A 224,742-nucleotide genomic window follows, 5' to 3' on the forward strand; every position below is an offset into this window, starting at 1 on the left:
CGGCGGGGCTTCCTGGGGCGCGTTGTGGCCGATGCCCGTGAACGTGCCTTGCCATCGGCGGTGGCACCGTCGAAGTCGCTGCCGATGGTGATGGTGGGGACGCCGATGGTGGGGCCGGTCGCGAGCTTCTGCTCGTCCACGTCGTATTACTGGGGTTCGCCGGGGGCGAGGCTCTGGCGCCAGCGGTAGTTGTGGATGACGATGGCGACGTGGTCGGGATTGGTGAACGCCTCCGCCGTGCGCTCGTAGGACTTCCCGTCGAAGGACACGTTCCGCAACGGCCAGCAGGCCGCCGTGGCGCTCGACATCATCGCGCTGATGGAGGCGCTGCACCTGGACAAGGCCGTCTTCGGCGGTTACGACGGGGGTGTGCGCGCGGCCGACGTCGTCTCGGTGCTGGGGCCCAAACGCGTCAAGGCGATGGTGGCCGTGAGCGGGTACGGCGTCGACGACCTCAAGGCGAACAAGGAGGCGCTGCCACCGGCGGCCGAATACGGCTGATGGTACCAACACTACTTCGCCACCGATCGCGGTCGTCGGCCCGTACCCGCGCGGGCACGGCGCGATCACGCGATATCCGGCCGCCGCGAGCAGCGGACCGACGTCGACGTAGCTGTGCGGGTCGTAGGGCCACCCGTGGAGCAGGATCACCGGCTTTCCGGTCGCCGGCCCCACTCGGCGTATCCGATGTTCAGCAGCCCGGCCTTGACCTGTTTGACCGGGCCGAGCGAGGTGTTCTTCCCCGAACCCGCCCGCAGCTCGTCGCCGGCGGGCGCAGCCGGCGCCGGGCCGCGCTCGCCCACCGAACAAGCGGCGAGTGACGCGGCGGCCGCGCCCGCGGCGAAACCTGGCCGAACTTTCTCCTGCTGATCATGGACTCTCCTCCGCGCGTGGCGCATGATGTGTACCCGGTCAACCCAAGTGGACGGTGATCATCTCCGCGAGCGTCACGTGACGCTGTCGGTGTACGTCATCGCGGTCGGCGCGCGAGACTGTCCCAAGAAGACACTCGGGGCTCCCTTCACCAGTGCCACACGGGTTCCGTGCACGGTCATCGTCTCGCCGTTGCGTTCGATCCGGATGTCCGGCAACGCGCGGCGGAGCTGACGTGCCGGATGCCGGAGAACAACCGGCGGTACCGGCTCGCCGGTGACAGCCCGACGAGGAACCGAGCGACCGGCTCACCGTCCCCGTACCGCGGCGGCCGGATCGCGATCGGATCCACTGGGGACGTGGTCACACCGCCGGCGCGCAAAGCCCGAGCGCTTCCGCCGACTCGGCGCGCATCTCGACCTTCCGGATCTTCCCCGTCACAGTCGTCGGGAACTCGGTCACCACGCGAACGTACCGCGCACGCCGAGGCAGTACTCCGGGGAACCGCAGCGACGACGCCCGCGTGGATCGCCAGGGGACCGGCCGCCGGTCTGGACGTTGACGAGCAGGTACTCCTCCGGGTCCCGCGCGATGAGCCGTTTCGTGCGCGTCACCCGCTGTGGACCGGAGACCACTGTGGACACCCCCACACCGTCGAGCGCGGTGTGCTCGATCCGGCCGGTGAACGGCGCGTCGCCCGTCGCGCGGGCCGTCACCCGCACGAGCGTCTCGCAGATGACGTCGGACCAGTACCCGAACGCGTCGGGCGCAGCGACGTCCTCAGTGGACCACGTGTGCTGCACGCCGCCGATCGTGGCAGACGCACGGGCCGAGCGACGGGCACGGGCCTGACCGTGCCCCGCCGGGCAGGCCCCTTTCCCCGAACCGCGTGTCCGGTGTGCGGGTCCTCCGGCCACCTCAAGACGGCCCGGTCGTCCGGATGAGCGAGCCGCCGCCGCGCCGGGCGCGCAGCTTCCGGCGCCCGGTTGACATCGTGGCATTATGAGCCTAAGAAATACCACGCGCGTCACACCGATGTGCCGGGCGTCTGGAGGGGAGCTATGGCGGCTCGGAAGACCACCCGTGTCCTGTTCGCGGCCGGGATGGCCGCGAGTGTCGTGTCCGTCGCGGCGTGCGGGCCGGGTGACGATGCCGGGTCCGGCTACGGACCGGCCGAGCCCGGCACCATCACGGCGGGGGTGACGGCCGGCGACGCGCCGTTCGTCTCCCCCGACGCCACCGGGAAACCGGTCGGGCTGCTGGTGGACCTCAACACCGTGATCGCCCGGCGGATGGGCCTGAAGATCACCTACCGCGTGACGACCGTCAGCGCCGGGCTGCCACTGGTCACGCCGAGGCAGCCGGACATACTGGCGATCGGCATGCTGCCGACGCCGGAGCGCAGGAAGAGGGTCGACTTCACCCAGCCGTGCTACCTGGCCTCCGACGACGTCGTGGTCCGCTCCGAGTCGGCGGTCAAGGCGGCCGGGTACCGGAAGGACAAGTGCGCCGGCGCGGGTCTGGGCAGTGCCCAAGTCCGACTTCGTGACGGCCAAGATCCCAGGCGCCACGCTCCACTCCCAGCCCACCAACGGCGCGGAAGTGAACCAGCTGCTCAACGTCAACCTCGACGCGATGGTCATCGCCTCCACCGAGGCGCCGACCGTGCTCCGGCAGCGCCGGTTCAGGATCGCCTACGCCGCACCGCACGAGCAGGCGTCGGCGATGCCGATCAACCGCAAGCTCACCGCGCTCGAGGAGGCCTACGGCGACCAGCTCACGACCACGATGGACGACGGCACGTCCCTCTGCGTGTACGACCAGTACTTCCCCGCTGAACCCTATCCGTCCGAGATGTTCACCTATCGGCCCCAGCTCCGGGGCGAGATCCAGAAAGGCAAGTGACGCATGCGCAGATTCCCCCGGACGGCCCCGGTCCTGCTGGCCGCCGTGCTCGCGGTCTCCGCGTGCAGCTCCTCGGCCGGGGCAGACGGCTCGGGCTCCGGTGACGGCTACGGCCTCGCCGTCCCCGGCACCATCACCGCGGCCGTCCCGCAGGGCGACGCGCCGTTCGTCTCCCCCGATGCCACCGGCAAACCCGCCGGCATGCTCATCGACCTCAACAACCTCATCGCCCAGCGGATGGGCCTGAAGATCACGTACAAGCTCTCGACCGTCGGCGCCGGTCTGCCGCAGGTGACAGCGGGCCAGTACGACATGATGATCGCCGACCTCACGATGTCCGAGGAACGCAAGCGCAACGTCGCCTTCACCACGCCGTTCTACGTGGACGCCAACGACGTCCTCGTCCGCTCGGACTCACCTGTGAAGGCCGTCGCCGACGTCGCGGGCAAGCGCATCGGCGCCGGCATCGGCAGCGCCCAGGCCGATTTCGCGGCCAAAGCCCTGCCGCAGGCGAACGTCGTCTCCGTGCAGACCAACGCGACCGGCATCGACCAGCTCCTCAACGGCAACCTCGACGGCTTCGTCGTCAGCTCGGTGCAGGCGATCACCGTCTTCGCCCAGCACCCGGGCCGCCTGAAGGTCGGCGTGTCGGTGCAGAACCCGATCCCCGAGGCGATGGCCGTCCGCAAGGGACTCGAGAAGTTCCTCACCGACTACGACAAACAGCTGGCCGCGGTGGTCGACGACGGGACGTTCCTGAAGCTGTACCACAAGTACTTCCCAGGCCAGGAGTACCCGAGCTCACTGTTCCAGTACTGGCCGTCGTTGCAGGCCCAGGTGCGCAAGGAGACGCCGGCGGGCAAGTGAGGGGCGGGTCATGACCGTCGTTCGCAATCGGCGACGGCGACAGCGCGGTTGAGCGCGACGATCGGCGTCGGGTTGCGCTGGTCGTAGGGGGAGGCAGAAGACGGTCAGCACCGAGTTGTGGCGCGGGTCACGGAATGCCCGGTGATCTTCGGCGCTACAGACGGGAGAGGACCGTTCCGCGATCAAGGGAGTAACCATGGCCACCACCACGCCGGAAGAGAGCACGCTGCCCGTGCCCGAACTCGACGACTTCGACTTCCCGCTCACCGACGGGGCCGCCTGCCGGATCGACGACCCCGACTGCGAAGCCTGCCAGTGAGCCTCGTCGGCCACCGCTGATTGGCGACCGGTTCGTGCGGGTGGAGGCGCCAGTCGCCACCCGCACGAAACCGTCCGGGGGTCCCCCGTCCCGGGGGGTCACCATTGCATCCTCACCTCAGGCGACGAACGATGATCTTGAGGGAGAGGAGTCACCATGCACACCCGCAACGGACACCACCGCCGCCCGCTCACCGCCGCCGCCGAGATCACCGCCACCGTCATCGCGATCTGTGCCGCCGCGTGGGTCGCGCTCTGGCTCGCGATGACCCTCTGACACCGCGGAAAGCCCGGCCGGGCCGCACGACAGTGACGCCGCGCCGAATGTGCCCTGTACAGCCGAGCACACGACCCGCGTGCTGCCCGTCGGCCGTGGTCCGCCCGGCGTTCCGATGGGTTCTTCCAGGACCTTTCCGGCTCGTTCGGCAGCACCGGCAGCGGGGTGGCACGCCCGGCGCTGACCACCCGTGCGGCCGCCGACCTGTCCCGGTGCGTTGTCGGACAACTGACAGTTGACCGGCTCGCCGGCCAGGACAGACATTTCTCCCTCTACGGACCAAGGGCCGCTGGTGCCGGGCACTTTTCGCACCGGCTGGGGCAGCTCGTCGGCCTTGTCACAACGGCGGCGCCGCGGATCGCGCCAACGGCGACCAGGCCCCGTTTCGCACCGCCCTCCGACCGCGATCCCCTCTTCGTCCTTTTCGGACAATCGACACGCGGCTGGGCCTGATCCTCATCTACTGCGGCCTGTTCTCCCGTTCGGGACCATGCTGCTGCGGTCGTTCATGCTCGGCCTGCCGCGGGAGATGGACGAGGCCGCCCGCGTGGACGGAGCGGGTGAGCTGCGCGTGTTCACCCGGATCGTGCTCCCGAACATGCTGCCGGGACTGCTCACCGTCGCGCTCACGACGGGTTTGTCGGCCTACAACGAGGTACTGTTCACGGTCACGATGGTCCAGTCCGACAGCAGGATGCCGCTGCCCACGGCGTTTTTCACGGTCCAGCAGGGGTTCACGCAGAACTTCACGCTGATCAGCGCGGCGGGTCCATCATGATCGCGCCGATGCTGCTCCTGTTCCTCTTGCTGCAGCGACGGTTCATCAGCGGGCCGGCGACCTCCCGGGATGGGAGGCAGGTGACCAGGCGATCGCGGCCGTGCAGCTCGCGCCGGCAGCCGGCGGCAGCCGCCCGGTTGATCACCTTGTCCCGGCTCGACCGCTGATCCGGGCCCGGCGCCCGGCGCGGGTCACCGGGCGGGGGGCATGATGGCGGCATGCAGCCCCGTGTCCTGCTCGCCGACGACGATCGCGCGATCCGTGAGTCGCTGCTGCGGGCGCTGGAGCTGGAGGGCTACGAGGTCACGGAGGTGACCGACGGGGTCGCCGCGCTGGCCGTGGCGCGGCGGGACCGCTTCGACGTGCTGATCCTCGACGTCATGATGCCCGGCGTCGACGGGCTCGGCGTGTGTCGCGTGCTGCGCGCCGACGGTGATCCGACGCCGATCCTCATGCTCACCGCGCGTGTCGAACCGCCCGACCGGGTCGCCGGGCTCGACGCGGGTGCGGACGACTACCTGGTCAAGCCGTTCGACCTCGACGAACTGCTGGCGCGGCTGCGGGCCCTGCTGCGGCGGACGTCGCCCGACGCCGCGGCGCCGAGGGTGCTGCGGCTCGGCGCGCTGACCGTTGACCCGGCGGCGCGGCGGGTGCGGTGCCACGACGTGGAAGTGGACCTGTCGAAGACCGAATTCGACCTGCTGGAACTGCTGGTGCGCAACGCCGGGATCGTGCTCGATCGCGCCACCATCTACCAGCGGATCTGGGGTTACGAGTTCGGTGCGGACTCCAAGAACCTGGCCGTCTACATCGGATACCTGCGCCGGAAACTGGAGAAGGCCGGGGCGGCGGACCTCATCCGGACCGTGCGCGGGGTCGGCTATTCGGTGCGGGTCTCGTGAACCTGCGCAGCAAGCTCGCCATCGCGTTCGCCGGTGTCGGGGCGGCCGCGAGCGTGCTCGTCGGTGTGTTCAGCTACCAGACGGCGTCGCAGCGGATCAGCGACGAGCTCGACCGCTCGCTGCTCACGACATCGGCCGAGATCCAGGCCGGCGCCGCCCAGGTGCTCGCGCCCAGCCCGTTCGCCCGCGGCCCGCACGACAACGACCACGACGAGGCCCAGCCCATGGTCGCGCAGGTCATCGCCCCGGACGGCACGGCGCGGCGGATCGGCGGCCGGCCGGCGGTCTCGTTCCCCCTCGACGGCACCGACCGGGCCCTGGCGGCGAACGGCCGCCCGGGTGATCACGCCTACCGCGACCTGACCGTCGGCCCGGACGACTACCGCGTGATCACCGTCGCGCTCGGCCGGGGCCGCGGCGCGATCCAGCTCGGCATCGACGTCGACGAGTCGCGCCACGTGCTCGCCTCCCTCGCCACGCGGATCACACTGGTCAGCGCGGCGGTCCTCGTCGCCGCCGCGCTGGCCGGCTGGCTGCTGGCGCGCCAGATCACGCGCCGGCTGGTGCGGCTCACGGCCGTCACCGAGCAGGTGAGCGACGGCGGCCTCGTGCGGGCGGGCGTGCCCACCGGCGGACGCGACGAGGTCGGCCGCCTGGCCACGTCCTTCGACCGCATGCTCGGCCGGCTCGCCGACGCCCGGGCCGACCAGGAACGGCTCGTGCAGGACGCCGCGCACGAGCTGCGCACGCCGTTGACGAGCCTGCGGACCAACGCCCAGGTGATGCGGCGGTACGACGAGCTCTCGCCGGACGCGCGGGCCCGGCTGCTCGACGACGTCGACGGGGAGACCCGGGAGCTGACCCACCTGATCACCGAGATCGTCGACCTCGCGACGCGGCGCTACGACAGCGAGGAGACCGGGCCCGTCGAGCTGGCCGCGGTCGCCGGACGCGCCGCCGAACGGGTGCGGCGCCGGTCCGGCCGGAGCGTGGTCGTCGACGCCGACGACACCTTCGTGACGGGACAGGCGCGGCGGCTGGAACGCGCCGTGACGAACCTGCTGGAGAACGCGGTCAAGTTCGACGCCGGCGGTACCGAGCCGATCGAGCTCACCGTCCGAAGCGGACAGATCGAGGTGCTCGACCGCGGCCCTGGTGTTCCCGAAGCGGACCTGCCGCACGTCTTCGACCGCTTCCACCGCGCCGACGCGGCCCGCGCCCTGCCGGGGTCCGGGCTCGGCCTGGCGATCGTGCGCGAGACAGCCGTGGCGCACGACGGTGACGTCTTCGCCCGCCCACGCCCCGGTGGCGGGGCCGTGGTGGGCTTCACGGTCGGCGGTGATCGGCTCTTACCGATTTCTCACCCGGATCACGCCGGGGACTAACCGGGCTCCGGAAAGGTGGTGACACCACGTCACCACCAGGAGAGCTCGGATGTCCACCGCCCCCCTCACGCTCCGGCCCGGCGCGGCGCCGCCCTCGCGCCGGACCCACCCGGTCCGCCGGTGGTGGCGCGACGCCGCCGGACTGGTGGCGTGGGCGACGCTGTTGTTCGTCACCGCGCTGTGGGTGGCCGGCCAGGGCGTGCAGCAGCTGGGCTCCGCCGCGTCCGGGCTCACGTCGGCGGGCCGGCTGACCGGGCTGCTGTCCGCGGCCTTGTTGCTGCTGCAGCTCCTGCTCATGGCCCGGATCCCGTGGGTCGAGCGCAGCTACGGCCAGGACACACTCGCGCGGCGGCACCGGCTCACCGGGTTCACGTCGTTCGTCTTGCTGTGCCTGCACATCGTCCTGATCTCGCTCGGCTACGCGGCGACCGACCACACCGGACTGCTCGGCCAGGTGTGGGACCTCGTCACCACGTACCCGGGCATGCTCCTGGCGACCGCGGGCACCCTCGCGCTGATCCTGGTCGTCGTCACGTCGATGCGGGCCGCCCGGCGCCGGTTGCGGTACGAGTCGTGGCACCTGCTGCACCTCTACGCCTACCTCGGTGCCGGTCTCGCGCTGCCGCACCAGCTGTGGACCGGTGCGGACTTCACCGCCTCGCCGGTGGCGACCGTGTTCTGGTGGAGTGCCTACGCGGCCGCGGCCGGCGCGCTGCTGGTGTTCCGGGTGGGGCTGCCGCTGACGCTGAGCCTGCGGCACCGGCTCGTGGTCGATCGGGTGGTGCGGGAGGGCCACGGCGTCGTCTCCGTCCACCTGCGCGGCCACCGGCTCGACCGGCTGCCGGTGGTGGCCGGGCAGTTCTTCGTGTGGCGCTTCCGGCACGGCAGCGGCTGGACACGGGGCAAGCCGTTCTCGCTCTCCGCCGCCCCCGACGGGTGCCGCCTGCGGATCACCGCGCGGGACCTCGGCCCGGGCAGCGCACGCCTCGCGAGCCTTCCCGTGGGCACCCGGGTGTGGTTCGAAGGCCCGTACGGCGCACTCACCGGCTCAGTCCGAACCGCACGGAAGCTCGCGTTGTTCGGGTCGGGCATCGGGATCACGCCGCTGCGGGCGTTGCTGGAAGAACTGCCGTACGAGCCGGGTGAAGCCGTGCTGTTCTACCGGTTCTCAGCCGGCGCGCTGTTCCACCACGAGCTCGAGCACTTCGCGCGGACCCGCGGGGTGCGGATCCACTACCTGCCGGGCCATCGGGCCGGCGGCTCCTGGCTGCCCGCGGGGTACGCGCCGGTCCCGGACCACACCGTGCTGCGCCACTTCGTGCCCGACATCGCCGAGCACGACGTCTACGTCTGCGGTCCCGGCGAATGGGCGGCGGCGGTGACGGACTGCGCAGGGCAGTGCGGGGTTCCCCGCGAACAGGTCCACTTCGAACGGTTCGGCTGGTAGGGAGCTCGTCGTGCGGAGAATCGCCATCACCTTCGCGACCACCATTTCGGTCCTCGTGCTGTTGTTCAGCTACCGCACGAGCACGAACCAGGACCCGGTCGCGAGCCAGGTGCCGGGAGTCGTGCGGCCGCCCGCGACCACGTCGGCCCCGCCCGTCACCGGTTCGGGCGGCGGGACGTTCAGCGGTCAAGCGGCCGACACCCCCTACGGCCCGGTCCAGGTCGAGATCACCGTGTCCGGCGGGCGGATCACCGACGCCCGCGTGCTGCAGGTGCCGCGGGAGTCCGGTCGCGACGTGCGCATCAACTCCGCCGCCGTGCCCCAGCTCAACCAGGAGACGCTGCAGGCGCAGAGCGCGCAGATCGACACGGTCAGCGGCGCGACCTACACCTCGCAGGGCTACCTCCAGTCACTGCAGTCCGCGATCGACGCCGCCCACCGATGACCGATCCGGCTGAGCGCGTGCGTGGCGTCCCGCGGCCGGCGGGACATCCCCCGCGGGGCGGGACCGTCGAGCGCTGGGTGCGGGCGCGGGCGCCGGACCCGCTGCCATCGCCCGCTGTCCCGGACCAGTAGCCGTCGTCCGCTGCTCCCGGCCCGTTGCCCCTGAAACCCTTGTCCCCGAAGGAACCGATGACCACGCTCAACGGCTTGCCCGCCCACATCCTGCTGGTGCACGCCATTGTCGTCCTGCTGCCGCTCGCCGCGCTGCTTCTCGTCCTGTCCGCCCTGTGGCCCGCGGGGCGGCGCAAGCTGGCGGGCCCGAACGCCGTGCTGTCCGTGCTGGTGCTGATCCTCGTCCCGATCACCACCGACGCCGGCGAATGGCTCGAACGCCGGGTGCCCGCCACGCCACTCGTGCGCGCCCACACCGAACTCGGCGACACGGCCGTCTACTCGGCGATCGGCGTGGCCGCGCTCGCCCTGGTGATCTGGTGGCGGCACCGCGAAACCCTCCCCGCCACCGAGGCCCCTCGCCGCATTCCCCTCCCCCGCCGGACCTTCCTCGCGCCCCGCTCGACGCCCGTCACGGCCGTCATCGCGGTCGCGGCCGTTCTCATCGCCGGCGGCGCCGCCTACGACATCTACCGCATCGGCGACTCGGGCGCCCAGGCCAGCTGGCAGGGCCAGTTCTCCGCGACCCCGGCCCCCCGCGCGCCTCGGCGGTGACCCTCAGCGCCCTTCGCCTGCGGTGCGAGGCTGATCAGCCGGGCTTCTCCGGGGCCACCACGATCGGCTCGAGGAGCCGGCGGGGGCTGCCGAACGCGCCCGGCACCGGGTCGAGCGGCGTGTCCGCTGAAGGCCCTCGTCCAGGAAGACCACGGGCAGCCGCTCGGGTGTTCAGCGCCGCCGAGCTCGCTCGGCCTCGCCGAACTCAGCGCCGCCGCGAAGCCGGGTCGACGACCCGGGTGCGCAGGTGCTCGTAGATCACCGACGTGCGGACGTCGGCGACCTCCGGCCGCTCGGTCAGCCGGTCGATCACGAAGGCGTACAGGCTTTCGTTGTCCGGCACGGCGACGTGGACGAGGAAGTCCTCGGTGCCCGAGGTGACGAAGACGGCGAGGGTTTCGGGCAGGCCGGAAACCCAGCCGCGGAAGGCTTCGATGACCCGGCGCGACGGTGGGCGGACGCGGAGCGCGATGAGGGCCTGCACCGGCCGGCCGATCGCGGTGAGGTCGACGTCGAGGGTCGCGCCCCGGATGACACCCCGCTCGTGGAGAGCGCGGGTGCGGTCGAGCGCCGTGGTGGGGGAAACGCCGACGGCGGAAGCGATGTCGCGGTTGGTGCGCCGTGCGTTGGCCTGCAGTTCCCGCAGGATCGCCGTATCAAGTTCGTCGAGATCCGCCATGGTGAGCCCTTCGCCGGATTATGTACGGATCGCTTGGCCAAGCGCCGACGCTCAGATTAGCGTGGCCAAAACTAGCCGTACTTCGTGAGGTATCACCTGTGATCACCGACGTCGGGTTCTCCCCCGAAGAGATCGACACCAGCGCGCCCACGCGAGCCGCCCGCCTGAAGTGGGTCGTGGTCGTCGACGACGCGCTCCCGCCGGGGCCGGCGGTGAACGCCGCCGTGTGCGTCGCCGCCGCGACGGGCCAGGCCGTGGCCGGATTGCTCGGCCCGGACGCGAAAGACGCCGGCGGCACCGTCCACCCGGGACTTCCCTGGATCGGCAGCACGATCCTCGCCGCACCGGCCGAAGTCCTGACCACCCTGCGCGCCCGAGCGGCCGATAGCCTGGGCGTCTACGTCGCCGACATGCCGAGTCTGGGCCAGCAGACCCGCGTCTACGACGAGTACCTGCGCGGCCTCGAAGCCCTGCCCGCCGAGGAGGTGCGCTACTACGCCATCGGCCTCGTCGGACCGCGCAACCGCGTCGACAAGCTGGTGAAGAGGCTGCCGCTCCTGTCCTGACAGCAGGAGATCGGCCGGCGCGGCCCGCACGGCAGGCAGGAACCCGCCGTGCGGGCCGCCTGAGGGGCTACTCCGGCTCGGGCTGAGCCGACAGCCACGCGTACCCCTCGCCGTCCCGGCGCAGGTGCCCGAGCCCCGGGAACCGGAAGTGGTAGGCGAACACCGCGTGCCGCTCGCGGTCGACGAGGTCGTAGATCCGCCGCCGTTGCGCGGTGGCCGCCGCCTTGTCGTAGTCGAACCGGAAACCCCAGTCCGGGTGGCGCAGCAGCAGGACGTAATGGTGGCACAGGTCGCCCCAGCAGATCGTCGTGCGCCCGCCGCTGGTGATGCGGTAGACGACGTGGCCGGGGCTGTGCCCGCGGGTCGCGAGCGCCGTGATGCCGGGCACGACCTCGTCGCCGTCGCCGATCAGCGTCAGCCGGTCGGCGTACGCGTTGAGGTTGAGGTCGGCACCCGTGTACTGGTCGCGCAGGTGCTGGTTCGGGACGCTGTCCACTTTCGACAGATCCGTCCAGTGCCGGTATTCCACTTCGCTGACGACGACGCGAGCGTTGGGGTACAGCGGTTTCCCGTCGGCGTCCACGAGACCCAGCAGTGGTCCGGGCGCGCGTGGGTGATCGCGACGACGTCGATCGACGCGGGGTCGATCCCCGCCGCCTCGCGGTTCGCCACCGCCTTGCCGGTCTGCGCGCCGAACGTGCTCACGCCGAGTTCGGACACGGTGCCGACGCCGGTGTCGAACAGCACGCGGCCGTCCGGCGGGTCGACCACGAGCAGGTTCTGGCCGAGGCGTACCCGTTCCGGCTCGAGGGGGTGCTCGGTCAGCAGGGAATCGACCTTGTCCGGCCCGGCGTTGGGGAAGTTGTCGCGGGCCTGGCCCATCTCGAGCAGGCCGTCGCTGACGACGGTGCCCTCGAACTCGCCGTGACGGAACCGGGTCCAGCCTTCCTGGCACCACAGGCCGGGGTTGTCAGGCACGGGAAACCTCCGAGGGGGACGGCCGGCGGGTGACGGCGGTGAACGCCACCAGGACGAGCACGGCGAGGACGGCGGAGCACCCGAACACCAGGAACACACCCTGGGCACCGAGGCTGGAGGAGATGATCACGCCACCGAGGAGTGGGCCGACGGCGCCGAGGTAGGACGTGCTGTTCGTCCAGCCCATCGCGGTGCCGCGGATCGCCGGCGGGAACAGGTTGGTCGCGGCCGCGTTGAGCAGGTTCATCGTCGTGTGCCCGCCGACGCCGAGCAGCGCGACGCACAGCAGCCGCAACGGCATGAACCGGATGCCCGCCACGATCCCGGCGAGTCCCACGACGGTGCAGGACGCGGTGACGACAGCGGCGATCACAGGGGTGCGGCGATCGGCCGGCGGCGACACGATCAGCGACCCGACGACGGCGCCCGCGGTGAGGGTGAACCCGAACAGCAGCGCCGAGGTCAGCGGGTAGTCCAACGAGGTCATCGCGGCGGTGAGCCACACGTTGAGCCCGAACCAGGTGAACATGTTTCGAGATCGCCACGGCGGCCAGCAGGGCGGCGAGCAGGAGGCCCCGACCGGTGAACAGCTCCCGCACCGGCGAACGCCGCGGGGTGGCGGCCTCCTCCTGCACCTCGTGGAAGCGCACGACGGCCACCACGATCAGGATGAGCAGCGTCAGCGCGGCACCGATCAGGAACATCGGGCGCCAGCCGAAAGCCGGCAGGACCCCGATGCCGATCAGCGACGCGATCGCCCCGCCGACCGGGATGCCGGCCATGGTGATGTTGACGACGAGGCTGGCGCGCCCGGGCCGGGCGTGGGTGCAGGCCAGTGCGAGCGCGGAGGTCACGGCCGCCCCGACACCCAGCCCGGAAACGACCCGGGCCAGGCCCAGCACCAAGGCCGAGCCGGCGAGGCCCGTGAGCAGGAAGCCCAGACCGAACAGGGTGATCGCGACCAGCAGGGTCGGGTGGCGGCCGACGCGGTCGCTGACGACGCCGGCGGAGAACGCGCCGACGAGCATGCCCGCGTAGATGAGGCTGCCGAGCACACCGGCCATGCTCGGCGTGAGCGCGAGCCGGGTGTCCTGCAACAGGGCCGGGATGACCGACCCGTAGACGATGAGGCTGTAGCCCTCCATGATCGTGACGATCGTGCAGACGGTGATCGCCGCCGCGCCCGCGAGCTGCGGGCGCCAGCCCGAGCTGGGCGGGGCGTGGGTAACCGACGAGGTGTTTGCTGATGTCACCACGGCTTCTCGCCTTTGAGTGCGAGGTCCCCCTTCGCTGTTCAGTCCATAAAGGACACGTGCACAGCCTGGGTCTCGGTGAAGCCGAGCAGTTCTTCCAGGCATTCCTCACGGCCGAGGCCGGAGGACTTCACCCCGCCGAACGGGGCGCCGACGAAGTGGCGGGACGAGTCGTTGAGCCACACGTAGCCGACTTCGAGGGCGGCGGCCACGCGGTGCGCCCGCCGCAGGTCGTTCGTGAACACCGAGCCAGCGAGGCCGTATTCGGTGGCGCTCGCGATCTCGACGGCCTCGGCCTCGTCGCGGAACGACAGCACCGACAGCACGGGCCCGAACACCTCCTCCTGCGCGATGCGCATGCCGCCCTCGACGCCGGTGAACACCGTCGGGCGGACGATGAGCGCGCCGTCGCAACCCTCCGGGCGGAACGGTTCGCCGCCCGTCACGAGCTGTGCGCCTTCGCCCCGGGCGATGTCCAGGTAGAACAGGACCTTGGTGTACTGCTCCCGCGACACCAGCGCGCCCACGTCGGTGTTCTCGTCGAACGGGTCCGGTCGCCGAGGCGCAGTTCACCGATGATCCGCCGGATCTCGGCGACGGTCTGCTCGCGGATGTCCTCGTGCACGACCAGGCGGCTGGTGGAGCCGCACGACTGGCCCGACCACGAGAAGTTCATGCCGCGCACCGCCGCGGCCGCCACCTTCGCCGGGTCGGCGTCGGGAAACGCGACGAGCGCGTTCTTGCCACCCAGCTCCAGGCTCACGTGCTCGACCGAGGTTTCGGCCGCGGCCCGCTGGATCGCGAGCCCGGTGGCCGCGCTGCCGATGAAGGCGATCCGCCGGATCCGCGGGTGGCGCACGATCGCCTCGCCGGTCGCCGGTCCGGCACTCGGCAGGATCGACAGGACACCCGGCGGCAGCAGGTCGGCGATCAGCTCGCCGAACCGCAGCGCCGACAGCGGCGCCTGGTGCGGCGGCTTCAGCAGCACGCAGTTGCCGGCGATCAGCGGGGCGGCGATCTTCCCGGCGGCGAACATGATCGGGTGGTTGCAGGGGATGATCCGGGCGACGACGCCGATCGGGCGCGGGCTCGTGTAGTGCAGCGCGCCGGCCGACAGCGGGCTCGTCTCCCCCTTCACCGCCTGGCCGAGGTCGGCGAAGTAGTCGAGCATCGCCGCGCCGCCCCCGGACGTCCGAAGTGGACAGGCGGATGATGTTGCCGCCGTCGAGGGGGTCGAGTGCGCCGAGTTCGGCCGCGTTGTCCCGCAGCCGCTGCGCGATCGCCCGAACGATGGCCACGCGCTCCTGGACGCCGGTCGCCGATCACGCGGGAAAGGCGTGGAGCCCGGCGGTGACCGCAGCGTCCACATCGGACGCGTCGGCGACGGGGACCTCGGCGATGAGCTCACCGGTCACCGGCGAGACGTCGTCGAAGCGGCGCCCCGCTGCCGCGGGTTTGAGTTCGCCCCCGAGCAGCAACGACCACTGCCGTTCCCGCGTGTAGGCGGTCAGCTCGGCGGCGTCGGCGAAGTTCGGCTGGCCCATGGTTCGCCTCCTGCTCTCAGCGGACCGTCAGGCCGCCGGCGACGTTGACGGTCTGCCCCGACACGAACCCGCTGTCGGGCCCGAGCAGGAACGCGATCGCGCCCACCAGGTCCTCCGGGGTCGCGGGACGGTGCACGTTCTGCGCTTCGACCTGCTTGCGCACCTGGTCGGCGGTGATGGTGGCGCGCGGGATCTCGGTCTGCACCGAGCCGGGTGTGACGGCGTCGGCGCGGATCCCCGAGCCGGCGAGCTCGCGCGACATCACGTAGGTCAGGCCGATCAGGCCGGCCTTCGAGGCGACGTAGTGCGCGTAGTGCGGGCGGCCGATCCGCACGGCACTCGCGGCGACGTTCACGATCGACGCCGACTCGGCGCCGCGCAGCGCCGGCAGCAGGGCCTTGGTCAGCTGCCACGTGCCCGTGATTCACGCCGAGCACGCGATTCCACTCCTGCTCGTCGATCTCCCAGAAGGGCTTCATCGTCAGCGTGGAGAACAGGGCCGCGCTGTTCACGAGCCCGTCGAGGACCACGCCCTGGCGGTCCAGCTGCTCCGCGGCTTCGCGGCAGGACCGCGCCGACGCGATGTCGCCGACGACCGCTTCGCCGTCGGCCTCCGCGGCCACGATCTTCGCCCGCTGCTCGTCGATGTCGGCGACCAGCACGCGCCAGCCGCGCGCGGCGAGGCCGAGCGCGACGCCGCGCCCGATGCCCTGGCCCGAACCGATTTTCCTGCTCGGCGAGCCGGTTCAGGTAGCGCCAGCCGGCTTCGATTTGGCTGGGTGGCCAGCACTCCGCGCGTTTGACCTCGGCCTCGCGACGACCAGGACTCGGGGCCGCCGGCGGCCATCGCGTCGAGCTGCTTGCGGCAGGCGCGGTCGAGCAGGACCGCGTGGGCCACGTCCGGCCCGGCGGTGACCAGGAGTGGCGGGCGAGCAGGCACGCCCGCGCATCGCCCACCACGCCGGCGAGCTCGGCGTCCAGTTCGGGCGTCGAGATGAGCGCGCCGGTGCGGGTGAACCGCGGGACGTCGGGCTCGGCGAACAGCACACCGTCGTGGTCGATCGCGCGCACCGGCACACGGAGCGACGCGAATGCCGTGGCGGCGGCCGAGTGCGTGTGCACCACGCAGTGCACGTCGGGCCGTGCCCAAAGGATCTCGGTGTGGACCGGGAACCCGAGGTGCCGCGGCCCGACGCCCTCGACGACCGCGCCGCTGGAGGCGACGAGTACGACCCGCTCGTCGTCGACCTCTTCGAAACCCCAGACGGCGGCCTTCATCCAGGCGCCGCGCCCGTCCGGGTCGCGGACGCTCACGTGCCCCCAGACCAGGTCGGCCTGCCCGGCGGCGGCCACGGCCCGGTGCGCTCGCACTACGTCTGTTCTCACCCGGACGTCGGTATGTTCCCAATTATTAGAAATCACGTCCTTTATTTCAGGACTGTGCTGGGCGCTGAATCTGGCGTCGTCGAACTGGCGTGGTTTCGGGCGGGGCGCCGACCTACTGTCGGGAACGGAGTCCCTGACCTGCCGCAGGCGGGCCGGGCCGACGGACACCTCGACGAGGAGGGACCGCATGACGCTGTACACCGACATCCCGACCCGCTCCGAGATTGACGCGCTGTGGCAGGCCGAAGCTCCGGCCGCGGTGTCGATCTACCTCGAGACCTCACCCACGTCGCCGGGCGAGGCCGAGCGGATCGCGTACAAGAACGGGGTCCGGGACGCGCTGGCGCAGCTGGGCAACGTGGACAAGGGAGTGTTCGCGGCGCTGGCGGAACAGCTCGCGGTGCTGGAGGACGAGAACTCCGGCGACTTCTGGCGCCACCAGGCCCGCAGCCTCGCTGTGTTCGCGACGCCGGCGTCCCTGCGCAGCTTCCGGCTGCCGAACCGGCTCACCCCGGCCGCGGTCGGTGGCACGCGGTTCTTCGTCAAGCCGCTGATGCGCGCGGTGACCTTCCCGCAGACCGCGTTCGTGCTGGCGCTCGCCCAAGGTTCCGTGCGACTGCTGGAAACCGTGCCCGACGCGCCTGCCCGAGAGGTCCGCGTGCCGGACATGCCGGCGGACGTGGCGTCGGCCGTGGGCAAGTCGTCCGTCAAGGACCGCGCGCCGATCCGCCGGGTGCAGGGCGCCGAGGGGCAGAAACTACGGATGGCGCAGTTTTCCCGGCTGGTCGACAGCGCGTTGCGCGAGGTCCTGCCCGGCCACGGCGTGCCGCTCGTGCTGGCCGCCACCGAGCCGCTCGACAGCATCTTCCGCGCGCACTGCCGGTACCCGGATGTGGTGCCGCACAGTGTGCCCGGCAACCCGGAGGGCCGCGGCGACGGCGAACTGGTCGCCGAAGCCCGGGCGGTCCTCGACGGCTGGTACGCCGACCGGCTCGACGAGGAGAAGCGCACCTTCGCCGAACGCTTCGAACAGGGCCGCACCTCCACCGACGTCGCCGATCTGGCGCGCTTCGCCACGAACGGTGCCGTCGACACGCTGTTCGTGGACATCGACGCGAACATCCCGGGTGAGGTCGACGACCTCGGTGAGGTGACCTTCGGGGGTTCGGAGGCCGGCGGGCTCGTCGACGAGATCGCCCGCCGCGCGTGGCTCTCCGGGGCCCGCCTGCTCGCGGTCCGCCACGAGGATGTGCCGGGCGGGGGCGACGTCGCGGCAACGCTGAGGTACGCGCCGACGGGGTGACCGGTCATCGCGCCGCCTTCTCGCGCAGCGCGGACCGGATCAGCCGGGAATTCCCGGCGAGGATCGCAGGGGCCCGTCACGGACTGTCCACTCCGGAGCCGCAGCCTCGTGGCTGGTGGTCCACAGTGGACGGTCTCAGGCGGCGCTCGTCTCCCCGGGTCCGATGGCCGCGGCCGGATCCGCGTCGGGGCGGGGATTCGGCAGCCGGCACGGGGCTGCGCCGCCGAGGTGGGAGACGATGCGGTCGTCGGTGAGGACCCACAGCGTTTCGGCGGGCCGGCCGCACACGGAGCACGCCGAGCCCAGCAGGGGCAGGCACCAGCGGGCGAAGGGGATCTGTTCGAGGTTCACGGAGTCCACCTGCGTTCGACACGGATCCGGCGCGGGCGCACAGCGGCCCGCGGGAACGCGGGGGCCGCGGGGCGCAGGTGCGGGTCCAGTGCGGCTTCGCGGTCGCGCAGCGGGGAAACGACGGGCGCCGGGCGTCCGGCACGGGGCAGGCCGATGGTCCGCATCAGACTCCACCTTCCGGTCCGGAGCTGGTTGGAGGGGCGGACACCCGGCGAAGTGGCCGGGAGCCGGGTGTCCGCGGGTGGCGGGGGCCTGTTCAGCATCGCGTGGCAGGCGTCACCTCGCATTCCTGCCACCTGGAGTTCACACCCCCCGCTAGCGGGAGCGGCCGTGGGGCTGGATGTCCGGCTGGCCACGACATACCCTCTCGGTGGGTGTTGCACGTGGCCGGAGAAACGTTGATGCCAGGCCGCCTCAGTGGCGGATGGGTGCGACGCTGGCCGGGTGGCGTCCTGGCCGGCGTGGTCGCTGTTGCCGCTGTGACGGGCATCGCGAAGCTCCTCGAACCGCACGTGCAGCCGGTTTCCCTGCTGACGCTGTACTTGCTCGTGGTCCTGCTGATCGCGGTGGTGTGGGGAACCGCGCTCGCCGTGGTCACTTCGGTGCTGAGCGTCGCTGTCTACGTCACGCTGTTCGTCGATCCGGCCTTTGCCCTGCCGATCGCCGATACGCAGACGGCGGTGGCCCTGGGCGTTTTCCTGATCACCGCGGTCGTGGTCGGGACGCTCGCCTCGCGCCTGCAGCGAGCGGCGCAAACCGCGGAGCGCTTGACCGAAGAGCAGTCGGCGTTGCGTCGCGTCGCGACACTCGTGGCCAAGGCGGGTCCGCCGTCCGCGGTCTTCCAGGCGGTGACCAGTGAAGTCGGCAAACTGTACGACGCGGACCTCGCCCGGATGGAGCGCTACGAGACGGACGGCACCGTGACCGGAGTGGCCGCCTTCAGCCGGGTGCCCGTGCACCTGGCCGTCGGGCAGCGGTTCGCCCTCGACGGGCTCAGCGTCGCCCGCGAAGTGCGGGAGACGGGCCGGCCGGTCCGGCTCGAGACCTTCCGCGGCGCCGAGGGCGCCATCGCCCGGGAGGCACGCGGGCTCGGCATCCGCTCGTCCGTCGGCTGCCCCATCCTCGTCGCCGGCCGGGTGTGGGGGGTGATCGCCGCGTCGACGAAGAGCGACCAGCCCTTCCCACCCAACACCGAGACGCGGCTCGCGAGCTTCACCGAACTCGTCGCGACCGCCATCGGGAACGCCGAGTCCCGGGCCGAGCTCCGAGCGTCCCGCGCCCGCATCGTCGCGACCGCCGACCGGACCCGCCGGCGCATCGAACGCGATCTCCACGACGGCGCGCAGCAGCGGCTCGTGTCGCTGGCGCTGCAGGTGCGCGCCGTGCAGGCGCTGGTCCCCCGCGAGCTCGGCGAGGCGGCCCAGGAGCTGGAGAACATCGCGAGCGGGCTGTCGGCAGCACTCGACGAGCTGCGGGAGACGGCTCGCGGCATCCACCCGGCGATCCTCGCCGAAGGCGGGCTGGTGCCCGCGCTGAAAGCACTCGCCCGGCGCTCGCCGTACCCGGTCCAACTCACGGTCCGCGCCAACGGGCGCCTGCCCGAACCGATCGAGATCGGCGCGTACTACGTCGTCGCCGAAGCGCTGACCAACGCGGCCAAGCACGCCCGCGCGAGTTCCGTCACGGTCGTCGTCGAGGCGCGCGACGATGCGCTGCACGTGGCGGTGGAAGACGACGGCGACGGCGGCGCCGACTTCACCGCCGGGACGGGCCTGACCGGGATCCGGGACCGCGTCGAAGCGCTGGGCGGGCGGGTCTCCCTCCACAGCCCACCCGCCGACGGCACCAGGCTCGAAGCGGACCTCCCGTTCGCGCAGCAGACCACCAGCGCTGCGGGGTGATACCGGTCAGCCGGTAGAGCCCGTTCCCGGCAGCCGGGCCCGGGAAATGCCCGGTCGCCGTGACGACGCGGACACCGTCGGCCCGCCAGACTGGACGAGTCCCGTTCAGCCCGGAAGAAGCGACGTCATGAACAACCACCACCACGCCAGCAACAAGTACTGCGGCCACTGCGACCGCTGGCACTGCCAGTGCGACGGCTGTGGCTGGTTCTGGTACGGCGCGTGCACGTTCACCGAGGCGCTCCGGCACATCCGGCTTCACCAGCTCGACCGGGTGTACGCGGAAGCGGTTGCCGGGCCGCGGCGTACCGGCTAGCCGGGATGCGCCCGACGGGTCACTCCTGGGAGGGTGAGTGCGTGCGGTGTCTGATCGTCGACGACAGTCCGGACTTTCTGGCCGCGGCTCGCCGGCTCTTGGAGCGGGAGGGCGTGACGGTCGCCGGGGTCGCAAGCGACAGTGCGGGGGCGCTGCGGTCCGTCGAGGACCTGCGGCCCGAAGTCGTGCTGGTCGACATCGACCTCGGCGGTGAAAGCGGCCTGGAGCTGGTCGGCAAGCTCGATCGCACCCCCGCCGGCGGCGAATCGCGGATCATCGTGATCTCGACCCACGCCGAGGAGGACTACCACGACGTGATCGCGGCCGGGCCGGCCGCGGGCTTCCTGTCGAAGTCTTCGCTCTCGGCGCGAGCGATCCACCAGCTGCTGGAGCGCTAGCGGTTGTCGAGGTAGGTGAGCACGGCCAGGACGCGCCGGTGGTCGTCCGTGGTCTCCGGCAGGTCGAGTTTCGCCAGCACGCTGCGGACGTGTTTCTCCACGGTGCCCTCGGTGACCCACAGCCGCCGCGCGATGCCGGAATTGGACCGGCCCTCGGCCATCAGCGAGAGGACTTCGCGTTCCCTGGCGCTGAGCGCGGCCAGCGGATCGTTGCGGTGGCGCGCCTCCACCAGCTCCTGCACGATCGCCGGCTCCACCACCGACCCGCCCCGCGCGATGCGCCGCAACGCGTCGAGGAACTCCCCCACGTCCGCGACCCGGCTCTTGAGCAGGTACCCGATGCTGCGGCCGCTGACGAGCAGCTCCATCGCGTGGTCGACGTCGGCGTGGGCGGACAGCACCAGGATCCCGACGTCGGGCAGCTCCTGCCGGATGATTCGCGCCGCCTCCAGCCCCTCGGCGGTGTGCGTCGGCGGCATGCGCACGTCCACCAGCACCAGGTCGGGTTCGTGCTCGCGCGTCAGCTTCAGCAGCCCGGCCGCGTCGCCGGCCTGCCCGACGACCGTGAACCCAGACCGCTCGAGCAAACTGGCGAGGCCTTCGCGCAGCAGCACGTCGTCCTCGGCAACCACCACCCGCGGCATCGTCATCACCGCACCCGCTCTCGCCGCGGAGCTCGTCGGAAGAGCCGCGGAACCCAAGTGGGCAAATCGTGCCATATCCGCAGCGCCGACGGCCACCGGCGGGAGTTCAGCGGGCCAGGCACGGGCGCTCCCGCGGAAACCTCCGCGGAGCTGAGGGATCGCCGACCGGGCTGAATCCGGACGCGCTGACCGGCTCGACCCGGGGTCAGTACCGCGCGCCGGTGGTAAGTTCCCGCGACAACACGAGCGAGCGCAGCGCTTCCTCCGAGGACGTGCCGGGCTCCGTGTGGTAGATCGCCGGCGACTGGTCTTCGTCGCCGGGCAGGGTGAAAGTCTCGTGGGGGACGGTCGGCTCGCCGACCTCCGGGTGGTTGATCGGCATGCCGCCTCGGGTCTTGCGCTTGACCTGGTGGGCGTCCCACAGGCGCCGGAAGTCCGCGCTGACCGACAGGTCCGCGAGCAGCTCCGCCAGCTGCGGGTCGTTCGGGTAGCGGCCGGCGTACCAGCGCAGGTGACCGACCACGTCGGCCGCCTTGGTCTCCCAGTCGGCGAAGCGCAGCCGCGCCGCGGGCTCGAGGAAGGCGACGCGGCCCCAGTGGCGCTCGCTCGGAGCCCGCGCGTTCCAGTCGCCGAACAGCACGCACGCCAGGCGGTTCCACGCGAGCACGTCGCTGCGGCGGCTCCAGTCGTACGCGGGCACACTGTCCAATGCGGACAGTGTCGCCAGTGGCTCGGGCCGCGCCTGCTGGCGCTGCGCCTCGACTCGGCGCTTGCGGTGCGGCGGCCCGGCCAGGTGGACCAGGTGCGCGTGCTCGGCTTCGGACAGCGCGAGCGCCGAGGAGACCGCGTCGAGGACCTCGGCCGAGACGTTCTGGCCGTTGCCCTGCTCCAGGCGCGTGTAGTGCGCGACCGACACGCCCGCGACCTGGGCCAGCTCCTCGCGCCGCAAGCCGGGCACGCGGCGGCGCAGGCCGTACTCGGGCAGCCCGACGTCCGCCGGCTTGAGTCCGGCCCGCCGGCTGCGCAGGAACTCGCCGAGTTCCGTGCGCTGGTCGAAGTACAGCTCCGGGGCTTCGGGGCCGTCGTTGGGGGCCGTCGTCGTGCCGGTGTCGGGGTCGGTCGCCATGCGCTTCAATATTGCGCCGAATGCCCGATGCGGCACCCGGGAATCACCCGGGACCCGGCTTCCCCGCGGCCATTCCGAGAGCGGTGACCAGGAGGTGGTTCGCCGCGCTGAGCCGCGGATAACCCGGGATCGGGCCGTGGTCGGCGACGGGCGCCGGGACGCCCTGTTCGAGTGCGTCGGCGAACCGGTCGAGCCCGCACAAGAACGCTCGCGCGCGCTCCCGCGGCGGGGCGGGGCGGTCGTACGGGATGGCGAGCGCGAGCAGCGCCAGCTCGTCGGCGGCGTAGGTGACCCGGTGCGCGCGTTCGGCTCGCCGGTCCGGCAGCCGATCGGCCCGTGCGTCTTCGGCGACGCTGCGCAAGTCGAGCACGGTTTCCCGCAACCGGCCCCGGGGTTCTTCGGCATCGCCGACATCGAGCCAGCGCCGGCGGAACACCTCGGCGACCACGCGCAGGGTTCGGGCCTGCACCTGGGGCAGCCGAGCGGCGGTGGCGCGCGGCCACAACAGGACGCGCAGCACGACGGCGAGGACCGCGCCGATCGCGGTGTCCAGCAGCCGCGCGCCGAGCGCGCTGCCGAACTCGGCTCCCGGCACGGCGAGCTCGTACTGGAACAGCGGCACGAGTGTCACGAAGGCGACCCCGACGCCGTAGACGACGGGCAGGAATACCTCGGCGACGAACTGCGCGCCGATCGCGACGAGCGCGATCACCAGCGGCGTCGGCGCGCCCGCGAACCCGGCGAAGACCGCGCCGGCCAGCACGACGCCGCCGGCCGTGCCCACCGTGCGGTGCAGGGAGCGGCGCAGCAGCAACGTCACGTTGGATGCTTGCAGCACCGCCGCCACGGTCAGCCCCACCCAGTACGCGTGCGCCAAGCCGAGCAGCCGGCCGGTCAGCACACCCACGGCGACGGCGACGCCGATGCGCGCCGCGGCGGGCAGCGCGACCGCGCGCAGGGTCAGGGCCTGCCTCAGTTTCGCGCCGGACCCGGGTTCGAGCACGTCCGCATCGCCCACACCGTGGCCGGCGAGCACGAGGTTCGCGTCGTCGAACGCGCGCTCGAGACCGCCGTGGCCGGGCGGCGAGGCCGGGCGGCCCCTTCGGAGGTCGTCGAGCTCCGGTCGCCACGTCTGCACGGCGAGCGGCTCGGTGGCGTCGAAGGAGATCGACAGCGCGGAGGCGAGCATGAGATCCGCCGCGGCGAGCGGCCGCACCGTGGCGGCGGAGCCGGGCCGCGCCTGCCGTGATGTTTCGAGCCCGCGGCCGAGCACGCCGACGGCGCGGCGGCGGGTATCGGCAGCCGAGGGGGTTCCGGCCGTCCGGAGGACGTCCTCGACCGCGTCCCACGCCTCGTCCACCACGTGCCCGAGGCCGTCGCCGGGCCCGACCACCGCGGACACCACGAGCCCGGTCAGCGCACCGGCGGCGACGAGCACACCGTGCACCAGCGCCTCCCCGGGTCCCACGGATTCCCCGGACGCAACCAGCACGGCGAGGACGATCAGGTATTCCCTCGGCGGTGGCACCCGCATCGCCAGGCACACGAAGCTCGCGCCCGCCGCGACCAGCCCGGCGAACGCGATCGACACCCACGGCACCCGAGCCGCCAGTCCGCTGAGCGGCACGAGCACGGTCAACCCGAGACCCACCGCGGCGACCACACGCAACCGGTGCCGCCGCGGCGCGTTGCCCGCGTACACCCCCGCCATGCCGCCGAGCGACGCGATCGCCCCGAGGTCCGCCCGGCCGGCCAGCACCCCGGCCAGCAACGGCACGCCGACGCTCGCCGCCCCGCGCACCCCGAGCGGCCACCGGGCGACGAACGCCGCCGGCAACGTGCGCAGTTTCGGCATGGCTGGTTCCTCGGCGGTCCGGCGGTTTCGTCCCGGTCACCGTAATCGCGCGCGGCCGCGGCGTCGTGGTGGTGTGGGCCGGACGACGCCGCAACGGCGGCGGGGAGATCCTCGACGACCTTCGCGATCCCCGAAATCGTCCGGCGGCCCGCCTTGTTTCTCGACCGTGGGGCCGCCTCTGCGACTTCACGCCGGACGTGGGGCCCTGATCCCAGCCGAGCCGCCGTCGGGACACCTGCGCTCCTAGACTGGGCCGCATGCCGGACGACGACCGCCCCGCGTGCGTCGAGGACGTGCACGAGCTGGCGCTCGCGATGCCGCACGTGACCGTCTGGCCGGGGTCCGAGCACAAACCCGTGTACCAGGTCGGCGGCAAGTCGTTCGTCTTCTTCCGCAACCCGCGCCCGGACGCCTTCGACCCCGAAACCGGCGAGCGCTACGCCGACGTGATCGTCTTCTGGGTCCCGTCCGAAGCCGACAAGGAAGCACTCGTCCAGGACGAAACCTCGCCGTTCTTCACCACCCCGCACTTCCGCGGCCACCTCTCGGTGCTGGTCCGGGCCTGCCGCCTCGGCGAGATCAGCCACGGCGAGCTCGCGGAGGTCGTCCAGGAGGCGTGGCTTTCGCGCGCGTCGGCCCGCCGGGCCGCGACGTGGCTCGCCGAGCACCCGCCACCGGCCGGCTGACGGTGCCCGAGTGATCCACTGTGGACCGCGGCGGCCGAGCCCTCCCCTCAGTTCGGGCTGGGTGACGAAGACGGCTTCGGGTACCAGGTCATCGTCACGGTGGTGCCGCGTTCGGACGGGTCGACGGTGGCGTCGTCCGGCAATGCCCGGATGAGCGGAAGCCCGCGCCCGCGCAACGGCCCGGGGTTCGCGGCCGGAGGCAGCCAGCGGCCGTGGTCGGTGACGGTGACGCGGATCAGGCCCGGCTCGTGGCGGGCGTTGAGCTCCACGTCGCCGGGGGCCTTCGGATAGGCGTGGTCCGCGGTGTTGATCATCGCCTCGTACGCGGCCAGTTCGACGTCGCCGGCGAGGTCGCCGGGCACGTCGAGGGCGCGCAGCCAGCCGGCCAGGTCGTGGCGGAGCCCGGTGATGTCGTCGGTCCGGGCGGGCCGGCGCGCCCGGAGTTCGGGCTTCGCGGCCGCGTCGAGGTCCCCGCGCCGGGCCATGCTCACCACCTTGTCCTGCGGTCTTCGGTTCCGCCGCGCGGCGCACGGCGTTCTTTCAGCTGCCTGCGATGGCCTCGGCCGCCGAGGGGTACTGCGGGAACAACCCGTCAAGGCCGAGCAGCGTCAGCGTCCGCGCGATCCGGTGCTCGACCGCCAGCCGGACCTGAGTCCGCTCACCCGCGACGCGCTGCGCCTCCACCAGCACCGCCAGCGCGGATGAGGAGAAGAACTCCACGTCGGTCAGATCCAGCACGAGCACGCCGGGTCCTCCCTCGAACGCCTCACGGATCGCCGCCTGCAACCGGGGTGTGGTGACCGCGTCGAACTCACCGCGCGCCGTGAGCACCACTGCGGCACCGTCGCGCCGCAGACTGACGCCCGTACTCTCCGTCCCGCTCGTGAACGCCGGCTGCCGGTCGGCATCGAAAGCCTGCATCGGCCGATCCTCCCGCATTCGCCGCCACCCCGCACGACAGCGGAGCCACCACGTCGGAAGATCGCCGAGTGCCGTGTGGACCGCGGCGGAACCGGGTATGGGCACGTCACGGCAGTAAGCTGAGAGCCCGCGGGGCGAAGAGAGGGCATCGAGTGCGTTCCGAGGATGCCGGTCCGCCGGCCGGTGGGAGCAGCGTGTTCGCTGCCGATGACGAGGGAGGCCGGGCCATCCCGCTGGGCGTCCGCACGGACACCACCCGCTTCGAAGCCCGGGCGGTGCTGCTGCCTCGCTCCATCCTACTGCTCTACACCGACGGGCTCGTCGAACGCCGCCGCCGGTCCCTCGACGAGGGCATCGGCCAGGCCGCCGACCTCGTCGGCGAAGGCCGCGACGTGGCACTCGCGGACCTGGCCGGCCGGCTCATGACCGGACTCGCTCCGGCGGCCGGGTTCGAAGACGACGTGGCGCTGTTGCTGTACCGCCGGCCGGGGCCGCTGGATCTGGAGTACTCCGCCGACCTCGATCACCTCGCGCCGGCGCGCCGGGCCCTGCGCGGCTGGCTCGAGCAGTGCGCCCTCGGGCCCGAGCAGGCCCAGGACATCCTCGTCGCCGCAGGCGAGGCGCTGGCCAACGCGATCGAGCACGGCCACCGCGACTCGCCCGGCGGGCTCGTCCGCCTGCGAGCCACCGCCTCGGTCGACCGGGTCGAGGTGACCGTCGCCGACACCGGAACGTGGAAGCCGCCGCGGCCGTCCAGCGGGTCCTTGCGCGGCCGGGGCCTGGCCCTCATGAGAGCGTTGCTGGAGGAAGTCAGCGTCGATCCCGGTCCCACCGGGACCACCGTCCGCCTGCGAACGAGGATCGTCCATGACGAGCCCGCTCACCCTTGAGACCAGCCGGCAACAGGACGGCACGCCCTTCGTCACGGCAACGGGCGAAATCGACCTGAGCAACGTCACCGGCTTCACGTGGGCACTCGCCGACGCCACCGCCGCCGGCGCGGTCACGATCGACCTGCGCGGCGTGGGCTACATCGACAGCGCAGCCATCAACGCGCTGTTCACCCACGCCGACGGCGTCAGCCGGGTCCTCGCCCACCCGCTGCTCATGCCCGTGCTCACCGTCAGCGGGCTCACCGGGCTCATCGACGTCGAGCGCTGACCGTTTTCGGCGATGGTCGGTCATCGCTCGTTTGGGCGTCGCCCGCCGGGGTAGCCCTGGTGCACGCAGTTCCCGACTTCAGGACGGTGCACTTCCCATGACCGGTCCGCTCACCCGCACCTCGCGCCCTCGCTCGCGCGGCCCCGCCGCCGAAGTGAGCGTGTCGCCGTGAGCACCGCGTTCCAGCCCGACCGGCTCCAGCTCCTGCGTTCCCTCGACGACGGCACCATCGTGCTCACCCTGACCGGCGAACTGGACGCCGGCACGACGGTGAAGCTCGTCGAGACCACCACCCAGATCCTCGCCGCCGACCCCGAAGTGCTGGTACTGGACCTGTCCTCGCTGTCGTTCCTCTCCATCGTCGGCGCCCGGACGGTGCGCTGCCTGCACGCCAGCGGCGGCGCGACCCGCCTGCGCGTGGTCACCGGCTTCCGCCCGGTCGTGCGCGACTTCCTCCACGCCGCCGGCTTCGACGCCGTGCTGGACTGCTACCGCACCCGCCTCGAGGCGATCGTCGCGGGCGGGCGCGCCGAGTTCGTCACCAACGCGCAAGCCTGCTGGGACGCGAGCTGACCTGCTCCGGCAACGGACCGCGGCTTCAGCCCAGCGCCGGTCGCCCCGGTCATGCCGATCGGTTTCCCCGTCCGGTCAACGGTTTTCCGCGGCCCCGGCCCGTCCGGGTGCCGGTGTCTCGTCCAAGGTGGACCACGTCAGTCGAGCTACGCGGGTCGTCTCGTGGCGACCAGCAGGGCGACGTCGTCGTGGGCGGGGGTGGAGCCGACGAGCGCGGCCATGACGTACGCGCACACCGTGTCCGGATCGCCGGTGGTCATGGCGTCGGTCAGGCGGCGGAAGCGGTCGTCGAGGTCGGCATCGCGGCGTTCGACGAGGCCGTCGGTGTAGAAGGCGAGCGCGCAGCCCGGCGGCAGGGTCACCTCGGTGTCGTGCCGGGCCGAAGGCGGCAGACCCAGACCCACCGGCAGATCAGGCCGGACGTCCAGCAGCCGGGCCGGCGCGCCGGGTGCGGCGAGCACGGGCGGCGGATGCCCGGCCAGGGACAGGGTGATGGTCTTGCGGCCGGGCGGCACGATCCCGTAGGCGACCGTGGCCATGATGCCCTGCTCGAAGTGGTTGATCTTGCGGCTCAGCTTGCCCAGCGCCTCCGCCGGGCTCATGGCGTCGAGCGCATAGGCCCGCAGCGCGCTGCGCAACCGCCCCATGACGACGGCGGCGCCGAGTCCGTGACCGGCGACGTCACCCATCACGATGCCGATCCGGTCGCCCGGCAGCGGGAACACGTCGTACCAATCGCCGCCGACCGCGGTGTCCGCACCGGGCACGTAGCGGGCGGCGAAGTCCACGCCCGGCACCGACGGGATCCGCACCGGCAGCAGGCTCCGCTGCAGCGCGGTCGCCGCCGCGCGATCCTCGTTGGCCGTCTCGGCCCGCAGGGTCAGGGCCAGCTGGGACGCCGCAACCTGCAGCAGCTCGATGTCGTCCTCGTCGAACGCCCGGACCGTCGTGGATCCGATGTGCAGGACGCCGACGAGCTCGTCGCGCGCGAGCATCGGCACGCCCAGCAGCACCTTGAGACCGCGTTCCCACAGCAGCGCGTTGACCACGGTCGACTCGTCCACGTGATCGATGACCACCGGCGTCCGCTGCGCCGCCACCCGGCCCGCGAACCCGGCGCCGACCGGAACCCGCACGCCCTGGAAGACCTCTTCTTCGATGCCGGCGGACGCGATCGCGGTCAGCTGACCCGCGGCCGCGTCGTGCCGCAGCACGGTGGCGGTGTCGACGCCGAACAGATCCCGCACCCGCTCCAGCATCGTGTGCAGCAAGTTTTCCAGCTCCAAGCGCCCGAGCGTCGCGTCGGTGAACGCTTCGAGCCGTTGCAGCCGGTCGCGAAGGCCGGGTTTGACGGACATCACCTCAGGCTACTGGGCACTCCACCCCGGCCGCCGATCCGGAGCGCGTGACCAGCGGCTCAGTCCCGGGCCCGCGGCAGGCCGGGGCAGGGGTCGAAGCCGGCGGCAAACTCGGCGTCACGACCCGGACCCAGCTGCCGCGCCTCGACCGGCGCGAGTCCGATTCGGACTGATCGGTCGTTGTCGAGGGGCGCTCAGCCTTGCCGGGCGGGCCGGATGGTGAGGTCGCCGATTTCGACGTCGTCGGGTTGCTCGATGGCGAACGCGACGGCGCGCGCGACGGCGTCCGGGCTGATGCCGAGGGTCGCCATGGCGTGCTGGGCTTGGGCGCGCTGGTCGGGGTCGTCGAGGTGGTCGAGGAGTTCGGTGCGGACGAACCCCGGCGAGATCGAGGTCGTGCGCAGGACGCCGTCGGTGGACTCCTGGCGCAGGGCTTCCAGCAGCGTGCGCACGGCGTTCTTCGTCCCCGCGTACACGGCTTGGGTCGGCACGATCTTCAGCCCCGACGTGGACACCGTGGTGACGAAGTGGCCGCGCCCCTGACGGCGGAACACCGGCAGCGCGGCGGCGATGCCGTGCAGCACGCCGCGCAGGTTGACGTCGATCATCGCGTCCCAGTCGTCGACGTCGAGGTTCGCCACGGGTGCGGTCCGGGCGACTCCGGCGTTGCTCACCAGCACGTCCAGGCGACCGAACCGGTCCACCGCCAGGGCCACCAGCGCCTCCGGATCGGCCCGCCGGGTGACGTCGACTTCGAGCAGCTCCGCGCGGCCGCCCTCGGCCCGGATCCGCGTCACCAGCGAGCCGAGCCGGTCGGTGCGCCGGGCGCCGAGCACCACCGCCGCGCCACGGCCCGCCAGTTCCAGTGCGGTCGCCGCGCCGATCCCGCTGCTCGCGCCGGTGATGGCGACAACCTTGTCCAGCGTGCTCATCGAGCCGCCTCCTGCCCTAAGCTGACAACTGTCCGGTTACGGTTTCCACCGTACCGGACACTTGTCCAGTTAACTCCCAGGGGAAAGGCGGGTCGCGCCGTGGCGAGTCGTGAGCTCAGGTCCGATGCGGTCGCCAACCGCGACCGCATCATCGAGGTCGCCCGGACCGAACTGGGCAAGGCCAACGGCGCCGTCGCCGACCTGAAACTGCACGCGATCGCCAAGGCGGCCGGCGTGGGACAAGGCACCCTCTACCGACACTTCCCCACCCGCGAGCACCTGCTGGCCGAGGTGTACCGGGACGAGCTGACCCAGCTCGTCGACGCCGTGGCACCCCTGCTGGCACGACAGGCCCCACTCGAGGCATTGACGTGCTGGTTGGACCGCCTGCTCGAGTACGCGCGCGTCAAGCGCGGCGTCATGGCAGCCATCGAGGCCTCGGCCTGGCACGACCTCTACTCAGACCAGCACCACCGGCTCGACGAAGCACTCGGAACACTGCTCGATCGAGGGAAAGCCGCCGGCCAAGTCCGCGCAGGCGTCGACGCCACCGACGTGCTCCTCCTCCTGGGCGCGTTGTCACGCGTCCCGGAGTCCGAATGGGACGCCCGGGCGCCCACGATCGTCGCGGTCATCGTCGACGGGCTCCGCCCCCACTGAGCGAGCGCTCAAGCGCCACGACCCGTGCTGCGCTGCAATTCGTCGATCCGCTCCGACGCCTCCGCCTTGGTGAGCTCCTCCGGCACCTCCTCACCGGCCTCCTGGGCCAGCGTCTGCAGGTACGACTTCTGCGGACCGGTCATGGGCTCGTCGCCGGTCGTCCAGTCGCTCGGGTCCTTCCGCGGGTTCGGATCGGTCATCACGTCCTCCTTTCGAACACCTGTTCGCTCACGCCTCCGACCATACCCCAGGGGTCCGACAGTCGCCGGTCACCGCGCCCGGCTCGAATTCGCACGCATGACCGCGGCGCCCGTGGGGTACCCGCCGCGGGTGCACAACCTGAGTTGATCCAATCAAGACTGAGACGGGTACCCGATGTCCGAGCCAGAGGCGCAGTTGCGAGAGGTCTCGTTGCGCGTGACGCGGCCGCGGCTTGCCGTGCTCGCGGCGCTGCGCGGTCATCCGCACGTGGACACCGAGACGGTGATCACGTTGGTGCGGGCCGATCTTCCCTCGGTTTCGCACCAGGCGGTCTACGACGTCCTGCGGGCGCTCACCGACGCCGGGCTGGTGCGCCGCATCCAGCCGGCCGGGGCGAACGCGCGGTACGAGACCCGCGTGGGCGACAACCACCACCACGTGGTGTGCCGTTCGTGCGGTGCGATCGAGGACGTCGACTGCACCGTCGGCTCGGCGCCCTGTCTCACCGCTTCCGAAGACCACGGCTACGTGATCGACGAGGCGGAGGTCGTCTTCTGGGGCCGGTGCCCCCGCTGCGCGGCCGAAAACACCTGATCCGCGAGCTCGGAAGGCAAGCAGATGAGCGATACCCCGGAAAGCACCCCCTCCAGCGCGCAGGGGGTGGACGCGAAGGGCAGCTGTCCGGTCGCGCCCGGCTCGGCGACCTCGCACGGCAGCGAGAGCGAGAACCCGGCGATCGACTCGCCCACGCCGAAGACGGGCGGCCGCCCGCACACGAACCGCGACTGGTGGCCCAACCAGCTGGACCTGTCGGTGCTCCATGCCCACTCGTCGAAGAGCAACCCGCTGCCGGAGGACTTCAGCTACGCCGAGGAGTTCAAGAAGCTCGACGTCGAAGCCCTCAAGCGCGACGTCGTCGAAGTGCTCACCACGTCGCAGGACTGGTGGCCAGCCGACTTCGGGCACTACGGCGGGCTGATGATCCGCATGAGCTGGCACTCCGCAGGCACCTACCGCATCGCCGACGGCCGCGGCGGGGCCGGCGCGGGCGCACAGCGGTTCGCACCGCTCAACAGCTGGCCCGACAATGCCAACCTCGACAAGGCGCGCCGCCTGCTGTGGCCGGTGAAGCAGAAGTACGGCCAGAAGATCTCGTGGGCCGACCTGATCGTGTTCGCCGGCAACGTCGCCCTCGAGTCGATGGGCTTCACGACGTTCGGGTTCGGCTTCGGCCGTGAGGACACCTGGGAGCCCGAAGAGATCTTCTGGGGCCCGGAGGACGACTGGCTGGGCGACGAGCGCTACGTGACCGACTCGCAGATGGTGCCCGAGCTCGGCGCGACCGAAATGGGCCTCATCTACGTCAACCCCGAAGGCCCGCGCGGCAACGCGGACTTCCTGGCCGCCGCCCACTTCATCCGCGAAACGTTCGCGCGCATGGCGATGAACGACGAGGAGACCGTCGCGCTCATCGCGGGTGGCCACACGTTCGGCAAGACCCACGGCGCCGGCGTCTCCGACGACCACGTGGGCCCGGAGCCCGAGGCCGCCCCGCTGGAGGCGCAGGGCCTGGGCTGGCTCAGCACCCACGGCAGCGGCGCGGGCCGCGACGCGATCACCAGTGGCATCGAGGTGACCTGGACCGACCGGCCGACCGAGTGGAGCAACCGGTTCTTCGAAATCCTCTTCGGCTACGAATGGGAGCTGACCACGAGCCCCGGCGGCGCCAAGCAGTACGTCGCCAAGGACGCGCCCGACATCATCCCCGACCCGTACGACCCGGCGAAAAAGCACAAGCCGACCATGCTCACCACCGACCTGGCGCTGCGTTTCGACCCGACGTATGAGCCGATCTCCCGCCGGTTCCTGGAAAACCCGGACGAGTTCGCGCTCGCGTTCGCCAAGGCCTGGTACAAGCTGCTGCACCGCGACATGGGCCCGGTGAGCCGCTTCCTCGGGCCGTGGGTCGCCGAACCGCAGCTGTGGCAGGACCCCGTGCCGCCCGTCGAGGGCGAGCTCGTGGGCGAGGCCGACATCGCCGCTCTCAAGGCGAAGGTCCTCGACTCCGGGCTCACGACCGCCCAGCTCGTCACCACCGCCTGGGCGGCGGCCGCGAGCTTCCGCTCCACGGACAAGCGCGGCGGCGCGAACGGCGCCCGGCTCCGGCTCGAACCGCAACGCAGCTGGGAGGTCAACCGGCCCGAGGAACTGGCCCCGGTCCTGGAGAAGCTCGAAGCCGTCCAGCGGGAGTTCAACGACGCCGGTGGCGCGCGGATCTCCCTCGCGGACCTGATCGTGCTGGCCGGTGCGGCCGCCGTCGAAAAGGCCGCGCGCGACGGCGGCGTCGACGTGACCGTGCCGTTCCGCCCCGGCCGGACCGACGCGAGCCAGGAGCAGACCGACGTCGAGTCGTTCGCGGTCCTCGAGCCGCGCGCCGACGGGTTCCGCAACTACCTGCGACCGGGCGAGAAGCTCCAGCCCGAAGTGCTGCTCGTCGACCGCGCGTACCTGCTCAACCTGACGGCACCGGAGATGACCGTCCTCGTCGGCGGTCTGCGTGCCCTCGGCGCCGGCGGCACCCCACACGGGGTCCTCACCGACCGGCCCGGCGTGCTCACCGGCGACTTCTTCACCAACCTGCTCTCGCCGGGCACCCGCTGGCAGGCGGCGGAATCCGAGGAGAACGTCTACGAGATCCGCGACGCGGCCACCGGCGAGGTGAAGTGGACCGCCACCGCGGTCGACCTCGTCTTCGGGTCCAACTCGCAGCTGCGGGCCCTCGCCGAGGTCTACGCGAGCCAGGACGCCCGCGACCGGTTCGTGGCCGACTTCGTCGCGGCCTGGACCAAGGTCATGGAACTCGACCGCTTCGACCTCGCCTGACCGGCCACCCCGGGTGGCCGGCTCGGAGGTGCGGCCACCCGGGTGTCAGTCCACTGTGGACGCAAGCCGCAGGCGCGGGTCGAACTCCGTCGGGCCGTCGGCGGTGAGTTCGACCGGGCTCGCCGCCGGTTCGTAGCTCGTCACGACGATCCGGTACCGGCCCGGAGCCAGGCCATCGACGACGTAGTGGCCCGCGTCGTCGGTGACGACGATGCGCTGGACTTCCCCGGCGGCGTCCAGGACGGTGACCTGGGCGCCGCTGAACGGGCCCGGATCGGCGCGGACCGTGCCGGCCAGGCGGACCGAACGGGGCAGGACGACGTCCTCCCGCACCGGGTCGGAGCCGACCGTCACGTGGCGGGCGATCGGGGCGTAGCCGGGACCGGTGACGAGGAGCAGGTACGTGCCGGTGGGTGCGGCCAGCGCGAAGGTGCCGTCCGCGCCCGTGGCGGTGCGCCGGACCTGGTGGGTCTCCAGCGACGTGAGCGTCACCGCGGCTTCTTCACCCGGTGCGAGGCCCCGCACGGTGCCGGACACGGTGTCCGCGAGACGACGCTCGTGCGCCACCGGTTCCGGTGCGGCCTCGCGCTCCGGCTGCGGAGTGGGCTTCTTGCGGGAGCGCGACAACACGACGTCCGCCAAGCCGACCAGCAGCGCGAGCGTGACCAGCGCCGTCGAGCCGATCAGGCCGAGTGCGGCCGCGCCGTGGTAGTCGCCGTGGGATCGGCTCAGCTGCCCGAAGAAAAGCGAACCGCCCAGCGCGGTGCCGATCGCCGAGCCGATGCGCTGCGCCGTCTGCAGGACGCCGGCCGCGGTACCGCCTTCGGCGGGCGGGACGTCTTCCAGCGCGAGCGTCGAGTTCGGGGCGATGACCAGGCCGCTGCCGAAGCCCGCGACGAACAGCGGCCCGGCGATCACGAGCGCGGTGCCGGCGCCGAGGTAGTCCCGCACGATCCACGCCGTGCCGGCGAGACCGAGCGCCGCGAGCAGGTTGCCGAGGACGACCATGGGCCGGCCAAGCCGGTGCACGAGCCGCCCGCCGATCGCGGGCGAAATCGCCGAACCGATCGCGAACGCGAGCATCGACGCGCCCGACTCGAGCGCCGAATAGCCCTGGCCCTGCTGGAAGAACAGCGTCAAAACCAGGAAAATCCCGGTGAACCCGGCAAAGTACACCAAACCGAGCAGCGAACCCATGGTGTAGCTGCGGAAACTCAGCAGCTTCAGGTTCACCAGGGGGTGCTTGTCCCGGTCGCCGAGCCGGCGTTGCCACAGCACGAACACGATGAGCAACCCCGCCGCGACGCCCATCACCCACCACCGCGGCTGCGCGGCCTGCTCCTCCTCTTCGACCAGCGGCAGCATCACCGCCACGACCGCCGCGCCGAGCAGGACTGTGCCCAGCAGGTCCGGTGCGCGTTTCGGGCCGAGGCGCACGTCCTTGGGCAGCAGCCGCAGGCCGAACAGGATCGCGAGGATGCCGATCGGCAGGTTGACGTAGAAGACGTACCGCCAGCCCTCGTCGACGCCGAACCCCTGGATCAGCAGGCCGCCCAGCACCGGCCCGATGGCCGTCGACAGGCCGACCACCGCGCCGAACGCGCCGAACGCCTTGCCCCGCTCGCGGCCCGAGAACAGCTGCTGCATCATGCCGATGACCTGCGGGTTGAGCAGGCCGCCCGCGACGCCCTGTGCCAGCCGCGCGACGACCAGCCACGTCGCGTTCGGCGCCGCCCCGCACAGCGCGCTCGTCACCACGAACAACGCCAGCCCCAGCAGGAACATCTTCCGGCGCCCGTAGTCGTCGCCGAGCCGCCCGGCCGGCACGAGCGCGAGCCCGAACGTCAGCGCGTAACCGGACACGACCCACGACACGTCGGCGGGTGTGGCGCCGATCCCGTGCTCCATCGACGGCAGCGCGACGTTGACGATGCTGACGTCCAGCAGGGTCATGAAGCCGGCGATCAGGCAGACCCACAACGCCCGCCACCGCCGCGGATCCGGCTCCGGCGTGGGGAAAGCGCTCACTGGACCACCCGCGGTGAGTACGGACACCTGACGGCGTCAACGGTACCCACCCGCAGTTGCCCCGCGTGACGGCGCCGGTGGCGGCATGGCGAAGATCACCGGGCCTCCCCCTCCCCGCCGAAAGGTCAGCTCACGTCGCTACCGCCGGGGCTGTCGAGAGCGCTGAAGTCCGTGGGTGCGTGATCCCCGTCGGGGTCTGCGGAAGGCCGCCGAATCACCGGCCTTCGTGAGCTCACCGTGGGCGCCGATCCGCCAGGCGGCGACCTTGCCCGAGCCGGGCAGGACGTTGGAGGGGTTCTTGCCGTCCGGGTTGAGACCGAGGTCGAGCGGAGTGCTGCGAGCCGGCACGGCGGTGCTGATCGGGGTCAGGCGCCCGTCACGGGCGATCCGATAGCTGCCGGCCGCACCGGTGGGGTGGCCGTCCTCCACGCCGCCGCCGACGAATTCGGCGAAGTCGACGTTGCCGGTGGGGCGCCGGTTGCCCGAGCGGTGCACCAGGGCCTTCGTCGGCACGCATCCCACGTTCGGGCAGGTGCCGCCGTACATCTCGGGCGACTGCTCGACCACCACCCGCTTGCCGAGCCGGGCCATCGCCCCTGCCGCGGCCTTGCCGCCCTTGCCGAACCCGATGACCAGCAGGTCGGCTCTCTCGACACTCTCCATGATTCGGCCCTCTGCCCGTGTCGCCTGCGATACGGGCGGATCGAGCCCATCTCGAGGGCTCCTTCGCGTCGAGGAACGCCCGGGCGCCGGTCCCCTGCCGGATGTCACCGGGGTGGTGCCCGGGGAGTTCCACGGCGCGAGGTGCGCGCTACCGCCGACGCTGTGGCCGCAATCGGAGGAGTGCGCGGATGGTGTCCGGCGTCGTGATCGGGATCAGTCCCGAGAGGTCAGCCGATGGCGGTGACGAAGCCGTTGCGGCTGCCGATCACCAGGAACCCGTCGCCGGTCAGGGCCGGGTAGCTGTCGGCCTTGCCGCCGAGGTCGACGTCGAACAGCCGTGCGCCGCCGCGGTCGAACCCGTAGGCGTGCCCGTTCTGGCCGCCGAAGTACACGCGGTAGTCGCGGTCGAGGACCGTCGAGCTCCAGATCTGGGCGCCGATCGGGCCGTAGTGCGTCTTCTCCCGCCCGCTGCCGGCGTCGAGCACGTGCACCTGTCCACTGTGGTCGGCGACGTAGGCGAGCCCGGTCGCGGTGACCGCGGGCGAGGAGTACGTGATCACCCGCGGCGCGCGCCAGGCCGGTGTCCCGTCCGGGTGGTAGGCCCATTCGTCGTGGCCGTTGGTGCCCAGCAGCACGGTGCCGTCCGGTGCGAGGCCGGCCGAAACCTCGGTGAGGTCGTCGTGCGGGTCGGCGCGCCAGGCCACGGCGGCCGAACCACCGCGGTCGTCGATCGCGACGAGCGACGAGTCGGCGGTGGTGTAGACGCGGCCGCGGCCGTCGGTGACCACCGAGCCGTAGGACGCGGATCCGGTGTCGACGCTCCACACGAGCCGGTGGTCGCCGGCCGCGGCAGTGTCCACTGCGGACACCGTGCCGTCGCCGGTCCCCACGTACACGCGGCGACCGTCGGCCGACACCGGCGAGGTGACGCGGCCCGGCAACGTCTGCGTCCACAGTGGCTTCCCGGCGGCGGACAACGCGACGAGCTCGTCGGCGTTCGGGAACAGGATCGTGCCGTCCGGGAGCACGAGCGGCGAGATCGACAGGTCACCCCCGATCGGCCTCTTCGCGTCATAGGTCCACCGGTCGTGCCCGTCGGCCGGATCCAGCGCGTGCAGCACCCCACCGTTGGAGGCGACGTAGATCGTGCCGTCCTCGCCGACGACGGGCCCGGGAGTGACCGGGCCTTCGAGCCGGCGCCGCCACCGGACGGTGCCGCGGGCCGGTCCGGCGGTGGCCGCCGCGCCCGAGTGCCGGGCGTCGTGCAGCGCCGACGGCCAGGGTGCCCAGGTGGCAGCACCCGCCGATGTGCGAGGGAACGCCACAGTGGGTGCCTGGGCGGGGACCGCCGATTCCGCGGTGCAGGAGGGAAGAACAACCACGCTCACGAGGGCGAGGCCGAGTGCTGTGCGCCGGAATGCCATGTCCGCGAACCTAGCGATCTTGCCGCCGGCCGGGCCGCGGATCGGGCTTACGAAACCCTGACCGTACTCAGCGCGGACCGGCATCGCCGCGGATGGCCGCCAGCAGACCCTGCAGGTCTTCCCGGCAGGGCCCGCAGGCGCGCAGGTGCGCCGCGATGCGGGGGTGCAGGCGAGCGGCGTCTTCGTCGCGCGCGAGCAGTTCGGCGTAGACGTGCAACAGCTCCATCGCTTCCTCGCAGCCGCTGTCCTGCGGATCGGTGTCGAGCAACCGCAGCACCGTGCTCAGATCACTCACGCCTGCCTCCCTCCGGTTTCGTCCAGGTGGCCCTCGGCGACGAGGCGGGCCCGGATCTTGCGCCGGGCGTCGTAGAGCGTCTTGTAGAGCGCGTTCCGGCTCGTGCCGAGCTCCTGCACGAGCGCGTCGAGCGGGACACCATTCAGCACCAGCGCGGTGAAGACGCGTCGCTGGCGGTCGCTGAGCTCCTCGTGCACGGCTTTGCGGATGCCCGCCACCAGGTCCTGCCACTCCGCCTGCCGATCCGGGGTCAAGCCGAACCGGTCGGGCAACACCGACCAGTCCTCGATCTCCCACCCGTCCGGCGCAGTGCGGCGGAAGTGGTGCGCGAGCCCGTTCGACACCGCGAACACCACGAATTTGTAGGCCCAGCTCGTGAACCTGCTCTCCCCGCGGAACTCGCCCAGCTTGGCCAGGACGGTCACGAGCGCGTCGGTCGCCGCCTGCTGGACGAGATCGTCCGCCGCGGTGCCGGCGAGCTCCTGCCGGGCCGCCCGGCGGCCGACCTCGGCACCGGCGATCCGCAGGAACTTCGCGTGCAGCCGCGCGACCGCCTCGTCCCGGCCGGGAGCGCCGGCCGAGAGCACGCGCACCCACTCGGCCGACTCGTGATCCACGGCCGTCGATGCTACTCCGAAGAATTTCCCGGCCGGCGGGTAAGACGCGCGCCTGCGGCGACACCAACAGTAGAGGACGCCGATCCTCTCGCGATCGGCTCGTCGAACCAACAGGAGGCAAGCGTGCCCTTCGACGGCAGGACCGCGCTCGTGACCGGCGCGGGCAGGGGGATCGGGCGGGAGATCGCCGTGGGCCTGGCCCGGGCCGGCGCGCGCGTCGCCGTGCTGGCTCGGTCGAGCGCTCAAGTGGGCGAGACCGTCGAGCTGATCCGCCGGGACGGCGGTGCGGCGCTCGCCGTCCCGGCCGACGTCACCGACGGCGCCGCGCGGGAGGACGCGCTCGGCGCGATCGCCGATGCCTTCGGGCCGGTCGAGGTCCTGGTCAGCAACGCCGCAGTGGTGGGGCCACTAGGGCCCAGCACGCGCGTCGACCTCGGCGAGTGGACGCGGAACCTGACCACCAACATCATCGCGCCCGCGGCACTCGCGTTCGCCGTGCTACCGGCCATGGTGCAGCGCGGCTGGGGCAGGATCGTCACCGTCTCCAGCGGGATCGTCGCCAACCCGGCCGGGATGGTCGGCGGCAACGCTTACGTGACCGGCAAAGCAGCGCTCGAGGCGCACACGCTCAACCTCGCGGCCGAGACCGCGGGCACCGGCGTCACGGTGAACGTCTACCGCCCGGGCTCGGTCGACACGGCGATGCAGGAGTGGGTCCGCACCCGCGACGAAGCCGACATCCCGGCCCTGCACCGCCGGTTCACCGACGCCTACCGCAGAGGCCGGCTCATCACCCCGGAAGCCTCGGCGGCCGCATTGCTGGCGCGGCTGGCCGGAGACGGCACCGGCGAGATCTGGGACGTCGCCGACGACCTCCTGCCCGCCACCTGAACCACCTCGCACATCCCCTCCCGAAAGGAATCGTCATGTCCTTGCTCCACCCCGGAGACACCTTCCCCGCCCTGTCGCTGACCACGGTCGACAGTGTTGTCCACGACGTACCCGCCGAGCTCGCCGGGCACTACGGGGTCGTGCTCTTCTACCGCGGCAGCTGGTGCCCGTACTGCAACGCGCAGCTGCGCGCGTTCCAGCGCGCCGCGGACACCTTGGCGGAGCTGGACATCAAGGTCGTCGCCCTGTCCGTCGACGACGAGGTGACCACGAAGGAGACCGTGAGCAAGCACAAACTCGCCTTCCCGGTCGGGCACAGCGCCGACGCCCACGCACTGCGGGAAGCGACGGGCGCCTTCGTCAACGAGGACCCGCTCTACGTCCAGTCCACGGGCTTCGTCCTCGACCCCCAGGGCAAGGTGCTCGTGAGCGTGTACTCCAGCGGCGCCATCGGCCGCCTCGTGCCCGAGGACGTGATCGGCATGGTCCGCTACGTCCGCGACCACGAAGCGGGCTGACGGCCGTTAGCCGACGGTAAGGGATCTTCGCGGTGACGCGCGGCACACTGAACACAGTGGACATCGACGCAAGGAGCCACGTGATGCAGAGCCCGCGGGAATCCGCGCCCGCACCGCACCCGGCCCGCAAGGCCTGGGCCATCCCGGCCACGGCGGCGGGGTTCGCCCTGTTCGTCGCGGCCGGGGCCAGGGTCATGGCCGTGTTCGCCGAATCCATGATGAGCGGCGTGGCGCTCATCGGCTCGTGGCTGATCCTCACGCTCGGCCTGGCCTACGCCGGCATCCGCCTGCGCCCGGGTCTCACCGCGGCCCTGCTGTTCGGGTTCGGCGCGGGCGTGGTCGCCGTCGCTTTTTTCGGCGGCATGCACATGCTGACCTGACCGGCCGGCCATTACGGCCTGCGCAACGGCCCTGAGGCAAGCTTCCGTACTCGCCCACAACCAAGCCGCCGTCCCCTGTCCCGGGATGCCGGCCATTCTCTGTCTATTGTAGACGCTGGTTCGCCGGGTCAGTGGTGGCCGAAACCGTGGTGGGGTCCGTCGCCGGTGATGCCGTGAGCGGCGAGCAGCAGCACGACCGCGAAGGCAAGAACGACGGCTGCGATGAGGACCGCGCGCCGGCGGGCGGCGGCCGGGCCACCACCGGTCAGGCTCACGACGTCGGCGGCGAACTGCTGAGCCGCCAGGGCGAGGACGGGACGCCAGCCGGGAACCGGCGGCGCGGCCCGGGGCAGGTCGGCGAGCACGGCGTCGAGCTCGTGGCGGTACCGGGCGGAGTAGACGGTCGCGGTGCGGTCCTCGACTTCGGCGAGCGACAGGCGGCCCTCGCCGGCGGCGTTCTGCAGCGCGGCGGCCGCGGCCTCGCGTTCGGCGTCGGAACAACGGAGCGCACCGGGTTCCGTGGGTTCTTCTGCGGCCATGGTTCCCTCCTGCCTTCGTCACCTATCCCGACGCTTAAATTCTACACGAACGTAGTAGGAAGCAGGAGCGCGAAGACGGACGGGCGCGGGTGGGTGAGGCGCAGCCGCCCGCTTTCGGCTTCCGCGAGCCGGCCGCGAGGGCGAGGCCGATGCCCGTGCCGCGGGCGCCGGGCGAGCGGCGGTCGAACACGTCGGTGCCGACGGGGATGCCCTCGCCTTCGTCGGCGACGTCGACGGCCAGCACGTCGCCCGCGTCGCGCGCGGTGACGGTGACCGTGCCCGCGCCGTCACGCAGGGCGTTGTCCAGCAGCACGGTCATGATCTGCCGCAGCACAGCACCGGACACCCGCGCGTCCGCGACGACGGGCTCGACCGTCACCACGAGAGCCGGAGTGTGCTCGGCCAGTTGCCGGTTTCCACCCCTGCCGACGACGGCCAGCTCGTCGGCGACCGCACCCGCGTCGCGCACCGGCGGGTGCCGCGGGCGAGGGCGAGCAGGTCGGTGACGGTCCGGTCCAGCCGCCCGGTCGTCGCGACGCCGGCCGCGCCCACTTCGCGCAGGTTCGCGTGCGGGTTCTCGAGCGCGGCCTCCAGCTGCAGGCGCAGCCCCGCCGGCGGCGTGCGCAACTGGTGCGACGCGTCGGCGGAGAACGCGCGCTCGCGGGCGAGCAGGTCGTCGAGCCGCTCGGCGGTGGAGTCGAGGGATTCGCCCACCGAGTCGATCTCGGGGATCCCGGCGCGCCCGGCGCGGATGCCGACGTCGCCGTCGCCGAGGTCACGAACGGTCGCGGAGAGCCGTTCGAGCGGCCGCGCCAGGCGTCGCGCCTGGCGGCGCGCCACCAGGTAGGCCGACAGCAGCGCGACGACGGCCAGGCCGTCCATGCCGAGCCAGGTGAGCCCGGTGTGCCCGTAGACCTCGCTGCGGGCGGAGGCCGCGCGGACGTGGGCGACGACCGTTCCGTCGTCGGTGATCGGCACGATCACCACGAGGTCGTCGCCGGTGTCCGCGGTGACGGCGCCGGCGGCGCCGGTCTCGGCCAGGGTGCGCGGTCCGCCGCCCGCGAGCCGCGCGCCGCCGGGCCCGTAGACCGCGGCCGAGGTGGGATCCTGCGTCATCGGCGTCCGGTCCGGGGTGCGGTGGCGCAGCACGTCGCCCGAAACGTCGAGTGCGTAGGAGTCGGCAGCCCGTTCGAGCTCCGCGCGTTCGGCGGTGACGTAGTAGCGGGCGACCGCGACGGCGAGCGGGACGCCGAACAGCCCGATCGCGACGAGTTCGGCGAACGCCGTGGTCAGCACAATGCGGCGGCGCACCCGCTCACCCCACCGGGGCCTCGATGCGGTAGCCGTGCCGGCGCAGGGTGGCGATCTCCGGCATCGGCCCCGCACCGCCCGCGCCGGCCGGCTTGTGCCGCAGCGTGGCGATGTGGACGTCGAGCGTCTTCGTCGAGCCGAACCAGTGCGCGTCCCGCACGTCGGCCATCAGCGTCTCCCGACTCACCGCCTTGCCCGGTTCCAGCGCCAATCGCAGCAGGAGCTCGAATTCCTCGGCGCGCAACGGGAACTCGATCCCGTCCACGGTGACGCGGCGGGCGGCCGCGTCGATGCACAGCCGGCCGAGCGCGATGTCGGCCGGCCCGCGGCCGGTCGAATGCCGGCGCAGGTGTGCGCGCAGGCGCGCGTGCAGTTCGCCGAGCGGCACCGGCTTGACGAGGTAGTCGTCAGCTCCCGCCTCGAGCCCGACGACCGCGTCCATCTCGTCGGCGCGCGCGGTGAGCATCACGATCACGCAGGCGGGCAGTGCGCCATGCAGCTCACGGCAGACCTCGGCGCCGTCCAGGCCGGGCAGGCCGAGCTCGAGCAACACCAGATCACACGCCTGCCGCGCGGCGTCGTGCAGGGCCGCGCGGCAGGCGTGTGCCACGCGACGTCGTGCCCCTGCTGGGACAGGCTCGTCCGCAGGACCTCACCGATGGTGCGGTCGTCTTCGACGAGCAGGACTCGGGCCATGGCGCCGAGAATATCCGGCTCTCCCGGTTGCGGAACGGCCCGCGATCATTTTGCCTGCCGCTAACCCGAGCCGATCGTCCTCTTACCCGCGACGGCGGGAAAATCGACCCGGACCGCGTTTTCCCGGCTTCCCACCTGCGCCTTTCCGGGCGTGTACCGAGCGCTCCAGAGCGAGTTCCCGAGAGCGTTGACAGCGCCGCGGAGCCCGAGGTCACCAGCCAAGACGCAATTGTTTCCGGCGCGAAAGACCCGGCCGGCGCTGTCCCGACGGCGATTCCCGCGGAACTGCGCGGCAGTCTCGCAGCGGCGTGCGACTCGGAGGTCAGGCTGAGGGACTGCAGGCGGCTTTTACCCCAACGGCACCGAGGTCGCGCCCATCGCACGACGGCATGGCGTCGGTCGTCGTCGACGGCACGGGCCACGGGTCCGTGGCGCAGTAGGTTCGAGCCCGGCCAAGCTGCTGCCGGCCATGCCGGACACCGCGAGCCGCTACCTGCGCCTGGACCAGCGCGACTTCTCCGCGTCCTCCCTGCGCACCCCTCCGGCGACCACACCGCGAACTACGACAACAGTGTAGATTCGCAGCATGCGCAGAGGACGGGGTGAGCTGGAGGCCGAGGTGCTGGCCGTGCTGTGGCAGCACGACGCGCCCGCGACCGCGGCGGACGTGCGCGAGCGGCTCGGCGACGACGCGCTCGCGTACACGACGGTGGTGACGATCCTGTCGCGGCTCCACGAGAAGGGCGTGCTCACGCGGGAGAAGCAGGGCCGGATGTTCGCCTACCGGCCCGTCGACGACCCGGCCGGGCTCGCGGCGCGGCGCATGCGCGCGGTGCTGGACAACGAGGACAACCGCGAGAGCGTGCTGGCCAGGTTCGTCTCGAACCTGCCGCCGGGCGACGAGCAGGCGCTGCTGCAACTGCTGCAGAGCGACCGCGGAAACCGGTGATCGATGGTCCTCGGTGTGGTCCTGCCCCTGCTCCTGCCGCTGGTCTCGTGGCCGGTGGCCCGGTGGCTCGCGCCGCGGCTGTCGCCGCAGAGCGCGACGCGGCTGCTGACAGTCCTGGCCGTCGTGTTCGCCGCCGGCAGCACGAGCGCGCTGGCGCTGGGCACAGCCGCCGGCCTGTCGCTCGTCCCCGAGGTGGCCGAGCTCGGTGAGTTCTCCCCTGCCGCGTTCAGCGCGCAGGCGAGCGTGGACGTGCCGCTCGCGATCGGGTGCGGTGTGCTGCTGACCGGCGCGGCCTTCGCCCTCGTGCACGCGGTCCGGGCGCAGTGGCGGTGGTACCGCCGGGTCCACGCTGAGCTGGACCAGCACTCGCGCGAGAGCGGCGTCGTGGTGCTGCCCGGCGCGGAGCCGCTGGCGTTCGCCATCGCCGGGCGCGGCGGCCGCGTCGCCGTGTCCACCGGGATGCTGGCGGCGCTTTCGGCCGGCGAACGCGTCGCGCTGCTGCACCACGAACGCGCCCACCTGCGGCTGCGCCACCCGGTCTACGCGGGTCTCGGTGTTCTCGCCGCCGCGCTCAACCCGTTCGTCCGTCCACTCCCGACAGCCGCGCAATTCGCGATGGAGCGCTGGGCCGACGAAACAGCCGCCTCCGCTGTGGGTGACCGGCGCGTGGTCGCGACGGCCGTGGCGAAGGCGGCGCTGGCGACCAAGCGCGAGCCGTCCTACGCGCTGGCCGCCGGGGGTGGTCCGGTACCGCGGCGGGTTCGCGCGCTGCTCGACGCCCCGTCACCACATCGCCTGCGCGGCCTGACCGCGGTCGCCGTAACAGTGGTGTTCGGCGTGTGCGGCGCAGCGGCAGGCGTCGGCGGTCAGGCGGCTTTCACGCTGCACGCCGACATCGAAGCCGCCCAGCTGGCGACGTGCGCGACCCACCCTGTGCTCGCGAAGCGGCCCCACGGCCAGGCCACGCTCACCGCAGTCCGCCATGATCGCGGGGAGTGCGCCCAGGGCTGAGCGCCACGCGCCGACCGCGGCTTCGACATCGGAGTCGTGCAGCAGAACCGTGCCACCGCCACGCAGTCCCTTGTGGACGGTCGTGGCGACCGACGCCGGCGTGGCCCGGGCGGTCCAGTCGAACCCCCAGGCCGTCCACAGCACCGGGCGCAGGCCCAGCGGCCGCGCGGCGACCAGGGAGCCGGCCGAGAAGACGCCGTAGGGGGCCCGCAGCCAGCTCGGCCGTTCGCCGGTGACGGAGCCGATCAAGTCCACCGTGCGCGCGAGGTCGCCGTAGAGCGCGGAGGGACGGCGCCGCAGGAAGCACCGGTGGTCCCAGCCGTGCACCGCGAGCTCGTGCCCGGCCGCCACGATCTCCCGACCGAGCTCCGGCGCGCGGGCGAGCTCGCGGCCCAGCACGAAGAAGGTCGCCCGCGTCCCGGTCCGCGCCAGCAGTGCCAGGAAATGCGGCGTCGACCGCGGATGCGGCCCGTCGTCGAAAGTGAGCGCGACATGACCCGGATCGCCGACGCCGGCCAGCGCGGGCGCGAGCGCCGTGCGCACCGGCGGCAGGAACAACGCGGCCGGTGCGACGTGCACCGCGGCCGCACCGGCGGCTGCGGCCCGGATCACCCGGCCACCTCCACCGCCACCGCGGGCCGAGGCGCCGGCGCCAACGCCGTGCGCAGTGCCGCGCCGAGCTCGCCCGGCGAACGCACCCAGGGCACCGTGCCCGCCTCGTCGAGCACCGCGGCGTTGGCCCGGCCGTGGCCGGGCAGGCACCGGTACGTCAGCACCGGCACCCCGGTCGCGAGCGCCTCCGACGTCGTGAGCCCGCCCGCGTTCTGGACCAAGACGTCGCACGCCCGGATGAGATCGGCCATGTCCTCGACCCAGCCGAACACGTGCGGCACCGTGCCTGCCAGCCGCTGGCGCAGCGCGTCGTTGCGGCCGCACACGACCACGGGCTCCGCGGTGCCGTCCACCTGCAGATCGGCGACGGTCCGCTCGACTTCGCCGACACCCCACGACCCTGACACGACCAGGGCGAGCGGGCGCTCGGCGGGCAACCCGTGCGCCAGCCGCAGCCGCGCGCGCTCCGCGGCTCCCGTCACGGGCCGGAACTCCGCCGCGACGAGCGGTTCGACGACGGTGGTGCGGACGGCGCCGAGGTTCCGGGCTTGGCCGGCCGCGATCTCGGTGGGCGCCACGGTGAGGTCGGCCCAGCGGCTGACGCACAGCCGGTGCACCGACGGATCGGTCAGGTACGTGACCAGTTCGGCCGCGAGCCGCCCCCGGGCCTTGAGCCGCGCGGCGGCGAGCGTCGCCAGCGGATACGTCGACACGGCCAGCCGGGCACCGGCCACGGCCTCTGCCAGCTTCGGCGCCGCCAGCCCGGCGAACCGGTGCGCCACCGCCGCCGGCGCGGGCGAGCCGAGCAGCCAGTCCCAGCTGCGCGGCGCGATCTGCAGCTGCCGGTGGTAGGCGCCGCACAGCAGCCGGCCGAGCGGGCCGGGGAGCAAGTCCAGGAAGTCCACGATCTCGGTGGTGCCGCCGCGCTCGCCCAGTCGCCGGGCCAGTTCCTTCGCCGCACCGTCGTGCCCCGCCCTGATCCGGGCGGACACGATCACCACAGGCTCCATGTACTCGCCTTCCAGAAGATCTACAGGCACGTAGTAAATCTACAGCCATGTAGATGTCATTGACCTCCGGGTGCGGGCAGGTCCGGTTCGCCGGATTGGCCCTCACCCCGGCTATTTCTGGGGCGAGGGCTGGCCGGCTCAGCCCTGGCCGAACCCGGGGAGCACCGGGGTCCCCTCGGCGCGCACGGCGGCGAGCGACCGCGGGTCGACGTCCAGCAGCCGCAGGATCGTCGGCGCGATCTGCGTCGTCTCCACCGGAGCCCCGATCGCCCGGCCGGCACCGGTGCCACCCACCACCAGCGGGACGGCGCGGTCGTCCGCGGCGGCACCGCCGTGTTCGGCGATCTTCGAGTGCCCGCCGGTGTAGACGACGCCGGGCACGGTCAGGCCGACGAGGTCGGGCACGCGGTCGTCACCCGGGCGCACGCCGAAGTAGCGCGCCGCGTCGGCTCCCGCGTGGACGGACGAGAGTCCGGAGTGGACGAAGGGTTTCGGCGCACCGGTGACCCCGTTTCCGGTGCCGGACTGGGCGAGCAGGTAGTTCTTCGCGAACGTCGTCGCCGCGGGCGAGCGGTCGGACAGCCACAGCAGCATGGCGTCGTCGTCGGTGGACTGGACGACGAGGTCGGGCGCACCCGGGTGGGCGGCGCGCCAAGCGGCGTTGAGCCCGTCGAGCAGCGCGCCGTCGTCGATCCGCGTGAGCGTGGCCGAGTCGATGGGCGACTGGCCGTGCTTGGCGGACAGGACGATCGTCGTGCTCAGGTCGAGGTGACGCCGCTTGAGCTCGTCGGTGAACGCCCCGAGCTGCCGATCGACGAAGTCGAGCGCCGAGCGCACGACGGGGCCCGGTGCGCCACCGGCGAGGTAACCACCGGCCTGTCCGCCGGACACGGGCAGCTTCTGCGCGGTGGACACCGACTGGAAGTTCAGCCCGAACACAGCGGGTGTGCCCACCTTCGTGGTGCCGCCGTGGTCGTAACCGTCGATCTCGTTGAGCACCGCGCGCGCCTTGTAGGCGTCGTAGCGCTGGGTGTCGGCGTTGTCGGCGGTCCAGTCCGTGCCGGCCGGGGCGCCTGGCACCTGGCTGTTGATCTCGGGGGTGAACAGGTCCTGCACACCGGTACCCGACGGGCCGTTCAGCAGTTCGTAGGCGGGGTGCTTGTCCGACCACGCGGTGCGGAGCCCGGCCTGGCGGGCCACTTCGAACACCGTGTTGACCCGCAGGTACTGGTGCGGGTACACGGGCTTGCAGGTCTTCGGGTCGACGGGCAGCTTCGCCGGGTTGATGAGCGTGCGGGGATCCCCGGTCATGGACTTCACGCCCTCAGGCAGGTTCGCCACACCCTGACCGGCGTCGAGTGCGTTCTGGTCGTGGTCGAGGTCCTCGGTGTAGTCGACCACCGCACCCGGCTTCGCGCCGGCGCAGTTCGTGGTGCCGGCCGGCAGCAGCGCGTGGTTGTAGGTCGCGTCGTAGTACACCCCGGTCGTCGCCGGGTTGCCGCCGGTGAGCTGGGCGACCATGCCCGGGAACGAGTCCGACGGCACCGGGGTGCTCGCGTGCGTGTACTGCGTGCCGTGCGCGACGAGCTGCGCCAGCGCCGAGTTCGGGTGGGTCGTCGTGTACCAGGCGAGGTCCGACTGGTGCATGCCGTCGACGGAGACGAGCAGGACGTGCTGCTGCCCGGCCCGCGCCGGCTGGGCCGCGGCAGCCGGCGCGGTGGCGGCGAACAATCCCGCGGCGGCGAGCAAGGCGAACAACGGAGTGCGGTTTCTCGACACGAATCTTCCTCCTGGCCGTTGCGCCACCGCAGTCGGTAGCGCCCGGGGTATTCCAGGCCGTCGAAGCGGACTCCGGGAAACACGAACGAGAACATCGCGTGAACTGCTTTCGTTGCACAGTGCCGGAACTGCTCCCCGAACAGGGCCGCACGACACCGCTTCGAAGGTTAGCCGGAGGTTTTCGTTCCGCTATTTGTCGGCAATCCGAAACCCGGCAAAACAAGCAAATGGAACACTGGCGGACCATTCCTTCCACCTGCTTCGTCAACCACTCGGAATGCGAGATTTCCCCATGGCAACAGCGGAACTGAGTGACGCCACCCGCCACGATGGCCGGGACCGGGCGGCGAAGGTCTCCGAAATCACGGCCTTGTTCTGGATCGTCAAGGTGCTCACCACCGGCGACGGCGAGACCACGAGCGACTTCCTCGCCCACCACGTCGACCCGATCCTGGCCGTGGGGCTGGCCGGAGTGGCGCTGGCCGGCTCGCTCACCGCGCAGCTGCGGACCCGCTCCTACGTTCCGGCGCTGTATTGGACGGCAGTGGTGCTGGTGAGCGTGTTCGAGACGATGGCCGCCGACGTCGCGCACGTGGGTGTGGGTGTGCCGTACGCCGTGTCCACGGTGGTCTTCGCCGTCGCGCTGGCCGTGGTTTTCGTGGTGTGGCGCGGGTTCGAGAAGACGATGTCCAGCCACGAGATCCGCACGTCGCGCCGCGAGTTCTTCTACTGGCTCGCCGTCGGCACGACCTTCGCCCTCGGCACGGCGGCCGGCGACCTGACCGCGACGACCTTGCACCTCGGCTACCTCGGGTCCGGCCTCGTGTTCGCCGTGGCCATCACGTTCCCCGCGGTGGCGGCGCGGTTCGCCGGGGGCAGCCCCGTCGCCACGTTCTGGACCGCCCACGTCCTCACCCGGCCACTGGGCGCGTCGTTCGCCCACTGGCTGGGCGTCGGCCCCGACCGTGGTGGCGTCGGCCTCGGCACCGGCCCCGTCAGCCTCGTGCTCCTGCTCGTGTCGCCGCGCTCGTCATCTGCCTCACCGCGGGCCGGCGGCGAACCCGGTAGGCCGGCGATGCGTGTCGCCTTCGTGACCGAGACGTGGCTGCCGTCGGTGGACGGCATCGTGACGAGACTGGTGGCGCCCGTGCGCGAACGGCGTGCGGCCCGTCACGACGTGCTGGTGATCGCCCCCGAGGCCCCGAGGCCCCGACGACCACTCTCACAGGCGCGGAGGTGCGCACTGTGCCGACGATCTGTGCGAAGCTCCTCTACGGTGGCAAACGCTGGGGCCTGCCGCTCCCCCGCGTCCGCCGCCACCTGCGCGAATTCGATCCCGACGTCGTGCACGTCGTCAACCCGGTCCTGCCCGGCGCCGCGGGGCTGGCCGCGGCGCGCAGCCAGGGCCGGCGTGTCGTGGCCTCCTACCACACGGACATCGCCCGCTACGCCCGCCACTACCGGCTCGGTCCCGCCGTTCCCCTGATCCGGAGCCTGCTGCGCGGCCTGCACGGCCGGGCGCACCTCAACCTCGCGACATCGTGGGCGGCCATCGAGGACCTGGCCGGCCACGGCATCACCGGGGTCCGGCTCTGGCCCCGCGGCGTCGACCTCCACCGCTTCCACCCCGCACCCGTCCCCCGGCTCACCGGCCGGCCGTCGCCCCTCTACGTCGGCCGGCTCGCCGCGGAGAGGGGCCTGCACCGCCTCGCCCCGCTCGCCACCGCCGCCGGCGGCTTCCGCCTCGTCCTCATCGGCGACGGACCGGCCCGCGCCCAGCTCGAACGCACCCTCCCGCCCGGCACCGTCTTCACCGGCATGCTGCACGGCGACGCCCTCGCCGAGGCCTACCGCACCGCCGACCTGTTCGTCTTCTCCTCCACCACCGACACCCTCGGCCTCGTCCTGCCGGAAGCGCTCGCGAGCGGGCTGCCCGTCCTGGCCGCCGAGAGCCCGGCCGCCCGCGCGACGCTCTCGGGCACCACCGCCGCGCGGTTCTTCCCGGTGGATCGCTCTGCCGACCTTGCCGTCCACGCCCGCGCCCTGATCCGCGGTGACCACCGCACCGAAGCGAGGCGCCACGCCGCCGAATCCGGCTGGGACGCGGCCACCGCCGGGCTCCTGGCTTTGTACCGCGAAGTCCTCACCGGCGCCACCGCGCTGTCCGCCTGACGACCACCTGTTCTTGCTTCCCCCTAACCACGTCCACAGTGGATCTCAGGTGCGGCGGACACCACTCTCTCAGCGTCCTCACAGGAGTTCTCGACGAGGGTGAGCCCGATTCCCCCGGTACGTGAAGGAGATCCCGTGGCGAGCCCTTGTCCGCCGGCCGTGCTCGAGGCGCGGGCGCCGGCGCCGCCGGCCCAGCGCAGGCTGCCGCCCCGGACGCGGCTGGCCGTCGCGGTCGCACGGTGCGCCGCGGCGGTGTCACGCCGGCTCCGGCTGGGTGCCGGTGGCGTCATCGGCGGGCGGATCGCGCTCCGGCTCGATCCGGAGGTGCTGCACCGGCTCACACGCGAGCGCACGGTGGTGCTGGTGACCGGCACCAACGGCAAGACGACCACCGCCCTGATGCTCAGCCGGATCCTGCAGACACTGGGTGAGGTCGCCGGCAACGACGACGGCGCGAACATGCCCGGCGGCGTGGCCGCAGCCCTCGTGGCCAAGCCCGAGGCGCCCGTCGCGGTGCTCGAGGTGGACGAGGCGTACCTGCCGGTTGTCGCCGCGCAGGTGCGGCCGACGTGCCTGGTGCTGCTCAACCTCAGCCGCGACCAGCTCGACCGCGTGGGTGAGGTGCGCACGATCGAGCGCGAGTTCCGGGCGATCGCCGCGGCGCTGCCGGACACGACGGTGGTCGCGAACTGTGACGATCCCCTGGTCACCTCGGCCGCGCTCGCGTCAGCTCGGCCCTTGTGGGTCAGCGCGGGACAGCGGTGGCACGCCGATGCGCTCGCGTGTGCGCGCTGCGGCCAGGCCGTGCTCCACCCCCCGGACGGCTGGTGCTGCGGGTGCGGGCTCTCCCGGCCGGATCCACAGTGGACGCTGCAGGACGACACCCTCGAAACCGCGAGTGGCGCGGCGGTCACGCTGGGCTTGCGCCTGCCGGGGCGGGCGAACGCCGCCAACGCCGCCATCGCGGTCGCCACCGCCGAGCGGCTCGGTGTCGCACCACAGGTCGCCCTCGCCCAGTTGCGTGCGATCGGTGACGTCGCGGGCCGCTACCGGCGCGCCGACCACGACGGGCGTGCGGTGCGCATGTTGCTGGCGAAAAACCCCGCCGGCTGGCGGGAAACGCTGCCGCTGCTGGATCCGTGTTCGCCGGTCGTCATCGCGGTCAACAGCGGCGAGGCCGACGGACGCGACACCTCCTGGCTGTGGGACGTGCCCTTCGAGCAGCTGCGCGGGCGGCCTGTCGTCGCGGCCGGCGAGCGCGCGACCGACGTCGCCGTGCGCCTCACCTACGCCGAAGTGCGGCACGCGCTCTGCCGCCGCCCGCTCGCCGCGGTCGCGGCCCTGCCACCCGGCCCCGTCGAGCTCGTCGCCAACTACACGGCATTCCGCGACGCGCAGCAGCAGCTCGGCGATGGCTGACTCGACTCTGGGAATCGGCCTGGTGCTGCCCGACGTCCTCGGTACTTACAGCGACGGCGGCAACGCCCAGGTCCTCGAGCGCCGCCTGCGGTGGCGCGGGATCGCCGCCGAGGTCGTGGCCATCCGCCACGGCGACGCCGTCCCGGCCACCCTCGACGTGTACCTGCTAGGCGGTGGGGAGGACGACGCGCAAGCCCTGGCCGTCGACCACTTGCGCGCCCACCCCGGCCTGCAGCGGGCCGCCGGCCACGGTGCCGTCGTGTTCGGTGTCTGCGCTGGCTTCCAGATCCTCGGCACCGAGTTCACCACCTCCGACGGCGTGACCCACTCCGGGCTGGGTCTGCTCGACGCGGTCACCGGCCCGGGCCCGCGACGCGCGGTGGGCGAGGTCGTCGTCGACACCACGCCGGGCCTCGATCCCCTCACCGGCTTCGAGAACCACCTCGGCCGCACCCGGGTCGGCTCCGGCAGCCGCGCACTGGGCCCGGTGCGCGCGGGCGTCGGCAACGGCGACGGCACCGAGGGCGCCGTCACGGGCCGTGTGCTCGCGACCTACCTGCACGGTCCCGTCCTCGCCCGCAATCCGGCGCTGGCCGACCTGCTGCTGGGGTGGGCTCTCGGCTCGCCGCCCGGCGCGTTGCCGCTACCCGAAGTCGGTGCCCTGCGGGAAGAACGGCTCCGCGCGGCCAAGCGCGGCCGCCAGCCGTGATGTCCGGGGACGTTGTCTGACTGTTCGACGGTGAGTCGGCCTGACAGGTGAAGCCCTCCGGTTGTGCGGTGGAACTGCCTGGGAACCGCTTCATCCGCCGGAGGGCTTCGTGTTTCACCCCCATGCCACGCTCACCCCGATCACGCGCCCGGCGGCCGGCGCGGCTGGTCGTTGACCAGATTGGGCCCGTGCCGCCGCGGCGAAGGTGTTCACAGTGGCCCCGGCCACCGCAGGAGACACCGAGAACCCACACTCGGCACCACCCACCTGCACCGTCATCGACGACCATTCCCGGGCCGCCTACGCCGAAATCTGCACAAATGAGCACGCCGCCACCGGCGTTCTGCACGAGCTGTGGCCTGGTTCGCCGACCGGGCGTCACTTCGGCAACTCAGAAGCCGGCCGCCGAGCCGCACCAGCAGGCTGGCTGCACTTCGACAATCACCACCGGCCCCACGACGTCATCGCTCCATGGGCATCACAGCCAGCTCAGCTCTTCCTGCTCCGCCTCAGCTCGAGCGCGAGCGGGATGAGCGAGACGACCACCACGAGTGCGACGATCGGCAGCAGGTACTGGTCGATCCCGGGCACGACGGCCCCCAGGAGGTATCCGGCGAGCGTCACACCGACCGACCACAGCGCTCCGCCGAGCACTTGCCAGAGCGTGAACGTGCGCGTGGGAACCTCGAGGATGCCCGCGAGCGGGTTCAGCACCGTGCGGACCACCGGGATGAACCGGGCGAGAACGATCGCCTTGGCGTGGCCGTAGCGCGTGAACAGCTCCTCGGCCCGGGCGATACCGCGGTGCAGGTTCGCGTTCCGCGTGCGCGCCAGCAGCGCCCGGCCTCCGCGCCGGCCCAGCACGAACCCGGTCTGCGCCCCCAGCAGCGCTCCGGCGACCGCCGCGACGAGCACGAGCGGCAGCGACAAGTGCACGGCGGCCGTGGCGCTGGTCGTGCAGAACAGACCGGCGGTGAACAGCAGCGAGTCGCCGGGCAGGAAGAACCCGATCAGCAGCCCGGTTTCCGCGAACAGCGCGAGGAACACACCCGCGGTCCCGAGGCTCGACAGCCACGAGGTCGCGCTCAACGGATTCATGCAGGAGACCGCCTTCCCCGTGTCTCAACTTCGACATACATGTAGTATTTCTACACTGCTGTCGATTCCCGTGTCACTCGGCTCCGGCCCCGCGCTCAGCTCGACCGTCAGCTGCCCGCTTCGGGCCATGCCGTCGGACGCCGGCACCAGGCGTGGACCGCCGCGCAGCCGAACCGGCCACGTTTTCGCCGTGCTTCGGCCGAATTCTCAGGCGGTCACGCGGTAGCGGAGCCGGACGACGCCGCCCGCGAACCGGCGCTCGTCGAGAAGTCCGAGGGGCAGGCCAACGCCGTCGGGCAGGGCGCGGTGCCCACCGCCGATGAGGACTGGGAGGAGGAACAGGTGGTACTCGTCGACGAGGCCCGCGACGGCCAGATCGGCGCCGGCGATCGTGAGGTCGCGCGTGGCGGAAGCTTTGAGCGCGCGGATCGCCTCCGGGTCGAAGGTACGCTCGATGCGGGCCCGCGCACTCGATGGCGTCTCGAGCGTGCGCGAGTACACGATCTTGTCGGCCACCCGCCACAACCGCGTGAACTCCCGCTCCACCGCTGAGTCGTCCCCGGCGGTCTCCCAGTAGACCATCATCTCGTACATCCGGCGCCAGGAGAGGTAGGTGCCGACCGTCCGCTGGAGGTCGTTGACGGCGGCGAACACCTCTTCGCCGGGAGCCGCCCAGCCGAAGTCGCCGCGCTCGTCCGCCCGTGTACCCGTCCAACGAGCAGATCGCCGAGTAGATCAGCTTGGCCCCGGCCCGACCCCCATCGTGTGAGCAGCCGGCGCCCAGCGTACGACCCCTCCAACGCCGCTATCCTCCGAAGAATGACTGACGCTGGTGTCGTCCTCGCGGGTGGCCGCTCGTCCCGGATGGGCCGGGCGAAGGCCGATCTGGAGTGGCACGGCTCGACGTTCCTGTACCGCACGTGCGCGGTGGTCGGCCGCGCGCTCGACGGTCCGGTGGTGGTCGTCGCCGCGCCGGGCCAGAAGCTGCCGGACCTGCCCGCGGGCGTGACCGTCGCCGAGGACCCGGTCGAGGGACTCGGGCCGATGCAGGGCGTGGCGGCGGGTCTGGCCGCGGTGGCGGACCGGGCCGAGGTCGCGTTCGTCTGCTCGACGGACATGCCGTTCCTGCACCCCGCCTTCGTGCGGCGCGTGCTGCGGGGCATGGCGGACACCGGAGCGGACATGGTGCTGCCGGTGGCGCGCGGGTTCCGACAGCCGCTCGCCGCCGCGTACCGGACGTCGCTGGCCGGGCTGATCACGAAACTCATCGGTGAGGGCGACCTGCGGCCGGGCATGTTGTTCAAACACTGCACCGTCGCCCAGCTCGACGACGCGCAGCTGCTGGCGGACAGCTCAGTGGCGCGGTGCGATCCCGAGCTGGAGTCCGTGGTCAACGTAAACACCCCCGAGGAGTACGAGAAGGCGCGCGAACGCCCGGCTCCGGAAATCACCGTCGAACGGTTCGGCGCGCTGGCGGGCAAGGACGGGCACCGGCCGCGCACCGGCCGCGCCGCGACGCTGGGCGAAGCCGCCGAACTCGCGGGTTTGGTACTCGACCGGCACATCGTCGCCGCCGTCAACGGCGACCAGGTCACCCGCGAGCCACTGCTGCCGCTCGCAACCGGCGACGTGGTCGCGTTCCTTTCAGCGGACGCCGGCGGCTGAACCGGCCTACAGTCGTTCTATGGCACCAGGCGGGTTCTTCGGCCGGGCGCTGGTCGTCGACGTCGACAACGTCACAGCCGAGGCGACGGGCGCTCCGTTCGAGCTGCCCGAACACGTTCTGCGTGCGTACCTCGGCGGAGTCGGCCTGGGCACCTGGCTGCTGCACCGGTTCGCGCCGCCGAAGGTCGATCCCCTGGCACCGGAAGCACCGCTGGCGTTCGTGTTCTCCTCCCTCGTCGGCACACCGCTGACCACGAGCGCGAAGTTCGCCGTGGTGGCGAAGTCCCCGCTGACAGGGCTGCTCACCGATGCGCTGGCGTCGAGCCAGTTCGCCATCGCCGGAAAGCTCACCGGGCACGACGCGATCGTCATCCGCGGCCGCGCCGCGCAGCTGTCCGTGCTCCTCATCGACGGCGACGGGGTCCGGCTCGAACCGGCGCCGGAGCTGAGCGGCCTGCCCGCCGCGGAAGCGGAAACAAAGGCCCGGAAGCGGTTCGGCCGGGGCTGGCGCACCGCGGCGATCGGCCCGGCCGGCGAGCGCCGGGTGCGTTACGCGACGATCAGCCACGACGGCCGCCACGCCGGTCGTGGTGGCCTCGGCGCTGTCCTGGGCGCCAAGAACATCAAGGCCGTCCTCGTCCGCTCGGCCACCAAGGTCGCGGTGGCGGATCAGGCCGGTGTCCTGGCCGCGGCGAAAGACCTGCGGCGGCGCAGTTTCGGTCCGGCCACGGCCAAGTACCGGGAACTCGGCACGCTCGCGAACCTGCTGGCGTTCAACGCGGTCAGCACCCTGCCGACCCGCAACTTCACCGCGGCGACCTTCGACGGCGCACCCCAGCTGGCCGCCGAGGAGCTGCACGAACTACGCGGCGTGGCCCGCAACAGCTGCGCCTCCTGTTCCATCGGCTGCGAGCACATCTACTCCCGCAAGGGCGGCGGCAGCCAGCGGATGGAGTACGAAAACGTCTTCGCCCTCGGCCCGCTGTGCGGCGTCTCCGACCCCGACGACGTGTTCGCGGCCAGCGCCAAGTGCGACGAACTCGGCCTGGACACGATCTCGGCCGGCGGCACGATCGCGTGGGCGATGGAGTGCGCCGAACGCGGTCTGCTCGACGAACCCTGGCTGCGCTTCGGCGACGGCGGCGCACTGCTGCGGGCCCTCGACGCGATCGGCGCCCGCTCCCCCGGGCTCGGCGACCTGCTGGCCCAGGGCTCGCGCCACGCCGCGGGCGTCGTCGGGCACGGCTCGATCGACTTCGCCCCCCAGGTCAAGGGCTTGGAGCTGCCCGGTTACGAACCGCGCAGCCTCCAGTCGATGGCGCTGGGGCTGGCGGTCAATGCCCGCGGCGCCGACCACAACCGGTCCGGCGCCTACGAAGCCGACCTCTCCGGCGCGGTGAACCGCTTCGACGGCGGCGCCGCGCACGTGACCGCGGCCGTCGGCACCGAAGACCGCGCCGCGGTGATGGACTCGATGATCCTGTGCAAGTTCCTGCGCGGGGTGTTCGAGGACCCGTTCACCGAGTGGGCGCGGCTGCTGTCGCTGGTCACCGGGTGGGCCGTCGACGCGGAGGAACTCCAGGCGACGGCGCGGCGCATCGTGCGGGCCAAACGCGCGTTCAACCAGCGTGAAGGCGCCACCGCGGCCGACGACACGCTGCCGGCCCGGCTGCTGGCCACCCCGCTGGAACTGAAATCGGGCCGCAGCGCCGCTCTGACCGTTGAGCGGTTGCAGGCGATGGTTGACAATTATTACGTTGTCCGTGGGCTCGATGAGGAAGGACGGGTGCGCGCCGGCGATCTCCCGGGACTCCTCCTCGACGCCTGACGGTACGAGGTATGTTGTATGCAACATACGCTCTCCCGCGACGGAGGTCAGTGATGACAACAGTCGAAGAGCCGGGCACCGCGGTGCGCACCGTGACCGCCGCCATCGACGGGCGAGCGGTGACCGTGCCTGAGGGAACGAGCATCTACGACGCGGCGAAACAGGCGGGCGTCGACGTCCCCGTGCTGTGCCACAACGAGCGCTACGACCCCGTCGGCGTCTGCCGGATGTGCGTGGTCGACACGGGCGGGCGCGTTTTCGCCGCGGCGTGCGTGCGCCCGTGCGAGGACGGCATGGAAGTCAAGACCAGCACACCCGAACTGGAGCGCAACCGGGCGACGCTCACCGAGCTGCTGCTGTCGGACCAGCCGGACCGGGCCGAGGACCCGAAGCAGACCACCACCGGTGACAACCTGCTGCTGGAGCTGGCGGACCGGTTCGACGTGGCCAAGGAGACGACCGAGCTGCCCTGCGGCTCCGGGCGCGGGCACGACGGCTCCAACCCGGTCATCGACGTCAACCACGACGCGTGCATCCTGTGCGACCGCTGCGTCCGCGCGTGCGACGACATCCAGGGCAACGACGTGATCGGCCGGTCCGGCAAGGGGTACTCGACGAAGATCGCGTTCGACTTCGACGATCCCATGGGCTCGAGTTCGTGCGTCACGTGCGGCGAGTGCGTGCAGGCGTGCCCGACGGGCGCCCTGACGAACAAGCCGATCAACCTCATCCCGATCCAGCCGCGTGAGCAGCTGGACGCGGTCGACAGCGTCTGCCCCTACTGCGGTGTCGGCTGCGCGCTGACCTACTACGTCGACCGCGACCGCGACGCCATCGCGTTCGCCGAAGGCCGCGACCAGCCCGGTTCGAAGAGCCGCCTGTGCGTGAAGGGCCGCTACGGCTGGGACTACGCCGCTTCACCGCAACGGCTCACGGTGCCCCTGATCCGCAAGGACTCCTCGTACCCGAAGGGACCGCTGTCGGCGGACGTGCGCGGCGACGCGTACAACGACCGCGGCCGGTCGGGCGAAGGCGGCAACCGCAGCGGTGGCAAGAAGGGCCGCGACGGCCGGCGCAAGCCGGGCGGGCTGGTCAACTACGACGAGGTCATGCCCCACTTCCGCGAGGCCACCTGGGAGGAGGCCCTGGACCTCGTCGCGCGGCGGCTCAAGGAGATCCACGCACAGGGCGGCCCGGGCGCGATCGCCGGCTTCGGCTCGGCGAAGTGCTCCAACGAGGAGGCGTACCTCTTCCAGAAGCTCATCCGCGCGGGGTTCGGGACGAACAACGTCGACCACTGCACGCGGCTGTGCCACGCCTCCTCGGTCGCGGCCCTCTTCGAAGGCGTGGGCTCCGGCGCGGTGTCCACCACCTACGGCGACGTCGCGAACGCCGACGTCGTGATCATCGCCGGCTCCAACCCCACCGCGAACCACCCGGTCGCCAGCTCGTTCTTCAAGCAGGCCCGCCGGCGCGGCACGAAGATCGTCTACGTCGACCCGCGCGCGAACACCGTCGCCGAGCACGCCGACTACTACTGCCAGGTCAAGCCCGGCACGGACGTGGCGTTCTACAACGCGATCATGTACGAGGTGATCCGGCTCGGGCTGATCGACCGTGAGTTCATCGCCGAGCGCGTGTCCGGTTACGACGAGCTCGCCCGCACGGTGGCGGACTACCCGCCCGAGAGGGCCGCGCAGATCACCGGCGTGGACGCGGACCTCATCCGCACCATCGCGCACGAGTGGGGCGAGGCCCGCGCCGGGGTCATCTACTGGGGCATGGGGATCTCGCAGCACACCACCGGCACCGACAACGCGCGCTGCCTGATCGCGTTGTGCTCGATCACCGGCAACGTCGGGCGACCCGGTACCGGGCTGCACCCGTTGCGCGGCCAGAACAACGTGCAGGGCGCGTCCGACGCCGGTCTGATCCCGATGTTCTACCCGGACTACCAGGGTGTCGACCGCGAAGGCACCCGCGAGCGGTTCGAGCAGGCGTGGGGCACGCAACTGGATCCGAAACGCGGCCTGACGGTCACCGAGATCATCGGTTCGGTGCTCAAACCCGATGGCGTGCGCGGGATGTACATGCTCGGGGAGAACCCGTTCCTGTCCGACCCGAACATCAACAAGGTCCGCAAAGCCCTGGCGGCGCTGGACTTCCTGGTCGTGCAGGACATCTTCCTGACCGAGACCGCCGAGTTCGCCGACGTGATCCTGCCGGCGTCGGCGTACCTGGAGAAGGACGGCACCTACACCAACACCGACCGGCGCGTGCAGCTGGGCCGCAAGGCGCTGGACCCGCCCGGGCAGGCGCGCGTCGACTGGGAGATCGTGCAGGACATCGCCCAGCGGATCGGGCTGGACTGGCACTACACGTCACCCAGCGAGGTCTTCGACGAGATGGTGGCGCTGATGCCCTCGTACCGGAACCTGCGGCACGACAACCTGGGACTGTCGGGCAAGCTCTACCCGAACGACGACCCCGAGCACTCCGACGGCACCGTGGTGATGTTCGACGAGCGATTCAACACCGACGACGGCCTGGCGCACCTCGTGCCCGCGCAGTGGCTGCCCGCCAGGGAACTGCCGGACGCGGAGTACCCGCTGGTGCTCAACACCGGGCGGTTGCTGGAGCATTGGCACACCGGGTCGATGACGCGGCGGTCGTTCGCGCTGGACGCGATCTCGCCGATCGCCGAGGTGTACCTGCACCCGAAGGATGCCGCCGACCGCGGCCTGGCCCACGGCGAGCTCGTCCGGGTGCGCTCGCGGCGCGGCACGATCGAGCTGCAGGTCCGGATCTCGCATCGCGAGCAGCTGGGCAACTGCTTCATCCCGTTCCACTTCCGGGAAGCGGCGGCGAACCTCCTGACCATCGACGAGATCGACCCCTACGGCAAGATCCCCGAGTTCAAGTTCTGCGCGGTCCAGGTGGAGGCGCTGGGCTCGGCGCACACGGAATCGGTCGAGACGGCAGGAGTCGCGGAATGACCTTGAGCCCCGAGCGGGTACCCGGTGTCGAGGCGCGGGCGGGCAAGTTCCCCGGCCCATCGCTGATCCCCGCGCTCAACGCGATCCAGGCCCGGCTCGGCTGGCTGCCGCGGGAAGAGCTGGAGGAGCTGGCCCGCGAGGTGCGGCGGCCGCGGTACGAGATCGAAGGCCTGATCTCGTTCTACCCTCACTTCCGCACCACGCCGCCGAAGAAGGTGCAGATCAGCGTCTGCCACGACCTGTCGTGCTGGCTGCGCGCCGGCGACGACCGGATCGCCGAGCTCAAGCTGGCCTACGGCGAGGACACCGACGTCGAGCTGGTCGAGGTGTCCTGCCTCGGCCGGTGCGACGTCGCACCGGCCGCCGCGGTGAACGAGCACCCGGGGCCGGTGTCCGAGGTGGCCACCTTGGTCAACGCGGCCCGCGACGGCGGCGTCGGGGACGCGGCGGCCGCCCGGCGGGTCGCGCCGTGGCCGAACGATCCCTATCCGGCCGGCTCGGGTGTCGGCGAGCGGTACCGCTCGTTGCGCGCGTTCCTGACCGGTGAGCTCAGCGCCGACTCCATTGTGGACACGCTGAAGGACTCCGGTCTGCGTGGCATGGGTGGCGCCGGGTTCCCGACCGGGCAGAAGTGGAGCCTCGTCGCCGGTGCGCAGCCGGGCACCGTGAAGTACGCGATCTGCAACGCCGACGAGTCCGAACCCGGCACGTTCAAGGACCGCCAGATCCTCGCCGACCAGCCGCACCTCGTGCTTGAGGGTCTGCTGCTGGGCATGGCGGTGGTCGGGGCCGAGGAAGGCTGGGTGTTCATCCGGCACGAGTACGGGCCCGAAGAACACGTGCTGCGCGAGGAAATCGCCGCGTTGCGCGACGCCGGGGTGATCGGGCCGGACGCGTGCGGCAGCGGTCGCCGGCTGGAGCTGGAGGTGTTCGTCTCCCCCGGCGGCTACATCCTCGGCGAGGAAACGGCGCTGCTGGAATGCATGGAGGGCCACCGGGGCGAACCGCGGAACAAACCGCCGTTCCCGGGCAATTACGGCCTGCACGGCCGCCCGACGCTGATCAACTCGGTCGAGACCTTCGCGGACGTGCCGGTGATCCTGCAGCGCGGCGCCGCGTGGTGGCGGGACCAGGGCGTGGGCGAGTCCACCGGGTGGAAGTTCTTTGCCGTGTCCGGGCACGTGCGCGAGCCGGGCGTGTACTGCGTGCCGATGGGCACGACCGTGCGCGAGCTGATCGACACCGCCGGCGGCGTGCCCGACGGCGCGGCGGTGGGGGCGGTGCAGCCGGGCGGGGCGTCGTCGAACTTCATCGGCCCCGACCGGCTCGACCTGCGGCTGGATTTCGCCGCGCTCGCCGAGGCCGGCACGATGCTCGGTTCCGGCGCGGTGGTGGTGCTGGCCGAGGGCACCGACCTGTTGGCCGCGTCGACGAACGTGCTGCGGTTCTTCCGCAACGAGTCGTGCGGCAAGTGCGTGCCCTGCCGGGTCGGTTCCACGAAGGCGCACACGCTGCTGCGCGGGGTGCTCGACGCCGGCGCGGAGCTGGACGAGGCCGGGCAAGGCAGGATCCGGCAGCTCGAGGAGGCCATGCGAAAGACGTCGATCTGCGGCCTCGGCCAGGTCGCGCTCGGGCCGGTCGTGTCGGTGCTCGGCCTGGCCAAGGGCGGGGCGGCGGCACGCCCGCAGCCACGGCCCGAGGGGGCGAAGGACCAGCCGGGTCGGTGAGCGGACGAGAGTTCTTCACCACCCGCACCGTCACCGAGGCACTCACCGGGTTCCGCCCCACCCACCGGACGGCCGTCGAGACCGTGCCGCTGTCGGCTGCGTTGCACCGCGTGCCCGCCGCGAACGTCCTGGCGCCACACCACCTTCCCGGGTTCGCCCGGTCCACAGTGGACGGTTTCGCGGTCCGGGCCGCCGACACGTACGGCGCCTCGGACGGACTGCCGTCCTATCTGGACCTGCTGGGCGCGGTACGGATGGGCACCGAACCGACGGTCGCGGTGCGGCCGGGTGGGTGCGTCGCGATGCCGACCGGTGGTGTGCTGCCCAACGGAGCCGACGCGGTCGTGATGGTCGAATTCACCGCCGAGACCATGCCGGGCACAATCGAGGTCACGCGCCCGGTCGCCCCCGGCGGCGGGCTCGTGCGGGCCGACGACGACGTGGCCGCCGGGGCCGCGCTCGTCCCGGGTGGACGGCCGTTGCGCGCCCCGGACCTCGGGCTGCTCGCGGCCGCTGGAGTGGTTTCGGTGCCGGTGCACGCCCGGCCGCGCGTGTCGATCATCTCCACCGGGGACGAGGTCGTCCCGCCGGAGACCGCCGCCCTGCGGCCCGGTCAAGTCCGCGACGCCACCGCGTCCGCACTCGCCGGACTGGTGCTCGACGCCGGGGGCGAACCCGTCATCGCCGGCATCGTCTCCGACGAACCCGGTGCGCTGAAGGACGAACTCGCCACGGTGCTGCCGTCGGCGGACCTGGTCGTGGTCTCGGCCGGGTCGTCGGTGGGCGCACGGGACGAAACCGCGGGCGCGGTCGCGGCCGTCGGCGAGGTCTGGTGCCACGGCCTGGCGATCAAACCGGGGAAGCCGACGCTGCTGGCCGAGTGCGGCGGAATCCCCGTCGTGGGTCTGCCGGGCAATCCGCTGTCCGCGCTCGTGGTGTTCGGGCAGATCGGCGTGCCCCTGCTGTGGCGCCTCAGCGGCTGCGAAACTCCGCCGCCGCGCCCGACCACCCGCGCCCGCCTGTCCCGCAACCTGGCCTCGGCCGCCGGCCGGCTCGACGTCGTCCAGGTGACGGTGCGCGACGGCGTGGCGGAGCCGCTGTTCGGACCTTCGGCACTCCTGTCGGTCCTCACCCGCGCCGACGGCTACGTCCTCGTGCCCGAACCCGCCACCGGTCTCGACGGCGGTGCCGAGGTCGAGGTGACCCTGTACGCATGACTCGTTCGGCTCCGGCCACCCGCCTCGCCCGGCCGGAAACTCGCGCGGCCGGACAGCCGCTCCGCCGCCAACTCCAGTGGCGGCACCCAAGCCGGGGCCCCTGCAGCCACGACCAACCCGACCGGCGGCGAGCCCGCACGGCCGGACAGCCGCTCCGCCCCCAGCTGCCCGACCGAGGTAACCGGTCTGCATGACCAACCCGGCCAATCCCGCCACCCGCCTCGACGGCGGCCCCACACCGAGGTAACCCTGTACCCATGAGCAGCCCCTTCGTCTCCGATGTCCCCGCCGCCGAGGCCCTCGCCGCGTGGCGGGAGGCGCGCGCGGGCGCCGGGTGCCCGCCGCGGGTGGGCACGGTGCGGGTGCCGGTCGGTGCGGCCGTGGGGCGGGTCACCGCGGAGCCGGTGTGGGCCCGCCGATCGTCGCCGGCGTTCGACTCGGCCGGGATGGACGGGATCGCCGTGCTAGCGGCCGACACGGTGGGTGCGTCCGAAACGACGCCGGTGGTGCTGACCGACTTCGAAGTCGTCGACACCGGTGATCCGCTGCCGCCCCGGTACGACGCGGTGGTGATGCGCGAGCACGTGCACCACACGCCCGAGGGCGCCGAGCTGCGCGCGGCGGTGCCGCCGTACCAGCACGTGCGCTCGATCGGCGAGGACATCAGCGCGGCGGAACTCCTGCTGCCCGAAGGCCACCGGCTGCGCCCGGTCGACGTCGCCGCCTGCGCCGCCGCCGGCGTGACCGAGCCGGCCGTCCGCCGTGCTCCGGTCGTGGTGATCATCCCGACCGGAGATGAGATCCGACCGATCGGGACGGCGGTGGAGCCCGGCGAAATCCTCGACACCAACTCGCTGATGCTGGCCGCGCAGGCGCGCGAAGCCGGGTGCGACGCGCGGACCACCGACATCGTGCCCGACGAGCCGGAAGCCATCACCACGGTCCTGCGCGCCGCCGCGGCTGAGGCCGACCTGGTCCTGCTCATCGCCGGCTCCAGCGCCGGCCGCGACGACTACACCGCCCGCGTGATCGCCGAAGCCGGCGCCGTCGCCGTGCACGGGGTCGCCGTGCGGCCCGGCCACCCCGTGGTGCTGGGCGTCGTCGCGGGTGAACCGGCCACACCCGTGCTCGGTGTGCCCGGCTATCCCGTGTCGGCGGCGCTCACCTTCGACATCTTCGCCGCGCCGCTGCTGGCCGAACTCGAAGGCGCCGGGCCGCGTGAACGCCCGTCCACCACGGCGCGGCTCGCCCGGAAGCTGCCGTCCGTGGTCGGCATGGACGACTGGGTGCGCGTGCGGCTCGGCCGGGTGCAGGACCACGTCGTCGCCACGCCGCTCCCCCGCGGGGCGGGCGTGCTGACCTCGCTGGTCCGCGCCGACGGCCTCCTCGTCGTCCCGGCCGGCGTCGAGGGCCACCACGCCGGTTCCGAGGTGCGGGTGGACCTGCTGCGGGGGCTCGGGGAGATCGACCGGACGATCGTGGCGATCGGTTCGCACGACCTCGTGCTCGACCTCGCCGCGTCCGCCCTGCGCGCCGCCGATCCGCTCGTCACGCTCGCCTCGTCCAACGTCGGCTCCCTCGGCGGTCTCGTCGCCCTGCGCGACGGCCTCTGCCACGTCGCCGGCTCACACCTGCTCGACCCCGCCACCGGCGAGTACACGCTGCCCTATGTGGACAAGCTCCTCGGCCCCGACGCCGCCGTGATCCGCCTCGTGCACCGCGACCAGGGCTTGCTCGTGGCGCCCGGAAACCCGTTGGGGCTCAAGGGAATCGACGACCTCGCCCAGCCCGGCGTGCGCTACGTCAACCGCCAGCGCGGCGCCGGCACCCGCGCCCTGCTCGACCACGAACTGGCCCGGCGCGGCCTCGACCCGGCGGCCATTTCCGGCTACGCCCGCGAAGAGCACACCCACCTCGCCGTCGCGGCCGCCGTCGCCGCCGGCCGCGCGGACACCGGGCTCGGCATCCTCGCCGCCGCGCGCGCGTTCGGTCTCGGCTTCGTGCCTGTCGCGCAGGAACCGTACGACCTGGTGCTGCGCGCGGCCGACGCCTCGGGTGACCTGCTCGCGCCGCTGTGGGACCTGCTGGAGAGTCCCGGCTTCCGCGACAGCATCGAGGGCCTGGGCGGGTATTCGTGCGCCGAAACGGGGATCCGCATCCGCTGACCGGCCCGTCAGAGAACCGCGTACCCACCCGTGTCGTCGACGACGAAGATCTTCCGCTTCGTGCCGATCGAGAACGCCGTGGCGCCCTCCGGCTTCGCGCTTCGGTGGAAGGTGACGCCGAGCAGCCTCGTGGTGTCGTCGCCCCGCCTCCACCGGCACAGCTGGAACGGCTCGTCGCCGCGGCTGGCCGAACGCCCGAGCAGCATGAGGAACTCGCCCGTCCGGGGATCGTAGGGAGATCACGGATCCCCTGCGCCGCAGCGGGTTCCGGCGTCCGGACCGGCACCACCGCCGGCTTGCCCAGACACGCGGTCGTCCAGCGCGCACCACCGGCGTCGACGGGCACCACGACCACTCGCACGTGGCCCGGACTGACCGGCCCCCGCACCCCGAACAGCAACTCGCCGGCACCCGGATCCCACGCCACGCCCTCGACGTTCAGCCCGTCCTCATCCGGCTCCCGCGCTCCGGCCCCGCCGAGCCCTGGCACCCGAGCCAGCACCCATTCCCGGAACCCGCCCATCACCTCGGCAGGCAGGTCTCCGCCGTCCCCGTACCTGACAGCACCAGCCCGTCATTGATTCCCCGCCCCCGCGCGACGGACAGCGAAGAGACGACGATGAAAAAGATCTCGCCGTCCCGATCGACCCGGGCGAGCCCTTCGGGATCACCCAGCAATCCCCCGCCTGCGCAGCGCAGCTCGCGGCGCCGGATCCGTTCGACCACTTCGGCGTCCGCGTCCAGCGTCAGCTCGAACAACGCACGCGGATCCTTGTTGTCGACGAACACGAACCGCCGCTCCCGGACCGCCACCACACCCGAGGCGTTGAACGGCCGCTTCCCGTTCCGCCCCGGAAACGGCGTCGGCTTGACCCGCGCGCACCGGCACCCCGTGGCGCCCGATCCGCAGCACTTCGGTGCTCCACGCCGCGCTCCCCGGCCCGCCCGCCGTCCCTGCACCGCGAGTGTAAGCCTGAGCACGCGGTGGCCACGCGCCCTCAAGAGCCGGTACCCCGCGGAAACCGGCGGAAAACCAGATACGCCCTGCCGGCCGCGGTCATGGCGCTCACGCGCATCGTCCCCGCCGTGTAGCGACGGTCCACGGGCCACTGAAGACAGTGCGCCTCGGTGCCCGCCGAGGCACCGAGGCGCGCTCCCCTCACGCGTCGAGATCGGCGCTTCCCCGGGCCAGCGCCGCCCGGCTCACCCCGAGCACGCAGCCCAGGGACAGCAACGACACCAGGCACACGTACACGGCCACCGAGACGACCGTACCGGTCGCCCTGGCCAGTGCCGCCGCGATGATCGGCGCGAGCGCACCGCCCAGGAGCACACCGAGCTGGAAGCTCGTCGATGCCGCGCTGAAGCGCACCCGCGCGTCGAACAGCTCGACGATGAACGTGGCCTGCGGACCGTAGCTGACGCTGAAGAAGATCGCGCCCACGACGTACGCCGCGATCACCGCGACGAGGTTGCCGCTGGCGACCGCGAGGATCGTCGGGTAGATCCACACCGCCATCGCGGCGAGGCCGATCAGGATCATCCGGCGCCGGCCGAACCGTTCGCTCATGGAGCCGAAGTACGGCAGCGCCGCGCACGCGACCACACCCGAGATCATGATGGCCGTGAGCAGGGAAGCCCGATCCATCGACTTCACCGACGCGGCGTAGCTGAGCGCGTAGGTGTTGACGATGTAGTAGTACGCGCCGGTGCTGACCATCGAGCCGACGGCGAGCAGGATCTGCTTGGGGTACGCGCGGATCGCGGTGACCAGTGGCGCGCGCTGCTCCTCCTTGCGTTCCCGGACCTTCTCGAACACCGGCGTCTCGCGCAGCCGCAGCCGCACGACCAGCCCCACCACGACCAGCACGATGCTGATCAGGAACGGGATCCGCCAGCCCCAGGCCAGGAACTGCGCGTCGGGCAGCTGCGACACCAGCAGGAACACCAGCGTGGACAGCACGAGCCCGGCGGGCACCCCGATCTGCGGGAGGCTGCCGTAGAGCCCGCGCTTGCGGGGCGAGGCGTACTCCACCGCCGTGAGCACGGCACCGCCCCACTCGCCACCGACGCCGAAGCCCTGGACCAGGCGGAGCAGCACCATGAGGATCGGCGCCCAGACGCCCATTTGCGCGTACGTCGGGAGGGCGCCCATCAGGAACGTCGCGAAGCCCATCATGGTCAGCGACAGGACCAGCATCTTCTTCCGGCCGATCCGGTCACCGAAGTGGCCGAGCACGATGCCGCCGATCGGCCGCGCGCCGAACCCGATCGCGAATGTGGAGAACGCCAGCAGGGAGCCGGCCAGCGGGTCGGCCGAGGGGAAGTACAGCGGCGCGATGACCAGCGCGGCGGCGATGCCGTACAGCTGGAAGTCGTACCACTCGATGGTCGTGCCGATCAGCACGGAAAGCGCCACTCTCCGCATCGGCGGGCCGGTGCGGGCCGCGGACTGCGCAGTTTCCTGCGCAGGGGTCAGCTCACTCGCCATGGGTACGTCTCCTCGTCGCTTCGAGGCGGCGTCCGGTCCCTTCACGAGGAACGGGCGCCGTCCGGGTCCAAGATGGCTGCTCTGGCATCCAGGTGCGAGGGCGGCCGCTTGGCTGTAGCTGATTCGGCCGTTCGCGTCACCGGCCGGTGACGTCTCCGGCCGGCGGTTAATTAACGTTCATTCAGCGGGTGGCACGAGACAGTAATGTGGCGGGGTGACCAAGTCAACCGCCGTCTCGCCGCAGGCCGTGCACGAAGCCGCCCGCGACCTGTTCGCGAGCCGTGGCTACCGCGGCACCTCGATGAAGGACATCGCCGAGGTGCTGGCGGTCTCGGCGCCGAACCTCTACAACCACGTCACGTCCAAGGAGGATCTGCTCTTCCGGATCATGGACGTGGCGATGGACCGCGCGCTCGCCGCGCTCGCCACCGCGCTCGACGGAGTCACCGACGTCGCCCAGCAGCTGCGGCTCGCCACCGAGGTCACAGTCCTGGACTTCCTCGAGAACCCCGCCGAGGTCACCGTCTGCAACAGCGAGATCCGCAACCTGGCCGACCCGCTGCGGCAGGCCATCATCGACAAACGCGACGCCTACGGCGGCCGCCTGCTCGCCATCGTCGACCGCGGCTGCGCTGAAGGCGTGTTCGACGTGCCCGAGCCGCGCGTCGCCTCCTTCGCGATCCTCGAGATGGGCAACAACGCGAAAGCCTGGTTCCACCCGGGCGGCCAGTACACCGCGCCCGAGGTGGCGGCGTTGTACGGCGCTTTCGCTCTGCGGATCGTCGGTTACCAGCCGCCGGCGGGCTGAACCGCGGTGGACGGCGCCAACGCGGCAGCCGATCGGATGCCGGGGCTCGACCCGCCGCCCGCGGCAGTGCGGGCCGCCCGTCGATGGCGACCGGCATTGTGGTACCGGGAGTCGTCAGAACTTGCCGGTACTTCGGCACGGTCCTGATCGCTCGCCCGGGCTACCCGAAGCAGTGGGTTTCACCATGAGCAGCTCGGCCGCCAATCCTGACGGCCGAGCGCCGTTCCCCCTACGCGGTACCCCGGCGTTTGGTCCAGATGTCGTAGGCCACGGCGGCGAGCAGGACCACGCCCTTCACCAGCATCACCCGCTCGCTCGGTGCGCCGATCAGCGACATGCCGTTGTTGATCACCGCCATGATCAGGCCGCCGGTGATCGCGCCGACGACTTTGCCCACGCCGCCCTGGACGGCCGCGCCGCCGATGAACGCGGCGGCGATCGCGTCGAGTTCGAAGTTGACGCCGGCCGTGGGGCCGGCCTGGTTGAGCCGGCCGGCGAAGATGATGCCCGCCAGGGCGGCCAGCACGCCCATGTTCATGAAGATCCAAAACGCCACCGACTTGACCTTGACGCCCGACAGGGTGGCCGCCTGGAGGTTGCCGCCGACGGCGTAGATGTGGCGGCCGAAGACGGAGCGGCCGGCGACGAGCGAGTAGCCCACCACGAGCACCGCGAGCAGGATCAGGACCCACGGCAGGTTCTTGAACCGCGCGAGCTGCACGACCACCGCGAGCACCAGCACGGCGGCCCCGGCGACCTTCGCGACGAACACCGGGTACGGGTCCACCTCCTGGCCGTAGCCGAGCCGCGCGGAGCGTTTGCGCTGCTGGGTCACGGCGATCGCCGCGACGGTGAGCACGCCGACGAGCAGGCTCACGAGATCGGCGCCGCCGAGGGGGCCGAGGCCGATGTTGCCGAGGTAGCCGTCGGTGAACCCGTTGGACAACGTCCGGATCGCGTCGGGGAACGGGCCGATGCCCTGGTTCCCGAGCACTGTCAGCGTCAGGGCGCGGAACGCCAGCATCCCGGCCAGCGTCACGATGAACGCCGGGATGCCGAAGTACGCGACCCAGTACCCCTGCCACGCCCCGATCACCGCGCCCGTCACCAAGGTGATGAGCACCGCGAGCGGCCACGGCACGTGCAGGTTCACCATGAGCACCGCGGAGACGGCGCCGGTCATCGCGACCACGGATCCGGCCGACAGGTCGATGTGGCCGGAGATGATCACGAGGATCATGCCGATCGCGAGGATCAGCACGTAGGAGTTCTGCACGATGATGTTCGAGATGTTCTGCGGCTCCAGCAGCGCGCCGCCGGTGAGCACCTCGAACAACACCACGATCAGGGCGAAGGCGACGTAGATCCCGCTCTGGCGCGGGTTGATCGAGATCCGCCGCCCCGGCGTCGCGACCGGGGGCCGAGCGGTCCGCGGAGTGTCCGTTGTGGTCATTGCCGTTCCTTCGTCATGTACTGCATCAGCAGCTCCTGGGTGGCGTCCGTGCGGGCGACCTCACCGGTCACCCGGCCCGCGGACAGCGCGTAGATCCGGTCGCAAAGCCCGAGCAACTCCGGCAGTTCCGAGCTGATGACCAGCACGGCCTTCCCCTGCGCCGCAAGGGAGTTGATGATCGTGTAGATCTCGAACTTCGCGCCGACGTCGATGCCGCGGGTCGGCTCGTCGAGGATCAGCACGTCGGGATCGGTGAAGATCCACTTGGCGAGCACCACCTTCTGCTGATTGCCGCCCGAGAGCTTCCCGGTCACGCTGCGCACGTTCGGCGCCTTGATCCGCAGGTCCCGGCGGAACCGCGCGGCCGTGTCGTGCTCGGCGTGCTCGTCGACCCAGCCGCGGCGCGCCAGCTTCGCCAGCCCGGCAGCCGAAATGTTGCGCTGGACGTCCTCGATCAGGTTCAGCCCGTAGCGCTTGCGGTCCTCGGTGGCGTACGCGATGCCGTGGCGGACGGCGTCGCGGACCGACCGGACGTCGATCGGCACGCCGTCCTTGATCAGCCGGCCCGAGATACCGGTGCCGTACGAGCGCCCGAACACGCTCATCGCGAGCTCCGTCCGGCCCGCGCCCATGAGCCCGGCCAGGCCGACCACCTCCCCGCGCCGAAGCGTGAGGTTGGCGTGGTCGACGACAACCCGGCCGGGCTGGGTGGGGCTGTGCACGGTCCAGTCCTCGATCCGCAGCACCTCGGCGCCGACGTCGGGCACTCGCGGCGGGAACCGGTGCTCGAGGTCGCGCCCGACCATGCCGGTGATCAGCCGCTCCTCGGTGAGCCCCGCCGCGTCGAGGGTTTCGATCGTCCGGCCGTCGCGCAGGATCGTGACGGTGTCGGCGATCGCGATCACCTCACCCAGCTTGTGCGAGATGATCACGCACGTCACGCCCTCGTCGCGCAGCCCGCGCAGCAGGCCGAGCAGGTGCTCCGAATCGTCGTCGTTGAGCGCGGCGGTCGGCTCGTCGAGGATGAGCAGCCGCACCTGCTTCGACAGCGCTTTGGCGATCTCCACGAGCTGCTGCTTGCCCACGCCGAGGTCGCGCACCGGCGTGACGGGGTTCTCCGCGAGGCCGACGCGCCGCAACAGCTCGCCGGCCTCGTGGTTGGTGCGGTTCCAGTCGACGAACCCGCGCCGCGCCCGCTCGTTGCCGAGGAAGATGTTCTCCGCGATCGACAGCTGTCCGCACAGCGCGAGCTCCTGGTGGATGATCACGATCCCCCGGCGCTCGCTGTCGCGCACCGAGCCGAACTCGCACTCCTCGCCGTCGAACCGGATCTCCCCGTCGTAACTGCCGTGCGGGTGCACGCCGGAGAGCACCTTCATCAGGGTCGACTTCCCGGCGCCGTTCTCCCCGCAGATCGCGTGGATTTCCCCGCGGCGCACGGAAAGGGTGACGTCGGCGAGCGCGGTGACCCCGGGGAAGGTCTTGGTGATCCCGCGCATACCGAGAAGTTCGGTCACTTCAGCTGCCCCGCGGTGTAGTAGCCGGAGTCCACGAGTTCCTTCTGGTAGTTGGACTTGTCCACGACCACGGGCTGCAGCAGGTACGACGGGACGACCTTGTTCCCGTTGTCGTAGTCGGTGGTGTTGTTGACTTGCGGCTTGGCGCCCTTGAGGATCGTGTCGGCCATTTTCACCGTGACGTCGGCGAGCTTGCGGGTGTCCTTGAACACCGTCGAGTACTGCTCGCCGGCGATGATGGACTTGACCGACGCGACCTCGGCGTCCTGGCCGGTGACCACGGGGTAGGGCTGCCCGGCGGTGCCGTAGCCGTTGCTCTTGAGCGCCGAGAGGATGCCGATCGACAGCCCGTCGTAGGGCGAGAGCACGCCGTCGACCTTCGCGCCGCCGGTGTAGGTCTTGGTGAGCAGGTCTTCCATGCGCCGCTGCGCGGTGGCCGGGTCCCAGCGCAGGATCGCGGTCGGCGCGAACGTCGTCTGGCCGCTCTTGACCACGAGTTTGCCGCTGTCCATGAGCGGCTTTAGCACGGACATGGCGCCGTTGAAGAAGAACGTCGCGTTGTTGTCGTCGGGAGAGCCGCCGAACAGCTCGATGTTGAACGGGCCCGGCCCGCTGCCGAGGCCCTCGACCAGCGAGTTCGCCTGCTCGACGCCGACCTTGAAGTTGTCGAAGGTCGCGTAGTAGTCGACGTTCGGGCTGTTGCGGATGAGCCGGTCGTAGGCGATGACCGGGATCTTGTGGTCGGCCGCTTCCTGCAGCTGGGTGGTGATTGCGGTGCCGTCGATCGAGGCGATCACGAGCAGCTTGGCGCCCTTGGTGATCTGGTTCTCGATCTGGTTGACCTGCGTGGGGATGTCGTTCTCGGCGTACTGCAGGTCGACTTTGTACCCCAGCTTCTCCAGCGCGGACTTGATGTTGTCGCCGTCGTGGATCCAGCGCTCCGACGACTTCGTCGGCATCGTGACCCCGACGAGCGCGCCGGCCGACGAGCCGGGCGCCGGAGCCTGGTCGGCCGTTTTGACGCTGGAACCGCACGCGGCCAGCGTCAGGACCAGTGCGGCGGCGGCGGTTACTCGGATCCCTCGGATGAACTTCATTGTTCGTGCTCCTTTCAGAAGCCCTGGGCGAGCCGGTAGTAGGCCTGGTTCCAGCGGATCCGGTCGGCGAATCCGGTGTTGGTGGTGTCGGCGTCGATGGTCAGGAGCTCGACACCGAGCAGGTCCGCGAAGTCGCGGATCGTTTCGACGGGCACCGCCTGGGTCAGCACGGTGTGGTGCGGGGCCCCGGCGGTGATCCAGGACTCCGCGGAAGTGGCGAGTGAGGGCGCGGGCCGCCAGACCGCGCGGGCGACGGGCAGGCTGAGCAGCGGCTCGTCGGGCGCGACGACGTCGATCGTGTTGGCCACCAGCCGGAACCGGTCGCCGAGGTCGGCCAGGCCGAGGACGACACCAGGCCCGGGCGCGGCGTCGAACACAAGCCGGACCGGGTCCTCGCGCCCGCCGATGCCGAGCGGGTGGATCTCGCACGACGGGCGCGCGGCGGCGATGCTCGGACAGACTTCGAGCATGTGCGCGCCGAGGATTTTCGCCTCCCCCGGCCCGAAGTGGTAGGTGTAGTCCTCCATGAACGACGTGCCGCGGCCGGTGCCGGTGCCCATCGCCTTCACCGCGGCGAGCAGGGCGGAGGTCTTCCAGTCGCCTTCGCCCCCGAACCCGTAGCCGTCGGCCATCAGCCGTTGCACCGCCAGGCCCGGCAGCTGCCGCAGCCCGCCGAGGTCCTCGAAGTTCGTGGTGAACGCGCCGAAACCGCCGGCGGTGAGGAACCGGCGCAGCCCGAGCTCGACCTTCGCCGCGTAGCGCAGCGATTCGTGCCGCGCGCCGCCCACCGCGAGTTCCGGCACGACGCCGTAGGAATCGGCGTATTCGGCGACGAGCGCGGAAGTGTCCGCTTCGGATACCCCGTCGACGAGCTCGACCAGGTCGTTCACGCCGTAGGTGTTGACCGAGACACCGAAGCGCAGCTCCGCTTCGACCTTGTCCCCCTCCGTGACTGCGACGTCGCGCATGTTGTCCCCGAAGCGGGCCAGCCGCAGCCCGCGCAGGTGGTCGGCGCCGATCGCAGCCCGCAGCCACGCGTCGATCCGCTCCACGACCACGCGGTCGCCCGCGTGCCCCGCCACGGTCTTGCGCGGCACGGCGAGCCGGGTCAGCACGTGCCCGAACTCGCGGTCGCCGTGCGCGGCCTGGTTGAGGTTCATGAAGTCCATGTCGATGCTGCGCCACGGCAGCGCCTCGTTGAGCTGGGTGTGCAGGTGCAGCAACGGTTTGCGCAGCGCGTCCAGCCCGCCGATCCACATCTTCGCGGGCGAGAAGGTGTGCATCCAGGCGATCACTCCGACGCAGGAGGCATCGGCGCTGGCTTCGAGCAGCACCCGGCGGATCGCCGAAGCGTCGGTCAGCACTGGTTTCCCGACGAGCTCCGCCGAGAGCCGGCCGGAGGCGGCCAGCAGCCGCTGGATCTCCAGCGACTGGCCGGCGACCTGCTCGAGCGTCTCCTCGCCGTAGAGCGCCTGGCTCCCCGTGAGGAACCAGACCTGGGGTTTGTTCTGGGAAGGCATCTTTCTCCTGTCGGGTGGGCTCAGCGCTGGCCGTAGACGTTCTGGTAGCGCGCGTAGAGACGGTCGACGTCGTCAGCCGGCAGCGGCGCGGGCACGCCGAGTTCGAACGCCTTGTGGACGGTCCGGGCGACGTCCTCCACCAGCACCGCGGCCTTCACCGCGTCGCGCGCCGTGCGACCGACGGTGAACGGGCCGTGGTTGCGCATGAGCACCGCCGGGGATCGGCTGGCGCGCAACGTCTCGACGATGCCGCGGCCGATGGAGTCGTCGCCGATCAGCGCAAACGGGCCCACCGGGATCTCGCCGCCGAACTCGTCGGCGATCATCGTGAGCACGCACGGGATGGGCTCACCGCGCGCCGCCCACGCGGTCGCGTAGGTGGAGTGGGTGTGCACGACGCCGCCGACCTCGGGCAGGTGCCGGTAGACGTAGGCGTGGGCGGCCGTGTCGGACGAGGGCGCGAGGTCGCCGTGCTGAAGCCGCCCGTGCAGGTCGGTGACGACCATCGTGTCCCCCGACAGCTCGTCGTAGGACACCCCGGACGGTTTGATCACCATCAGGTCGCGCCCGGGCACGCGCGCCGAGACGTTGCCCGCGGTCCAGGCGACCAGCTCGTTGCGGGTGAGCTCGCCGTGCAGGTCCGCGACGGTCCGGCGCAGTTCGGTGACGGTGCCGAGCAGTTCGTCGGTCAGCGACATGGTCAGGGCTGTCCTTTCCGGACGGTGGTCGTGGCTGCCCGGCGGCGCGCCGCGAGGCGGTGCAGCACGGCGCTGCCGCCCCGGCCGAAGTGGTCGTGCAGTTCGCGGTAGTCGGCGTAGAGCCGGTCGTACGCGGCGGCGTGGTCGGGCACCGGCTGGTACACCCCGCGCCGGACCGAGCCCATCGCGCGGGCCGCCGCGGTGATGTCCGGGTAGGCGCCCGCCGCCACGGCCGCGTGGATGGCCGAGCCGAGCGCCGGCCCCTGCGCCGAGCCGATCACCGACAGCGGCAGGTTCACCACGTCGGCGTAGAGCTGCATGAGGAAGGCGTTGCGGATCAGCCCGCCGGCCACCACGAGCTCGGTGACCGGCACACCGGAGTCCTGGAAGGCCTCGATGATCGTGCGAGTGCCGAACGCGGTCGCCTCCAGCAGGGCGCGGTAGGTGTCCTCGGCGCGCGTGGCGAGCGTCTGGCCGAGGACCACGCCGGAGAGCTCGTGGTCCACCAGCACCGATCGGTTGCCGCTGTGCCAGTCGAGCGCCAGCAGCCCGTGTGCCCCGATGTCCTGGTAGGCGGCCAGCTCGGTGAGGTGCTCGTGCAGCGTGACGCCCGAGCGGCGCGCGTCCTCGTGGTAGCTCGGCGGGACACCGTGGTCGACGAACCAGGCGAAGATGTCACCGACGCCGCTCTGCCCGGCTTCGTAACCCCACAGCCCGGGCACGATCCCGCCGTCGACGACGCCGCACATGCCCGGGACTTCGCGCAGCTCTTCGGCGTTGAGCACGTGACAGGTCGAAGTGCCCATGATCGCGACCATGCGGCCGGGCTCGACGGCTTGCGCCGCGGGCGCGGTGACGTGCGCGTCGACGTTGCCGACCGCGACCGCGATGCCCTCGGGCAGCCCGGTCCACGCCGCGGCTTCGGCGGTGAGTGAGCCGGCGCGGTCGCCGAGGCGGCCGAGCGGGTGGTCGAGCTTGGCCGTGACGAAGTCGCCGAAGGCGGGGTTCAGCTCGCGCAGGAAGTCGGCGCTCGGGTACTCACCGTCCTGGAGGAGGCCTTTGTACCCGGCGGTGCAGGCGTTGCGGACGTAGGTCCCGGTGAGCTGCCAGACGATCCAGTCGGCGAGCTCGACCCAGTGCGCGGTCGCCGCGTAGACGGCCGGGGCCTCTTCGAGCACCTGCAGCGCTTTGGCGAACTCCCACTCCGACGAGATCAGGCCGCCGTAACGGGGCAGCCACTTCTCCGCGCGTTGCCGGGCCAGCTCGGTGATCCGGTCGGCTTGGGGCTGGGCGGCGTGGTGGCGCCAGAGCTTCACGTACGCGTGGGGCTCGCGCTCGAACTCCGGCAGTGCGCAGAGCGGCGTTCCGTCCACAGTGGTCGGCACGACCGTGCAGGCGGTGAAGTCCGTGCCGATCCCGATGACGTGTGCGGGATTCACCCCCGAGACCTCGAGGGCGGCGGGGACGGCGGTGCGCAGGACCCCGAGGTAGTCCGCCGGGACCTGCAGCGCCCAGTCCGGTGGCAGCGGTTCCCCGGTTGCGGGCAGATTCCGGTCGACGACGCCGTGCGGGTACTCGTACACGGCGCTGCCCAGTTCGGCGCCGTCACGGACCCGCACGACGACCGCGCGGCCGGACAGCGTGCCGAAGTCGATGCCGACGGTCAGCGGGTCGTGAATGTTAGCGTTAACATTTGCCTGGTGCGGGGACACGGGGTTCTCCTTCGGTGGGGACCGGTCAGCGCGGTCCGGTGCTCTCCCGGACGATCAGCTCGGGCTCGACCAGGTACCGGGCGTCCTGGTCACCTCCGCTCATCCGCTCGGTCAGCAAGCCGAACGTGCGCCGGCCGACCTCGATGAAGTCCTGGCGCACCGTGGTCAGCGGCGGTGTGAAGTACGCGGCTTCGGGTACGTCGTCGAAACCCGCGACATGCACGTCCCCCGGCACCGCGATGCCGGTTTCGGTGAACGCGCGCAGCAGCCCCAGCGCCATCTGGTCGTTGGCGGCGAACACGGCGTCCAGCCCGCGCCGCTTGGCCAGCGTCCGTCCCGCGGCGTAGCCGGACGCCGGGCTCCAATCGCCCCGGATGACCGGCGGTACCTCGGCGCCGTGGCGTTGCAGGGTTTCGCGCCAGCCGCGTTCGCGGTCGAGCGCCTCCAGCCAATCCTCGGGCCCGGCGACGTGCCACACGGTGCGGTGCCCGAGCGCCAGCAGGTGCTCGGTCGCCCGGCGCGCCCCGTCGTACTGGTCCACGGAGATCACCGGCACCGGCGCGGCCGCGCCACCGCCGACGGCCACCACCGGCACCGCCGCGGGGATCCCCGCCAGCGCGCGCCCGGCCGTCACGTGCGGCGCGATCACGACGATGCCTTCCACGGCTTGGCGCCGCAGGCTCTCCACGGCGTCCGCGATGGACGAGCGCCCCGGCCGGCTCACGCTCGAGATGGTGATCGCGTACCCGGCTTCCCGCGCGGCGTTCTCGATGCCGTGCAGTGTGCTCGCCGGTCCGTACAAGTTGGACTCCAGCGCGACGACGCCGAGCGTGCCGGAGCGCCCCGTGACGAGCGCCCGCGCCGCCGAGTTGGGCCGGTACCCCAGCTCCTCCACGGCGGCCAGTACCCGCGCCCGAGTCTCCGGCCGCACGGGCCCGGTGCCGTTGATGACCCGCGAGACGGTCATGTGCGAGACGCCCGCGAGCCCGGCCACGTCGGTCAGGCTCGCCTGCCGTTCGCCCGCCGGTCCTGCCACACCGTCACCGCCCTCCGGGTGTCCTGCGTCACTCGTTCAGGCGAACAGTGTTAGCGATAACAGCAGAGCGGTCAAGGCCTGGCTCGGTCACGGACCGGTCTCGGGCTCGCCGGCGGAGGATGACTCCGCGTCGCCCGCCGCCGTAGGCTGACGCGCACCAACCCCACGCGAGGAGCAGCTATGCCCGGGCCGCTCGATGCCGCGCGCGCGATCACCAAACTTCCCGCCCAGGACCTGGCCCGGGCGCGGCAGTTCTACCGCGACCGCTTGGGCCTCGAACCCGTCGAGGAGCGCGCGGGCGGACTTCGCTACGTGTGCGGCGAGACGGAGTTCCATGTGTTCCAGTCGACCGGAGCCGCGTCGGGCGCTTCCACGCAGATCGGCTTCGAGGTCGACGACATCGACGCGGTTGTCACCGACCTCCGCGCCCGCGGGGTGCGGTTCGAGCCCTTCGACATCGCCGGTTTCGACGTGCGGGACGACATCGTCACCGTGCCCGGCCACTATCCGAGCAAAGGCATCGCCGAGCGGGGCGCATTCTTCCGCGACAGCGAGGGCAATCTTCTGGCGATCGGGCAGGCGATCCACAGCGCGTGAAGGGGGACATGTCCGCCACACCGTCGGCACCGGCGGCGAACACGAACTGCTCGACCCGCGGCTGTTCACGTCGCTGACTCCACTGGGCCTGCACCGGGGCGTCGCTGAAAACCTCGCGCTCTCGCGCACCCACTACCTGAACGTCGTCCCCGCGCGGCGCCGACCAACCGGCGGGTGGCTCCCGTGACCGCGCAAGGTCGACGTCGCCGCCTGGGGGTCCCTCAAACGCTGAGCCGGGGCCATCGTCGGCCGGGCCAAAGCCGGGTGGCGGGGAATGCGGGATCAGTCCTCGTTCGTCGAGTCCGTCCGTTTGCCCCGTACGACCACCACCGGGCACAGTGCGTGGGCGATCACGGTCTGGCTGGTCGAGCCCAGGGCCAAGCCGGCGAGACCGCCGCGGCCGCGGCTGCCGACGACGAGCAGCTGGGCCCGGTCGGCCCAGTCGAGGAGGCCCTCGGCGGGCTTTTCCTTGACCACCAGGCGCTCGACGTGGACGTCGGGGTACTTCTCCTGCCAGCCGGCGAGGCGTTCGGCGAGGAGTTCGTGTTCGTGTGCCTCGATGGCCTGGCGGTCGGTCTTCCAGCCGCGTTCCTCGAACACGCCGGCGAGGAACGCTTCGTGCCAGCAGTGGATCGCGAGAAGCGGCGCGCGCCGCCACGAGGCCTCTTCAAACGCGAGGGTGATCGCTTCCTCACCGGTCTCCGTGCCGTCGACGCCGAGCACGATCGGTCCGTCGGCAGGCGGCGCGTCCTCCCCCGCGTGCGGCCGGACGAACGCGACCGGGCACTCGGCGTGCGCCGCGAGGGCCACCGACACCGAGCCCAGCACGATCCCCCGGACACGGTGCAGCCCCGGCGTGCCCAGCACCAGCATGGCCGCCCCGGCCGACTCGGCGCGCAACGCCTCGGCCGGCTGCTCGAGCCGCAGGACCACCTCCACGGCCACGCCGGGCGCGACCTCTGCCGCCGCGTCCTGCGCCAGCCCGAGCAGCCGCTGCCCGCGCTCCCCGACGAGCAGCTGGGCGTCCTCGTAGGTGGCCGTCGCGTGTGGGTACTCCACCGGGATCTCGTCGATGCCGTGCACGAGCCGCAGGCCGCGCCCGCGCTCGCGCGCCATGCGCGCCGCCCAGCGCACCGCCATGAGGGACGCGTCGTTCTCGTCGATTCCGACAACCAAGTCGGTGTTCACCACGGCCTTCCCCACCTTCGTCGGCACTCGGCCCCGAAGCGTAATCATGCGCGACCACACCGGGGAGGGCCGGCAGACCTGCTCACCGAGGGACTTTCGTCCACCCTCGATGCCCCCCGCACATCCGCACAGGCCGGTAGGCCAACCGGCTCGCGCGAGTCGGCTACGAGGCGCACTTGGTCGGCCGCCAGTCCCCGATCCGGCGTCACCACCGGGCACGATAGCGACGGGGCACCGGGCGCGGTGGCTGGTCATTCTCGGCGTAATACTTTCACAGCCTCGTCGCGGGACCGGAGGGCCAGGCCGAGAGTCCGCACAGGACATCAGCAGGGCGACGGGCGTGAGTCGGTACCCGCCCTCATCCGTTTCGCGCCCGCCGCCGCGGCCGCGCCGATCACCGGCATCACCGCGAAGGCGAGCACGAGGCGCGGCGCAGACCCGACAGCCATGCGCGCAGCCGCAGTCGCTTCACCGCTTCACCACAAAGTCATTATTCACAGTGGACGGATCCACCGCCGGTCAGCGGCGATCATGGAGCACAACCATGACACTTCACCACGCTGCCGCGGGATTGTGCGGAACCATCGACCTCCGGTCCGCCGGGATGCTGAGCTCCGATGTGGACTCGTCCTGGCAGAGACCCCGTCTCGCCCCGGGCGGGGTGCTCCTGCACCGACACCGGCGACCGCAGCTGAACCGCCTGCCCCGGCGCACCAATCAAGCCGGTTCGACGCGAAACACCGCAATCCGCTCTGCCGCCGCGGCCACTGCGTCCGGTGAGGGTCCCCCGGCCAGCCCCGTGGTCACGAAGCGCTTCCCGACGCTCGCCGGGCTCCCGGCTACGAGCCGGCGCAACAAGGGCCGCCGGGCTTCCAACGGGACTTCGACCAGGCGAGCCGTCGTGGATTTCCGTCCGCGCTGCAGCGTGACGGTGTCCGCGGCGCGCGCGTTCGCCACCCACGCGGCCTTCGGGAAGGCTTGGAAGATGTAGCGGCCCCCGTCGAGTTCGTTGACCGCGATGGGGAAGGTTCGCGGCAGGCCGGTGCGCCGGCCCCGAACGGTGAGCAGCTGCATCGGCCCGAACGCGATCCCGACGCGCTGCAGTCCGGCGATGAACTTGTTGATCGTGTTGACCATCCGGCGATGGCTGTTCGTCTCCATGGCGTCCACCGTACCCGAACTTATACGAGTTTCATATCATCTCCGACTCATAGCATCCTCCTGATCACACGCCGGCCGGGGCGCGATAAGATACGGAACCCATACGAACCCGGACACGGAAGCGGAGCACATGAGCCCAGCAGCCGATCGGGGCGCGGCGCGGCGGCGCCGGCGGCTCACGGTCGCGGTCAAGGACGCGTTCCGCGACGTGAACATCCAGCTCTCGCTGCTCAACCGGAGATTCGGCGGCCGCGTGGAGCTGCGCGAGTCCGACTGGACCTGCCTGGACTTCATCAACCGACACGGACCCGTGACGCCGACCGAACTCGCGCGGCGCACCGGGCTGCACCCGGCGACCCTGACCGGCATCCTGGACCGGCTGCAGAAGAGCGGCTGGATCGTCCGGGAGCGCGATCCCGAAGCCGCCGACCGCCGCGCCGTCACGCTGCGCGGCGTACGCGAGCGCAACGCCGAGCTCTACCAGGTCTTCGCCGGCATGAACACCCGCATGGACGATCTGTGCGCGCGCTACACCGAAGCCGAACTGGAAGTGATCACCGACTTTCTCCTCCGCACCGCAGCGGCCGGCCAGGCATCGGCCGAGGAACTCGCGCAGGACTGACCAGGCCACGGCGCCTGGCTGCGCCCATCGGGTGAGCAGAACTGCTGCGCTCCGACAGCCGGGATACGTGATCGTCACAAAACCCGGCGTTCAGAGCGCTTTGATCGTGCGTCCGTCGATGAAGTGGCCGGCGCCAGTGATGTTGCCGGCGACCTCGGACAGGAGGAAGACGATCAACGCCACCACTTCACGCGGCTCGGTGATCCGCCCGCTCATCATGCCGAACGCCCTGGGGATCCGTTCGACGAAGGCGGCGTGGTCGAGACCGGAGCAGGCGGCGGCCTGACTGCCGTAGCCGCGGGCGGCTTCCCACAGGCCGTGCGAGCCGCGCCCGGCGACACCGCGTTGACGCGCACGCCCTGCGGCCTGAATTCCTCGGCCAGGGATTCCCCCACGCCGTCAGGGCCGCTTCGGCCGCGCTGTACGCGATGGGTCCCGCCGCGGGAAGCCGCGAGTTGAGGGACGAGACAGTGACGACGGAGCCCCTCCGCGAGAGCAAGCTGTCCGTCGCGGCGCGGGTGACGCGGACGGCGCTGAAGAGGTTCAGCTCGAACACCTGGCGCCACGGCTCGTCGGAGACTTCGCGAAAGCCCGCCAACTCCACCGGCTCGCTGCCCCCGACGTTGTTCACGAGGAGGTCGACACCGCCGAGTTCGGCGACCGCGCGCCGGACGAACTCGGCGGCCCCGTCCGCACTTCGCAAGCCGGCCGCGATCGCCACCGCACCCGACTCCGTGAGCTCCGGGGTGATGGTGCGCGCCGCACCGGCCACGCGAGCACCCTCCTCGGGCAGCGCGCGCACGGTCGCCAGTCCGATCCCCTGCTCGCCCCGGCGACGATCGCGGTCTTCCCCGCGAGATCGACTTTCATCGACTCCTCCCACACCGGGGCTCAGAGCGAGGCGATCGTGGCGTCGACGACCCGGAGCAGCCGTTCGCGCCCGTCGGGCAGCCGGGCCAGTATTCGCAGCCCCACCACCGTGGTGAGCAACCTGCTCGCCACCGCCCGGGCATCCCGATCTCACCCGCGCGCCGGCCTGCTTCGACCGCGGCGCGGAAAGCCTCCTCGCTGCGGTCGAACATCCAGCCGACCAGCCCGGGGGCCACCGCATCGGCACCGGCCAGCTCCGCGGCCGTGTTGACCGCGAGGCACCCTCGGCGCTCGGGATCGGGCAGATCCATCTCGACCAGCGCGCAGATCGCCCGGCGCAGCCGCTCCCGCACCGGGCCCGGCTCACCGAGCACGTCGATCAGCGACGGCACCTGGCTCTGCCGGTAGCGCCCCAGCGCCTGCTCGAACAGGCCGTGCTCGCTGCCGACCGCGTGGAGAGACTGCCCTTGCCGATCCCCAGCGCGTCGACGAGGTCGTGGGGCGTCGTAGCGCATAACCCTGCCGCCAGAAATTCTCCATCGCCCGCGCCACGGCGACCTCCGGATTGACTGCTTGGGCCTGCCCACGGAATGACCGCAGCGCAGTTTCCTACCTTGCGGTCAACAACCTCGGGCGCGATCACTGTGGATGACCGGGGAGCAGCGGAAAGCTTCGAGATGCGGAGCTCATGCCGGGAAGCACTGATCAGGTGAACAGCGTCCCGGCCGTCAGCAGACGGGTGAGTTCGGTCGCTGCGGCGACTGCGCGGGCCGCGTATTCCTCGGTGCGCGCGGGGTCGAAGCGGTAGTGCGGGATCGTGATCGTGATGGCGCCCGCGACGACGCCGTCGGTGAAGAACGGCGCCGCGATGCCGGAGGCTTCCGGGATGCGTTCGCCGGTGCTGACGGCGTAGCCGCGTTCACGGATGAGGGCGAGGTCCGCCTGCAGCGCGGCACGGTCCACCATCGTCGTGGGTGAGAAGCGCTCGAAGCGCTGGGCCTCGAACGATTCCGCGCCGCTCCAGGCGAGAACCGCTTTGCCGGCCGCGCCGGCGTGAAGCGGGGCGGTGGAGCCGAGCGGGATGACGTACTGGATGGGTTTGTCACTGGTGTGCCCGGCTTCGAACACGACGCCTTCGGCCGCCGGGTCGTAGCGGGCCAGATAGGCGCTTTCGCCGAGGTCGCGCACGAGTTCTGCGAGGAGATCGGCGGCGACGGGGCCGATGCCGGTGCCGCGGCCGAGCCGGGCGGCCCAGACGAGGAGTTCCGCGCCGGCTTCGTAGCGGTCGGAGGCGAGGGCGCGGGCGAGGCCCAAGTCGGCGAGGGCGCCGAGCAGCCGGGCCGCAGTGGCGCGGCCGCTGGAGATGCCCGCGGTGAGATCGTCGACGGACAGGCCCCCGGCGGATGAGCGTGCCAGCGCGTCGAGAGCCGCGGCCACGCGCACGATGGAGCGCCGTTCGGCGGATACCCCCGAGGGATCCGCGGCGCTGTCCGGTGCGACTCGCGAAACCTGGGCAACCGGAACTGCGAGGGCCGCGGTCAGCCGGCCGGCCGCGGCCTTGACGAGTTCGCCGAGCCGCCGCAGTTCGTCCTCATCGGACAGCCGGTGCCGGGGAACCGTGATGTTGAAGGCGCCCGCCGGCTCCCCGTCGCGGAAGTAGGCGGCCGCGGCGCCGGCGGCTTCGGGGATGCGCTCGGCGACGCTCGTCGCGAAGCCCTGCTCTCGTACCTGCTTCAGTTCGGTGCGCAGCAGGTCGAGGTCACCGATGGTCGAACCGGTCAACGCCGGACGGTCCAAAGTGGTCAGAAAATCTCCGGGAACGTTCGCCAGGATCGCCTTTCCGGCCGAACCCGCGTGCAGCGGCGACTTCGATCCGATGCGGACGGAGTAGCGCACGGGCTTGCCGCACTCGACCGAGCTCACGACACTGGCCGACTCCTCCCCCGCCGTGTACGTCAGCAGCATCGCCGTCTCGCCGGCTTCGCGCTCGAGCGCCACGAGCTCGTCGTGGCCGCGGGTGAGCAGCACGTTGCGCTCGCCGAGGAACTTCGCCCACGCCAGCAGCCGCGGCCCCGGGTCGTACCGGCCGTTCGGCTGGCCGCGAACGACCCGCAGGTCACCCAGCGTCTGCAGGATCCGGTGCACCGCGCTGCGGCTGACGTCCAGGTGTGCCGCGAGCTCCCGCACGCCGGTGTCACCGTCCTGGCGCGCGATGACGGCGTCGAGCACCGCGAACACCCGCCCGGTCATCCCGAGCGAGCGGAACCGCGGCTGTCCCTCGACCGCCACGCCCGGTCCGCTCATGCCCTCTTCCCGTGCACTCACCTGTCTCCCCTCCGCGGCCACTGTAACCAGCCACCTTGACAACCCGCGCTTGCCGGGGCCAGGATCCTCGACGAGTTCGGGACGCTGTCCCGATTTTATCTGCCTGAGTGGTCAGGAGGTCGAAGGTGCCGAACCACGAGCCGCCGGGCGTCGACGTAGCGGCGCTCACGAGGTGGCTGGCCGCCCACGGCAGCGCCATCGAACCGCCGATCACGGTGACGACGATCTCCGCCGGCCGGTCCAACCTCACGTTCTCGGTGCGCGACGCCACCGGCGCGCAGTACGTCCTGCGCCGGCCGCCGCTGGGCGCGCTGGAATCCGGCGCCCACGACGTCGGCCGCGAGCGGCGCATCCTCTCCGCGCTGAGCGCCACCGCCGTACCGGTGCCGGAGCCCGTCGCGGAGTGCACCGACCCGGACGTGCTCGGCGCGCCGTTCTTCCTGATGGACTTCGTGCCCGGCCGGACGCTGAGCCCGGACACCGCCGCGGCGCTGTCCCCCGAGGTCAAGCGCACGATCGGCCGGCGGCTGCCGGAGGTCCTCGCCCAGCTGCACGCCCTGGACGTCACGGAGATCGGGCTGGGTGAGCTGCGCCGGGACCGCGGTTACGTCGAACGCCAGCTGCGCCGCTGGCAACGGCAGTTCGACGCGGTGGACCTTCCCGCCGCGAGCCCGCTGCGCGCCGTCGCCGGCCGGCTGGCCGCCCGCGTCCCCGAACCGCAGGGCAGCTCTCTGCTGCACGGCGACTACAAAGCCGAGAACGTGCTGCTCACCCCCGGCGGCGGCGTGGCCGCCGTGCTCGACTGGGAGCTCGCCTCCGTCGGCGACCCGCTCGCCGACCTGGGCTGGCTGCTCGTGTGGTGGGCGCTGCCGGACAACCCCGGCAAGTGGATCTCCCCGCCCGCCACGCTCGCGGGCGGTTTCCCCGACCACGCCGACCTCGTCAGCGCGTACGCCGCCCGGTCCCCCCTCGACGTCTCCGACCTGCCGTACTACGTCGCCTTCTCCTACTGGCGCCTCTCGTGCATCAACACCACCACCCGCGCGCGCTTCACGGCCGGAGCGATGGGCGACAAGGAACTCGACGTGGCCGCGCTCGACGCCCAGGTCGAGTGGCAGCTGACCGAAGCGCTGCAGTCACTGGCCCACGCGGGCTGACCCGACGAGACGGAGCACCGAATGGATTTCTCGCTCTCCCCGCAGGCGACCGAGCGCCTGACCCAGGTCCGCTCCTTCATGGAAGACCTCGTGTACCCTGCCGAGCCGGTGTACGCGCAGCAGCGCGAAGAGCTGATCGCGGCCGGCCGCACCCACGACGTGCCGCGAGTGCTGGAAGAGCTCATCGCGGCCGCGCGCGAACGCGGGCTGTGGAACCTCTTCCTCCCCGACGAGTCCCATCTGACCAATGTGGACTACGCCGTGCTCGCGGAGGAGACCGGCCGCTCGCCCTTCATCGCGCCCGCGGCCATGAACTGCCTGTCCCCGGACAGCGGCAACATGGAGCTGCTGCACCTGTTCGCCACGGACGATCAGCGTGAACGCTGGCTGAAACCGTTGCTGGACGGAGCGATCCGCTCCGGGTTCTCGATGACCGAGCCGGACGTGGCCTCCTCCGACGCCACGAACATCTCCACCTCGATCGTGCGCGAGGGCGACGAGTACGTGATCAACGGCCGCAAGTGGTTCACCACCGGTGCCGCCGACCCCCGCTGCCGGCTGCTGATCGTGCTGGGCCAGAGCGACCCGGACGCGCCGAAGCACCGCCGGCACTCGATGGTCCTGGTGCCCATCGACACCCCGGGGGTGAAGGTCGAGCGCGCGCTGCCGGTGTTCGGCTTCCGGGACCAGCAAGGGCATTGCGAGATCACTTATACCGACGTCCGCGTGCCGGTGAGCAACCTGCTCGGCGAGCAGGGCGGCGGGTTCGCCGTCGCGCAGGCGCGGCTGGGGCCCGGCCGGATCCACCACTGCATGCGCGCCGTCGGCATGGCCGAGCGGGCGTTGGAGCTCGCCTGCAAACGCGCGTTGTCGCGCACCGCGTTCGGCGGCCCCCTGGCCGACCAGGGAGTCGTGCGCCAGCAGATCGCCGAGTCGCGGATGGAGATCGAACAGGCCCGGCTGCTGGTGCTGCGCACGGCCTGGCTGATCGACGAGGTGGGCGTGCGCAACGCGCGCTCGGACATCGCGGCCATCAAGATCATCGCGCCACGCGCGGCGCTGAACGTGCTCGACCGGTCGATCCAGATCCACGGCGGGGCCGGCGTGACCGACGACCTGCCGCTGGCCGAGATCTGGAGCCGCGCGCGCACGCTGCGCATCGTCGACGGGCCGGACGAGGTGCACATCCGCACCGTCGCCCGCCAGGAGCTCAAGCGCTACCAGGCGGCGGAGATCTGACGTGGCAGAGCTGGAGTTCGAGGTCACCGACGGCGTCGGGACCATCCTGCTGAACCGGCCCGAGCGCAAGAACGCCTTCACCCTCGCCATGCTCGAGCAGTGGGTGCGCATCATCGAGGACGCGCGCACCGACGACGCCATCCGCGTGCTCGTGGTCACCGGGGCCGGCGGCGCGTTCTGCTCCGGGGTGGACCTCGGCGTGTTCGACGACGAGACGCGGACCCCGCTCACGGACAAGACGCTGCTGACCGATCGCGTGCACCGGATCGCCTACGCCCTCGAAGACTTCGACAAGCCGGTGATCGCCGCGGTCGACGGTGTCGCCGTGGGCGCGGGGATGGACTTCGCGCTCATGGCCGACCTCCGCGTCGCCTCGGCGTCGGCGCGCTTCTCCGAAGGCTACGTGCGTGTCGGGCTCGTGCCCGGCGACGGCGGGTGCTACCTGCTGCCCCGGCTCGTCGGCATGTCCCGCTCGCTGGAGCTGTTGTGGACCGGCGACTGGGTGGCCGCCGACGAAGCGGAACGCATCGGTCTGGTCAACCACGTCTACCCCGACGACGAGTTCGCCCGCCGGACCCGCGAGTTCGCCGCCAAGCTCGCGGCCGGGCCCCCGCTCGCCCTGCGCACCATCAAGCGCGCGACCTACCAGAGCAGCCGCACCGACCTGCGGACCGCGCTGGACCTCATCTCGTCCCACCAGGCCGTGATCCAGTCCACTCGCGACTCCGCAGAGGCTCTGACCGCCTTCCGGGAGAAGCGAAAAGCGGTTTTCGAGGGCCGGTGATCGCGCCGGCCCGGTTCCCGGACCCCACTGGAGAACAACGTTGTTCACACAGATCCTCGTTCCGGTCGGCGGCTCGCTGACCCTGTCCGCGCTCCTGGCGGCGGTACCGCTGTTATTGCTGATCGTGCTGCTCGGCGTGTTCAAGACACCCGCCCGGATCGCCGCACCCGCCTCGCTGATCGCGGCGCTGGCCGTCGGTGTCGTGGCGTTCCGGCTCCCGGCGTCCATCGCGTTCTCCGGTGCCGCCGAAGGCATCGTCTACGGGATCTTCCCGATCCTGTGGGTCGCGATCAATGCGATCTGGTTGCACAAGGTCACGGAGCTGCGCGGACACTCGGCCGCCCTGCGCACCGCGTTCACGCGGGTCAGTGACGATCGCCGCGTGCAGGCGATCCTGGTCGCGTTCTGCTTCGGTGCCGCGCTGGAAGGCCTGGCCGGCGGCGGTGCCCCGGTCGCGATCTGCGCCGTGATCCTGATGGCGCTGGGCCTGTCGCCGATCAAGGCCGCCGCCGCGTGCCTGATCGCGGACACGTCGCCGGTCGCGTTCGGTGCGCTCGGCCAGCCCATCGACGTGCTCGCCACCCAGACCGGGCTGCCCGTGCCCGACCTGGCCGTGATGATCGGCAGGCAGACGCCGGTGCTGGCGCTGTTCATCCCGCTCGTCCTCGTGCTCGTGGTCGACGGGAAGACCGGGCTCAAGCAGCGGTGGGGCGTCGCGCTCGCGGCGGGTGTCTCGTTCGCCGCGGTCCAGTGCGCCGCGTCGGTGTTCCTGACGCCCGCGCTCGTGGACACGGTCGCGGCCGTGGTGTCCGGCGTGGTCACTGTGCTCGTCGCGCGGGCCGGCCGCGTGCCGGCCACGGCGGTGCGCCGGCGCACGGTCGTGGCAGCCGGTGGTGGCGCGAGTGGTGGCAGCGACTTCGCCGCCCCGCCCGCCGACGAGTCCACTGTGGACGAGAAGCGGCCGCCGGTGTTCGCCGCGCTCGCGCCGTACCTGCTGATCGTCGCCGTGGTCGTCCTCGCGAACCTGCCCGGGGTGTCGGACCTGATCGCCTCGCTCACGACCAAGGTCCACTGGCCCGGCGTCGACGTCGGCAACTCCGACGGGGAACCGCTGAGCATCGCGAAGATCAGCTTCGCGTGGGTCGGGGCGCCGGGTTCGCTCGTGCTCATCGCCGGGCTGCTGAGCCTGCCGGTGCTGGGTGTCGGGCTCGGGCGCGCTACCCGGGTGTGGCTGGCCAACCTGTGGCAGCTGCGCTGGGCGATCTTCACGGTGTGCTGCGTCATCGCACTGAGCTACGTGATGAACCTGTCGGGCCAGACCACCACGCTCGGCGTCTGGCTCGCCGGTGCCGGAGCGGCGTTCCCGCTGGTGTCGCCGGTGATCGGCTGGATCGGCACCGTGCTGACCGGGTCCGACACCTCCAGCAACACGCTCTTCGGCCTGCTGCAGTACACGACCGCCCACCACGCCGGCCTGTCCGATGTGCTGCTCACCTCCGCCAACAGCAGCGGCGGGGTGGTCGGCAAGGCCGTGTCGCTGCAGAACCTGGCGATCGCCGCGGTCGCCGTCGGGCTCGGCGGCAAGGAGGGCGTGCTCTTCCGCCGGACCATCGGCTGGACGGTCGTGATGGTCGTGGTGCTGTCCGTGCTCGTGTACCTGCAATCGACTCCCGTGCTCGGCTGGCTGGTTCCCTGACCGGCCCGAAAGGACCCCTGCCATGCCCGTTGACTCCGCCAACCACTGGGCGCAGCGCCTGCTGCACCCGCGCTCGGTCGCGATCGTCGGCGCATCCACCCGGCCCGGGAGCATTTCCACGCAGGCGCTGGCGAACCTGCGGGACTTCGGCTACGCGGGGCGTGTGCTGCCCGTCAACGCGAAGTACACCGAGCTCGACGGGCTGCCGTGTTACCCCTCGCTGGACGCCACGCCGGGCCCGGTCGACCTCGCGCTGATCCTGGTGCCGGCCGCCGCGGTGCCGGGCGCGATCGACGACTGCGTGCGCGCCGGCGTCGGGACAGCGGTGGTGTTCTCGTCGGGCTTCGGTGAGCTCGGCGCCGAAGGGCTGGACGTCCAGCAGCGGCTGGCCGGGGCCGCGCGCGCCGGGAGCGTGCGCCTGCTCGGTCCCAACTGCCAGGGCCTGATCTACCGGCCGGCCAGCCTGGTCGCGACCTTCAGCGAAGCCGCACAGGCGGGGCTCGGCGAGTCGAGCGGGATCGCCTACGCCGGGCAGAGCGGCGCGATCGGTGGCTCGTTCCTCGGGCTCGCGCGCGAACGCGGCATCGGGCTCACGGCGTGGGCCAGCAGCGGCAACCAGGCCGACCTCGGTGTGGCCGACCTCGCCGCCGGGTTCCTGGAAGAGGACGAGGTCCGCGTCGTCGCGATGTACCTGGAGGCGATCCCGTCCGGGACGCAGTGGCGGCAGCTCACCGCGCGAGCGCGGGAACTGGGCAAGAACCTGGTGGTGCTGCGGTCCGGCCGCTCGGCCGCCGGGCGGCGCGCGGCCGCGTCGCACACCGGCGCCATGATCGGGCCGGACACGGCGTTCGAGCTGGTGTCCGCGGAACACGGCGTGATCGGCGTGACCGACCTCGACCAGCTGCTGGACACCGTGGTGGAACTCGCCGCACGCAAGCCGGTGCGCGGGCCCGCCGTGACCGTGGTGACGAGCTCCGGCGGCGCCGGCGGGATCGCGGCGGACTGGCTGGAGGAAGCGGGGTTGCGCACCGGCGAGCTCGCCGCGGACACCCGCCGCGAACTCGAGCGGTTCATCCCCGCGTACGGCTCGACGAGCAACCCCGTGGACGTGACCGCGCAGCTGTTCTCACAGGACGACGACTCGGTGTTCGACGTGTGCCGGACGATCCTCGGCGATCCGGGGACCGACGTCCTGATGGTGATCATGACGAACGTGACGGGCGCCCGCGCGGCTCGTGTGGCCCGCCAGCTCGTCGCGGCGGCCGAGGGCGCACCCAAACCGCTGGGCGTGGTGTGGCTCGCCGACGGCAACCAGATCGCCGAGGCGACGAAGATCCTGCGTGAGCACCACGTTCCGCTGCACGACTCGATCGGGCGCAAGGCCCACGTGCTGGCCCGGCTGTACCGGGCCGGCGCAGCGCGACCGCCGGCCCGCACCGAACCGGTGGCGGGCACTGTCGACGGGTTCTCCGGCACCGGCGTGGTCACCGAATCCGCGGGTGCGCCCCTGCTGGACGCGCTGGGCGTGCCCCGGCCCGAAGGTGTGCTCGTCACGAGTCCGCAGGAGGCGGCCGAAGCCGCGGCGCGGCTCGGCGGCCGGGTGGTGCTGAAGGCGCAGTCCGCCGGCCTCACGCACAAGTCCGAAGCAGGCGGCGTTCGCGTCGGCGTGACAGACGCGGCGAGCGCGTATCGGGAAATGGTCGCCGCCGTGCGCGCCGCCCGGCCGGACGTCGTGCTCGACGGAATCCTGGTGCAGAGCCTGGTTCCGCCGGGGATCGAACTCCTTGTCGGCGTCGAGGGAGCCGCCGACGGCTACCCGCCGGTCGTGACCGTCGGCTTCGGCGGTGTGACGGCCGAGATCGACCAGGACGTGGTCACCGGGCTCGCCCCGCTGTCGGAGCTCGACGTGCGGGTACTGCTCACCCGGCTGCGCGGCGCGCCGCTGCTGCGCGGCTACCGCGGCCGGCCGGGAGCCGACGTGGCCGCCGTCGCCGCCGCCGTGGCGGCCCTCTCGCGGTACGCGGCCGGTCTCGGTGACCGGCTCGCCGAGCTCGAGATCAACCCGCTCATCGCCCACCCCGACGGGGTCAGCGCGGCAGATCTGGTGCTGCGCTTCACCGAGTAGCTCCACCGACCAGGTGCTCCACCGGCCCGCAACGACGCGAAGTTTCGGAAGGAGTGGTCATGACGTCCGTCCTGACCAAGGTTCCCCCGCTCACCCTCGACCGTCCGCAACGCCGGGTCTTCTGGGCCACGTTCGCGGGCTGGGGTCTCGACGGGTTCGACTACATGCTTTACACGCTGGCCCTCGGCGCGGTGAGCATCGCGTTCGGACTGAACCACGAGCAGGCCGGCCTCATCGGCACGGTCACGCTGCTGTTCTCAGCGTTCGGCGGCATCGTCGCCGGCACGTTGTCCGACCGGTTCGGCCGCGTCCGCATCCTGGCGGCGGCGATCTTCCTGTACTCGCTGTTCACCGCCCTGTCCGGGATCGCGAGCAGCTTTCCCGAGCTGCTGGTGTACCGCGCGGTGGAGGGACTGGGCTTCGGCGGCGAGTGGGCCGTCGGCGCCGTGCTCATCTCGGAGGTCATCCCCGCGAAGAAGCGCGGCGCGGTCGCCGGGTTCATCCAGGGCGCGTGGTCGTTCGGCTGGGCGCTCGCGGTGATCGCGTCGGTACTGATCCTGCCGAACTTCGGTGACCTCGGCTGGCGCATGATGTTCTGGGTCGGCTTGGTCCCGGCGCTGATCGTGATCTACATCCTGCGCAAGGTGCCCGAGTCGCCCGTGTGGCTGGAAGCGCGCCGGACCCGCAAGGCCAAGGCGCCGATCAGCCTCGGGCTGATCTTCCGGCGCAAGATCCTGCGCTACACCATCCTGGCGACGTTGCTCTCGATCGGCATGCAGAGCGGGTACTACGCGATCTTCACGTGGCTGCCCACCTACCTGTCCGAAAGCCGCGGGCTGAACGCGGTCGGCGCGGCCGGCTACCTCGTGTTCGTGATCGCCGGATCGTTCCTCGGTTACGTCGCCGCGGGAGTCGCCAACGACCGGTTCGGCCGCAAGCCGACGTTCGCCGTGTTCGGCGTGCTCAGCGCGGTCACGGTGGTGGTCTACGCCTACGCGCGCATCCCGTCCGGCCTCGTGATCTACGTCGGGTTCCCGCTGGGGTTCTTCGGCTCGGGCATCATCAGCGGGTTCGGCCCGTTCCTCGCGGAGCTGTTCCCCAGTGAGATGCGCGGCGCCGGACAGGGCTTCTGCTACAACGTGGGCCGTGGGGTCGCCGCGCTGGCTCCGGCGGTGGTCGGCGCGCTCGCCGGCGGCTACGGGCTGGGGACCGGGATCTCGGTGTTCGCGGCCAGTGCCTACGGTCTGTTCCTGATCGCGCTGGTGTTCCTGCCCGAGACCCGCGGCCGGGAGCTCCGGTGAGCACAACGAAGGAGAACGACTTGCCGGTTCCGGATTACCGCGCCCTGCGCGCCCGCGACGACGGTCCGGCCGGGTCCAGCTGGGGCGTGTTCGAGCGGACGCCCGAGCGCGGGATGGCGAACTTCGCCCAGGCGTCGCACGTGGTGGAGGCGGCCGGCTTGGTGCGCCACGGCCAGGTGTTCAACTTGGACTATCCACTCGACGCGTTCGACCCGTCTGTGGTGTGGCGGACGCCGCCGGCGCAGACGATCACGTCCTCGCACGCCGACCAGCGCGACGACTACGTCGATCAGCTGTGGCTGCAGGCGAGCTCCCACGTGGACGGTCTGCGGCACCGCCGCCACCACGAAGCCGGTTTCTACCAAGGGGTTCCCGACGCCGACATCAAGCCCGGGACCCCGGCGCTCGGCGTTCAGCGGTGGGCGGAGGACCCCATCGTCGGCCGTGGGGTGCTCGTGGACCTCGCTCGTTACCGGGAGTCGCTGGGCCGCCCCATCGACCACGCCGCCGGCGAACCGCTGCCGCTGGACCTCGTCGAGCGGACGCTGTCCTGGCAAGGCGTGAGCCTGTGCGAGGGGGACCTGCTCCTGCTGCGCACCGGCTGGGCCGAGTGGTATCTGTCCGAATTGGACCCGGCCGGCCGCGAAGCGATCGGGCGGACCCGCCGCTGCACCGGTCTCGCGCAGTCCCGCGAGCTGGTCGCGTGGTTCTGGGACCACCGCCTCGCCCTCGTCGCGTCCGACACCTTCGCCATCGAGGCGATGCCGCCGCCCCCGGACCCGCAGTTCGGCGGCCCCCACGAACCGGGGATGGTGCACCAAGACCTCATCGGCCTGCTCGGTCTGCCCCTGGGCGAACAGTGGAAGCTCGACGCGCTGTCGGCGCACGCCGCCGGTGGCGGCGGCTACACGTACCTCGTGGTGGTCAAGCCCCTGAACCTCGTCGGCGGGGTGGGCTCGCCGGCGAATGCCGTCGCCCTCTGCTGAACCGGGCGCGCCAGCTGTTGTGTCCGGGGCGGTTGCGAGTGGTGCGATCTACTTCTGCCAACCAGGCAGGCCCTGGCAGCGCGGTTCCAACTGCCGCGCGAGTACTTTGCCAAGGGCAGCAACCTCGCCGGCCACACCGTCGAACACCTCGCCGCAGTCGCCGCGGAAATCGACAACCGTCCACACACATGCCTCGGCTGGTCAACTCCAGCCCGACGCCTCGCTACAGTCATCACACCAACACAATGACCGGCACCGTTGCGACCACCTCGCGAATCCGCGCACCACGACCGCGGCCACACCGCACGAACCGGCAAGCCCCCGCGTCGCCAACCTCACCGGGCAATACAGCTAACCGGTCGCCGTTCCGGCGCGCTCGCGCTGCTCCAGCGCTTCGATCGCTGACGCCAGCAAGCTGCGCTCGATGTGGGTCTGCATCAGCTCCCGCGCTCCGGTGTCGTCGCCCGCGGCGACGAGGTCGACCAGCCGGTGGTGTTCCTGGTGGTCGCGCGTGCGGGGTTCGTTGCCGGGCGGCAGTTCCAGCCCGGCGCGGCGGTAGCGGTCCGTCTTGTCCCAGATGTCGTCGAGCAGGCGGACCAGCGTGGCGTTGTGGGACGCCACATACAGCGCCCGGTGGAAGGCCCGGTGCACGGTCAGCGCCTCTTCGCCCCATTCGCGGGTGACGGGCAGCAGCCGGGCCACCGCGGCGCGCAGGGCTGACAGGTCGTCTGCGGTGCGGCGCTGCGCCGCGTACATCGCGGCGGTCGGGTCGAGGGACAGGCGCACCTCGAAGAGCTGGCGCGCCTCGGCCGCGCTCATCCCGGCCACGCGGGCGTCGCGGTGGGCGTCGAGGCGGATGAGTCCTTCGCTGGACAGCCGGCGGATCGCCTCCCGCAGCGGGGTGAGGCTCATGCCCAGGTCGCCGGCGAGCTCGTTCTGCTCGAGCCGCGAGCCGGGCCGCAGGGCACCCGACAGGATGCGGCCGCGCAGCTCGGCGTAGGCGACCTCGCCCTTGCTCGAAAACACGTTCGCGCTGCTCATCGACCCCTGCACCCTCCCTGGCGGAAACCGAGGCTTGTGCTTCGGCCAGGCGAGACCCTAGCATCCCGTTGGAATTTATAATTTATAAGAGAGGCGCGGATGAAGATCCTCGACGTGCACGAAGGCGTCATTCCGATCAGCTCGTCGATCCGCAACGCCTGGATCGACTTCAGCTCGATGGACTGCTCCATCGTCGCGGTGGTGTCCGACGTCGTGCGCGACGGCGAGCCGGTGGTCGGCTACGGCTTCAACTCCAACGGCCGCTACAGCGCGGGCGAAATCCTGCGGCGCCGCATCGTCCCCCGCCTGCTCGCCGCCGACCCGGACGCCCTGCTCGCCGAAGACGGGCAGCTCGACCCCACTCGCGCCTGGGACTTCATGATGGCCAACGAAAAGCCCGGCGGGCACGGCGAGCGATCGGTGGCCGTCGGCGTGGTCGACATGGCCCTGTTCGACCTCGCCGCCAAGCTCGCCGGGCAGCCGTTGTACCGCTGGCTGTCCGACCGCTACGGCGACGGCGTGCCCGACGACGAGGTGTTCGTCTACGCCGCCGGCGGCTACTACGCGCCCGGCAAGACCCTGCTTGACCTGCAGGACGAGATGAAGCGCTTCCTCGACCAGGGCTACCGCGTGGTCAAGATGAAGATCGGCGGCGCGGACCTGGCCGAGGACCTCACGCGCATCGAAGCCGTGCTCGACGTCCTCGGCGGCGACGGCTCACGGCTCGCGGTGGACGTCAACGGCCGCTTCGACCTGGCCACCGCCCTCGAGTACGGGCGCGCGATCGAGCCCTACGGCCTCTTCTGGTACGAGGAGATCGGTGACCCGCTCGACTACGGCCTCAACGCGGTGATCTCCGAGCACTACGCCGGCCCGATCGCCACGGGCGAGAACCTGTTCTCCCTGCAGGACGCCCGCAACCTCATCCGCTACGGCGGGATGCGCCCCGACCGCGACTACCTCCAGTTCGACCCGGCGCTGAGCTACGGGCTCACCGAATACCTGCGCATCCTGGACATGCTCAAGCAGCACGGCTGGTCCTCCCGCCGCTGCATCCCGCACGGCGGCCACCAGTTCTCCTTGCACATCGCCGCGGCGCTCAAGCTCGGCGGCAACGAGTCCTACCCCGGCGAGTTCCAGCCGACCGGCGGGTTCGCCGACGGCGCGGTCGTCGAAGACAGCCACGTCGGCCTCACCGCGACGCCGGGCATCGGCTTCGAGGAGAAGGCCGCGTTCTACAAGGTACTTCGCCAGTTGCACCGCTGAAGGTTCCCCCGTCACAACGTCGTGCGAAGGAGCAATTCATGCCGTCCACCCCCGCGGCCCGATCGCGCGTGCGCAGCCTGCTCGGGCAGCTGTGGTTCCAGGTGATCGTCGCCGCGGTGCCGGGCATCGCCGTCGGGTTCGCCTTCCCGAAAGCGGGCCCCGAAACCGCTCAACGACTGGGTTCATCTCGCTGGTGAGCATGATCGTGGTCCCGGTCGTCTTCTGCGTCGTCACGGCCGGCATCGCGTCGGTGGACAACCTGCGCAAGGCGGGGCGCATCGGCGGCAAGGCGATCGGCTACTTCGTGGTGCTGTCGCTGGTGTCCATGCTGATCGGGCTCGTGGTCGCGAACGTGTTCAAGCCCGGGTCCGGAATGCACATCGACGCCGCCACGCTGGATCCCGGCGGCGTCCCGAAGGCCGCCACGCAGGACCACGCGTCGTTCACCGGGTTCGTCTCCAGCTCATCCCGGACTCGCTGTTCGGAGCATCACCAGCGACACCATCCTCGCGGCCCTGCTCGTGTCCATCGTGTTCGGCGCCGCGCTGAACCTGGCCGGACCGTCCGGCGCGCCCTTGACCCGCGGGATCACGGCGCTGTCGGGCGTGGTCTTCCGGATCGTCCGCTGGATCATGCGGCTCGCACCGTTCGGCACCTTCGGGGCGCTGGCCTCGGTCGGGGCGACCTGCGGCGCGGAAAGCCTGCAGCAGCTGCTCTACCTGATCCTGCTGTTCACTGGCACGTGCGTGGCCTACATCGTGGTGGTGCTCGGCTCGATCATGCGCGCCTGCCGGCTCGGCCTGTTCGCCCTCATGCGGCTGCTGAAGGACGAGCTGCTGGTGGCGCTGTCGACGTGCTCGAGCGAGGCAGTGCTGCGGCAGCTGGTGCGCAAGCTGGAGATCCTCGGCGCCGGGCGGCCGGTGGTGGGCATCGTGGTGGCGTCGGGATTCTCGTTCAACCTCGACGGTTCCGCCATCTACCTCACGATGGCGTCGCTGTTCCTCTCGCAGGCCCTGGGGGTGGACCTGAGCTGGCAGCAGCAGCTGACGATGGTCGCGGTGATGATGCTGACGAGCAAGGGCACCGCGGGCATCGCCGGTGGCGCGTTCATCGTGCCGGCCTCGAGCATGACGGCCGTCGGCCACATGCCGCTGGCCGCGCTGGCCCTGATCGTGGGCATCGACCGCATCCTCAACGTAGGCCGGGTGTTCATCAACGTCCTGGGCAACGCCGTCGCCACGATCGTGATCGGCAAGTGGGAGAACGACTTCGACCAGGACAAGGCCCGCCTGGTCCTGTCGACGCGCAGCGCGGCGCTGACCGAGCTGGAGGCCGAGTACGACGCCGCACAGCGCGCCGGCACCACTCCGGCGGCCGAACCGGCGAGCGTCACCAGCGGTGCGCCGCGGCAGGCCGCCGCCGCTGACGAGCGCCGTCAGCTCCGCGTCGCACCCCAAGCGCGGTAGGCGCCGACGGCGGTGGGCAGGGTCGGGAAGATGCGGTCCTCCCCCACCTTCTCGACCAGTCCCGCCGCGACCAGGTCGTCGCGCAGGTCCTGCTTGACCCGGGCCAGCGCGAACACGACCCCACGGCGCCCGAGTTCCTCGCGCAGCTGGTCGAGCGCGTCGGCGGCGGTCACGTCGATCTCGACATTGGCCTCGGTGTTGAGCACGAACCACCGCACGTCACCGTCGGCCGCGGCGAGGGCGCGGTGGCGGAAGTCCTCCGCGTTGGCGAAGCACAACGGCGCGTCGTAGCGGTAGACGACGAGCCCGGGCTCGGTCGTGGCCTCGGGGTAGTCGTCCACGTCGTGCATCCCGGCGAGGCCCGGCACGACACCGAGGATCCCGTCGTGCGGCCGGGCGATCCGGCGCAGCAGGTCCAAGATGGACAGTCCCACGGCGGCAAGCACGCCGTAGATCACGCCGAGGCCGAGCACGCCGGCCGTGGTCAGCAGGGCGAGCACGAACTCGCTGCGGCGGAACCGCGCGAACCGGCGCAGTTCCTTGACGTCGACGAGGTAAGTGGCGGCGAAGATCACCAGCGCCCCGAGCGCCGCCTGCGGGAACTGCGCCAGCAGCGGGCGCGCGAACAGCACGACGAGCACCACGGTCACCAGCGCGACCAGCGAGTAGAGCTGCGTGCGGCTCCCGGCCGCCGCGCCCAGTGCCGTCCGGCTTCCACTGCTGCTGACGGGAAACCCGTGCAGCAACCCGGCGGCCACGTTGATTCCTGCGAGGGCGCGCAGCTCCTGGTCCGCGTCGACCTCTTCGTCGCGCCCGGCGGCGAACGCCCGCGCGGTGAGCACGTTGTCGGAGAAGGCGACGATCGCGATGCCGACGGCGGGCAGGACCAGCTCGCCGACTTCGGTGAGCGAGAAACCCGAGACCGCCGGCGGCAACCCGGCGGGCAGCTCGCCGACGACGTCGATGTCCGGGGGCTGCACGAGCGCCACGAGCAGCGTCGCGGCCGCGATCGCCACGAGCGGTCCGGGCACCCGCGGCGCGAACCGCCGGAGGAGGAACAGCACGAGCAGCACGCCCGCCGCGAGGGCGACGGTCGGCCAGTGGATCTTCCCGAGCTGGGTGAAGAACGACGCGAACTCGGCCCAGAACCCTTCGCCCGCCACGGGCACGCCGGTGACGTTGCCGAGCTGTCCCACGACCATCAGGACCGCGATGCCGGCCATGTAGCCGGTGAGCACCGGTTTCGACAGGAGCTCGGCCAGCACCCCCAGCCGCGCCAGCGAGGCCACGAAGCACAAGACGCCGACGAGCACCGCGAGCACCGCCGCCAACGTCGCGTAGTGCCCGGGATCGCCCACGGCGAAGGGTGCCAGCACAGCGGCGGTCATCAGCGCCGTCGTCGACTCGGGTCCGACCGACAGCCGGCTCGACGAACCCAGCAGGGCGTACACGGCCAGGGGCCCGATCGCGGCCCACAGCCCGGCGGCCGGGGGCAACCCGGCCACTTCGGCGTACGCCATCACCTGCGGCACGAGGTACGCCGCCACCGTCACCCCGGCGATGACGTCGCCCCGCAGCCACGTTTTCCGGTACCCGCGCAGCTGCGCGGCCCCCGGCAGGACGGCGGACAGCTTCATCCACTGAGAGTGCTCGCCGCGGCGCGCCGAAGCTGCGGCCGGAGTTCCCGGCATCCGGGGACTTCCGGCCGTGGTCAGCGCAGCGTCCGGCTCACCCGGCGGCGAACGACGGAGGTGCCCGGCGGGCGGCCGCGCGGGCGGACATCCAGATCAGTGCGACACCACCGGCGAAGAACAGGACACCCACCGCGAGCACGCCGGTCGCCAGCCACGGGAGCGCCGGCGCGGTCGCGCCCGCGTCGACCCGCGCGGACACGCCGTCCGAGCCGTCGGCGTTCATGACGACGACGGTCCAGCCGCCTGCCTGCGCCGGCCACGTCACCGACTGGGTGCCGGGACCGGCCGACTCCGTCGTCCAGATCTGGGCGTCGGACGGCGGCACGGCGACGGCGCTACCCGGGTGCAGCGTCTGCGCGCCCCGGCCCGACAGGTCCGTCGCGGTGGTGTACTCGGTGCCGGCCAGGTAGTCCATCACCCGGTCCGTGGTCCCGACCCCGACGAACACGGGCTTCGCCGGGTCGCTCGCGGTAGCGCCGATCCGCACCGTCCCGAGCAACGTGGCGGGGTCCGGCCCGGTGCCGGACAGGTCGATCGAGTCGCTGACGAGTGCGGGGCTCGAGGTGGCGAACGTGGCGCTTCCGGTGACGTAGCCGTCGGCGTCGCGCCGGCCGCGGTCGGCCCACAACAGCGCGGCCCCGCCGGTCAGCAGGCCGGTGGACACGAGCAGCACCACCGCCCCGCCGATGGCCCCGGCGACCCGGCCCGGGGTCCACCCCTGCGGCTCGGCGGTCGTGGTGGGTCCGGCCAGCGGTGACGGCGGCGGGGGCGGCAAAGCGGGCTCGGAGCCGCCCAGGTCCATGCGAAACGGCGGGTACGCGTCGGTGAGCAACGAGACGTAAGCCGCCACGCGCAGGGTCCAGCGGTCCATGCCCAGCACGAAGTCGAAAACCGGCCGGGGGTAGCGGCCGGTGAACAGCAGCACGACCCCCGCGATGAGGACCAGGATCCCGACCAGGCCACCCGCGGCCCACCAGAACCCGCCCCAGTCGTCGCGCCCGGCCATCCAGCTCCCGCCGCCGACGAAGAACCCCACGATGATCAGGTGCGGCAGGGCCAGCAGCCACCACTTCACGAGCACCAGCCCGCGCGAGAGCCGTCCCGGGTAGTCGACCTGCAGGCGCGCCGGGTAACTCGGCACGTCGCCGAAGGTGAACGGCGGATAGCGGTCGGTGCCCAGCGCGGCGTAGCCGTAGTACTGCACGCGCCAGCTCCACCGCAGCACGCCGACGGTGTACTCGAACAGCGAGCGCGGGTAGCGGGCGGTGAAGAGGATCGCGAAGAACGCGCAGAGCCCCACGAACGGGTAGACGAACCAGAGCACGGCCAGCACCAGGTAGTGCGGGATCGCCAGCAGCCACTTCACGAGCCAGAGCCAGCGCGACAGCGGCTCGTCCAGGTCCGCCTCGACGCGGACGGGATAGGGTCCGGTCATCGTCGGCTCTCCTGCCCGGAGGGGACCACCGCCAGCTCGCTCGCGATCGCGCGCGCCCAGGCCCGGATCATCGGCCAGTCGCGGTTGTCACCGTCCTGCACCCGCAGCGCGACGACCACCGCGCGGTCGGTGAACCGCAGGTTGGCCCGTTCCACGCGGCCGCCGAAGAGCCGGTGCTCGCGCGCGCCGGACGCGGCCACCACGTCGGAGACGTCCACCGGGTCCTCGCCCGCGATGTGGCCCACGGGCCCGCTCGAGAAGAGCCACACCGGGACGCGGCGCAGCTCCTCCCGGTGCTCGTGCGCGAGCCGGCGAGCGCTTTCGAGCCACTGCCCGAAGTAGACGGCGCTGCCGAGCACGACCGCGTCATACCCCGCGAACGACGTGACGTGCCCGGCGTCGACCACCCCGACCTCCGCGGCGACACCGGTTTCGGCCAGCGCCGCCGCGGCCGTGGCGGCGATCTGCTCGGCGATTTCCCGAGTGGCCCCGTGCCGGGTCGCCACCGCGACGAGAATCCTCATGCCGGACCGCCTTTCGGTCGAGAACACCACCGTCCCAAGCGGGCGCCGCATGCGGCAGGGCCCGAAGTCCCTTCCGGCGGGGACGAAATCGGGCCGTCGCCGACGATTCCCGGCCAGGTCCGGCCGCGTCCGGTCGGTGAACTCCCGACCCGGATCCGCGCACCCGGTGAAGATCCACTGTGGACTGAAACCGGCCACTTCGGAGCCGGCCGGCCGGCACGACCGCCTCAGGTCCCGCGATCCGGAGCCGTTCGCCTCTACTGAGTGGCGCCGCTCGCCGGGACCGTGACCGAGGTGAGCACTCGAGCTCTTCACCGTCCCGCCGTCGCCGCGCTCCTGGTGGCCACGGCGTTCCTGCTGACTTCGTGTGCGGCGGGTGCCGATCCCGCGACCGGCACTCCACCCGACGCCGGCTTCTGGCTCGGGCTCTGGCACGGACTGATCTGCCCGATCACCTTCCTGGTCTCGCTGTTCGACGACCACGTCGGCATCTACGAGGTGCACAACAACGGCCACCTGTACGACTTCGGCTTCGTGCTGGGCGTCATCGTGGTCGCGGGTGTGCTCCGCGGCCGCACCTCCTCGCAGCGGCGGCGCAGCCCGAAGAACGGGTAGCGCGCAGACCCGCCGCGGTTCAGCCGCGCCCGGGCCCGGTGCGGTCGAGCCGGCGGGCGAGGGTGGCTCCCCACACCCGCGCCCGGGCGCTTTCGCCGTCCACCAGGCGCGTGTCGCCGTTCACCACTTCGACGAAGAAGCTCATCGGCGGCACCACCGTCGGGTGGCCGACGCTGCGCAGCACCTTGCTCGCGGCCCGCGCGGCCGAGCCGGTCAGCCACCGCGGCTTGGCCAGCCGGGTGTCGAACGCGGCCGTGGTGGTTCCCGGGGGCAGGACGCGGAAGCCGCCGAGCCATTCACGCAGGCCGATCTCGTGCTGCGGGTTCCCCCTGGCCTGTTCCGCCGCCGCCTTGCGAGTCGAGGGCCGGCTCAGGCCGTGGACGTGGGTCGGCGCGCCGACGACGAGCAGGTCGTAGCCGGCCAGGTCGCGCGGGGCGTCGTCCACGGACCGCAGCGTCGCCGAGCCCAATCCCTCCGCCACGGCGCGGGCGATCTCCTCGGTGTCGCCGAACAGGGACTCGTACACGATCAGCGCGTGCATTCCGCCCGCCTTCCTCAGCCTTCCAGCCGGACGTGCTTGTGGGTGACGTCCTCGATGTCTTCGGCGGCGACGTCCAGCAGCCGGTGCGCGAGCGCGCTGAGGGCTCGCGCGGTGGCGAGTTCGTCACCGATCTCCGGCACGTTGCGGTCGACCGGGTTGAGCCGCGCGGTCCCCGACGCGTCGAGCACCTCGCCGGCCCCGGTGCGCAGCCGGGCGGTGGCTGTCGTCCGGCCGCCTTCCTCGGTCAGGAACACTTCGATCCGCCACTGCTTGGTGTCCATCACAACCTCCTGCCGCGCCGTTCACGAATGCGCGTTCTTCTTCAGCTCCGCGAACCACTCCCGCTGCCACTTCCCGGCGCGGTAGCGGTTCAACGCGAACACCGCGATCCCGTAGCCCGTCGCCAGCGCGAGGCACCCGGCCAGCCACAGCCCCACCCCGGCCGCGGTCGCGTTCACCACGGCGGCGGCGGCGGTCAGCGGCGGATCGGTGACCGCGCCACTGCGGTCCACCCAGATCCGCACGGTGTCCCCGCGCCGAATGCCTTCGTTCGCGAACACCGGCCCGACGCGCTCGGCGCCCTCCGGGGTGCGCCACGTCGCCTCGGTCGGCACCGGGCCGCCGGCGGCGCCGCTGCGCCCGTTCACGGAGATCGGCGGACCGTCCGCGAGGAACGTGGCCGTCACGGGCCGGGTGTCGGCGAGCTCGCGGACGGACTGCTGCTTCTGCGCGGCGTAGACCTCGGAGGCAGTGGCCGCCGCGAACGGGATCGCGGCCACGGCCACCAGGACGGCCGCGAGAACCAGGAACGCCTGCAGCCGGTCCGTCGTCCGCGCGACCGAACCGCGACCGGGAGCGAGCGCGCGCCACCACCGCAGCAGGCGGTTGGGCGGGTTCATCTGCCTCGCACCTCCCCGTTCCGGTGTGCGATGGCCCCCAGCATCGGCCGCGCGCGGTCCGGCTCGAAGAGGCCTTGTACCCACGCCGCCGGGTCCCCGGTCACCGGCGGCTGTTACGCCCGCCCGTCCGCCGGGGACCAAAGACCCGTCATCGCTTCGGTTCCGGCCGCACCACGAGTACGGGACAGGACGAGTGGTGGATGAGCGCCTGGCTCGTCGAGCCCAGGAGCATGCCGGTGAACCCGCCGCGGCCACGGCTGCCGACCACGACGAGCTGGGCCCGGTCGGATTCGGCGAGCAGCGCCTGCCGCGGCCGGTCCCGCACGAGCGACCGGCGGACCTCGACCTCGGGGAACTTCTCCTGCCAGCCGGCGAGCCGCTGGGCCAGCAGTCGTTCTTCCGTCGGCTCGAGCGTTTCGGGCTGCGGCATCAGCCGGGCGGTGCTGTCCGCGCAGTCATAGGTGACGTCGTCCCACGCGTGCACCGCGACCAGCGGGACGCCCCGGAACCCGGCTTCGTCGAAAGCCACCGCGATGGCGGCTTCGCTGTTCGGGGTGCCGTCCACACCGACCACGACGGGGCCCGCCAGCGGAACCGGCCCGTCGCCGTGACGCCCGCGCACGACGGCGACCGGGCAGGCGGCGTGACTCGCGACTTCTGCGGCCGTCGCGCCGATCAGCATGCCGGCGAAGCCCCCGGTGCCCGTGCGGCCGAGCACGACCAGCCGGACGCTGCGCGACCGGTCGAGCAGGCCGGCGGACGCGGCGTCAGTGCGCACGTCGGTGCGGACCGTGAGAGCCGCGTCGACGGCGAGCGCCTGCTCCGCCGCGGCGGCGACGATGCGGTCCCCCTCGACCCGCAGCTGCTCGAACAGCACGTCGCTGCCGGCCAGGCCACCGCCGTAGTACAGCGAATCGGCCTGCAGGCAATGCACGAGTTCCAGTTCGAGCCCCCGGCCCGAGGCGAGCCGCGCGGCCCACCCGACCGCCTCGGCGGCACCCGCCGAACCGTCGACGCCCACCACCACGGTGTTGCTCGTCGTCATGATCCCGAGTCCTTTCCGGACAGTCCTTTCTTCACCGGCGCGGCCCGCCTGGTCGGGCCGTGGTCACGACCGGCTCCCCTGCCGCACGACCGCGACCGGGCACGCGGAGTGCACCAGCAGCGCCTGGCTGGTCGACCCGAGCAGCATCCCCGTGAACCCGCCGCGGCCGCGGCTGCCGACCACCACGAGCTGCGCACCGCCACCGCGCTCCAGCAGCGTCCGCACCGGCCGCCCGCGCACGACCTCGACCTCGATCGCCAGCTCGGGGAACTTGTCCCGCCAGGGAGCCAGCTGCTCGTCGACGAGCCGGCGTTCGGCGGCGACGTCCGCCTCGGAACCGGCGAGCCGCAGCCTCCCCTCGGGAGTGATCTCGTTCCAGGTGTGCACGGCGATGAGCGTGGTGCCGCGCGCGGCGGCTTCCTCACACGCGTAGCCGAGCGCGTCGGTGCTGTCCGGCGAACCGTCCAGCCCGACGAGGACCGGCCCGGCCACCGCGGGCACGTCATCGGGCCGGCGACCGCGCACGACCACCACCGGACACTGCGCGTGGGCGACGAGCGAGACCGCGGTCGAGCCGACCAGCAGCCCGGTGAACCCGCCCAACCCGCGCGAGCCCAGCACCACGACTTCGGCGCCGGCGCTCTCGCGCAGGAGCACCCCGACCGGGCTGCCTTCCACGACGACCCGCTCGATCCGCAGCGACGGCCACTGCGCCAGCACCGCGGCCGAAGCCTCGGCCACCCACGACTCGGCCCGCGACCGGAACCCCTCCCGCACGGTGGTCACCGAGATCCGCGACACGCCCGGCGCCGGCACCACGTAGGCGTGGACGAGTCTCAGCACCGCGTCCCGCCGCGCCGCGACCGCCGCGGCCCACACCGCGGCGTGCAGAGCCGAAGCCGAACCGTCCACGCCGGCCAGCACCACGCAGTCGTCACCCGTCGACCCGTGCATCACGCCTCCTCTAGGCCAGTTCCACCTCGGTGACGCCCCCGACGGTCTTCGCGAGAGCCGTGACAAGCCGGCGTTCGGCTTCGTCGGTGAACGTTCCCCGGACCGTCACGCGGCCACCCGTGACGGACACCGACCAGAGATCGCGGTGTCCCGTGTAGTCGCTGAACAGGCACCGCACCTGCGACGCGATGGTGTCGTCGTGCCGCACCAGTGACCGCAGGAGGTCGCGCCGGCTCACGATCCCGGCCAGGCGACCGTCGTCGACGACCGGGATGCTGCGCAGGCGGTCGACGAGCATGCGGGCGGCGATGTCGCTGACGTCGGTGTCGAGCCCGGCGACTTCGACCGGCTTGGTCATCGTGGACTCCACGAGCTGGTCGGGCCCCACCGGTTCGCCCGTCAGCACCCCGGCCAGTGCGTCGGCCTCCGTGAACAGGCCGATCACCCGGTTGTCCTCGTCGACCACGGGCAAGGCGGCGATGCAGTGCTCCGTGAGCAGGGCGATCGCCTCGCGTACCGGGGTCGCGAGCCCGACCCGGACCACCGGGCGGGTCATGATTTCTCGTGCGCGCACGGCTCCTCCTCGTGTCTTCGGCCGACGAGTCCCACCGTCCCTCAGCCGCGGGCGGCGTGGTCAGGGGCCGAGGTCCCGTCCGGGTGGGACGAAAGAGCCTTCAGCAGCGTCGCCGCGTGGTCAGGCACCTCGCGCTGCAGCCGCCGGTCGGTGCGCTCGTACCCGCGGTCGCGCGGCCGTGGTGGCAGGCTGACGGGTTCGCGCGGCACCTCGTAGTAGGGCACGCTCCCGAGCAAGTGCGCGATCATGTTGATCCGCCCCCGGCGCTTCTGGTCGCTGTCGACGACGTACCACGGCGCCTCGGGGATGTCGGTGTGCACGAACATGTCGTCCTTGGCCCGGGAGTAGTCGTCCCAGCGCGTCACCGACTCCAGGTCCACTGTGGACAGCTTCCAGCGCCGCAGCGGGTCCTCGATGCGGGCCCGGAACCGGCGTTCCTGCTCGTCGCGGCTGACCGAGAACCAGTACTTGCGCAGCAGGATGCCGTCGCCCACGAGCAGGCGCTCGAAGATCGGGCACTGCTGCAGGAACCGACGGTACTCGTCCGCGGTGCAGAACCCGAGGATCCGTTCCACGCCGGCACGGTTGTACCAGCTGCGGTCGAACAGCACGATCTCGCCGGCGGCGGGCAGCAGGTCCACGTACCGCTGGAAGTACCACTGCGTGCGCTCGCGCTCGGTCGGTTTCGGCAGGGCCTCGATCCGCGCGACGCGGGGGTTGAGGTGCTCGGTGACCCGCTTGATCGTGCTGCCCTTCCCCGCGGCGTCGCGACCCTCGAACACCACCACGATCCGGGCGCCCTCGGCGCGCACCCATTCCTGAAGCTTCACCAGCTCGATCTGCAGCCGGGCGAGTTCCTGCTCGTACACGGCGCGCGGGAGCCGTCCGGCCGGGTTCTTGCCGCCCATCAGGCCACGTCGTCCCACACGAAGTCGAGGCCGTTGCGGACCTCGACCACACCGGGCACCGCTTCGATCAGGCGGGTCACGGCCGCGATCTCACTGCGCCGTTCGACCCGGCCCGCCACGGTCACGACCCCGGCGTGAACCATCGCGCGCGCCCGTTCCGGTCCGAGCTGCAGCGCCTTCCACAGCAGCGTCGTCACCTCGTGGTCGATGTCGGTGTCCGGCCGCGAGAACAACCCGATCAGATCGCGGCGTGCGACGACCCCCACCGGCCGCCCGTCCGCGACGACGAACAGCCGCCGCAGCCCGGTCTGGGTGAACCGGGCCGCCACGTCGCAGACCGGTTCCCCGGCCGCCACGGTCCGAGCCGGGCTCGACATCACGTCCTGGGCCGTGCGCGACGGCGCCGAAGCACGCTGCCACCAGTGGTGGCGACGGTCTTCGCGCAGCAGCCGCACGAGGTCGAATTCGGACACCACGCCGGCGATCAGACCCTGGCGGTCGACCACCGCCACCGCGCTGATCCCGCGGCGGGTGAGGGTTTCCGCGATCTCCTTGACCGGCGTGTCCAGCCGCGCGCACACCGGCTTCGGCGTCATCACCGCGGCGACGGGTGTCGTGCTCGTGTTCATCGGGCCCTCCGCTCCCACGATTCACACTGACCACCCGTCAGCCAACCGCGCGAGCGCCGCCGGGCGCGCCGGTCACAAGGCACCGCGGCGAGGGACCAACGTCACCCGCGCGCAGCGAAGCGGGGGCCGAGCCCTCGCTCGGCCCCCGCTTCGCCGTCGACCGCTATGCCGGCTGGGCGTTCTTCTCCGCCGCGTGGCGCGCCTTGGCCTCCTCCAGTGCCTGGCCCTGCCGCTGGTGCAGCTCGGTGCGCAGCTTCCTGGCCTGCGCTTCCGTGGTGGCGAGGCGGTCCAGCTGCTGCTGGAAGTGCGGCGCGACGGCCTCGGCGAACAGTTCGTAGTGCCGTGCCGTGGCGGCCGGGTTCGCCCACTCGTGCGCCATCATCAAGTAGGCACCGAACCCGCCCTTGGACTGCTCGTCGAGCAGGCTGATCTGGCGGATCGCGTCCTCCGGCGTGCCGATGACGCCGATGCCGCTGGCGTTGATCCAGTCGACCCGCTCGGTGAACGTCGCCCCGCCGGGCTCGAAGTGCGGGACGGCGGCGACGTGCTGCAGGTAATTGCACCAGTCGTCGAGGCCGTGCTCGACCTCGGCGTAGGCCTGTTCCTTCGTCTCGGCGAGGTGCATCGGGCCGACCAGGCGCCACCCGCCGCGGTCCATCGTGGCGCCGAACCGCGCGGCGCGTTCCTCGGCGACGTCCCAGTGCTGGGCCAGCAGATCGAGGTCGCCCGTCATCGTCGCCCCGATCGACAGCAGGCTGAGCCCGTGCTTGCCCGCGATGCGCGGCCCCGACGGCGAGGCGATCGCCGCGACCCCGACCTCCAGTCCGCCCTGGGTGTACGGGCGCAGCTGGCACAGCGCCTCGCGCAGTTCGTAGCGGGCGGTCTTGATCGTCACGGGCTCTTCGCCGTTGAGCAGCTGCACCAGGACGTCGGTGTCCTCTTCCAGCGCGCCCCGCTGGCTGAGGGGGTCGAGCCCGATCATCGACGCGTCCGTCGGCAGCGAACCCGGGCCGAGGCCGAGCATGAACCGGCCCCGGGTCAGGTGATCGAGCAGGATAGCGCGGTCGGCCACCCACAGCGGGTTGTGGTAGGGCAACGAGAGCACACCTGTGCCGAGCTTGATGGACTTGGTCTGGGCCGCGACGTGGGCGATGAAGATCTCGGGGCTCGCGATGAGTTCGACGCCGCACGAGTGGTGCTCGCCGATCCAGGCTTCGTCGTAGCCCAGCCGGTCGAGCAGTTTGATCGTCTCGAGGTCGCGCGCCAGGGCCGCCACCGGGCTCTTGACCGGTGAGGCGTGGAACGGGGCCATGAAGACGCCGAAACGCATGAGCAGTCCTCCTTGACTGGGCTTGACCGGTCCTGGCGGGGGCGGCCGGGTGATCGCTTCGGCGACGGTAACGCCGGTGTGCTGCCTCACGTGACGCTCGAGGCGGAACCGTCCAAAAGTTGAACACCCCGCCCGATCGGGGGCTGGCACCGCCGCGTGCGGGTCCTGCACACTCGGTGTGCCCAGGCGAGGACGCCCGGAGAGGAGCCGCCTGTGCCATCCTCGGACGTCTGGCAACAGTTCCTCGAAGCCGACCGCCGCGGCTTCGCGCGCCCCGAGATCGAGGAATCGTGGCTGCGGTCGCGCCGATCCGGCGTCGACCCCGAACGCCTCGACCTCGACGCCGCCGACTACGACCCCGAGGCTCTGCTGGTGGCCGTCGGCAGCCGGATCATCCCCGGCACCGCGGATCTGCTGGTCGGCGACGCCGCGTCCGTGGCGGTCGTCGACCCGCGCGGCACCCTGACCTGGCGCTGGGAATCCGATCCCGCCCTCCGCCGCGACCTGCAGCAGGTCGAAGTGGAACCCGGCCACCGCTACGTCGAGGACGGCGTCGGCACCTGCGGCGTCGGCCTGTCCATGGCCGTGCGCTCCGTCTCCATGGTGGTCGGTGCGGAGCACTTCAAGCAGGCCTGGCACCCGTACACGTGCGCCACCGCGCCCATCGTCGACCCGGTCACCCGGCTGCTCCTGGGTTCGGTCAACGTGTGCTGCCGCGCCGAACACACGAATCGCTTCGTGATGGCGGCTGTCATCGCCTTCGCCGAACGCCTGCGTTCCGCCCTCCGCGACGCGGCCACGCCCCGCCAGCGCCGCCTCGTCGACGCCCACATGACGTTCCGCTCGATCCCCGGCGCCACCGTGCTCACCCTCGACAACGAGATCCTGATCAGCGACACGGGTCCGTCGACGGTTCTGCCGGACCGCGCGACGCTGTGGGCGGCCTTGCGCGAGGCGGGCCCGTCGGCGACCGAACTGAGCTTGCCGGACGGCCGCTTCGCCGCCGTCCGGCCGGTCACGCCGGGGCGCTTCGAGGACGGGTGCGTGCTGCTGTTCAAGACTTCGTCGCTGGCGGAACGGGAAAACCCGCTGGAGGACGCGGAAGCGGACATCATCCGGGAAGTTCTCGTGGCGTGCCGGGGGAACAAGACGGCCGCGGCGGCCCGCCTGAGGATGTCGAGAGGGACGTTGTACAAACGGATCCGCCGGTACGGTCTGGACAACGGCTGACTTTCCGGACGCTACTCCGCGAGCCCTCGCGCTCCAGTTCCTCGATGACCTGGTCGGTGGCCCACCGGCCGTGGACGTGCACCAATGACAGGTAGAACAACACCGGAGCCGCGGGAGCCCATGCGTCGCGCCGATCGGGCCGCAGCAGGTAGGGGATCGTCGAGGCCGGCTCGAACTCCACGAAGTCGAAACCGCGGTGTTCGAAGGCGTCCTGGACACCCCGGCCGACGTTCTGTTCGAACTGGCGCCTGGTCATCCTTCCCAGCGTCGCGAGGAAGAAGCAGCACCACTGAGAGTTCTCGGTGACCACGGCGAAGGGGAGCAGCTTGAGGTCGTACTGGTCGGGCCGCAGCTGCAACTCTTCGGCGAGTCCGCGTTCGGCGGCGCGAAAGAGCTGGGGCGCCTCGCCGCCGGGCGAGTCGAACTCACGGTGCAACCCTTCGTTGGCCGACGAGTTCCACTCGCCTTCCCCGACTCCGACGCGGTCGCTGCGCCGCGCGACCACCAGCCACCCGTCCGCGGTGACGACGGCGACGTTGAGCCCGAAGCTGATCGCATGAAATCCGGGCTTTCCCGGGGATCGCGTCCGGCGCGGTAGAGGTTGCGCAGCGTGTTGCCACCGGGCAGCGGCTTGTCCAGCAGTTGCGTCGCCAGGAAGGTGTAGTAATCGGAGTACTTGAGGTGGAGCGTCACCTCGGACAGTTCGCGCACCCCGCGGCGGGTCACCACGAAGTCGTGGACGGCGAACCGCGGCCCCGCCCAGCAATAGTCCAGTCCCGCGTCCCGGCGGGCATGCTGCTGCTTGATCACCTCGTCTCTCAGGTATGCGACGGTCGGCGGCAGGGATACCTCCTGGGGGTCACGATGACCCGCACGTCGGTTTCGGAGATCGCCCGTTCGCCGTTTCCCTCCAGGAGCTGACAGCTCGTGGTGAGCGGGCCGATCGAGAACCCGGGGAACACCGCCTTCCCGGGGTATCGCCCGCGGGCTCGGTGGTAGCTCTCCCGCCAGCGCGCGACCTGCCGTTCGAGGGTCTCCGCCGCCGGGTACGCGGTTCTCAGCAAGGCGCGGATGACATCGAAGAGCAGCGTCTCATTGTACCGCCGGGGATGGGCCCGGAAGATCTCCCGCGCGGTCCCGTACGCGCACTTGGCCGCGGCCGGCGCGACGCCGCGCATCCTCATCTCGGTCTCGACCAGTGCCGGCAGCGCGCGCAGCCGCACCGTGGACCACGTGTGCAGGGCTTGCAACCTGACCGCGAACTCGGGTGGGGATGCGGGCTGTCCGGGTGCGGGAGGTTCGCCGAACGGCGCCGGGTGAGCGGTCGTCACAGTCGAGCCTCCTCGTCGGTGCCGGCGCCGCAGCGGGCCGGCCACCATGATGCCCGACGCCCCAGCCACCCTCCTGACCAGCACTGATCGGATTTGGTGGGAAATTTTGCCAGCGCCGGGAGCCCACGAGGATCCTGAGAAACCTCAGCCGGAAACCCCTGCGAACCGCGGGGCACCGCTGTCCGAATCGATCGGGGTGGATGATGAACGACCTCAGTGTGACGCCCGCGCAGCTGCTCGTCGGCGTCGGAGTCCTGCTCGTGCTGTGGGTCTGGCGCGTCGGCGCCCGGCGGGAGCGGGGCGCCGCCGAAGCCGCCCGGCCGGCATCACTGACCGGCCGGGTGGTGGTCAACGCCGGTGTCGTCGTGGCCGTCCAGTGGGTGGTGATCGCCCGGACCGACAGCGACTGGCTGCTGTTCGCCGCGCTCGGGCTGCCCGCGTTGTTCGCTGCCCACGCGCTGACTCGCGCGACGACTGTGACGGCCGCCGACCGGTCGCACCGGGGCGATCGAGGGTGATCCGCGCGAACCGGATTGCCGGCGACACAACGGAATCCGCCTGACGAAGGTGAAGCACGAATTTCTCGTAGTGACACAGTTCACCGTGGACAGTCCACAGTAGACTTACAGCTGTGATCTGCGTCCCCCGCGGGGTTCCGGGGTGAACCCGGAACCGGGGCACGTCGTGGATTCGGGTGAGGGGCACTCGAACGACAAGGACGAACAGCATGAAACACCTCAGGGTTCTCGCCATCACCGGCACCGCGGCCGCCGCCATGACCGGCATGGCCGCGTGCGGCAGTGGGGGCTCGGCCGGCCCGGCTCCCATGCCGGGCGCGTCGCAAGGCTCCGCCTCCGCGGCGCCCGCGCCCGCGACGCTGGGCGAGACGAACACTTCGCTCGGCACCGTTCTCACCAACGCCCAGGGATTCACGCTCTACACCTTCGACGAGGACAAGAACGGCATGTCCGCCTGCACCGACAACGGCTGCAAATCCCTGTGGCCACCGGTCGTCGGCAAGGCGCAGGCGGCCAACGCGGTGAGCTTGCCCGGGCAGCTCGCCACCATCAGCCGATCCGACGGCATCGAGCAGGCGACGTACAACGGCAAGCCGGTCTACACCTTCGCGCAGGACACCGCTCCCGGGCAGACGAAGGGCGACGGTGTCATGGGCACGTGGCACGCGCTCGTGATCACGGGCGGGTCCGTACCGCCGGCCACCGGGAACGGCACGGCCTCCACCGGCGGTGGCTACACCTACTGACCGCGACGCGTGAGCTCTCCTCGGCTGCCACGGGTCACGGGGTTCCCGGCGTCACCAGCCCGGTTTCGTACGCGGCGATGACCAGCTGGGCCCGGTCGTGGGCGTCGAGCTTGGTCATGATGCGGGCGATGTGCGTTTTCGCCGTGAGAGGGCTGACGTGCAGCTCGCGGGCGAGGTCGTCGTTGGAACGGCCGCGGGCCACGAGGCCGAGGACTTACCGTTCGCGGTCGTGGCGCGGTGCTGTACCCGGCCGTGCTGGTGCCGATCGGCCTGCTGCTGTTCTGCGTCGCGCTGTGGCGGTCCACGACCGTGTCCCGCGCGGCGGTCGTCACCGCGGCGGTGTCCGGGGTGCTGATCTCCATCCCGGTGCCGATCCACTCGATCCGCCTCGCCGGTGGAGTCCTGGGGCTGCTCGCCGGCGCCTGGCTTGCGTTCGTCGTGCGAAGTGAACTCGCCCGGAGCCCGGACTGAACCGGCCTGGACCCCTGCTGACCCTGGGGGCGCTCACCGCGCTCGGTGCCGCCGCGATCCAGGCCGCGACCGTCCCCGTGCTGTGGGATGTCACTCCGGCGTAAGCGATTCTGTCGGCCCTCGTCGCTGCCGCCCAGGTGGGTTCGCTCCCGCGGGCGCAGTGTGCCCCTCGCGGCGGGCACCGGGCTCGTGGTCCGGGTGCTCGATCATGTGGCGGACCTACTGCCGGGCCCGAGCCCGTGGCAAGCGGCGGACGCCGCCTTCGGTGGCACCGATCGACTGGCCGCCGCGCTGCAGGCATTCGCGCTGCGGGGTTTCCTGATCATCGCCTTCGATCGGCCGCACCCCAGCCGGCACCGCGCGCGGCGGGTGACCGCGTCGCTGGCCTTCGGGCCGGTCGGCGTCCTGGTGCTCGCCACCGCCGCCGGTGCCGTGACCGCCGCGGCCGGCGCGAGGTCGAGCGCCGATGTCCCGACTGTGGACTATTGCTGCCCGGGCGGGATCCCGCTGGACCTCTACACCCCCGCAGGCGCCCGGCCTACGCCGGTAGCCGCGCATCTGCACGGCGGAGTGTTCCTGCTCGGCGACCGCGAACCCGACGGCCCCGGAGCCGCGCTCGCCAACTCCGGCGGCGCGCTCTTCCCGCCGTTGCGACGGGAGCTCACGGCCCGCGGTTTCGTCGTCGCGTCGACCGACTACCGCCTGCTGCCGGTCGCGTCCTGGCCCGTGCCGATCGACGACGCCCGGTGCACCATCCGATTCGTCAAGGCCCACGCCGGTGAACTGCGCATCGACCCCGCCCGGATCGGTGTGTGGGGCAGCAGCACCGGAGGCACGCTGTGCGCGCTGCCCGGCACGGCCGCTTCCGTCGACCGGACCACCTCGGTGGCTGCGGTGGTCGACATGTTCGGGCCGGCTGATCTCACCCACCTGGACGCCGCCGGTCCCGGGCAGCGCCTCATCGTCCACATCGGACTCGGCGACGACCCGGCCACCCGGCGCTCGGTCAGCCCGGGCCGCTACGTGACGCCGCACGCGGCGCCGGCGCTGATCCTCCAGGGCGACGAGGACTTCGTCCGGCCGCAGTCGGCCGGAGTTCGCGGCCCGGCTGCGGGCGGCCGGCGTGCCGGTCACCTTCGTCCCGGTCCACGGCAAAGGCCACACCCTCGACACGCCCGGCCAGGACCCACTCCCACCCGGCTCACCGGCGTCGCCGCCGACTTCCTCACCGCCACTCTGCGGTGACGAGCCCGCGACGGCGCACTCCTGGCGCCGAACAGGTTGGTGTGCTCGAAATCCACTGCCGATGGCTGTCCACTTCGCACTCCTCGGCTCCACCGGCCAACGAAAACGCGAACCGGTGGCCGCGGCCGGTCGTGGCGCAGAACCGTGTGGACGACGGCCGGCCGAACGCGCGGTGTAGGCGGGTCGGTGTTCCCATCACGTGGGCCCGCCTACACCGCTACCGGCCGCCGGGAAGGCTCGCCGGCGGCGCCCGAGCGCACCGTCCGCGAGGAGCACCGGCGGCTCGCCGTCCGCGTCCGCATCACCCGGGGGAAAGCGATGCGGACGCGATCGGCGGTCCGTGCCCCTGCTACTTGGTCGCGATCTTCTGGCCGACCAGGATCAGGTTGGCGTTCGGGATGTACGACGCGTTCAGCTGCTGCAGCCGCTGGTAGCCGCCGGAGACACCGAGCTTCTTGGCGATGCCCGACAAGGTGTCGCCCGCGACGACGGTGTAGTCGCCGTTCGGGTTGGAGCGCGTCGCGCCGGCCGCAGCAGCGGCCTTCGCCTGCGGCTTGGCCTTAGGCTTGACCTGGGGCTTGCCCTGGGGCTTGGCCTGCGCCTTGGACTTGACCCGGGTCTGCGCCTTCGGCGCGGCCTTGGACTTCTTGGTGTGGGCGGTCGCCGCCTCTTCCGAGGCCGCACCGCCGCCACCCTGGCCGGCGAAGTTGGAGAACGCGGCCGGGCCGGAGCCGCCGTGGCACTCCCACGGCGCGGTGCCCGACTTCGCGAAGATCCGGTCCGCGACGATCTGCTGCTGGGCCGGGGTGGCCCGGTCCGCGGTCGAGGCGAACTGGCCACCGCCGTTGGCGAGCCAGGTCTTCGTCACGATCTGGAACAGACCGGCGGGGCGGCCGGCGCGCTGGCCCGCCGCGGTGTTGTTGACCGCCGTCGGGTTGCCGGAGCTCTCGCACTTGACGATGCCGGCCTGCCCGGGGAAGGCGTTGGCCGCGCCGGCGCCGGCGATGCCGATCCCGCCGAGCGCGGCGCCCGCGAGAGCCGCGGTCGCACCGGTGCGCTTCAGAAGAGTCTTCGTGTTGCTGGGTTTGCTGTGACGTCCCACGATGGGTGGGCTCCTTCTCACTCTCACACCGAGAGCCCGTCTTTCGCGCCCAATCAGGGTCGCAGGCGACGGTGGTTCGCGGTGGCTTCCGGCCGCTGATCCTCGGGGTAGATCGCAGGTCACCGCGAAAGCACGTGGAGGTTACGAACAGGAAACGGCGAATGTACAGCGTCCGTGGCAATGGACACAGATCATCAATTCGCGTGACTATCGGACGACAGTGCGTCACAGCTTAGCGTGCCTATTCGGAAAACAGATCTTGGCTCAGCCTCAACGAAAAACAAGCCGATAAGACATCAATCACACAAAACCGGTGTTCGTTGTCCATTTTCCGACAGTTCTATCGATTCGTTGCCACCTGACCATCTTCACTCCGGCAGTTCCGCCGCGAGGATCACCACAGCACCCGGGCTCAACGCGGACGAGCTCCCCTGCGGCCAGCGTTTTCAGCGCACGGTTGACCGAAACCCTGGTCGCACCGATGGCCTCGGCCAAGCCGTGCTGTGTACCCGACAGACGACCCTGGAACCGGTCCCGCGGCGCCCTGCCGGGTGTTCCGCACCCACTGCGCGGGCCTGGCCGCCGATCCGTACTACGCCGCCCCCGGCGTGACCATCACCGCCCTGCGCGAGTGGGCGCCGATCATCGGCGAGACCTCAGCCGACGCCCGGAGCAGCACGGCCTCGGTCGCCGACGGCCGGACCGTCCCGGTGCCCGGGGGAAATCTCGATCGCGCTCCGGCCGGCGGGCTGGCCGAACTCCAAGCCCGCGCACGACCTGGCGATGCCCGACCGATCCACCGGCAGCGCCGCACGAGCCGGCCGGAGATCGTCTGCGGTCAGGGGGTGACGTCGACCGCGGCGAACAGGGTGCGGACGCAGAGGTCGCGCAGTTCCTCCTGCGTGACTTTCGGTTCGTCGAGCCAATCGAGGATCAGCTTGGCGAGGAAGGCCAGCCAGCCGCGCACGGCCAGGCGGGTGGTTTCGGTGACCGGGCGAAGCAGGCTCACCGCGGCGAGGATGCGTTCGGCGTTCGCCGCCATGCCGGCTTCGCGGATCTCCCGGATCTCGCGGTCGGCGTCGCGGGCGCTGCGGTAGACGATGCGGCAGCCGTCCGGGTGGGTGCGGGCGAACTCGAGGTAGACGTCCAGCCCGGCCCGCAGCTGCTCGGCCACCGGCAGCGCCGGGTCGGGCTCGCTTATCGCCAGGAGCTGGTCGCGCTGCTTGCGGAGGATCTCGGCGAAGAAGTCCTTCTTCGTCGGGAAGTAGTGGTACAGCAGGCCGCGCGAGACCTGCGCGATCTCGGCCACCTCCTCGATCCACACCTCGTCGTACGGCCGGTTCGCGAACAGCCTCGCGCCGATGCCCAGGAGCTGCTCGCGCCGCTGCTCCGTGCTCAGGCGCGTCCGCATCCCCCGAGCTTACTTGACACGGGTTCAACAGCGCGGGATCGTGGGCCCTATTGGATCTGAATTCAATAGGGGGCACCCGTGGACACCACCGGGATTCCGCACCGGCCGGGCCGGCTGCCGGTGATCGGCGACCTGATCGGCGCCAACCCGCGTACGCCGCTGCAGCACACCCTGCGCATCGGCAAGCGGCTGGGCCCGATCTTCACCCGCAAGATCTTCGGCATCGAGATCGTCTTCGCCGGCGGCGTCGACCTGGTCACGCAGCTCAACGACGAAACGAAATTCGGCAAGCACGTCGGCCTTGGCGTCGAGGGCCTGCGCGCGGTGGCGGGCGACGGGCTCTTCACCGCCCACACGAACGAGCCGAACTGGCGGCTGGCTCACGACATCCTGCAGCCGGCGTTCTCGGCCGACGCGATGCGCCGTTACCACCCCGTGATGCTGGAGGTCGCGCACGAGCTGACGGAGGCCTGGGACCGCGCCGCCGGCCCGGTCGACGTCGCCGCCGACATGACCCGGCTGACGCTGGAGACGATCGGCCGCGCCGGCTTCGGCTACCGGTTCGGGTCGTTCGAGCGCGCCGAACCGCACCCGTTCGTCACGGCGATGATCCGCGCGCTGCGGTTCGCGCAGCTGCAGAACGTCAAGCTCCCGTTCGTGCGGCGCACGTTCGCCGGGTCGCCCGCGCAGAACCGGGCCGACATCGCAACCATGACGAACCTGGTCGACGAGGTCATCGAAGCCCGCCGTCGCGAAGGCGGCGAGAGCCGGGACCTGCTGGGCCTGATGCTCACCGAAGGCCACCCGATGACCGGCGAGCGCCTGGACCCGGTGAACATCCGCAACCAGGCCATCACGTTCGTCGTCGCGGGCCACGAAACGACGTCCGGCGCGCTGTCGTTCGCCCTGTACTACCTGACACGCCACCCCGAGCTGCTCGCGAAGGCGCGCGCCGAGGTCGACGCGGTCTGGGGCGAGCGCGAACCGGAATTCGGCGACGTGGCCAGGCTGCGCTACATGCGCCGCGTGCTCGACGAGGCGATGCGGCTGTGGCCCACCGCGCCCGGGTATGCGCGCGAAGCCCGCGAAGACGTCGTGCTCGGCGGCAAGTACCCGATGCGCAAGGGCGACTGGGTGATCGTGCCGCTCCCCCTCGTCCACCGCGACCCGGCGGTGTGGACCGACCCGGAGACGTTCGACCCGGACCGCTTCGAACCGGCCGCGGTGCGCAAGCGCCCGGCCCAGGCGTACAAACCTTTCGGCACAGGCGAACGAGCCTGCATCGGACGGCAGTTCGCCCTCCACGAAGCCGTGCTGGCGCTCGGTTTGGTCCTGCGCCGCTACGACTTCGAAGCCGACCCGGGTTACGAGCTGAAGATCGTGGAATCACTGACGCTCAAACCCAGTGGCTTCACGGTGCACCCGCGCGTCCGTGACCACGCGGCCACCACGGCGGCCGCCACGTAGGCATCCCGCTCCGGTGGCCGGTCAGTCCCCGAACACGCCGCCGCTGAGGTACTTCAGCCCCGTGTCGACGGCGATGGTCACCACGGTGTGGCCGGGGCCCAGTTCGCGCGCCAGGTCGATCGCGGCCACGACGTTCAGCGCGGACGAAGTGCCTGCGAAGACGCCCTCGCGCCGCGCCAACGGCACCGCCAGGTCACGCGCCCGGGCTTCGTCGAATGCTCTCACCTCGTGGTAGGACGACGAATCGAGGAGGGGCAACGGGCGGCCCGTGCCGATGCCTTCGACGCCGTGCGGGCCACCGTGGCCCGCGGTGAGCATCGGGGAGCTCGCCGGCTCCAGCGCGATCACGCGGGGCGCGAGGCCAGCGGCGCGGAAGCCCGCCGTGACGCCCGCGAGCATGCCGCCGGTGCCGACACCGGCACAGAAGGCGTCGACGCCTTCGGCTCGGGTCTGCTCGACGATTTCGCGGCCCATCCGGGCATATCCGGTCAGGGCGTCGGTGTTGCGGAACTGGTCCGTCCACAAAGCACCGTCACGCACGACGATGCGGTCCACCTCCGCCCGCATCCGGTCGAACAGTTCGGGGGTGATCCGCCCGGCGTCGCTCGGAACCACGGTGAGCTCGGCGCCGAAGGCCCGCATGGTGCGCAGCTTCTCGGGCGAGAAGGCGTCCGACGTGACGATCGACAGCGGATACCCCTTGACGGCGCGGATGAAGGCGAGCGAAGAACCCGTGCTGCCGCCGGTGCACTCCACGACGCGGCGGCCGGGGTGCAGCTCACCACGCCGCTGCGCTCCTTCGATCAGGGCCAGCGCCATCCGGTCCTTGTAGCTCCCGGTGGGATTTCCGCTTTCGAGCTTCACGAGTACGTCCGCGGCCCCGTCAGGGACGAGGCGCGCGAGCCACAGTAGCGGTGTGTCGCCGATGGCTTCGAGCGCCGACGACACGATGTCCCGTGGCTTCATCGAAGTCCTCGCCTCCCGCGGGCCGGCCGAACTCCCGCTCCACTCAGAAGGGTCGCGCGAACACCGGTGAACGTTGCGCCGCCAAGGGCGTCAGACCTCGAAAGCCCAGCGCACGTAGCTCCTCGCCGCCACGAACCCGGCCCGCTCGAAGAGCCCAGACCGTCCGGAGGGGCGCGGCGAGTCGACGTTCACTCTGGCGCGGTCGTAGCCCGCTTCGGCAGCACCACGCAACGCGTGGGCGACCAAAGCGCTGGCGACGCCTCGATTCCGGTGGTCCGGGCGCGTTCCGACGATCATGAAGTGGGCGTCGCGGATGCCGGTGAGCGCCGCGTCGGCCTCCCAGGTCAGGGCGACCAGCACGCCGGCCGCGGCGCCGTCGGTGCCGGCCCGGAGCAGGAAACCGACCTCCGGCCGGAAGGTGTGGTTGGTGATCTTGTTCTGCCACGAGTCGAGGGTCACCGGCGCTGAGCCCCAGTGGTCCCGGTACGCGGCGTTGCGGGTGGCCAGGAAATCCGCGGCGTTCTCCGGGGACCACGGCTCAAGTGCCAGCCCGTCGGGGATCACCACGGCGGGGAGCGCGTCGCCGAGCGCGCGCTCCAGGCGCTGGAAGTAGCGCACCGGCACGAAACCCTGGGAGCGAACGAGTTCGGGCACACCGGCGATCCGCTCGGCCTTGTGGACGTCGACCGCGAGCCGCAACGTCGGGTGCTGGCGCGCGTGCACCACCTTCGCCGCCGCCACGCCGGCTTCCACGAGCGCGGTGCCCACGCCGCGGCGGCGGTACCCCGGATGGACCCCGCCGTCGAGGAAGACCCGGTGGACCTCTTCGGCCGACGGCTTGAAGCGGATCTTCATGAAACCCACCAGCACGTCACCGTCGAAGGCGGCGAGGCTCGCGCGCGCCAGGTCCGTGTACGGGTCGATCAGCTCCTGGAGGGTGTCCTCCGCGGTGTAGTTCTCGCCGATCCCGTCCACGGTTTCCATGGCGTTGAGCAGATCGGCCGACGCCTGTGCGTCCTCCCGGGTCAGCGGGCGCCACGTGAGAGGTCCTTCGCGCACGCGACGGACGGTAAGCCCGCTACGAGCGGGCTGTCACGTCGTTTTCCGCCGGACCCGGCACGCGGGCGTCGACCAGCTCCGCGAGCCGGGCCTGGTAGGCCGGGCAGATCGCGATGTCCTCGTGCGAGCAGTTCAGCCCGGGCTCGAGGAGTTCGAGCGCCGACCGCAGCGCCGCCATCCGAGCCTGCAGCGCTCACTGGTCGCGCCTCGGCACCTCTTTGCGGCCGGGGGTGTGGATCGAGCCGAGGAACTCCCCGATGTCCGGCAAGCCCAGGCCCGCTCGCTTCATCTCCACGATCGTGCCCACCCGCACCAGATCGGCGCGCGTGTGGCGGCGGCGCCCGCCCTGGGCACGGGCGGGCGCGAGCAGGCCCACGGACTCCCAGTACCGCAGCACGTGCGTCGGCAGGCCGAAGTGCCCGGGCCACTTCGCCGATCGCCATCGGGTTTGACTTCGTGTCGGCATCAAGTCAAACCATGAGGGGCATGTCCAGTTTGCTTGCCCTCCTCGACGCCGGCGACGCGTTGCCCGCGGCCGTCGAGCTGCGCGCCCGTTCCTACGAGTTGCTCGGCGACCTCACCGGCCGCGCGGTGGTCGACGTCGGCTGCGGCGGCGGCCGCGCGGTTACCGAACTGGCCGACCGCGGGGCCCGGGCGATCGGCGTCGACGTCGACATGATCGCCGTGTGCCGACAGCCGGGCAGAGAGTTCCGCGTCGGCGACGCGTACGAACTGCCGCTAGAAACCGGTTCGGTCAGCGGTTACCGCGTCGACAAGGTGCCGCACCTGCTCGACGATCCGGCGCGGGCCGTCGCCGAGGCCCGCCGGGTGCTGGCGCCCGGCGGGGCGGGCGGTGCTGCTCGGCTCGGGCTGGGACACGATCGCCGTCGACTCGGACGACCCCGAGACCACCCGCCGCGTGGTGCACGCGAAGGCCGACTCGTTCCCGTCGCCCCGCGTCGCCCGGCACCAGCGCGCCCTGCTGCTCGACGCCGGCTTCACCGACGTGACCGCCGAAGCGCGCTCCCTCGTGCTCACCGACGACACCGCGTTCGCCCTGCTGCGCCGCATCACCGACGACGACAGCTGGCGCGCCGAGCAGGCCGAACGCTTGCTGGCGAACCGGATCTTCGTCGCCGTGCCGATGGTCCTCGTCGCCGGACAGCGCTAGGCCGCAACTTCGCCGAGCGACCGCCGGAGGCTTGCCGGACCAGCCGTAAACTCCGGGGGAACTGTTCTCCCGCCTGGAAGGATCCCGGGTTGTCGTCCCCCACGAGCCGGCTGCCGAGCGCGGCCGAGGCGAGCCCGGAGAACCCGCCGGGGCGGTTCGCGGGGTTGCGGCGGCACCGGCGGTGGGCGTTCGCCGTCGTCGTGGTCGCGCTCCTGGTCCAGATGGCGGCCGCGATGATCCCGACGGCCGTGGAGCAGACGCCGACGATCGACGAGCCCGTGTACGTGGGCACGGCCGTCGTCTACCTCGAGCAGCACAGCCTGCGCTACAACCCGGAGCACCCGCCGCTGGGCAAGCTGATCATCGGGAGCGGGCTGGCCTTCGCCGACGTGCACCTCGACCCCGCCTTCACCGGCGACCAGACGCAGCTCGGCCGGCACGTGCTGTACGAGTCCGGCAACGACCCGGGCCGGCTGATGCTGCTGGCCCGGCTGCCGATGATCGTGCTGACGCTGCTGTTCGGGCTCGTCGTCTTCGCGTTCGCGCGGGATCTGGCCGGACCGGTCGGCGGGGTGGTGGCGCTCGCCCTGTATGCGTTCTTCCCCGACGTCATCGCGAACGGCTCACTGGCCACGCTCGACGTGCCGGTGGCCGGGTTCCTGCTGACGTCGGTCTGGCTGGTGTGGCGGGCCCGGCGCCGGCCCCTGCGCTACCTCCCGCTCGCGGGACTCGCCCTCGGCGCGGCGGTTGCGACGAAGATGAGCGCCCTGCCCGCCGTTGCGGTGGTGCTGGGCCTGGTCGTGCTGTCCGTGTGGCACACGCCGGACGTCCGTGCCCCGAACCGGGCGATCCGCATCCTCGCGGCGGTCGCCGGAGTCGCGCTGATCGCGATCGCCGTGGTGTGGGCCGCGTACCTCGCCGTGGACCCGCGGTTGCGCTGGGCGACGCCACCGGACCTGCCGGCCCTTAACGGCCTGCGCGGCCTCGCCGACTGGCTGCCGCTGCCGAAGCCGTACCGCGACGGGCTGCACCTGCAGTTCGGCTTCGAAGACCAGGTGTGGAGCGGCTTCCTCTTCGGCCGCCACTACTACGGTCCGCTGTGGTACTACCTGCCGGCCGCGCTGCTGGTGAAGACGCCGCTGGGCGCGCTGGCGCTGTGGCTGGCCGGTGCCGTCGTGCTGCTGGCAGTCCCCCGGGTGCGCCCGGCCGCGCCGTACGTCCTCGTTCCCGCGGCCGTGCTGCTGGCCGTCGCGATGACCGGCAGCCGCGACTTCGGCACCCGGTACACCGTCTTCCTGCCGATGTTCCTGGCCGTCGCGGGCGGCGGCGTGGTCGTCCTGCGCCGGCGCTGGACCCGCGTCGCGGCGGCGGCCCTGCTCGTCTTCGCCGCCGTCAGCTCGCTGCGGACATTCCCCTACTACCTGCCGTACTCCAACGAAGCCTTCGGCGGCCCGGCCGAAACCCACCTGCGCCTGCACGATTCGAACGTCGACTGGGGCCAGGACCTGGGCCGCCTGGCCGACCGCCTGCACGAGCACTATCCCGGCGAGCGCATCTGGCTCGTCTACAAGGGCGCCGGCGTGCCCGCCGCCTACGGCATCGACGCCGCCGACCCGCTCCGCGTGCGCCCGGACCAGGTCCACGGTGTGCTCGCCGTCTCCGACTCCTCGATCGCCAAGGCCGACGCCCACCTCACCGCGCTGATCACCGGCAGCACCCCGATCGACGAGGTCGGCCACTCGATCACGATCTTCCGCCGGCCGTGACGGCTCAGGCCGGTTCGAGGGCGCACCCGGTAGGCCGGCGGGTGTGCACCCAGGCTGGCACAGCGGTCAGGGCGCAGACTGCCAGCACGACGGCGAGTCCGGCACCGAGCAGCCACGATCCCGGCGGCAGGACCATCTTGGGGTGGAAGAACGAGTAGAGCCCCGTCCCCGCCGGCATCCCCACCACCACGGCCGGCAGCACGGGCAGGAGCTGCGCCGTGCACAGCGCGATGACGACCTGGCCGGGCGTGGCGCCGAGGGTTCGGGTGACAGCCAGGGCGCGCCGCGCCTGCACCGCCGTGCTCCAGCCGACGAACACGGAGTTGACCCCGGACAGCGCCACCAGCGCGAGCGTGACGCCCACCAGCACCTGATCGGCGCGGCCGTGCACCGCCGTGAGGGCGGGACTGTCCGGTCCGGGAGTCGCCCGGTAGGCGAGCAGCGCGGCGACCGTCACGCCGATCGTGGCCGTGCCGATGGCGGTCAAGACCGCACGGCCGGGGCGGCGGGCGAGCAATCGGACACCAACCAGGAGCGAAGTGGGTAGGTACGCCGTGAGGCCGGTCAGCCGCGGATGGTGCACCGGATCGGCGAGGGCGTCGACGGTGCTGCCGCGCGCGGCTCGCACGACGGGGCCGAGCGTCCCGGTCCCGGCGACCACGACGGCCAGGAACACCGCAGCGGCAACGACTCCGGCGGACGGCGGCCCCGTGGTGGCGAGCAACCCGGCGCTGGGATCGGCCAGTGCGGGTGCGGTCAGGCTCCCGACCGTCAGCCCGAGCACGGTGGCCAGTGCGGTCAGCAGCACGTACCGCGTCAGCAGGACTGCGGCGACCGTGCGAGGCCCGGCGCCGACCGCCTTGAGCAGCCCGGCCCGCCGGTTGTCGCGCGTGGCACGGACGGCGGCGAGCGCCGCGAGGGTGACGATCGCGGCCGCGGCGAGCAGCCAGCCGCCGACGACGAGGTCGGGCTCGGTGTCCCGGATCAGGTTCGTGTCCGTCTGCAGGACGGTCCGCCAGGTGCGCACGCCGGCCGAAGAGTCGCCCCGGCGGTCGTGGGTGAACACGGTGTCGCGCCACCTGAGGGGCTCGGCCGGGTCGGTCAGTTTCAAGTGGACCAGGTACACAGTGGACGAGGCGCCTGCCGCAGCGCGCGCATCGGCTGTGGTGAGCCAGAGCCGACCGCCGTAGCCGTTCGGGCCGGGTCCCTGGCCCCCATCGCTCCACGGGTACACCGGGGTGGCCGCGCTGATCGCGATCCCGACGACCGGGTAACCGCGCCCGCTGATCGTGACCCGGTCACCGACGCGCACTCCCAGCGCCTCCGCGAAGCCGCGCTCGAGCACCACGCCCCCGGTACGCACCCAGGTCCCGGAGGTCACGAGCGGTCTGTCCACAGTGGAGGGCGAACTCCCCCGCCCCTCCACCGAAGTACGCGCGGCACGTCCGTGCGCCTCGACGGTGGTGTCGAACGCGAACACCGGGTCGGCCCGTTCGGCCACGCCGGGCGTGCTCGCGAGGCGGGCCACCAGGTCCGAGGGGTCCGCAGCCGTCGTGATGGCGGTGACGTCGGGACCGGCGGTGGCCTCGCGCGTCTCCAGGTACCCGGTCGTCACGGCGTTGCCGCTCGCCAGTCCGAGGCTCAAGGAGGCGGTGGCGACGGTGACGGCGAACAGGAACATCGCGGCCTCGCCCGGGCGGCGGCGCAGGTCCCGAGTCGCCAGGCGCCACATCAGCAGGAGGCGGCCCACGCCGCCAGCCCTCCCAGCTCACCAGCGCGCCGAGCGGCGTGGTGTCGCCCAGCCCGCCGAGGCGGGTGTCGTCGACCAGCGCTCCGTCCCGCAACGACACGACGCGGTCCGCGGTGGCGGCGACGCGTTCGTCGTGCGTGACCAGCACCAGCGTCTGACCGGCCGCGCGCAGCTCGGCGAAGAGGCGGAGGACGTCGCGGGTCGCGGCGCTGTCGAGGTTCCCCGTGGGTTCGTCCGCGAGGACCACCAGCGGTTCGTTGACCAGCGCCCGCGCGATCGCGACGCGCTGCCGTGCCCGCCGGACAGTTCCGAGGGCAGGTGCCGCGCCCGGCCGGCGAGCCCGACCCGTTCGAGCAGCCCGGCGGCACAGGCGCGGGCGGTGCGCGGCGAGGCGCCCGACAACAGCGCGGGCAGCTCGACGTTCTCCGCCGCGGTCAGCTCGTCCATCAGGTGGAAGGCCTGGAAGACGAACCCGACGGCGCGACGCCGGAGCCGGGCCAGTGCCCGCTCGCCGAGGCGGTCGATGCGCCGCCCGCCGAGCCACACCTCGCCACCGGAAGGCCGGTCGAGACCCCCGAACAGCTGCAGCAACGTCGACTTGCCACACCCGCTGGGCCCGGTGACGGCGAGCGTCTGCCCGGCGGGCACGTCGAGGTCGATCCCGTCGACGGCCCGCACCAGGCCCGCGCCCTGCCCGTACGCACGGGACAAACCGACCGCTCTCAGCACCGGTCCGTCCTGTCGCTGCGACCGGACGCCGCTCAGCCGAGGTTCATTCGCCACCCGGGTTCTCCGCTCTCCCGCCCCGCGCGCGGACGGACCAAGTCCGCTCACACACCTCGAGCCACCGCAGCTCCGCCTGCCACCGCAGCGCGACGCCCTCCAGCAGCAGCCCGGCCTCCGAGTCCGGCTCCTGCGCGAGGACGGCGTGCTGCACCTCGGCGAGGCTGTGCATCAGCTCCCGCCGCCGCGTGTCCACGAGCGCCACCGGATCTGCCAGCCCCGACTCGGCGGCGGCCACCAGCTTCAGGTGGAACCCCGTCACGTCGCCTTTGGGCCCGGCCCAATCGGCCATCCACGCGGCCACCCGCTCCTGCCCCGCCGCGGTCACCGCGTACACCTTCCGCCGCGGCCCCCGCACCGGTTCGTCCTCCCGCTCCTGCACGACCAGGCCCGCCTTCTCGAGCCGGGTGAGCGTCACGTAGACCTGCCCCACGTTCAGCGTCTCCCCCAGCGGTCCGAGCGCCGCCACCAGCCGCCTGCGCAGGTCGTATCCGTGCGACGGCTCCTTGGCGAGCAACGCCAGCACCACGTCTTGCACGGACTTCCCTCCCCGGCGACAGGTCAATAGATAGCGGTTAGGCAAAGGGTGTCAACCGGCCCGGGCCGCCGTCGAGCGTGCGCAGGCGCCCGAGCTCTCAGCCGACGTCATCCCCGTGAGGTGATGCCCGCAGGGCTCGGGACCGGTCAGGGTCGGGGCATCGCCGCAACCGGCGAACCCTCCGGACGGCCGCGGCCGTGTCCTGGCAGGCAGGGGTGATCGTGGGCGAGACGTTGACCGGCCTGGCGACCATGGCCGCCGGGGTGAACCCCGTTCCGTGGGCGCGTTCGCAGATGGCGTTCACCCTCGCCTGCCACATCATCCTGGTGCCGCTCGGGGTGTCGTGGGCGTTCATGGTGCTGATCGCGAACTACCGGGCGGTGCGGCACGACGACCGCGCGGCCTTGGTCCTCGCCCAGCGCTGGTCTAAGTACATGGCCGTGACGTTCGCCGTGGGCGCGGTGACGGGGACCGTGCTGAGCATCGAGTTCGGCCTGCTCTGGCCACGCTTCATGGGGACCTGGGGAGAGGCCTTCGGCGTGCCGTTCGCGTTCGAGGGGCTGTTCTTCTTCATCGAGGCGATCTTCGTCGCGATCTACATCTTCGGCTGGCGCCGGCTGAAACCGTGGGCGCACTTCTGGACCGGCGTGCCGATCGCCCTCGCCGGGGTGTTCGGCGCGATCTCGGTGGTCGCGGCGAACGCCTGGATGAACGCCCCGGCCGGGTTCACGGCGAACGCGCAGGGCGAGATCGTCGACGTCGATCCGCTGAAGGTGATCTTCAACGACGCGATGCCGTTGCAGGCCGCGCACATGGTCGTCGCCGCCTACCTGGTCGGCGGGTTCCTGATCTCGTCGGTCTACGCGGCCGGAATGCTGCGCGGCCGAACCGATCGCTACCACAAACTCGGGTTCCTCATCCCCTTCACCGTGGCCGCGATCGCGGCGCCGATCCAGATCGTTGTGGGCGACACGCTGGCGCGCTGGGTCTACGACGACCAGCCGGTCAAGTTCGCCGCCATCGAACTGGTGCCGACAACCAGCTCGGACGTGCCTGAGGTACTGCTGGGCCACCTGAACGCGGACGGCACGGTGACCGGCGGCATCCCGATCCCGGGCCTCGCGTCGTGGCTGTCGAACCCGTCCACCGGCCGCTCGACGGTCGTCCAGGGGCTCGACATCGTGCCGGCCGACGCGCGTCCGACGATCCTGGAGGCCAACATCGTCCACCTCGCCTGGGACGTGATGGTCGGCATCGGGACCCTGCTGTTCCTGCTGGCGCTCTGGTACGGCGCGATCTGGCTGTTCCGACGGCGCATGCCTGCCGGCAAGTGGTTCTTGCGCGCCGCGGCGTGCACGGGCGTGCTCGCGGTCGTCACGATGGAGGCCGGGTGGGTGGTCACCGAGGTCGGCCGCCAGCCGTGGATCGTCTACAACCTGATGAAGGTCGAGGCCGCGGCGACGGGGAACACGGGCGTCTGGCTCACCTTCATCGCCGTGATCGTGCTCTACCTCGCGCTCGGTGTCACGACCATCATCGTGCTGCGCTCGATGAGCCGGCGGTTCCGCCGCGCCGGCGGATTCGTCGAGCTGGACACGCCGTACAGCCCGGCGAAGAAGCCCGAACCGGCCAAGACCGGGGAGCCCGAGCCGTGAGCACCGCCATCGCGGCCGTGCTGCTGATCGCCATCGCGACCTACGCGGTCTTCGGCGGAGCCGACTTCGGCGCCGGCTTCTGGGACCTGACCGCCGGCGGGCCCGAGCGGGGTGCCGCACCGCGCCGGCTCGTGGAGCAATCGATCGGCCCGGTGTGGGAGGCCAACCACGTCTGGCTGATCTTCATCCTCGTCGTCACGTGGTCCGCCTTCCCGGCGGCGTTCCAGTCGATCACCCTGACCATGTTCGTCCCGCTGGCCATCGCAGCCTTCGGGATCGTGCTGCGCGGCGCGAGCTTCGCGTTCCGCAAGACGATGGTCACCGTTCGGTTCCGCCGCGTCTTCGGTGGTGCGTTCGCCCTCTCGTCCGTACTCGTGCCGTTCTGCTTCGGCGCGATCGCGGGCGGCATCGCGTCCGGTCACGTACCGGCCGGCGGGCGGGCCGGCGACCCCGTCGGCAGCTGGCTGAACCCGGCCTCGATCGTCACCGGGGTGCTGGCGGTCGTGCTGGCGGCGTACGTGGCCGCGGTGTACCTCGTCCGCGAGGCCCGGCTCGCCGACGACGCGGTCCTGGCGGCCTATTTCCGCCGCCGCGCCGTGGTGACCGCCGTGGTCGCGGCCGTGGTCGCCGCGATCGGCCTCGTCGTGCTGCGGTCCTCGGCCTCGTCCGTCTTCGACCGTTTGCTCTCGTGGGCCCTGCCGTGGGTCGTGCTCAGCGTCCTGAGCGGGTTCGGCGCGCTGGTGCTGCTGATCCGCGACGCCCCCCGCGGTGCGCGCGTGCTCGCCGTCGTCGCGGTGGCCTCCGTCATCGCCAGCTGGGGCTTCGCCCAATGGCCATACCTCCTGCCGGAGAGCCTCACCGTGTCCGCTGCCGCCGCGCCCACCGGAACCCTGACCGCGTTGCTGGTCGCCGTGGGACTGCTGGTTTTGCTCGTGCTGCCCGGCTTCGTGCTGCTCTACGTGCTCGACCAGCGCCGGCTGCTTCCCGAGGAAGGCGTCGAGGACGCCGCCGAACCCGAGGCCGGCTGAACCGTGCCGCAATCACCCGCGAAGGGTGATTGCCGCGCCGCCCGGTCCCCCGATCGTCGAACCAGGCGCGCGATTTCGCCCGTCACGACTCTGAAGGAGCCTTCGTGAGTTCCACGACCTCGCCCTTCCCGCGGATAGCGGACTACGCGTTCCTGTCGAACTGTCACACGGGTGCCCTGGTCGCCCCGGACGGCTCCGTCGACTGGCTCTGCCTGCCGGCGTTCGACGCCCCGAGCACCTTCGGCGACCTGCTCGACCGGGGAGCCGGCTCGTTCCGGTTCGGTCCCTACGGGATCAACGTGCCCACGGCACGCGCCTACGTGCCGGGGACGAACGTCATGACCACAACGTGGCACACACCGCGCGGGTGGCTGCTGGTCCACGACGCGCTGACGATGGGCCCGCGCCGCAACCGCGACACCGTCACACCTCACACGAGGCCACCCGCCGACGACGACGCCGAGCACCTGCTGGTGCGCACCGTCGAGTGCCTCGAAGGTGAGCTGGAAGTCGAACTGGTCTGCGAGCCGGCGTTCGACTACGGGCGGGTGCCGGCCGGCTGGACCGTCGTCGGCGAGGACGACCACGCCGCCGACGCGACCGGGGCCGGGCAGACGTTCCGGCTGAGCACCGACATGCTCATCGGCATCGAGGGCGGCACGGCGCGGGCTCGGCACGTGCTTGCCAAGGGCGACAAGGCGTTCTGCTCGGTGTCGTGGGCCGACGGACTGGCCTCGCCCGCCGACGCCGCGGACGCGCAGGCGCGGATCGACGCGACGATCCAGTTCTGGCGCAGCTGGCTCGCCCGCGCCCGCATCCCGGACCACCCGCTGCGCCATCCGCTCGAACGCTCGGCGCTCACCATCAAAGGCCTGACGTACATGCCGACCGGCGCGACGGTCGCGGCCCTGACGACGTCGCTGCCCGAGACACCGGGCGGCGAGCGCAACTGGGACTACCGCTACACCTGGATCCGGGACACTACCTTCACGCTCCAGGCGCTGCACTACCTCAACCTGGACTGGGAAGCCGACGAGTTCATGCAGTTCGTCGCCGACCTCGAGCCGAACACCGACGGCGGCCTGCAGATCATGTACGGCATCGACGGGCGCCGGGACCTGGCCGAGTCCACTCGCGACGACCTCAGCGGTTACGAAGGCGCCCGGCCGGTGCGCGTCGGCAACGGCGCGTTCGACCAGCGCCAGAACGACGTCTACGGCGCGGTCCTGGACTCGCTGCTGCTGCACACCACCCGGAGCAAGCACCTGCCCCGCCGGCTCTGGCCCCTCGTCCAGTCACAGGCAGCGGGCGCGACCGCCGCGTGGCGCGACCCGGACCAGGGCATCTGGGAAGCGCGCGGCAAACCGCAGCACTACGTGTCGTCGAAGCTGATGGGCTGGGTGGCGATCGACCGGGCCGCCAAGCTCGCGAACATCCGCGACGACGACACGCTCGCCGCCCGGTGGCGAGCGACGGCGGACGAAATCCGCACGGACATCCTCGAGCACGGCGTGAGCGAGCGCGGCGTGTTCCGGCAGCACTACGACACCGACGCGCTGGACGCCTCGACCCTGCTGGCGGCCCTGTTCGGTTTCCTGCCGGGCACCGACGAACGAATGCGCAACACCGTCGACGCGATCGACGAAGAGCTGACCGAGAACGGCTTCGTCCTGCGCTACCGCACCGACGAGACCGACGACGGACTGTCGGGCAAGGAAGGCACCTTCCTGATCTGCTCGTTCTGGCTGGTCTCCGCACTGGCCGTGGTCGGTGAGATGGGCCGGGCGACGAGCCTGATGGAGCGCCTGCTGCGGATCGCGTCGCCGCTGGGACTCTACGCGGAGGAGTTCGAGGTCGACCGGGCACGGCATCTGGGCAACTTCCCCCAGGCGTTCTCCCACCTCGCCCTGATCGAGGCGGCCGGGCGGATCATCCTGTCCGACTACATGGCGGAGCTGTCGCTGTGACCGGGCAGCCCGGCGCGAGCCGGAACGTCGTGGTGCTGGGCGGCGGGCTGGCGGGCGTCGCGTGTGCCCAGCGGCTCGGGGACGAGGGCGTCGGGGTGACGCTCGTCGACCGCAACGACTACCACCAGTTCCAGCCCCTGCTCTACCAGGTCGCCACCGCGCAGCTGCCCGCGGAGGACATCGCCCGCCCGCACCGGGTGATCTTCCGCGACCATCCGACGGTCGAGGTCCGCACCGCACACGTCACGGACCTCGACGTCGCCGACCTCGGCGTGACGCTGGCCGACGGCGAGAAGATCACCGGATCGCACCTGGTGATCGCAGCGGGCGCGCAGCCCGAGTACTTCGGGGTCCCTGGCGCCGCCGAGCACGCCTTCCCGCTCTACTCGGTGGCGGACGCCGAGCGGCTCCGGATCCACGTGCAGGACGTGCTGCGCGCGGTGTCGGAAGGACAGCTCGACGAGAACGCCCTCGACATCGTCGTCGTGGGCGGCGGCCCGACCGGGGTCGAGATCACCGGCGCGCTCACCGAGCTGATGACCGCACTCGCGACCATGGAACGGATCCCGGCGTCCGGGAAGATCTTCCTGATCGACCGCGGCAGCAGGCTGCTCGGCGCGTTCTCCGACCGGTCGCACAAGTACGCGTATGACCGGCTCAGCGAGCAGGGCGCCGAACCCCGCCTCGACACGGGCGTCGCGTCGGTGCACGCCGACCGGGTGGAGCTCGAGGACGGCACCGCCATCCCCACCCGCACCGTCATCTGGGGCGGTGGCGAATCGGCGGCGCCCGTGGTGCAGGCCGCCGCCGGGCTCAAGACCGGCCGGGGCGGGCGGGTGGACGTGCTGCCCGACTTGACGGTGGCGGGCCTTCCGGGGGTGTACGCGGTCGGTGACGCCGCCAACATCCCGGCGCGCCACGGCGCGACGCTGCCGCAGCTGGGCTCGGTGGCCCAGCAGTCCGGTGAGTGGTCCGCCGGCAACATCCTGCGCGAGCGAAGCGGGCAGCCGACGAAACCGTTCCACTACAAGGACAAGGGCATCATGGCCATGATCGGCCGCAACGCGGCGGTGGCCGAGGTCGGCAAGCACCGGCACCAGGTCGACGGCCCACTGGCGTTCGCCGCCTGGCTGGGTGTTCACGCGATGCTGCTGAGCGGCGTGCACAGCAAGGTCGACGCGTTCATGTCCTGGGCCTGGGACTACTTCGAGCGCGACCACGCCGCGATCGTCGAATGGTCCGCGAGGCCGAAGCGCATCGTCTGGGGAGACGAGCCCGCGGATGCCCCGCACATCTCTGCCGGCCGGAAGACGAGTGGCGACTCGCCACCGGCAGCCGGCGATTCCTGAGGAGGACGGCATGGCCGAGCACTACGACGTCATCATCGTGGGATCGGGGGCCGGCGGGGGCACGCTGGCGCACCGGCTCGCGCCCTCGGGAAAGCGGGTACTGATCCTCGAACGAGGCGACTGGCTGCCCCGCGAGGCGCAGAACTGGGACGCCGAAGCGGTGTTCGTCGACAACCGCTACATTTCGGCCGACCAGTGGTTCGACGACAAGGGCAAGCCGTTCCAGCCGCAAGTCCACTACTTCGTCGGTGGTGCGACGAAGTTCTACGGGGCCGCGCTGTACCGGCTCCGCCGGCAGGACTTCGGCGAGCTCCGCCACCACGGCGGGGTCTCGCCCGCGTGGCCGATCGGCTACGACGTGCTGGAGCCGTACTACACCCAGGCCGAGCAGCTCTACCAGGTGCACGGTAATCGTGGCGAGGACCCGACCGAACCGCCGGCGTCCGCGCCCTACCCCTTCCCGGCCGTTTCGCACGAGCCGCGCATCCAGCGGCTGTTCGACGATCTGACCGCCATCGGGCTGCACCCCTTCCACGCGCCTTCGGGCGTGCTGCTCGACGAGGCCCGGCCCGAGTACAGCGCGTGCATCCGCTGCGCCACGTGCGACGGGTTCCCGTGCCTGGTGCACGCGAAGTCCGACGCGGAGGTCATCGCCGTGCGCCCGGCCATCGAACACGACAACGTGACGCTGATCCGCAACGCGCACGTGAGCCGCCTGGAGACCGACGGGTCCGGGCGGACGGTGACCTCGGTCGTCGCCGAGGTGGACGGGGCCGAGCAGCGCTTCACCGCCCACGTGGTCGTCCTGTCCGCGGGTGCGGTCAACTCGGCCAAGATCCTGCTCGCGAGCGCCAGCGACCGGCACCCGGGCGGCCTCGCCAACGGGTCGGACCAGGTCGGCCGCAACTACCTCTTCCACAACAGCCGCGCGTTCCTCGCGATCTCGACCGAGAAGAACGACACCCGGTTCCAGAAGACGCTGGGCCTCAACGACTACTACTTCGGCGACGGCGACTTCGAGTACCCCATGGGCAACCTGCAGATGGTGGGCAAGTCCTCCGCCCCGATGTACCGCGGCGAGAAGCCCATCGCGACGACGCTGGCGCCGACGTTCACCCTGCGCGATGTGGCCGACCACGCCGTCGACTTCTGGCTGTCGGTCGAGGATCTGCCCGAGCCGGACAACCGGGTGACGCTCGGCCAGGACGGCAACGTGGTGCTCAGCTACACCCCGAACAACCACGAACCGATGGCGCAGCTGTACCGCCGGGTGAAAAAGCACCTGAGCCACCTGGGGATGCATCCGCACCACCTGATCCCGCGGGATGTCTACCTGAAGAACGACATTCCGGCGGCGGGCTGCGCGCACCAGGCCGGCACGGTGCGGTTCGGGCGGGATCCGGCGACCTCCGTCCTCGACACCGACTGCAAGGCGCACGAAGTCGACAACCTCTACGTCATCGACACGAGCTTCTTCCCGAGCATCGGCGCGGTCAACCCGGCGCTGACGGCGATGGCGAACGCCCTGCGGGTGGGAGACCACCTGCTGGCGCGCCTCGGCTGAACCCGAGCGGCGCTACGTCCAGGGCTCACGCCAGCCGCCGAAGCCGGCCGTGATCTCATTGGCCGCCGCGGGACCCCAGCTGCCCTGCCGGTAGCCGTGCACGGGCGGCGGCGCGTCGAGCAACGGCTGCATGACCCGCCAGGTCTCCTCGACGCCGTCCTGCCGGGAAAACCGGATGCTGTTCCCGGTCATCGCCGCGTGCAGGAGGGTCTCGTACGGCGTCGGCCCCTCGCCGCCCTCTTGGGTGAATTCCATGTCGAGCTCGATCGGCGCGATCCGGGCCACGTCGGCGCGGTGCGCGTCGACCATGATGCGGACCCCCGTCGACGGGTCGAGCTTGAGGACGAGCTGGTTCGGCTGCGCCGCGCCGGTGAGACCGAAACCCAGCCGCGGCGGGCGTTTGAACACCAGTCGCAGCTCGGTCTGCGTCACCGGCAGCCGCTTGCCGGTCCGGATGAAAAACGGCACGCCGGCCCAGCGCCAGTTTTCGATGTCGAGCCGCAATGCCGCGTACGTCTCGGTGCTCGAGTCGCGCGCCACGCCGTCGATGTCGAGGTAGCCGTCGTACTGGCCGCGCACGTAATGGGCCGGATCGGCCTCCGCCACCGCTCGGAACAGCCCGACCTTCGATTCCCTGAGCGTCACCGGGTCACCCCGCGACGGCGGCTCCATCGCGGCGGCCGCGACCACCTGCATGAGGTGGTTGACGACGACGTCCCGCAGTGCGCCGACCGGGTCGTAGAAGTGGCCGCGGTCCTCGACGCCGAAGCTCTCCGCCATCGTGATCTGCACGCATTCGAGGTAGTTGCGGCTCCACAGTGGTTCGAGGATGGCGTTCGCGAAGCGCAGGTGGAGAATCTCCTCCAGTCCCATCTTCCCGAGGTAGTGGTCGATCCGGAACAGCTGGGACTCGTCGACGTACTGGTGCAGTTCATCGGCCAGGTCACGCGCGGACTGGCGGTCGTGCCCGAACGGCTTCTCGATGACGAGCCGCGCGCCGGCGGTGAGGCCGGCCTCCGACAGTCCCTTGGCGACCCGGCCGAACAGGAACGGCGGTATCTCCAGGTAGAACACCGGAGTCGTGGCGCCGTTGACGGCGGCGCCCACCCGCTCGTAGGTGGCGGGATCGGTGAAATCGCCGCTGACGTAGGACAGCTTCGCGGCGAACCGGTCGAAGACCTCCTTGTCGAGCTCTCCCGTCGCCTCGATCGACGACCGCGCCCGTTCGACGAGCTGGTCGAGCCCCCAGTCGTCGGCCGCCACCCCCACGACGGGACACGTGAGCAGGCCGCGGGCCTCGAGCCGGTAGAGCGAACGGAACGTCATCACCTTCGCCAGATCGCCGGTGATGCCGAAGACCACCAGTACGTCCGCCGGCCGTGAGTCAGGCCCCATGGCTGTCGCTGTCATCCCTACCTCCACCTCGGTCACGACCGTGTCGGGTCGACACGATGACGGGTGCGAGCGCGGTGCGCGTCGCCCGCTCCGGATGACTCCGGGCCGGTCAGGTGCACCAGGTCGCCCCGCTCCGGTCCGGAGAGTGGCGCGCACGTCGATCTCCGCCACGTCGTCGGGCCGCACGAGCCGGAAATCCGCTCGGCCGGGCAGCACCTCGCCACTCAGGACGGTCACCGGTGAATGTCCCGCCGAGGACGTCGATGACGCGGCGCTCGCGGCGAGGGCGCGGAAGGGCTCAAGCGGCTCCGAGCCCGGGCTCGGGCCGCCGGGAAAGCCGGCTCGAAGCGATGAGGGGCGACGAGCGCCATCAGCTGCTGTCCTCGACGACGAAGGTCGTCGCGGACCACCGAGAGCGGAACGCGTGCTGGCCGAAGCGACAACGTCGACCCCGTGCGGAGGCGCGCGCTCGCGCAGGTGCGTGAAGCGATGCGCGCGGTCTACCGACGCGCGCACGGGAACAGGCCGGGGCGGCAGCGCGCCCCGGCCTGCTGCGAGCCTGGCTGCCTACCGGGGTGGGTCGTCGACCTTGAGCTTTTCTCCGGTCGTGGCGACGAAAACCACCAGCAGTTTCGCCGGTTCGGTCGTGCTGGTGTTCTCGGTGGCGACGTGGTGGGCGCCCGGCGGCTCGGTCCAGTTCTCGCCTTGGTGGTACGTGTGGTCGGGCTCGCCTTCGAGCCGGCTGCGGACCGCGCCTTCGAGAACGTAGGCGTAGACGAACGCGTCACCGTGGCGGTGGGGCATCGCGCTCGCACCCGGTGGGAAGCTCACGATCGCCGAGGTGAAGCTTTTGCCGGGCACGTTCGGGAGAGCCTTTTCCAGCAGTGGCGCCAGGCTTTCGGACGGTTTCACCGACACCGGCGCGGCGGCCGGTGCGGCCTGGGGCTGCGCCGAAGCGCCGCAGCCCGCGATCGTGGCGGCGACTGCGGCGGTCAGCAGCCCGCCGGCGATTCGTGCTCCGTTCACGAACGCTGGCCTCCTTCGTCCGCGACCCGGATGATGGTCTTGCCCGGGATCCGGCGGCGGTCGGGCCCGAACGCGGCAGCCGCCTCGGCCAGCGGCCGCACCTCACCCACGATCGGCTTCAACCGGCCCTCCCGCACCCACCGCGCCAACTCGGCCAACCGCACCCGATCGGGCTCGACCACGAAAAACACCGCCCGCCCGTTCTCCGGCTGCACCACCGGCGGCATCGCGACAGTCACCACCGTCCCACCCGCCCGCAGCAACGCCGTCGAACGCGCCAGCACCTCACCCCCGATCACATCCAGCACCACATCCACCTCACCGACCCCCTCCAACGACTCCGCAGCCAAGTCCACGAACACCTCAGCCCCCAGACCGAGCACGACCTCACGGTCCGCAGCCCGGCCCGTCCCGATCACCCGCGCCCCCACCTCCCGCGCCAGCTGCACCGCGATCGACCCCACCCCGCCCGCCGCCCCGTGAATGAGCACAGTCTGCCCGGCCCTGAGCCCACCGTGGTCGAACAAACCCTGCCACGCGGTCAACCCCGAGATCGGCAACGCCGCCCCCACACTGTGGTCGAGATCCGCCGCCAGCGGGGCCAGGTTGCGCGCCTCCACCGCCGTGTACTCCGCCAGCGACCCATCCCGCGCCCAATCGCACAGCCCGAACACCCGCTGCCCCACCGTCAACCCCGTCGTCCCGAAACCCAGCTCCACGACCACACCCGAGAGCTCATGCCCGGGCACACTCGGCGTGCGATCACGCCCCGCCCGATCCGTCCACGTCGCCGGCCACGCCAGCTCCCCCGGCGTGAAACCCGCGGCATGGACCCGCACAACCACATCGTTCTCCGCAGCATGCGGATACGGCACCTCACCCACCACGAACCCGCCCACCCCGGCCTCACGATCCCGCACAGTAATGGCTTGCATGAAACGTCCTCTCTCGATCAGGTCAGTGACGATCTTCGGCCAGACACGCCGCACCGGCCAGCCGAGGCACGGCAGCGCGGGGCACACGGCGGCGCGCGGCGTGGAGGGTGGCGCTGGCGGACAGCACTCCGACGAACGCGATGTACAGGTAGGTCGTGGTCTCCAGGCCCCACGAAGGCGCCGCGAGCCCGGCGGCGAGGGACGGGAGGCTGAGCGCCGCGTAGCTCACCACGTAGGCGGCGGAGAACACCTCCGAGCGCGTTGCCGCGGTGGTCGCTGCGCTGATGCTGCGCAGCGTTCCGTTGAACGTCAACCCGACACCCAGCCCGGCGATGACCGAGCCGCCGAGGAACACGGCCGCAGAACCGGAGAGCAAAGAAGCCGCCAGCCCCACCGCACCCAGCGTCAGCAGCACCGCGCCCAGCACGGTGGCGGCTCGTGCCGCGAGCCGCGCGGCCCACAGCCCGCCCACGCTGTTGGCGACGAACAGCACCGCGATGCTGAGCCCACCCGCGGCGCTGTACCGCACGTTCAGGACGTCGTGGACCAGCGAAGGGGCGAGTGCGAGGAACAGCCCGGTGACCGACCAGCCCGCGACGATGGCGGGAACGGCGGCGAAGAACTCGGGCCGCGCTTCGCGGGGGACCCCGACCCGCGGCCGCAGCGCCGCCAGCGCTCCCGGGCGCCGGACGACGGGCTCCGGGATCGCGACGACCAGTCCGGCGAGGACCACGAACAGCACGGTCAGCACCGGGAAGATCATCGCGTCGGGGCGGGAACTGACCTGGACGAGCCACCCCGTGACACCCCCGCCGACGGCCAGGCCGAAGCTCGTGCCCACGGCGGTCATCGTCGGCCCCCGGTGCGGGCGGTCCGCCGGCGAGAACTCGACCAGCCCGGCCGCGAGCGCCCCCGTCGCCATCCCGGTGGCGACGCCCTGCACGATCCGGGCGAGCACGAGGGACACGACGCCACCGGCCACCCAGAAGATCGCCGTGCCGGCCGCGGCCACCAAAAGGGCCGCGACCAGCACCGGCCGGCGCCCGACGTGGTCGCTCAGCGAGCCGACCGTCAGCAGGGCGCCGACCAGTCCGGCGACATACACCGCGAAGACCACCGTCAAGACGGTGACCGAAAAACCCCACCGTTGCAGGTAAAGCGGGTAGATCGGCGACGGGGCGCTCGTCGAGGCCATCAGCAGCACGTTGGCGACGACGAGCAGACCGAAGGAAACACCTCGGCCGAACGCTCCCCGGGAGCGGCTCAGGCTGCTCATCGTGGTTCCGCTCAACTCGGCCAGACGGAGCCACGGATGCGCTCGACCATCGTCGCGCTCTTGAAACCAGGAATGAAGTGTTCCAGGACACCGGCGTTCACCGTGCCGTAGGTGGTGTCCGGACGGTGCTTCAACCCGTCGAAGAACGCCTGCAGGAACTCGTTCTTGAAATCACCCCGCGGGTGCGCGGCGAGGATCTCCTCCACCTGCTGCGGATCCAGGGTGTCCAGGCCGAACCCGAGCACATCGGTCAGCACACCCAGGTTCGTCGTGGCCACCTCCGGGCCCATTCGGCCCGGAATACCCGGCGTCGTGTGCAACGCGATCGCCAGCCACACCGTCTCCGCATCCTTCGCCGAGAACCCGTGCTCCAGCAGGAACGCCCGCCCGTGATCAGCCCCGTCGACCTCGAACCGCTGCTCCGTCTCCGAAAACGCCTTCGACAGACCGGTGTCGTGGAACATCGCGGCCAGGTAGAGCAGTTCGGGATCCGGCTGCACGCCAAGGCGCTGCGCGTGCAGCTCACTGAACAGGAACACGCGGCGGGAGTGGTGGTAGATGAGCGGGCTGGTCGTCTCCTGGATGAGCCGGGACGCTTCGGCGACCGCCGCCGTCTCGGGCACTTCCACACCCGCGATGAACTCTGACATGACTTCTGCGCTTCCACTGGTGATGGCCGGACTTGCTGTCCGGCTTCCATGCTGCCGCGCAGCGCCGATTCCGCGCCGCCTTCATCCGGCCAGGAACCACTCAAATCGCGACGCCACCACCGCTGTGGCCCACGCCACTCACCCGTCGATCACGTGCGAGCGCGAGAGCGCCGAAACGAATTCGCCGGGGCGGGTCAGGAACGATTCGTGATCACCGGGAATGCCGATCGGCGTGACCCCGAGCCGAGCGGGGAACCGCGGGCACCACGCGTACTCCCCCGGCGGCATGGCCACATCGCTTTCGCCCACCAGGTAGGTGACGGGCAACCCGAGTGTGGACAGCGCAGGCGCTTTCATGCCTTCTTCGAAATAGCTCATCGGCTGGGGGACGAGCAGGTCGTAAACGAGCTTCCGCACGGGTTCGGGCGTGTCCTGGATGAACGCGTTCTGCCACACCGGATAGGGCAGCACCACCGAATCGTCACCGGACTCCCGAGCCAGCTGCCGGAACAACTCGGCGTGCCCCGGCGGCACGTCCTCCACGAGCGGCACGTCGTTCTCCGGCACGAACGCACTGCAGAAGACCACGCGCCGCAGCCGGTGCGGAACCCGGTGCGCCGCGCCGAAAACGGGGTAACCGCCCCAGCTGTGGCCCACCAGGGTGACGTCGGTCAGGTCCGACGATTCGAGGAAGTCGGCGAGGAAATCGATCGTGTCGCCGAGCCGGAACCGCCGCCCGTCATCGCCGTCCGCGAGCCCCGGCAGGGTCACCGCGACCGCCCGGTGCCCGGCGGCCCGCAACCGGTCCGCGACCGGCCGCCACGACCACGCGCCGTGCCACGCGCCCGGAACCAGAACGTACGTCTCCACCATGGAGTGACTCACCTTCCTGTGGCCTCATTGCCCAAGGGAGCACGGGGCGCTCGCCGTCCCCGTGCTCACCGGTGCTCCGGGCCCGATCCGGCCCGTGGCCGACCGAACATAGCGAGCCGTTCCGTTACAGTCAATCTTTGTAACTAAACCAGCAGGCACCGCAGCGGCGCCCGGCCGCGGAAGCCGGCGACGTGGTGGCCGATGAGGTGCGGATCCTAGATTTTCGCGACGGGCAGGCCCATCGCCGCGCACGTCGTCCTGTCCCCGGGGAACACCCCGACGGCGCCGACCGCGGCGCGGTCGATGTCGACGGCCGCGGGAGTCAGGACGCACGCGACGAGCGGCGGAACGACCCGGGGCAGGCCCGGCTGCCGCCACTGGTAGTAGTCCTCGGCCCAGGCGGTGGCGCAGATCCGCATGCTGCCGGCCGCGGCGTCACCGCGGCCGTCGGGACTGTTGCCGCTGATCCCGAACCTGACGTGCTGGCCGGGTTCGCTGCTGGTGATGTCCGCCATGCGGTAGCAGTAGGCGATCTCGCGCTCGATCGGCGGCGCGGTGGTGACCTGCCCGGGCGCGGCCGGGGTCACCGCTTGCGGCGTGCCGCGGGTCAGCAGCGCGACCGCGCCGAGCCCGGCGAACGCCACCGCCACGGCGGTGCCGGCCAGAGCCAGCTTGGTGCGGCGCCGGACCGCACGCGCGCCCTGTGCCTCGATCGCCTCGAAGTCCAGCGACAGCGACGGCTGATCGGAGCCCAGGGCCCGCTCGAGCAGTTCCCGTTCCATCGTCATGGCAGGACCCTTTCGGCCGGGTTGAGCGTCGCCGGGCCGGGCGACAGCAACGTCCGCAGCGTGGCCAGGGCACGAGCGGACTGCGACTTCACGGTCCCCTCGCTGATCCGCAGCGCCGCCGCGGTCTCGGTGACCGAGAGGTCGCAGTAGAAACGCAGGACCAGCACCGCACGCTGCCGCGGCCCGAGCGTGGCGAGGGCTGCGCGCACCTCGACCTCGGCACCGTCTTCGAGGGACGCATCGCGCCGCGGCCGGTCGGGCGGCGTAGTCAGCACTTCGCCGCGGCGGTGCGGCCGACGGGCGGCGTCGATCACCAGCCGCGCCATGACCTTGCGCGCGTAGGCCTCGACGCCGTCGAGGTCCAGCCGGTGCCAGCGCTTGTACAGCCGCACCAGCGTCACCTGCACGATGTCCTCCGCCAGCGCCCAGTCCCCGCACATCAGGAACGACACCCGGCACCACAGCGGCGCACGGTCTCTCGCCACGTCGGTGAAGCTCTTCCGATCCGCCACGTCACCACCCCTCGTCCACCACCCCATACGACGCGCGGACCCCGCGAGGTTGCACGACTTGGCCAAGATCTTTGCCAGCGTGCGGTGGTCGGCGAGAGCGCGGCGGAGGAGGTGACCTTGACGGTCCTGAACCGCGCCGAGTACGTTACAAATATTCGAAACTGTTTTCGAGATTACGAAAGCGGTGATGTCGCGATGGCCGTCGTCCCCAGGGCGCTCGCCGTGCCGGACCTCCTGCGGGACAACGCGGCCGCGGTGCCGGGCCGGGAGGCGCTGGTGCTCGGCGAGACTCGTCTGACGTACGCCCAGCTGCAGAGGCGGGTCGACGACGCGGCCGGAGTGCTGGCCGGGCTCGGCGTGGGCGAAGGTGACGTCGTGGCGCTGCTGGCGCCGAACGTCGCCGAGTGGATTCCGGTGGCGTTCGGGGCGCTGGCGCTCGGCGCGCGGGTCGACGCGTTCAACACGTGGGTCAAGGCGTACGACATCGACTACCTGCTGCGCAGCTCCGGCGCGTCGGTGCTCGTGCTCACCGACCGGGTCCGCGGCAACGACCTGATCGGCGAGCTCCGGACCCTCCTCCCCGAGCTGGAAGACGAAAACTGGCTCAGCAAAGCGTTCCCGGCGCTGCGGCGCGTCGTCGTGCTCGGCGAGGACGTGCCGGCCGGCGCGGTGGTGTGGCGGGACCTCGAATCCGGCGAGCCCCCGGCGCTCGACCTCACCGAACGCGCCACCGAACCGGCGTTCGTCCTCTACACGTCCGGCTCCACGAAGAACCCCAAGGCCGTCCCGCTGTGCCACCGCGACCTCATCCTCAACGGGTTCCACATCGGCGAACGGATGGGCCTGACCGCCGAGGACCGCGTGTGGTTCGGCTCGCCGCTGTTCTGGAGCTTCGGCTGCGCCAACGCGCTCATGGCGACCTTGACGCATCGGGCGACGTTCGTCCTGCAGGAGCAGTTCGAACCGATCGCCGCCGCCGAGCTGATGGCGGCCGAGCGGGTCACGGCCGCGTACCTGCTGCCCGCCATGGTCGACGCGCTGGCCACCGGGGCGGCGCAACGCGTGCGCGGGATCCCGTCGCTGCGCACCGGGCTCACGATCGGCAGGCCCGACGAGGTCGAGCGCGCGATCACCGACCTCGGGATCACCGAGCTGTGCAATGTCTACGGTTCCACCGAAACCTACGGCAACTGCTGCGTCACCGACCACCGCCTGCCCCTCGCCACCCGGCTGACGACACAGGGCGAGCCGCTCACCGGCGTACGGGTCCGCGCCGCCGACCAGGAGACCGGCGCGGTGCTGCCAGCCGGCGAACCAGGCGAGCTGCAAGTGCGCGGCCGCCTCATGCCGGGGTACCTCGACGACGACGAAGCCAACGCCGGCGCGTTCACCGCGGACGGCTGGTTCCGCACCGGCGACCGCGGTGTCGTCAACCCGGACGGCACGGTGTCGTTCATCGGGCGCATCACGGACATGATCAAGACGTCGGGCATCAACGTCTCCCCGGCGGAAGTCGAAAGCTTCCTGTCCGGGCACCCGGACATCGCGGAGTCGGTGGTTCTGGGCGCGCCGCACCCGAGCCGCGACGAAGTGGTGGTGGCGTTCGTCGTCGCGCGCGGCGAGCGGCTCACCGCCGCGGACGTCGTCGCGCACTGCAAGAAGCACATCGCGGGCTACAAGGTGCCGTGGGCGGTGGCGATCGTGCCCGAGCTGCCGAAGACGGGCACGGGCAAGCTCGTGCGCCGCACACTGCGGGCCGAAGCGGAGAAACTGGTGCAGGACAAGCTGAAAGCGGACGTGGCGTGACGGGCAACTGGGGCCGGTGGGGACCCGGCGACGAGACCGGCGCGCTGAACCTGGTCACCCCCGAGGTCACCCGCCGCGCGACGGCACTGGTGCGCTCGGGCCGCACGCTGAGCCTCGCGCAGCCGCTTGGCCCCGGCAGCGGGTCTCCCCCGCACCGCCCGGGGCCGCTGCGGTTCATGAACCGCGACGCCGGCGACTACGCGCTCGGCGCCCGCTCCCCCGGCGGCTTCCGGTTCGCCGAGGACACCGTGCAGCTGCCCACGCACAGCGGCACCCACGTCGACGCCCTGGCCCACGCCTGGTCCGGCGAGTCTATCTACAATGGACACTCACAGTCGTCGACGCGCACCACGCGCGGCGCCCAGCGCTGCGGCGCCGAGAAACTCGTACCCGTCGTGACGCGCGGGGTGCTCGTGGACCTCGTCGCCGCGGCCGGTGGTCCGCTCCCCGCCAGCGCCCCGGTGGACGCCGACGATCTGCGGCGCGGCATCGCGGAATCTGGCATCGTCCCGGAATCCGGCGACACGATCCTGATCCGCACGGGCTGGCTGGAATCCCACGATGACGACGCGGACTACTTCGCCGACGAGCCCGGGATCACCGAGGAAGCGGCCCGGTGGCTGGCCGAGCACGACGTCGCCCTCGTCGGCGCCGACAACTACGCCGTCGAGCAGCAAGTGGCGGCCAGCGGCTTCCCCGCTCACCTCGTGCTGCTGCACCAGCACGGTGTGCCGCTGCTGGAGAACGTCGCGCTGGCCGAACTCGGCGAAGCACTGGCAGCCGAGTCGCGCTCGACGTTCCTCTTCGTGTTCGCCCCGATCCCCCTCGTCGGTTCGACGGCGACCCCGGTCACCCCGGTGGTCGTGCTGTGACCCTGACCGACGTGCTGAAACCCGGCGACCTGGTAGTGCTGGCGCAGGGCACCGGCGAGCCCACGCCCCTGCTCGAGCAGCTGGTGCGCGCCCACGCGACGCTGCCCGACCTCGAAGTGTTCGTCGGCCTCAGCCACAGCGGCGCGCTCACCGAACCGGGAGCGGCCGGGCTGCCGCTGGTCTCGTTCGGCGCGATGGGCCCGCTCGCGCGGCTCGCCGCGAACGGCACGGTGTCGGTGATCCCGTGCCACTTCCGCGACGTCCCGCGCGCGTTGCTCAGCCGCAACCCGGACCAGCTCGTGGTCGCACTGCAGGTTTCGAGCGCCGACGACAGCGGCCACCACAGCCTCGGGCTGGCCGTCGACTACACCTACGAGCTGCTCGACCGCGCCCGAGCCGTCGTCGCCGAGGTCAACGACCGCCTGCCGCACTCGACGGCGCCGCGGGTGCACTCCTCCCGGTTCACCGCGACAATTCCCACGTCGCGGCCCCTGCCGTCGATCACAGCCGGCTCGACCGGGCCGGTGCACACCGCGATCGCGCGGCACGTAGCCGCCCTCGTGCCCGACGGCGCGACCATCCAGCTGGGCATCGGCACGCTGCCCGCCGCCGTCGGCCGTGCCCTGGCGGCGAAACACGACTTGCGCGTGCACTCGACGCTGGCCGGCACGTGGTTGCTCGACCTCGCCCGCGCCGGTGCGCTGCGCGCCGGCGCTGTCGTCATCAGCGAAGCCGCGGGGTCGCAGGAGCTCTACGACTGGGTGGTCGAGTCGGGCGTGCGGGTGCGACCGGTGAGCGAACTCGCCCAGCCCGGCGCGTTCGCCCGCATCGACCGCTTCGTCGCGATGAACTCGGCGCTGCAGGTGGACCTCTCCGGCCAGGTCAACGCGGAAGAGCTCGGGTCCGGTTACGTCGGCGGCATCGGCGGCCAGCCGGATTACCTGCGCGCGGCCCAGCACTCGGCCGGCGGCTGCTCGATCGTGATGCTCCCGGCCACCACCCAGGGCGGCAAGTCGTCCCGGATCGTGCGCCGGCTCCACGCCGGAGCTGTGACGACACCACGGTCCCAGGTGGACGTCGTGGTGACCGAGCACGGGATCGCCGACCTGCGCGGCAGGAGCCTCGCCGAACGCGCCGAAGCACTGATCGCCGTGGCCGCCCCCGGCCACCGACCCTCGCTGCGGGAGGCGCCGTGACGACCACAGTGGACACCCGGCTGCACGACTTCCTGGCCGACCGGCTCGGCTCATCGCCGAAGATCGCCGGCCTGACGCGCGTCGGCGTCGGCCGCTCGCGCGAGAACTGGGTGTTCGACCTCGTGCACGCGGATGGTGAACGGGAACCGCTGATCCTGCGGCGCGACCCGGACGGCGGCCTCGTCGACACCGACCGCGGCACCGAGTTCGCCGTCCTGCGCGCCCTCGAACCGAGCCGACTGCCCGCGCCGCACGCGCGCTGGCTGGACTCGGACGGCACCTGGCTGGGCAAACCGTCGCTGATCATGCGCCGCGAGCCCGGCGAGTGCGACTACCGCGTGGTCAACGGCGACCGGCCCCTGGCCGAGCGCGCCAGCCTGGCGCGGCGGTTCTGCGACCTGCTGGCCGAGGTGCACCTCGTCGACTGGCGCGCGGGCGGGCTCGGCGGCGTCCTCGACGACCCGGGCGAGCAGGCCGCGCGGCACGAGCTGATCCGATGGGAAACCGTGCTGCGCCAGGACCAGCTCGAAGCACTGCCGGAGCTCGACCTCGCCCTCGGCTGGCTGCGGGCCCACGCGCCCGCGGCCCAGCGGACCGTGCTCGTGCACGCGGACTTCAAGCCGGGCAACATCCTGCTCGAAGGCGACCGGGTCACCGCCTTGCTCGACTGGGAGCTCGCACACCTCGGCGATCCCTTGGAGGACCTCGGCTGGGTCACGCAGCCGCTGCGCCGCCGCGAGCACCTCATCGACGGGGTGTGGGAGCGGGCCGACCTCGTCCGCCGCTACCAGGACGTGACCGGCACCGAAGTCGACGAAACCGCGTTGGCGTGGTGGGCGGCGTTCGCCACGTTCAAAACCGCGGTCATGCAGGTCAGCGGGCTGCGCGCGTTCCTCGACGGCCGCAGCGACGAACCGTACCGGCCCACCCGCAAGGTGCTGGGCACACTGCTGGCCGCGCTCGAGGAGAGGAGCTGAGATGCGCCCGACCATCGAAGACCAGCTGAGCGGAGCCCAGCGCCTGCTCGACGACGTCGCCACCGACTCCGGGCTGTCGCAGGATTCGCGGGAGAACCTGACGAACGTGCGCCGGCTGCTCACGCAGATCGGCCGCTCGTGGGCCACGCTGCTGCCGTTCTACGCGCAGGACAACGCCGCCCTGACGCGGTTGCTGACGCGGCACGGCGTGCCCGTCGCGGACGACGAACCAGCGGGCTACGACCTCGCCGCGGCCGCCACCCGCAACGCCGAACTCAGAGCCCACCTCTCGCACGTCATCACGAATCTACCGCCGGACGGCACCGCCGCCCGGCGCGAGATCACCGAGTACCTGATCCGTCGGATCGCAACCGACCCGAGCTGAGGAGGTGGCCGTGAGCGACCTGACCGTCGGCGACGAGCACTTCGCCGAGCAGTTCCCGCTGTCCCCGCTGGACGACTACCTGATCCACCAGACACCGGACCCGGTCCGGGTCATGTGGACCGGCGACCCGCGCGCGTACGAGCGCTACTGGATGATCAGCCACGATGCGGCCGGCGAGGTCATGGTCGCAACCGGCGGCAGCTTCTACCCGAACCTCGACCGCGCCGAGGCCTACGCGATCGTGAACTTCCGCGGCCGGCACACGAGCGTGCGCAGCTTCCGGGCGCTCGGCGTCGATCGCGCGGACCTGCGCGTGGGCCCGATCGCGCCCGAGATCGTGCGTGGGCTGCGGGAGTGGCGGTACCGGCTCGAGCCGAACGAGTGGGGCATCAGCTACGACCTGACGTTCCGCGACACCACGCGGCAGGTGTTCCGGGAACCGCTGTCCGACTCGGCCCACGGCACCCCGCCCGGCCGGCGCAACGACGTGACCGCCGGGTTCGAAGGCTTCGGCACGGTCGAAGGCTGGGTCGAGGCCGACGGCACCCGCGTCGAACTCGGTCCCGGCTCGGCGGGCACGCGCGACCGGCACTGGGGCACGGGCCGCGGCGTGGGCGGGCCGGCGATGTCCTTGGGCGGGCGGTTGCACGTCGGCGTCTCGGGCAACGCCTTCGTGCCGTTCGAAAACTGGACGCTGTGGGGTGACCGCGTCTACTACCCGTTCGGCGACAGCCGCCCGGGCGCGACGCGCGTGGCCAAGCCGACGCGGCGGTTGCGGTTCGAACCCGACACCGACATCTTCACCGAAGGGTTCGTCGAATACCGGCTCGGCACCGGCGAGGTGAAGGAGCTGCACTACGAGCACCTCGGGCACCAGACCGCGTTCCTGCGCTGCGGCATGTACGGCGGCACGCCGGAAAGCGGGATCCACCAGGGGGCCTACGACGGACCGGAGCTGACCGAGGGCGAAACCTACGACCTGGCCGACCCCAAGACGCGGATCGGCCTGCGAGGTCTCGACGAGCACCTGTGCCGCGTGACGTGCGAAGGCGAGAGCGTGCTCGGCGTCTACCAGACGATCGACCCCGTGGCGTACCAGCGGTGCAAGGAGGGCCGGCCGGGCTGGGATTTCCTGTAGGACAGGTCAGCCCGAGACACGGCGGCCGCGGCGGGACAGGTCCGCACCACCGCGGCCCAGGTCCGCCTCGATCGCCGCGGCGGCCTCGGAAGCCTTGTCCAGCAGCAGTTTCTCGTGCGTTTCGTCGATCTGGGCCAGCGGAACCGAGATATGGATGGCCGCGGTGATCTCGCCGTACGCGTCGCGGACCGGGAACGCGTAGCCGACGACGCCGGGGATGGCTTCCTCACGGCTCACCGAGTAGCCGGCCTGCCGGATGGCGTCCAGCTCGCGGTCGAGGTCGGCTTCCGCGGTCAGCGTGTGCTCGGTCAGCCGCGGCCGCGGTTCGCTGATCAGCCGCCGGTGCAGTGGCTTGTGGAACGCGGCGAACAGTTTGCCCACGGCCGTCGCGTGCAGGTACAGCGACTGGCCGAGGCGGATGTCCACGGCGATCGGCCGCGTGCCGGGGAACCGGTCGATGTAGGAGACCCGCGTGCCCAGGCGCACGGCGAGGTACACGTCCTCGCCCGTGGCGCGGGTCAGCTCCGGCAGGGCGCGGCGCGCGATGTCGCGCACTTCCAGGCCGTCGACGATGCGGATGCCGAGCCGCACCGCGCGCGAGCCGAGCGAGTAGCGCAGGTCGTCCGACACCGCGACGACGTCGGTCGCGGCCATCCGCTGCAGCAGGTTGTGCGCGCTGCTGGCCGGCATGCCGAGACGCTTGACGATCTCGGTGAGCGTCATCCCCTCCGGGTGCCCGACGAGGAGCTCGAGCGTGTCGAACACCCGGGAGAACCGTTCCGCCCCTGCGTCGGCTGCCACGCACCCCTGCCTTTCGTCGCTGGTCGATCCCCTCGAAAAAGCGTAGCCGATCGCCGCCGGCGGGGATCAGTGCCGACGCGCGCCGCCGGCGAGGAAGTCGGCGTCGTCGAGGGCGAGGGTCAGCGCGAGCAGAGCGCCGAGGTAACTGTACTGGCGCAGCCCCATGACCAGGCCGGTCGCGGTGTAGGTGAAGCGGGACTGCTGGGCGAGATAGGGCGGCGTCACGCCTGCGAAGTGGCGGGCGGTGTTGGCGAAATGGCATTCGACGACGGGTTTGCCGGTGTCGTCGAGGGCGTGGCGGGTCGCTTCGCCGTAGGTGGTGAGGCCGGCGGGGTTGATGACGTACCCGTCCACCTCGAGGGCCGTGCGGTGGATGAAATCGAGGATCTCGCCCTCGTGGTTGGACGCGAACGGCGTGACGGCGACGCCGATCTCATCCGCGAGCTCCGCGACCAGCCGCTGCAGGTCGGCCAGCGACTTGATCGGCCCGTAGATCGCTTCCGACCGGTGACCGAGGTTGGGCATGTTCGGCCCGTCGATCACGCCGATGCGCCACTGGTTGGCTTCGGGGGTGCGGAACCGGGCGAGAGACATGTCAGGGCTCCTTCGGGGCGATGAGCTCCAGGGGCAACGGCGTGTGGCGCGTGGCCGGGCCGCCGTCGCGGTCGCGAGCGCGCAGCTGGGCCACGGTGTCCGGATCGCCCGTCGCGTCGGCGGGGCCGAGCGGGAGGTCGTGCTCGTGCGCCAGGGCGGCCAGCTCCGCCACGGTCCGGTCCGCGAAGGCGGTCTCCAGGCGGGCCCGGATCGCGCGGGCGTGGTTGCGCCGGTCCGCGTATGTGGCCAGCTCGGGATCGTACCGCCAGTCGGCCCAGCCGAGGGCCTCGCACAGGCGCTGCCACATGTGGTCTTCCAGCAGCGCGAGGACGACCGAGCCGTCCTGAGCCCGCACGACGCCGTAGGTCGCCTCGGGTTCGGTGACAGCGAGCGGTTTGACCGAGTTCCACGCGGTCGCGACGTCCAGCATGGACAGATCGAGGTGAGCACCGCCGCCTGCGTGCCACGCGGCCGTGATCGCGAGCGCCGCCGTCGTGGCGGTGCCCAGGTCGACCCACGGCACGCCGATGCGGTCGGATTCGGGTGTGTCCCGCAGGATCCCGGCCATGGCCTGCAGCGACAGGTCGTGGGTCGGATGGCCGGCGAGCGGGCCGGTCTGGCCCATACCGCTGATGGAGCAGTAGACGACATCGGGCCGAACCGCCCGCACGGCCTTTTCGTCGCAGCCGAGCCGGGTGGTGACTCCGGGCCGGAAGCCTTCGACGAACACGTCGGCCGTGGCCGCCAGGTCGAGCAACCGGGCCCGGTCCGCTTCGGACTTGAGGTCGAGGAACACGTTGCGCTTGCCGGCGTTGACCCGCTGGAACATCGGTGGGTCGAAGCGGCGGGCCGGGTCGCCCGCCGGTGGTTCGACCTTCACGACGTCGGCGCCCAGAGATGCGAGCAGGAAGGTCGCGTACGGGCCCGGCAGCTGCTGGCTCAGGTCGAGCACGGCCATGCCGTGCAGCGGAGCGCCGCTCACGGCCGGACCACCGCCCGTCCGATGAGGACACCGGATTCGACGGCGGCGTGGGCGGCGGCGATGTCTTCGAGCGGGAACTCGCGCGGCTGCACCGGCGTAACCCGGCCGGACGCGACGAGCTCGACCACTTCGAGCAGTTCCTGCCGGTTCGCGTGGGCGGAGCCCGAGACGTCGAGTTCTTTGAGGATCACCAGGCCCAGCCGCAGTTCGACGGCTTTCGGGTCGGTGTTGCCGACGATGGCCAGCCGGCCGCGCGGAGCGAGGGAACGCAACGACAACGCGAACGTCGGAGCGCCCGTCGTTTCGATCGCGGCGTCTGCTCCGCGCGGCCGGCCGAGTCCCGCGGCCGCGGCGCGCACCCCTTGCGCGCCCGCCGAAACCGGCACGACGGTGTGGGCACCGGATTCTCGCAGCGCCTGGGCTTTCGCGGCGCTGCTCGTCACGGCGATCACCCGCGCGCCGAGTGCGGCGGCGATCCGTACCGTGTGGACACCGACGCCACCGCCGGCCCCGGTCACGAGCACGACGTCGCCTTCCGCGACCCGGGTGCGGCGCAGCGCGTGCAAACCCGTGCCGAGGGCGCAGGAGAGGATCGCGCCTTCGGCGTCGCCGACGGAATCCGGCAGGGCGACGGCGTTGAGCGGGCCGGCGAGCACGAACTCGGCGTAGCCGCCGGAGAGGTCCTCGCCGTAGAACCCCGGCCCGGTGCGGCACGTGTTCGTGTGCCCGGCCCGGCACTCGGCGCAGGAGCCGCACGGGAACCGCTGGACCAACGCGACGCGCCGGCCGAGCCACGCCGGATCGCCCTCCGGGCCGATGGCTTCGACCCGGCCGGCGATCTCGTGCCCGAGGACCTGCCCGGGCCTCGCGGCCAGGGATCCCTTGCGCGCCAGCAGGTCGTGGCCGCAGATGCCGCAGGCGGACACCCGCACGAGGAACTGGTCGCCGGTCGGCTCGGGCACCGGGCGCTCGCCCGGCACGAGCCCGCCGGGCCCGCCGGGCGCCGCGAGCACCGCGGCACGCATGAGCCTCACGGCACCACCGCCTCGGTGACACCCGGCTTTCCGATCCTCGGTGCCGGGCCGGACTTCGTCGCGTCGACGTCCAGACTCAGGTCGCGCCCGCCCGTCTCGGGCAGCCACAGCAGCAGGATCAGCCCGCAGATCAACGCGACGCCGACGAGCAGGATGCCCGGCGCGTAGTCCAGGCCGGTCGACACCACCAGCGCCGCCGCGACGAGCGGCGCGAACCCGGACGGCGCGCCGACCCCGAGGTTGAACCCGAGCGCACCACTCGTGAGCCGGGTGGACGCCGGGAACATCTCGATGAGCACGAGTGAGGTGTTCGCGTTGATCGGCGCCTGGAAGATCGCGAACACGATCAGCGCGAGGATCACCACCACCGCCGAACCGTGGGCCAGCGCGATGAACACCGGAATGCCGAACACGAGGTGGCCCAGACAGCCGAACAGCAGCGTCCGGCGCCGGCCGAACCGGTCGGACAGGCGGCCCGCGACCGGGCACAGCGCACAGTAGATCGCGAGGCCGATCGAGGTCAGCACCGTCGCGCGGGTCGAGTTGACATGGGCCGTCGAGGTCAGGAAGTTCACGACGTAGGTGCCGAGGAAGAACAGGCCGACGCCGCAGATCCAGGACAACGCGAACGTCACGAAGATCGCCTTGGCCTGGTCGCGCCGCAACGCGTCCTTCAGCCGCGCGCGGGGCGCGTCGCTCTGCGCAAGCTGCTCGAAGATCGGGGTGTCCTCGAGGCGCTGGCGCACGTAGAGCCCGACGGCCGCGAGCGGTGCGGCGACCAGGAACGGCACACGCCAGCCCCAGCTGTCGAGGGCGGCCGCGCTGAGCGTGAGCTGGAAAACCAGCGACAAGAGGGCACCGAAGATGAGCCCGAGCGCGGCGGCCATGGACGGGAAGCTGCCCGGGATGCCGCGCCGGTCCGAGGGCGCGGTCTCGATCAGGTAAGCCGAGCTCGCGCCCCACTCTCCCCCGACGGCCAGCCCCTGCAGGCAGCGCAGGAACACCAGCAGCACCGGCGCCGCGAGCCCGATCGACGCGTACCCCGGCAGCACGCCGATCAGCGTCGTGGCCACGCCCATCAAGGCCACGCTCGCCGACAGCGACACCTTTCGCCCCGCGCGGTCCCCGATCAGCCCGAAAAGCACCCCACCCAGCGGCCGCACCGCGAACGCCACCCCGAACACCGCCAGGGACTTCAGCAGGCCGACCGCGCCGGACCCACCGGGGAAGAACTCGTGCCCGATCGCCACGGCGAGAAACCCGTACACCCCGAAGTCGAAGTACTCCAGGAAGTTCCCGATGATGCAGGCGGCGGCCACTCGCCGCCTGCCCACAGCCGTGGTGGTTCTCATCGCAGTCGCCATCGACCCCGAGTCCCTTCGATTCGAAATACCGAAAGAGTTTTCTGTAACTCGAATGAGGTGACGGTACTTCGCACGGGGCCGCGCCACAAGGGCCGGACCTGCCGCACCTGTCGACGGGCGTCGCGAAGGAGCCGGCCGACGCCGGGGCTATGAACGAAAGGGCCACAGTCCCGCCTGGACGCAAGGGCGTCACGGAGGCCGCAGCGGCTCAGCCTGCGATGTCACGGCGAATACGCGGCAAGCCGCGCGGGGCGGTGCGGGGTTTCGGTGGGTCGCGCTTCGGCGGCGTCCTGCCCGCAGCGGAGCGCGTAGCCGTTGGCGGGCGGCGACATGGTCCGCGACGAGCGCGCCCGCGGTGCGCGGGTGGGTCCGCGCGCACCGCGGGCGTTTCGACTGTGCCGGACCCGAAACAGTCCGGGATCAGGCGCCGAAGGAGTACCAGCCCTCGGCGTTGCCGGTGAGGACGTGGGCGCGTTCCGCGTCGGTCAGGGCTGCGAGGAGGCGCTCGCCGCCGGGGCCGTGGTCGTGGGGGTGGTCGCTCGCGTGCATCAGCATCGTGCCCGCGTCGAGGAGGTCGAGCGCCTGCCTGACCTGGAGCGGGTCCTGCGGCAGCTGGGCCGGGGCGGTGGTCAGGCGCAGGTGCCGGCGCGCGACTTCCGACGGTTTGCCGCTCAGCCAGGGCACTTCGCGCCACACGCCCTTCCAGTCCTTGTCGAACCGCCACAGCAGGGCCGGCAGCCAGGAGAAGCCGCATTCGAGCAGGGTGACCCGCAGCGTTGGCAGCTCGGCGAACGCGCCCTGGGTGATCAGGCTGGTCACCTGGGCCTGCACCAGGATCTGCGAGTTGGCGAGGTAGTCCTCGAGGTAGGTGCGGGTGAGGCCGCTCGGGGTGGGCGCGTGGCCGATCCTGCCCCACGCGTGCAGGCCGACGACGAGATCGCGCTCGGCGGCGGCGCGCAGCAGCGCGCGGTGGCGGATGTTGCCCCACGGCGTGTCGGTGCGCACCGGGAGCAGCACCTGCACGATCTGCGGATGGCTGCCGAGGCGCTCGATTTCGGCGACCGCGGCCGCCGCGTCGAGGGTCGGCACGACCAGGCTGGCGCGCAGCCGCTCGTCGCGGCTCAGCCAGTTCTCGACGAGCCAGTCGTTGACCGCGCGGGTCAGCGCGGCCTCGTAGTAGGGATTCCGGTTGCAGTGGAACGACGTCGTGCAGTTCAGCACGGCGGCCTTCAGCGCCTGGGGGTTCAGCACCGCGGACCGCAGCTGCTCGACGTCGTTCGCGGGCAGCAGCCCGGCAGCGCGCGCGGCGGGCGTCGCGCTCAGCGGTGCGAGCGGCGGGTACGCCCCGCCTTGGGACGGCGACAAGGACTGCCCACCGTCCACGAGGTACTCACGCCAGTACTCGTCGAGGAACGGCTCCAGCTCGGCCAGCGACGACGGCGCGCAGTGCACGTCGGTGTCGATGGCCCCGGTGCCGACAGCGGCGGTCATCGCGTCTCCCCCGAGACGCGCGCCGGCAGCCCGTAGAGCCGGCAGGCGTTGGCTCCCATGATCCCCTCCCGGGCGCCGGCCGGGAACAGCCGAGACGCCAGCCGCGGCGAGTCGAAGTCCCAGTGCGGGTAGTCGGAGGCGAACATGATCCGGTCGCTCATCCCGATGTGCTCCAGTGCGGTCGCGAGGTGCCGCGGATCTTCGGGCTCCTCGATGGGCTGCGTGGTGAACCAGAGGTGCTCGCGCAGGTACTCCGACGGCGGCTTGCGCAGGTGCGGCACGTCGGCGCGCAGCCGGGGCCACGCCTCGTCGAGCGCCCACATCAGCGGCGCGAGCCAGACGATCCCGCCTTCCACGCAGATCACCTGCAGCGACGGGAACTCCTCGAACACGCCTTCACACACCAAGTTCGTCACGAGCGCGGCCATCATGTTGCCGTTCCACACGTGCTCTTCGAGGTAGAACGACGGCCACCCGGCGCCGCGGTGCTGCTCGATCCCGCCGGTGTGCGCCGCGACCGGGCGGCCCGCCTCCACGGCGGCGCGGTAGATCGGCCAGTAGCGGCGTGACCCGAACCCGGTCTCGCCCCCGGTGGGCAGCAGCACCTGCACGAACCGCGGGTCGTCGGCGCGGCGGGCGATCTCCTCGGCCGCGAGGTCCGGCGATTCGGTCGGGATCGCGATCGAGCTGCGCAGCCGCGGCTCGGGCGCAAGCCATTCGTCGGCCAGCCAGTCGTTGAGCGCACGGCACAGCGCCGCGGAGTACCGCGGCTCCTCCGCGCCGAAAGTGTGTCCCTGCAAGGGGATCAGCACACCGTGGTCGACACCGAACTCGTCGAGCAGCTGCTCCTGCACCATCCCCAGGTCACTGCCCGGGATGCCGCCCGCCTCGGGCCACGCGTCGAGCCGGAAGCCGGCGTTGCGCACCCGCGGGTAGAACTCCGGCGGATTCGGCACCCGGCTGCCGAACACCTCCCAGCGCGTGCGGTGCTCCCCGCTCAGCCGCGCTTTGACGTCCGCGGCCGGTGCGCTCGGGTGGATGTCCGTGTCGACGATCGTGGACCCGGCCCGGCCGGTCGCCGGACCCGGCGCACCGGTGGGCAGCGTGGTTGTCATGACGCACCTCCGACGGGGCCCGGCACCGGCGCCGGGCGGGGACTGGTCTCGACCACCACGTAGGCGTCCTCGACGCGGACCGGAAACGTCTCGGTCACGTACGGGCCGGGCCGCCGCCCGCCCTTCACGCCGGTTCGCGGCGGCACGACCTCGTCCGCGGTGATGGTTCCGGCTTCGACGCCGGGTTCCACCGACACCGGGTACGTGCGCGCCGGCGGCTCGCCGGGGCCGAGGAAGGACTGGCCCGTCTCGAGGTCGTACTCCCAGCCGTGCCAAGGGCAGGCCACGAGGGCTTCCTCGCCGGCCATCTCGTACTCCCCCGGGCCGGTGGAGCTGACCCACGGTTTCGTGCGGCCGAGGCACAGCGGCCCGCCCATGTGAGGGCAGTGGTTGTTGATCGCGTAGAAGCGGTCACCGACGCGGAAAACGCCGATGGACCTGCGTCCCGCCCGCACGATCCGGCGTTCGCCCGGCGGGAACTCGTCGAGGCGCGAAACGACTATCTTCACGCTTCGGACTGTAAGCAGCCGTTTCCCCGCGGTGGAAGCAGAAAGTCGGGATACTCGACATCAACGCCGTGAATACGCACTCGATCGGCGTAGCCCGCGGCCGGCTGCTGTCCTGAAAGGACGGTTCCGGTCAGCGGGGACCGCGACAAACGACGTAGGCCGGACAGGTCGCAGCGGCCGTGCCCGGCGCGGTTTTGTCTGCTTTCCTCGGTGCGCCACCCCGTGCCGGACCGCTCGCGAGGAGTACGGAGCCATGGCCGAACCGTCAGCGCCGACGCGTCCGTCGAAGAAGACCCTCTTCGCCGCGAGTCTCGTCGGCACGTCCATCGAGTGGTACGACTACTACATCTTCGGCACGGCGGCGGCGCTCGCGTTCGGCTCCGTGTTCTACCCGAAGTTCTCCTCCGCGGCCGGCACGCTCGCCGCGTTCGCGACGTTCGCGGTCGGCTTCGTGGCCCGCCCGCTCGGCGGCGCGGTGATCGGGCACTTCGGCGACCGGATCGGGCGACGGTCGATGCTGGTCCTCACCCTGCTGCTGACCGGCGGGACGACCACGCTCATCGGCGTGCTGCCGACCTACGCCGCGATCGGCGTCGCGGCCCCGCTGCTGCTCGTCCTCTTGCGCGTGCTGCAGGGCTTCGGCGTCGGCGGGGAATGGGGTGGCGCGGTCCTCATCGCCACCGAGCACGCCACCGCGCGGCGCCGCGCGGTCTACGGCAGCTTCGCGCAGTTCGGCGTGCCGGTCGGGGTGCTCACGTCGAATCTCGCCTTCCTCGCCGTGTCCGGGCTGGCCGACGACGATTTCCTGACCTGGGGCTGGCGCCTGCCGTTCCTGTTCAGCGTTGTCCTGGTCGTGGGCGGGCTCCTGGTGCGCGGCCGGCTGAGCGACGCGGCGGAGTTCACCGACGCCAAGCGCGAGCGCACCACGAACCGGGCCCCGTTCCTCGAGCTGCTGCGCCGGCAGCCGATGACGCTGGCCCTGGCGAGCCTCGCGTCGATCGCGCCACCCGCGATCGGGTACACGGTGACCGTCTACATGCTGACCTACGGAACGACCGTGGTCGGATTCGACCGGACCACCTTGCTCTCGCTGATCCTCGCCTCGACAGCGGTCTGGATCGCCGCGATCGTGCTGGCCGCCGTCGCGAGCGACCGGTTCGGCGCGCGACGGGTGTACACGCTCGGCGCGGTGACGGCGGTGGTGTGGCCGGTCCCGATGTTCCTGCTGGTGGACACCGGCAACCCGGCTTCGGCCTTTGTCTCCTTTGCCGTCGCCGCGCTCGTCCAGGGCATCATGGCCGGCGCGCAGGGCGGGCTGTTCACCGAGATCTTCGACGTGCGTGTGCGCTACAGCGGGATCTCGATCGCCTACCAGCTCGGCGGGATGATCGGCGGCGCGGTCACGCCGATCGTCGCGACCGCGTTGTTCGGGGCGAGTGGCTCGTCGACCGCCGTCGCGCTCTACGTCGCCGCGCTGTCGCTGGTCAGCCTCGTGGGCGTGGCGGGGCTGCGCTTCCGGCGCGCGAATGCCGACGAGCCCGCGCCGGCCCCGGTCGCGCCACCGACGGCGTGAATTCTCCGCCGGCGCCCCATAATGGGGTCATGCAAGGGCACCGGGGTCCGCGCGAACCCGCTTCGGCGAGCGAGGGGACCGCCCTGACACCCGAAGCACTCGACGCCCTCGTCTCCGTGTCCGCCGACGGGCTCGCCGTACTCGACGCCGACGGTCGGTTCACCGCGCTCAACGACTCGGCCGCGGCCCTGCTCGGCTCGGCCGCCGCGGACCTGATCGGCAGGCCGGCGCCGTTCAAGCCCGATGCCGGCGTGCCGCAGGGCACCCCGCGGACCGTCCGCCGGCTGGTGCCGGGCGGGCGGTTCCGGGACCTGGAGTACCGGCTCGCCCCGTTGTCCGACGGCGGGCAGGCGGTCTGGTTCAGCGACCGCACGGACGTCCTGCGGCAGCAGGAGCGGCTCACCGCGATCGCGCGAGCCGCCGCGAGCGTCGCCGGGACGTTCTCGCTGCGGGCCACCCTCGACGCGGTGGCCCGCGAGATGGTGATGACGGCCAACATCGTCGCGGTGCAGATCCTCTCGCTCGACGATCCGGCCGCCGATCTGCGCATCCTCGGCATGGCGGGATTCGGCCCGGCTGCGGACTTCGTGGAGCGCCTCAGCGCCTGCCGGCGATTGGGGGCGCGGGTACGGTTCTTCGACGCGTTCGTGGGCGGCCGGCCGGTGGTGGAAAAGCACCGCAAGGCCTCGATCATGGCCGACCCGCGGTGGGAGCCGCTGCACGAGATCATGAACCGGCCGGACTGGGACGGCTTCGTCGCCACGCCCATGGTGGTCCGCGCCCGCACCGTCGGCGTGATCAACGCCTACTACCGCGCCGGCGAGGACCCGGGCCCCGGCTCGCTCGCGTTCCTGCAGGCGATGGCCGACCACGCCGCCGTCGCGATCGACACGGCGTCCCTGCTGGCCCGCACGCGCACCCGGGCGCAGTCAGACGAACGCCGCCGGCTGGCCCGCGACCTGCACGATTCGGTGGTGCAGCAGCTCTTCTCGATGCGCATGCAGGCCAAGGCGCTGCGCGGCCGGCTTGACCGCCCCGACGCCGAGCTCGAGCGCGTCCGCCCGATCGCCGAGGAGCTCGCCGAGCTGTCGGCCAGCGCGCTGGCCGACCTGCGGCTGCTGGTGTTCGAGCTGCGCCCGCTCGACCTCGCCGAGCACGGTCTCGTCGCCGCGGTGCGCGCGCACGTCGAGAGCGTGCGCGCGCGGACCGGCCTGGTGATCGACGTCGTCACGACCGACGGCCTGCCGGTGACCGGCGGGCTCGACGTGCAGGAGGACCTCTACCGGATCGTTTGCGAGGCGGTGCACAACGTCGTGAAACACGCCGGCGCGTCGACGGTCGAGGTCACCCTCCGCGCCGAGGAAGACGATCTGGTCGTGCTGGTCCGCGACGACGGCGCCGGCCGTGGCGGCGGTGAGCCGCCCGGCAGCCGCGAACAGCTGGGCCTGGTGTCCATGCGGGAGCGCACCGAACGCTGGGGCGGGCGCTTCGCTGCCGGACCGGGTACGGACGGCGGCTGGACGGTGCGGGCGGCGGTGCCGCTGCGCCGGGTCCGGGCGCAGGCGCCCGGATGAGCCCCGCGGTGATCCGGATCGTGCTCGTCGACGACCACGCGGTGGTGCGGCGCGGACTGCGGGCGTTCGTCGAGACCGAGCCCGCTCTCGAGGTCGTCGGCGAAGCGGCGGACGGGGAGCAGGCCATTGAGCTCTTGCGCGAGTGGCGGACGCTCGGGCGGCCGCTCCCCCACGTGGTGCTGATGGACCTGCGGATGCCGCGGATGGACGGCGCGGAGGCGACCCAGCGGATCACCGCCGAGCACCCGGACGTGAAGGTCGTGGTCCTGACCAGCTTCGGGGAAGCCGAACGCGTGCACACCGCCCTCGCCGCCGGAGCCGCCGGCTACCTGCTCAAGGACGCCGAGCCCGAGGAGGTCGCCACCGCCGTGCGCGCCGCCGCGTCGGGAGAGGTCCACCTCGGCTCGGCCGTGGCCAAGCAGCTCACCCGGAGGATGGCCGCGCCCCGGGTCGGGCTTTCCGCGCTCACCGCGCGCGAGCGGGAGATCCTGGTACTGGTCGCGCGGGGCTTCGCCAACCGGGAAATCGCCGACGAGCTGGTGATCAGCGAGCGCACCGCGCGCACGCACGTCAGCAACGTGCTGAGCAAGCTGCAGCTGTCGTCACGCACGCAGGCGGCGCTGCTCGCGATCCGGGAGGGGCTGGCGCCACCGCCCGGCTGACCCGGGGATTTCGTGCCACAGCCCGGAACCCGGACGCGGCCGAGGGCTTCCCGCGCACCACGTGCGTGGAAGCCCCGGCCCACAACAGTTGCGGGCAGGCTAGCCGGACACGCCCGGGGTGGTGGTCTCCTCACGGGCGCGCCGGACCGCGTCCGTGGCACCCTCGGCAGGCACGGTCACGGGACGCAGCGAGCCGTCCGCGGTGGCCGGCAGGCGGCGCTGAATCCGTCCCAGCGCCATGAGCAGCGTCATCATCGCCAGTGGGAACACGGCGAAGACGAAGAAGGTGCCCTGGGCGTTCAGGCCGTGGTCCAGCAGCACGCCCGCCAGCCACGGGCCGAGCATCGCGCCGAGCTTGGACACCGAGGTGGCCCAGCCGGCGCCGTTGGCGCGGATCGCGGGGCGGTAGAAGATGCCCGAGACGCTGATGACGCCGCCGTGGCCACCGATGATGAACACGTTGGACAGCAGCAGCACGACCACGTACGCGAGCGCCGACAGGTGCACGAACCCGATCACGAGCAGGCACGGCACCGCCAGCAGCGGCATGTACGCGATCGCTCCGGCTCCGCGGTGGTCGATGAACCGGCCGATCAGGACCTGCCCCAGCGCGCCCGCGGCCGACGTGCCCGCGGCGAGCGTGGCGGCCGCCGAGACGCTGAAACCGATCTGCTCGTTGAGGATCGGCCCCCAGAACGTCAGGTAGAACACGACCGTCGCCGAGCAGAAGTAGGAGGCCCAGACCAGGAGGGTGATCACCGCCAGCCGGCCGCGGAACAGGGTCGGCGGGGTGAACTGCTTGCGCTCGGTGACCTCCGTACCGGCGACGTACCTCGCGTCGGCCGGCAGGGAGATGCCGGGCCGCACGCGCCGCAGGATGCGCCCGATCCGCTCCGGCGCGAGGCCCTTCTGCGCCAGGAACTTCACCGACTCCGGCAGTACCAGCACCACCGCGACCAGCACGACCAGCGACGCGGCGCCGCCCACCAGGAACACTGACTGCCAGCCGAAATGCGGGATCAGCAGGTTCGACAGCGGTCCGCCCGACGCGCTGCCGATGCTGTAGCCGACCATCACGATCACCACGGACGTCGACCGCAGCCGGATCGGCGCGAACTCGCTGACCAGAGCCCACACCGGCGGCAGCGCGCCGCCGACGAACAACCCGGTGAGCAGGCGCAGCAGCACCAGCTGCGGGTAGTCCTGGGCGAAGGCGACCAGGACCATGAAGATCCCGAACCCGGTCACCGAGACGACGATGGCGGGCTTGCGCCCGACCCGGTCACCCAGGTAACCGATCACGATCCCGCCCAGGAGCGTCCCGACGACACCGACCGTCCCGAGGGTGCCGAGTTCGGTGTTGGTCAAGTGGTACGACTGTTTCAGATACCGCCCCGCGAACGAGATGACTTGCAGGTCGAAGCCGTCCAGAAACGCGACCAGCCACGACACGGAGAAGAGCGCGGTCCAGAATCGCCCTGCTTTGTGGTTTTCGATCAGGGGGAGCACGTCGACGGTAGGTCTGCTCGTCGTCGAATTCGACAAGGCACACTCCTTTGTGCGCTGGGGCCAGTGTGCTTCACCACGTTTCGCAGATAGCCAGTATGTGGCTCACTGAGTGGAGTCAGGTAATAAATCGTCTGCACCCGGCGCATAACCGCCGTGAATGCGCCGTTCGGGCTCACGGAGGCCGGCCGCGGCCTCTTCGACCACGGAGCGCAGCCACGTGTGCGTCGGTTCCTCGGTGTTCTTGCGGTGCCACCACAGTATTTCGACGATCGGCGGCGCGTCGCCCGGGTACGGCAGGATGCGCAGATCGCCGCGATCGGCGAACTGCACGGCGAGCCGGTGCTGCATCACCGCGACCCGGTCCGTGCCCGCCACGAAGTACGGGGTGGCCTGGTAGCTGTCCACCCGCACGGCGACCTGCGGCTGCGTGGACAGCTGAGCGAGCACGGGCGCGAGCGGCGAACTCGCCGGGTACCCGTCGTCGGGGTGGTTGGGGATGACCCACGGCATCCGCTCCAGGTCGGCAAGCCGCGGCCGGTCCCCCACCGGGTTGTCAGCCGCGACCACACAGGACCAGTGATCGCGGAACAATTCCTGGCCGCGGATTTCGTCGACTTTGAACGCGGACTTCGGCGCGGAAATGATCACGTCTATTCCGCGAAGGGTTTCCGGCAAATCCGCGGGCAGCTCGCCTTTGGCCACTTTCACGCTCAACCGCGCGCGGGGTGCTGCCGCGTGGAGTGCGCGCGAGAGCGGTTCACCGAACGCGGCGAGAACGTAGTCGTTGGTCAAGACGGTGAATTCACGCTCGGTGTCTTCAGGGTGGAATTCCGGTTCGGGTGAAAAGAGCCGTTCGACGCTCAGGTACACCGGTTCTATTTCGACGGCCAGCCGCTCCCCCAGCGGCGAGAGGACGAACCCCGAGCGCGTGCGTTCGAGCAGGTCGTCGCCGAAGTGCCGGCGCAGCCGCGCCAGTGCGGCGCTGGCCGCGGGCTGGGTCACGCCGACCCGCTGGGCCGCCCGGGTCACGTTCTGCTCGCGCAGCAGCTCCCGCAGGATGACGAGCAGGTTCAGGTCGATGTTCGCGAGGAAGGCGTCGCCCCGCCGGGTCACAGCCGATCACCACCGCCCGGTCACGAGCGGCGCGCAACCACCCGGGACCGGCGGCCACGGAGGCGCCGCTGGCATGCGTCCACGCGACCCTCCTCGTGGTTCGGCCGGCTCCGGCACCCGGTGGCAGTCTCGTCGTCACGGTCGCCGTCCCGGGGAGGAGGACGGCCCCGCACACCGTACTACGCGCGGGCCCGGCGGGCGGCGCGGCGAAGGCGCGGTCCGGGCGCGGGGACGCGGTGCGGGCACGGCGGCCTCACACCGTCACGGCCGAGCGCCAGCCGGGGTGGTAGCTCTCGCGTGCCATCACCGAATACGGAGCCGGGCTGACGACAGCGCGGACGGCGAGCTGCCGGTGCGGCTGCACCGTGGTCTTGCGGGTGCCGCCGTCCGGCTCGCCCCACACGACCCGCACCTCCGCGCCGAGCGGCACGTCGGGGTTGACCGTCGCGAGCGACAGGGCGGCGCGTTCGTTCGCGCTGTAACCGGTGAACAGCGAGAGCCCGATCGGGTTGCCGTCGGCGTCGAGCACGGAGTCGAAGTTCGACGAGCCGTAGTTGGCGTTGGGCAGGTCGAAGAACTGGTAGCCGGGCCCGTCGGGAGCCACCGGTGAGGTGAGCAGTGTGCCGACGTCCTCGGCGTTCCAGGCGAGGGTGACCTTACGTCGCTGCTTCCGCGGGTCGACGGCGGCGAGCGCGTCGCGGCCGATGAAGTCGTGGTCGAACTTGACGAACGAGCCGTACCCGAGCTCCCAGGGGTTGAGGTAGTAGTCCTCGATCCGGTCGGACACGAAGCTGCCGGCCAGGGCGTTGGTCGCCTCGTAGCTGTCCGCGCCGAGCCATTCGCGGTACGGGCGCAGTGCTTCGCCGGTGTAGATCGCGGGTAGCGGCGACGGGATCCAGCCCGACTCCAGGGTGTTGCACGAGTAGGCTCGCGCCCCGGCCGGCTCCAGCCCGAACTCGCGCCCGGCTTCCAGGATGGCCTCGCGCACGAGGTCGTAGGTCTCGTACGGCCCCCACAGCTCCAGCCCGGGCGCGCCGGCCATGCCGTGGCGCAGGGTCCGGACCCGGACCCCGGCGACGTCGAGGTGACCCATGCGGAAGAACCGGACCTGCTCCACCGGGCCGCCGTGGACCTTCTCGATCACCGGCCAGGCGTTCGGCCCCTGGATCTGGAAGCGCCACAGGTCCCGGGTCACCGGCTTGCCGTACGGCCGCGACGGCGAGCGCTGGTCCAGCCGCAGCTCGACGTCATAGCCCTGGCGGGCGTGGAAGGTGAGCCAGTTGGCCACCGGAGCGCGGCCGACGAACACGAACTCCTCTTCAGCCGGCCGGAAGAGGATGCCGTCGCCGATCAATCCGCCGTCGGGCGAGACGGGCACGAACTGCTTGGCCGAGTCGACCGGGAACTTCGCGACACTGTTGATGCCGGTGTCGGAGATCAGCTTCAGCGCGTCGCGGCCGGACAGGAAGAGGTTGACCATGTGGTGGGTCTGGTCGAACAGCACGGCCGTGGACCGCCAGGCGATCACCTCGCGGCGGAAGTTGGTGAACTCGGCGGGCACGACCGGGTAGATGTAGGCGCCGAGCTGCGAGTTGCGCAGCAGCTCCACGGTGTTCCCCGCCTGATCGACCACGTCCTGCAGGCTTTTCGCGCTCATGTGCGGTCCGTTCTCGTGCGACAGCGTCTGCGGTCCGGCGGCGGTCGCGCGCCGCCGGAGGGCCCGGGCCGTGCGCTGGTCCCGGTCCGTCGAGGGGGACGCTAGGCGCGTCCGGAACCGAATGTGAGGTCCTGCGGACCGGTCTCACCTACGTCATTCGTCCCGGACGCCCGTTCCCGCTTGCGGAGCCCCGTCATTTGTCGCGGTGAGATCGGCCTCGATGCCGGACGAAAAACGCCCGGCGGTCCGTTCTACTGGTGACAGGCCGGCGCCGCCGAGCGCGACCGCCACCGCGTCCGGTACGAAGAGATGAGGGCAGCGCATGACCACCCCGCAGGAGGTCGCCGGCTCGCAGCGACGGCGACCGAGTCCGGCCGAGCTGGTCCGGACCATGAGCTACGAGGTGATGCCGTTTCGCGGCACCGAGCAGAACGTGCTCGAGCACGTGCCCCCGACCGTGCCGCTGACGGTCACCGTCACGGAGGCGAAGGGCCTCGAGCCGACGGTGGACCTGGCCGAACGCCTGCAGCGGCACGGTTACCAGGTCGCTCCGCACCTGCCCGCCCGCCAGTTCACCGATCGCGGCCACGTCGCCGAAGTGGTGGCTCGCCTGGGCGAGGCCAGGGTGCGGTCGGTGTTCGTCATCGGGGGTGACGCGCCGAAGCCGGGGGGCGAGTTCCCGGACGCGTACGCCCTGTTGCGGGCGATGGCCGACGTCGGCCACCCCTTCACCGAGGTCGGCATCGGCGGTTACCCGGAGGGGCACGCGAACATCCCGGCCGCCGCGCTCGACGAGGCTTTGCGGGCGAAGGCTCCGTTCGCGACCCGCATCATCACCCAGATCTGCTTCGACGCGGGCGTCACCGGCGCGTGGTCGGCGGGGATCGCCGCCGCCGGGATCGACCTGCCCGTCCACATCGGACTACCGGGTCCGGTGAACCGCCAGAAGCTCGTGCGGATCTCGGCCGGGATCGGGCTGGGCCAGTCGGCTCGGTTCCTGCGCAAGCAGCAGAATCTGCTGTGGCGGTTGCTGTTGCCGCACGGCTACGAACCGACGAAGCTCGCCCTGCGGCTCGCCGCCGAGGCGCCGCGCGGCGGCGCCATCGGCGGCCTGCACGTATTCACGTTCAACGAACTCGCGAAGACCGAGGCGTGGCGCCGGGAGCTGCTCGCGCGGCTCGACGCGAAGGACGTCCGCGCGTGAGCGGGCCAGACCACGACGAGGACTACGGGCGCCTGATCGTGCAAGGCGCGGACCGGCCGGGCATCGTGGCGACCGTGTCCGGCGTGCTGACCGAGCAGGGCGCCAACATCGTCTCGCTCGACCAATCGAGCAGCGATCCGTCCGGCGGCCGGTTCTTCCAGCGCACGGTCTTCCACCTCGCGGATCTGCCCACCCGGGCGGCGGGCCTGAACGCGGCGCTCGAGGCGCGTCTGGGCGAGCAGCTGGGACTGGAGTTCCGGCTGGTCGAGGCGCGCCGGCGCAAGCGGGTCGCGATCCTCGTCTCCCGCGCGGACCACTGCCTGCTCGACCTGCTGTGGCGCCAGCGCCGCGACGAGGTGCACATGACGGTGCCGATGGTCGTCTCGAACCACCCGGACCTCGGCGACGACGTGCGTGGCTTCGACATCCCGTTCTTCCACGTGCCGGTGGCCAAGGAGGACAAGTCGGCCGCGGAGAAGGAGCAGCTGAACCTCCTCAAGGGCAATGTGGACCTCGTGGTGCTGGCGAGGTACATGCAGATCCTGTCCGGTGACTTCCTCGCCGAGGTCGGCGCGCCGGTGATCAACATCCACCACTCGTTCCTGCCGGCGTTCATCGGCGCCGGTCCGTACCAGCGGGCGAAGGAGCGCGGCGTGAAGCTCGTCGGCGCGACCGCGCACTACGTCACCGAAGACCTCGACGAAGGGCCGATCATCGAACAGGACGTGATCCGCGTCTCGCACCGCGACTCCGTCGCCGACCTGCAGCGCAAAGGGGCGGACGTCGAACGCCTCGTGCTCTCGCGGGCGGTCGCCTGGCACTGCGACGACCGCGTCGTCCGTGACGGCGCCACGACGGTGGTGTTCTAGCGGCACCGGGAAGGAGCAACGATGACGAAAGCCCGCGACGACTACCTGCTCGACCTCGGCGCGAGCCGGCGGGGATACGCGCTGAACAAGATGTGCCTGTCGCTCAAGGACGAACGCAACCGCCGGCGGTTCTCCGCCGACGAGTCCGCCTACTGCGACGAGTTCGGCCTGTCGCCGGAGCAGAAGAAGGCGATCCTCGAGCGGGACTGGACCGGGATGCTCGAACTCGGCGGGTCCGTGTTCTACACCTACAAGCTGGCCATGCTGGACGGGAAGTCCATGCAGTACCTCGGAGGGGTGTTCACCGGCATGACGGCCGAGGAGTTCGCCGAGGCGATGCGCTCGGGAGGGCGGAACCTTGGCTAGGGTTACCTGGGGCCTCGCGACGTCGCACGTGCCGTCGATCGGCGCGGCGATGGACACCGGCAAAACCGCCGAGCCGTACTGGAAACCGCTGTTCGACGGCTACGCCCCGGCCCGGGAGTGGATGGCGGCGCACCGGCCAGACGTCGCGGTGATCGTCTACAACGACCACGCCAACGCCCTCGACCTCGACTTGGTGCCGACCTTCGCGATCGGCACCGCCGAGTCCTACGAGGTGGCCGACGAAGGCTGGGGACGCCGGCCCGTGCCGCCGGTCGCCGGCGCGCCGGAGCTGAGTGAGCACCTGGTCCGCAGGCTGATCGACGACTCCTTCGACATCGCGACCTTCCACCGCCTCGACGTCGACCACGGCCTCACCGTGCCGCTGTCGGTGTACTGCCCGGACCCGGGCGAGCAGTGGCCGTGCGCGGTGGTGCCGGTCCTCGTCAACGTGATCCAGCACCCGCAGCCCACGGCCGCGCGCTGCTACGCGCTCGGCCAGGCGATCGGGCGGGCGATCGAGTCGTTCCCGCGGGAGCTCGACGTCGCGGTGTTCGGCACCGGCGGCATGTCGCACCAGCTGGCCGGCGCCCGCGCGGGGTTGATCAACACCCCGTTCGACCGCATGTTCCTGCGGAAGATCGAGGACGATCCGGAGGCGCTCGCGCGGCTCACGCGCGAGGAGTACATCGCGCAGGCCGGTACGGAGGGCGTCGAGCTGATCATGTGGCTGGTGATGCGGGGCGCGATGAGCGAGCGGATCACGCGGATCCACGACACCTACCACGTGCCGGCGTCCAACACCGCGGCCGCGCTGGCGCTGTTCGAGAACGGAGACGCACCCGCATGACCGCGTTCGTCCTGCTGCACGGAGCGTGGCACGGCGGCTGGGCCTGGCAGCGGGTTGTTCCCGGGCTGCGCGCCGCCGGTCACGAGGTCTTCGCGCCGACGCTGACCGGGCTCAGCGACCGCGCGCACCTGCTCTCCCCCGCCGTCGGGCTCGGCACGCACGTCCAGGACGTCGTGGGCCTGCTCGAGGCGCACGACCTGCGCAACGTCGTGCTGGTCGGGCACAGCTACGCCGGGCAGGTCGTCACGGGCGTCGCCGACCGGGTCCCGGACCGGCTCGGCAAGCGCGTGTACCTCGACGCGTTCGCCGGGGGCGACGGCGAGGCCGCGATCGACCTGCTGCCGGAGCAGGTGGCCGGGCACTACCGCGAATCGGTGGCCGGTCCCGGGTTCGGCTGGCTGATCCCGGTGCGGTCGCTGACCGTGCTGGGGGTGACGGACGAGACCGACCTGGCTTGGCTCGGCCCGCGCCTGACGCCGCACCCGTGGCTCACCTACACCGAACCACTGCGGCTCACCGGCGCGGGCGAGGGTGTGCCGGCCGCGTTCGTCGAGTGCACCGACTGGATGCGGGTGTTCCGCCCCCACGCGCAGCGGGCCGCTGCGCGTGGCTGGCCGGTGCACGAGATCACCACCGGGCACGAAGCGATGGTGACCGCGCCCGGCGAGCTCGCGGACGTCCTGCTCACGATCGCCCAGTCGTAGCCCGAGCGGAGGAATAATGGAATTCCTGGTCCGCACCGAGAACCTGCTGCCTCCCGAGACCTCGGACGAGACCCGCGAGCGCCTGCGCGCGGCCGAACGCGAGCGCGCGCAGCAGCTGCGCGCTGCCGGGACGCTCAAACGGCTCTGGCGCGTTCCGGGCCGCAACGCGACCGTCGGGCTGTACGAAGCCGAAGATCCGGCCGTCCTGCACGAAGCCCTGACTTCGCTGCCGATGTGGAAGTGGATGGACGTGCGGGTCGAGGCACTCGCCACGCACCCGCAGGAACGCTGACCCGAAGCAGGCAAAAGCCCGCCGCGAGCCGGGCTTTCCGTCGTCGCCGACCTGGTGAAGACCGCCGGTGCCGCCCGGTCGGCGACAAGAACTTCCCGCTCCTGCGCCACCTCGCCGACGCCCTGTCGTGCCCCCTCATCGTGGGCGGCACCACCGGCGTGGGCCGGAGGACCTCTTCGCGCCACCGGAGCACCGACGCCGGCCGGAAGCGCCGCGTCGAGACCAGCGCAGACCCCCACAACGAGCGGTGTGAACACGCCGTGCGGCGATCCCTCTTGTCCAGATACCCCGTAGGGGTGTATCTGTATCGGTACCCCCAGGGGGTACCAAGGAGGGAACGCGTCATGATTGCCACCACCTACACCGTCAGCGGGATGACCTGCTCGCACTGCGTCACCTCGGTCAGCGAAGAGGTCGGCGCGATCGCGGGCGTCACCGGCGTCGTGATCGACCTGCCCACCGGAGCCGTGACCGTCACCAGTGCCGGACCGCTCGCGCGGGCGCAGGTCCGCGCCGCCGTCGAGGAAGCCGGTTACCAGCTCGCCGGCTAGGCCGGAACCACCAACGAAGGAGGAGCGATGCGTACGACAGCACGGCTCGCGGTGTTCGGCGGAGTGCTCGTCCTGCTCGCCGCCGGCGGTTTCGCCGTGGGGCACGCGGCCGGCCCGGTTCCGGTGGCGACCAGCGAGAACGACGAGCACGCCGGCATGACCGAGGCCGCGCCGCAGGACCACGCGGCCATGGCCATGGCGGCCGACCTGCCGGGTGGGCTCGCCTCGAGCCGGGACGGCTACACGTTTTCGGTCCCCGATCGGATGCCGGAACCGGGCCGGTTCTCGTTCACCATCACCGGACCGAACGGCAAGCCTGTGACCAAGTTCGACGTCGAGCACGAAAAGCGGTTGCACCTGATCGTGGTCCGCCGCGACACGGCGGGCTTCCAGCACGTCCACCCCGAGATGGCACCGGACGGCACGTGGCGCGTGCCGCTCACGCTGCCCGCGGCCGGTTCCTACCGCGCGTTCGCCGACTTCGCCCCGACCGGGGGCAAGCCGATGACCCTGGGTACCGATCTCTCGGTCGCCGGGGACTACCGGCCCGCGACATTCGCGCCCAGCCGCACGGCCCTGGTCGACGGGTACCAGGTCGAGCTCACCGGCGAGCTGGCACCGGTACGACGTCGCCACTCACCCTGACCGTCAGCCACGGCGGCAAACCGGTCACCGACCTGCAGCCTTATCTTGGCGCGTACGGGCACTTGGTCGCGCTGCGCGAAGGCGACCTCGCATACCTGCACGTCCACCCCGACGGTGCACCCGGCGACGGGAAGACACCCGCCGGCCCCCCGGTGAAGTTCGCCGCCGCGGTGCCGAGCGCGGGGACCTACCGGCTGTTCCTCGACTTCCGCCACCACGGCGTGGTGCGGACCGCCGACTTCACGCTCACCACGGCCGGCACGCCCGCGCCGGCCGACGCCCACCGCGACGACCACGGCCACTGACCGAGACAGGAGACGACATGAGCACCACCACGGCCGGCTCCGGCCCGGTGACCGACCTCGAACTCGCGATCGGTGGGATGACCTGCGCGTCCTGCGCCAACCGCATCGAGCGCAAGCTGAACAAGCTCGACGGGGTCACCGCATCCGTCAACTACGCCACGGAGAAAGCCCGTGTGAAGGCGCCGGAGGGCGTCGACCCGGCCGAGCTGGTGGCGGCGGTCGAGGCCGCGGGCTACACCGCCGCCCTGCCGCGGCTGGAGAAGCCCGACCAGCCGGCCGAAGCCGACCCCACGCTGGACCTGCGGCGGCGGCTGATCGCCAGCGCGGTGCCGGCCGTGCCGGTGATCGTGCTGGCCATGGTCCCGGCGCTGCAGTTCACGTACTGGCAGTGGCTCTCGCTGACGCTGGCGGCGCCGGTCGTCACGTGGGGTGCGTGGCCGTTCCACCGGGCGGCGTTGACGAATCTCCGGCACGGCGCCGCCACCATGGACACCCTGGTCTCGCTGGGTGTGGTGGCGGCCTTCGGGTGGTCGCTGTGGGCCCTGTTCTTCGGCACCGCCGGCACACCCGGCATGGTGCACCCGTTCGAGTTCACGATCGCCCCGTCCGACGGTGCCGCCGACCTCTACCTGGAGGTCGCGGCGGGCGTCACCACGTTCATCCTCGCCGGCCGCTACTTCGAAGCGCGGGCCAAGCGCCGCGCCGGCTCGGCGCTGCGAGCGCTGCTCGAGCTCGGCGCCAAGGAGGTCGCCGTGCTGCGCGGCGGCGCCGAGGTCCGCATCCCGACGGCCGAGCTGGCGGAGGGCGAGCAGTTCGTGGTCCGGCCCGGCGAGAAGATCGCCACCGACGGCGTCGTCGAAGAGGGCAGCTCCGCCGTCGACGCGTCGATGCTGACCGGCGAATCCGTACCCGTCGAGGTCCGTGGGGGCGACGCCGTGACCGGCGCGACGGTGAACGTCGGCGGCCGCCTGGTCGTGCGTGCCACCCGAGTCGGGGCCGCCACCCAGCTGGCACAGATGGCGAAGCTGGTCGAAGACGCGCAGAGCGGCAAAGCCGACGTGCAGCGGCTGGCCGACCGGGTGTCCGGCGTGTTCGTGCCGATCGTGATCGGACTGGCGGTCGCCACGCTCGGTTTCTGGCTCGGCAGCGGTGTCGGCACGGCGGCCGCGTTCACCGCCGCGGTCGCGGTCCTGATCATCGCGTGCCCGTGCGCGCTGGGCCTGGCCACGCCGACCGCGTTGCTCGTCGGCACCGGTCGCGGGGCACAGCTGGGCGTGCTGATCAAGGGCCCGGAGGTGCTGGAGTCCACCCGCCGCGTCGACACCGTGGTGCTCGACAAGACCGGCACGGTCACCGAGGGCCGGATGACGCTCACCGGCGTCCACCCCGCCGCCGGAGTCGACGAGGCCGAACTTCTCCGGCTCGCCGGCGCGCTCGAGCACGCGTCCGAGCACCCCATCGCCACGGCGATCGCCCGGGGCGCCCGCGAGCGGACCGGGGCACCGGCGCCGGTCGAGGATTTCGCCAACGTCGAGGGGCTCGGCGTGCAGGGTGTCGTCGACGGCCACGCGGTCCTGGTGGGCCGCCCCGCGCTGCTCGACGACTGGTGCCAGCCGCTGCCCGGCGAGCTCGCGGCGGCCAAGGCCGCGGCCGAACACCGCGGGCAGACCGCGGTCGCCGTGGCCTGGGACGGCTCGGCCCGCGGTGTCCTCGTCGTCGCGGACACCGTCAAGGCGACGTCGGCCGAGGCGATCGCCCGGCTGCGCAGGCTCGGCCTGACACCCGTCCTGCTCACCGGTGACAACACGGCCGTCGCCCGGGCGGTGGCCGAGGAAGCCGGGATCGACGAGGTGATCGCCGAAGTCCTGCCGGCCGGCAAGCTCGACGTGATCAAGCGGCTGCAGGACGACGGCAAGGTCGTGGCCATGGTCGGCGACGGCGTCAACGACGCGCCCGCGCTGGCACAGGCAGACCTCGGCCTGGCCATGGGCACCGGCACCGACGCCGCCATCGAGGCTGCCGACCTCACCCTCGTCCGCGGCGACCTCCGCTCGGCCGCCGACGCGATCGGCCTGTCCCGCCGCACCCTGCGCACGATCAAGGGCAACCTGTTCTGGGCGTTCGCCTACAACCTCGCCGCGCTCCCCCTCGCCGCGGCCGGCCTGCTCAACCCGATGCTCGCGGGCGCCGCCATGGCCCTCAGCTCCGCCTTCGTCGTCGCCAACAGCCTGCGGCTGCGCAGCTTCACCAGTGCTGCGAACCGGCTGCGTTCTTGAACCCGCCGTCGGCCGGCCACTCCGCGAGTGACCGGCCGACGCCGCGCCCGGTTCCCCGCAACGCACGCCCGATGCGGTCGATCGCAGGCGAAACCGACGGCTCACCCGACCCACGCTCCCGAGCTTTTCGAAGGCGAGCACCTCAGCACGCGCGCTCGAAAGTCACCTCGCTGCCGACCGGAGTCGCAGTCCACAAAGCACGGACGAGCGCCTGCTGGTGTGCCTGGGCCCGCACCTCGGCGAGCGCCGCGGCTCGCGGCGGGCCGATCGGGTCGAACCGGAACCCGGTGTCGACGGCGGTCAGCCCGCGTTCGAGGGCGATCAGGGTCGGCTCATCGTCGAAGGCGAGCCGCAACTCGACGTGCCAGAGTTCGGCCTCCCCGTCGGGCCCCTCGGCATCGCCGCCTTCGCGCGACGCGAGTTGTCTGGTCAGATCCAAGTGGAGGCGGTTGCCGGCCCAGCAACGGCGTCCCCATTGGACGACGAAGCCATCACCGTCTTCATCGGCCGGTGTGACCCCGGTGAGCTCAGTCTGCAGGAAGCCGACGAACGCGTCCCAGGCGAGCTCGACGTCGGTCACCGCCGTGGGCCGGACACCGTGTTTTCGCAAGGCCTGCTCAAACACCTGCGCGGCGGTTCGCCAGTCGATCGACCCGGCACTGCACATTCAGAACCTCGGTGTCGTGAGCGCGGATCCCGTCAGGACGGCCGAAGTGGACATCGGCGGTGCACTGGATTCACCCTCCTCCAAGGCGACGGCTGACCTTCGCCGCTCACAGCGCATCGCCACCGCGCCCGACCCGAACTCCAGCCGGCCGACGAGCTTCACGTCGACGAGCTTCGACAGGCCCGCGAACAGCGTCGGCCCGTGGCCCGCCAGGCGCTGCACGACGAACTCGTACTCCTCGATCAAACCCAGCTCTGCCAACGCAAGAGGCAGCTGCACGCCCGCACCCGGCTCCTGTTCGAGCTGCCGAACGGCGGTCGCCAGATCCCGCGCACGACCTGCGCGTTCCCCTCGACCCGGTCGAGGGTGGTCGAAACGACGTACTTCTTCGCCTTGTCGATCGTGCGGGCGAAGGGTTCCATTCAGCCAGGGCGCTCCCCCGCTCCCGCCGGCGGCCGCCACGCCGCCCGCATCATCTGGTAGATCACCCGGCCGAGGAGCAGGGCGTCGGCCCGGGCGAGGTCTCGGCCGCGTGGCGGTGCAGGTCCGCGTCCGTGGAATCATCCGGTGGTCGCGGCAACCGTCGAGGGTGACGTTGGTGGAAGACCGAAGGGGACGCATCAGGCGAGAATACCCGGCGAAAAATCCCCACCTCGCGGCGAAACACCGTGCGGCTTGCCCGCGACGACCGAGCGCGCGGGCGGCTCAGGACGGCAGCTCCACCTCGAGCCCCATGATGCCGGCGGTGCGCCGGCGGCGGAACCAGCTGCGGCGCGCGGCGGCATCGGGCAGCTCGTCGAGGATCCTTGCGCTGGGCCGGTGTCACGGAGCGCCGGCGCAGCTGCAGCACGGGCCGGACCGGGGCGATGAAGCCCCGGAACTGCTCGTGCGTTTCGGCGACGCGGCTCCGGTGCTCCCGGTCCGGCTCGTAGGCCAGCTCCAGGTCGATCAGCGCGGCTTCGTGAGGTCCTGAGCGACAGTCGCGAAGGTGAACAGCACCACCTCGGACAGGACCGGCGAAAGGCGACGTTCACCCCTTTCGCCGGGTTGCGGCGGGAACCCGTGTTCCGAAACGGTTGCGAAGATCGTTCGGGTGTAACGGCCGGCCACGGCCGCCGATCTTCCGGTGCGAGATCAACGAGATGGGGCGGCAGACAGTGGACGAGCACGGCATCGAGAACCATCCGGACCTGATGGACCCGGACTGGCAGCGGCACGCCGAGAAGGAAGCCTGGATCGGCCTGCGCCGCAGCAGACGCCGGGCGCGGCTGCGCAAGCGGGTGACGATCTCCGCCGCGGTGCTCGTCGGCCTGGCCGCGGCGGGATGCGCTTTCTACGCCTGGGGACGGGCCACCTCGGAGCAGTACCCGGGCACACCCGCGGCAGTTGCGGGCGGGTCCACGTCGCCCGCGGTCACGACCACTACCACCGCGCCGACCGACCTGCCCCTCGACGCGCACGTCGACCTGTCCCGGCCGTTCGACGACACCCCGGCCCAGAACTGGGCCGAGGGCATCGCGGGCCTGACCATCCCGCCCGCGAAGGCGGTCGGGTCGTTCTCCGCGCAGCAGGTCGGGCACGCCGAGGACGAGGTCAAGCAGGCGATCACCGTCGCCCAATTCGACCAGGACACCCTGGAAGGCCACAAATCAGCCGGCTACGTCGGCCTGTTCGCACCCGACGCCAAAGCGGACATCCAAGCCCACGCCCAGGACTACCTGACCTTCCTGGCCGACGGCTACCACCTCCTGCCCGTCGCGCCGAGGATGACCGGGACGATGACCGCACGGCCGGGCAAGAGCGGTGAGCTGGTCCTCCACGTCGCCTACGTCGTGGCCTACGCCTTCGAACCCGGCACCCACGTGATCTACGGCCCCGCCGATCTGGAGCCCTTCGTCCGCGTCGACGCCGACTACACCGTGCGCAGCGGAGCCCACTGGGACCCGTCGAGCCGCGGCTTGTGGCTGGACCAGATGAACTCGTACTTCACCAGCATCGCGTGCACCGCCTCCAAAGCCAACCGGCTCGCGCCCGCCTTCAGCGAACCCGACTTCGCGGGCCCCTCCCTGACCGCCGAACCGGGCCAGTTCGACCCGAAGAAGCCGATCCCCACCAAGGGCAACTGCGGCGACTAGGTCCTTTCTGACAGCAGCCGCGGCCGATGGGGCGCGGCTGGGTGTGTCTCGGTTTGAGTTGCTGTCGGATGAGCAGCGGTGTTGATCGGGGACTTGTTGCCCGTTCGCACGGGTAAGTGTGGCCGCCCGCTGCCCGGTGCACGGGCGATGGTGGAAGGGATCATCTACCGGTACCGGTGCGGGATCGCGTGGCGGGAGGTGCCGGCGGTGTTCGGCCGGTGGCAGACGATGTGGAGCTGGCACCGCGCCGGCTGGCCGGGGAAGGTTTGATCATGCGATTGGCCGTTCCCACGGCGGTTGGAGCGCACAGTGCACCGCCTCGCCGGTGGGAACGGCCGACTGTTGGCAACTGTGGTCGGTCCCGGCCAAGCCGGGGACGCGCCGATGTTCCCGATGTTCCCGCAGCTGACGCGGGACCTGCGAATCCACCTGGCCGGGCGCGGTCGGGCCCACATGCGGCCCGAGCGGCTCCGTGGTGACAAGGCCTACTGCTCGCGCGCGATCCACGGGCAGCTGCGTGGTCGTGGCTTTCTCGCCGTGCTTCCCGAGCCTGCTGACCAGGTCGGGCACCGCACACGCCGTGGTTCCCGCGGTGGCCGTCGACCCGGGTTCGACCGGGTCGACTATCGCGGCCGCAACTCAGGCCCGCCCTAAGGTCAATGCCCGCGGGCGATCCACTCGGCCAGGTGCGGTGCTTCGGTTCCGATCGAGGTGCCGTCGCCGTGGCCGGTGTGGACGCGCGTGTCCTCGGGCAGCGCGAAGATCCGGTCGCGGATCGAGGAGATGATCGTCGGGAAGTCGGAAAACGAGCGGCCGGTCGCGCCGGGGCCGCCGGCGAACAGCGTGTCGCCGGTGAACAGGGCGCCGGCTTCGGGCAGGTGCAGGCAGATCGAACCGGGCGAGTGGCCCGGGGTGTGGACGACCTCGAGCGCGGTGCCCGCCACCGCGATCCGCTCGCCGTCCTCGGCGCGCCAGAACCGCTGCCCGGTGTGGGTCATCTCCCACAGCTGTTTGTCCCCCGGGTGCAGCAGGACCGGCGCGTGGAGGTGCTCCCCCAACTGCGGAGCGACGGTGACGTGGTCGTTGTGCCCGTGGGTGCAGACGACGGCGACGACGTTGCGGTCGCCGACCGCTTCGGTGATCGCCTTCTCGTCGTGCGCGGCGTCCACGACCACCACCTCGTCGTCGTCGCCGACGAGCCAGACGTTGTTGTCGACGTCCCACGTGCCCCCGTCGAGCGAGAAGACCCCCGACGTCACGACCCGGTCGATCCGCAGCGCACCGCTCACAGGACCACCACGGAGCGGAGGACCTCGCCGACGTGCATGGTGTGGAAGGCTTTTTCGACGTCGTCGAGGGAAATCCGCTCGGTGACGAACCGGTCCAGCGGGAGCCGGCCCTGCCGGTGCAGGTCGATCAGCATCGGGAAGTCCCGCTCCGGCAGGCAGTCGCCGTACCAGGACGACTTCAGCGAGCCACCACGGGAGAAGAAGTCCAGCAGCGGCATTTCGAGCCGCATGTCCGGGGTCGGGACGCCGACGAGCACCAGGGTGCCGGCCAGGTCGCGCGCGTAGAACGCTTGCTGCCACGTCTCGGGGCGCCCGACCGCGTCGATGACGACGTCGGCCCCGAAGCCACCGGTCAGCTCCTGCACGGCGGCGACCGCGTCGGTCTCCGCCGCGTTGACCGTGTGCGTCGCGCCGAGGTCGCGCGCCCAGGCGAGCTTCCGCTCGTCGCGGTCGACGGCGACGATCGTCGTCGCCCCGGCGAGCTGGGCTCCGGCGATCGCGGCGTCGCCCACTCCCCCGCAGCCGATGACAGCCACCGAGTCGCCGCGGCCGACGGCACCGGTGTTGACCGCGGCGCCGAGGCCGGCCATCACGCCGCAGCCGAGCAGGCCGGCGACCGCCGGGTCCACGCTCGGGTCGACCTTCGTGCACTGTCCGGCGTGGACGAGTGTCTTGTCCGCGAAGGCGCCGATGCCCAGAGCCGGGGTCAGCTCGGTACCGTCGGTCAGCGTCATCCGCTGGTTCGCCGTGAACGTGTCGAAGCAGTACTGCGGGCGGCCGCGCTTGCACGCCCGGCACTGCCCGCACACCGCCCGCCAGTTGAGGATGACGAAATCCCCCGGCCGGACCGATTCGACGCCGGCACCGACGCTTTCCACGGTCCCGGCGGCTTCGTGGCCGAGCAGGAACGGGAACTCGTCGTTGATGCCGCCTTCGCGGTAGGTCAGGTCGGTGTGGCAGACGCCGCACGCCGCGATCGCGACGACCACTTCGCCGGGCCCGGGGTCCGGGATCACGATGTCAACCAGCTCGACCGCCGCGCCCTTCGACCGGGCGATCACCCCGCGCACCTGCTGTGGCATTCCCTGCAGCCTCCACTCCTCGTCGAAAAAGGCATGCGCGGCAACGCATGACTGACGCGACCCTAGAACGGGCGGGCGCGAGGGCGACCTGGTCGTCGGTCGAGGGAAACCTGGTCTTCCGGCCAGGGCCGGTGATCGCTAGCCTCTTCCCGGTGTCCGACCACATCGAGCTGACCGAACTGCGGGAAGTCATCCAGGGCCCGCTGCGCGAGATCGCTGCCCGGTTCTCACGGTTCCTCGCCGACGGCTGGCCGCACCAGGCGCTCGTCATCTTCACCCTCGAGTGCACCGGCCGCCCCCGCAAGGTCGCCGGGGCCAAGGCGATCACCGACAAGATCACCATCGCCGAGCTCGAGAAGCTCAAAACGGCCGTCGCGCACGAACGCGCGCTGACCACCAAAGCCACGCTCGGCGGTATCGACCGAACCGTCTGGACGGTGCTGGACGCGGGCGGCACGCTGCTGGTGCTCGTCCCACGGTCCCCGCGGACACCCTTCCCCCGGCCGGCGCTCCTGGCGGGAATGTTCGGGATCGTCGCGACCTCGATCCGCCAGCAGGTCGCCCAGGCCAGCCCGGACTACCTCGCCGAGTCCCGCGCCGCCTCGGCCGAACGCGCCCGCACCATCGCCGAAATGGCCGCGGCTCACGAAACCACGCTCGTCACGATCCTGACCGCACTGCGCTCCAGCCGGCTGGACGACTACCGCGCCCGGCTCGCCGCCACCGACTCCGCCTCGGCCGCTCTGGTGGCCCTGCGCTCGGCTCCGAAGTCCGATCTCGCCCACTCCGAAGAGCCGGCGCAGAGCGCGTTCACCAGGCTGCGCAAGGAAATCCGGCAGATGCTGCGCCACCACGACGCGGAGCTGGAATTCGTCGCACCGCCGAAGGACGCGCACCCGCTGCCCGGCGAAATCGCCCACGCCGCCCGGGCCATGACCGGCACGGCGGTGCTGGCCTTCACCGCCCAGCCCGACCTGGCCCGGCTGAGGATCGCCTGGTCGACGGATACCACCGCGCTCCACCTGGACGTCCGCGACCGCGGATCCGGCCACCTCGACGCCGCCGGCCTGCGCCGGCAGCTCGACGGACGCGCGAAAACGCTGGGCGCCACCGTCGAGGTCGACGCCATCGCCGGCTGGGGCGGCCGCGTCACCATCCACGTGCCGTTCGAAGCGACGCAGGACCACGCGGACGAAGCCGTGCTCTCGACGCTGAACCGTCGCGAGCTCGAGGTCCTGCGTCTCGTGGCCCGGGGGCAGCGCAACAAGTCCATCGCCGACGCACTGGGCATCACCGAAAGCACCGTCAAATTCCACGTCGCCGGCGTCCTCAAAAAGCTGGACGTGAGCTCCCGCGGCGAAGCGGCCGCCCTGGCTCTGGCCGTGGGCATCAACACCGCCGGGTGAAAGGCGCAGCGCGGGGCGGCGTCGACACCCCGATGTAACTCCCGTAACATCGCCGTGTGACGAGCGAATCGCGCGAGCGGGAGTGGTTGCTGGTCAGCGCCTCGACCGCCAAGGCCGCCGACGCGCTGCGGGTGCAGGTGTGGCGCAAGCTGCGCTCGCTGGGCGCGCTGTACCTGCAACAGTCGGTCTGTCTGCTGCCCGCGCGACCGGAGGTGGTGAAGGACGTGCGCCGGCTGGTGGATCGCATCCGGCACCAGGGCGGGACCGCCCGGGTGCTGTCGATGGGCTTCACCGTCGCGGCCGAGGAGCAGGCGATGATTGCCGAGTTCAACGCCGCGCGTGACACCGAGTACGCCGAGGTGCTGGACCGGTTGCCGGCGTTCCTGGACGAGCTGGAGAAGGAGCTGGCGCGCGGCAACGCCACCTACGCCGAGGTCGAGGAATCCGAGGCCGACCTCGAACGGTTCCGCTCGTGGCTGGCCAAGATCGCCGCCCGGGACTACTTCGAGGCCCCTGGCGGCAAGGCGGCCCGCGACGCGGTGGCCCACGCGGCGGACGCGCTGGCGGCGTTCGAGCAGGCGACGCTGAGCGTCGAGGCTCCCGCCGACGCGACGGCCCCGCTCGACCAGGGCGTGTGGCCCCGGGCGGTCGAGGGACCATGACCGCCCACAGTGGACAGGCCGGGCAGATCCAGGCGACTGGCCCGGCGGAGCCGGCAGCCGCCTGGCACGCGCTGAGCGCCGAAGCGGTGCTCGACCGGCTGAAGTCGGGGCCGAACGGCTTGCCGGCCGCCGAACGGGCGCGCCGCCTCGACCGGTTCGGCCCGAACACCCCGATCAGGCGCAAGCCGGAGCCGTGGTGGCACGAGCTGGCGGAGTCCTTCACCGAGCCCCTGCAGCTGCTGCTGATCGCCGTCGCGGTGCTGTCGGCGATCTTCGGAGAGCTCCGCGACGCGATCGCGATCGGCACGGTGGTCGCCGTGGTCGCCGTGGTGGAAACCTTCACCGAGCTGCGGGCCACCCGCGCGATCGCCACGCTGAGGGCGATGACCGCGCCCACCGCTCGCCTCGTGCGCGAAGACGGCGTGGTGCAAGTGCCGGCCGCGGAGCTGGTTCCCGGTGATGTCCTGGTCGTCGAGGCCGGGGACGTGCTGCCGGCCGACGCCCGCGTGCTGGCCTCGCACGGGCTGCGCGTGGACGAGTCGAGCCTGACCGGGGAGTCCGCCCCCGCCGGCAAGAGCGCCCACCCGGTACCCGCGCCGACCGAGCTGGCCGAGCGGTCCAGCCTGCTGCACAGCGGCAGCCCGGTGCACGCCGGCGCGGGCCGGGCGGTGGTGGTCGCCACCGGCGCGGCGACCGAGCTGGGACGGCTGGGCAAGCTGGTCGCCGGGACCAAGGAACCCCCGACCCCGCTGCAGATCGCGTTGTCGCAGCTCGCGAAAGCGGTGCTGGTCGTCGCGATCGCCGCCAGCGTGCTCGTGCCCGCGGTCGGTCTGCTCGCCGGACAGCCGTGGCGGGAGATGCTGTTGTCCGGGTTGACCCTCGCGTTCGCCACCGTGCCCGAGGAACTGCCGATCCTGATCACGTTGCTGCTGGCGATCGGCGGGCGCCAGCTGGCTCGCCGCGGTGCGCTGCTGCGGCGGCTGCGCGCGGGCGAGACCCTGGGTGCCGTGACGACCGTGGTCACGGACAAGACCGGCACGCTGACCGAGAACCACCTCCAGCTCGCCGAGATCATCGGCAACCGCCACGAAGTGCTCGCCGTCGCCCTGGCCTGCCAACCCACGCACGCCACCCGCCGGGAACCGCTGGAAGTCGAGCTCGCGAGCGCCGCTGAGGAGGCCGGCCTCGCCGGCAGCGGCCGTGAGATCGCGGTGTTCCCGTTCGACCCGGCGCGCAAGCTCGTCTCCCGCGTCCACACCCTCGGCGACGACCTCGACGCGGGCTTGGGGGTGGCGGTGTCCGGGGCACCGGAGACAGTGCTGGACCGCTGTGACGTCGACCTGCTTACCCGCCAGGAGGCAGAAGACGCCGTGGCCAGGCTGTCGGAGCGCGGCCTGCGGGTGATCGCCTTCGCGCGGCGCACCCTGTCCACGGCCCCCACCGATCGGGAGCAGGCCGAGCACGGGTTGACCTACGTCGGGCTGGCCGCGTTCGACGATCCGCTCCGGCCCGGCGTGCCCGAGGCGATCGCCGCGCTCACCGGAGCGGGAGTGGCCACGATCGTGGTCACCGGAGACCACTCGGCCACGGCCACCGCGATCGCGCTGCGGGCCGGGCTGCCTGCGGGTCACACCCTCTCCGGCACCGCGGTCGACACGATGGCCGATGCCGAGCTCGACGCCCGGCTGGAGCACGGCAGCGTGATCGCTCGTGCCACCCCGGCCACCAAGCACCGGATCGTCCGGCTGCTGCAGCACCGCCGCGAAGTGGTCGCGGTCACCGGCGACGGGGCCAACGACGCGCCCGCGCTGGCCGCTGCCGACGTCGGCATCGCCCTGGGCCGGCGCAGCGCCGAATTGGCCCGCACCACCGCCGGCCTCATCCTCACCAACGACGCCTACCCGACCGTCGTGGACGCGACGGCCACCGGCCGCAACATCACCGCCCAGCTCCGCCGCGCCGTCGCCTTCTACCTCGGCGCGAAACTCGCCCTCGTCGTCGTCCTGCTCGCCGCACTGGCCGCCGGCCTGCCCAGCCCCTTCCAGCCGGTGCACATCGTGCTGCTCGAGATCTTCATGGACCTCGGCGCCACAGTCGCGTTCGTCGCCGAACCAACCGCACCCCAGGCGATGCACCACCCGCCACGCCCGCCCGGCGCCCGGTTCCTCGACCGCACGGTGCTGACCGCCATCGCGATCACCGCGGCGACCCTCACCCTCGCGGTCCTGCCCGCTTACCTGATCCTCACCGCCGCCGGTGCCGGCGCCGCGGAGGCCAGCGCGGGCGCCGTGTTCGCCTGGCTGGCCGCCCACGTCCTCATCGCCTGGACCCTGCGCACCCGGCCCCTGCTGACCTGGAAAACCAACCCCGCGTTCCCCGCCTGGGCCGCCGTGGCGGTGCTGACCGGACTCGCCGCCACCACCACGTCGTTCAGCTCGCTGCTCCACCTCGGCACGCTGGCCCCGATGCAGCTGAGCGTGGCGGTGGGTCTCGTTCTCGTCGCGACCCTCGTGGCCGCGGCCGTGGGGCGGCTCGCGCGGTTCCGGGCCCGGCTGTAACGGCACCGGACGCGATCGTCCGCAACGGAAATCGCCGGATTCCGCCCGTGCACGGGACGGTTGTTTCCCCTTGTTTTCACGTGGGTGAGTGACCGTAGCCGAATTGGCCCGGACCTGCGACGATCGGAGTGGGGACAGCGACTGGCTGTCGGTCGACCCGAGCACTGACCTTTTCGAGCTTGGCGGAAAGGACCTCCAGTACTATGTCGATACTGATTTTCATCGCTGGTGCCGCGCTGCTGATCTACAGCGCGGAAAAGCTGATCATCTACGTCGTCGGCGCGGCGGCCGGCTTGCGCATCTCCGTATTCCTGCTCGCGATCATCTTCACCGGCATAGAATTCGACGACGTCGCCCTCGGTGTGGCGCTGAACATCGAAGACCTCAGCGACGTCGCCCTGGGCACCGTGTTCGGCACCGCCATCTCGATGATCGGAATCGTGCTCGCCCTCGCCGCGATCATTTCCCCGACGAAGGTGAACATTCCTCGCCCCTACCTCGCGCTGTTCGTCGCCGCGCCGGTGGTGCTCGTCCCGTTCATCGTCTTCGGGCCCCTCACCCCGGTTTACGGCGCAGTTCTCGTACTGCTGTTCGTGCTCTTCATCGGCTACGTGGCCAGCCGGGAGCTGAAGCGGACCACACCCGTTTTCCGCAACGCGGAGATCCTCGAGAAGCTGGAGGTCGGGGCGAGCCCGGGCGGAAGCGGAACCGGAACCGGCCACGCGGTCACGCGCGACCCCGCCGAGGTACCCACCGACAAGCCGCCGTTCGTCGTGACGGTGCCCTTCACCAAGGAGCGGCCGATTCCCGGCTGGGCCGCCATCGCGCTGGCCGTGCTCGCGCTGGCCGGACTCGTCGCCGGCGCCGCCATCACCAGCTACGGCACCCAGGGCATCCTGCAGGACTACCAGATCCAGGGAGCGCTGTTCGGCGCGACGATCGCCACCCTCGTGCTCACCCTCGAGGACGTGTTCCTGACCGTCGAACCCACCCGCAAGGGCGCGCCCGAACTCGGTGTCGGCAACGTCATCGGCAGCGTGGTGTTCGGCGTGACCGCGAAGCTCGGCATCATCCTGCTCGCGGGCGGCAGCATCGTCGTCGGCGACCACGTCCTGTCCTGGCACCTGCCGGTGCTGGTCGGCATGACCGCCCTCGCGGCGTACTTCCTCGGCACCCGCCGGCTGAGGCGCTGGCACGGGTTCGTCCTGCTCGCGCTGTACATCGCCTACTGGACCGTGAGCTTCGCCGTGTTCGGCGGCGCCCCGATCGAAACGGATTGAGCCGGGCTCAGACCGGGGAGCGGCCGGCCCGGTGCGGGCGGGGGAACAAGGGCGCGTCGTCGGTCCGCGACTCGGCGTTCGCGGCCTCGACCGCCCGGGTGACGAGGTGGTGGTCGGGCGACAGGTGGCAGACCGGGTCGGTGCGGGCGGCCTCGCCGGTGAGCTGGAACGCCTGGCAGCGGCACCCACCGAAGTCGAGCTCCCGCCGATCGCAGCTGCGGCACGGTTCCGGCATCCAGCCCGTACCCCGGAACGCGGTCATCACCGGTGCGCCGGCCCAGATCCGCGCCAGCGTCTCGTCCCGCACATTGGCCCTCGGCAAGGGCAGGGACTGGGCGGCCGGGCAGGGCAGGACGTCGCCGTTCGGCGTCACGGTCAGCTGGCGCGCCGCCCAGCCGCCCATGCAGGGTTTCGGGTAGCGGCTGTAGTAGTCGGGCAGGACGTAGACGACCTCCATGCGATCCCGCAGGCGCTCGCGGGCGGCCCGGACGACGACCTCGGCCGCGTCGAGCTGGGCCCGGCTCGGCAGCAGCGCGTCGCGGTTTCGCCACGCCCAGCCGTAGTACTGGGTGTTGGCCAGCTCCACCCGGTCGGCGCCGGCTTCCTCGGCCAGCTCGAGCAGCTCGGCGACGCGGCCGATGTTCTGCCGGTGCAGCACCACGTTCAGGGTCAGCGGCCAGCCCAGCTCCTTGACCACACCCATCGCCTCGATCTTGCGCCGGAAGGACGGGGTCCCGGCGATCCGGTCGGACACGACGGGTTCGTCGGCCTGGATGCTGACCTGCACGTGGTCCAGACCAGCGGCCCGCAGCTGCTCGGCCCTCGCCCGCGAGAGGCCGAGGGCGCTGGTGACGAGGTTGGTGTAGAGGCCAAGCTCGTGGGCCTCCGCCACGATCTCCGCGAGGTCGCGCCGCAGCAGCGGTTCCCCACCGGAGAGGTGGCACTGCAGGACCCCCAGGTCGCGGGCCTCGAGAAGCACCCGCCGCCACTCGCCGGTGGTCAGCTCGTCGGAGTAGTCGGCCAGGTTCAGCGGGTTCGAGCAGTACGCGCACGCCAGCGGGCAGCGGTACGTGAGCTCGGCGAGCAGTCCGAAGGGGCTATCCATCGTTGAGCTCCACACAGCGCCGGGCGACGAGCCGGGTCAGGAACCGCCGCACCTCCTCCTCGGGGACACTCCGGTACCGCGCGCCCAGTTCGGCCACGATCTCGGCCACGGTGCGCCGCCCGTCGCACAGCTCGAGGATGTCGGCACCGCTGCCGTTCAGCACCACCACCGTCTCGGGGTGCAGCAGGACGCGCTGCTGCCGGGCCTCGCTGAAGGTCAGGCGCACGTGGCGAGCCAGCCGGGGCCGATCCGTTGTGGACACTTCGGGCCGGGCCGTCGTTCCGGTCTTCGTCGGGTCCATTGTGGTCACTCCGGGTAGGCCTTGTCGACGGCGTCCATCAGGCTCCACAGGACGTCGCACTTGAACGACAGCGCATCGACGGCACGGGCCTGCGACTCGGCGGACAGGCAGTGCGCGGTGACCACTTCGAGGGCGTGCTCGCAGTCTCGCGGGGCCTGCTCGAGGCGGGCGCGGAAGTAGGTCAGGCCCGCGGGGTCGAGCCACGGGTACCACCGCTCGAACGCGGCCAGCCGCTGCGCCATCAGGTCGGGGGCGAACAGCTCGGTGAGCGACGACGCGACCGCCTCCACCCACGGGCGCGTCCGGGTGAAGTTCACGTACGCGTCGACCGCGAACCGCACCCCCGGAACCAGGTGCCGGTGGTCCTGGATCTCCTCGCGAGTCAGGCCGGCGGCCTCGCCCAGGCGCAGCCACGCTTCGATGCCACCCTCCCCGGAGTGCCGGCCGTCGTGGTCGACGATCCGGCGGATCCACCGGCGGCGGACTTCGAGGTCGGGACAATTCGAGAGGATCGCCGCGTCCTTGCGGGGAATGTTCTCCTGGTAGTAGAAGCGGTTGGCCACCCAGCCCCGGATCTGCCCGCGGCTCAGCAGGCCGGCGTTCATCCGCACGTGGAACGGGTGCTGGTCGTGGTACCGGCGCGAATGGGCCCGCAACACCTCGACGAAAACGTCCTGGGTCGCGGCGGTTGTCCTGGTTGTCGTCGTCACAGCGCTACACCTCGACCTCGAGTCCGTCCACGGCCACCTCCGCACCGGTCTGGGCCACGACGCGCCGCTCTGGGCTGTCGTCCAGCAGGACCGGATTGGTGTTGTTCAGGTGTACGAAGATCACCCGCCGCGCGTTCAGCGACGGGAGCTGCGCCAGAGTTCCGTCCGCACCGCCGATGGGCTGGTGCCCCATCTCGCGGGACGTCTTGCCGGCGAGGCCGAGCCGCACCAGCTCGTCGTCGCTCCAGCACGTGCCGTCGATCAGCAGGCACTCGCAGCCCTCGAGCTGCGCGCGCAGCTCCGGCATCAGCGCCTGCACCCCCGGCAGGTAGACCAGGTTCGCCCCGCTGCGCTCGTCGGTCAGCCGGTAGCCCACCACCCGGCCGTGGTCCGCCCCGGGCCCGAACCGGGCCTGCTTCGTGGTGGGCACGTCGAACGCCCGGCAGGACAGCCCGTCGCCCAGCGGCACGTCGGTGCCGGGGAGGACCGCCGTCCACTCGACCGGGCAGTACCGTTCGAGCGTGCGCAGCACCCCGGTGCCGTCGCACAGCGTCTTGTGCACGGCCGGTGTGGCGTAGAGCCGCAGAGCGCGGGCTTCGCGCAACAGCAACAGCCCCAGCGTGTGGTCCAGCTCGGCATCGGTGAGCAGCACCGCCTCCAGCGGCGACGTCCGGCCGGTGCGCGGGTGGAGCTCCGGAAACGCCTCGATCTGCGTCCGCACGTCGGGCGAAGCGTTGATCAGGTACCACCTCCGGCGGTCGGCGCTCACCGCGACCGAGGACTGGGTGCGCACGACCCCGGCTCCGGACCGGATGGCGGCGCACACCGGGCAGCCGCAGTTCCACTGCGGGGATCCACCCCCCGCAGCCGAGCCCAGCACCCGCAGCCACATCCCGCCACCCCGTCCGTGGTCGTCCCGAACCGCCGGGTGGCGCCGGACCTGCTCCGGCGCCACCCAACGTCCCCTAGTCGTCCAGCTGAGCGATGTACATGGTCACCTCGGGTGCGACTCCGATCTCGTCGAACTCGGGCGTCTCCCACGCAACGAGTTGAGACTCCATGGATTCACCTCCTCTGCCCGAATCGCGGCAGGTTCTCCTCCAGTGTCACGAAGTTTCCGGCAGGGCGAAGACGAACAGGGCGCTTCCGTGCCCCGCGCCCAGCATGCCGGGCAGGAACCCCTCCGCCCAGCCGCCCCAGCCGACCGGCACGGCGATGTACTGCCGCCCGTCGACCATGTAGGTGGTCGGGCTGCTGTGGTGGCCGCTGCCGCACTGGAACTGCCAGAGCAGCTCACCGGTGCGCGCGTCGAGTGCGTTGAACTCGCCGGTGGCTTCGCCGGCGAACACGAGGTCGCCGCCGGTGGCCAGCGTCGACGCGCACATCGGCAGTTCGTTGCGCCAGCGCCACTTCTCCTCGCCGCTGCCGTCGAACGCGCTGACCGATCCGGCCATGTCTTCGGCATCCACCTGAACACCCGCGCCCCAATAAGGGATGCTCTCCCTGAACTCCCGGCGCCGCCGGGTCGCCGTGGCCCCGGTGTCCTGGACCGGGACGTAGAAGAGCTCGGTCTTCGGGCTGTAGGACGCGTGGGTCCATTCCTTCGCCCCGGCCGGACCCGGGTAGAAGTGGACCGGTTCGCCTTCCTTCTCCGGGTACACCTTGGCCGTGACCTGGCCCTCCCGCGTGACCGCGCCCCACGTGATGCGGTCGACGAAGGGGGTGATCTGGACCAGCGAGCCGTCCGTGCGGTCGAGCACGTAGAAGTAGCCGTTCTTGTCGAAGTGCCCGAGCAGCTTGCGGCCGTCCTTTTCGAACAGGATGCACTCGGCGATGCTGTCGTAGTCCCACAGGTCGTGCGGCGTGCACTGGTAGTGCCAGCGAATCTGGCCGCTGTCCACGTCGACGGCGACGATGCTGTCGGTGTAGAGGTTGTCGCCTTCCCGGACCTCACCGTCGAAGTCGGGCGCCGGGTTGCCGGTGCCCACGTAGAGCAGGTTGGTCTCGGGGTCGAACGTGCTGGTGACCCAGCAGTTCGCTCCGCCGCGCGCCCAGGCCTCGCCGTCGGCGGGCCAGGTCTCGGAACCGGGCTCACCGGGCTTCGGCACCATGTAGCAGCGCCACTGGTGCTCGCCGGTCTCGAGGTCGAACGCGTCCAGGTGGCCGCGCACCCCGAACTCACCGCCGGAACTGCCCACGATGACCATGTTCTTCACGATCAGCGGGGCGACCGTGGCGCTCTCACCGGCCCGTACGTCGCCGTAGGTCTTGGTCCACACCCGCTTGCCCGTGGTGGCGTCGAGCGCGAGCAGCCGGGCGTTCGCCGCGACGAAGAACACCTTTCCCTGCGCCACGGCGCACCCGCGGTTCACGTTGCCGCAGCACAGCGAGACGTCGAACGGCACGGCGTGCTTGTACCGCCAGATCTCCACCCCCGTCTTCGCGTCCAGGGCCCAGATCCAGCCGTCCCAGCCGGTCAGGAACATGACCCCGTCGACGACGATCGGGGCGGCTTCGAACGAGTAGGTCGAGGCGCCCGCGATCAGGCCGGTCGTGCCGGCCTGGAACACCCAGGCGGGAACGAGCCGTTTGACGGTCTCGGTGTTGATCTGGTCCAGCGGGCTGTACCGCTGCCCGTTGTACGCGCCGTAGTAGGTGAGCCAGTTGTGGGGCTCCTGGCGGGCGTTGAGGATGCGCTCGTAGTTCACGCCGGACGTCACCGGCGGAGCGACCTCCCCGCCCGGAATCTTGCCGCTGAGGTTTCCCTGGTCGATGGCCTCACCGGCGTCGACGTAGTCCTCCGAGGTCGTCATGTCCTCTTCCTCCCTCTACGGTTGCGGTTGGTCGGGCCGGTCGAGTCGCGCTTCCGGCGGCGCGTCGCCCAGGACGACGATGGCACCGGTCAGCCCACGGCCCTCGTCGTTCCCGGTGGGCGAGCTGAACCAGTAGTAGCCCGGCCCGTCGAGGTTGAGCGTCGCGCGTCCGCGCGAATGGTTCACCAACCAGATGAATTTCCGGTCACCATTGCTCGGCAAGAGCGCGCAGTGGGTGTTCTTGTCGTCATTGATCAGTTCGAGGTCGATATCTCCCTCGTGGGGCATGACGAGAATGGAGGGGTCCCAGGTCAGCTCATCCTCGTTGATGCGAATCGTCGCCTTCATGCGGCCATCCGATCCTTCGGTGGCCCGCGCGATCTTCCCGGTGCCCAGCACACGGCCCAGCGTCGCGTGGTTCTGCACGTCCAACCCGAGCTCTTTGAGCAAGTCAGCCCGCTCTGGCGCTGTCGTCATCGGCCTTCACCCTCCTCATCCCGAATCCCTGTGCCGACTTCGCATCGGTCACATCGAAGGCGCACTGTCGCGGCGATGCACATTTCCGCACGGAAAATTCTGCGAAATCCGATCGCATTCCCCGCCGCGTCCGACGTCCGATGGAAAATCGGTAGTCAATACGCACGCTACGCCGGAGAAATCACGTCGACAAGCGCGGGAGGCGGGCGAGAGCGCCGATGCCGTTCAGCGGCCACCGGCTACCGTTCACAGCCGATCCAGGGCCGCTGAGCGGTGGGGGAGAACCAAAAAAACTCCCCCGGCGAGGCCGCGGCGGGCGGTGAAAAATTCGGCTCGCGGCCCCGTGTTCCGGTCCCGACGGGGTCAGGTGAGGTCGTACCGATCGAGGTTCATGATTTTGTCCCAGGCAGCCACGAAGTCTCGCACGAACTTCTCCCCCGCGTCGTCGCTCGCGTAGACCTCCGCGAGCGCCCGCAGCTCGGAGTTCGAGCCGAAGACCAGATCGACCCGGCTGCCGGTCCACTTGAGCTCGCCGGTGGCCCGGTCGCGGCCCTCGAAGATCTCCGGCGCCGAACCGGATCCCGTTCGCGGCTGCCACTGCACGCCCATGTCGAGCAGGTTCACGAAGAAGTCGTTGGTCAATGCTCCGGGCCGGGACGTGAAGACGCCCAGTGGCGAGTGGTGGTGGTTCGCACCGAGGACGCGCAGGCCACCCACGAGGACGGTCAGCTCGGGCGCGCTCAGGGTCAGCAGGTTCGCCCGGTCGACCAGCGCGCGCTCCGGGGGCAACCGGCCACCCTTCGCTTCGTAGTTGCGGAACCCGTCCGCGGCCGGTTCGAGCGCGGCGAAGGACTCCGGGTCGGTCCACTCCTGCGTCGCGTCCATGCGTCCCGGCGTGAACGGGACTTCCACGTCGTGGCCGGCGTTCCTCGCGGCCTGCTCGACGGCGGCCACCCCGCCGAGCACGATCAGGTCGGCGAGCGAGATCTTCTTGCCATCGCTTCGCGAGCGCGTGAAAGACTCCCGGATCCCCTCCAGCGTGCGCAGCACCTGCGCAAGCTCGTCGGGCTCGTTGACCTCCCAGCTCCGCTGCGGTTCGAGGCGGAGGCGCGCCCCGTTTGCCCCGCCGCGCTTGTCGCTGTCGCGGAACGTCGAAGCCGACGCCCAGGCCGTGGAGACGAGCTGGGCACCCGAGAGCCCAGAGGCGAGGAGTTCGGCCTTGAGCGCGTCGATGTCCGCCGGGGAAACGAGTTCGTGGTCCACGGCGGGGATCGGGTCCTGCCAGAGCAGCGTCTCCCGCGGGACCAGCGGTCCGAGGTAACGCCGGCTCGGGCCCAGGTCGAGGTGCGTCAGCTTGAACCACGCCCGGGCGAAGGCCTCCGCCAGCTGGTCGGGGTTCTCGAGGAAACGCCGGGCGATCGGCTCGTAAACCGGGTCCACCCGCAGCGCGAGGTCCGTGGTCAGGATCGTCGGGGCGTGCGTCTTGGCCGGGTCGTGCGCATCGGGCACGGTCCCGGCCCCGCCGCCGTCGCGCGGGATCCACTGCCACAGCCCGGCGGGGCTCAGCTCCAGGTCCCACTCATAGCCGAAGAGGGTCTCGAAGAAACTGTTGTCCCACTTCGTCGGGGTCGGCGTCCACGTACCCTCGAGGCCGCTGGAGATGGCGTCCGCCCCCTTGCCGGTGCCGTAGCCGCAACGCCAGCCCAGGCCCTGCTCCTCGAGAGCGGCCGCCTCGGGTTCGGGACCGAGGTGAGTGTCCGGCTCAGCCGCACCGTGGGTCTTGCCGAACGTGTGCCCGCCCGCGATCAGCGCGACGGTCTCCTCGTCGGTCATCGCCATGCGGCGGAACGTCTCGCGGATGTCGCGGGCGGAGGTGACGGGATCCGGGACGGTGTGCGGCCCCTCCGGGTTGACGTAGATGAGCCCCATCTGCACGGCCGCGAGTGGTTTCTCCAGGTCCCGGACGCCGCGGTGCCGCTCGTCGCCGAGCCACGCCCGCTCGGGTCCCCAGTAGACGTCGTCGTCGGACTCCCACACGTCCACGCGGCCGCCGGCGAAACCAAACGTCGTGAAGCCCATCGTCTCCAGGGCGCGGTTGCCCGCGAACACCATCAGGTCGGCCCAGGAGATCTTGCGGCCGTACTTCTTCTTGACCGGCCACAGCAGCCGGCGCGCTTTGTCGAGGTTGCGGTTGTCCGGCCAGCTGTTCTGCGGCGCGAAGCGCTGCATGCCCGTGGCCGCGCCGCCGCGGCCGTCGTCGGCGCGGTACGTCCCGGCGCAGTGCCACACCATCCGGACCACGAGCGGCCCGTAGTGGCCGAAGTCGGCGGGCCACCACTCCTGCGAGGTCGTCAGCACCTCGTCGACGTCTCTCGCCAGCGCGTCGAGGTCGAGGGTCCGGAATTCCGCGGCGTAGTCGAAGTCCGGCCCCATCGGGTCGGCCACGGCGGGGTGTTTCCGGAGGATCTTGAGGTCGAGCTGGTCCGGCCACCAGTCGCGGTTGCCCGATGGGCCCGCGCGGTGGGCGCCGCGCGTGGCCGGGGCGGGGAGGCCGAGGCCGCCCGCGCTTCGTTCGTTCGTCTCGCCGACCACGGTGTCGGGTCTGTCAGCCACGGGAATCCTTCCGGGTACTGCGGTTGTGCCGGCGAACTCAGATGTCCAGCGCCCGGCGCACGGCCGGCGCGTTGCGCCGGGAGACCGGCACCATCTCGTTCGCCCCGTCGGCCATGACGAGCTGCAGCTCGCCCTTCTGCCCGCGCTCGATCTCCCGGACGCGGCTGAGGTTGACCACGTACCGGCGGTGCACCCGCAGGAAACCGACGTCGGCCAGCTCGTTGTCGAGCTTGTCGAGGCTCTGCGACGCGGCCCGCAGGCGCCCCTGCGCGGTGGACAGCCACACGTCGTTCCCCTCCGATTCGGCGAAGGAGACCTCCCTCAGCGGCAACAGCACCATCCGGTTGTCCCGCATGCCGACCACGCGGCGCGGCTGCACCCGGGGGCGCGCGGACTCCGCCGCCGGGGGCAGCTGCACTCCCTCGGAGACGCCGAACGAGACCAGGTGGCCGATCAGGTGCGCGGACGAGAAGACGGGCCGGATGCTGATCGACGTCGGCGAGTCGGCGAGGTGGGTGAAGGTCTGCGTCGACCCGACCCAGTCGGGGTTGTGAGCTGCCTGCTTCGTGGCGTACCGCACGGCACCGATCAGTTCCGGCAGCCCGGGGTTCCACCGCAGCGTGGAGTCGAACGCGGGCGTGGACGCCGGGACGCCCATGAGGACACTCGCCGTTTCGTCCGCGATCACCGCCTTGCCCGCGGTGTCCACCGCGGCCAACGGCGCGCCGGTGCGGGCCCTGGCCTGCGTGTAGGCCGCGACCAGCTCAGCGCCGCTGTCGCGCGCGCGCCGCTTCAGCGCGCGCTGGGTCTTGGCGACCGCGCCGGCCAGCCACCCGCCCGCGGACGGTGGCAATTGGCTGCGCCAGCAGGAGAGGTTCAGGCCCCCGATCGGCTCCCCCGTCACCACATCCCGCACCGCGATGCCCGCGCAGACCCAGTTGTGGAACGCCTGGCACCAGTGTTCCGCGCCGCTGATCAGCACCGGGCCGTGCGCCTCCAGCGCCGTGCCCATGCCGTTCGTGCCCGCGGCACACTCGGACCAGCAGAACCAGGGCGCGAGGTTGAAGTCGGTGGCTCGGGCGAGCGTGGCCTGGTCCCCCCACTCGCCCAGGATCCGGCCCGTGGCATCGGTGACGGTGACGACCCCGGAAACGCTGCCCATTTCGTGTGCCACGGACGCGGCGCGAAAACCCAGCTCGGCGAAGACGACATCTTGCTCGGGGGCGTGCTCACGCTCGGCGGCGGCCACCGGAGCTTCGGTCAGGTGCGGATCCACCCGGTATTGCTCCCGGCAGCGATGCCACGAGATCGCCACCAAGGGCCGCACCCCGGGAACTTGATCCTCACCCTGCACGAACCGTTCCCACGCCTCGAAGACGGCGCCCCCACCGGGGCTCGCCGCCCGCCGTTCGAACCGATGTGCATCCTTCATGGTCGAGAACCACCTTCAGCCCATCCCCGACGCCCGGCCGCAGGCTCGCCGCCCGCACCGGTCCCCGCTCGTCCAGGCCGGGCCTGGCTCGCGGCTGACTGGGCACTGCCTCGCACGTCTCCGGCTTCGGCACCTCGTTTCCGGGTTGTGCCACCAACCGGCACAACCCACTGTAGGTACCGTTGCCGGGCTGCGCACGTCTCCGGCCAGGGGAACTGGTCCCGCCGTTCGCCGCAGGACCCGGAACCGGTTGTGCCGTGGCCGAAAGGCCCGGTGCGAACCGTCCGAAGTGCTCTCGTCAGTGAAGGCGTCACGGGCTGCGCGGGAGTCACGAAAGAGTTTCTCGTTGCGGCACAACCACAATCGGCTCGGTCGGGAAGCGTGAAATCCGCACCACCGCCCCCGCGGCGCGGGCGCCCACTGCGGACTGATCGTGCTCAGCGGGTCTTGACCTTTCTCTGGTGATCGGGGCAACCTGCCGTCCGGGGTGGTGTGGAGCGCGTGTCTCCGCGATGCTGGGCCGGGACCGGACAGGGGAGGTGACCGTGAAGGTCGTCATCGTCGGAGCGGGAATCGGGGGACTGACCACAGCTCTGCGGCTGCACCACGCCGGCATCGAGTGCGTGGTCCACGAGCAGAGCGAGCGGATCGCCGAGCTGGGCGTCGGGATCAACGCGCTGCCGCACGCGGTCAAGGAGCTCGCCGCGATCGGCTTGCTCGATTCGCTGGACGAAATCGGGATCCGCACCCGCGAGCTGTTCTACACCCACCGGCTGGGGCAGGTGATCCTGCGCAAGCCGTGCGGAGTGGACGCCGGGTTCACGCTGCCGCAGTTCTGCCTCCACCGCGGCCGGTTGCAGGGCCTGCTGCTCCGGGCGGTGCGGGAGCGGCTCGGGCCCGGCGCCGTGCGGACCGGGCACCGGCTGACCGGGTTCGACCAGGACGCGAGCGGCGTCCGGGCGCAGTTCGCCGACCGCCGCGGTGGCACGGAAGTGACGGTCCACGGCGACGTGCTGGTAGCCGCCGACGGGATCCACTCAACCGTGCGGTCCCGGCTGTTCCCGGCGGAGGGCCCGCCCCGGTGGAACGGCGTCCTGATGTGGCGCGGCGCCACCGACTGGCCGGAGTTCGGCGGCGGCCGGTCGATGATCGTGGCCGGTGGCACCGCGGCCAAACTGGTGATCTACCCGATCGCGCAGGGCCGCAGGGCGGACACCAGGTTGACGAACTGGGCGATCTGCATCCAGACCGGGCAGCCCGGGGCCGCACCGCCGGAGCGGCAGGACTGGGCCAAACCCGGCGACCGGGCGGAGCTGGCCCGGCACGTCGGGCGGTTCTCCTCGGCGGTGGTCGACCACGCCGGGCTGGTCGAGGCCACCGAGGAGATCTTCGAGTTCCCGATGTGCGACCGGGATCCGTTGCCCGCCTGGTCACACGGGCGCGTGACGCTGCTGGGCGACGCCGCCCACCCGATGTACCCGATGGGCTCCAACGGCGCCGGCCAGGCGATCCTCGACGCCACCAGTCTCGCCGGCCACCTGGCGCGGCACGCCGATCCCGCCGGGGCTTTGCGAGCGTACGAGGACGATCGCCTGGCGGCCACCAGCGAGGTCGTGCTCCGCAACCGCCGGGGCGGGCCTGAGAACGTCATCGACGAGGTCGAACGGCGCGCTCCGGACGGCTTCTCCCGTCTCGAAGACGTGATCGACGCGGCGGCGCTCGAGGCGATCGTGACGGGCTACGCCCAGGTCACCGGGGCCTCGCAGCAGCAGGTGAACGCCCCGGGCCGGTGAACCAGGCCCGGGGCCGTCAGGCGCCCTCGACCGAACCGGGCGGCAGGAAGTCGACGTCGTACAGCGCCGACAACCGGACCACCTCGGCCGGGTCCTCCAGGTCGTGCAGCTTGTCGAACAGCTGCGCGAGCCGCCCGGCCGGGCTCACCCAGAACAGTCCCCGGGCGATGTCCTCGCTGCGGTTGTAGTAGGCGTGCGGGAGGCCCTTCGGCATCCGCACGGTGTCGCCGGGGCCGGCGGTCTCCCACTGGCCGTCGAGGTAGAGCGTGAACACGCCTTCCAGGATGTAGATGTGCTCGTCCTGGGTCGGGTGCACGTGCGGTGGAACGCCGGTGCCGGGCGGATCGAGGGTTTCGAACGCGAAGCTCGACTCGCTGGCGGCCTTCATGAAGTAGGTGTGCCCGAGCACGTTCCACACCTTCTTCTGCATGCCTTCCTGCGCGAGCGTGATCCCCTTCGGAAGGGGACCGAGCACGATTTCCTCGCCGGTCATCACACCTCCTGGCCGATGGTTCGTCAGCTACGCACTCTGCGCCATGCCGGACCCGATGTACAGCCGCCGACGGGTGGCCCGCCGGCACGGCGACCGGCCTACTCCTCGGGGTTCACCTCGGCCAGCCGCTCCTGCACGCGGGCGTGGCGGAACTGGTAGACGTCACCGGCCTGCCGCAGGACGCCGCGGCGGTGCGCGTCGTCGAGGAAGTGCATGAGCCGCCAGGGCAGCCGGCCGGTGGCGGCGAGCCAGAAGTGGTGGACGAAGTAGTTCCCCCACGCGCGCGTCACGAGCACCGCCACGCCGATCCCGCAGCCGAAGCACACGCCCACCACGAACGGCAGCACCGGGTTCGCCGCGGGCGGGAACACCTGGCCGCCGGCGATCGCACCCGCGAGGCCGTAGCACAACGCGGCGAGACCGCGGGCCATGAAGAACCCGAACAACGCGCCGGCCACCCCGCCGGCGATCGCCAGCGCGAGGTCGAACCGGCCGCCCAGCACCGGCAGGAACCGCGTCTGCGCGGTGAACGCGAACGCGATCCCGTCGAACAGACCCGCGGACACCAGGAAGGAGACGGACAACGCGATCGCACCGGTCCGTTCGTTGCGCAGGATGGTCCTCGGGCTCGATACACGGCTGGCGTCGACGGGTTTGGCGAGCCACACGTGCACGCCGAACACCACCCCGAACACGAGCGCCAGGAACACGACCAGACCGGTGGCCAGCGACCAGCCCAGGCCGAGCAGGACGCCCACCACGGCGCCGGCCGCGAACCGGACGGCGAACTTGCCCGCGGCCCCGGCGAAGCGCAGTTCGGTGTGCAGGGGCTCCGGAGCGCGCCCGAAGCGGTGGGTCAGGTAACCGGCACCACCGAACGAGAGGGCGTAGATCACGGCCAGCGCCGGCCCGGCGGAGAACCAGCCGGCGGCGAAGAAGAACACCGCGATCAGCGTCCCGGCGAGGACCGCCCGGGTCCCGGCGGGTACCGCGTGGTGCAGCCGCCACCAGGCCAGGTCGCGGCTGCGCCGCTGTTCGAGGTGCCGGGCGAGGAACCCGAGCCAGCGCATGGCCTGCGCCGCGGTGTAGCGCCCGGACGGACTGGTCTTCGGGTTCCGTCCCGGTGGCTGCGGCACCTGCGCGTAGGCGTTGGGGACGAGTGAGTCGAGCAACTGCCCTTCGAGGGCGGCTTCGTCTTCGGCGGCGAGCAGTTCCGCGGGATCCGCGCCGTAGCCGATCCGCGCGAGATCGACCATCAACGGCGTCCGCAGCGTCCGGCCCAGCGGCCCGTCCGGATCCCGGCGCAGCCGATCGGCCACCGGGAGCCAGCGGTCGTTCTCCCGAGCGGACAGGTAAGTGATCGCCTCCTGCCGGGTGACGGGCTCGAGCCGCACCACGGTGGCGGTGCTCAGCACCGCGCCCGACTCGCGCGTGACCTGCTCGTACTCGGCGGAGCGGGAGGTCAGCACCAGTGAACGGCCCACGGCCATGGTCTGGTCCAGTGCGTCCAGCGCGGTGGCGCGCAGATCGGCCGGCATCTCGTCGAGACCGTCGAGGACCGGGACGACGTGGCCACCGAGGACGAGCCGGGTGGGTGCGTCGCGCCCGTACTCCCGGGCGTTGAGCAGAGCCGGGTGGTTTTCGGCGAGCCGGCCCGCCAGCCACCGGTCGAGGTGTTCGCGCCGCGGATCCCACGAGGCCAGCGACAGCAGCACCGGGACCGGGCTGCCCGGCCCGCGGGCGCGCAGCAGCTCCAGCGTCAGCACCAGCGAGAGCACCGACTTGCCGGAGCCCGGATCGCCGAGCACGACCAGCTGCTGCACGGGCAACGCGGCGTAGGTCTTCGCGACGTCGTCGAGGTCGCCCCGGAGCGACGGTTTTCCCGGGCGGGCGACGGCCGACCAGTGCAGGGCGATCGGCTGCGGCCGGTGCAGCGAACGCAGCTCGGCTTCCGCCCGCCACTGCCACGTGACGGCTTCGGCCAGCTCGGTGACCGCACGCCCGAAGCGGTGATCCGGCGCGGCATCGCCGGCCGGCTCGGGCTGCGGGTCTGGGACCGGCTCTGGGGCTGGGATCGCGGTGGGGGCGCTGGGCCCGGACTCGGTCAGGATCTGCTCGTGGAGCCGCCGCAGGTGGGGGCTCGGGTCGACGCCGAGCTCGTCGGCCAGCCGCCGGCGCAGGCCGTGGAAGAGCGTCGAGGCCTCGGCGTAGCGGCCCTCCTTCGCGAGCGCGCGCATCAGCAGCAGATGGGACAGCTCGCGTATCGGGTGCTCACCGCAGAACTCGGTCAGCTCGCGGACGACCTCGCCCGTTTCGCCGAGCCGCAGCTGCCATTCGGCGCAGAGCTCGACGGCGTCGGCCCGCTGTTCATCCAGCAACGCCGCCCGGCCGGCGAGCGTGGTCGTCCGGAGCCCGTCGAGCGCGGGGCCCCGCCACAGGGAAAGCGCGTTCCGGATCTCTTCGACGGCGTCGACCAGCTTCGCCTGACCGGCGAGTCCCCGGGCCACCGCGACCCGGCGGCGGAAGAAAAGCGAATCGAGGTCCCCCGCGTCGGCCTGCAGGCGGTACCCGGGACCGTCGGTGACGATCATCCCGCCGAGCTCGCCGAGCCGGCCGCGCAAGGCGGAAACGCAGTTCCGCACCTGCTTCACGGCCGTCGCCGGCGGCTCGTCCTCCCACAGCGCGTCGATCATGCGCTCCACCGGGACGACCGAGTTGGGACTGAGCAGAAGAGCGGCGAGCGCGCGCTGCTGCCGGGTGCTCGCCAGGGCGACCCGATCCCCGTGCGCACGGACTTCCAGCGTCCCGAGAATGCGGAACCTCATCGCCTCTCCCCCACGCCCCCAGGCTAGCGCCCGGCATCCGGGCCCGAAACGCGCAGGTGCAGCGGCGAATGCCGGCGCGAGGACGAAACGAGGACGGCATCGGCGACCCTGAGGACACGGCGAGGGAACGGGGAGGCCGGGGGGCCCGACCCGGTGGCGGGCGCGTTGCTTTGGGGGTCGCGCCCACCACCGGGACGGCCACGCGCGGAAGGAGATCACCGGCCGCGCCGTCCGCGAGACGACCGGCGGACGGAGGACGTGGCGATCAGCGGGCTTCCCGGTAGCAGGACTGGGCCGTTGTGATCAGGCGCCGGCGGCTCGGCGGGCGGCGAGGACGACGGGGTTGCCCGGCAGGTCGGCCCAGGCGATCTCGAAGTAGTTGCCCTCGGGGTCGCTGAGGTAGGCCGAACGTCCGGTGAAGAACTCCGCGTCGACGGGTTCCTTGGTCACGCGAGCACCGGCGGCGCGCATCCGCTCGGTCAGCCGGTCGACCTCGTCGGCGCTGTCGACCATCACGCCGATGGTGAACCGGATGCCTCCCGTACCGGGGTCGGGATCGGTGTTCCCGTCGCGGGCGAGCTTCGCGACCGGGAACAGGGCCAGCACGATGCCGCGCAGCTCGAAAGCCACGAACTCGCCGTCGTCCATGATCTGCGGCCAGCCGAGCGAGCGGTAGAAGTCGCGCAGCGCGGGAAGATCACGCGCACCCAGAGTGATGAGGTTCGCCAGCGGTGCGGAAGTGGTCATGGCGTGAGTATGCGCCGCAACGAGCGCGCTGCGGAGTGCTGTCACCTCCAACCGCTCGAGCGGAGTGCCGCCGAACGACCCGTCGGGCCGCGTTTCAAGCCGGTGCACCCGCGATCCAGCTCGCGCCGTACCGCGATGGTTCCGGCTCGGCACGCACGCCGTGGTCGTGGGATGGGGAGGACGCGAAGGTGTCCCGTGATGCCGAGGGCGGTGCAGCCGGCTTCCCAGTTCGCGCACCAGATGCCCAGTGCGACGGGCGCGTAGTACCGCGAGGAGGTGGCGGTGAAGAAGTCCACGCGGCGGACGGCGGTCCCGGCGTCGTCGGTGACCGCGACGCACCGGGTGGTCTGGCTGTTGAACGACGACGGCGACCACTGACACGCCTCATTCGTGCGCCCGAGCGCGGAGAACCGCGGGGCGCTGACCTCGAGCGGCCGGCGGAAGCCGGAATCGACGAAGAACAACGAGGGCACCTCAGGCGGCGGTGCTGCGCCAACTCGATCGCGCGGACGGTCACGGGCTTCAACCGCGATCGGTACCCGGTCGCGGTTGAAGCAGACGATGTGGTCGCGGCCGGGCTGGAAGCGCTCTCCCCAGTGCGCCGCGATCGCCGTCTGGTCAGCGCCCGGGCCGATCCAGCAGGTCGCCACGCCCATCCGCGCAGCGTGCAGGACCATCACCGGCAGGCTCCGGCCGACATCGATCATCGCGGTCCGGTCGTAGTCGCGCTGTGCGCCGGCCGTCGGCCACACCGTGAGCGCGGCGGCGAGGTACTCCAGCCGGATCGGACTCGTCCCGATCAGCGTGGCGGGCCGCACGTGTTCGTGCGCCACGCGCAGAGCTCGGCCCGGTCGGCGTCGGCCAGGTCCTGGCGCTGGAAGGACCGGCAGGAGCGCCGGGAACGGATCAGGTCGAAGGCGTCGAGATCGGCACGCCGGGCGGGCCTCGCAACGCGCGGCCGAAGGCCCAGTTTCATCGTCACGACGTCGAACGCGAAGCCGGGCAGCACGAAGGCCCCGAGGGCGGCGATCAGCAGGGCCGGCAGTGTGCTCGCCAGGCGGACGACAGCGGAAAGCAGCAGGAGAGCCACCGCCACTGCCGCGGTCGGCAGGTACTGCAGCCAGCCCGTGAACCGCAGGCGCCACTTCAGCCGTCGCAGCAGTGCTGGGGGTCGGGCCCCGGCGTGGTCATCAACGATCGAGTGCGCTTAGCGTGGAGTCGTAAGCACACAATCACCATGAGCGTGGGGGCGATCACCTCGCCTGGCGGCGACATGTGGGCAGACGTAAGCCCAGGCAGATCGATGTTGACCGGCTGTTCGACACCACGGCATCGGTCTTCGCCGAGCGTGGCTACCAGGCCGCCACCGCGCTGGAGATCGCGAACCGCTCCGGCGTCAACGAGGTCACGATCTTCCGTCGCTACGGAGGGAAAGCGGCCCTGATCAACGCCGCGCTGTCACACGTCCTGAGCCGTTCGCCCGGCTGAAGGCCGGCGACGCTGTCGACGCCGACCTCCGCGCAGTGGTCCATGCCTATGCCGAGACCGTCCGGCAGTACGGCGGCGCGGTCCTGACCTTGCTCACCGAGGTGCCCCCGGCACCCGGAGCTCGCGGACGCCCTGTCCGCGCTGGAACCGAACCTGCGCAACGCGGCCGAGATGATCGCCGTGCACCAGGAACGCGGCCGGCTGGCTCCGGGCGACCGGATGCGGATGCTGACCACGCTGATCGCGCCGCTCATGGTTATCGGCCTGTGGCCGCGAGCCGGAATTGCCGCAGCCGGCGATGATCTCGACCCCGAAGCCGTGGTGGCGGCGTTCCTCGACGACCATCGCGCCCGGTGACGGATTCCGACCTCACCGGGCAGCCGGACCTGATCAGCCGGCTCGCCGGTAGCGGTCGAGGATCGCGGCCCGGACCGGAGGGCCTGAGGCACCGAGCGCCTGCAGGATCGGGGTGACCAGACCACCGTTCATGCCGATCAGGCCGAGAGCCAGGTGTTCGACACCGATGTGCTGCTCGCGCCTGGCCTGCGCCTCGTGGACGCTGTGGGCCAGGCTGTCCCGGGCCGCCGTGGTCAGTGGCAGGTGCCCGCGGGGAACGGCACCCTCGGCGTGGTAGCGGCCGTTCACGGCCGGGCCGGGGACCGCTGCGGCGAGGAGGCGACGACGCCTGCGGCGGAGCAAGCCCGAAGGGAAGGCCCGGCGCAAGCTCAGCCGAGGCCGCCGCCGGTGGTGCACGGCGCCGGCGGCCTGGGCAACCGCGTCGGCGCCGAAGGACGCCACGATCCGGGCCCGCACGGCGTCGAGATCGACCCCGACGGCCGCCAAGGCGTCCCGATCGAGGTCGCCGAACAGGCAGGCACCACCGCCGAGCCCGAGCCGGCGGACGATCTCCTCCTCCACGCGGTCCGGCGTGATTCCCCGCTCCCGCAGGACGGCACCGGCCGGCTCGGGGACCGAGGCCAAGGCGAGCAGCAGGTGCTCGGAGCCGACGTGGTGGTGCCCGAGCCGGCGAGCGTGCTCCTGGGCGTGGACGACAACGGTGCGGGCTTGCGGAGTGAACCGCTCGAACATCATCGCCCCCCGACTCGCCGGCCATACTTGCGGTGCACGGTCTGCTTGGTGACTCCCAGCCGCTCGGCGATGTCCTGCCACGACCAGCCCAGCTTGCGCGCCCGTTCGACCTGCAGGATCTCCAGCCGTTCGGACAGTGCTCGCAACGCTGCCACCGCACGCAGGCCCACTTCGGGGTCGTCACTCGTGGCACTTTCGGCGATTTCCAGAGTTGATTCCATGCCCGTCAGCATATGCTGACGAGCGACTGGCGTCAACATATGCTGACGAGCCGCGTTCAGGCCTGGCTCGTCACCGGCGGAGGCTGATCGGCGGCACCGTCGCGCCGCGCAGCGTCGGCTCGTCGACCGTCTCCGGGCGGTACGGCAACGCCGCCAGCCGGGCCACCATCGTCTCCACCGGCGCGTCGAGCCCGGTGCCGAAGAAGAACGCCCACTCGTGCTCGGCCGAGCCGAAGTAGACCGGTGCCTCGAACGTGTCCTCGAATCGCCGCCAGCACTTGACGAGCGTCGAGTTGCGCCACAACGTCGGGCAGCCACCCTGGTAGGCCACCACTCCGCCGGGCGTGAGCAATCCCTTGCACAACTTCAGGAACTCCTCGCCGTACAGGCGGTTGTGCTGCGCTTCGGTCCCCTCCTGCTCGTCCGGCAGGTCGACCAGGACTATGTCGTACTTTTCGGTGGAGGTGCGGACGAACTCCCAGCCGTCGGCGTAGTGCACGCGGATCGGGCCGTCGCCCCGCTCGGCCGCTGCCAGCTCCGCAGCCGAGTAGCCGTAGGGCAAGTGTTCGGCACAGAGCCGCACCGCCTGGGTGTCGATGTCGACGTGGTCGACGACCGACGCGCCCGCCGCCACGGCGATCCGGCACACCACGCCTTCGCTGGAGCCGACCACCAGCATGCGGTCCACCTGCGCGGCCAGGAGCAGCGCGGGCACGAGCAGAGCCTCGTGGTAGACGAGCTGGCTGAACTCGGTGCTCTGCCGTTCGCCGTCGCAGAACAAGGAGACACCCTGTGCGGTTTTGCCGATCACCAGGTGCTGGTAGTCGGTGCGGACGTCGACGAGCACGTCCGAGACGTGCCAGACCCTGGTCACGCCCGCGCCGACCGGTTCCTCGATGTTCACCTGTCCTCCTGTCCCCTGTGGACGGTCCTGGTCCGGGCCACGCCGGCGCCGAGCAGATCTCGCAACAGCTGCACGGCCAGTTCCGGGTCCGCGCGGCGCCCGCATGTGAACACGTCGACGAACACCGACCCGCGTTCGGGGTAGGAGTGGATCGAAGCGTGCGACTCCGAAAGCAACGCCATCACGGTGACGCCCTGCGGTTCGAACTTGCTGAACGTCACGTCGCGCACGGTGGCACCGGCTTTGGTCAACGCGAGCTCCAAGCTCTCACACAGGAAAGCGGCGTCGTCGAGCAACTCGGACGACACGCCGGAGAACTCCGCGAGCACGTGCCGGCCGGCGAACTCGCCGACCTCGTCGTGCGGTTCCCCGCCGACGAAGTAGGTCCTCAGTGGAGGGAACCCGTTGAACGACACCGACGAGTAGCTCTGGGTGTAGGCACCCGTGCCCAGGATGTCGACGTGGTCACCGGCCCGCAACGCCAACGGCAAGCGGTACGGGGTGCGCTGGTAGAGCACGTCGTCCCCGTCGCAGGTCGGGCCCGCGATCACGACCGGCCCGTCCGGGGTGGCGTCGTGCGCGGTCTCCAGCCGGTACGCGATGGCTTCGTTCTCCGCCTCGGCCAGCCCACCGTAGCGCCCGATGTCCAGGTACACCCAGCGTTGCCCGGCCGTCGCGGACTTGCGGGACACCAGCACGACCTCGCTGCGGATCAGCCCGGCGCCGGCGACCACCGCGCGGCCCGGCTCGAACGCCAGCTCCGGCGCGACCGGGAAGTGCCGCGCGACCGACGCGCGGATGGCGGCGGTGTACTCGGCGAGTGGCGGTGGTTCGGTCACGTACCGGCCCGGCAGCCCGCCCCCGATGTTCAAGCCCCGCAACGACACGCCCCGCGCGGCGACCGCGCGGGTGATCGCGGCGGCGGAGGCGATCCCGGCCTCCCACGCGCGCGGGTCGAGGTGCTGGGAGCCGACGTGGAACGCGACGCCTTCCGGGTCCAGCCCGAGGGTGGCCGCGTCCACGAGCAGGTCCACGGCCATTTCCGGGGCACAGCCGAACTTCTGCCCGAACGGGGTCTGCGAGCCGGAACTGTCCACGGAAACCCGGCACGACACCGTCGAACCGGGCGCGTGCGCGGCGATGTTCGCGAGGTCCGCGGCGCTGTCGAACGTGAACCGGCGAACCCCGGCCCGGTGGGCGAACGCGATGTCGCGGGCCTTCTTCACGGTGTTGCCGTAGGAGATCAGCTCGGGGCGGGCTCCCTGGTCGAGGCAGAGCTCGATCTCCTCTCGACCGGCGACGTCGAAGCCCGCGCCCGCGCGCGCGAGCAACCGCACGACCTCCGGCGCCGGATTCGCCTTCACCGCGTAGTACATCCGGGCCTCGGGCAGCGCTTCTCGAAGCCGGGCATGGCTTTCCCGCACTGCTTCGAGATCGATCACGAGGCACGGCGTCGGGGGTCTGCGCTCGTCCAGGAACGCACGGCATCGTTCCAGCGGCTGCGCGAGAGGTTCGGTCACAACGCCCGAGTATAGGTTCGCATCCGGCGCCGGCCGGAATCCCCGCAGGCGACCGGGACCTTTACGGGTCACCGGCCACGCACGACCGCTCAGCGATGTCGCCCTTGACGAAACAGGACCTCTGCGCAAAGAAGGCGGCAAGGCGATCCCGGCACACCGTCAGCCGGGGATCAGGACAGGAGGGCGTCGAGGCCCTTCAGGAGCTCGGCTTTCGCCTTGGCGCCGACGATGCGCTGCGCGCCGTCACCGTCGCGGAACACGACCAGCGTCGGCAGCGACATCAGGCGGAAGTCCCTGGCGGACTGCGGGTTCGCGTCGACGTCGAGCTTGACGATGGTGATCTTGTCGCTGTGTTCGCCGGCGATTTCGTCGAGCTCCGGGCCGAGCTGCTTGCACGGTCCGCACCACGGTGCCCACGTCGGAGACGGTGACCGCGGCGGTGTTCTCGGTGTTCTCGGTGCTCTCGGTGTCTCGGACATGGGTTCACTTCCTCCCGAGGGTTGACGACGTGCTCATTCGGTGCCGGCGAGGCGGCGTTCGACGTCGAGCGCGGCGCTGCAGCCGCGACCGGCCGCGGTGATCGCCTGGCGGTAGGTGTGATCGACGAGGTCGCCGCAGGCGAAGACGCCGGGCAGGCCGGTCCGCGTCGACCGGTCGCGGGTCACGACGTACCCTGCCTCGTCCAGGGTGACCTGGCCGCGCACCAGTTCGCTGCGCGGCTCGTGTCCGACCGCGACGAACACGCCGGTGACCCTCAGCGCCGAGGGCTGCCCGGTGACCGCGTCGCGCGGCTGGAGATCGGTCACCGGCTCGGCGCCGGCGACGTTCTCGACCACGGTGTTCCACCGGAACCGGATCTTGTCGTCGGCGAAGGCCCGCTCCTGATGATCTTGGAAGCCTTGAGCGTGTCCCGGCGGTGCACGACGGTCACGGACTGGGCGAACGATGTCGCCATGCTGACCTCGGACGGTTTCTGGGCATGTTCTGCGGCGCGGTCCTCGCCGGCCGGGTCGGTGACGGCCGTCCTGTGCGTCTGCACCGGGGTGGACCTGTCGGCCATGACGGTGTCCGCGATCAGCTACCTCAGCGAGACGATGCCGGCGGCGCACCGGGGCCGCGCCCAGTCCACGACGCTGGCCGTCGGACTGGCCGGCATCCCGGCCATCGCCTTCCTGGCTCGCGACGTCGTGCCCCTCGGTGCCGACGGCTGGCGCATCGCGTTCCTCGTCGGCGGTCTGGGCCTGCTCGCGGTGCACGCGCTCGCGCGGTTGCCCGAATCGCCGCGCTGGCTGCTCTACACCGGGCGCACCGCCCAGGCACGCGCGGTCCTGACGAAGCTGGGCGACCCGCACCTCACGCTCGACGAGAACGCCGGCATCCGGCGCGACACCAGCGTCGGCGCCTTGGCCGCGCTGGCGGGCCGAAGGCTGCGCCGACGCACCGCGGTGATGCTCGCGACGTGGATGCTCGCGATGCTCGGGTTCTACGCCTTCGCCGCGTGGGTTCCGGCGCCGCTGGCCGAACACTGCTTGTCACTGGCCAAATCGCTGACCTTCTCGGCGATCACGACCATCGTTGCGGTTCCCCGGCGCGCTGGTGGCCCGGGCCGTCTCCGACCGGTTCTCCCGCAAGTGGACGATGGCGGCGACCTCGTGGTGATCGCGGTGTTCGGCATCGCCTACGGCTTTCAGCTCGGGCGGGGCCGGGAGCAATCTGTCCGGCCTGCTGGTGTCTCAGCCAGACCTTCGTGGCGTTGATCTACACCTACACCCCCGAGGTGTTCCCGATGCGCGTGCGCACCTTCGGCTGCGGCGTGCCCTACGGCGCCGGCCGGCTGGCCACCGTGGTCGGGCCGATGCGCATCCCGTCCATCTACACCGCGGGGGGATACACCGCGGTGTTCGTCACCGTCGCCACGTGCTGGATCGGCGCCGGGGCGATCGTCGCGCTGTTCGGCCCCGAGACCACCCGCACGCCACTTGAATCCGTACCCGACGGCGATTCCACCGACGCGTGACGACAGAAGTTCTTCTGGTGTCGCCGGCTGGATCGCCGAGTCCCCTCAGCCAGTGATCGAACGTCCCGGCCTCGGGCGGACGCGGGCCGGTTGTCCCGCGTCCCCGCCGAGCACGTGTTCCCCTCCGTAACGTTTCGCGGCTGTCCGCACGACGTGAATACGGCAAAGCCGACACGAAGGGGACGTGATGCGAGCTCTGGTGCTGGCCGGTGTGACCGGTCTGCTGTCCATGACCCTCACCACGCCGGCGCTGGCGTCCGGCGTACCGGAGCAGTGGTCGACCGGACCGTTCACCGCGCAGGTCGCGGTCAGGGCCGGGGACGTCAACGGCGACGGCAAGGACGACGTCGTCAGCTTCACCACCGACCTGTCCGGGTGCACCGTGTTCCTGTCGACCGGTTCGGGCTTCCAGCCGGGGCAGGACTGGGGCGCGTGCAGAAGTGGCGCCAACGACAGCCCGTACTACGCGTACTTCATCGGCGACGCGGACAACGACGGCCGCGCGGACGCCATCACAGTCCGGCCGAACGCCATTTCGACCCCGCGCGTACGGGGCATCTTCGTGGCCAGGTCGATCACCGACGGCGGCGGCGTGGCCCGGTTCGGGACGCCCACGCAGTGGCTGGACAACACCATCGCCGGCGACCAAGGGAGCCGGGCAGTGGACCTGGAGGGGGACGGGGACACGGACGTGATCGGCTTGTTCTCCGGCGGGGTCCCGCCACTGGCGGCCAGGTCGGACGGCACGGCGACGCTGCCCTTGATCGCGTGGGGCCCGCAGGACCTCCGCGGCGAGACGCAGACGCTGGCAGCGGACGCAACCGGCGACGGCAAGGCCGATTACCTCCTCATAGACTCGGCCGGCACGCGCGTGGTGCCCGGCACCGCGAACCGCTGGTTCGACACACCCCCGGCGCAGTGGTCGACGACGCCGTTCCACGGCACCAGGAAAACCCTCACCGCGGACATCGACGCCGACGGCAAAGCGGACCTCGTCGCCGTCAACGACACCGAGGTGCAGGTCATGCGCTCCACCGGCACGGGCTACTCCGCGCCCGAACTGTGGTACCCGGGCTCGTTCTCCGGCACGAAGGACACCCTCACGGCCGATGTGGACGGTGACGGCGACGCCGACCTCGTCGCGGTGAACGACAACGACGTCTGGGTGCTGCGCTCGCAGTAGGACTCATCCGGCTCAGGCGGAGGCAGCAGTCCGCCACCGCGAGCCCGGACAGGACCGCACAGAACCCGCCTGCGCGCCCGGCCGGCCCGGCCGGCCCGGGTGGAGAGCCGAAGTCACGCAGCGAAAGGATCGGCGTGCCGGGCCGTACCCGTGCGCACGAACAGCAGCGGGACGCTGAGGACACACACCACGCCGGCGACACCGATCGCGGCACGGACGCCGGTGAGGCTCGCAAGCCCGCCCGCGGCGGCGACGAACACCGGGCGGACCAGCCGGCTGCCGATCGACCAGCTGCCGAGCACCCGGGCCAGCATGTCCTCGCGGACGATGTTCATGCGGTGGGCACTGAACAAGGGGTTGAACACGCCTGCCGCCAGCAACAACGCCGTGCTGGTCAGCAGGTACGTCACCATCCCGCCGAAGCCGCGACCGACGAAGGGGATCACGAGCAGCCACGGGGACCGCGCGGCGCCTGCCCACAACAGCACTCGACGCGTCCCGAAACGGTGCGACAGCCGCGGAGCAAGCCGTGCGCCGACTAGGCCGCCCAGGCAGGGCAAGCCGATGACCAAACCGTACTGCCACGGTCCGAACCCGAGGTCGTCCAGCATCAGCACGGTTTCCAACGGGGCGCCGGCCAAGACCGCGGAGCCGAACAGCACGCCGTTGCCGAACAGCAACGCCAGTTCCCGATGCCGGAGCAGGTAACGCCACCCCACGAGGAGATCGCGGCCGAAGTGCCGGCTCCCGGAGCGCGCGGGCGGTGGGGGCTCCGGGCGGCGGATCGACCGGACGCCCAGCGCCGAGGCCAGGTAGGAGATCGCGTCGATCAGGGTCGTCACCGCGGGTCCGACAGCGGAGACCAAGACGCCACCCAGCGGCGGGCCCGCGGAGTTCACCGTCCAGCCGGCGACTTCGAACCGGCTCGCCGCCTCGGCGCGCTGCCGGGTGCCGACCAGCGCACGCAGGTGCGCCCCGCCGGCCGCGGTGAACGCGACCAGGGCCACCGTCTGCACCACGCTGACCACGTACAACTGCGGCAGCGACACCACACTCAGCACGATCGCCACCGGCACGCTCCCCAGCGCCACGAACCGCACCACATCCGCGGTGATCAGCACCGGCCGCTTGGCGCGGAACTCGACCAAATCGCCCACCGGCAACGCGAGAAGCGCACCCACGAGCCCGGGTATCGCCGCCAGCAGCGACACTTCGGCCGCGGACGCGTGCAAGATCAGGACCGCCACGAGGGGAAGGGCGCCGTACCCGATCGCCGATCCGGTCTCACTCGCGGTGTATGCCCACCACAGCCGCCGGAAATCCTCCCCCAGCCCCGCCCTCATCCGGCCGACGCTAGCCGCTCGGAACGCAGTCGATCACCACCTGTCCGAATCCTGTCCGGCCGAAAGCCGCGCCGACGCGACGTTGACCCGTGGCGCACAGCAAGGTCCTCGGCGAGATCCGCCGCGGCGGGCAGGTGGCTGGTCCCTGGATAGCTGACGCCGGGCAACGCGGCAATGCCCGTCTCCGGAAGGAAAAACGGGCGCCCGCCGCGAAAACCGCAGCGGGCGCCCGTGTGCACGTCCGGCTACGAGTTCACCACCCGCACGGTGAGCGGACGCGCCACCGGTTGCGCCGGCGTCCGGACGGTCACGGTCCTCGTCGCGGAGTCCCACGTCCAGGTCCCGCCGGGGCTGCGGTGGCCGTCGACGAAGACGGCCGACGGTGCCTTGGCGTCGGTGAACCGGACGGTCCAGGTGCGCTGCGCGGGCCGGCCCGGGTACGACCCGTGCATGGCGGCGATCGCGAGCGTCGCCGAGTGGGCGTCCTCGGCGTAGGTCAGGCCGGTGGTGGCGCCCTTCGCGGAAGGCGACTGCCCGTCGTCTTCGTAGAGGGTGAACGCGCCGTTGTGGCCGCCGGCCACGGTGACCGTCGCGGCGGTCAGCGGGTTGTGCTCGTCGCCGGTGACGTTCGCGCTGCGGGTGACCATGATGCCGCCCGAGCGCAGGAACACCGGCATCGTGTCCCAGCCCGTGGTGATCTGTGCAGTGGTGCCGCCGTGGTAGGTCTTGCCCGTGAAGTAGTCCGTCCAGTCGCTGCCGGGCGGGAACCACACACTCGTGGAGGCGGTGGTGCCCGGGCTGGTCACCGGCGCCACCAGCATGTCCGGGCCGTACAGGTACTCCCCGCCGGCCTGCGCGTAGGCCTCCTGCCGATCCGGGTACTGCAGGTAGAGCGGCCGCACGATCGGCAGCCCGGTCGCGGCGGCCTGCTGCGCGAGCGTGTACGTGTAGGGCACGAGGTCCTCGCGCAGGTTCAGGAACTTCGTCGCCGACGCGTCCGCCGCGGCCCCGTACTGCCACGGCAACCGGTCGCTGTGGTTGGAGTGGAGCCGGTCGATCGGCTGGAACGTGCCGAGCTGCACCCAGCGCGCGTACAGGTCGTCCGGCAGCTTCGTGCTGCCCGGCTCGCTCCCCGGTTCCTGCAGGCCCCCGGTGTGGCCACCGATGTCGTGGCTCACCGACGCCAGCCCGGTCGCCGCGGACTCGCCGGGTGTGTAGCCGACCTCGAAGCCCAGCGTGGCCCAGTCGGAGATGGTGTCACCGGTGAAGTGCAGGGTGGTGCGCTTGTCGGCCCACGGCCCCGTGGGCACCGCGGTGGGCGAGCTGTAGCCACCGGCCTGCAGCGAGCCGTACGCGCGGGAGAACGCGAACCCGCGGCCGACGGTCTTCGCCGCGTCGTCGGCGTACTGCTGATTGATCCACGAGTCCGGGGTGACGCCGGCGAGACCGGATTTCGACCCGTCGCAGCACCAATCGAGCCACCAGAGGTCGTTGCCCTGCTGCTCCATCGGCCGGTGCACGTCGAAGTAGGCCCGCAGCTGGTCCGGATCGCCGAAGTCGAAGACGTAGCAGCCGGTGCCGCCACCGCCGCAGCTCCCGGGCTTCAGCTTGCCCTTCGCGGTCGCCTGCGCGGCGGGGAACTGCGGATCGGCCGCGAGGATGCTCGGGTGGATGTTCAGCGCCGTGTGCAGGCCCTCATCGTGCGCCCACCGGAAGAACGCCGCCGGGTCGGGGAACCGGGAAGGATCGATTTCCCAGCCGTTCCACTTGTTCGGCGTCTTGTAGTCGGTGTCGACGACGAGCATGTCCAGCGGCACGTTCTCCGACCGGAACTTCGGCAGGATGGTCTGTTCGAAGTCCGCGGCCGTGCGGTCGTAGTACTCGGAGTACCAGACGCCGTAAGACCAGCGCGGCAGCAGCAGCGACGGCCCGGTCAGCCGGGCCAACTCCTGCAACGCGCGGGCGTAGTCCTGGCCGTAGGCGAACACGTAGCCGTCCTGGTAGGCCTTGCCGCCGTGCGCGGGGCGCTGGGTGAGCACCTTGGTGCCCGGGTCGTACAGCGCCGAGGCGGTGTCGTCGAGCAGCGACCAGCCGTCCTGGTAGAGGATTCCCGGGCTGGTGACGGTGGTGCCGTCCACGCCGTCGAGCCCGCGCCGGTAGCCGCCGAGCGCCGCGTGCGGGGCGAGCAACACCGAGTGGGACGCGGTCACCGCGGCGGTGTCGACGTTGAGGTGGCAGCTCGTGGAGTCGGGGCAGCCGAACGTCACGGCATTGGTGCCCGCCGCGAGCCTCACCGGGATGGCGGTGGTGCGCCACGAGTTCCAGCTGCTGGTCGCCGGCAACGTGACGGTGGCCGGTGCGCCGCTGCCCACCCGGAGGGACACGGTGGTGGGCTGCGTCCGGCCGGAAACGGCGGTCGCATCGGCGTAGCGCAATTGCAGGTCGTACGAGCCGTCCGCGGGTACACCGGTCACGGTGAGCGTGCCGGACGAGTTCGCCCGGTCCAGACCGGCGAGGAAACCCTTGCCGGAGTACCCGTCGTGGTCGCTCGCCGGGCGCGCGCCGCCGGCCGTGGCACCCTGTTCGGCCTCACAGATCGCGCCGAAGGCGCACGAGGTGGGCGCGGGCGGAACGGGCTGTGGGTACGCGGCGCCGGTCGTGACCACGGCGAGGCTGTCGAGGTTGACGTTGCCGGAGTCGCCGGTGCCCCGTTCGACGCTCACCCGGTGCTCCCCCGCGGGCAGCGTGACCGGCACGGTGGCCTGCGTCCAGGTGTCCCAGTCGGCGGTGGGCGGCAACGTGACCGGGTGCGGGTCGCCGCCGTCCACGAGGACCGTGAGCGTGCGGGTCGTGTGCTGCCCGTCGCCGCCGGATCCGTTGGCGTAGCGCAGGTCCAGCTGGTAATCGCCGGCCGCCGGCGCGGTCGTGCGGAACGCCACGTCGTCCCCGGCGTTGACGAAGCCCGCAGCGAAGCCGTTTCCGGTGTAGCCGCGGTGATCAGTGGCCACGCCCGGCCCGGACAGCTGCAGGTCCTCGGCCTCACACAGGGTGCCGAACGCGCATATTGGCGTCAGTTTGCCCGCCCAGGGGCGGGCCGTGACGTCCTGGCCGCCCGTGCGCAACCCGATAGTGAGGTTGTCGTCGGAGAACGCGCCCGAACCGAGTTTGTAGCGCACCTGCACGGCGCTGGTCCGGATGGTCAGCCAGCCGTCACGCTTCGTTGTGGTGTAAGGCGTTTTGGCGAAGCTGCCACGGCCGATCGTGGTGAAAGTGCCGGCGTCGACGAACGCGGAGTCGCCCGCGTACTCCGTCCGGATGAGCGTCGGCGACAGCACCTCGAACCGCGCCTGCCCGGCCGTCACCGTCTGCGCGGCCAGGCCGGAAGCCGGTGCCGCGCCGGCGGCAGCCCCCGTGGTCACCACAGTGCCCGCGAGGCACACCACGGCCAGCAGCCGCACGAGAAGTCGTTGTCGGACAGCTGTTGCCCGTCTGGCCACCATTGCCTCCTAGTGAGATCCCCGGCGACGCTAGTTCGGGACCGATCAAGAATGAAGCCGCGGGTTCAAGGCTGTCCGCTGTTCTGTCCTGCCGCGGATCCAGTCAGGGGTACGGTTTCCGGGTTCCCCCCGACGCCGCGCCGACAGGGTGGGCACGTGGACCGGGACGACCGGCTGCGGCGCGCCTCGTCATTCGGCGCGGCGGCGTCCGCGTACGCCGAGCACCGCCCGGACTACACGCAGGCCGCGGTGCGGTGGGCGCGGACGTCACCGCGGACGTGCCCGACCCCGCGATGCTGCGCGAGCTGCGCCGCGCGGTGCCGGATGTCCCTGCGCTGCGGGGAAGAGCCGAGGCGATGCCACTGCCCGACGGATCCGTCGATGCCGTACCGGCCGGCAACGCGATGCACTGGTTCGACAGGCCACTGGTTCGACAGGCCCGTCGCGGGCCTTGAATCAGGCCCCGGCCCCGCTCCGGGTCCGGCCGATCTGGTGCTCACCGCCGGGCTGACCGACGACGAGCTGTTGGTCCGTCCACGGGCACGCCACGCTCCTCGACGGATCGGCTGATCACCTGCTTCGCGGGGCCGGAACCCGGAATCCGAAAGCTCTCACCTGATCGACTTGCGTTGGCGAAGCCGATGACCTATGCATGAGTCATGCATGAAAGGACGGCGAACCTACTGGGCGCGGCCGCGCTGGCGGTGACCGACCGGGTGCTGACGGTCGCGCAACGGAAGGTGGGAGTCAGCGCCAGCGCCGCCGCTGCGCTCGTGGTGGCCTCGGCCAGTCCGGGATTGAGCGTGAGTGAACTGGGCCGCCGCGTCGGGCTCAGTCAATCGGCGGCCGCCCGCATGGTGGACTCGCTCGAACAGGGTGGTTTGGTCGAACGACGCCCTCGTCAGGGGCGGGAGGTGGCCGTCGAACTCACGCCGAAGGGGCGGCGGGCGGCTGCCTCACTGCTGGAGGCGCGTGGCTCCGGGCTTTCCGGCTTGCTCGACGTGCTGACCGCCGGAGAACAGGAGCACTTGGCCGAGCTGCTGGGCAAGCTGCTGACCCGCCTGTACGAAGACGTCGGGAGCGCCGAGCTGTTGTGCCGGCTGTGCGACCGGACCAGCTGCACCCGCGGCGCCGTGTGCCCGGTCGGGCAAGCCGAGCGGGACCACGGGAGCTGACCTCATGGGTCCACTGCTCGCGCTGGTTTCCGCGGTCTGTTACGGCCTGTCCGACTTCGTCGGTGGTCTCGTCGCACGCCGCGCACCGTTCGCCGCCGTGGCGCTGATCGGGCAAGTCGGCGGGCCCGTGCTCGCGCTGGCCGTCGCGCCGCTGCTGCCGTCCGCCGCCTGCCCCGCGGACCTGGGCTGGGGCGCGCTCTCCGGCGTCGGCACCGGCGTGGGCATGGTTTTCCTGTTCCGGGGCCTGGCGCGCGGCGCGATGAGCGTGGTCGTGCCCACCAGCGCCGTGGCCGGTGTCGCGTTGCCCGTGCTGGCCGGCGTGGCCTTCCTCGGCGAGCGACCGGCCCTGCTGACGTGGCTCGGCATCGTGATCGCCGTGCCGGCTCTGTGGCTGGTGTCGCGCACCGGCCCCGGGCCCGGCGCCCGAGCCGGCCCAGCGGTGGACGGGCTGATCGCGAGTGCCGGAATCGCCGTGCAGTACCTCGCTCTCGCGCAAGCCGAGCCCGCGGCCGGCGCGTGGCCTCTCGTCGCCGGCCGCGTCGCGGCCATCCTCACCCTCGCGCCGTGGGCCGCCTTCCGCGGGCTGCATCTCCCCCCGTGGCGCCTCACCCTGTCCGCCCTCGCCGGCGCGGCCGCGGCGCTGGCGCTCCTGTGCTACCTGCTGGCGACCCGGCACCAGCTCGTCGTGATCGCCGTGGTCCTGTCGTCGCTCTACCCTGTGCTTCCGGTACTGCTCGGCATCCTCGTGCTGGGCGAACGACTACGCACACTCCAAGTGTGCGGCCTGCTCACCGCCGCGGCAGCCGTCGTCCTGCTCACGACCACCTGACGCCCAGGCACTCCGGCGTGTTTGACCCGCTCCTGGCCGGGTACGCACCGGGACACGACCCGTTGAGGTCGCTCAGTCCGGCCGAAAGGAGCACACGATGGCCGGTCAGGAAGACCAGCACGGCTGGTCGGAGGACATCGGCACCGAAGGCGACGCCGCCGCGGAGGCAGCCACGAAGGCGCGGCGCAAGCCCGACCACGAATCCGGCCCCGACCGCGACTACTCGCCCGGCGGCACGCTCTCGGACACCGACACCGAGCCCGGCTCGCCGTTCGGAGCGGGTGACAGCACCACGCGCCGCGGAGAGGAAATCGGCCCGGACCCCGGCGAAGACGCCGAAGGCTACAAGGGCGCTTCCCAGCGCCCGTACGGCCGTTCGCACGATTAGCGCAGAACTCCACCGGCCCCACAGGCTACTTCGGACCGCCCGGCAAACGAGCGGTCGGCCGTCCGGCCGGCGCACTCCCTACGACGGGGGCGCCGGTGCTGAGGATTCGATGAGGCGCAACGCGTGCCCCGGCACGGTGACGTCCACCTCGCCCGCGAGCCCCGGGAGGTCGCGGTGCAGCACGAGGGCAGCCAGAGGTGGTGTGGTCGCGAGCAAAACCCGGGCCAGCGGGACGGTCGGCACGACTTCGACGACCTTGGTCCGCACCCGCAAGGCCGATGAGTACTGGTCCGGACCACCGACGCGCACCTCTTCCGGGCGGTAGTACACGGTCCCGCGCGTCGCCGGGGCGCCGAGGAGCGCGGGATCGATCGCCAGGTCCCCGACGTGCAAGCCGCCCGCTTCGGGAGTGGCGGGGCCGAGTTCCGTCCAGCCGAGCAGGCGTGCGGTGACCGCGTCGGTGGGCTGACGGGTGAGCTGGTCGGCAGGACCGGTCTGGCGCAGGGTGCCGGCGTCGAGGATGGCCAGGTCGTCGGCGAGGCGGAGCGCTTCGTCGCGGTCGTGTGTCACGTGGATCGTGGGCACGGCCAGGTCCAGCAGCGTCGCGCGCAGGACCTCGCGCAGCTCCTCGCGCACCGGCTGGTCCAGTGCCGACAGGGGTTCGTCCAGCAGGAGCGCGGCCGGGCGCGCGGCGAGCGCTCGGGCCAGCGCGACTCGTTGCCGTTCCCCACCGCTGAGGGAGCGCGGCGCTCGGTGAGCGAGGTGCGCGATGCCGAACCGGGCAAGCAGTTCCCCGATCTCGGGGCTGTGGCGTCGCCCCCGCAACGCCGGGGCGAAGCCGACGTTGTCGCGAACCGACAGGTGGGGGAACAGAGCGGCGTCCTGGAACACCACGCCGATCCGGCGCTCGTCGGCGGGCACGCCGGTGAGGTCCCGGCCGTTGAGGCGCACGCTGCCGCGCCGGGGAGTGCGGAACCCGGCAATGGTGTCGAGCAGCATGCTCTTGCCGGCGCCGGAGGGCCCGAGCACGACCAGGGCGCGGCCGGCGTGGACGGTGAGGTCCAGCGGCCCGAGCTGGAAGGACCCCGCCCGGGTGAGGAGGTCGGACACGGTGAGCACCCGTCACCGCCGGGGCCGGGCGGCGCCGGCGACGAGCCACCCGGACGCGAGCGTGCGCAGCACGAGGAACGTGGCCAATGCGACGAGCAGGAGCAGCACCGCGGCCGACGCGGATTCGGCGAGACCGGAGGACAGGAACAGGTTGTAGATCGCGACCGGCGCGGTGGCCGGGTAGTAGGCGAGGATGACGACGGCGCCGAACTCGCTGATCGAGCGCGCGTACACGAGCACTGCGCCGGTCAGGACCCCGCGCCAGGCCAGAGGGAGGGTGACCCGCCGGAACGTCTGGCCCGGCGAGGCGCCCAGGCTCCGGGCGGCCCGTTCCACGTTCGGGTCCAGGGCTTCGAACGCGACCCGGGCGCTGTTGACGGCGAAGGGCGCGCTCACGAACAGCATCGCCACGATGATCCCGGCCTGCGTTCCGTAGAAGGACAGGCCCGTGGTCAGCAGCGGCGCACCGAGCCAGCCGGTGCGACCGAACACGAACAGCAGGGCGATCCCGGCGACGGTGTGCGGAATCGCCAGCGGCAGATCCACGATCGCCTGCACCAGCGCGTGCCCGGGGAAGCGGCGCCGGGCGAGCAGGTAGGCCAGCGGAACGCCCAGCACGGTGCCGGCCACCGCGGTGATCGCGGCGTCCTGCACGCTCAGCAGCACCGCGTCCCGGATCTCCTCGTCGGCCACTGCCGCGCGGAGGCCACCGGGCGATGTGGCAGTGACCAACCCGAGCACGGGCAGCAGGATGAACCCGAGCAGCAAACCGCTCGCCGTCCACAGCAGGGCCGGGAACAGCCCGCGCGACACCCGCACCACGCTCCACCGCCCCCGTTCGACTGTGTCGCTCACTCAGCCCCCGGGCAGCTTGGCCGGCACTGTCTGCGGCTGCACCGAAGCCGGCAGCTGCGCGCCGCCGGCGACGCCCGCGACTGCCGGGGCGACCACAGTGAACCCGTTGTCGCTCATGATCTTCTGGCCCGCCGGAGAGAGCACGAACTCGACGAACCGCAGGCCCGCGGCCGCGTTGGGCGCGTTGGTCGGCACGGTCAGCGCGTACACGATCGGTTTGCCGGTTCGCGGCCCGGAGGACGTCGGCACGCTGACCGTCGCGTACGTCGCGGCCTGCGCCGGGTCGGACAAGTCGATCTGGCTCGGCAGGTCGAGGAACTTCAAGTGGTGCTGCAGCGCGTCGGAGCGGTAGATCCCCAAGTAGTCGATCTGGCCCGACGACACCGCGGGCAACAGCTGCGTCTCGGTGCCGACCATGGTCTCCGGCGGGGAGTTCGCCAGCACCGCGGCCGACAGACCGGGCTGGTGGTAGAAGTTCTGCGCCAGCGCGAGCATCTGCAGCGTCTGGTAGCCCGAGGGATCGGTGTCCGGATTGGACCGGCCGATCTTCGCCCCCGGCTGCGCCAGAACGTGGTACCAGTTGTCCGCAGTCAGGCCGGCAGCACCTTTGCTCCGGTCGGTGTAAGCGAAGGTGCTGCGGTTCGCCGCGAAGCCGACGTACCAGTTCGCGAACTGCGTGCCCCCGTTCGTGCCGTACATCTTCGACGGGATCAGCGAATAGTCCGCCACACCCAGCACGTCGACCGGGGTGTGCAACTCGGTGATGCCCCGCACGACCTCGACGCTCCCGGCGAAACGCGACTGCACCGTCACATCCGGGTTCTGCGCCTTGAACGCCGCGATCATCGCCGTGAACGGCTTGGCCAGCGTGCCCGCCCCGTTCACGATCAGCGTGCCGGTGACCGCAGCTGCGGAACCACTCGCCGGAGCCGACGGAGCCGGGGGCGACGCCGCGCACGCAGCCACGACCGCCGTAGCCGCGCCGATTGCCAGCACCCTGAGCCCGAAGCCACGTCGCATCGCGTCTCCTCCCGCCGCGTCGCCGAGTCAGCAGGCTACCGATCGGACCACCACCGACAACAGCGCCGAATAGGCCACCTGGTGCAATCGGGACGCCCGTGGTCCCACGAGACGTCAAGACCGGGCCGGTATTTGTATACCGGCAGCGTGCTAGCGTGCTGGTATAGAAATACCGGAACCGATGACGCGAGAGGTACTCGTGATCGAACTGAAGACGCCTGCGGAGATCGAACGCATGCACGTGGCCGGGCGTTTCGTCGCCGAGGTGCTCACCGAGGTCGGCCGGCTCGCCGACGTGGGCGTCAACCTCCTGGACCTGGAGCACCACGTGCGCGGCGTGATCAAACGGCGAGGGGCGCAATCGTGCTACTGGGACTACGCGCCGTCCTTCGGCGAGGGCCCGTTTCGCAACGTCATCTGCTTGTCCGTCAACGACGCCGTCCTGCACGGCCTGCCCCACGACTACCCCCTGCGCGACGGGGACGTGCTCACCGCGGACCTCGCGGTCGGCATCGACGGCTGGGTGGCCGACTCGGCGCGCACGGTCGTCGTCGGCACCGCCGCCAAGGAGGACCTCCGGATCGTCCGCGCCACCGAGGAAGCACTGGAGGCGGCGATCGACGTGGCCCGTCCGGGCAACCGCCTCGGCGACCTCTCGGCGGCGATCGAGGCCGTGGCTCGCGCCTACGGCTATCCGGTCAACACCGAGTTCGGCGGGCACGGCCTCGGGCGCACCATGCACGAGGACCCCCACCTGTCCAACAAGGGCCAGGCGGGCCGTGGCCTGAAGCTGCGGCCGGGCCTGACCCTCGCGGTGGAACCCTGGTTCGCGCGCACGACCGACCGGATCGTCTACGACGCCGACGGCTGGACCATCCGCTCGGCCGACGGCTCACGCACGGCCCACTCCGAGCACACGATCGCCATCACCGACGACGCTCCCCTGGTGCTCACGCGGCGCGACCCGTAGGACCGTTGACACCACAAGGGCCGACATCCCGCATCGGGCACGAGCAAACGCCGACGAATGATCCGGCCGGGAACTCCACGACGGCGCCAAAAGGACGGTAGTGGATCGCCCTGTGGCCGATGAGCCCGTCGACAGTGCGAGTCAGCACCACGACACCGGCCATCTCCGTCCCCTGCTAGGCCGGCAGCCTCCATTTCAGGTAACTCACATCCCGAACTGCCTGGTGCCCACCCGGTGAGCACCAGGCACGCGGCATCCAGTGGCGCCAACGGTCCGACGACCAAGCGCGCCCGGAGGCTTCCCGGCTGCGGTGCCGGACCGAACCGCACGGCGGGCCGGACGCCCCGCCACCGCGACGGCGGCTCCGGTGGCCGGAACCGCGTCGCCGGCGCGGCATACGGCACGCCGAGGGAACGCGACGCCGTCACCGGCTGTGCTTCCAGCTCACCCGACTCGACGTGCACCCGCCGGGCCATCATGAGACGGGCAGGCCGAGCCGGCGGGCCGCTTTGTCCGCGGCCGCGCGGGCGGCCGGCGCGACGTGCTCGATCATCGTCCGCGCGGTCGCAATGGCGTCGTCGACGCCGAGGTCGCCGAAGATGATCTTGAGCTCGAGGTAGTTCACGCCGGAGGTCTCGACCTGCGCCACGATCTCGTCGCGCACGGAATCGGCGGTGCCGACGATGCCGTTGCCCTTCTCCAGCACGTGCTGCGCGCTGAACACACCGTCGAGCCGGTGGTCGTCGTACTCGTGCCACAGCTGCAGCAGGCGCCGCTCGTGCAGCTCGTTGGCGCGGCCGAAGACGTCGTCGGCCTCGGCCTGGCTGCCCGCGACGACTACTGGGCCGGAAATGCCGAAGCGCGGTTGCCCGGTGATCGGGTTGAGGCGGTCGTCGTCGCCACGGTGCTTGTCCCACGCGGCCCAGAACCTGGTGCCGACCTCCGCGACCGCGCCGCCCTCCCAGCGGGTGACGAAGTTGATGCCGTTCGCGGCGGCCCACTCGGCGGTGACCGCGCTGCCCGAGGCATACCACAGCTGCGGGTACGGGGTCTGGACCGGAGCCACCGACAGCGCCGCGTCGTAGTCGCGCAGCAGCGTGCCCCGGTGCGTCATCCGGCCCCTCTTGAGCGCGTGCGTGACCGCGGTGAGCGTCTCCTGGTAGATCTCGCGCGCCTGGTCGCCCCGCACGCCGAGGATGCCGAGTTCCAGCGGGCTGATGCCGGAGCCCACACCGAAGTCCAGCCGGCCGTGGGTGAGCTGGTCCAGCGTGGCGATCTCCTCCGCCAGCCGGAACGGCTCGTAGGCGGGCAGCACGTTGACCACCGTGCCGAGCCGCATCGTGTCCGTCAGCCTGCTCAGCGCCGCGACGAACAGGTTGGGCGACGGGCACACCGACAACGGTGTGCCGTGGTGCTCGGTCACGTGGTAGTGCGCGAAGCCCAGCCGCTCGACCTCCTGCGCGAACCGCAGCCGGCCGTCGAGCAGCTCGCCCACGCCGCCGTGGGCGAGGTCGAACGAATCGAAGATCCCGAACTCCAAAACCATGCGACGACCTTTCCGCTTCTTCGCGTGCCGGTGGGTGTCCCCCCACACTCTGGCGCCTGGAGGCGGGAGCAGTCGACCAGACCTTTCCGCCGCGCGGAAGCACCCCATGGGCTTCAGGCACGACGACGCGGACGTCAATGCGGTGAAGGCCGCCCGCCGGTGACCGGCGTCAGCCGGCCTGGGCGATCGACCGGGAGATCGACGACGCGTACTGGCGCAGCATCGGGACCAGGCGCGGGAGGTTGCCGTCGGTCGCGGGCGCCGGCACGGTCAGCGCCATGGGCGTGCGGTCGATCTCCATCACCACCGGCACCGTCACCGGCACCGACTGCGACAGCTGTCCCGCCGCGCTCTCCGAGCCCGACACGGCGAACCCGGCCGGCGCACGGCCTCCGGCTGCGCCGGCACGAGCCGCGGCAAAACCTGGGTGTACGGCGTGCGCCGCTCCAGGCGCGTGCGGAGCGCTTCGGGCCGGCGCGGCCTTGTCCACAGTGTACGTAAGCAGCTTGTCATGCTGGTGGTGAACAGCGGGAGCTCGTCTCCGGCGGGCGCGAGGTAGGTGCTGTCGAGCCTGCCGTGCGGCGCCGGTGCGCGCGGCGAGCTCGGCCGGGGTGCTGCCGGCCCAGTGGCAGTCGACCGTCGGGTGCGTTGCACCTGTCTCGCGGAGGTAGGCGGCGGAGAGTCGAGTGGTGCTGCGCGCCGAGTTCGGAAACCCACGTCCGATGGGGCTGAGCATCACGGTGGCCTACACCGAATAACCCGGGAAGAGACCGTGTGGATCGACGCGCTGTTTCAGGTCGGCGAGGCGCCGGCGGGTTGCTGGGGGAAACGCCAGGTCGGCGATCGCGCGGTCGCCGTCCGCGTCGAAGTTGACGTAGGCACCGGTGAAGCGGCGGGCCAGGGGTGCGATCGACTCGTCGAGCGTCACGACGTTGCCGGCGCCCCAGACGGCGCCGACGATCATCGCGGACTGGTGGCGGTGGGCGAAGGCGGTGGCGTCCTCGTCGACGTCGCCGATCGCGCCGCCGAGGGCGCGGATCTGGACCAGCAGCCCGGGGGTCGCCGCCAGGCCGAACACCCGGCGCTCGACCTCGTCGTCCAGCTTGTCCACGAAACCGTTGCGGACGAACGAATCCTGCTGCCCGACGTTCGGGTGTTCGTGCGCGACCGGCACCAGCGCGCGGTAGGGCATCAGCTGGGCGGTGCTGTCGCGCACGGGGCCGAGGTCGCCGAGTGGCCGGAAGACCCGTGACGCCGTCGGGGGATCGTCGCCCGCATACACGGCGGTGAGCTGAGCGATCGCTGTTCCTCTGCGGCCACCGAAGAGCGTCATCGTCGCGGTGAGTTCCCGGGAAGCGGTGCGCAGGTACTCGTCCCACGCGACCAGCGAGCTGCGGGCGTCGCTGACCTCGATCTGCAGCTGCGCCACCGCGACCCTGGTGATCTCCACCGCTTCGAACACGAACGCGGTGACGATCGCGAGCGTTCCCCCGGCGCCGCGAAGGCCCCAGAACAGTTCGGGGTCGCGTTCCGCGTCGAGGGTGGTGATCGTCCCGTCGGCCAGCACGACCTCGGCGGCTCGCAGCCGGTCGATGGTCAGCCCGAACTTGCGCACCAGCCAGCCGATCCCGCCCGCGGTGGCCAGGCCGCCGACCCCGACGTTCCCGTGGTCACCCGAGCTGAGCGCGAGGCCGTGCTCGGCGAGGGTCCTTGCGACGCGGCCCCACCGGGCGCCCGCCTCGATGCGGACCAACCGGGCGGCCCGGTCGACGACGTCCACGCGGGGCAGGCCGGACAGGTCGATCACGATCCCGCCGTCGTTGGACGAGCGCCCGGACAGCGAGTGGCCACCGCTGCGCACCGCGAGCGGCAGGCCCGTGTCGTGCACCACCGAAAGCGCGGCGCGGACTTCTTCGGGCGTGCGCACCACGATGACCGCGGCGGGCGAGTGGACTCTGGTGTAGGTCGAGCGCAGCAGCCGGTACTCGGGGCTACCGGGCCGGACCACGCGGCCGGCCAGCGCCGGCGGAACCGTGATCTTCATCGGGGCGCCACCGCGGTTCGTGCTGCGAGTGCCTCGCGGACCCGCGGGATGACCTCGTTGCCGAACACCGCGGTCTGGTGGGCCGGATCGGTCATCGGCCAGAACACGAACCCGTCGAAACCGAGGCGGCCGGCCCAGTCGACGAGCCACTCGACCCAGGCTTCGACCGGTCCGGCGAGGTCCGCGGCGCCCGGCCGGCCGACGACGCCCTGCACGTTGTAGATCCGCCGGATGCTCGCCGGGTCCCGGCCGGCCGCGACGGCGGCGTCGTCGATCAGGGAGTTCAGGCGCGGCACCATCCCCGGCTTGAGGGAGGAGCTGCCCGGAGACAGCCACCCGTCCGCGGCCCGTCCGATCACCCCGAGCATCTTCCGCATCCGGCCACCCACCCACAGCGGCACGGATGCGGCGGGGCCGCCGCGGTACCCGCGCACGTCGAACTGGTCGGTGTGCAGCTTCACGATGTCACCGCGCAACGCCGTGCGCATCAGCTCGATCGACTGCTCCGCGTAGGCGATCATCGCCGGCCCGGACCGGTCGATGCCGCCCATCGCCGGGATCGGCCCACCGGATGCCCCGGCACCGACCCCGCAGACGAGGCGGCCACCGAGCAATCGCGACAGCGTCGCGGCGGATTTCGCGAGCATCGCCGGCGTCCGGAGCCCGAGGTTGGCGACGTTCGGCGTGTACGCGATCGAGCGCGTGTTCGCCGCGAGGTACGCGATGAGTGTCCACGTGTCGTAGAACCGCGCCTGGTAGGGGTGGTCCTGGATGCCGATCAGGTCGAACCCGCTGTCCTCGGCCACCCGCGCCAGGGCGACGAGCTCGTCCGCGGGCACGGCAACCGGATCGACGTTCACTCCGAACGTCACGGTCCGCCCCGCTGTGTTCGCTTCGGTCATGGTGCTTCTCCTTCGTGAGCCGAAGCCCACGATCCGCACGGGAACCACACCTCGCAAACCCGAAGTAAGCGAGTTACTATTGGTAAGTGACGAGGAAACCAGCCACTTTCCGAGACGTGGGCAGCATCGACGACGCATCGTGCCGAGAGTTCCAGGGCAGCATCGAGCTCGTCGGTCGCAAGTGGAGCGCCGCGATCCTGCTCGCCCTGGCCCGCGGGGCGCAGCGGTTCGGTGAGCTGCACCACGCGGTCGACGGCATCTCCAGCCGGCTGCTGGCCGTGCGCCTCAAGGAGCTGGAGGAGGAAAAACTCCTCCAGCGGACCGTGATCCCGACCACGCCGGTCGAGATCCGCTACACCCTCACCGAGTCCGGCCGCGAATTGCTGGTCGGGCTGATGCCGCTGATCCACTGGCAGCAACGCTGGCGCGTGGGCTCCGAACGGCGAGCCGAGCAGGCCTGAGACGACTTCGAGGGTGCGGTGCAGGATTTCCTTTCACATGTCCAGGACGAGGTCGGTGTGGGGGGTGGAGCAGCACAGCAGGGTCTGGCCCGCGGCCGGTGGCTCCAGTGGTGCCGGTGCGTAGTCGACCGAGCCGGACAGCACGGGGGTGAGGCAGGTCTGGCAGACGCCGGTGCGGCAGCTCCAGCGGGCGGGCACGTCGCAGGCTTCGGCGAATTCGAGCAGGCTGCCGCCGGGGAAGGGGGCGGCGACGCCGCTGCGGGCGAAGGTCACGACGGGTCCGGTGCCGGGCGGCCCGGCCGGTGGGTGGGGTGGGCGGGTGGTCTGCCCGACGAGCCCGGGGTTGATGGCGTCGAGCGCGCCGAACAGTTCGGTGTGGATCCGCGCCGGGTCGAGTCCGGCCGAGGTCAGCGCGGCGGTCATGTCGGTCATGAACGCGGCCGGGCCGCAGACGTAGGCGGTGGCGTCGGCGGGCACGCCGAGCTCGGCCAGCGCGTCCTTGCTCAGCCGGCCCGCCCGGGCGCCGGCCAACCCGCGTTCGGCCTCGGTCGCCCGGCTGTAGAACACGTGTGAGCATCCGTTGCGCAGGGACGCCACCAGTTCGCTCGCTTCGTCGGCGAGCGGGTGCTCCTCCGGTCCGCGGGCGCCGTGGATCCACCACACCTCGCGTGCACTGCCGCGCGCCGCCAGGTCGTACAGCATCGCCAGCACCGGGGTGACGCCGATGCCCGCCGACACCAGCAGCACCGGACCGGTGCCGTCGCCGAGCACGAAGTCCCCGCGCGGGGCCGCGACGTCCAGCACCGCGCCGGCCGGCACCTGTGTCGTGAGGTACGTGCTCGCCACACCTTCGCGTTTGACACTGATCCGGTAACCGTCCGGCCCCGGCGCGGACGAGAGCGAGTAGCTGCGCACCGGCGCCGGTTGCGCAGCGCCCGCGACGCGGACCGTCAGGTACTGGCCCGCGCGCGCCGCAGGCAGCGCACCGCCGTCCGCGGCTTCGAGATACACCGACGACACCGTGGCGCTTTCGGGCTCCACCGCGGTCACCCGCAGCCGCCGGAACCCGTCCCACGCCGGGCCCGCCGACTCCGCGTCCACGGCCAGCAGATCCTCGAACGACTGCCGCCAGCCCGGGCTCAGCGCCGGGATCTCGGCGGCAACCTTGAGCTTCTCCCGGTCCTTGCCCGGCAGGTACAGCAACGCATCCGTGTCGGCCACGCTCAGCGCACCGGGGCCCGTGCGGGTCTTGACGATCTCGTCGCCCGCCGAGACGTGGCCTTCGCGCAGCACCCGGAAGTAGAACCCGGGCCGGTGGTGGGCCACCAGCAACGCCGGCAACTCCGGCTCCCCCATCCGCAGGCCGACGCGATAACACGTCACCCGCGGCTGCGTCACCTCGAACTCGGCCTCACCGATGCGATAACGATCCCCGATGCACACCTCGTCATCCGCCAGGCCCTCGACGGTGAAGTTCTCCCCGAACGACCCGTACTCCAGCCCCCCACGGCCGAAATACCTCTCCCAATGCCGGTACGAGCCGAGCTGATACACCAACACCGCCCGCTGCTCACCACCGTGACCGGCCGTGTCCCCCTGCCCGTCACCGTCGATGTTCAACCGCCGCACCATCGCCGGCCCCCCGACCGGACGCTTCCACACTCCCGTGTGGACAGTCCTGCCCTCCCAGGACACCTCCTTCGGCAGCCCGACGTTCACCGACAGCACCATCGCGGTCATCACTTCACCTCGTCGAGGGTCAGGTCGCGGTCGATGCCGTGGGCGACCACCGTCTGACCGGGTTCCAGCCGCAGGCGGACGCCGTCGAGGTGCACCTGCACGTTGTCCGGCTCGAACGACACGAACCCGGACACCTGCTGCACCCCCGGCCACGCGTTCTCGTAGGACCACGCGGCGCGGCGCTCGCCGGCGATGTCGAAGTAGCTGCAGATTCCCTTGTACGGGCAGAAAGTCTGGCCCTTCGCGGGCGCGAGTACCGAGAAGTCGACGTCGTCGCGGGGCACGTACCAGCGTGGTGCGAAACCGGATTCGTACACCGCCAGCGGCCGGGTGCTGTCGGCGACGACCCGGTCTTCGTGGTGCACCCTCAGGTGCCGGCTCGTCTTGCGGATGTCGATGCGGTGGTAGGGATCGGCGGCGTGCCCGACCACGCGTTCGTCCTCCTCGTA

227 protein-coding genes and 12 pseudogenes (1 of these 239 cut by a window edge) are annotated in these 224,742 nt (G+C 71.5%); 106 read left to right on the forward strand and 133 right to left on the reverse strand.

Annotation, left to right across the window (positions count from 1 at the left end):
• Positions 1-146: 146 nt before the first annotated feature.
• Positions 147-269 carry a hypothetical protein gene (locus I6J71_RS49835; protein ID WP_255570895.1) on the reverse strand — a complete coding sequence of 41 codons (123 nt, stop codon included), beginning with the start codon at positions 267-269 and terminating at the stop codon, positions 147-149.
• 25 nt (positions 270-294) lie between these two features.
• Here I6J71_RS49835 and I6J71_RS21970 point away from each other — a divergent pair, with 25 nt between their 5' ends.
• Positions 295-501 (forward strand): hypothetical protein, encoded by a 207-nt coding sequence (locus tag I6J71_RS21970; RefSeq protein ID WP_204096413.1) that lies wholly within the window; start codon positions 295-297, stop codon positions 499-501.
• A gap of 146 nt (positions 502-647) precedes the next feature.
• Here I6J71_RS21970 and I6J71_RS48615 read toward each other — a convergent pair whose 3' ends face one another.
• Together I6J71_RS48615 and I6J71_RS50970 are read right to left on the reverse strand one after the other, a co-directional pair.
• Positions 648-803: a hypothetical protein gene (locus tag I6J71_RS48615; RefSeq protein ID WP_239155155.1), complete on the reverse strand. Its 156-nt coding sequence runs from the start codon at positions 801-803 to the stop codon at positions 648-650.
• Between the two features lie 528 nt (positions 804-1,331).
• A complete protein-coding gene (locus tag I6J71_RS50970; protein ID WP_370542180.1) occupies positions 1,332-1,874 on the reverse strand; it encodes a hypothetical protein in 543 nt (180 codons plus the stop codon).
• Between the two features lie 102 nt (positions 1,875-1,976).
• Here I6J71_RS50970 and I6J71_RS50975 point away from each other — a divergent pair.
• The 10 genes and pseudogenes from I6J71_RS50975 to I6J71_RS22020 form a co-directional block, all read left to right on the forward strand.
• Positions 1,977-2,351 (forward strand): annotated as a pseudogene (locus tag I6J71_RS50975) (transporter substrate-binding domain-containing protein); the annotation flags it as partial.
• Between the two features lie 49 nt (positions 2,352-2,400).
• Positions 2,401-2,778 carry a hypothetical protein gene (locus I6J71_RS48620; protein WP_239155156.1) on the forward strand — a complete coding sequence of 126 codons (378 nt, stop codon included), beginning with the start codon at positions 2,401-2,403 and terminating at the stop codon, positions 2,776-2,778.
• Between the two features lie 3 nt (positions 2,779-2,781).
• Positions 2,782-3,645, forward strand: coding sequence for an ABC transporter substrate-binding protein (locus I6J71_RS21990; RefSeq protein WP_204096416.1), 864 nt, complete (start codon positions 2,782-2,784; stop codon positions 3,643-3,645).
• 196 nt (positions 3,646-3,841) lie between these two features.
• Complete coding sequence (locus I6J71_RS49840) at positions 3,842-3,964, forward strand: hypothetical protein (RefSeq protein ID WP_255570896.1); 123 nt, start codon at positions 3,842-3,844, stop codon at positions 3,962-3,964.
• A 766-nt stretch (positions 3,965-4,730) separates the two neighbouring features.
• Positions 4,731-5,018 (forward strand): ABC transporter permease subunit, encoded by a 288-nt coding sequence (locus I6J71_RS21995; RefSeq protein WP_204096417.1) that lies wholly within the window; start codon positions 4,731-4,733, stop codon positions 5,016-5,018.
• Positions 5,019-5,236: 218 nt separating this feature from the next.
• Positions 5,237-5,920, forward strand: coding sequence for a response regulator transcription factor (locus I6J71_RS22000; RefSeq protein WP_204096418.1), 684 nt, complete (start codon positions 5,237-5,239; stop codon positions 5,918-5,920).
• Entirely contained in the window at positions 5,917-7,305 is a 1,389-nt protein-coding gene (locus I6J71_RS22005) for a HAMP domain-containing sensor histidine kinase (RefSeq protein ID WP_204096419.1), read from the forward strand. The genes I6J71_RS22000 and I6J71_RS22005 overlap by 4 nt, the downstream gene beginning before the upstream one ends.
• A 49-nt stretch (positions 7,306-7,354) precedes the next feature.
• Positions 7,355-8,752: a ferric reductase-like transmembrane domain-containing protein gene (locus I6J71_RS22010; protein ID WP_204096420.1), complete on the forward strand. Its 1,398-nt coding sequence runs from the start codon at positions 7,355-7,357 to the stop codon at positions 8,750-8,752.
• A gap of 10 nt (positions 8,753-8,762) precedes the next feature.
• Positions 8,763-9,197, forward strand: coding sequence for an FMN-binding protein (locus tag I6J71_RS22015; RefSeq protein WP_204096421.1), 435 nt, complete (start codon positions 8,763-8,765; stop codon positions 9,195-9,197).
• A 188-nt stretch (positions 9,198-9,385) separates the two neighbouring features.
• Entirely contained in the window at positions 9,386-9,922 is a 537-nt protein-coding gene (locus tag I6J71_RS22020; RefSeq protein ID WP_204096422.1) for a DUF2231 domain-containing protein, read from the forward strand.
• Positions 9,923-10,127: 205 nt separating this feature from the next.
• Here the strand turns inward: I6J71_RS22020 and I6J71_RS22025 are convergent, their stop codons facing one another.
• On the reverse strand, positions 10,128-10,601 hold the full coding sequence (locus tag I6J71_RS22025) for an Lrp/AsnC family transcriptional regulator (RefSeq protein ID WP_204096423.1): 474 nt from the start codon (positions 10,599-10,601) through the stop codon (positions 10,128-10,130).
• Positions 10,602-10,699: 98 nt separating this feature from the next.
• Between I6J71_RS22025 and I6J71_RS22030 the strand changes: the two genes are divergently transcribed.
• A complete protein-coding gene (locus I6J71_RS22030) occupies positions 10,700-11,167 on the forward strand; it encodes a DUF2000 domain-containing protein (RefSeq protein WP_239155157.1) in 468 nt (155 codons plus the stop codon).
• 67 nt (positions 11,168-11,234) lie between these two features.
• On the opposite strand, the gene I6J71_RS22035 is transcribed toward I6J71_RS22030, so the two are convergent.
• The 9 genes and pseudogenes from I6J71_RS22035 to I6J71_RS22070 all read right to left on the reverse strand — a co-directional run.
• Positions 11,235-11,663, reverse strand: coding sequence for a hypothetical protein (locus tag I6J71_RS22035; RefSeq protein ID WP_204096425.1), 429 nt, complete (start codon positions 11,661-11,663; stop codon positions 11,235-11,237).
• A complete protein-coding gene (locus I6J71_RS22040) occupies positions 11,582-12,145 on the reverse strand; it encodes an MBL fold metallo-hydrolase (protein ID WP_204096426.1) in 564 nt (187 codons plus the stop codon). Before I6J71_RS22040 ends, I6J71_RS22035 begins: the two co-directional genes overlap by 82 nt.
• Positions 12,138-12,674, reverse strand: a complete 537-nt coding sequence (locus I6J71_RS22045; protein WP_204096427.1) for an MFS transporter — start codon at positions 12,672-12,674, stop codon at positions 12,138-12,140. The genes I6J71_RS22040 and I6J71_RS22045 overlap by 8 nt, the downstream gene beginning before the upstream one ends.
• A gap of 73 nt (positions 12,675-12,747) precedes the next feature.
• Positions 12,748-13,503 (reverse strand): annotated as a pseudogene (locus tag I6J71_RS50980) (MFS transporter); the annotation flags it as partial.
• Positions 13,440-13,925 (reverse strand): aldehyde dehydrogenase family protein, encoded by a 486-nt coding sequence (locus I6J71_RS48630; RefSeq protein ID WP_239155160.1) that lies wholly within the window; start codon positions 13,923-13,925, stop codon positions 13,440-13,442. The gene I6J71_RS48630 and the pseudogene I6J71_RS50980, both read right to left, overlap by 64 nt.
• Entirely contained in the window at positions 13,841-14,569 is a 729-nt protein-coding gene (locus I6J71_RS48635) for an aldehyde dehydrogenase family protein (protein ID WP_239155162.1), read from the reverse strand. The genes I6J71_RS48630 and I6J71_RS48635 overlap by 85 nt, the downstream gene beginning before the upstream one ends.
• Before the next feature lie 151 nt (positions 14,570-14,720).
• On the reverse strand, positions 14,721-14,942 hold the full coding sequence (locus tag I6J71_RS48640; protein ID WP_239155164.1) for a hypothetical protein: 222 nt from the start codon (positions 14,940-14,942) through the stop codon (positions 14,721-14,723).
• A 16-nt stretch (positions 14,943-14,958) separates the two neighbouring features.
• Positions 14,959-15,667 (reverse strand): annotated as a pseudogene (locus I6J71_RS50140) (SDR family NAD(P)-dependent oxidoreductase).
• A 256-nt stretch (positions 15,668-15,923) separates the two neighbouring features.
• Positions 15,924-16,535, reverse strand: a pseudogene (locus I6J71_RS22070) (class II aldolase/adducin family protein); the annotation flags it as partial.
• Between I6J71_RS22070 and I6J71_RS22075 the strand changes: the two are divergent.
• On the forward strand, positions 16,516-17,631 hold the full coding sequence (locus I6J71_RS22075; protein ID WP_204096428.1) for a hypothetical protein: 1,116 nt from the start codon (positions 16,516-16,518) through the stop codon (positions 17,629-17,631). The pseudogene I6J71_RS22070 and the gene I6J71_RS22075 sit on opposite strands and share 20 nt — an antisense overlap.
• A gap of 135 nt (positions 17,632-17,766) precedes the next feature.
• Here the strand turns inward: I6J71_RS22075 and I6J71_RS22080 are convergent, their stop codons facing one another.
• Positions 17,767-17,982: a hypothetical protein gene (locus tag I6J71_RS22080; RefSeq protein WP_204096429.1), complete on the reverse strand. Its 216-nt coding sequence runs from the start codon at positions 17,980-17,982 to the stop codon at positions 17,767-17,769.
• Positions 17,979-18,146, reverse strand: coding sequence for a hypothetical protein (locus I6J71_RS22085; protein WP_204096430.1), 168 nt, complete (start codon positions 18,144-18,146; stop codon positions 17,979-17,981). The genes I6J71_RS22080 and I6J71_RS22085 overlap by 4 nt, the downstream gene beginning before the upstream one ends.
• 315 nt (positions 18,147-18,461) lie before the next feature.
• Between I6J71_RS22085 and I6J71_RS22090 the strand changes: the two genes are divergently transcribed.
• From I6J71_RS22090 to I6J71_RS22100, 3 genes are all read left to right on the forward strand, one after another.
• Positions 18,462-19,883, forward strand: coding sequence for a DUF4118 domain-containing protein (locus I6J71_RS22090; RefSeq protein ID WP_204096431.1), 1,422 nt, complete (start codon positions 18,462-18,464; stop codon positions 19,881-19,883).
• A 127-nt stretch (positions 19,884-20,010) separates the two neighbouring features.
• A complete protein-coding gene (locus I6J71_RS22095; RefSeq protein ID WP_204096432.1) occupies positions 20,011-20,199 on the forward strand; it encodes a hypothetical protein in 189 nt (62 codons plus the stop codon).
• 41 nt (positions 20,200-20,240) lie between these two features.
• Positions 20,241-20,597, forward strand: coding sequence for a response regulator transcription factor (locus I6J71_RS22100; RefSeq protein ID WP_239155166.1), 357 nt, complete (start codon positions 20,241-20,243; stop codon positions 20,595-20,597).
• Here the strand turns inward: I6J71_RS22100 and I6J71_RS22105 are convergent.
• The 3 genes from I6J71_RS22105 to I6J71_RS22115 all read right to left on the reverse strand — a co-directional run bounded on the left by I6J71_RS22105 (position 20,594) and on the right by I6J71_RS22115 (position 24,222).
• The gene (locus I6J71_RS22105; protein ID WP_204096434.1) at positions 20,594-21,247 is read right to left on the reverse strand and encodes a response regulator transcription factor; all 654 of its coding nucleotides are present in this window, start codon (positions 21,245-21,247) and stop codon (positions 20,594-20,596) included. The genes I6J71_RS22100 and I6J71_RS22105 overlap by 4 nt on opposite strands.
• A gap of 199 nt (positions 21,248-21,446) precedes the next feature.
• Positions 21,447-22,367, reverse strand: a complete 921-nt coding sequence (locus I6J71_RS22110; RefSeq protein ID WP_204096435.1) for a helix-turn-helix transcriptional regulator — start codon at positions 22,365-22,367, stop codon at positions 21,447-21,449.
• A gap of 43 nt (positions 22,368-22,410) precedes the next feature.
• Positions 22,411-24,222 carry an FUSC family protein gene (locus I6J71_RS22115; protein WP_204096436.1) on the reverse strand — a complete coding sequence of 604 codons (1,812 nt, stop codon included), beginning with the start codon at positions 24,220-24,222 and terminating at the stop codon, positions 22,411-22,413.
• 257 nt (positions 24,223-24,479) lie between these two features.
• Here I6J71_RS22115 and I6J71_RS22120 point away from each other — a divergent pair, with 257 nt between their 5' ends.
• Complete coding sequence (locus I6J71_RS22120) at positions 24,480-24,908, forward strand: MmcQ/YjbR family DNA-binding protein (RefSeq protein ID WP_204096437.1); 429 nt, start codon at positions 24,480-24,482, stop codon at positions 24,906-24,908.
• 47 nt (positions 24,909-24,955) lie between these two features.
• On the opposite strand, the gene I6J71_RS22125 is transcribed toward I6J71_RS22120, so the two are convergent.
• Both I6J71_RS22125 and I6J71_RS22130 read right to left on the reverse strand, forming a co-directional pair.
• Positions 24,956-25,393, reverse strand: a complete 438-nt coding sequence (locus I6J71_RS22125; protein ID WP_204096438.1) for an ATP-binding protein — start codon at positions 25,391-25,393, stop codon at positions 24,956-24,958.
• Positions 25,394-25,448: 55 nt separating this feature from the next.
• On the reverse strand, positions 25,449-25,829 hold the full coding sequence (locus I6J71_RS22130) for an STAS domain-containing protein (RefSeq protein WP_204096439.1): 381 nt from the start codon (positions 25,827-25,829) through the stop codon (positions 25,449-25,451).
• A 194-nt stretch (positions 25,830-26,023) separates the two neighbouring features.
• Between I6J71_RS22130 and I6J71_RS22135 the strand changes: the two genes are divergently transcribed.
• From I6J71_RS22135 to I6J71_RS22145, 3 genes are all read left to right on the forward strand, one after another.
• Positions 26,024-26,719, forward strand: coding sequence for an ATP-binding protein (locus tag I6J71_RS22135; protein ID WP_239155168.1), 696 nt, complete (start codon positions 26,024-26,026; stop codon positions 26,717-26,719).
• Positions 26,697-26,990 (forward strand): STAS domain-containing protein, encoded by a 294-nt coding sequence (locus I6J71_RS22140; protein WP_204096441.1) that lies wholly within the window; start codon positions 26,697-26,699, stop codon positions 26,988-26,990. Before I6J71_RS22135 ends, I6J71_RS22140 begins: the two co-directional genes overlap by 23 nt.
• Positions 26,991-27,158: 168 nt before the next feature.
• The gene (locus I6J71_RS22145; RefSeq protein WP_204096442.1) at positions 27,159-27,563 is read left to right on the forward strand and encodes an STAS domain-containing protein; all 405 of its coding nucleotides are present in this window, start codon (positions 27,159-27,161) and stop codon (positions 27,561-27,563) included.
• Between the two features lie 146 nt (positions 27,564-27,709).
• Here I6J71_RS22145 and I6J71_RS22150 read toward each other — a convergent pair whose 3' ends face one another.
• Complete coding sequence (locus I6J71_RS22150; RefSeq protein WP_204096443.1) at positions 27,710-28,921, reverse strand: PP2C family protein-serine/threonine phosphatase; 1,212 nt, start codon at positions 28,919-28,921, stop codon at positions 27,710-27,712.
• A gap of 47 nt (positions 28,922-28,968) precedes the next feature.
• On the opposite strand from I6J71_RS22150, the gene I6J71_RS49855 reads away from it, so the two are divergent.
• Complete coding sequence (locus I6J71_RS49855; protein WP_255570898.1) at positions 28,969-29,094, forward strand: hypothetical protein; 126 nt, start codon at positions 28,969-28,971, stop codon at positions 29,092-29,094.
• Positions 29,095-29,115: 21 nt separating this feature from the next.
• Here I6J71_RS49855 and I6J71_RS22155 read toward each other — a convergent pair whose 3' ends face one another.
• Positions 29,116-29,853: an SDR family oxidoreductase gene (locus tag I6J71_RS22155; RefSeq protein WP_204096444.1), complete on the reverse strand. Its 738-nt coding sequence runs from the start codon at positions 29,851-29,853 to the stop codon at positions 29,116-29,118.
• 99 nt (positions 29,854-29,952) lie between these two features.
• Between I6J71_RS22155 and I6J71_RS22160 the strand changes: the two genes are divergently transcribed.
• Positions 29,953-30,513, forward strand: coding sequence for a TetR/AcrR family transcriptional regulator (locus I6J71_RS22160; protein ID WP_204096445.1), 561 nt, complete (start codon positions 29,953-29,955; stop codon positions 30,511-30,513).
• A gap of 8 nt (positions 30,514-30,521) precedes the next feature.
• Here I6J71_RS22160 and I6J71_RS22165 read toward each other — a convergent pair whose 3' ends face one another.
• The gene (locus I6J71_RS22165; RefSeq protein WP_204096446.1) at positions 30,522-30,713 is read right to left on the reverse strand and encodes a DUF3072 domain-containing protein; all 192 of its coding nucleotides are present in this window, start codon (positions 30,711-30,713) and stop codon (positions 30,522-30,524) included.
• 175 nt (positions 30,714-30,888) lie between these two features.
• Between I6J71_RS22165 and I6J71_RS22170 the strand changes: the two genes are divergently transcribed.
• Both I6J71_RS22170 and katG (I6J71_RS22175) read left to right on the forward strand, forming a co-directional pair.
• Positions 30,889-31,308 (forward strand): Fur family transcriptional regulator, encoded by a 420-nt coding sequence (locus I6J71_RS22170; protein WP_204096447.1) that lies wholly within the window; start codon positions 30,889-30,891, stop codon positions 31,306-31,308.
• Positions 31,309-31,332: 24 nt separating this feature from the next.
• The gene (gene katG, locus I6J71_RS22175) at positions 31,333-33,597 is read left to right on the forward strand and encodes a catalase/peroxidase HPI (RefSeq protein ID WP_204096448.1); all 2,265 of its coding nucleotides are present in this window, start codon (positions 31,333-31,335) and stop codon (positions 33,595-33,597) included.
• A gap of 45 nt (positions 33,598-33,642) precedes the next feature.
• Here the strand turns inward: katG (I6J71_RS22175) and I6J71_RS22180 are convergent, their stop codons facing one another.
• From I6J71_RS22180 to I6J71_RS22200, 5 genes are all read right to left on the reverse strand, one after another.
• Complete coding sequence (locus I6J71_RS22180; protein ID WP_204096449.1) at positions 33,643-35,625, reverse strand: MFS transporter; 1,983 nt, start codon at positions 35,623-35,625, stop codon at positions 33,643-33,645.
• Positions 35,626-35,763: 138 nt separating this feature from the next.
• Positions 35,764-36,288, reverse strand: coding sequence for an FAD-dependent oxidoreductase (locus I6J71_RS22185; RefSeq protein WP_204096450.1), 525 nt, complete (start codon positions 36,286-36,288; stop codon positions 35,764-35,766).
• Between the two features lie 227 nt (positions 36,289-36,515).
• Positions 36,516-37,712: a PQQ-binding-like beta-propeller repeat protein gene (locus I6J71_RS22190; RefSeq protein WP_204096451.1), complete on the reverse strand. Its 1,197-nt coding sequence runs from the start codon at positions 37,710-37,712 to the stop codon at positions 36,516-36,518.
• A 67-nt stretch (positions 37,713-37,779) separates the two neighbouring features.
• On the reverse strand, positions 37,780-38,007 hold the full coding sequence (locus I6J71_RS22195) for a hypothetical protein (protein ID WP_204096452.1): 228 nt from the start codon (positions 38,005-38,007) through the stop codon (positions 37,780-37,782).
• Positions 38,004-38,624 carry a sigma-70 family RNA polymerase sigma factor gene (locus tag I6J71_RS22200; protein WP_204096453.1) on the reverse strand — a complete coding sequence of 207 codons (621 nt, stop codon included), beginning with the start codon at positions 38,622-38,624 and terminating at the stop codon, positions 38,004-38,006. The genes I6J71_RS22195 and I6J71_RS22200 overlap by 4 nt, the downstream gene beginning before the upstream one ends.
• 123 nt (positions 38,625-38,747) lie before the next feature.
• On the opposite strand from I6J71_RS22200, the gene I6J71_RS22205 reads away from it, so the two are divergent.
• From I6J71_RS22205 to I6J71_RS48650, 3 genes are all read left to right on the forward strand, one after another.
• Positions 38,748-39,515 (forward strand): SDR family NAD(P)-dependent oxidoreductase, encoded by a 768-nt coding sequence (locus tag I6J71_RS22205; RefSeq protein WP_204096454.1) that lies wholly within the window; start codon positions 38,748-38,750, stop codon positions 39,513-39,515.
• Positions 39,516-39,550: 35 nt separating this feature from the next.
• Positions 39,551-40,033: a peroxiredoxin family protein gene (locus tag I6J71_RS22210; RefSeq protein ID WP_204096455.1), complete on the forward strand. Its 483-nt coding sequence runs from the start codon at positions 39,551-39,553 to the stop codon at positions 40,031-40,033.
• A gap of 83 nt (positions 40,034-40,116) precedes the next feature.
• Complete coding sequence (locus tag I6J71_RS48650) at positions 40,117-40,413, forward strand: hypothetical protein (protein WP_239155170.1); 297 nt, start codon at positions 40,117-40,119, stop codon at positions 40,411-40,413.
• Between the two features lie 128 nt (positions 40,414-40,541).
• Here the strand turns inward: I6J71_RS48650 and I6J71_RS22220 are convergent, their stop codons facing one another.
• The 4 genes and pseudogenes from I6J71_RS22220 to I6J71_RS22235 all read right to left on the reverse strand — a co-directional run bounded on the left by I6J71_RS22220 (position 40,542) and on the right by I6J71_RS22235 (position 42,959).
• On the reverse strand, positions 40,542-40,952 hold the full coding sequence (locus I6J71_RS22220) for a DUF1707 domain-containing protein (protein WP_204096456.1): 411 nt from the start codon (positions 40,950-40,952) through the stop codon (positions 40,542-40,544).
• A gap of 34 nt (positions 40,953-40,986) precedes the next feature.
• Entirely contained in the window at positions 40,987-41,331 is a 345-nt protein-coding gene (locus tag I6J71_RS22225; RefSeq protein WP_239155172.1) for an ATP-binding protein, read from the reverse strand.
• On the reverse strand, positions 41,328-42,263 hold the full coding sequence (locus I6J71_RS22230; RefSeq protein ID WP_204096457.1) for a histidine kinase dimerization/phospho-acceptor domain-containing protein: 936 nt from the start codon (positions 42,261-42,263) through the stop codon (positions 41,328-41,330). Before I6J71_RS22230 ends, I6J71_RS22225 begins: the two co-directional genes overlap by 4 nt.
• A 4-nt stretch (positions 42,264-42,267) precedes the next feature.
• Positions 42,268-42,959: pseudogene (locus I6J71_RS22235) on the reverse strand (response regulator transcription factor).
• Positions 42,960-43,545: 586 nt separating this feature from the next.
• Here I6J71_RS22235 and I6J71_RS22240 point away from each other — a divergent pair.
• Both I6J71_RS22240 and I6J71_RS50145 read left to right on the forward strand, forming a co-directional pair.
• A complete protein-coding gene (locus I6J71_RS22240; RefSeq protein ID WP_204096458.1) occupies positions 43,546-43,908 on the forward strand; it encodes a BlaI/MecI/CopY family transcriptional regulator in 363 nt (120 codons plus the stop codon).
• Between the two features lie 3 nt (positions 43,909-43,911).
• A complete protein-coding gene (locus tag I6J71_RS50145) occupies positions 43,912-44,919 on the forward strand; it encodes a M56 family metallopeptidase (protein WP_204096459.1) in 1,008 nt (335 codons plus the stop codon).
• Positions 44,920-45,123: 204 nt separating this feature from the next.
• Here the strand turns inward: I6J71_RS50145 and I6J71_RS50150 are convergent.
• From I6J71_RS50150 to I6J71_RS22260, 3 genes and pseudogenes are all read right to left on the reverse strand, one after another.
• Positions 45,124-45,531 (reverse strand): annotated as a pseudogene (locus I6J71_RS50150) (polysaccharide deacetylase family protein); the annotation flags it as partial.
• Positions 45,528-46,571, reverse strand: coding sequence for a hypothetical protein (locus I6J71_RS22255; RefSeq protein ID WP_204096460.1), 1,044 nt, complete (start codon positions 46,569-46,571; stop codon positions 45,528-45,530). The gene I6J71_RS22255 and the pseudogene I6J71_RS50150, both read right to left, overlap by 4 nt.
• Before the next feature lie 108 nt (positions 46,572-46,679).
• On the reverse strand, positions 46,680-48,320 hold the full coding sequence (locus I6J71_RS22260; protein ID WP_204096461.1) for an alkaline phosphatase family protein: 1,641 nt from the start codon (positions 48,318-48,320) through the stop codon (positions 46,680-46,682).
• A gap of 292 nt (positions 48,321-48,612) precedes the next feature.
• Between I6J71_RS22260 and I6J71_RS50985 the strand changes: the two are divergent.
• From I6J71_RS50985 to I6J71_RS22280, 4 genes and pseudogenes are all read left to right on the forward strand, one after another.
• Positions 48,613-49,122: pseudogene (locus tag I6J71_RS50985) on the forward strand (hypothetical protein); the annotation flags it as partial.
• 443 nt (positions 49,123-49,565) lie between these two features.
• Positions 49,566-50,492: a glycosyltransferase gene (locus tag I6J71_RS22270; protein ID WP_204096462.1), complete on the forward strand. Its 927-nt coding sequence runs from the start codon at positions 49,566-49,568 to the stop codon at positions 50,490-50,492.
• A gap of 135 nt (positions 50,493-50,627) precedes the next feature.
• Positions 50,628-51,911, forward strand: a complete 1,284-nt coding sequence (locus tag I6J71_RS22275) for a MurT ligase domain-containing protein (RefSeq protein ID WP_370542182.1) — start codon at positions 50,628-50,630, stop codon at positions 51,909-51,911.
• Positions 51,904-52,620 (forward strand): type 1 glutamine amidotransferase, encoded by a 717-nt coding sequence (locus I6J71_RS22280; protein ID WP_204096463.1) that lies wholly within the window; start codon positions 51,904-51,906, stop codon positions 52,618-52,620. Before I6J71_RS22275 ends, I6J71_RS22280 begins: the two co-directional genes overlap by 8 nt.
• Before the next feature lie 489 nt (positions 52,621-53,109).
• On the opposite strand, the gene I6J71_RS22285 is transcribed toward I6J71_RS22280, so the two are convergent.
• Positions 53,110-53,718: a DedA family protein gene (locus I6J71_RS22285; protein WP_204096464.1), complete on the reverse strand. Its 609-nt coding sequence runs from the start codon at positions 53,716-53,718 to the stop codon at positions 53,110-53,112.
• 207 nt (positions 53,719-53,925) lie between these two features.
• Positions 53,926-54,372 (reverse strand): dihydrofolate reductase family protein, encoded by a 447-nt coding sequence (locus I6J71_RS22290; protein WP_239155176.1) that lies wholly within the window; start codon positions 54,370-54,372, stop codon positions 53,926-53,928.
• Between the two features lie 165 nt (positions 54,373-54,537).
• Between I6J71_RS22290 and I6J71_RS22295 the strand changes: the two genes are divergently transcribed.
• The 6 genes from I6J71_RS22295 to I6J71_RS22320 all read left to right on the forward strand — a co-directional run bounded on the left by I6J71_RS22295 (position 54,538) and on the right by I6J71_RS22320 (position 65,316).
• Positions 54,538-55,383: an NTP transferase domain-containing protein gene (locus I6J71_RS22295; RefSeq protein ID WP_204096465.1), complete on the forward strand. Its 846-nt coding sequence runs from the start codon at positions 54,538-54,540 to the stop codon at positions 55,381-55,383.
• A gap of 19 nt (positions 55,384-55,402) precedes the next feature.
• Positions 55,403-57,211, forward strand: coding sequence for an aldehyde ferredoxin oxidoreductase family protein (locus I6J71_RS22300; protein WP_204096466.1), 1,809 nt, complete (start codon positions 55,403-55,405; stop codon positions 57,209-57,211).
• Positions 57,212-57,264: 53 nt separating this feature from the next.
• Positions 57,265-60,207 (forward strand): formate dehydrogenase subunit alpha, encoded by a 2,943-nt coding sequence (fdhF, locus tag I6J71_RS22305; RefSeq protein WP_204096467.1) that lies wholly within the window; start codon positions 57,265-57,267, stop codon positions 60,205-60,207.
• A complete protein-coding gene (locus I6J71_RS22310; RefSeq protein WP_204096468.1) occupies positions 60,204-61,934 on the forward strand; it encodes an NAD(P)H-dependent oxidoreductase subunit E in 1,731 nt (576 codons plus the stop codon). The genes fdhF and I6J71_RS22310 overlap by 4 nt, the downstream gene beginning before the upstream one ends.
• The gene (gene glp, locus I6J71_RS22315) at positions 61,931-63,151 is read left to right on the forward strand and encodes a gephyrin-like molybdotransferase Glp (protein WP_204096469.1); all 1,221 of its coding nucleotides are present in this window, start codon (positions 61,931-61,933) and stop codon (positions 63,149-63,151) included. Before I6J71_RS22310 ends, glp begins: the two co-directional genes overlap by 4 nt.
• Positions 63,152-63,408: 257 nt before the next feature.
• Positions 63,409-65,316, forward strand: a complete 1,908-nt coding sequence (locus I6J71_RS22320) for a molybdopterin biosynthesis protein (protein ID WP_204096470.1) — start codon at positions 63,409-63,411, stop codon at positions 65,314-65,316.
• A gap of 8 nt (positions 65,317-65,324) precedes the next feature.
• Here the strand turns inward: I6J71_RS22320 and I6J71_RS48670 are convergent, their stop codons facing one another.
• The 3 genes from I6J71_RS48670 to I6J71_RS22330 all read right to left on the reverse strand — a co-directional run bounded on the left by I6J71_RS48670 (position 65,325) and on the right by I6J71_RS22330 (position 67,807).
• Entirely contained in the window at positions 65,325-65,522 is a 198-nt protein-coding gene (locus tag I6J71_RS48670; protein ID WP_239155178.1) for a hypothetical protein, read from the reverse strand.
• A 316-nt stretch (positions 65,523-65,838) separates the two neighbouring features.
• Positions 65,839-66,105 (reverse strand): hypothetical protein, encoded by a 267-nt coding sequence (locus I6J71_RS48675; RefSeq protein WP_239155180.1) that lies wholly within the window; start codon positions 66,103-66,105, stop codon positions 65,839-65,841.
• A gap of 370 nt (positions 66,106-66,475) precedes the next feature.
• Complete coding sequence (locus tag I6J71_RS22330) at positions 66,476-67,807, reverse strand: MFS transporter (protein WP_204096471.1); 1,332 nt, start codon at positions 67,805-67,807, stop codon at positions 66,476-66,478.
• 214 nt (positions 67,808-68,021) lie between these two features.
• On the opposite strand from I6J71_RS22330, the gene I6J71_RS22335 reads away from it, so the two are divergent.
• The gene (locus tag I6J71_RS22335; protein ID WP_204096472.1) at positions 68,022-68,615 is read left to right on the forward strand and encodes a TetR/AcrR family transcriptional regulator; all 594 of its coding nucleotides are present in this window, start codon (positions 68,022-68,024) and stop codon (positions 68,613-68,615) included.
• 229 nt (positions 68,616-68,844) lie between these two features.
• Here I6J71_RS22335 and mmsB read toward each other — a convergent pair whose 3' ends face one another.
• From mmsB to I6J71_RS22370, 7 genes are read right to left on the reverse strand one after another with little or no spacing between them, the layout of a single operon-like run.
• Positions 68,845-70,068: a multiple monosaccharide ABC transporter permease gene (mmsB, locus tag I6J71_RS22340; RefSeq protein WP_204096473.1), complete on the reverse strand. Its 1,224-nt coding sequence runs from the start codon at positions 70,066-70,068 to the stop codon at positions 68,845-68,847.
• A complete protein-coding gene (gene mmsA / locus I6J71_RS22345; protein ID WP_304503278.1) occupies positions 70,065-71,585 on the reverse strand; it encodes a multiple monosaccharide ABC transporter ATP-binding protein in 1,521 nt (506 codons plus the stop codon). Before mmsA ends, mmsB begins: the two co-directional genes overlap by 4 nt.
• Positions 71,582-72,682, reverse strand: coding sequence for a multiple monosaccharide ABC transporter substrate-binding protein (gene chvE, locus I6J71_RS22350; protein ID WP_204096474.1), 1,101 nt, complete (start codon positions 72,680-72,682; stop codon positions 71,582-71,584). Before chvE ends, mmsA begins: the two co-directional genes overlap by 4 nt.
• Positions 72,683-72,696: 14 nt before the next feature.
• The gene (araA, locus tag I6J71_RS22355; RefSeq protein WP_204096475.1) at positions 72,697-74,202 is read right to left on the reverse strand and encodes an L-arabinose isomerase; all 1,506 of its coding nucleotides are present in this window, start codon (positions 74,200-74,202) and stop codon (positions 72,697-72,699) included.
• 20 nt (positions 74,203-74,222) lie between these two features.
• Positions 74,223-74,900, reverse strand: a complete 678-nt coding sequence (locus I6J71_RS22360; protein WP_204096476.1) for an L-ribulose-5-phosphate 4-epimerase — start codon at positions 74,898-74,900, stop codon at positions 74,223-74,225.
• Between the two features lie 2 nt (positions 74,901-74,902).
• Positions 74,903-76,579, reverse strand: coding sequence for a ribulokinase (araB, locus tag I6J71_RS22365; protein WP_204097187.1), 1,677 nt, complete (start codon positions 76,577-76,579; stop codon positions 74,903-74,905).
• 58 nt (positions 76,580-76,637) lie between these two features.
• Positions 76,638-77,648 carry a LacI family DNA-binding transcriptional regulator gene (locus I6J71_RS22370; protein ID WP_204096477.1) on the reverse strand — a complete coding sequence of 337 codons (1,011 nt, stop codon included), beginning with the start codon at positions 77,646-77,648 and terminating at the stop codon, positions 76,638-76,640.
• Positions 77,649-77,828: 180 nt separating this feature from the next.
• On the opposite strand from I6J71_RS22370, the gene I6J71_RS22375 reads away from it, so the two are divergent.
• A complete protein-coding gene (locus tag I6J71_RS22375; RefSeq protein ID WP_204096478.1) occupies positions 77,829-78,245 on the forward strand; it encodes a VOC family protein in 417 nt (138 codons plus the stop codon).
• Between the two features lie 282 nt (positions 78,246-78,527).
• Here the strand turns inward: I6J71_RS22375 and I6J71_RS22380 are convergent, their stop codons facing one another.
• Both I6J71_RS22380 and I6J71_RS22385 read right to left on the reverse strand, forming a co-directional pair.
• Positions 78,528-79,460 carry a universal stress protein gene (locus I6J71_RS22380; protein WP_239155182.1) on the reverse strand — a complete coding sequence of 311 codons (933 nt, stop codon included), beginning with the start codon at positions 79,458-79,460 and terminating at the stop codon, positions 78,528-78,530.
• A gap of 690 nt (positions 79,461-80,150) precedes the next feature.
• On the reverse strand, positions 80,151-80,594 hold the full coding sequence (locus tag I6J71_RS22385) for a nitroreductase family deazaflavin-dependent oxidoreductase (RefSeq protein WP_239155184.1): 444 nt from the start codon (positions 80,592-80,594) through the stop codon (positions 80,151-80,153).
• A 130-nt stretch (positions 80,595-80,724) separates the two neighbouring features.
• On the opposite strand from I6J71_RS22385, the gene I6J71_RS22390 reads away from it, so the two are divergent.
• Positions 80,725-81,216, forward strand: coding sequence for a MarR family transcriptional regulator (locus I6J71_RS22390; RefSeq protein WP_204096480.1), 492 nt, complete (start codon positions 80,725-80,727; stop codon positions 81,214-81,216).
• A 90-nt stretch (positions 81,217-81,306) separates the two neighbouring features.
• Here the strand turns inward: I6J71_RS22390 and I6J71_RS49860 are convergent, their stop codons facing one another.
• The 3 genes from I6J71_RS49860 to I6J71_RS22405 form a co-directional block, all read right to left on the reverse strand.
• Entirely contained in the window at positions 81,307-81,435 is a 129-nt protein-coding gene (locus I6J71_RS49860) for a hypothetical protein (protein WP_255570922.1), read from the reverse strand.
• Positions 81,404-82,099, reverse strand: coding sequence for an SDR family NAD(P)-dependent oxidoreductase (locus tag I6J71_RS22395; RefSeq protein WP_239155186.1), 696 nt, complete (start codon positions 82,097-82,099; stop codon positions 81,404-81,406). The genes I6J71_RS49860 and I6J71_RS22395 overlap by 32 nt, the downstream gene beginning before the upstream one ends.
• Before the next feature lie 692 nt (positions 82,100-82,791).
• Positions 82,792-84,411 (reverse strand): IclR family transcriptional regulator, encoded by a 1,620-nt coding sequence (locus I6J71_RS22405; RefSeq protein WP_204096481.1) that lies wholly within the window; start codon positions 84,409-84,411, stop codon positions 82,792-82,794.
• A gap of 125 nt (positions 84,412-84,536) precedes the next feature.
• Here I6J71_RS22405 and I6J71_RS22410 point away from each other — a divergent pair, with 125 nt between their 5' ends.
• The 7 genes from I6J71_RS22410 to I6J71_RS22440 are packed head-to-tail and all read left to right on the forward strand — an operon-like array spanning position 84,537 to position 93,699.
• Entirely contained in the window at positions 84,537-85,568 is a 1,032-nt protein-coding gene (locus I6J71_RS22410) for a phosphotransferase family protein (protein ID WP_204096482.1), read from the forward strand.
• A 21-nt stretch (positions 85,569-85,589) separates the two neighbouring features.
• Entirely contained in the window at positions 85,590-86,807 is a 1,218-nt protein-coding gene (locus I6J71_RS22415) for an acyl-CoA dehydrogenase family protein (protein WP_204096483.1), read from the forward strand.
• A gap of 1 nt (position 86,808) precedes the next feature.
• On the forward strand, positions 86,809-87,591 hold the full coding sequence (locus tag I6J71_RS22420; protein WP_204096484.1) for an enoyl-CoA hydratase/isomerase family protein: 783 nt from the start codon (positions 86,809-86,811) through the stop codon (positions 87,589-87,591).
• Positions 87,592-87,631: 40 nt separating this feature from the next.
• Positions 87,632-89,287 carry an L-lactate permease gene (locus tag I6J71_RS22425; RefSeq protein WP_204096485.1) on the forward strand — a complete coding sequence of 552 codons (1,656 nt, stop codon included), beginning with the start codon at positions 87,632-87,634 and terminating at the stop codon, positions 89,285-89,287.
• A 22-nt stretch (positions 89,288-89,309) separates the two neighbouring features.
• The gene (locus I6J71_RS22430; RefSeq protein ID WP_204096486.1) at positions 89,310-91,412 is read left to right on the forward strand and encodes an acetate--CoA ligase family protein; all 2,103 of its coding nucleotides are present in this window, start codon (positions 89,310-89,312) and stop codon (positions 91,410-91,412) included.
• 59 nt (positions 91,413-91,471) lie between these two features.
• Positions 91,472-92,713 (forward strand): MFS transporter, encoded by a 1,242-nt coding sequence (locus I6J71_RS22435; RefSeq protein WP_204096487.1) that lies wholly within the window; start codon positions 91,472-91,474, stop codon positions 92,711-92,713.
• Positions 92,710-93,699 carry a cyclase family protein gene (locus tag I6J71_RS22440; protein WP_239155188.1) on the forward strand — a complete coding sequence of 330 codons (990 nt, stop codon included), beginning with the start codon at positions 92,710-92,712 and terminating at the stop codon, positions 93,697-93,699. Before I6J71_RS22435 ends, I6J71_RS22440 begins: the two co-directional genes overlap by 4 nt.
• Before the next feature lie 351 nt (positions 93,700-94,050).
• Here I6J71_RS22440 and I6J71_RS22445 read toward each other — a convergent pair whose 3' ends face one another.
• On the reverse strand, positions 94,051-94,740 hold the full coding sequence (locus I6J71_RS22445) for a GntR family transcriptional regulator (RefSeq protein WP_204096488.1): 690 nt from the start codon (positions 94,738-94,740) through the stop codon (positions 94,051-94,053).
• A 99-nt stretch (positions 94,741-94,839) separates the two neighbouring features.
• On the opposite strand from I6J71_RS22445, the gene I6J71_RS22450 reads away from it, so the two are divergent.
• The 3 genes and pseudogenes from I6J71_RS22450 to I6J71_RS50990 all read left to right on the forward strand — a co-directional run.
• On the forward strand, positions 94,840-96,006 hold the full coding sequence (locus I6J71_RS22450; RefSeq protein WP_204096489.1) for a mandelate racemase/muconate lactonizing enzyme family protein: 1,167 nt from the start codon (positions 94,840-94,842) through the stop codon (positions 96,004-96,006).
• A 38-nt stretch (positions 96,007-96,044) separates the two neighbouring features.
• On the forward strand, positions 96,045-96,203 hold the full coding sequence (locus I6J71_RS22455) for a hypothetical protein (protein WP_204096490.1): 159 nt from the start codon (positions 96,045-96,047) through the stop codon (positions 96,201-96,203).
• Between the two features lie 2 nt (positions 96,204-96,205).
• A pseudogene (locus I6J71_RS50990) lies at positions 96,206-96,346 on the forward strand (cation:dicarboxylate symporter family transporter); the annotation flags it as partial.
• Here I6J71_RS50990 and I6J71_RS49865 read toward each other — a convergent pair.
• A complete protein-coding gene (locus tag I6J71_RS49865; RefSeq protein WP_255570899.1) occupies positions 96,304-96,453 on the reverse strand; it encodes a hypothetical protein in 150 nt (49 codons plus the stop codon). The pseudogene I6J71_RS50990 and the gene I6J71_RS49865 sit on opposite strands and share 43 nt — an antisense overlap.
• Before the next feature lie 74 nt (positions 96,454-96,527).
• On the opposite strand from I6J71_RS49865, the gene I6J71_RS22465 reads away from it, so the two are divergent.
• A complete protein-coding gene (locus I6J71_RS22465; RefSeq protein WP_255570900.1) occupies positions 96,528-97,472 on the forward strand; it encodes a cation:dicarboxylate symporter family transporter in 945 nt (314 codons plus the stop codon).
• Here I6J71_RS22465 and I6J71_RS22470 read toward each other — a convergent pair.
• The 3 genes from I6J71_RS22470 to I6J71_RS22480 all read right to left on the reverse strand — a co-directional run bounded on the left by I6J71_RS22470 (position 97,442) and on the right by I6J71_RS22480 (position 101,125).
• Positions 97,442-99,109 carry a SulP family inorganic anion transporter gene (locus I6J71_RS22470; RefSeq protein WP_204096491.1) on the reverse strand — a complete coding sequence of 556 codons (1,668 nt, stop codon included), beginning with the start codon at positions 99,107-99,109 and terminating at the stop codon, positions 97,442-97,444. The genes I6J71_RS22465 and I6J71_RS22470 overlap by 31 nt on opposite strands.
• Before the next feature lie 91 nt (positions 99,110-99,200).
• The gene (locus I6J71_RS22475) at positions 99,201-100,601 is read right to left on the reverse strand and encodes a DUF4389 domain-containing protein (RefSeq protein WP_204096492.1); all 1,401 of its coding nucleotides are present in this window, start codon (positions 100,599-100,601) and stop codon (positions 99,201-99,203) included.
• Positions 100,598-101,125 carry a flavodoxin domain-containing protein gene (locus I6J71_RS22480; RefSeq protein ID WP_204096493.1) on the reverse strand — a complete coding sequence of 176 codons (528 nt, stop codon included), beginning with the start codon at positions 101,123-101,125 and terminating at the stop codon, positions 100,598-100,600. The genes I6J71_RS22475 and I6J71_RS22480 overlap by 4 nt, the downstream gene beginning before the upstream one ends.
• A 294-nt stretch (positions 101,126-101,419) precedes the next feature.
• Here I6J71_RS22480 and I6J71_RS22485 point away from each other — a divergent pair, with 294 nt between their 5' ends.
• Positions 101,420-101,740, forward strand: a complete 321-nt coding sequence (locus tag I6J71_RS22485; RefSeq protein WP_204096494.1) for a hypothetical protein — start codon at positions 101,420-101,422, stop codon at positions 101,738-101,740.
• 19 nt (positions 101,741-101,759) lie between these two features.
• On the opposite strand, the gene I6J71_RS22490 is transcribed toward I6J71_RS22485, so the two are convergent.
• From I6J71_RS22490 to I6J71_RS22530, 9 genes are all read right to left on the reverse strand, one after another.
• Positions 101,760-102,281: a flavodoxin domain-containing protein gene (locus I6J71_RS22490; protein WP_204096495.1), complete on the reverse strand. Its 522-nt coding sequence runs from the start codon at positions 102,279-102,281 to the stop codon at positions 101,760-101,762.
• 14 nt (positions 102,282-102,295) lie between these two features.
• On the reverse strand, positions 102,296-102,562 hold the full coding sequence (locus I6J71_RS22495; protein WP_204096496.1) for a DUF1876 domain-containing protein: 267 nt from the start codon (positions 102,560-102,562) through the stop codon (positions 102,296-102,298).
• Positions 102,563-102,583: 21 nt separating this feature from the next.
• Positions 102,584-103,180, reverse strand: a complete 597-nt coding sequence (locus I6J71_RS22500) for a hypothetical protein (protein WP_204096497.1) — start codon at positions 103,178-103,180, stop codon at positions 102,584-102,586.
• Between the two features lie 148 nt (positions 103,181-103,328).
• A complete protein-coding gene (locus I6J71_RS22505) occupies positions 103,329-104,228 on the reverse strand; it encodes a universal stress protein (RefSeq protein ID WP_370542224.1) in 900 nt (299 codons plus the stop codon).
• Between the two features lie 60 nt (positions 104,229-104,288).
• Complete coding sequence (locus I6J71_RS22510; RefSeq protein ID WP_204096499.1) at positions 104,289-105,179, reverse strand: universal stress protein; 891 nt, start codon at positions 105,177-105,179, stop codon at positions 104,289-104,291.
• 10 nt (positions 105,180-105,189) lie between these two features.
• Positions 105,190-105,753, reverse strand: a complete 564-nt coding sequence (locus I6J71_RS22515) for a CBS domain-containing protein (protein WP_204096500.1) — start codon at positions 105,751-105,753, stop codon at positions 105,190-105,192.
• Positions 105,754-105,794: 41 nt separating this feature from the next.
• A complete protein-coding gene (gene ppk2 / locus I6J71_RS22520) occupies positions 105,795-106,661 on the reverse strand; it encodes a polyphosphate kinase 2 (protein WP_204096501.1) in 867 nt (288 codons plus the stop codon).
• Positions 106,661-107,290 (reverse strand): CBS domain-containing protein, encoded by a 630-nt coding sequence (locus I6J71_RS22525; protein WP_204096502.1) that lies wholly within the window; start codon positions 107,288-107,290, stop codon positions 106,661-106,663. The genes ppk2 and I6J71_RS22525 overlap by 1 nt, the downstream gene beginning before the upstream one ends.
• A gap of 163 nt (positions 107,291-107,453) precedes the next feature.
• The gene (locus tag I6J71_RS22530; RefSeq protein ID WP_204096503.1) at positions 107,454-108,620 is read right to left on the reverse strand and encodes an LLM class flavin-dependent oxidoreductase; all 1,167 of its coding nucleotides are present in this window, start codon (positions 108,618-108,620) and stop codon (positions 107,454-107,456) included.
• Positions 108,621-108,833: 213 nt separating this feature from the next.
• On the opposite strand from I6J71_RS22530, the gene I6J71_RS22535 reads away from it, so the two are divergent.
• A complete protein-coding gene (locus I6J71_RS22535) occupies positions 108,834-109,850 on the forward strand; it encodes a helix-turn-helix domain-containing protein (protein ID WP_204096504.1) in 1,017 nt (338 codons plus the stop codon).
• A gap of 196 nt (positions 109,851-110,046) precedes the next feature.
• Positions 110,047-110,448 (forward strand): hypothetical protein, encoded by a 402-nt coding sequence (locus tag I6J71_RS22540; RefSeq protein WP_204096505.1) that lies wholly within the window; start codon positions 110,047-110,049, stop codon positions 110,446-110,448.
• Positions 110,449-110,668: 220 nt separating this feature from the next.
• Here the strand turns inward: I6J71_RS22540 and I6J71_RS22545 are convergent, their stop codons facing one another.
• Positions 110,669-111,073: a hypothetical protein gene (locus I6J71_RS22545; protein WP_204096506.1), complete on the reverse strand. Its 405-nt coding sequence runs from the start codon at positions 111,071-111,073 to the stop codon at positions 110,669-110,671.
• Positions 111,074-111,384: 311 nt separating this feature from the next.
• Here I6J71_RS22545 and I6J71_RS22550 point away from each other — a divergent pair, with 311 nt between their 5' ends.
• Positions 111,385-111,699: a hypothetical protein gene (locus tag I6J71_RS22550; protein WP_204096507.1), complete on the forward strand. Its 315-nt coding sequence runs from the start codon at positions 111,385-111,387 to the stop codon at positions 111,697-111,699.
• 209 nt (positions 111,700-111,908) lie between these two features.
• Positions 111,909-112,445 (forward strand): hypothetical protein, encoded by a 537-nt coding sequence (locus I6J71_RS22555; RefSeq protein ID WP_204096508.1) that lies wholly within the window; start codon positions 111,909-111,911, stop codon positions 112,443-112,445.
• Between the two features lie 34 nt (positions 112,446-112,479).
• Here I6J71_RS22555 and I6J71_RS22560 read toward each other — a convergent pair.
• Positions 112,480-112,674 (reverse strand): annotated as a pseudogene (locus I6J71_RS22560) (response regulator transcription factor); the annotation flags it as partial.
• 8 nt (positions 112,675-112,682) lie between these two features.
• Between I6J71_RS22560 and I6J71_RS22565 the strand changes: the two are divergent.
• Positions 112,683-112,916, forward strand: coding sequence for a hypothetical protein (locus I6J71_RS22565; protein WP_204096509.1), 234 nt, complete (start codon positions 112,683-112,685; stop codon positions 112,914-112,916).
• A 198-nt stretch (positions 112,917-113,114) separates the two neighbouring features.
• Positions 113,115-114,161, forward strand: coding sequence for an alpha/beta hydrolase (locus I6J71_RS22570; RefSeq protein WP_204096510.1), 1,047 nt, complete (start codon positions 113,115-113,117; stop codon positions 114,159-114,161).
• Between the two features lie 349 nt (positions 114,162-114,510).
• Here I6J71_RS22570 and I6J71_RS22575 read toward each other — a convergent pair whose 3' ends face one another.
• The gene (locus I6J71_RS22575; RefSeq protein WP_204096511.1) at positions 114,511-115,263 is read right to left on the reverse strand and encodes a transglycosylase family protein; all 753 of its coding nucleotides are present in this window, start codon (positions 115,261-115,263) and stop codon (positions 114,511-114,513) included.
• A gap of 838 nt (positions 115,264-116,101) precedes the next feature.
• Positions 116,102-116,674 (reverse strand): TetR/AcrR family transcriptional regulator, encoded by a 573-nt coding sequence (locus I6J71_RS22580; RefSeq protein WP_204096512.1) that lies wholly within the window; start codon positions 116,672-116,674, stop codon positions 116,102-116,104.
• 78 nt (positions 116,675-116,752) lie between these two features.
• On the opposite strand from I6J71_RS22580, the gene I6J71_RS22585 reads away from it, so the two are divergent.
• Positions 116,753-118,141: a cytochrome P450 gene (locus I6J71_RS22585; RefSeq protein WP_204096513.1), complete on the forward strand. Its 1,389-nt coding sequence runs from the start codon at positions 116,753-116,755 to the stop codon at positions 118,139-118,141.
• A gap of 21 nt (positions 118,142-118,162) precedes the next feature.
• Here the strand turns inward: I6J71_RS22585 and I6J71_RS22590 are convergent, their stop codons facing one another.
• From I6J71_RS22590 to I6J71_RS48685, 4 genes are all read right to left on the reverse strand, one after another.
• Positions 118,163-119,107, reverse strand: coding sequence for a PLP-dependent cysteine synthase family protein (locus I6J71_RS22590; RefSeq protein ID WP_204096514.1), 945 nt, complete (start codon positions 119,105-119,107; stop codon positions 118,163-118,165).
• Positions 119,108-119,197: 90 nt separating this feature from the next.
• Complete coding sequence (locus I6J71_RS22595) at positions 119,198-120,166, reverse strand: GNAT family N-acetyltransferase (protein WP_239155190.1); 969 nt, start codon at positions 120,164-120,166, stop codon at positions 119,198-119,200.
• A 19-nt stretch (positions 120,167-120,185) separates the two neighbouring features.
• Positions 120,186-120,344 (reverse strand): hypothetical protein, encoded by a 159-nt coding sequence (locus I6J71_RS48680; RefSeq protein ID WP_239155192.1) that lies wholly within the window; start codon positions 120,342-120,344, stop codon positions 120,186-120,188.
• Between the two features lie 15 nt (positions 120,345-120,359).
• Positions 120,360-120,632 carry a MerR family transcriptional regulator gene (locus tag I6J71_RS48685; RefSeq protein WP_239155194.1) on the reverse strand — a complete coding sequence of 91 codons (273 nt, stop codon included), beginning with the start codon at positions 120,630-120,632 and terminating at the stop codon, positions 120,360-120,362.
• 20 nt (positions 120,633-120,652) lie between these two features.
• Here I6J71_RS48685 and I6J71_RS48690 point away from each other — a divergent pair.
• From I6J71_RS48690 to I6J71_RS22610, 3 genes and pseudogenes are all read left to right on the forward strand, one after another.
• A pseudogene (locus I6J71_RS48690) lies at positions 120,653-120,952 on the forward strand (class I SAM-dependent methyltransferase); the annotation flags it as partial.
• A 67-nt stretch (positions 120,953-121,019) separates the two neighbouring features.
• Complete coding sequence (locus I6J71_RS48695; RefSeq protein ID WP_239155668.1) at positions 121,020-121,337, forward strand: hypothetical protein; 318 nt, start codon at positions 121,020-121,022, stop codon at positions 121,335-121,337.
• A gap of 89 nt (positions 121,338-121,426) precedes the next feature.
• Entirely contained in the window at positions 121,427-123,103 is a 1,677-nt protein-coding gene (locus I6J71_RS22610; RefSeq protein ID WP_204096515.1) for a phospholipid carrier-dependent glycosyltransferase, read from the forward strand.
• 4 nt (positions 123,104-123,107) lie between these two features.
• On the opposite strand, the gene I6J71_RS22615 is transcribed toward I6J71_RS22610, so the two are convergent.
• The 3 genes from I6J71_RS22615 to I6J71_RS22625 are packed head-to-tail and all read right to left on the reverse strand — an operon-like array spanning position 123,108 to position 126,174.
• On the reverse strand, positions 123,108-124,853 hold the full coding sequence (locus tag I6J71_RS22615; RefSeq protein WP_239155672.1) for an ABC transporter permease: 1,746 nt from the start codon (positions 124,851-124,853) through the stop codon (positions 123,108-123,110).
• 18 nt (positions 124,854-124,871) lie between these two features.
• The gene (locus I6J71_RS48700; protein WP_370542183.1) at positions 124,872-125,582 is read right to left on the reverse strand and encodes an ABC transporter ATP-binding protein; all 711 of its coding nucleotides are present in this window, start codon (positions 125,580-125,582) and stop codon (positions 124,872-124,874) included.
• A gap of 43 nt (positions 125,583-125,625) precedes the next feature.
• A complete protein-coding gene (locus I6J71_RS22625; protein ID WP_204096517.1) occupies positions 125,626-126,174 on the reverse strand; it encodes a PadR family transcriptional regulator in 549 nt (182 codons plus the stop codon).
• Between the two features lie 197 nt (positions 126,175-126,371).
• On the opposite strand from I6J71_RS22625, the gene I6J71_RS22630 reads away from it, so the two are divergent.
• The 5 genes from I6J71_RS22630 to I6J71_RS22650 all read left to right on the forward strand — a co-directional run bounded on the left by I6J71_RS22630 (position 126,372) and on the right by I6J71_RS22650 (position 133,737).
• Entirely contained in the window at positions 126,372-127,829 is a 1,458-nt protein-coding gene (locus I6J71_RS22630; RefSeq protein ID WP_239155196.1) for a cytochrome ubiquinol oxidase subunit I, read from the forward strand.
• The gene (locus tag I6J71_RS22635) at positions 127,826-128,857 is read left to right on the forward strand and encodes a cytochrome d ubiquinol oxidase subunit II (protein WP_204096518.1); all 1,032 of its coding nucleotides are present in this window, start codon (positions 127,826-127,828) and stop codon (positions 128,855-128,857) included. Before I6J71_RS22630 ends, I6J71_RS22635 begins: the two co-directional genes overlap by 4 nt.
• Positions 128,858-128,961: 104 nt before the next feature.
• Positions 128,962-130,824, forward strand: coding sequence for a glycoside hydrolase family 15 protein (locus tag I6J71_RS22640; protein ID WP_204096519.1), 1,863 nt, complete (start codon positions 128,962-128,964; stop codon positions 130,822-130,824).
• The gene (locus I6J71_RS22645) at positions 130,821-132,173 is read left to right on the forward strand and encodes an NAD(P)/FAD-dependent oxidoreductase (protein ID WP_204096520.1); all 1,353 of its coding nucleotides are present in this window, start codon (positions 130,821-130,823) and stop codon (positions 132,171-132,173) included. The genes I6J71_RS22640 and I6J71_RS22645 overlap by 4 nt, the downstream gene beginning before the upstream one ends.
• A gap of 10 nt (positions 132,174-132,183) precedes the next feature.
• On the forward strand, positions 132,184-133,737 hold the full coding sequence (locus I6J71_RS22650; protein ID WP_204096521.1) for a GMC family oxidoreductase: 1,554 nt from the start codon (positions 132,184-132,186) through the stop codon (positions 133,735-133,737).
• Between the two features lie 12 nt (positions 133,738-133,749).
• Here the strand turns inward: I6J71_RS22650 and I6J71_RS22655 are convergent, their stop codons facing one another.
• From I6J71_RS22655 to I6J71_RS22690, 8 genes are all read right to left on the reverse strand, one after another.
• Complete coding sequence (locus I6J71_RS22655; RefSeq protein ID WP_204096522.1) at positions 133,750-135,147, reverse strand: glucose-6-phosphate dehydrogenase; 1,398 nt, start codon at positions 135,145-135,147, stop codon at positions 133,750-133,752.
• 552 nt (positions 135,148-135,699) lie between these two features.
• Positions 135,700-136,158 carry a cupin domain-containing protein gene (locus tag I6J71_RS22660; protein WP_204096523.1) on the reverse strand — a complete coding sequence of 153 codons (459 nt, stop codon included), beginning with the start codon at positions 136,156-136,158 and terminating at the stop codon, positions 135,700-135,702.
• Positions 136,155-137,093 (reverse strand): NADP-dependent oxidoreductase, encoded by a 939-nt coding sequence (locus I6J71_RS22665; protein ID WP_204096524.1) that lies wholly within the window; start codon positions 137,091-137,093, stop codon positions 136,155-136,157. The genes I6J71_RS22660 and I6J71_RS22665 overlap by 4 nt, the downstream gene beginning before the upstream one ends.
• A 22-nt stretch (positions 137,094-137,115) precedes the next feature.
• Complete coding sequence (locus tag I6J71_RS22670; protein WP_204096525.1) at positions 137,116-138,369, reverse strand: MFS transporter; 1,254 nt, start codon at positions 138,367-138,369, stop codon at positions 137,116-137,118.
• 11 nt (positions 138,370-138,380) lie between these two features.
• On the reverse strand, positions 138,381-139,019 hold the full coding sequence (locus I6J71_RS22675; RefSeq protein WP_204096526.1) for an HD domain-containing protein: 639 nt from the start codon (positions 139,017-139,019) through the stop codon (positions 138,381-138,383).
• 138 nt (positions 139,020-139,157) lie between these two features.
• Positions 139,158-139,892: an alpha/beta fold hydrolase gene (locus tag I6J71_RS22680; protein ID WP_239155198.1), complete on the reverse strand. Its 735-nt coding sequence runs from the start codon at positions 139,890-139,892 to the stop codon at positions 139,158-139,160.
• 215 nt (positions 139,893-140,107) lie between these two features.
• On the reverse strand, positions 140,108-140,680 hold the full coding sequence (locus I6J71_RS22685) for a hypothetical protein (protein WP_204096527.1): 573 nt from the start codon (positions 140,678-140,680) through the stop codon (positions 140,108-140,110).
• A complete protein-coding gene (locus tag I6J71_RS22690; RefSeq protein ID WP_239155200.1) occupies positions 140,677-141,192 on the reverse strand; it encodes an RNA polymerase sigma factor in 516 nt (171 codons plus the stop codon). The genes I6J71_RS22685 and I6J71_RS22690 overlap by 4 nt, the downstream gene beginning before the upstream one ends.
• Positions 141,193-141,309: 117 nt before the next feature.
• Between I6J71_RS22690 and I6J71_RS22695 the strand changes: the two genes are divergently transcribed.
• From I6J71_RS22695 to I6J71_RS22720, 6 genes are read left to right on the forward strand one after another with little or no spacing between them, the layout of a single operon-like run.
• Complete coding sequence (locus tag I6J71_RS22695) at positions 141,310-142,998, forward strand: class I adenylate-forming enzyme family protein (protein WP_239155202.1); 1,689 nt, start codon at positions 141,310-141,312, stop codon at positions 142,996-142,998.
• Positions 142,995-143,870 (forward strand): cyclase family protein, encoded by an 876-nt coding sequence (locus tag I6J71_RS22700; RefSeq protein ID WP_204096529.1) that lies wholly within the window; start codon positions 142,995-142,997, stop codon positions 143,868-143,870. The genes I6J71_RS22695 and I6J71_RS22700 overlap by 4 nt, the downstream gene beginning before the upstream one ends.
• Positions 143,867-145,066 (forward strand): acetyl-CoA hydrolase/transferase family protein, encoded by a 1,200-nt coding sequence (locus tag I6J71_RS22705; RefSeq protein ID WP_204096530.1) that lies wholly within the window; start codon positions 143,867-143,869, stop codon positions 145,064-145,066. Before I6J71_RS22700 ends, I6J71_RS22705 begins: the two co-directional genes overlap by 4 nt.
• Positions 145,063-146,043, forward strand: coding sequence for a phosphotransferase family protein (locus I6J71_RS22710; RefSeq protein WP_204096531.1), 981 nt, complete (start codon positions 145,063-145,065; stop codon positions 146,041-146,043). Before I6J71_RS22705 ends, I6J71_RS22710 begins: the two co-directional genes overlap by 4 nt.
• Position 146,044: 1 nt before the next feature.
• On the forward strand, positions 146,045-146,428 hold the full coding sequence (locus I6J71_RS22715; RefSeq protein WP_204096532.1) for a hypothetical protein: 384 nt from the start codon (positions 146,045-146,047) through the stop codon (positions 146,426-146,428).
• A gap of 10 nt (positions 146,429-146,438) precedes the next feature.
• Positions 146,439-147,566: a hypothetical protein gene (locus I6J71_RS22720; protein ID WP_239155203.1), complete on the forward strand. Its 1,128-nt coding sequence runs from the start codon at positions 146,439-146,441 to the stop codon at positions 147,564-147,566.
• 6 nt (positions 147,567-147,572) lie between these two features.
• On the opposite strand, the gene I6J71_RS22725 is transcribed toward I6J71_RS22720, so the two are convergent.
• The 8 genes from I6J71_RS22725 to I6J71_RS22760 all read right to left on the reverse strand — a co-directional run bounded on the left by I6J71_RS22725 (position 147,573) and on the right by I6J71_RS22760 (position 155,456).
• Positions 147,573-148,367: an IclR family transcriptional regulator gene (locus tag I6J71_RS22725; protein ID WP_204096534.1), complete on the reverse strand. Its 795-nt coding sequence runs from the start codon at positions 148,365-148,367 to the stop codon at positions 147,573-147,575.
• A gap of 66 nt (positions 148,368-148,433) precedes the next feature.
• Positions 148,434-148,961 carry a type II 3-dehydroquinate dehydratase gene (locus tag I6J71_RS22730; RefSeq protein WP_204096535.1) on the reverse strand — a complete coding sequence of 176 codons (528 nt, stop codon included), beginning with the start codon at positions 148,959-148,961 and terminating at the stop codon, positions 148,434-148,436.
• 1 nt (position 148,962) lies between these two features.
• Positions 148,963-149,943 (reverse strand): CaiB/BaiF CoA-transferase family protein, encoded by a 981-nt coding sequence (locus I6J71_RS22735; protein ID WP_204096536.1) that lies wholly within the window; start codon positions 149,941-149,943, stop codon positions 148,963-148,965.
• A complete protein-coding gene (locus tag I6J71_RS22740) occupies positions 149,940-150,968 on the reverse strand; it encodes an alcohol dehydrogenase catalytic domain-containing protein (protein ID WP_204097195.1) in 1,029 nt (342 codons plus the stop codon). The genes I6J71_RS22735 and I6J71_RS22740 overlap by 4 nt, the downstream gene beginning before the upstream one ends.
• 5 nt (positions 150,969-150,973) lie before the next feature.
• Positions 150,974-152,329 (reverse strand): MFS transporter, encoded by a 1,356-nt coding sequence (locus I6J71_RS22745; RefSeq protein ID WP_204096537.1) that lies wholly within the window; start codon positions 152,327-152,329, stop codon positions 150,974-150,976.
• A 432-nt stretch (positions 152,330-152,761) separates the two neighbouring features.
• The gene (locus I6J71_RS22750; protein ID WP_204096538.1) at positions 152,762-153,832 is read right to left on the reverse strand and encodes an amidohydrolase family protein; all 1,071 of its coding nucleotides are present in this window, start codon (positions 153,830-153,832) and stop codon (positions 152,762-152,764) included.
• The gene (locus I6J71_RS22755) at positions 153,829-154,947 is read right to left on the reverse strand and encodes an amidohydrolase family protein (RefSeq protein ID WP_204096539.1); all 1,119 of its coding nucleotides are present in this window, start codon (positions 154,945-154,947) and stop codon (positions 153,829-153,831) included. Before I6J71_RS22755 ends, I6J71_RS22750 begins: the two co-directional genes overlap by 4 nt.
• Positions 154,944-155,456: a Rieske 2Fe-2S domain-containing protein gene (locus tag I6J71_RS22760; protein ID WP_204096540.1), complete on the reverse strand. Its 513-nt coding sequence runs from the start codon at positions 155,454-155,456 to the stop codon at positions 154,944-154,946. Before I6J71_RS22760 ends, I6J71_RS22755 begins: the two co-directional genes overlap by 4 nt.
• A gap of 253 nt (positions 155,457-155,709) precedes the next feature.
• Between I6J71_RS22760 and I6J71_RS22765 the strand changes: the two genes are divergently transcribed.
• The 3 genes from I6J71_RS22765 to I6J71_RS22775 are packed head-to-tail and all read left to right on the forward strand — an operon-like array spanning position 155,710 to position 159,265.
• Complete coding sequence (locus I6J71_RS22765) at positions 155,710-157,029, forward strand: MFS transporter (protein ID WP_204096541.1); 1,320 nt, start codon at positions 155,710-155,712, stop codon at positions 157,027-157,029.
• Between the two features lie 29 nt (positions 157,030-157,058).
• Complete coding sequence (locus tag I6J71_RS22770; RefSeq protein WP_204096542.1) at positions 157,059-158,603, forward strand: GAF domain-containing sensor histidine kinase; 1,545 nt, start codon at positions 157,059-157,061, stop codon at positions 158,601-158,603.
• Positions 158,600-159,265 (forward strand): response regulator transcription factor, encoded by a 666-nt coding sequence (locus I6J71_RS22775; RefSeq protein ID WP_304503280.1) that lies wholly within the window; start codon positions 158,600-158,602, stop codon positions 159,263-159,265. The genes I6J71_RS22770 and I6J71_RS22775 overlap by 4 nt, the downstream gene beginning before the upstream one ends.
• A gap of 99 nt (positions 159,266-159,364) precedes the next feature.
• Here the strand turns inward: I6J71_RS22775 and I6J71_RS22780 are convergent, their stop codons facing one another.
• The 3 genes from I6J71_RS22780 to I6J71_RS22790 all read right to left on the reverse strand — a co-directional run bounded on the left by I6J71_RS22780 (position 159,365) and on the right by I6J71_RS22790 (position 163,544).
• On the reverse strand, positions 159,365-160,810 hold the full coding sequence (locus I6J71_RS22780; RefSeq protein ID WP_204096543.1) for an MFS transporter: 1,446 nt from the start codon (positions 160,808-160,810) through the stop codon (positions 159,365-159,367).
• Positions 160,811-160,876: 66 nt separating this feature from the next.
• Positions 160,877-161,887 carry a LysR family transcriptional regulator gene (locus I6J71_RS22785; RefSeq protein ID WP_204096544.1) on the reverse strand — a complete coding sequence of 337 codons (1,011 nt, stop codon included), beginning with the start codon at positions 161,885-161,887 and terminating at the stop codon, positions 160,877-160,879.
• A 253-nt stretch (positions 161,888-162,140) separates the two neighbouring features.
• Entirely contained in the window at positions 162,141-163,544 is a 1,404-nt protein-coding gene (locus tag I6J71_RS22790) for an aminomethyl transferase family protein (protein ID WP_204096545.1), read from the reverse strand.
• Between the two features lie 322 nt (positions 163,545-163,866).
• Here I6J71_RS22790 and I6J71_RS22795 point away from each other — a divergent pair, with 322 nt between their 5' ends.
• From I6J71_RS22795 to I6J71_RS22835, 9 genes and pseudogenes are all read left to right on the forward strand, one after another.
• Positions 163,867-164,748, forward strand: coding sequence for a methylenetetrahydrofolate reductase (locus I6J71_RS22795; protein WP_204096546.1), 882 nt, complete (start codon positions 163,867-163,869; stop codon positions 164,746-164,748).
• Positions 164,745-165,617 (forward strand): formyltetrahydrofolate deformylase, encoded by an 873-nt coding sequence (purU, locus tag I6J71_RS22800; protein ID WP_204096547.1) that lies wholly within the window; start codon positions 164,745-164,747, stop codon positions 165,615-165,617. Before I6J71_RS22795 ends, purU begins: the two co-directional genes overlap by 4 nt.
• A gap of 21 nt (positions 165,618-165,638) precedes the next feature.
• A complete protein-coding gene (locus tag I6J71_RS22805; RefSeq protein ID WP_204096548.1) occupies positions 165,639-165,983 on the forward strand; it encodes a protocatechuate 3,4-dioxygenase in 345 nt (114 codons plus the stop codon).
• A complete protein-coding gene (locus I6J71_RS22810; protein WP_204096549.1) occupies positions 165,976-166,830 on the forward strand; it encodes a class III extradiol dioxygenase subunit beta in 855 nt (284 codons plus the stop codon). Before I6J71_RS22805 ends, I6J71_RS22810 begins: the two co-directional genes overlap by 8 nt.
• Complete coding sequence (locus I6J71_RS22815; protein WP_204096550.1) at positions 166,827-167,534, forward strand: alpha/beta fold hydrolase; 708 nt, start codon at positions 166,827-166,829, stop codon at positions 167,532-167,534. The genes I6J71_RS22810 and I6J71_RS22815 overlap by 4 nt, the downstream gene beginning before the upstream one ends.
• 16 nt (positions 167,535-167,550) lie before the next feature.
• Positions 167,551-167,826, forward strand: coding sequence for a muconolactone Delta-isomerase family protein (locus I6J71_RS22820; RefSeq protein ID WP_204096551.1), 276 nt, complete (start codon positions 167,551-167,553; stop codon positions 167,824-167,826).
• A gap of 344 nt (positions 167,827-168,170) precedes the next feature.
• On the forward strand, positions 168,171-168,377 hold the full coding sequence (locus I6J71_RS22825) for a heavy-metal-associated domain-containing protein (RefSeq protein WP_204096552.1): 207 nt from the start codon (positions 168,171-168,173) through the stop codon (positions 168,375-168,377).
• A 27-nt stretch (positions 168,378-168,404) separates the two neighbouring features.
• A pseudogene (locus I6J71_RS22830) lies at positions 168,405-169,327 on the forward strand (hypothetical protein).
• A gap of 17 nt (positions 169,328-169,344) precedes the next feature.
• On the forward strand, positions 169,345-171,603 hold the full coding sequence (locus I6J71_RS22835) for a cation-translocating P-type ATPase (RefSeq protein WP_204096553.1): 2,259 nt from the start codon (positions 169,345-169,347) through the stop codon (positions 171,601-171,603).
• A 142-nt stretch (positions 171,604-171,745) separates the two neighbouring features.
• On the opposite strand, the gene I6J71_RS22840 is transcribed toward I6J71_RS22835, so the two are convergent.
• The 3 genes from I6J71_RS22840 to I6J71_RS22850 form a co-directional block, all read right to left on the reverse strand.
• The gene (locus I6J71_RS22840; RefSeq protein WP_204096554.1) at positions 171,746-172,183 is read right to left on the reverse strand and encodes a hypothetical protein; all 438 of its coding nucleotides are present in this window, start codon (positions 172,181-172,183) and stop codon (positions 171,746-171,748) included.
• An 87-nt stretch (positions 172,184-172,270) separates the two neighbouring features.
• A complete protein-coding gene (locus I6J71_RS22845) occupies positions 172,271-172,549 on the reverse strand; it encodes a hypothetical protein (RefSeq protein ID WP_204096555.1) in 279 nt (92 codons plus the stop codon).
• On the reverse strand, positions 172,513-172,692 hold the full coding sequence (locus I6J71_RS22850) for a hypothetical protein (protein WP_204096556.1): 180 nt from the start codon (positions 172,690-172,692) through the stop codon (positions 172,513-172,515). The genes I6J71_RS22845 and I6J71_RS22850 overlap by 37 nt, the downstream gene beginning before the upstream one ends.
• A gap of 720 nt (positions 172,693-173,412) precedes the next feature.
• On the opposite strand from I6J71_RS22850, the gene I6J71_RS22855 reads away from it, so the two are divergent.
• The 3 genes from I6J71_RS22855 (at position 173,413) to I6J71_RS50995 (ending at position 175,059) form a co-directional block, all read left to right on the forward strand.
• On the forward strand, positions 173,413-174,405 hold the full coding sequence (locus I6J71_RS22855; RefSeq protein WP_239155205.1) for a hypothetical protein: 993 nt from the start codon (positions 173,413-173,415) through the stop codon (positions 174,403-174,405).
• Between the two features lie 78 nt (positions 174,406-174,483).
• Positions 174,484-174,675 carry a transposase gene (locus I6J71_RS22860; RefSeq protein ID WP_204096557.1) on the forward strand — a complete coding sequence of 64 codons (192 nt, stop codon included), beginning with the start codon at positions 174,484-174,486 and terminating at the stop codon, positions 174,673-174,675.
• Between the two features lie 114 nt (positions 174,676-174,789).
• Entirely contained in the window at positions 174,790-175,059 is a 270-nt protein-coding gene (locus I6J71_RS50995; RefSeq protein ID WP_370542184.1) for a hypothetical protein, read from the forward strand.
• A 2-nt stretch (positions 175,060-175,061) separates the two neighbouring features.
• On the opposite strand, the gene I6J71_RS22870 is transcribed toward I6J71_RS50995, so the two are convergent.
• Together I6J71_RS22870 and I6J71_RS22875 are read right to left on the reverse strand one after the other, a co-directional pair.
• Positions 175,062-175,694 carry an MBL fold metallo-hydrolase gene (locus I6J71_RS22870; RefSeq protein WP_204096559.1) on the reverse strand — a complete coding sequence of 211 codons (633 nt, stop codon included), beginning with the start codon at positions 175,692-175,694 and terminating at the stop codon, positions 175,062-175,064.
• Complete coding sequence (locus tag I6J71_RS22875) at positions 175,691-176,776, reverse strand: S-(hydroxymethyl)mycothiol dehydrogenase (protein WP_204096560.1); 1,086 nt, start codon at positions 176,774-176,776, stop codon at positions 175,691-175,693. Before I6J71_RS22875 ends, I6J71_RS22870 begins: the two co-directional genes overlap by 4 nt.
• Before the next feature lie 152 nt (positions 176,777-176,928).
• Between I6J71_RS22875 and I6J71_RS22880 the strand changes: the two genes are divergently transcribed.
• The 4 genes from I6J71_RS22880 to I6J71_RS22895 all read left to right on the forward strand — a co-directional run bounded on the left by I6J71_RS22880 (position 176,929) and on the right by I6J71_RS22895 (position 182,682).
• On the forward strand, positions 176,929-178,182 hold the full coding sequence (locus tag I6J71_RS22880) for a LuxR C-terminal-related transcriptional regulator (RefSeq protein WP_204096561.1): 1,254 nt from the start codon (positions 176,929-176,931) through the stop codon (positions 178,180-178,182).
• A 56-nt stretch (positions 178,183-178,238) separates the two neighbouring features.
• Positions 178,239-178,844: a Chromate resistance protein ChrB gene (locus tag I6J71_RS22885; protein WP_204096562.1), complete on the forward strand. Its 606-nt coding sequence runs from the start codon at positions 178,239-178,241 to the stop codon at positions 178,842-178,844.
• Positions 178,841-181,402 (forward strand): cation-transporting P-type ATPase, encoded by a 2,562-nt coding sequence (locus I6J71_RS22890; protein WP_204096563.1) that lies wholly within the window; start codon positions 178,841-178,843, stop codon positions 181,400-181,402. Before I6J71_RS22885 ends, I6J71_RS22890 begins: the two co-directional genes overlap by 4 nt.
• Before the next feature lie 203 nt (positions 181,403-181,605).
• Positions 181,606-182,682 (forward strand): sodium:calcium antiporter, encoded by a 1,077-nt coding sequence (locus I6J71_RS22895; RefSeq protein WP_204096564.1) that lies wholly within the window; start codon positions 181,606-181,608, stop codon positions 182,680-182,682.
• 7 nt (positions 182,683-182,689) lie between these two features.
• Here the strand turns inward: I6J71_RS22895 and pqqE are convergent, their stop codons facing one another.
• The 9 genes from pqqE to I6J71_RS22940 form a co-directional block, all read right to left on the reverse strand.
• Positions 182,690-183,787, reverse strand: a complete 1,098-nt coding sequence (pqqE, locus tag I6J71_RS22900) for a pyrroloquinoline quinone biosynthesis protein PqqE (protein WP_204096565.1) — start codon at positions 183,785-183,787, stop codon at positions 182,690-182,692.
• Positions 183,780-184,088 (reverse strand): pyrroloquinoline quinone biosynthesis peptide chaperone PqqD, encoded by a 309-nt coding sequence (gene pqqD, locus I6J71_RS22905; protein WP_204096566.1) that lies wholly within the window; start codon positions 184,086-184,088, stop codon positions 183,780-183,782. Before pqqD ends, pqqE begins: the two co-directional genes overlap by 8 nt.
• A gap of 5 nt (positions 184,089-184,093) precedes the next feature.
• Entirely contained in the window at positions 184,094-184,798 is a 705-nt protein-coding gene (gene pqqC / locus I6J71_RS22910; protein WP_204096567.1) for a pyrroloquinoline-quinone synthase PqqC, read from the reverse strand.
• Positions 184,799-184,802: 4 nt separating this feature from the next.
• Positions 184,803-185,690 (reverse strand): pyrroloquinoline quinone biosynthesis protein PqqB, encoded by an 888-nt coding sequence (pqqB, locus tag I6J71_RS22915; RefSeq protein WP_204096568.1) that lies wholly within the window; start codon positions 185,688-185,690, stop codon positions 184,803-184,805.
• A gap of 73 nt (positions 185,691-185,763) precedes the next feature.
• Positions 185,764-185,859, reverse strand: a complete 96-nt coding sequence (pqqA, locus tag I6J71_RS22920) for a pyrroloquinoline quinone precursor peptide PqqA (protein ID WP_204096569.1) — start codon at positions 185,857-185,859, stop codon at positions 185,764-185,766.
• A gap of 45 nt (positions 185,860-185,904) precedes the next feature.
• Positions 185,905-187,611, reverse strand: coding sequence for a PQQ-dependent dehydrogenase, methanol/ethanol family (locus I6J71_RS22925; RefSeq protein WP_204096570.1), 1,707 nt, complete (start codon positions 187,609-187,611; stop codon positions 185,905-185,907).
• 15 nt (positions 187,612-187,626) lie between these two features.
• A complete protein-coding gene (locus I6J71_RS22930) occupies positions 187,627-188,088 on the reverse strand; it encodes an MSMEG_3727 family PQQ-associated protein (protein ID WP_204096571.1) in 462 nt (153 codons plus the stop codon).
• A 363-nt stretch (positions 188,089-188,451) separates the two neighbouring features.
• Positions 188,452-190,701 carry a catalase/peroxidase HPI gene (katG, locus tag I6J71_RS22935; RefSeq protein ID WP_204096572.1) on the reverse strand — a complete coding sequence of 750 codons (2,250 nt, stop codon included), beginning with the start codon at positions 190,699-190,701 and terminating at the stop codon, positions 188,452-188,454.
• Between the two features lie 37 nt (positions 190,702-190,738).
• Complete coding sequence (locus tag I6J71_RS22940) at positions 190,739-192,133, reverse strand: DNA-binding protein (protein ID WP_204096573.1); 1,395 nt, start codon at positions 192,131-192,133, stop codon at positions 190,739-190,741.
• A gap of 545 nt (positions 192,134-192,678) precedes the next feature.
• On the opposite strand from I6J71_RS22940, the gene I6J71_RS22945 reads away from it, so the two are divergent.
• The gene (locus I6J71_RS22945) at positions 192,679-193,926 is read left to right on the forward strand and encodes a flavin-dependent oxidoreductase (RefSeq protein ID WP_204096574.1); all 1,248 of its coding nucleotides are present in this window, start codon (positions 192,679-192,681) and stop codon (positions 193,924-193,926) included.
• A gap of 16 nt (positions 193,927-193,942) precedes the next feature.
• Here the strand turns inward: I6J71_RS22945 and I6J71_RS22950 are convergent, their stop codons facing one another.
• The 5 genes from I6J71_RS22950 to I6J71_RS22970 form a co-directional block, all read right to left on the reverse strand.
• Complete coding sequence (locus I6J71_RS22950; protein WP_204096575.1) at positions 193,943-194,419, reverse strand: cupin domain-containing protein; 477 nt, start codon at positions 194,417-194,419, stop codon at positions 193,943-193,945.
• Positions 194,420-194,517: 98 nt separating this feature from the next.
• Entirely contained in the window at positions 194,518-197,244 is a 2,727-nt protein-coding gene (locus tag I6J71_RS22955; RefSeq protein ID WP_204096576.1) for a BTAD domain-containing putative transcriptional regulator, read from the reverse strand.
• 303 nt (positions 197,245-197,547) lie between these two features.
• Positions 197,548-197,991: a VOC family protein gene (locus I6J71_RS22960; protein ID WP_204096577.1), complete on the reverse strand. Its 444-nt coding sequence runs from the start codon at positions 197,989-197,991 to the stop codon at positions 197,548-197,550.
• A 41-nt stretch (positions 197,992-198,032) separates the two neighbouring features.
• A complete protein-coding gene (locus tag I6J71_RS22965) occupies positions 198,033-198,824 on the reverse strand; it encodes a hypothetical protein (RefSeq protein ID WP_204096578.1) in 792 nt (263 codons plus the stop codon).
• Positions 198,791-199,081, reverse strand: a complete 291-nt coding sequence (locus I6J71_RS22970; RefSeq protein ID WP_204096579.1) for a hypothetical protein — start codon at positions 199,079-199,081, stop codon at positions 198,791-198,793. The genes I6J71_RS22965 and I6J71_RS22970 overlap by 34 nt, the downstream gene beginning before the upstream one ends.
• A gap of 185 nt (positions 199,082-199,266) precedes the next feature.
• Here I6J71_RS22970 and I6J71_RS22975 point away from each other — a divergent pair, with 185 nt between their 5' ends.
• Complete coding sequence (locus tag I6J71_RS22975; RefSeq protein ID WP_204096580.1) at positions 199,267-199,479, forward strand: helix-turn-helix domain-containing protein; 213 nt, start codon at positions 199,267-199,269, stop codon at positions 199,477-199,479.
• Positions 199,480-199,650: 171 nt separating this feature from the next.
• Positions 199,651-199,836 carry a hypothetical protein gene (locus I6J71_RS22980; protein ID WP_204096581.1) on the forward strand — a complete coding sequence of 62 codons (186 nt, stop codon included), beginning with the start codon at positions 199,651-199,653 and terminating at the stop codon, positions 199,834-199,836.
• A gap of 33 nt (positions 199,837-199,869) precedes the next feature.
• Here the strand turns inward: I6J71_RS22980 and I6J71_RS22985 are convergent, their stop codons facing one another.
• From I6J71_RS22985 to I6J71_RS23010, 7 genes and pseudogenes are all read right to left on the reverse strand, one after another.
• On the reverse strand, positions 199,870-200,568 hold the full coding sequence (locus I6J71_RS22985) for a Clp protease N-terminal domain-containing protein (protein ID WP_204096582.1): 699 nt from the start codon (positions 200,566-200,568) through the stop codon (positions 199,870-199,872).
• Positions 200,568-200,789 (reverse strand): helix-turn-helix domain-containing protein, encoded by a 222-nt coding sequence (locus tag I6J71_RS22990; RefSeq protein ID WP_204096583.1) that lies wholly within the window; start codon positions 200,787-200,789, stop codon positions 200,568-200,570. Before I6J71_RS22990 ends, I6J71_RS22985 begins: the two co-directional genes overlap by 1 nt.
• A 70-nt stretch (positions 200,790-200,859) precedes the next feature.
• Positions 200,860-201,693: a spermidine synthase gene (locus I6J71_RS22995; RefSeq protein WP_239155207.1), complete on the reverse strand. Its 834-nt coding sequence runs from the start codon at positions 201,691-201,693 to the stop codon at positions 200,860-200,862.
• On the reverse strand, positions 201,690-202,085 hold the full coding sequence (speD, locus tag I6J71_RS48705) for an adenosylmethionine decarboxylase (RefSeq protein WP_239155412.1): 396 nt from the start codon (positions 202,083-202,085) through the stop codon (positions 201,690-201,692). Before speD ends, I6J71_RS22995 begins: the two co-directional genes overlap by 4 nt.
• Positions 202,086-202,196: 111 nt before the next feature.
• Positions 202,197-203,285 (reverse strand): annotated as a pseudogene (locus I6J71_RS48710) (type III PLP-dependent enzyme); the annotation flags it as partial.
• A 98-nt stretch (positions 203,286-203,383) separates the two neighbouring features.
• Positions 203,384-203,692: a co-chaperone YbbN gene (locus tag I6J71_RS23005; protein WP_204096585.1), complete on the reverse strand. Its 309-nt coding sequence runs from the start codon at positions 203,690-203,692 to the stop codon at positions 203,384-203,386.
• Positions 203,693-203,725: 33 nt separating this feature from the next.
• On the reverse strand, positions 203,726-204,160 hold the full coding sequence (locus tag I6J71_RS23010) for an NAD(P)/FAD-dependent oxidoreductase (RefSeq protein WP_370542225.1): 435 nt from the start codon (positions 204,158-204,160) through the stop codon (positions 203,726-203,728).
• Positions 204,161-204,166: 6 nt separating this feature from the next.
• Here I6J71_RS23010 and I6J71_RS23015 point away from each other — a divergent pair, with 6 nt between their 5' ends.
• From I6J71_RS23015 to I6J71_RS23025, 3 genes are all read left to right on the forward strand, one after another.
• Positions 204,167-204,970 carry an MFS transporter gene (locus I6J71_RS23015; RefSeq protein WP_239155209.1) on the forward strand — a complete coding sequence of 268 codons (804 nt, stop codon included), beginning with the start codon at positions 204,167-204,169 and terminating at the stop codon, positions 204,968-204,970.
• Positions 204,967-205,230, forward strand: a complete 264-nt coding sequence (locus I6J71_RS23020) for an MFS transporter (protein ID WP_204096587.1) — start codon at positions 204,967-204,969, stop codon at positions 205,228-205,230. Before I6J71_RS23015 ends, I6J71_RS23020 begins: the two co-directional genes overlap by 4 nt.
• 187 nt (positions 205,231-205,417) lie before the next feature.
• A complete protein-coding gene (locus I6J71_RS23025) occupies positions 205,418-206,413 on the forward strand; it encodes a VCBS repeat-containing protein (RefSeq protein WP_204096588.1) in 996 nt (331 codons plus the stop codon).
• A gap of 113 nt (positions 206,414-206,526) precedes the next feature.
• On the opposite strand, the gene I6J71_RS23030 is transcribed toward I6J71_RS23025, so the two are convergent.
• Positions 206,527-207,756: an MFS transporter gene (locus I6J71_RS23030; RefSeq protein ID WP_204096589.1), complete on the reverse strand. Its 1,230-nt coding sequence runs from the start codon at positions 207,754-207,756 to the stop codon at positions 206,527-206,529.
• Positions 207,757-208,001: 245 nt separating this feature from the next.
• Positions 208,002-211,214 (reverse strand): TIM-barrel domain-containing protein, encoded by a 3,213-nt coding sequence (locus I6J71_RS23035; RefSeq protein WP_239155211.1) that lies wholly within the window; start codon positions 211,212-211,214, stop codon positions 208,002-208,004.
• 332 nt (positions 211,215-211,546) lie between these two features.
• Here I6J71_RS23035 and I6J71_RS51000 point away from each other — a divergent pair, with 332 nt between their 5' ends.
• From I6J71_RS51000 to I6J71_RS23055, 4 genes are all read left to right on the forward strand, one after another.
• The gene (locus tag I6J71_RS51000) at positions 211,547-211,708 is read left to right on the forward strand and encodes a methyltransferase domain-containing protein (protein WP_370542226.1); all 162 of its coding nucleotides are present in this window, start codon (positions 211,547-211,549) and stop codon (positions 211,706-211,708) included.
• A gap of 204 nt (positions 211,709-211,912) precedes the next feature.
• Positions 211,913-212,428: a MarR family winged helix-turn-helix transcriptional regulator gene (locus tag I6J71_RS23045; protein WP_204096591.1), complete on the forward strand. Its 516-nt coding sequence runs from the start codon at positions 211,913-211,915 to the stop codon at positions 212,426-212,428.
• Between the two features lie 4 nt (positions 212,429-212,432).
• Entirely contained in the window at positions 212,433-213,257 is an 825-nt protein-coding gene (locus tag I6J71_RS23050; protein ID WP_204096592.1) for a DMT family transporter, read from the forward strand.
• Between the two features lie 97 nt (positions 213,258-213,354).
• Complete coding sequence (locus tag I6J71_RS23055; protein ID WP_204096593.1) at positions 213,355-213,645, forward strand: hypothetical protein; 291 nt, start codon at positions 213,355-213,357, stop codon at positions 213,643-213,645.
• Positions 213,646-213,723: 78 nt separating this feature from the next.
• On the opposite strand, the gene I6J71_RS23060 is transcribed toward I6J71_RS23055, so the two are convergent.
• The 3 genes from I6J71_RS23060 to I6J71_RS23070 are packed head-to-tail and all read right to left on the reverse strand — an operon-like array spanning position 213,724 to position 216,630.
• Entirely contained in the window at positions 213,724-214,755 is a 1,032-nt protein-coding gene (locus tag I6J71_RS23060; RefSeq protein WP_204096594.1) for a sulfate/molybdate ABC transporter ATP-binding protein, read from the reverse strand.
• 12 nt (positions 214,756-214,767) lie between these two features.
• Positions 214,768-215,610: an ABC transporter permease gene (locus I6J71_RS23065; RefSeq protein ID WP_204096595.1), complete on the reverse strand. Its 843-nt coding sequence runs from the start codon at positions 215,608-215,610 to the stop codon at positions 214,768-214,770.
• Entirely contained in the window at positions 215,611-216,630 is a 1,020-nt protein-coding gene (locus tag I6J71_RS23070; protein WP_204096596.1) for an extracellular solute-binding protein, read from the reverse strand.
• A 199-nt stretch (positions 216,631-216,829) separates the two neighbouring features.
• Between I6J71_RS23070 and map the strand changes: the two genes are divergently transcribed.
• Complete coding sequence (gene map / locus I6J71_RS23075) at positions 216,830-217,600, forward strand: type I methionyl aminopeptidase (RefSeq protein ID WP_204097199.1); 771 nt, start codon at positions 216,830-216,832, stop codon at positions 217,598-217,600.
• Between the two features lie 475 nt (positions 217,601-218,075).
• Here map and I6J71_RS23085 read toward each other — a convergent pair whose 3' ends face one another.
• The 4 genes from I6J71_RS23085 to I6J71_RS23100 all read right to left on the reverse strand — a co-directional run bounded on the left by I6J71_RS23085 (position 218,076) and on the right by I6J71_RS23100 (position 222,092).
• The gene (locus I6J71_RS23085; protein WP_204096598.1) at positions 218,076-219,146 is read right to left on the reverse strand and encodes an LLM class flavin-dependent oxidoreductase; all 1,071 of its coding nucleotides are present in this window, start codon (positions 219,144-219,146) and stop codon (positions 218,076-218,078) included.
• Positions 219,147-219,315: 169 nt separating this feature from the next.
• Complete coding sequence (locus I6J71_RS23090; protein WP_204096599.1) at positions 219,316-219,513, reverse strand: hypothetical protein; 198 nt, start codon at positions 219,511-219,513, stop codon at positions 219,316-219,318.
• Positions 219,514-219,891: 378 nt separating this feature from the next.
• Positions 219,892-221,190 (reverse strand): FAD-binding oxidoreductase, encoded by a 1,299-nt coding sequence (locus I6J71_RS23095; protein ID WP_204096600.1) that lies wholly within the window; start codon positions 221,188-221,190, stop codon positions 219,892-219,894.
• Positions 221,187-222,092 carry an LLM class flavin-dependent oxidoreductase gene (locus I6J71_RS23100; protein ID WP_204096601.1) on the reverse strand — a complete coding sequence of 302 codons (906 nt, stop codon included), beginning with the start codon at positions 222,090-222,092 and terminating at the stop codon, positions 221,187-221,189. The genes I6J71_RS23095 and I6J71_RS23100 overlap by 4 nt, the downstream gene beginning before the upstream one ends.
• A gap of 116 nt (positions 222,093-222,208) precedes the next feature.
• Here I6J71_RS23100 and I6J71_RS23105 point away from each other — a divergent pair, with 116 nt between their 5' ends.
• On the forward strand, positions 222,209-222,553 hold the full coding sequence (locus I6J71_RS23105; protein WP_204096602.1) for a helix-turn-helix domain-containing protein: 345 nt from the start codon (positions 222,209-222,211) through the stop codon (positions 222,551-222,553).
• Positions 222,554-222,586: 33 nt separating this feature from the next.
• Here I6J71_RS23105 and I6J71_RS23110 read toward each other — a convergent pair whose 3' ends face one another.
• Both I6J71_RS23110 and I6J71_RS23115 read right to left on the reverse strand, forming a co-directional pair.
• A complete protein-coding gene (locus I6J71_RS23110; protein WP_204094079.1) occupies positions 222,587-224,293 on the reverse strand; it encodes an MOSC and FAD-binding oxidoreductase domain-containing protein in 1,707 nt (568 codons plus the stop codon).
• Positions 224,293-224,742, reverse strand: the 3' portion of a protein-coding gene (locus tag I6J71_RS23115; RefSeq protein WP_239155213.1) for a DUF427 domain-containing protein. The gene runs 423 nt beyond the window's last position; only the last 450 of its 873 coding nucleotides appear in the window; its start codon lies beyond the right edge, outside the window; it ends in the stop codon at positions 224,293-224,295. Before I6J71_RS23115 ends, I6J71_RS23110 begins: the two co-directional genes overlap by 1 nt.

This window comes from Amycolatopsis sp. FDAARGOS 1241 (assembly GCF_016889705.1).
Lineage (GTDB): Bacteria > Actinomycetota > Actinomycetes > Mycobacteriales > Pseudonocardiaceae > Amycolatopsis.

What these genes read in the sequence shown, in the direction of transcription:
- I6J71_RS22500 (WP_204096497.1), bottom strand. Translation starts at nt 103,180, where the DNA reads ATGAACCCGCCCAACCGCCTGCTGCGGTGGTGGCGCGCGCTCGCTCCC.
- I6J71_RS22765 (WP_204096541.1), top strand. Translation starts at nt 155,710, where the DNA reads ATGGCCGAACCGTCAGCGCCGACGCGTCCGTCGAAGAAGACCCTCTTC.
- I6J71_RS22805 (WP_204096548.1), top strand. Translation starts at nt 165,639, where the DNA reads ATGACGAAAGCCCGCGACGACTACCTGCTCGACCTCGGCGCGAGCCGG.
- I6J71_RS22075 (WP_204096428.1), top strand. Translation starts at nt 16,516, where the DNA reads ATGACGCTGTACACCGACATCCCGACCCGCTCCGAGATTGACGCGCTG.
- I6J71_RS22150 (WP_204096443.1), bottom strand. Translation starts at nt 28,921, where the DNA reads ATGTCCGTCAAACCCGGCCTTCGCGACCGGCTGCAACGGCTCGAAGCG.
- I6J71_RS50970 (WP_370542180.1), bottom strand. Translation starts at nt 1,874, where the DNA reads ATGCCACGATGTCAACCGGGCGCCGGAAGCTGCGCGCCCGGCGCGGCG.
- I6J71_RS22450 (WP_204096489.1), top strand. Translation starts at nt 94,840, where the DNA reads ATGAAGATCCTCGACGTGCACGAAGGCGTCATTCCGATCAGCTCGTCG.
- I6J71_RS22120 (WP_204096437.1), top strand. Translation starts at nt 24,480, where the DNA reads ATGCCGGACGACGACCGCCCCGCGTGCGTCGAGGACGTGCACGAGCTG.
- I6J71_RS22330 (WP_204096471.1), bottom strand. Translation starts at nt 67,807, where the DNA reads ATGGCGAGTGAGCTGACCCCTGCGCAGGAAACTGCGCAGTCCGCGGCC.
- I6J71_RS22170 (WP_204096447.1), top strand. Translation starts at nt 30,889, where the DNA reads ATGTCCGAGCCAGAGGCGCAGTTGCGAGAGGTCTCGTTGCGCGTGACG.
- fdhF (WP_204096467.1), top strand. Translation starts at nt 57,265, where the DNA reads ATGACAACAGTCGAAGAGCCGGGCACCGCGGTGCGCACCGTGACCGCC.
- I6J71_RS22670 (WP_204096525.1), bottom strand. Translation starts at nt 138,369, where the DNA reads ATGAGCAGCCTGAGCCGCTCCCGGGGAGCGTTCGGCCGAGGTGTTTCC.
- I6J71_RS22025 (WP_204096423.1), bottom strand. Translation starts at nt 10,601, where the DNA reads ATGGCGGATCTCGACGAACTTGATACGGCGATCCTGCGGGAACTGCAG.
- I6J71_RS22300 (WP_204096466.1), top strand. Translation starts at nt 55,403, where the DNA reads ATGGCACCAGGCGGGTTCTTCGGCCGGGCGCTGGTCGTCGACGTCGAC.
- I6J71_RS22820 (WP_204096551.1), top strand. Translation starts at nt 167,551, where the DNA reads ATGGAATTCCTGGTCCGCACCGAGAACCTGCTGCCTCCCGAGACCTCG.
- I6J71_RS22590 (WP_204096514.1), bottom strand. Translation starts at nt 119,107, where the DNA reads ATGAAGCCACGGGACATCGTGTCGTCGGCGCTCGAAGCCATCGGCGAC.
- I6J71_RS48670 (WP_239155178.1), bottom strand. Translation starts at nt 65,522, where the DNA reads ATGCTGCTCGGGCGTTCGGCCAGCCGCGGCGACGAGCCGTTCCAGCTG.
- I6J71_RS22480 (WP_204096493.1), bottom strand. Translation starts at nt 101,125, where the DNA reads ATGAGGATTCTCGTCGCGGTGGCGACCCGGCACGGGGCCACTCGGGAA.
- I6J71_RS22685 (WP_204096527.1), bottom strand. Translation starts at nt 140,680, where the DNA reads ATGACGATGGAACGGGAACTGCTCGAGCGGGCCCTGGGCTCCGATCAG.
- I6J71_RS22470 (WP_204096491.1), bottom strand. Translation starts at nt 99,109, where the DNA reads ATGAAGCTGTCCGCCGTCCTGCCGGGGGCCGCGCAGCTGCGCGGGTAC.
- I6J71_RS22525 (WP_204096502.1), bottom strand. Translation starts at nt 107,290, where the DNA reads ATGAACACGAGCACGACACCCGTCGCCGCGGTGATGACGCCGAAGCCG.
- I6J71_RS22980 (WP_204096581.1), top strand. Translation starts at nt 199,651, where the DNA reads ATGATCGCCGTGCACCAGGAACGCGGCCGGCTGGCTCCGGGCGACCGG.
- I6J71_RS22895 (WP_204096564.1), top strand. Translation starts at nt 181,606, where the DNA reads ATGTCGATACTGATTTTCATCGCTGGTGCCGCGCTGCTGATCTACAGC.
- I6J71_RS23085 (WP_204096598.1), bottom strand. Translation starts at nt 219,146, where the DNA reads ATGGTTTTGGAGTTCGGGATCTTCGATTCGTTCGACCTCGCCCACGGC.
- I6J71_RS22280 (WP_204096463.1), top strand. Translation starts at nt 51,904, where the DNA reads ATGGCTGACTCGACTCTGGGAATCGGCCTGGTGCTGCCCGACGTCCTC.
- I6J71_RS48640 (WP_239155164.1), bottom strand. Translation starts at nt 14,942, where the DNA reads ATGGGCCAGCCGAACTTCGCCGACGCCGCCGAGCTGACCGCCTACACG.
- ppk2 (WP_204096501.1), bottom strand. Translation starts at nt 106,661, where the DNA reads ATGGGCGGCAAGAACCCGGCCGGACGGCTCCCGCGCGCCGTGTACGAG.
- I6J71_RS22665 (WP_204096524.1), bottom strand. Translation starts at nt 137,093, where the DNA reads ATGCAAGCCATTACTGTGCGGGATCGTGAGGCCGGGGTGGGCGGGTTC.
- chvE (WP_204096474.1), bottom strand. Translation starts at nt 72,682, where the DNA reads ATGAAGTTCATCCGAGGGATCCGAGTAACCGCCGCCGCCGCACTGGTC.
- I6J71_RS48685 (WP_239155194.1), bottom strand. Translation starts at nt 120,632, where the DNA reads ATGCCGACACGAAGTCAAACCCGATGGCGATCGGCGAAGTGGCCCGGG.
- I6J71_RS23015 (WP_239155209.1), top strand. Translation starts at nt 204,167, where the DNA reads ATGCTGACCTCGGACGGTTTCTGGGCATGTTCTGCGGCGCGGTCCTCG.
- I6J71_RS22165 (WP_204096446.1), bottom strand. Translation starts at nt 30,713, where the DNA reads ATGACCGATCCGAACCCGCGGAAGGACCCGAGCGACTGGACGACCGGC.
- I6J71_RS23045 (WP_204096591.1), top strand. Translation starts at nt 211,913, where the DNA reads ATGCATGAAAGGACGGCGAACCTACTGGGCGCGGCCGCGCTGGCGGTG.
- I6J71_RS22125 (WP_204096438.1), bottom strand. Translation starts at nt 25,393, where the DNA reads ATGGCCCGGCGCGGGGACCTCGACGCGGCCGCGAAGCCCGAACTCCGG.
- I6J71_RS22475 (WP_204096492.1), bottom strand. Translation starts at nt 100,601, where the DNA reads ATGACCGGACCCTATCCCGTCCGCGTCGAGGCGGACCTGGACGAGCCG.
- I6J71_RS21990 (WP_204096416.1), top strand. Translation starts at nt 2,782, where the DNA reads ATGCGCAGATTCCCCCGGACGGCCCCGGTCCTGCTGGCCGCCGTGCTC.
- I6J71_RS22795 (WP_204096546.1), top strand. Translation starts at nt 163,867, where the DNA reads ATGACCACCCCGCAGGAGGTCGCCGGCTCGCAGCGACGGCGACCGAGT.
- I6J71_RS23025 (WP_204096588.1), top strand. Translation starts at nt 205,418, where the DNA reads ATGCGAGCTCTGGTGCTGGCCGGTGTGACCGGTCTGCTGTCCATGACC.
- I6J71_RS48635 (WP_239155162.1), bottom strand. Translation starts at nt 14,569, where the DNA reads ATGCTCGACTACTTCGCCGACCTCGGCCAGGCGGTGAAGGGGGAGACG.
- I6J71_RS22455 (WP_204096490.1), top strand. Translation starts at nt 96,045, where the DNA reads ATGCCGTCCACCCCCGCGGCCCGATCGCGCGTGCGCAGCCTGCTCGGG.
- I6J71_RS22775 (WP_304503280.1), top strand. Translation starts at nt 158,600, where the DNA reads ATGAGCCCCGCGGTGATCCGGATCGTGCTCGTCGACGACCACGCGGTG.
- I6J71_RS22190 (WP_204096451.1), bottom strand. Translation starts at nt 37,712, where the DNA reads ATGGCATTCCGGCGCACAGCACTCGGCCTCGCCCTCGTGAGCGTGGTT.
- I6J71_RS22715 (WP_204096532.1), top strand. Translation starts at nt 146,045, where the DNA reads ATGCGCCCGACCATCGAAGACCAGCTGAGCGGAGCCCAGCGCCTGCTC.
- I6J71_RS22855 (WP_239155205.1), top strand. Translation starts at nt 173,413, where the DNA reads ATGGGGCGGCAGACAGTGGACGAGCACGGCATCGAGAACCATCCGGAC.
- I6J71_RS22730 (WP_204096535.1), bottom strand. Translation starts at nt 148,961, where the DNA reads ATGTCTCTCGCCCGGTTCCGCACCCCCGAAGCCAACCAGTGGCGCATC.
- I6J71_RS22740 (WP_204097195.1), bottom strand. Translation starts at nt 150,968, where the DNA reads ATGCGTGCCGCGGTGCTCGCGGCGCCCGGCGGGCCCGGCGGGCTCGTG.
- araA (WP_204096475.1), bottom strand. Translation starts at nt 74,202, where the DNA reads ATGCCTTCCCAGAACAAACCCCAGGTCTGGTTCCTCACGGGGAGCCAG.
- I6J71_RS22285 (WP_204096464.1), bottom strand. Translation starts at nt 53,718, where the DNA reads ATGAATCCGTTGAGCGCGACCTCGTGGCTGTCGAGCCTCGGGACCGCG.
- I6J71_RS22415 (WP_204096483.1), top strand. Translation starts at nt 85,590, where the DNA reads ATGGATTTCTCGCTCTCCCCGCAGGCGACCGAGCGCCTGACCCAGGTC.
- I6J71_RS22530 (WP_204096503.1), bottom strand. Translation starts at nt 108,620, where the DNA reads ATGCGTTTCGGCGTCTTCATGGCCCCGTTCCACGCCTCACCGGTCAAG.
- I6J71_RS22240 (WP_204096458.1), top strand. Translation starts at nt 43,546, where the DNA reads ATGCGCAGAGGACGGGGTGAGCTGGAGGCCGAGGTGCTGGCCGTGCTG.
- I6J71_RS22110 (WP_204096435.1), bottom strand. Translation starts at nt 22,367, where the DNA reads ATGGCGACCGACCCCGACACCGGCACGACGACGGCCCCCAACGACGGC.
- I6J71_RS48680 (WP_239155192.1), bottom strand. Translation starts at nt 120,344, where the DNA reads ATGGCGGCGCTGCGGTCGGCGCTCGAACTCCTCGAGCCCGGGCTGAAC.
- I6J71_RS22105 (WP_204096434.1), bottom strand. Translation starts at nt 21,247, where the DNA reads ATGACGATGCCGCGGGTGGTGGTTGCCGAGGACGACGTGCTGCTGCGC.
- I6J71_RS22385 (WP_239155184.1), bottom strand. Translation starts at nt 80,594, where the DNA reads ATGGAGACGAACAGCCATCGCCGGATGGTCAACACGATCAACAAGTTC.
- I6J71_RS50995 (WP_370542184.1), top strand. Translation starts at nt 174,790, where the DNA reads ATGTTCCCGATGTTCCCGCAGCTGACGCGGGACCTGCGAATCCACCTG.
- mmsB (WP_204096473.1), bottom strand. Translation starts at nt 70,068, where the DNA reads ATGACCACAACGGACACTCCGCGGACCGCTCGGCCCCCGGTCGCGACG.
- I6J71_RS23070 (WP_204096596.1), bottom strand. Translation starts at nt 216,630, where the DNA reads ATGCGACGTGGCTTCGGGCTCAGGGTGCTGGCAATCGGCGCGGCTACG.
- I6J71_RS23110 (WP_204094079.1), bottom strand. Translation starts at nt 224,293, where the DNA reads ATGACCGCGATGGTGCTGTCGGTGAACGTCGGGCTGCCGAAGGAGGTG.
- I6J71_RS22320 (WP_204096470.1), top strand. Translation starts at nt 63,409, where the DNA reads ATGAGCAGCCCCTTCGTCTCCGATGTCCCCGCCGCCGAGGCCCTCGCC.
- I6J71_RS22790 (WP_204096545.1), bottom strand. Translation starts at nt 163,544, where the DNA reads ATGAGCGCGAAAAGCCTGCAGGACGTGGTCGATCAGGCGGGGAACACC.
- I6J71_RS23100 (WP_204096601.1), bottom strand. Translation starts at nt 222,092, where the DNA reads ATGACCGAAGCGAACACAGCGGGGCGGACCGTGACGTTCGGAGTGAAC.
- I6J71_RS22210 (WP_204096455.1), top strand. Translation starts at nt 39,551, where the DNA reads ATGTCCTTGCTCCACCCCGGAGACACCTTCCCCGCCCTGTCGCTGACC.
- I6J71_RS22490 (WP_204096495.1), bottom strand. Translation starts at nt 102,281, where the DNA reads ATGCACGCGCTGATCGTGTACGAGTCCCTGTTCGGCGACACCGAGGAG.
- I6J71_RS22000 (WP_204096418.1), top strand. Translation starts at nt 5,237, where the DNA reads ATGCAGCCCCGTGTCCTGCTCGCCGACGACGATCGCGCGATCCGTGAG.
- I6J71_RS23095 (WP_204096600.1), bottom strand. Translation starts at nt 221,190, where the DNA reads ATGAAGATCACGGTTCCGCCGGCGCTGGCCGGCCGCGTGGTCCGGCCC.
- katG (WP_204096448.1), top strand. Translation starts at nt 31,333, where the DNA reads ATGAGCGATACCCCGGAAAGCACCCCCTCCAGCGCGCAGGGGGTGGAC.
- I6J71_RS50145 (WP_204096459.1), top strand. Translation starts at nt 43,912, where the DNA reads ATGGTCCTCGGTGTGGTCCTGCCCCTGCTCCTGCCGCTGGTCTCGTGG.
- I6J71_RS22140 (WP_204096441.1), top strand. Translation starts at nt 26,697, where the DNA reads ATGACGAGCCCGCTCACCCTTGAGACCAGCCGGCAACAGGACGGCACG.
- I6J71_RS22495 (WP_204096496.1), bottom strand. Translation starts at nt 102,562, where the DNA reads ATGGACACCAAGCAGTGGCGGATCGAAGTGTTCCTGACCGAGGAAGGC.
- I6J71_RS22550 (WP_204096507.1), top strand. Translation starts at nt 111,385, where the DNA reads ATGAACGACCTCAGTGTGACGCCCGCGCAGCTGCTCGTCGGCGTCGGA.
- I6J71_RS22930 (WP_204096571.1), bottom strand. Translation starts at nt 188,088, where the DNA reads ATGACGACAGCGCCAGAGCGGGCTGACTTGCTCAAAGAGCTCGGGTTG.
- I6J71_RS22045 (WP_204096427.1), bottom strand. Translation starts at nt 12,674, where the DNA reads ATGTTCACCTGGTTCGGGCTCAACGTGTGGCTCACCGCCGCGATGACC.
- I6J71_RS23030 (WP_204096589.1), bottom strand. Translation starts at nt 207,756, where the DNA reads ATGAGGGCGGGGCTGGGGGAGGATTTCCGGCGGCTGTGGTGGGCATAC.
- I6J71_RS22115 (WP_204096436.1), bottom strand. Translation starts at nt 24,222, where the DNA reads ATGCCGAAACTGCGCACGTTGCCGGCGGCGTTCGTCGCCCGGTGGCCG.
- I6J71_RS22185 (WP_204096450.1), bottom strand. Translation starts at nt 36,288, where the DNA reads ATGGAGAGTGTCGAGAGAGCCGACCTGCTGGTCATCGGGTTCGGCAAG.
- I6J71_RS22890 (WP_204096563.1), top strand. Translation starts at nt 178,841, where the DNA reads ATGACCGCCCACAGTGGACAGGCCGGGCAGATCCAGGCGACTGGCCCG.
- I6J71_RS21995 (WP_204096417.1), top strand. Translation starts at nt 4,731, where the DNA reads ATGCTGCTGCGGTCGTTCATGCTCGGCCTGCCGCGGGAGATGGACGAG.
- I6J71_RS22940 (WP_204096573.1), bottom strand. Translation starts at nt 192,133, where the DNA reads ATGAAGGATGCACATCGGTTCGAACGGCGGGCGGCGAGCCCCGGTGGG.
- I6J71_RS22085 (WP_204096430.1), bottom strand. Translation starts at nt 18,146, where the DNA reads ATGCGGACCATCGGCCTGCCCCGTGCCGGACGCCCGGCGCCCGTCGTT.
- pqqE (WP_204096565.1), bottom strand. Translation starts at nt 183,787, where the DNA reads ATGGATAGCCCCTTCGGACTGCTCGCCGAGCTCACGTACCGCTGCCCG.
- I6J71_RS22850 (WP_204096556.1), bottom strand. Translation starts at nt 172,692, where the DNA reads ATGGAACCCTTCGCCCGCACGATCGACAAGGCGAAGAAGTACGTCGTT.
- I6J71_RS22430 (WP_204096486.1), top strand. Translation starts at nt 89,310, where the DNA reads ATGCCCGTTGACTCCGCCAACCACTGGGCGCAGCGCCTGCTGCACCCG.
- I6J71_RS22360 (WP_204096476.1), bottom strand. Translation starts at nt 74,900, where the DNA reads ATGTCGCTGACCGACGAACTGCTCGGCACCGTCACCGAACTGCGCCGG.
- I6J71_RS22990 (WP_204096583.1), bottom strand. Translation starts at nt 200,789, where the DNA reads ATGGAATCAACTCTGGAAATCGCCGAAAGTGCCACGAGTGACGACCCC.
- I6J71_RS48650 (WP_239155170.1), top strand. Translation starts at nt 40,117, where the DNA reads ATGCAGAGCCCGCGGGAATCCGCGCCCGCACCGCACCCGGCCCGCAAG.
- I6J71_RS22310 (WP_204096468.1), top strand. Translation starts at nt 60,204, where the DNA reads ATGACCTTGAGCCCCGAGCGGGTACCCGGTGTCGAGGCGCGGGCGGGC.
- I6J71_RS22155 (WP_204096444.1), bottom strand. Translation starts at nt 29,853, where the DNA reads ATGAGCACGCTGGACAAGGTTGTCGCCATCACCGGCGCGAGCAGCGGG.
- I6J71_RS22130 (WP_204096439.1), bottom strand. Translation starts at nt 25,829, where the DNA reads ATGCAGGCTTTCGATGCCGACCGGCAGCCGGCGTTCACGAGCGGGACG.
- I6J71_RS22650 (WP_204096521.1), top strand. Translation starts at nt 132,184, where the DNA reads ATGGCCGAGCACTACGACGTCATCATCGTGGGATCGGGGGCCGGCGGG.
- I6J71_RS22220 (WP_204096456.1), bottom strand. Translation starts at nt 40,952, where the DNA reads ATGGCCGCAGAAGAACCCACGGAACCCGGTGCGCTCCGTTGTTCCGAC.
- I6J71_RS22750 (WP_204096538.1), bottom strand. Translation starts at nt 153,832, where the DNA reads ATGACCGCCGCTGTCGGCACCGGGGCCATCGACACCGACGTGCACTGC.
- I6J71_RS23005 (WP_204096585.1), bottom strand. Translation starts at nt 203,692, where the DNA reads ATGTCCGAGACACCGAGAGCACCGAGAACACCGAGAACACCGCCGCGG.
- I6J71_RS23050 (WP_204096592.1), top strand. Translation starts at nt 212,433, where the DNA reads ATGGGTCCACTGCTCGCGCTGGTTTCCGCGGTCTGTTACGGCCTGTCC.
- I6J71_RS22755 (WP_204096539.1), bottom strand. Translation starts at nt 154,947, where the DNA reads ATGACAACCACGCTGCCCACCGGTGCGCCGGGTCCGGCGACCGGCCGG.
- I6J71_RS22295 (WP_204096465.1), top strand. Translation starts at nt 54,538, where the DNA reads ATGACTGACGCTGGTGTCGTCCTCGCGGGTGGCCGCTCGTCCCGGATG.
- I6J71_RS22875 (WP_204096560.1), bottom strand. Translation starts at nt 176,776, where the DNA reads ATGCCACAGCAGGTGCGCGGGGTGATCGCCCGGTCGAAGGGCGCGGCG.
- I6J71_RS22815 (WP_204096550.1), top strand. Translation starts at nt 166,827, where the DNA reads ATGACCGCGTTCGTCCTGCTGCACGGAGCGTGGCACGGCGGCTGGGCC.
- I6J71_RS22555 (WP_204096508.1), top strand. Translation starts at nt 111,909, where the DNA reads ATGAAACACCTCAGGGTTCTCGCCATCACCGGCACCGCGGCCGCCGCC.
- I6J71_RS22950 (WP_204096575.1), bottom strand. Translation starts at nt 194,419, where the DNA reads ATGACCGGCGAGGAAATCGTGCTCGGTCCCCTTCCGAAGGGGATCACG.
- I6J71_RS22925 (WP_204096570.1), bottom strand. Translation starts at nt 187,611, where the DNA reads ATGACGACCTCGGAGGACTACGTCGACGCCGGTGAGGCCATCGACCAG.
- I6J71_RS22770 (WP_204096542.1), top strand. Translation starts at nt 157,059, where the DNA reads ATGCAAGGGCACCGGGGTCCGCGCGAACCCGCTTCGGCGAGCGAGGGG.
- I6J71_RS22510 (WP_204096499.1), bottom strand. Translation starts at nt 105,179, where the DNA reads ATGCACGGGTCGACGGGTGACGACTGCGTGGTGCTGGCCGGCGTGGAC.
- I6J71_RS23055 (WP_204096593.1), top strand. Translation starts at nt 213,355, where the DNA reads ATGGCCGGTCAGGAAGACCAGCACGGCTGGTCGGAGGACATCGGCACC.
- I6J71_RS22435 (WP_204096487.1), top strand. Translation starts at nt 91,472, where the DNA reads ATGACGTCCGTCCTGACCAAGGTTCCCCCGCTCACCCTCGACCGTCCG.
- I6J71_RS22655 (WP_204096522.1), bottom strand. Translation starts at nt 135,147, where the DNA reads ATGACAGCGACAGCCATGGGGCCTGACTCACGGCCGGCGGACGTACTG.
- I6J71_RS22745 (WP_204096537.1), bottom strand. Translation starts at nt 152,329, where the DNA reads ATGAGAACCACCACGGCTGTGGGCAGGCGGCGAGTGGCCGCCGCCTGC.
- I6J71_RS49840 (WP_255570896.1), top strand. Translation starts at nt 3,842, where the DNA reads ATGGCCACCACCACGCCGGAAGAGAGCACGCTGCCCGTGCCCGAACTC.
- I6J71_RS22095 (WP_204096432.1), top strand. Translation starts at nt 20,011, where the DNA reads ATGAACAACCACCACCACGCCAGCAACAAGTACTGCGGCCACTGCGAC.
- I6J71_RS22985 (WP_204096582.1), bottom strand. Translation starts at nt 200,568, where the DNA reads ATGTTCGAGCGGTTCACTCCGCAAGCCCGCACCGTTGTCGTCCACGCC.
- I6J71_RS22675 (WP_204096526.1), bottom strand. Translation starts at nt 139,019, where the DNA reads ATGTCAGAGTTCATCGCGGGTGTGGAAGTGCCCGAGACGGCGGCGGTC.
- I6J71_RS22680 (WP_239155198.1), bottom strand. Translation starts at nt 139,892, where the DNA reads ATGGTGGAGACGTACGTTCTGGTTCCGGGCGCGTGGCACGGCGCGTGG.
- I6J71_RS22010 (WP_204096420.1), top strand. Translation starts at nt 7,355, where the DNA reads ATGTCCACCGCCCCCCTCACGCTCCGGCCCGGCGCGGCGCCGCCCTCG.
- I6J71_RS22955 (WP_204096576.1), bottom strand. Translation starts at nt 197,244, where the DNA reads ATGAGGTTCCGCATTCTCGGGACGCTGGAAGTCCGTGCGCACGGGGAT.
- I6J71_RS22960 (WP_204096577.1), bottom strand. Translation starts at nt 197,991, where the DNA reads ATGACCACTTCCGCACCGCTGGCGAACCTCATCACTCTGGGTGCGCGT.
- I6J71_RS22390 (WP_204096480.1), top strand. Translation starts at nt 80,725, where the DNA reads ATGAGCCCAGCAGCCGATCGGGGCGCGGCGCGGCGGCGCCGGCGGCTC.
- I6J71_RS22825 (WP_204096552.1), top strand. Translation starts at nt 168,171, where the DNA reads ATGATTGCCACCACCTACACCGTCAGCGGGATGACCTGCTCGCACTGC.
- pqqD (WP_204096566.1), bottom strand. Translation starts at nt 184,088, where the DNA reads ATGGACCCGACGAAGACCGGAACGACGGCCCGGCCCGAAGTGTCCACA.
- I6J71_RS51000 (WP_370542226.1), top strand. Translation starts at nt 211,547, where the DNA reads ATGCTGCGCGAGCTGCGCCGCGCGGTGCCGGATGTCCCTGCGCTGCGG.
- I6J71_RS22580 (WP_204096512.1), bottom strand. Translation starts at nt 116,674, where the DNA reads ATGCGGACGCGCCTGAGCACGGAGCAGCGGCGCGAGCAGCTCCTGGGC.
- I6J71_RS22445 (WP_204096488.1), bottom strand. Translation starts at nt 94,740, where the DNA reads ATGAGCAGCGCGAACGTGTTTTCGAGCAAGGGCGAGGTCGCCTACGCC.
- I6J71_RS22375 (WP_204096478.1), top strand. Translation starts at nt 77,829, where the DNA reads ATGCCCGGGCCGCTCGATGCCGCGCGCGCGATCACCAAACTTCCCGCC.
- pqqB (WP_204096568.1), bottom strand. Translation starts at nt 185,690, where the DNA reads ATGTGGCTGCGGGTGCTGGGCTCGGCTGCGGGGGGTGGATCCCCGCAG.
- I6J71_RS22020 (WP_204096422.1), top strand. Translation starts at nt 9,386, where the DNA reads ATGACCACGCTCAACGGCTTGCCCGCCCACATCCTGCTGGTGCACGCC.
- pqqA (WP_204096569.1), bottom strand. Translation starts at nt 185,859, where the DNA reads ATGGAGTCTCAACTCGTTGCGTGGGAGACGCCCGAGTTCGACGAGATC.
- I6J71_RS22835 (WP_204096553.1), top strand. Translation starts at nt 169,345, where the DNA reads ATGAGCACCACCACGGCCGGCTCCGGCCCGGTGACCGACCTCGAACTC.
- I6J71_RS49860 (WP_255570922.1), bottom strand. Translation starts at nt 81,435, where the DNA reads ATGATGAGCGGGCGGATCACCGAGCCGCGTGAAGTGGTGGCGTTGATC.